Source organism: Nocardioides sp. NPDC000445 (genome assembly GCF_040300245.1).
GTDB lineage: Bacteria > Actinomycetota > Actinomycetes > Propionibacteriales > Nocardioidaceae > Nocardioides.
Genome location: NZ_JBEPDH010000005.1, coordinates 1 through 228,322 on the forward strand (window position 1 = coordinate 1; position 228,322 = coordinate 228,322).

Sequence of the window (228,322 nt, forward strand, 5' to 3'; positions counted from 1 at the left end):
GGTCGAGCCGGATTCGTGAGGAACGAACGAATCCGTGTCGAGACCAACACGGTCCTATCCGCGCTCGATGGGACCGTGTTGGTCTCGACACCGCTCGCTAGCGCTCGCGGGCTCGACCAGCGGGGGCGGGCGCGAGGTGGCGCTTGGCCGTCCAGTGTGCGATCGGGAAGTCGAAGATGCCGCGGATGCGACCCGTGATCAGCCGGTCGAGACCCAGTGCGAGCAGGATCGCGGCGAGGGTCAGCAGCGGCACTGCCACCAGACCGGTGCCCGGTGGCCAGTCGATGTCGCGGCCGTTCAGCAGGGCTGCTGCCGCGGTGATCGGGAAGGCGTGGACGACGTAGATCGGCAGCGTGCGGGTGCCGAGATGGCGTACGAACCCGAGCGCCGGGATGCGGGCGATCATCACTCCGAGCCCGCAGCCCGCGGCGACCGCGAGGAGGCCCAGCATCGGCCGTACGAAGATGATCCTGTCGTCGGCGATGTAGAGGAAGAACCCCAGCACCACCGCGTACGCCACCGCCGCCCCGACCACGTGGACCGGCCGCATCCGCGGCACGACCGAGCGCACCGTGGGTGCTGTCCGGGAGGCCAGCACGAAGAAGAACCAGTAGCGGAACGTCTTGTCCCAGGGGACGTCGCCGGTGGAGACGAGCCCGGCGGCGAAGACCGCGGAGCAGATCAGCGCGGTCCCGACGACCAGCCATGCGGGCAGCCGTCGCGTCAGCCAGCCGACCAGCGTGAACAGGCAGAGCGTGTAGAGGAACCAGAGGTAGACGTTGGGCTCGACCAGGATCCGGGCGAGGGACGCGAAGGCGTCGGGCGGCGGATGCGGCAGGAGCGCGCGGAAGGTGCCGAGGAGCAGGCACCACAGGACGTAGAGGTAGATCAGGTTCAGGCATCGGGTGCGCAGCACGGTCCGCAGCGGGCGGGCGAGCAGCGCGGGAGCGAGGAGCCCGGCGAGGAAGAAGAACAGCGGCATCCGGAAGGTGTCGAGGGTGTAGGCCAGCCGCGACCAGGGGCCGGCGAGGCCGACCAGGTCGAGATTGATCACGGCGTGGAAGAGCACCACGAGGACGATCGCCAGGCCGCGTGCGGAGTCGATCCAGCCTTCACGCACGCTGCGGCCCTCCGGCGAGGTAGCGGCGGCGAGCCCGCTGGTCACGACGGCCCCTGCGCGGCTTGCGCATCGCCGGCCTCGGCACCGGCGGCACGGTCGGCACCTCATCGGCGGGCCCCTCCTTGCGCTGGAGCAGGAACACACCCAGCGCGAGCGCGAGCGGCGCCAGCGAGCTCATGATCGGGCCGAAGAAGAGGTTCCAGCCGAGCTGCAGGGCGAGGAAGATGCCGAGCGCGGTGCCGGTGCGGTTGGCCATGCTGCGGCCCAGATAGATGGTGGCGAGCCACAGCAGCCACCCCGACAGGACCAGCCCGGCGAGCCCGAACCAGATCCACAGGTCGCCGATCAGCGAGTGCACCTCGATCCGGGTGCCGAACATGTAGTGCTCGACGTAGCCGTTGTCGGGGTCATAGCCCAGACGCGACATGCCCTGCTTGGCCGCCTGCATGTCGGTCGGCGTGGCCATGACGCCGGCGCCGTAGCCGAGCGGCTCGTGGAGCATCAGTGCGACCGTGGCCCCGATCTCGGGCCGGCCGCCGAGGATGAGCGACCCGGCGGCCTGGGTCTGCTCCTCGGTGCGCTCCTGGGCCGACTGGCCGAGGTAGCCGTCGAGTGCGGCGCCCTCCAGCGCTCGGTAGAGCCCGAACCCCAGCGCCCCCACCAGCACCAGCGAGAGCAGGGCCGAGGTGGTCCGCTTGGCCGTCCTCGGCCGGTGCTGCCACAGCAGCAGCACGGCGGTCATGATCAGGAACGCGCTCATCGACCTGGCTCCGGACAGCGCGGTGACCGCGGTGATGATCCCGAGGACGGTCATGTCCGCGAGGAGCCTCTTGCGAGGACGCCGCCGGATGAGCATGCAGGCACCGAGCAGCAGCATCGTCGACGGCATCGCGAACCCGAACCGCCACGGTTCCTCGGCGAAGCGCGAGCCCATCGTCGAGGTCATGAACGAGCCGATCGCGTAGAGGCAGACCACGACCCCCGGCGACAGCACCTGCTGCGCCCACAGCAGAGCTCCGACGCACATCGCGGCCGAGACGACCGGCACCAGCTCGAACAGCACGCCCGCCTCGGTCGGCGGGTGGGTCGCCGAGCGCCAGGTGGCGAGCGCCAGCGCGGAGAAGAGGCAGGCGAGAAGGAGTACGCCGCCCAGGGCCGCGCCGCGGTAGCGGCCCGCCTCCCGGATCCAGACCGGCGCCAGGGCAGCACCCATCAGTCCGCCCACGGTCAGGCCACGGACGAGATCGAAGTCCGTCCCGGCGAGGAACGCGGCCGCCCCCGCCAGGAGAGCGGTCAGCACCTCCCAGCCGGTGCGCTCGACGCGCGGGGTACGCCCAGTGCGCCCGGCGCGGACCCGGACCGCCGTCGCGACGGCCATGCTCAGCTCCCGGCGGCCGGGTAGCCCTGCTGGCGCGGTTCCCGGGGGCGTACGAAACCGGAGAGGACGCGGGCGAACCAGCCCTGCTCCGGCTGGCCGTAGTAGGTGTGCGCGGCGGTGTCCCGGACCTGGTTGGCGACGATGCCGAGGCAGCGGGCATCGACGGCCTCGAGGCTGTCGATCGCCTCCAGCACCTGCGGGCGGTGGATCGTACGGCAGTTGGCGACCACCAGGGCACCGTCGGTCAGCCGGGACAGGATCGCGCCGTCGGCCACCGGAAGCAGCGGCGGGGAGTCGAGGATGACCACGTCGTAGCCGGCGCGCGCCTCCTCCAGCAGGTCGGCCATCCGCGGCGAGCCGATCAGCTGCGCGGGGTTTGGCGGGATCTCACCCATGGTGAGCACGTGCAGATTGGCGTCGCCCCAGACCTGGACGACGTCGTCGAGGTCGGCCTTCCCGATCAGCACCGTCGTCAGTCCGGCCGCACCCTCGAGGCCGCAGTAGTCGGCCACCGCGGGGCGACGCATGTCGGCGTCGACGAGCAGCACCCGCTGGCCCTGCTCCGCGATCGCCAGGGCCAGGTTGATCGAGGTGGTCGACTTGCCCTCGCCGCCGATCGAGGAGGTCACCACCATCGAGCGGACCGGCGAGGAGGCGTCGAGGAACTGCAGGTTGGTCTGCAGCCTCCGATAGGCCTCGGCGGCGACGTTGTGCGGGTCGATCGCGGTCACCGCACCGCGCGAACGCCGCTTGCCGCGGCGCCGGGGGATGGCCCCCAGGAGCCCCACGTCGGTGAGCTGCTCGATCTCGGCGGCGGTTCTGACCCGGGTGTCCAGGAGGGCACGGACCACGGCGATCGCGACGCCGAGGCCGAAGCCGCCGGCGAATCCGACCAGAGCGGCCAGCCGCGTACGCGGCGCGAACGCCTCCTGGGGCGGGTCGGCGCGGGCGACCACCGTCACCTCGACCGCTGACTTCTTGTTGGAGCTGGGGGAGAGGTTGGTGATCGTGGTGGTGAGCTCGTCGGCGACCGAGTTGGCGAGGTCGGAGGCGCCGGTGCTGGTGGTGGCCACCGCGTCGATCTCGATGATCACCGTGTCGAGCGGGTTCTCGGCGGTGATCTCCTCGGCCAGAGCCTTGGGGGTCGTGTCGAGGTCGAGCTCGTAGATGACCTGGTCGAGCACCACCGGCATCGTCGCCAGCTTGGCGTAGGACTGGACGATGTCCTGGGTGAACGTCGAGCCCTGGACCAGCTCCTGGGTCGTCGCGCCGCGCGCGATCGAGACGAAGACGGTGCTCTGTGCGCGGTACTGCGGCGGGCTCGAGTGCGCCTGCGCGAAGGCCGCGCCGGCACCGATGATCGCGAGCACCGCGACGATGTACCACCGCTTGCGCAGAGCAGCGACATAGTCGCGCAGGTCCAACAGGTCACTCCATCCGATGTCTGTGCCAGGCTGCTTTTCCGGGACTCACCCGCCGAAGCGGAGCCCGAGGCAATGGGTCGCGCCGTCAGGGCGGGGCCACGGGGCCATCGCACATCCTCACCCTGTTTGGGGGATGACAGGGCCGGGTGTCCGGCCCGTTCACCCAAATGGGGGATTGATTCGCCGTCGGTTTCTGGAGGCGTACGCCGACTGCGTAATGTCTGTCCGTCACGTTCGGGGGGTTGGCCGCGTGGATGTGAGGTCCGCGCTCGAGAACCGGCAGGCAACTGTTTCGAAGGTAGGCAGGGTATGGACACCGCGACGATCCTGGTCGTCTGCAGCGGGAACGTACGACGATCGCCGGCGATCGAGGCGATGCTCCGCGAGGGCGTCGGCCAGATCGGTGGGCTCGCCCGCCACGGCATCACGGTGATCTCGGCCGGCAGCGAGGCGCTCGAGGGCTACGACATGGACCCGATGATCGCCTCCGAGGTCGCTCTCGCCGGGGTCCGGCTGACCAGGCACCAGGCCTACCCGCTCGACGTCGACGACATCGAGAGCGCCGACCTGATCATCACCGCCGAACGCTCCCACCGCAGCGAGGTCGCCAAGCTGGTGCCCTCGGCAGTCAAGCGCACGTTCACCCTCGTCGAGATCGCCGCGCTCGGCGACCTGCTGGGACGTACGGCCCTGGGTGGCCCCGCAGGCTCGGAGGCGGACGCGGCCACCCGGCTGCGTACGCTCGTCCAGCTCGCGCCGCTGCAGAAGGCCCGGCGACGGGTCCGGCGGCCGGCCGACGACGACCTGCTCGACCTGCGGAAGCGCACCCCGCGCGAGGCCCGGCGGCTGGTGACCGAGGCCCGCGGCCACGTCGAGTCGCTGCTGCGGGTGCTCGAACCGAGCCTGTCGCTGGTCGCGAAGCCCCAGCGTCCCGCGGCGGCTCCCACGATCCCCTCGCCCGCGGCTCCGGTCGAGACGACCCAGCCGCGCTCGGCGCACTCCACCCGGTCGGCGGGTTGACGGCCGGCGGTTTGCCGCCAAGTTAGGGTTGCCTATATGAACCGTCCCGCGAAGCCTGAGACCGCCCTCGTCGTGACCGCCACCCAGCGGCTCAGTCCGACGATGATCCGGGTGAGCTTCCGCTCCGACGACCTGAGCGCCTTCTCCTCGAGCGTCTTCACCGACCGCTACGTCAAGCTCGTCTTCCCGCAGGTGGACGGCGAGGTGGTCCGCACCTACACCGCCCTCAACCCCTCGGTCGAGGACGGCACCCTCGACATCGACTTCGTCGTCCACGGCACCGAGGGGTACGCCGGTCCCTGGGCCGCCGCGGCCAAGCCCGGCGACACCCTCGCGGCGCGCGGCCCGGGCGGCGCCTACGCGCCCGACCCGGAGGCCGACTGGCACCTGATCGCCGGCGACGAGACCGCTCTGCCGGCCATCCGCGCCGCGCTGGCCGCACTGCCTGCCGATGCTCGCGGCTACGCCGTCATCGACATCCCGGCGCCGGGCCACGAGCAGCCCCTGGACCACCCCGACGGCGTCGAGGTGACCTGGCTGGTCACCGGTGGCCACACCCACCACGCCGCCGAGGACGCCGAGGGCCACGAGCAGCTCCTCGTCACCGCCATCCGCGACCTGAAGTGGCTCGACGGCCGCGTCCAGGTCTTCGTCCACGGCGAGGCCGCGGTCACCATGCACGGCATCCGCCCCTATCTCCTCAAGGAGCGCGGCGTACCGAAGGCCGACGTCTCCATCTCCGGCTACTGGCGCCGCGGCCGCACTGAGGAGACCTTCCGCGAATGGAAGCGCGAGCTCGCCGAGGCGGAGTCCGTCTGAGCTCGGCGGGTTTCGCCTTCAGGTGCCGTTCTCGCTGAAGTGCTGGTAGTCCTTCAGCGAGTTCCAGTCGCCGCCCCACTCCCAGCCGATGTCGGCGAAGGCCTGGACCACGACGTCACCGTCGTGGATCATCCCGGGCGCTCGCCTGGACCGGTCCAGGTACCAGCGGGCGAGCTCGGGGATGACGCGGTCGCCCTTGACGTACGGGTTCTGGAAGGTGTTCAGGTCGATCGCCAGGCCGTAGGCATGCTGGGAGAAGGAGGTCTGACCTCTCGCCGGACGGCAGACGAAGCCGCCGGTGCCGTTGCCGTCGCCGGTCGGCGGCGCGTCCAGGGCCGCCTTCGTGGTGATGTCCATCTGCTCGATCGGGAACCTCGCCTCGTAGAGCCGCCGGAAGACCCCGACGACATCCTCGGCGACCCGGGCGTTGATCAGCATCTCGCCGGTGTGACGGGCGTCGTCGAAGCCCCAGAACGTCATCCGCACCCAGGCCAGCTCCCGCCGCGAGACCGGGCACCCCGGCACCCAGGTCGAGCGCGCGATCACATCGTCCGGCGCGATGTCGACCTCGGCCGCGAAGCCGTCGCCGGGCAGCATCGGCATGATGTCCGGCAGCGTCCACGCCCGGTTGCGCAGCTCCTTCGGCGTCGGCCCGGCGATCCCGTAGCCCTCCGCGTCCTCCTTCAGCACCCGGGTGCCGAGCCACGGCGGCGGCACTGACCCCGGCTTCGCGACAGCCGGAGAGGAGGACGAAGGTACGTCGCTGGGTGACGGCTCCGCCGAGGTCGAGGGAGCCGAGGTGCTGGTCGTCGGGGACGGCTCGGCGTCGGGCGCTCCGCCGCAGGCGCTGAGCGTGAGCAGGAGGGCGGCCGCCCCGGCGGCGTACGTCCTGGCCGTCAGCGACCCGCGAGACGTCATCGCGGCCACGCAGCCATCGCGGCCGCGGCGAGCCCGCGCAGCTCCTGCCGGGTGGCTCCGTCGATCGCCTGGACCGACATTCCCTGGATCACCGCGCCGAAGAGGCGCGCCAGAGCGGCGGCATCGGTCCCGGCCGGCAGCTCACCCTCGGTGACCGCGGTCCGCAGTCGCTGCTCGATCCCCGCCATCGTCTCCGAGCGCATCTTCGCCGGGCGGGTGGCGACGCCGCGCTGGGCGGTGCCCAGTGCCAGCGCGGCCGTCGAGACCATGCAGCCCGGCGGCAGGCCGCTCTCGCTGAACCGGTCGGCCGCCTCGTACAGGAACTCCGAGATGGCCTCCCGGGCCGGTCCGTCGGGCCGGAGCACGTTGCCGTGCTCACGGGCGTAGCGCTCGAGGGCGGCCCGGTAGAGCACCTCCTTGGAGCCGAACGCCCCGTAGAGGCTGGGGGCCTTCAGTCCGGTCGCGGCCTCGAGCGTCGCGACGCTCGTGCCTTCGTACCCGTGCTCCCAGAACGCTCGCATCACGGCGTCGAGCACCGCGTCCTCGTCGAAGGAGCGCGGTCGTCCGCGGGAGGGCTTGCGCATTTCCATAGTGATCCCTACATTAACTCCCAGGTCATTATTTAGCGACTACTACAGAAATGAGCCGAGATGACTCGCAACGCCCTCGTCACCGGAGCATCGCGCGGGATCGGCCGCGCCATCGCCGTACGTCTGGCCGCCGACGGCGTCGGTCTGATCGGCGTCCACTACGGCTCGAACCGCGTGGCCGCCGAGGAGACGGCACGGCTCGTCGAGTCGGCTGGCGCCCGGGCGGTCCTGATCGAGGCGGACCTCGGCGAGGACGGCGCGAAGGCCGCCGCGGAGATCGCGGAGGCATGGACCGCGGCCGCGCTCGAGGAGGATGGCGGCCTCGACATCCTGGTCAACAACGCCGGCATCAACGGCAACCAGGAGCTCCACGAGCTCGACCCGGCCACCGCGCGCCGCGTCCTCGAGGTCAACCTGATCGCGCCGATGTTCCTGACCCAGGCGGTCGCTCCGCACCTGCGCGAGGGCGGCCGGGTGATCAACGTGTCGACCGGCTACACCCGGGTGGCGGCGCCGACCCATCTGACGTACGCCGCCGCCAAGGCCGGCATCAACAACCTCACCCGATCCCTGGCCGCCCCGCTCGCCGCCCGTGGGGTGACGGTCAACGCGGTCCTCCCCGGCGTGATCGAGACCGACATCAACGCCGACTGGATCAACCTGCCCGGGCCGCGGGCACAGGCCGACGCGCTGTCGGTCTTCGGCCGGATCGGCACGCCGGAGGAGGTTGCCGACGCGGTCGGCTTCCTCGCCTCGCCCCAGGCGCGCTGGGTCACCGGCGAGACGCTCGACGTGACCGGTGGATCGGCGCTCTGAACGGCTTGACTTCGAGTGCACTCGAACCAGGACACTGGGGTCCATGACGACGCAGGCGGACAGCAACGGGCTCAGCATCGCCGAGGTGGCCGCGCGGACCGGCCTGACCGCGCACACGCTGCGCTACTACGAGCGTGACGGGCTGATGCTCGGCGTCGGCCGCAACGGGTCGGGCCACCGCGCCTACACCGAGGGCGACCTCGGCTGGATCACCCTGATCACCAGGTTGCGCTCGACGGGGATGCCGATCCGGGAGATCCGGCGCTACGCCGAGATGGTCCGCGACGGCTCCGGCAACGAGGAGGCCCGCCTCGCCCTGCTGCGCGCGCACCGCGACCGGGTGCGCGCGCAGCTGGAGGAGACGGCGGCCCATCTCGACGCGATCGAGTTCAAGGTCTCCTACTACGCCGCCGCGGTCGGCGAGACCGACCCCGACGCCGAGCTCATCGCCCAGCAGCGTCGAGCCGAGCCCTCTGCTCCTCGCTGAGCTCCAGGTCCACCGCCGCCAGGCTCTCCTCGAGCTGGGCCACCGAGGAGGCTCCGACCAGCGGGATCACCGGGAGCGCGTCACCGAGCATCCACGCCAGCACGACCTGGTTGCGGGTCGCGCCTGTCTCTGCCGCGACCTCGTCGAGCACCGCGAGCCGCGCGGTGGTCCCCGGGTGGTCGTAGGCGGGATCGAGCGGCTTCGCGGGGTTCGTGTAGGCCCCGGTGAGCAGCGGCGTGTAGGCCACCAGCGTCAGCCCGGGAGTCGCCCGGAGCAGCGCGAGCAGCGAGGCGTCGGCGACGCCGATCTCGCCGTCGACCGAGAGCCGCGGGTCGGGGATGTCGGTGCGCATCCGCAGATAGGTGTGGTGATACTGCAGCACGCTCGGCCGGGCCTCCTCCGGGTTGACCGCTCGCGCCCGCTCGACCTGCCAGGACCAGTGGTTGCTCAGCCCGAACTGGCCGATGACACCGTCCTTCACGAGGGCCGCGAAGCCCGCGGCGTACTCCTCCAGCGGCACGCCGTTCATGTCCGGTACGTGCGCGTAGTAGAGGTCGAGCCGCTCGACGCCGAGGCGTTCGCGGGAGCGGTCGGCCTGCTCGCGTACGTTCTGCGGAGCCAGGCCTTCCCACACCCGGGTCCGCTGGTTCTCCCAGCCGTTCTCGACGCGCTCGACGACGTCCGTCGGGCGTGCGCCGACCTTGGTGGAGATGACGAGCTCCTCGCCGATCCCGCGGTCCCGGCGCCACTGCCCGAGCACCGTCTCGCTCTCGCCGCCCTGGGTGCCGTTGGCCCAGTAGGCGTAGTTGTTGGAGGTGTCGACGAAGGTGCCGCCGGCCTCGACGAAGCGGTCGAGGATCGCGTACGACGTCTCGACGTCCGTGTCCGTCCCGAACCGCATCACGCCGAGCGCGAGCTTGCTGACGCGCCGTGACCCGGCGCCTGTTCCGATGGTGGTGTATCTCATGCGATCCACGCTCCGGCTTCGCGTGCGCTCGAAGTCAAACGTCTTTACGCACGTCTTCTAGACTGGGCCAGCACCCCCTGTCTTCCCGGCCGGGGGCTCTCGTGCTTGCCTGCCATTTTGGAGTCACCCGTGATCCTCGCCCCGCTCGCCGATCTCGTCCTGCGCGATGCTGCCCTGAGCGAGGTGATGGCGGAGGCCAAGGGCGGCCGGATGCTGGCGCTCGACGTCACCGGGCCGGAGGCGCTGCGCCCGTTCGTGGTGACCGGTCTCGTACGCCAGGAGCGCACCGTCCTGGCGGTCACCGCGACCTCTCGCGAGGCCGAGGACCTGGTCAACGATCTGACAGACCTGCTCCCGCCCGACTCGGTGGCCTACTACCCGAGCTGGGAGACGCTGCCGCACGAGCGGCTCTCCCCGCGCAGCGACACGGTCGGGCGTCGGCTCGCCGTGCTCCGCCGGCTGCGCCACCCGGATGCCGACGGTGCCCACGGCCCGTTGAAGGTGGTCGTCGCGCCGGTCCGCAGCGTGCTCCAGCCGCAGGTCAAGGGCCTCGGCGACCTGGAGCCCGTGGAGCTGATCAAGGGTCAGGAGGCGAGCCTCGACGACGCCGTCCAGAAGCTCGCCGACGCGGCCTACTCCCGCGTCGACCTGGTCGAGAAGCGCGGCGAGTTCGCCGTCCGGGGCGGCATCGTGGATGTCTTCCCGCCGACCGAGGAGCACCCCGTACGCGTGGAGTTCTGGGGTGACGAGGTCGACTCGATCCGCCACTTCGCCGTCGCCGACCAGCGCGCCATCCCGGCCGAGCACGGCGGCGAGACCGAGAGGCTGTGGGCCCCGCCCTGCCGCGAGCTCCTGCTCACCCCGGAGGTCCGGGACCGGGCGCGAAAGCTGGGTGAGGCCCACCCCACCCTGATCGAGCTCACCGACAAGATCGCCGCCGGGATCGCGGTCGACGGCATGGAGTCGCTCGCACCCGCGCTCGTCGACGACATGGAGCTGCTGCTCGACCTGATCCCGGAGGACAGCCACGTCCTGCTGCTCGACCCCGAGCGGATCCGCAGCCGCGCCCACGACCTGGTCGCCACCGCCGAAGAGTTCCTCGGCGCCTCCTGGGCCGCCGCGGCCAGCGGGGGAGTTGCCCCGATCGATCTCTCCGCGGCCTCCTACCGTGACCTCGCCGACGTACGCGCCCACGCCATCGCCTTGGGCAAGCCGTGGTGGTCGGTCAGCCCGTTCGGCCTCGACGACGCGGAGGCCGACCTTGCGGACCCCGACGTCGTCGGCGTCCCCGCGCGCAAGATCGACTGGCAGCCGGCAAAGGCCTACCGCGGCGACACCGCTGCCGCACTGGGCGACATCGAGCGCTGGCGCGACGACTCCTACCGCGTGGTCGTCGTCCAGCCCGCGCACGGCACGGCGCAGCGTACGGTCGAGGCTCTGGGGGAGCGCGACGTCCCGGCTCGCCTGGCAGAGGGCGACGAAGAGAGCGCCAAGCCCGTCCACAAGACCGTCACCGTCATCCACGCCCGGCTCAACCACGGCTTCATCGACGAGACCAACCAGCTCGTCGTGCTCACGGGCGAGGACATCTCCGGCCAGAAGTCCTCGACGCGCGACATGGTGAAGATGCCGGCGCGCCGCAAGAAGCAGATCGACCCGCTCGAGCTCAAGCCCGGCGACTACGTCGTCCACGAGCAGCACGGTGTCGGTCAGTTCATCGAGATGAAGCAGCGCGAGGTGCAGGGCGCGACCCGCGAGTACCTCGTCCTGGAGTACGGCGCCTCCAAGCGCGGCGGGCCGGCCGACCGGCTCTACGTACCGGCCGACGCCCTCGACCAGGTCACCAGGTACGTCGGTGGCGAGCAGCCCAGCCTCGACCGGCTCGGCGGCGCCGACTGGCAGAAGCGCAAGGCCCGCGCCCGCAAGGCGGTCCGCGAGATCGCCGCCGAGCTGATCAAGCTCTACGCCGCGCGGCAGGCGACCAAGGGCTTCCAGTTCGGCCCCGACAACCCCTGGCAGCGCGAGCTCGAGGACGCCTTCCCGTTCCAGGAGACCGCCGACCAGCTCGCCGTCATCGACGAGGTCAAGCAGGACATGATGCGGCCGGTGCCGATGGACCGGCTGGTCTGCGGTGACGTCGGCTACGGCAAGACCGAGATCGCGGTGCGGGCCGCGTTCAAGGCGGTGCAGGACGGCAAGCAGGTCGCGGTGCTGGTGCCGACGACGCTGCTGGTCTCCCAGCACCTGTCGACCTTCATGGAGCGGATGTCCGGGTTCCCGGTCAACGTACGCGGCCTGTCCCGGTTCCAGACCGACAAGGAGGCCGCCGAGGTCATGGCCGGCCTCGCCGACGGCACCATCGACATCGTGGTCGGCACCCACCGCCTGTTCAACAAGGACATCCGGTTCAAGGACCTCGGCATGATCGTCGTCGACGAGGAGCAGCGCTTCGGCGTCGAGCACAAGGAGGCGATGAAGCGCCTGCGGACCTCGGTCGACTTCCTGTCCATGTCGGCTACACCTATCCCGCGAACCCTGGAGATGTCGATCACCGGCATCCGAGAGATGTCCACGATCACCACGCCGCCCGAGGAGCGACACCCGGTCCTGACGTACGTCGGGGCCTACGAGGACCGCCAGATCGTCGCCGCGGTCCGGCGTGAGCTGCTCCGCGAGGGACAGGTCTTCTACATCCACAACCGGGTCAACTCGATCGAGAAGGCGGCCGCGAGGATCCGCGAGCTGGTGCCCGAGGCCCGCGTCGCGGTCGCCCACGGCCAGATGAACGAGAAGCAGCTCGAGCAGGTGATGGTCGACTTCTGGGAGAAGGAGTTCGACGTGCTCGTGTGCACCACGCTCGTCGAGTCCGGCCTCGACGTCTCCAACGCCAACACCATGATCATCGAGCGCGCCGACACCCTCGGCCTGAGCCAGCTCCACCAGCTGCGCGGCCGCGTCGGCCGCTCCCGCGAGCGCGCCTACGCCTACTTCCTCTACCCCGGGGAGAAGCCGCTCACCGAGACCGCCCACGAGCGGCTCGCCACCCTGGCCCAGCACTCCGACCTCGGTGGCGGCATGGCGATCGCGATGAAGGACCTCGAGATCCGCGGCGCCGGCAACCTGCTCGGCGGCGAGCAGTCCGGCCACATCGCCGATGTCGGCTTCGACCTCTACGTCCGGTTGGTCGGCGAGGCCGTGGCCGAGTTCAAAGCCGGTCCGGACGGCGCTGCCGAGGAGCTCAACGAGGTACGCATCGAGCTCCCCGTCGACGCCCACCTGCCCCACGACTACATCCCCTCCGAGCGGTTGCGGCTGGAGATCTACAAGCGCCTCGCCGAGGTCCGCTCCGACGAGGATGTCGAGTCGGTCGCCGCCGAGCTCCTCGACCGCTACGGCAAGCCGCCCGCGGAGGTCTCCTCGCTGCTCCAGGTCGCCCGCTTCCGCGCCCGCGCCCGCCAGGCCGGCGTCTCCGAGGTCACCCTGGCCGGCAAGAGCGTACGTTTCCACCCGGTCTCGCTGCCCGACTCCCGCGTCGTCCGGCTGAACCGGATGTACCCGAAGTCGCTGGTCAAGCCGCAGCTGGACACCATCATGGTCCCGCGCCCGATCTCCTCCGGCTTCCCCGCCAAGCCCCTCGACGGCCCCGACCTCCTCGACTGGGCCAGGGTCGTCATCGACGCGATCATCGACCCGCTCACCTGACCAATCCGTCGAGTCGGCTCGTCATGACGAGCCGACTCGGCGCTGTTGTGGGGTTTCATATCCACAAAATGGAGGTTATTATCCATTTTGTGAGAAGCCAGGCTCCGGTGCTCGCGCCTCTGTTCCGGTCGGAGGCGCAGGCGCTGCTGCTCTCGGAGCTGTTGCTCCCGGCGGAGGAGATGAGCATGACCGACCTCGCCGAGCGGGCCGGGCTGCCCTATCCGACGGTCCATCGCGAGGTCGCGCGGCTGCTGGATGCGGGTCTGCTCGTCGACCGCCGCGTCGGAAGGACGCGGCTCATCAGGGGAAACGAGCAGAGTCCGCTGCTGGCGCCGACGCGAGAGATCCTGCTGACGGTCACCGGCCCGGTCGTGCTACTCCGGGAGGCCCTCGAGGACATCGACGGCATCGAGCGAGCCTTCCTCTTCGGGTCGTTCGCGGCGCGGGCGAAGGGCGAGCCGGGGCCGCCGCCGAACGACATCGACCTGATGGTGATCGGCAGCCCCGACGTACGGGCGGTCTACCGGGTCTGCCGGGAGGTCTCCGACAGCGTCGGGCGCATCGTGAACCCGACGATCATGAGCCCGGAGGAGGCCGAGGAGCAGACCGGGTTCCTCGAGGAGGTCCGGGCCAGCCCGATGATCGAGATCTATGGAGGAGGACCGGATGCCCCTGCCGCTGACCCCGGCGCAGCAGAAGGCGGTTGACGCGCTCGTACGCTCCGGCGCCCTGCGCGCCGTGAGACCCGACGAGAAGAAGGCCCGCGCCTTCCTCTCCGGCGCGGAGTCGGCCCTCGCCGACGTACCCAACGTCACCCGGACCGAGAACCGCTACAACCTCGCCTACAAGGCAGCCCACGACGTCGGCGAGGCGGTCCTCGCCGGCTACGGCTACAAGACGACGTACGGCGCCGGTGGCCATGTGAAGGTCGGCAGGTTCCTCGCCGCCATCTTCGACACCCCGCCACCGCGCGACGCGGCCGCCCACTACGACGTGATGCGCCTGGACCGCAACGCCAACAACTATCTCGGCAAGCCGGTCACGCACGCCGCCGCCGACGCGGCCGCGGAGGCAGCGCAGACGCTCTATGACGCTGCGGTGAAGCAGCTCGCGCCGTGAGGGCTGGACCGGCCCGCAAGAATGAGTCTGTGACCGGCGAGCCAGAGGTGCGCTACGCGCAGACCAGCGACGACATCTCGATCGCCTACCAGGCCGTCGGGAGCGGGCCGGTGACGATCTGGATGCCCTCGCTCAGCAACATCCGGGCACAGTGGCGGGTGCCCGCGCTGCGGATGGCCTACGAGCGGCTGAGCCAGGACCTGACGCTGGTGCTCTACGACGGCCGCGGCACCGGCTCCTCGGACCGCCGTGCCGGCGACCTCGGCCTCGACGCACACCTGCGCGACCTGGAGGCGGTCATCGAGGCTGTCGGTGCCGACCGGGTCAACCTGCTCGGTTACTACCACGCGGTCGCGGCCGCGGTGGCGTACGCAGCGACCAGCCCGCGGCGCGTCGACCGGATGCTCCTGTTCGGAGGAGCGGCGCGGATGCGTGAGGCGATGAGCCCGGCGCAGACGCAGGCGCTGCTGTCGCTGGTCGAGCAGGACTGGGACCTCTTCGCGGACGCGGCCGCGACCGCCTGGCTGGGATGGGGGTCGGGTGAGAACGCCGGCCGGGTCGCCGAGGCGTTCCGCACCGCCGCGACGCCCGCGGTCGCCCGCGACTGGTTCGCGGAGGCCGCCCGGATGGACGTCAGCGACCTCCTCGACCGAGTGGTGGCGCCGACGCTCGTGCTGCACCGGCAGGCGGCCAGCCAGATCCCGGTCGAGGTGTCCCGGCGGCTGGCCGACGGCGTACGCAACGGAACGCTGGTCGAGCTCGAGGGCAGCACTCCGACGCTGTTCGTCGAGGGTGGAGCCCGTGACCTCGCCATGGTGAGCCGCTGGTTCCTGACCGGTGAGGTCCACCGTGGGTCCGCGCCCGCCCCGGGTCAGGCCACCACGGCACTGACCACGCGCGAGCAGGACGTGCTGCGGCTGATCGCCACGGGACGTACGAACGCCTCGATCGCCCGGGACCTCGGCATCGCCGAGCACACCGTCGAGCGGCATGCCGCCAACCTCTACCGCAAGCTCGGAGTACGCAGCCGCGCCGAGGCCACCGCCTGGGCGATCCGCAACGGCGCGGCCTGAGCGCGGACTGACGGGAACCCGTCAGTCCGACTGCCCACTGTCCGGGAAGCGGCGGCCCCGGATCCTGGGCAGAGTGGGGAGCATGACGACGACGATCACTCCCAGCAACGACTCCTGGCGGATGGCGAAGGCGACCGCCCCGATGATGCGGACCCGGGCCGGGCGCCGCCTGTTCCCGCTCTGGGCCGTGGTGCACCACCGGGGCCGCAAGACCGGACGCGACCTGAGCCTCCCGGTCGCGCTGCTGCACACCGAGGACGAGTTCGTGATCACGCTCCCGTGGGGCGCGGGCACCAACTGGGTCCGCAACGTGCTGGCCGCCGGCGAGTGCACGATCACCTGGAAGGGCCGCGACCACGCCGCCACCCAGCCGCGGATCCTCGACCGCGACGAGGCGCGTCCCTACTACGACGGCTTCTCCTGGTGGATGGTCGAGAAGGCCTTCAAGGCCGACAGCTTCCTGGCCCTGCGTCGGTGAGAGTCCACACTGCGGCGCCGTTGCTCCGTGACGTACGCCTGTGTCTGGCAGGATCGACGCATGACGATGGAGGCTTTCGGCGAGCAGTCCTTCCCTGAGGAGCCCTTCGGCAACGAGTGGGACACCGAGCCCGGGTGGCTCTCCGAGGAGGAGCTGGGCGAGACCCGCGGGCGCGTGCCCATCCTCTACGTGGAGGCGGTCCCGGTGCGCGTGGACCCGGACGGCCGGGTCACCGAGGTCGGGCTACTGCTGCGCGGCTCGCCCACGACCGGGACGATCACCCGGTCGCTCGTCTCCGGCCGGGTGCTGCACGGTGAGCGGATCCGCGACGCGCTGATGCGCAACCTGGAGAAGGACCTCGGTCCGGTCGCCTTCCCGACCCTGCCGCTGACCACGGTGCCGGTGACCGTCGCCGAATACTTCCCGTGGCCCGGCGAGCGCTACCAGGACCCGCGCCAGCACGCGGTCTCGCTGGTCTACGTCATCCCCGTGACCGGCGAGTGCGAGCCGCGGCAGGACGCCCTGGAGCTGTCCTGGATGACCCCGGCCGAGGCTGCCTCCGACGCCGTCGTCGGCGACATGGAGGGCGGTCGTGGCGCCCTGCTACGGCAGTGCCTGAGCGCGTTCGGAGCGCTGGATTGAGCCCAGACGACGAGCGCAGGACGTACGCATCGGGGGAGGGGCTCGTCGAGTTCCTCGACCTGATGCGGCTGATGCGCGAGCGGTGCGTGTGGAAGTCGTCGCAGACCCACGCGTCGCTGGCGCAGTATCTGCGCGAGGAGTCCGACGAGGTCCTCGAGGCCATCGACGAGGCCGACCCCGAGCACCTCAAGGAGGAGCTCGGCGACCTCCTGCTCCAGGTCTACTTCCACGCAGCCATCGCGGAGGAGGCCGGGGAGTTCACCATGGACGACGTCATCGCCGGCCTCACCGCCAAGATGAAGCGCCGCAACCCGCACGTCTTCGGCCCCGAGGCCGCCTCCGGCCGCCGCTACACCCTCGAAGAGGTCGAGAAGCTCTGGTCGGCCGCGAAGGCCGCCGAACGCGCCCACCCCGCCGAATAGGCACCGACGTCGGCCGAGACGGCACCTACGTCGGCCGAGACGGCACCTACGTCGGCCGACACCGCACCTCACTGCCGTCTCGGCCGACCGGAGCGACGCCTCGGCTCGCGTAGGTGACCTCTCGGCCGGCGGGGGTGACCTTTCGCGGGGCCAGGGGGATGAGCATGGCCGCGAGGGCCGCGCCCAGAGCGACGACGGTGAGGAACCCGAAGCCGTTGATGTATCCCTGCTCGGTGGGGTAGCCCGACGGCAGGGTGTGGGCGGTGACCACGGAGGTCATGACCGCGGTTCCGATGGTGCCGCCGACGGTGCGGATGTTGGCGTTCATCCCGGTGGCCACGCCGGTGTGCTCCGGTGGCACCGCGGCCACGACGGCGTTGGCGAGGTTGGCGAAGACCAGGCCGGTGCCGAAGCCGGAGAGGCCCGCGGCGACGCACATCTGCCACGGCTCGTCGTGGACGAAGGCGACCATGGCCAGGGAGACCGCGGTGAGCAGCCCGCCGATGACCAGGATGCGGCGCATCCCGATGAGCTCGGCGAGCCGGGCGCTGATCAGACCGCACAGGAACGAGGTGATGGCCGTCGGGAGCATCAGGTAGCCGGCGACGGTGACCGACGCGCCGAACCCGTAGCCGGCCGACGGCGGGGTCTGGGTCAGCTGTGGGATGAAGCCGAAGGAGGCGTACATCGCGATGCCGATCAGCAGCGCGACCAGGTTGGCGGTCCAGACGCCGCGGCGGCCCATCAGGCGCAGGTCGACCAACGGCTGTCGTACGGTCCACTCGACCCGGATCCAGGTGGCCAGGAGCACCCCGGCCGCACCGAGCAGACCGATGGTGGCGGGTGACGTCCAGCCCCACGACGGTGCTTTGCTGACACCGAGGAGGAGCGCGACCAGCCAGCCGGCGAGGAGTACGGCGGGAAGCAGCGGGATCGGCTCACGGGTGAGCACTGGGGACTCGGGCACCAGCCAGCGCGCGGCGATCGCGGCGCCGGCCGCGACCAGAGCGGGCAGCAGGAACAGCGCCCGGAAACCGAGTGTCTCGGCGACCGGACCTGCCAGCACGATCCCGGCCGCGAAGCCCATCGAGAGCAGCGACGAGGTCACCGCGATCGCGCCGGCGACGCGCTCCTTGGGCAGCTCGTCTCGCAGGATCGCGAAGGCCAGCGGCAGGGTGCCGCCACCCAGCCCCTGCAGTACCCGCGCGCCGATCATGACCTCGATGCTGGGGGCCGCGGCGGCGAGAAGGGCGCCGGCGGTGAGGGCGGCCAGGCTCCACACGTACATCCGGCGCTTGCCGAACGAGTCGCCCATCCGGCCGATGATCGGGGTCGCGACCGAGGCCGAGAGCAGGAACGCGGTCAGGATCCAGGACGCTGTGGCCTGGTCGGTCTCCAGCTCGGTCTGGATCAGCGGCATCGTCGGCACGGAGACCGACTGCAGCAGGGAGTAGGAGCAGACGCCGATGGCGACGATGGCGAAGGTGAGGCGGGGGCTGGTGTGGGTCGCGGACATCGAGGCAAAGTTTAGCTTGGCTAACTGTATTCCGGCGAAAACTTAAGGCGCTCGCCTGCCGTGACGGCAGACGAGCGCCTCGAACGAACAGCTCAGCGGGTCAGGCCCACTTCACTGCGGCCTCGGTCTCCACGCGGGGGAGCCGGTCGAACCACGGGTTCTCGCCCGGGTGGCCGATGTTGACGATCATCTTGGTGGTCCAGTCGCCCTCGGGGAAGAACTCCTTGTCGACGCCCGCGGTGTCGTAGCCCGCGATCGGACCGGCGGCGAGACCGGCGGCGCGGACGGCGAGGATGAAGGCACCGGCCTGCAGGCCGGCGGACCAGCCGCCGGCTCCGTGGCGGGCGGTCTCGTCTGCCTCGAAGTAGTCCTTCATCTCCGGGCGGATCGGGAAGACGTTCGGGATCTCCTCGTGCCAGTTGTTGTCGTAGGCGACGATCGCGGTGGCCGGGGCGGCCTTGGTCTTCTCGACGTTGCCCTCGGCGATGTGCGGGAGCAGGCGCTCCTTGCCCTCTCCCGTGCGCACGAACACGACACGCAGCGGCTGGGTGTTGGCCATCGTCGGAGTCCAGCGGGTGAGCTCCCAGATGTCGGCGAGCTCGTCGTCGGTGACAGGGGTGTCGGCGAAGGTGTTGGACGTGCGCGCACCGGTGAAGACGATCTCGCGGCCGCGGTTGTCCAGCTTCTCGAGGGAAGTGGTCTCGAGTGCAGTGGTCTCGGTCATGTCGCTCTGAACTCCGTGGTTGCTAGGGATATTCCGGTTGCTTCGAAAATAGTAGTTCCTCAGGATTCAGGCAACTCCTGTACGCTTGGATGCATGCCCGCGACGAAGCCCGCCCACGATCCGCAGGTGTGCAGCGCAGCGCTCGTGCGGGCCTTCGACTTCCTCGGTAAGCGCTGGAACGGCGTGATCCTCGGCAGCCTGACGCAGGGCCCGCTCGGCTTCGCGGAGCTCAAGCGAGCAGTGGCGGGCATCAGCGACTCGATGCTCTCCGAGCGGCTCAGCGAGCTGGCCGGCCTCGGCCTGCTCGCCCGCGAGGTCGACCCCGGCCCGCCGGTGGCGGTCCGCTACGCGCTCACCGGATCCGGCGCCGCGCTCGCGCCGACGCTCGGCGCGCTCACCGAGTGGGCGGGCACGCATCTTCCGGCCGAGCGTTGCTCCGAGGACTGACCGGTCCGCGAAATCAGGCCGGCCCGCCACCGAGTCGGTGACGGGCCGGCCTGATGCTGATCCTCAGCGCTTGGGACCTCGGCCGAGGTCGAGGAAGACCGTCTCCCCGGTGGCGTCCGCGAGACCGTCGTTGTCGGTGACCGCATAGGCGCGACCGTCGGCGCCGATGGTGAAGCCCTCGAGCTTCTCCTGGGTCCATCCGTTGGTGGCCCGCAGCGCCGGCAGCAGGTCGTACGCCAGACGCTTGCGCAGCGGGGTCACGGGGCTGAGCCCGGTGACGCCCCGGCGGGGCAGGTCGACGGTGTAGACCCGCTTGATCGCGGCGGTGGTGCCGTTCTGCTTGTCGCGCTCGATCACGGCGAGGGTGTCCCCGTCGACGGCGGTGATCTCGGACAGGCCGAGCCAGTCACCGGCCACCGACGTCGACCCCAGGCCGTAGCCGAACCACTCCCACTTGCCCGTCGCCGGGGTGTAGCGACCGATCCTGGCGGTGCTCGCGCCGTCCACGCCGGGCTTCTTCGCGGTCGAGTCGGCCCACAGCGGGCGCTGGAGCGCGACGTACACCTTCTCCGAGCGGCGCTTCCCGGTCACCGTGACGCCCTCGAGGCCCCACTTGCCGACCTTCTCGGCGATCTCGATGGGCAGCGGCACCGTCTCGGCGATCCGGCCGTCGCGGTCGAGGCGGAGCAGTGCGTTCCCGGCACCGGTCGCACCCTCGTCGGCGGCCCAGAAGCCGCCGCCACGACGGGCGGCCAGGCCCTCGATGTCGAGCCCCTCGGCGATCTCGCCGGCGGAGTCGGTGACCTCCACCACGTCGCGGATCACCGCAGGTGACCGGCGGACGTCCAGGGTGTAGATGCGGCCGGTGGCATAGGCCGCGTCGCTGGCGGCGTAGACCTTGCCGGGCTCGCCGGGCACCTTCGAGAGCGCCCCGAGCGCACCCCAGCCGATCGGCTTGCCGTTGCGGGAGGCAGACTCGACGGTCGGGAACGACGACGACTTCCGACCGAAGCCGTAGAGCGAGACCGACGCCCGCACCAGATCCTCGGCCGAGTTCTCCTCCGAGGAGATCGCCAGCAGGTTGCGCGACGGGATCGGCAGCAGGCCCTCGGGCCCGTTCGTCGCCGGCAGCACCTGGGTGAAGCGGGGAGAAGAAGGCGTACGCATGTCGTAGACGGCCACGAAGTTGCTGCGCTCGGAGCCCACGAAGGCGTACGGGACGCCACCGAAGGTCTCGAAGGCGAGCCCCTCGGGCTCCGCGCCCTTCTTGGCGGCGCGGTCGTTGTTGTGCAGGCCGTACTTCGTGGCGAGGTCCTCGAAGGTGGATCCGGCGTCCCAGACCACCTCGCCGGTCGCGGCGCGGAAGACGGTCCAGCCGCGGGTGCCGCCCTTCCAGTCACCCTCGTTGGCGGTGGCGATCAGACCCTTGCCGACCCACTGGATCGAGTCGGGCTCGCGCGGCGCGTCGATGGTGTCGACCGGGTTGAACAGCCCGTCCTTGCTCGCGTCCACGCCGGAGACGACCGCGTTCCCGGCGCTCCATGCCGTCTCGACGGTCGCGGACGCAAGGTCGATGATCGCGACGCCGTTGTTCTCCTGCAGCGTGAGCGCGAGCTGGTTGTCGGCGTTGATGTCGACGTACTCCGGCTCGGCGTCCTCGGGCGTGTCCAGCCCCTTCAAGAGCGAGGCGGGCAGAGCCACATCGGTGATCCGCCACACGGCCGGCCCGCCGTCGAGGCCGATGATCTTGACCGATCCGGCCGGCGTCTGGGGCAGGTCACCCTCCTCGCCGCCGGCAGGGGTGGCGGCCTCGTTGCGCTGGTTCTCCATCGCGATCGCGGCGTACGTCCCGTCGGGGCTGACCGCGATCGAGTCGGGCTGACCGCCCAGGTCGTACGAGGCCACCTCCTCGTGCGGCGCGGCCAGCGAGATCACGTCGATCCGCCCGGCACGGGTGCCGACGGCAGGCTCCTCGTCCTCCCACTCGGTGTCCTCGAGGCCGGGGTAGGTCGACTCGTCCACGACGACGAGCGCGTAGTCGCCCACGATCGAGACCGAGGTCGGCGAGCCGCCCTTCGCGCCGGCGACGTCGTGGCTGCCGATGCCCTTCGGCGAGGAGGGGTCGGTGATGTCCAGGAAGCCGATGCGGCCGCCGGCCGCGTCGGTGTAGGCCAGTGTCCTACCGTCCTCGGAGACGGCCGAGATCTCGGCGACGGTTGGGTCGGCCGGGTCGACGCCGGCGGGCACGTTCTGGAAGACCGGATAGGTCGCGAGCCGGCTGAACTCGCGGTGCCCGCCCGGATCGGCGGTGGCGGTGCCACCGAGCACGGTCATCAGCGAGACGCCCAGGCCCCCGATGGCCAGGACGCCGACCCCGGCGAGTGCGAGGCGGTTCGTGCGGAGAAGCATGTGAGGGTTCCTCTCGGGGAATTGTTGCCGGAGGAACGATCCGGGCGGCACCGCACCCGGAGGCATCGACGTGGTGACGAGGCGCCGACCTCGACGTGAACACCAGGTGGGCGTGGGTCGGAGAGGTCCTACCGACCGGTTAACGTTCCAATCGCCAGGCCCATCCGGCCGAGTAATAGGCTGACGGACGACACCCCGTCCCTGAGACCCAGGAGTAGTTCAGTGGCATCGATCGACGCCGTAGGCGCCCGCGAGATCCTCGATTCGCGAGGCAACCCGACTGTCGAAGTTGAGGTCGTCCTCGACGACGGCACCTTCGCCCGCGCCCAGGTCCCCAGTGGCGCCTCGACCGGAGCCTTCGAGGCCGTCGAGCTGCGCGACGGTGGCGAGCGCTACGGCGGCAAGGGTGTGCAGAACGCCGTGACCGCCGTCGTGGAGACCCTCGCCCCCGCGATCGAGGGCTTCGACGCCGACGACCAGCGCGCCATCGACCAGGCGATGATCGAGGCCGACGCGACCCCCAACAAGGCCAAGGCCGGCGCCAACGCGATCCTCGGCGTCTCGCTCGCGGTCGCCAAGGCCGCCGCCGACTCGGCGGGTCTCTCCCTGTTCCGCTACGTCGGTGGCCCCAACGCCCACGTGCTCCCGGTCCCGATGCTCAACATCCTCAACGGTGGCTCCCACGCGGACTCCAACGTGGACATCCAGGAGTTCATGATCGCGCCGATCGGCGCGCCGACCTTCGCCGAGGCGCTGCGCATCGGCGCCGAGGTCTACCACGCGCTCAAGTCCGTGCTGAAGGAGAAGGGCCTGGCCACCGGCCTCGGTGACGAGGGTGGCTTCGCGCCCAACCTCGAGTCCAACCGTGCCGCCCTCGACCTGATCGCCGAGGCGATCGGCAAGGCCGGCTACGAGCTCGGCAAGGACGTCGTCCTCGCGCTCGACGTGGCCGCCTCGGAGTTCTACCAGGACGGTGCGTACCTCTTCGAGGGCGCGAAGAAGACCGCCGCGGAGATGACCGCCTACTACGAGGAGCTCGTCTCGGCCTACCCGATCGTCTCCATCGAGGACCCCCTCGACGAGGAGGACTGGGACGGCTGGAAGGCGATCACCGACGCCATCGGCTCCAAGACCCAGCTCGTCGGCGACGACCTGTTCGTCACCAACGTCGAGCGTCTCGCCCGCGGCATCGAGGGCGGTCAGGGCAACGCGCTGCTGGTCAAGGTCAACCAGATCGGCACGCTCACCGAGACCCTCGACGCCGTCGACATGGCCCACCGCGCCGGCTTCAAGACGATGATGTCCCACCGTTCCGGGGAGACCGAGGACACCACCATCGCCGACCTCGCCGTCGCGGTCGGCTCCGGCCAGATCAAGACCGGCGCCCCGGCCCGCTCCGAGCGCGTCGCGAAGTACAACCAGCTCCTCCGCATCGAGGACGAGCTCGGCGAGGCCGCCCGCTACGCCGGCGCCTCCGCCTTCCCGCGCTACCAGGCGTAGGTAGTTCCGTACGCCGCCGCGGCCCGTGTCCTCAGGACACGGGCCGCCGCGCGTCTGCCGCCAGGAGGTAGGTCGTGGATGGGAGGATGAGCGACGTGGCAACGCAGGGACCCGGTCAGAGCAAGCGCGTACGCGGTCCTCGGGCCCAACAGGGTCCGGGACGACGGCCGCGCGCCCCGATCCCCGCCCGCCCGGCATCGATCGGCGGGATCGGTGGGATCGACGCACTGCGCAAGCGGCTGCGCCGGCCCAAGCTCACCGGTCGCGCGATGATGATCATCGTCGTGGCCGCCGTGATGGTGATCTCCTACGCCTCCTCGCTGCGCGCCTACATCCAGCAGCGCCACGACATCAACGCCCTCCAGACCGAGATCGCCGAGCGCAAGGAACACATCAAGCAGCTCGAGGAGCAGACCCGTCGCTGGGAGGACCCCGCGTACGTCCAGCAGCAGGCCCGCGAGCGGTTCGGGTTCGTGATGCCGGGCGAGACGGCGTACGTCGCCCTCGACGAGAACGGCGAGCGCATCCAGACCGAGCCGGAGCTCACCGACCCCGGCAAGGTGGGCAGTGCGGAGCAGCCGAAGGCGTGGTGGGACGATGCGTGGGGTTCCGTGCTGCTGGCCGGTGACCCGCCGGAGCAGACAGGAGACGGGCCGGAGTCGGAGATCGACCCGCCCAAGCAGAAGAAAGACTGAAGACATGGCGATCGATCCCAAGGACGTGGCCGCGATCACGGCACAGCTGGGACGCGAGCCACGGGGGATCCACGAGGTCGGGCACCGCTGCCCGTGCTCGCTGCCCGATGTGGTGACCACCGAGCCGCGGCTGCCCAACGGCACCCCGTTCCCGACGACCTTCTACCTCACCTGCCCGCGTGCCGCCTCCAAGATCGGCACCCTCGAGGGCACCCACGTGATGAAGGACATGGAGGCGCGGCTGGCGTCCGACGAGGAGCTCGCCGCCGCCTACGCCAAGGCCCATGAGGCCTATCTCGAGGCGCGCTACGAGCTCGGTGACCCACCCGAGATCCACGGTATCTCCGCAGGTGGGATGCCCAACCGGGTCAAGTGCCTGCACGTCCTCGCCGGCCAGGCGCTCGCCCAGGGCCCCGGCGTCAACCCGCTCGGCGACGAGGTGCTCGAGCGCCTCGGCGAGTGGTGGAAGTCGGGTCCGTGCGTGGACCTGGAGCTGGAGGACGAGGAGCAGTGAAAGTTGCCGCCATCGACTGCGGCACCAACACGATCAAGCTCCTGATCGCGACGGTCACCGCCGAGGGCCTGAACGAGGACGTACGCGAGGCCCGCATGGTCCGCCTCGGCCAGGGTGTCGACCGCACCGGCGTGTTCGCGGAGGAGGCCCTGCAGCGCGCCTTCGGGGCGATCGACAAGTACGCGGCGATGATCCGCGAGCACGGTGTCGAGAAGGTGCGCTTCGTGGCCACCTCTGCCACCCGGGACGCCGCCAACGCGGCGACCTTCATAGACGGCGTACGCGCTCGGCTCGGGGTCACGCCCGAGGTCGTCACCGGGGCGGAGGAGGCGGCGCTCTCGTTCGGCGGCGCGGTCCGTAACCTGCGGGGCACCCCGGAGCCGCCGGTGCTCGTGATCGACATCGGCGGCGGGTCGACCGAGCTGATCCTCGGAGACGGGCCGACGCTGGGCGTCGGCGAGGCGGACAGCATGGACATCGGCTCGGTGCGTCTGCATGAGCGTCACCTGCGCTCCGACCCGCCCACGCGGGACGAGATCGAGGACTGCGTACGCGACATCGACGCCCACCTCGACGCCTGCCCCGTCGACCCGGCCACTGCCAACACCGTGGTCGCCGTCGGCGGCACCATGATCCAGCTGACCATGGGGCTGCTCGAGCTGGCTGCGTACGACCGCACCGCCACCGACCATGCCGAGGTCGCGCCCGACGACGTCTACCGGCTCGTCGATCGCCTGCTCGCGATGACCGTCGACGAGCGCCTGGCGCTGCCCTGGATGCACCCCGGCCGAGCCGACGTGATCGCGGCCGGTGGAGTCATCCTCAGCCGGATTCTGAAGCGCTCGCGCGTCGAGTCTCTGCTGGTCTCCGAGTCCGACATCCTCGACGGAATTGCCTGGTCCGTTAGAGACTAGGCATGTCGGGGGACTTGATCTGTGTTTATGGCATCTTGGTGTTTGTCGCCTAGGTCTAAGTTTACCGGCGAATATCCCATCAAACAGAACCAAATGCTGTCTCTCGGAAGGTCAAGAAGTGAAAAAGCTCATCCTGCTTGCCATCGCCGCCGCTGGTGTCGGCGTGCTGGTCAAGAACAAGTCTGAGCAGCTGAAGGCCGGCGCGAACAAGGTCACCCATGACCCGCGCGTCCAGTCGGCCCTCGCGACCGCCTCGGAGAAGGCGGCGCCCATCAAGGAGAAGGCTGCTCCCTATGCCGAGGCCGCCAAGGCCAAGGCCGGTCCCTACGCCGCCACGGTGAAGGAGAAGGCCGGTCCCTACGCGGAGCAGGCCAAGGAGAAGGTCTCGGCTGCTGCCGGGGCCGCCTCCGACAAGCTGCACCGCAACGGCTCCGTCCCGGAGTCCACCACCCCCACGTCAGCTCCGGAGGCCCCGGAGTCGACCACGGGCTCGTCCTCGAGCAGCGAGTACGGCGGCTACCCGCCGGCTCCGCCGGTTCCGCCGTCGCCGTCTGCTCCGCAGGCCGGCGTCACCGGTGACCCGCTCACCGACCCGATCGCCCCGGCGGACCCGTACGCCGCTGAGGTCCCGCCGCCCCCGCCGGCCGACCCCGACAAGGCGTCCTACGACGACCTGGGCGGTGGCGACACCGCGGTCAAGCCCACCTCGGAGGGCATGCCCGAGTTCGCTCCCGAGCCGGTCGACCCTCCCGAGGAGGAGAAGGACAAGTGGTTCCGCGGCTGAGCTGCGGCTGACAGCTGATCTGTCATAGCGGGGCCATCTGCGTCACCCGCGGTCCGCCACAGGCGGGCCGCGGGTGACAATGGTTTGGTGACCATCCACGCCATCACCGTCCTGGGACACGACCGCCCGGGGATCATCGCCGACACCACCGCCCGCCTGGCCGGACTCGGACTCAACATCGAGGACTCGACGATGACCCGGCTCCGCGGTCACTTCGCGATGACGCTGCTCTGCGCGGGCGAGGCGACCACCCAGGCCATCCAGGCCGATCTCGAGCCGATCGCGGCCGACGGCACTCTGACGGTCACGGTCTACGAGCTCCCCGAGGAGCAGGCGCCGGCCGGCGCGGGCCGGCTCTTCGTGCTCTCCGTCCACGGCGGTGACCGCCCGGGCATCGTCTCCACGGTGACCGCCGAGATCGCCGCCGTCGGCGGCAACATCACCGACCTGACCACCCGCCTCTCCGGGGACCTCTACGTCGTCGTCGCCGAGCTCGAGCTGCCGGCCGACGCCGACGTCGCCGTGCTCGAGGCGTCGATCAAGCGGGTCACCCAGGAGCTCGGCGTCGATGCCACCCTGCGGCCGATCGAGGCCGACGACCTGTGAGCGGCGTCAATGAGCGGGTGCTGGCCTGGACCGAGGCGGAGCTGGGCGTCGAGGGCAAGGTCCTCGAGGTCGTACGTGCCCCCGCACATGTCCTCTCCGTGCCCGGCAAGGACGTCGACCCCGCCGCCCCCGAGACCGTCCAGCTCGCGGCCGACCTGATCGCCACCATGAGGGTCTCGCCCGGCTGCGTGGGCCTGGCCGCCGACCAGGTCGGCGTCTCGGCCCGGGTCTTCTGCGTCGACGTCTCGACCCACGTCAAGACCAGGACCCACCACGGGACGTACGTCCTGTGCAACGCGGAGGTCGTCGAGGCCAGCCGCAACGAGAAGGCGCGCGAGGGCTGCATGTCCGTCCCCGACCTGACCGGCGACGTGAAGCGGGCCTCCCGGCTGAAGGTACGCGGCCAGCTCCCGGTCACCGGCGAGACCGTCGAGATCGTCACCGACGCCTTCGAGGCCCGCTGCCTGCAGCACGAGATCGACCACACCAACGGCCTGCTCTTCATCGACCGCGTCGCCGGCGCCCACGCTCTTCACCAGCGCCAGACGTACCTATGACGCTAAGGTCTGGCTGTTCGCCCCGGTGTCCCAACTGGCAGAGGATGACGACTTAAACTCGTCCAGATGTGGGTTCGAGTCCCACCCGGGGCACTCCCGCGATCCGCGGAACATCAGGGTTGTCCCGGACGTTGAGTGAGACACAGGGCCGGTACGCTGGCCACAGGAGCCGCCACCGTGGCGGAACCTTTCACGTCGCTTTCGAGGAGTGACCCCCAAATGCAGAGCAACAACCCGGTGTTCCGTAGGGCAGAGGGCTTCGGGCAGCCGTCGCAGAACGCCTACGGCAATGCGACTTACGGTGGCAACGGTGCTGCGTACACCGGCTACGGGCAGGACCCGAGCCAGTGGTCCACGGGCGGCCCCCAGGCTCCCGCCGTCGGCGCCCCCATGACGATCGACTCGGTCGTGCAGAAGACCGCGGTCTCGCTCGGACTCGTTGTCCTTGCGGCCATCGCCACGTGGATGCTGACCCCGGACATCACCACGGGCGCCAACCTCGCGCCGTTGTACGCCGCGACTGCGATCGGCTCGATCGGCGGTCTGATCCTCGGTCTCGTCAACAGCTTCAAGCGTGTGGTCAGCCCCGCACTGGTCCTCATCTATGCCGTGCTCCAGGGGATGCTGCTCGGCGGCATCAGCAAGACCTTCGACGCCATGTTCGGCGGCGGCATCGTCGTGCAGGCCGTGCTCGGCACGTTCGCGGCGTTCGCGGGTGTCCTGGCGGCGTACAAGTTCTTCGACATCAAGGTCGGTAACAAGTTCCGCACCTTCATGATGGCCGCCGGCTTCGGCCTCCTCGGCCTCATCCTTCTCGAGGTCGTCCTCGGTCTCTTCGGTGCGGGCATGGGGCTGTTCGGGATGGGTGCGATGGGCCTGGTGTTCTCCATCGCCGGCCTGGTCTTCGGTGTCTTCAGCCTGATCCTCGACTTCGACTTCGTCGAGCAGGGCGTCGCCAACCAGCTCGAGGAGCGGGAGTCCTGGCGTGCCGCGTTCGCTCTGACGGCGAGCCTGGTCATGATCTACTTCTACCTGCTCCGCATCCTCGCGATCCTGCAGCAGGACTGATCGACGCGGGTCGAGACCCGGGTCACTGACAAGCAACAACCGCCCCGTGCCTACAAGGCACGGGGCGGTTTCTGTTCGTCCTAGCGAGCTCGGTTGATCTCGACGAGAGGCGGGGTCTCGTCGGGACGCTCGCCCCGGCGAGGCTCGCGCTGCTCGTTCTCGAAGGAACGGGCACGGGCCCAGTTGCGGCCGAAGCGGCCCCGGGGGCGCGGGGCCGGGTCGATCTCGGTTCCTGGCCGGATGACGGCGCGGAGCGAGGCGGCCGCCAGCGGCATCACCTGCTTGCCGTTGTAGGTCTCCAGGATGGCGTTCTCGTCGCCGACGAGGCCGAGCACCGAGAGGGTCGGCGGCACCAGCACCTCGCCGAGGGCGTGGTAGCCGGCGGCGGAGGGGTGGAACTGGTCGGCGCCGAACCAGAACGCCGGGGTCGCCTTGAAGGCCGGGCCGAGGACGTCACCCAGCGACACCGTGTGGCCGCCGGCGCGGATGACGTGGAAGATCTGGCCGGCGGCGATACGGATCGACCAGGCCCGCATGATCGACCGCAGCGGCGGCAGGATCGGGGTGGCGGTGCTGAGGTCGGGGACGGTGCCGACGAGCACGGTCACCCCGGCCTCCTGGAGCCGGATGACGGCCTGGGCGAGGTGGCTCACCGCGACCCTCGGGCGCACCCGGCGGATCACGTCGTTGGAGCCGACCAGGATGACCGCGATGTCGGCGTCGGCGGCGATCGCCTTCTCGACCTGCGGGTGCAGGTCGGAGGACTTGGCACCGATCTCGGAGAGGTCGTGGAGTCGCACCGGCCGGTGTGCCTTCTCGGAGACACCGGAGGCGAGGACGGCGCCGGGCGTGTCCTCGACCTCGGTCATCCCATAGCCTGCAGCGCTCGAGTCGCCGAGCAGCGCGATGCTGATCGGTCGCCCCGGTTGCCGTGCTCCGTACCACCCGGTCGGGGAGGGTGCCACCGGCATCTTGACCTGATGCGTCGCTTTGACGGCAAGCGCCGCTTCCGCGACGAGGACCCCGGCGAACGCGGCCGTCGCGGCCAGAACACCCCCGCCGGCGTACGCGGTCTTGCGTGCCAGACTCTTCTTCGCCACGGGGACCACTCTAAAGTCTTCGGCCCATTACCGGGCACTCAGTATCGGGATATAGGGGATCTCACCTAGTGGACATACGCTGTCGGCATGGAGTACGTGGACTCGCTTCTCGACCTTATTGGCAACACTCCGCTCGTGCGGCTGGGGCGTGCACTGGACGGCGCCGGGGCCTCGAAACCCGGTGAAGGACCGCTGGTTCTGGCCAAGGTGGAATACCTCAACCCGGGCGGTTCCGTGAAGGACCGCATCGCCACCCGGATGATCGAGGCGGCCGAGGCGTCCGGTGAGCTGAAGCCGGGCGGGACGATCGTGGAGCCCACCTCCGGCAACACCGGTGTCGGCCTGGCGATGGTGGCCCAGCAGAAGGGTTACAAGTGCATCTTCGTCTGCCCCGACAAGGTCAGCGAGGACAAGCGCAACGTGCTCAAGGCCTACGGCGCCGAGGTCGTCGTCGCGCCCACGGCCGTGCCGCCGGAGCACCCCGACTCCTACTACAACGTCAGTGACCGGCTCGCCTCGCAGCCCGGGGCCTGGAAGCCGAACCAGTACGCCAACCCCAACAACCCGCGCTCCCACTACGAGGAGACCGGCCCCGAGATCTGGCGCCAGACGGAGGGGAAGATCACCCACTTCGTGGCCGGTGTCGGCACCGGCGGCACGATCTCCGGGATCGGCCGCTACCTCAAGGAGCAGAACCCCGACGTCCAGGTGATCGGTGCCGACCCCGCCGGGAGCGTCTACTCCGGCGGCAGCGGGCGGCCCTACCTGGTCGAGGGCGTCGGTGAGGACTTCTGGCCGGAGACGTACGACCGCGATGTCGCCGACCGGATCATCGAGGTCTCCGACGCCGACTCCTTCGCCTACACGCGCCGGCTCGCCCGTGAGGAGCAGCTGCTCGTCGGCGGCAGCGCCGGCATGGCTGCGTACGCCGCCAAGCAGCTCGCCGCGGAGCTGGCCGGCACGCCGGAGGGCGAGAACGCCGTGATCGTCGTGCTGCTGCCCGACTCCGGGCGCGGCTACCTGACCAAGGTGTTCAACGACGAGTGGCTGGCGCAGTACGGCTTCGCGACCGGCGAGGCCGCCAAGCAGACCGTCGGCGACGTGCTGCGCGGCAAGTCCGGCCGGCTGCCCGACCTGGTCCACACCCACCCCGGCGAGACGATCGCCGAGGCGGTGCACATCCTGCAGGAGTACGGCGTCTCACAGATGCCCGTCGTCCGCGCCGAGCCGCCGATCGTGGCCGCCGAGGTCGCGGGCTCGGTCTCGGAGCGCACCCTGCTGGAGGCGCTGTTCACCGGCAAGGCCAAGCTCACCGACTCCGTCGAGGAGCACATGTCCCCGCCGCTGCCCTCGATCGGCTCCGGCGCCGACGCGCACGACGCCGCCCACACCCTGGGCTCCTCCGACGCGCTGCTGGTGCACGAGGACGGCAAGCCCGTCGGTGTCCTCACCCGCCAGGACCTGCTCTTCTTCCTGACCAGCTCCTGAGCCCGAGTAGCGGTGGGGGACCGCGTACGTCATGATTCGTCGTCATGATGGCGAACCCCCACCGCCGAAGCGAAGCCCGAGGCATTTATCGCGGCCGAAGCGGAGCCCGAGGCAGCTCTGTGCGTCTCGTAGCGTTTGCTGCGGCTTCTGTGCTCTTCTTGTTCTCGCTGACCGCGTGTGGTGGCGGCGAGGGCAGCGGTGGTGGCGGGGCTGATCGGCCGAGCGTCGAGGACATCCAGGGACAGATCGCCAAGAGCAGCGGCGATCAGGTGACCGAGAAGCAGGCCGTGTGCCTGGCGAAGACCTACTACGAGTCGGACCTGTCCGACGAGGCGGTACGCCTTCTGGTCGAGGCCGAGGACGTCTCCAAGATCAGCCCGGAGGATCTCTCGGAGGCGGACCAGAAGGCCAGCAAGGAGCTCTACGATCCGCTGGTGAAGTGCCTGTCGCCGGCTGAGTAGTCGCCGTTCGGTGCCGGCCGGAGCCAGGTGTCGGCCACCCGGGCGAGGTCCTCGCGACCCGAGACGCCGGTCTTGCGGCTGATGTTGTGCAGGTGGGTCTCGACGGTGCGGGTGCTCATCTCCAGGTCCGCGGCCAGCGAGGCGGTCGTGGGTCCGTCCGGGAGCAGCCGCAGCACCTCGCTCTCGCGTCCGGAGAGCCCGATGTGGGTGGCCGCGCGACGGAACATGCCGGCTCGGCTGCCCGAGATCTCGGAGCGCTCCCAGGCGGTGTCGAGGGTCTCGGCGGCGCCGGCCAGGTCGCCGGCCTCGCGCTGCAGGATCGCCAGCGAGATCGCGGCCCTGGTCACGAACACGAGGGCCCCGGCATCGGCGAGTTTCACGATCGCCTCACGGAGGCCGTCGACGTCGCCGGCCGCGGTGGTCGCGGCGTACGCACCCATGCCCTGCAGCAGCGGGCTCTCGGTGCCGGCCGCCAGGCTGGCGGCCCGGGTGATGTGCTTGTTCTCGTTGGCGCCGCGCTCGACCGCCTCGACGGCGAGGAAGATGCCGCCGGTGATGTAGCCGGCGTCCAGGCGCTGGCCGACGAGCTCGCACAGCTCCTTGAGGCTGGGCATCCGGCCGCTGGCCGGCGCCATGATGCTGGCCACCATCCCGGGCCAGGGGCCGAAGGCGACCTTCGCCCCGCCGATCTGGGAGGCGAGGCTGCGGGCGTACTCCGGGCGGCCCTGCGCCATCGCGATCTCGGCGCCGAGGGCCAGGATGCCGGTGTGGGCGACGTCGCGGTAGGCCGCGACGCTGGAGGAGGAGAGGCTCTGGAACGCCGCCTGGCTCGCCTCGGTCAGCCGACCGGCGATGCTCAGGCCGAGCACGCAGAGATAGGCGTGGGCCTGGATGAGCATGGCGCTCGAGCTCTGGTTGGCCGCCGCGAGCTGCTCGCGGGCGAAGTCGATGCCGCGTTCCAGGTCGCCGCCGAGCATGTCGGCGAGGCCGATGAGGAAGGCATGCAGCCCGGCGGGCAGAGGGTTCTCCGGGTGCTGGCTCTCCAGCAGGTTGCGCGCCTGCTCGACCATTCCGGCGGCGAGGAGGCGTTCGGCGGCGACGACGCCGAGCATCTCGGGGCCGACCGTGTCGCGAGGGTCGGGCTCGACCGTGGGCACCTCGGGGACGTACTCCGTCTGGAACTGCAGGTGGGCGCGGGAGGCCTCGAGGGTCGCGGCGAAGGTGGGCAGCCGCTTCAGCCCGTCGTCGAGGACGGCCTTGGCAGCGTTCAGGTCGCCCAGCTCGACCGCCTTCCAGGTGGCGAACCAGGCCAGCATCCAGGCCGACTCCTGGGTGTCGGTCAAGGGCGTACGCCGCTCGACCTCCTCGATCTGGTCGCTGGGCGCCGCCGTGTTGCGGAGCGCCACGAGCAGCGGCAGCGCCGTCTCGGGCGAGGGCATCTCGGTCCAGGAGCGACGCGCACGGGTGACCTCGTCGGCCATCTGGCGCAGCGAGCGCTGGTGGAGCAGGGCGGCGTCGGCGCCGCGGGGCCGGTGGGTGGTGTAGTCGAGGAGCGGTTGCTCGGTGGCCAGGTGGTTGCGCGCGATCACCAGCCCGAACGCCGATCCCTCGGTGATCAGGTAGTCGCCGATGAGCGGCGGATAGAGGCCCACGACGCCGCTACCCGGGCCGTCCTCGCTGTGGCGCGCCAGACCGTGGGCGAAGAGCGCGTCGAGCACAGTGCGCTCGATCATCTTCTCGGCCTCGTCCAGCGGCACCGGACCTGTCACCGCGAGCGCGGTCGCGCCGTCCCAGGCGTCCTGGTCGAGCCCGGCGACCAGCGGCTCGACGGCCGAGGCGAGCTCAGGAGCCCAGCCCGTACGCCGCGGCAGCCGCCACAGTCCGTCCAGCTGCTCCAGCACCCCTGCCCGCGGCCCGACGGTGGCGATCGCGCGGACCAGGCCGAGCAGGCCGCCGGTCGCCATCGCGATCCTGGCCAGCGACCCGGCCTCCACCGGGCCGCCGAGGATCCCGCGGCACACCTCGTGCACCTCGTCGACCTCGAGCGCGGGGGATCGGACCTGGACCGAGGGGGCGATGCCGAGCATCAGTGTGTTCTCGGCGACGGGGTGCTGGTGGCGGCTGCTGGTCACGGCCAGGAGACGTCGTTGGCGGTGGATGTTGCGCAGGGCGCCGACCGAGTAGGTGTCGAGCGCGTCGGCGTCGTCGATCACCAGGACGGTGCCGTTGCCGAGCTGCTTGCTCAGCGCCGTGGTCATCTCGCCGATGGTGCGACGGGGACCGGTGGGCGTCGCGCTGCCGATGCCGGCTGCGGTCAGCGCGGCGAACGGCTCGTTCTGCCAGGCGCGGTGACCGCTGATCTGCAGTACGGACCGGCCTTCGTCCTCGAGCCGGTGGGCGACCAGGGAGCAGAGCTCGCTGCGTCCGGATCCGCGGGGTCCTACCAGATGGACGCTCAGGCCCGCGCCGACGTAGTCGATGACCTCGTCGACCACCCGCGCGAGGACACCTTCGCGATCCGACATGCTCACCCCCTACCTCAAGGTACATCCAAATGCATACCGGATTTTCTGTGGGGACGCTGTATCGCCCGCGTATTACGTCTACTGATACGCAGGTTACCTGTTTACAGTACGTAAACAGTCCGTCCGCGACCGCAACCTCTGGGCGCAGATGATGAGATAGTGATCTCACGGGCTGAGGTTCTCCTCGGCCTGCACCACTGAGTGACACCAGGATGCCGCATCAGCTCCCCCATCTGTATGCGGCCCTGGTGGCACGAAGACCTACAGAGCCCGGCCGTCCCGGACTCGAGGTCGCGATCATCCCCCCGCGGTCGTGACCTCGAGCCCAGGGCGGCCGGGTTCTTTGGCGTTGGCGAGCGTGCATGGTGGCGTGGTTCACAAGGGACGTAAGCCACGACACACGGGACGTATGCCTAGGGGAGGGGGTGGTGTGGCCGGTGTGGTTGCAGTGACATAGTGGCTGGCGTGGACAGCGTCCTGGAGTTAGCCAGGTGGCAGTTCGGCATCGTGACCGTCTACCACTTCCTCTTCGTCCCACTCACGGTGGGACTCACCATGCTCGTCGCCGTGCTGGAGACGATCTGGCTGCGTACGAAGAACCCTGAGTGGCTTCGGCTGACCAAGTTCTTCGCGAAGCTCTTACTGATCAACTTCGCGCTCGGTGTGGTCACCGGGATCGTGCAGGAGTTCCAGTTCGGGATGACCTGGTCGGACTACTCCCGCTTCGTCGGGGACGTCTTCGGGGCCCCGCTGGCGATCGAGGCGCTGCTCGCCTTCTTCCTGGAGTCGACCTTCCTCGGCCTGTGGATCTTCGGCTGGGACAAGCTGCCCCGGGCGCTGCACAACGCGTGCATGTGGATCGTCCATCTCGGCACCCTGGCGTCGTCGTGGTTCATCCTCGCGGCCAACTCCTGGATGCAGCACCCGGTCGGCTACAAGTTCAACGAGGTCACCGGCCGCGCCGAGCTCACCGACTTCTGGGCGGTGATGTTCAACAAGGTGCAGCTGGGCACGTTCCCGCACGTCATCCTCGCGGCGTACCTGACCTCGGCCGCCTTCATGCTCGGCATCCTGGGCTGGCTCTACCTGCGCCGGCCGGGACGTGACGGGTCCGAGCGGCCGATGTACCGCCGCGGGATGGTGCTGGCGGCGTGGGTCATGGTCTTCTCCGGCGTCGGCGTGGCGGTCTCGGGCGACATCCAGGGCAAGATCATGACCGAGGTGCAGCCGATGAAGATGGCGGCGGCGGAGGCGCTGTGGGAGACCTCCGACTCGTGCGCGCCGTTCTCGATCCTGACCATCGGCACCCGCGACGGGAAGCACGAGAAGTGGGCGCTCGAGGTGCCCTGCGTGCTCTCCTTCCTCGGCACCGGCACCTTCGACGGCAGGGTCGAGGGCATCTATGACCTGCAGGAGAAGTATCGGGAGACGTACGGCTCGACGCCGGGCGCGACCTACTACTCCCCGGGCGACTACACCCCCAACATCCCGGTGACCTACTGGACCTTCCGCTGGATGATGGGTCTGGGCGTCGTCGGTGGCCTGATCGGGCTGGCGGTGCTGTGGTTCACCCGTCGAGGACGTACGCCGACAGGGCTGGTCGGGCGATTCCTGCCCGCGCTGGCGATCTCGGCCCCGGTGATGGTGCTGCTGGGCAACTCGATGGGCTGGATCTTCACCGAGATGGGGCGTCAGCCATGGGTGGTCTTCGGGGTGCTGACGACCGCCAACGGCGTCTCTCCGGGCGTCGAGCCCTGGGAGGTGTGGATGTCGCTCCTCGGGTTCACCGCGCTCTACGCGGTGCTCGCCGTGGTCGAAGTCGGGCTGCTCATCAAGTATGTGAAGAAGGCTCCGGACCCGTTCGTGGAGCCACCCGACCCCTCCCTGCGCGGCTCCGACTCGGATGCCGACGAGCCGATGAACTTCGCGTACTGAGGAGCCTGCGATGGAACTCACGACAATCTGGTTCTGCCTCATCGCGGTGCTGTGGATCGGCTACTTCGTGCTCGAGGGCTTCGACTTCGGGGTCGGGATGCTGCTCCCGGTGCTGGCCCGCGACGACCGCGAGCGGCGCGTCATGATCAACACGATCGGCCCGGTCTGGGACGGCAACGAGGTCTGGCTGCTGACTGCGGGCGGGGCGACGTTCGCGGCGTTCCCGGAGTGGTACGCCACCCTGTTCTCCGGCTTCTACCTGCCGCTGTTCCTCATCCTGATCGCGCTGATCGTGCGTGGCGTCGCCTTCGAGTACCGCCACCAGCGGCCCTCGGCGACCTGGGCCGGCTGGTGGGACCGGGCGGTGATCTTCGGCTCCTACGTCCCCGCGTTCCTGTGGGGTGTGGCCTTCGCCAACATCGTGCGCGGGGTGCCGATCGACGCCGACTTCGAGTTCACCGGGACTGCGCTGACGCTGCTCAACCCCTACGGGCTGTTGGGCGGGCTCGTGACCCTGTCGCTCTTCGTGACCCACGGTGCGCTGTTCATCGCCCTCAAGACCGATGGCGAGATCCGCGGCCGGGCTCGCGCCCTGGCGCTCAAGGTCGGGGTCGTCGCAGCCGTGCTCGCCGTGGTGTTCCTGGTCTGGACGCAGGGCCTGACCGGCAACCTCGGCACCGCTGTCCTCTTCGTGGTGGCGGCGCTCGCGCTCGTGGGCGGGCTGGCTTCCGCGTACGTCGGTCGTGAGGGGTTCGCCTTCGCCGGCACCTTCCTCGCGATCGGGCTCGCCGTGGCCGGCCTCTTCGTGGGGCTCTTCCCCGACGTGATGCCTTCGACGACCGACGTCGCGAACTCGCTGACGACGACCAACGCCTCGGCGACGCCCTACACGCTGAAGCTGATGACCATCGTGGCGGCGGTGTTCACGCCGATCGTGGTGGGCTACCAGGCCTGGACGTACTGGATCTTCCGCAAGCGGATCTCGATCCACCACATCCCCGCCGCTCATTGACATGCGTCCGAACGACCCGCGACTGCGAGCCCAGCTGTCGGTAGCCCGGCGGCCGCTCGCCGTCGTGGTGGCGGCCGGGGTGCTGGGAGCTGTGCTGCTGGTCGCCCAGACGTACGCCGTCACCGGACTGCTCATCTCCGCGATCCGCGACACCGGGTCGGTGAGCGGCTGGGCTCTGGCGGTCGTGGCCGTCTTCGCCGGGCGCGCCCTCGTCGGGGTGGTCTCCGACGTGGCCGGTGCCCGAGCGGCCGGTGTCGTCGGGGCGGACCTGCGACGCCGGGTGGTCGGCGCGATCCTGCGCGGCCGGTCGGAGAGCTCGGGCTCGCTCTCGGCGCTGGCCACCCGCGGGGTCTCGGCCGCCGAGCCGTATCTGACCCGCTATGTGCCGGCGCTGGTGCTGGCCTGCGTGCTGCCGGTCATGGTGCTCGCGGTGATCGTCTGGACCGACCCGCTCAGCGGTCTGATCGTGGGGCTCACGCTGCCGCTGATCCCGATCTTCGGGGTGCTGGTCGGGCTGGCCACCCGTGACCAGGCCGCCAGCCAGTGGCGGGCGATGTCGGCCCTCGCCGGTCACTTCCTCGACGTGATGAAGGGTCTGCCGACCCTGGTCGCCTTCGGTCGCGCCACGGCCCAGTCCCGTGTCATCGCCTCGATCACCGACCGCTACCGCCGCCGCACCCTCGAGACCCTGAAGATCGCGTTCGCCTCCTCGGCCGTGCTCGAGCTCGTCGCGACCATCTCGGTCGCCCTGGTGGCGGTGATCATCGGGGTCCGGCTCGCCGCCGGCTCGGTCGACCTGCAGACGGCTCTCGTGGTCCTGCTGCTCGCCCCCGAGGCCTACTGGCCGCTGCGTCGCGTCGGCACCGAGTTCCATGCGGCCGCCGAGGGTACGGCGACTCTCGAGGCCACCGCCGACCTCTCCCGAGACGTCACCCGCGTCGGCCGAGACGTCACCGACTGCCACCTCGACCGACCGGAGCGACGCCTCGGCATGTCTCTCGACGGGGTGGGGCTGACCTATCCGGGGCGCGAGCGGCCGGCGCTGGCGCCGGTCTCGGCGACGGTCCCAGCTCGGGGGATCACCGCGATCGTCGGCCCGAGCGGTTGCGGAAAGTCCACCCTGCTGGCGACGATCGCGGGCCTCCACGAGACGTACGCGGGCTCGGTGGAGCTCGATGGACAGACGCCGGCTGCGGGCGACGAGTGGCGACGGCGGTTCGCCTACCTGCCCCAGCGCCCGGTGTTCGTCAGCGGGACGATCGCCGACAACCTGCGCCTGGGGGCGCCGGAGGCGACCGAGAGCGACCTGTGGCGCGTACTCAAGCGGGTCGCCCTCGCCGACCGGATCGCTGACCTCCCCGGCGGTCTCGGTGCCGACCTGGCCGAGGACGGCCGCTCCCTCTCTGCGGGCGAGCGGGCCCGGCTGGCACTGGCCCGCGTCGTACTCTCCGATCGTTCCTGGATCCTCCTCGACGAGCCGACCGCCCACCTCGACCCCGACACCGAGCGCATCATCGCCGACACCGTCACCGACCTCGCCCGCGACCGCGCCGTCGTCCTCGTCGCCCACCGCGAGGCGCTGATCGACATCGCCGACCAGGTCATCACCCTCTCCGCCGAGACCCCGCCCGCCGAGGCGTCGTCCGCGTCGGCCGAGGCGTCGCTCCCGTCGGTCGAGACGTCACGTACGTCGGTCGAGGCGGCAGCGGGTGACGCTTCGGCCAGCGCGAGTGACGCTTCGGCCGACGTACCTGACGGCTCGGCGCGGAGGGCGCTGTGGGGGTCGGCGGTGGTCGGCGGGCTGAGCTGGGCGTCGGGAGTTGCGCTGACGGCGCTGGCGGGGTGGCTGATCATCAAGGCCTCCTACCATCCGGTGATCCTGACGCTGGTGGCCGCGATGGTGGGGGTGCGTACGTTCGGGATCGCGCGGCCGGTGCTGCGCTACCTGGAGCGGTTGTGGTCGCACGACAGTGCGCTGCGGCTGCTGGCCAGGCGGCGGGTGCAGATCTACGACGCGCTGATCCCGTTGGTGCCGGGTGCGCTCCCTGGCCGACGGGGCGACGTGCTGGCGAGCGTCGTCGACGACGTCGACGCGGTGCTCGACGAGGAGCTGCGGGTGCGGCTGCCGATCCGGGAGTACGCCGTCGTGGCTGCCCTCGCGGTCCTGGCGACAGCGCTCATCGACCCGGTCGCCGGGGCATTCACCATGGCCACAGTCCTGGCGGCGGGGGCCGCCTTCGGGATCGCGTACGCCGGAGCAGCACGCGCCGAGAACATCTCGGTCACGGTGCGGGCGAGGGTGTCCGAGCAGGTGGTCGAGGCGACTCAGACGGCGACCGAGCGCCGGATGTGGCAGGCGAGCGAGCCCGTGCTCGTCACGCTCGACGACCTGGCCGCCACCGCCACCAGGGCGACCACGACAGCGGCGTCGGCCTCTTCGCTGGCCAAGGCCATCGTGCTGGTGGCCGCCGGCGCGGCGGTTGCCGCGACCGCCGCCTACACCACCGTCGGCGACGGCCCGATGCTCGCTCTGCTCACCCTGGTCCCGTTGGCGCTGGCCGAGCCCGCGGCGACGCTCGCCGACGCCGGTGCGGCCCGGGCACGCACCCGTGCCGCGCAGCGCCGTCTCGACGCCCTCACCAGCCGCCCGCCGGCGGTCAGAGCCCCCGAGCACCCCGAGCGACCCACCCACGACACCACCATCACGATCACCGGCGTCACCGCCCGCCCGGGCGACGCCCAGAGCGTCGAGATCCCGGATCTGCTCGTCGAGCCGGGTGCGCGGATCGGCATCGTCGGCCCGTCCGGCTCCGGCAAGAGCACCCTGGCCGCGCTGCTGCTGCGCTTCCTCGACCCGGACACCGGCACCATCACCCTCGGCGGCCGGTCGACGCGTGACCTGGACCCACAGGACGTACGGAAGATCGTGGGTCTCGTCGACGACGACCCGCACGTCTTCGCCTCGAGCCTCGTCGAGAACGTCCGCCTGGCCAGTCCAGGAGCCACCGACGAGGAGGTCGAGCACGCGATCCGGCGCGCTCACCTCGGCAACTGGCTCGATGCCCTCCCCGCAGGGATGCAGACCAGGCTCGGCGACGGTGCCGCCGAGGTCTCCGGCGGCGAGCGGGCCAGGCTGGCGGTGGCGAGGTCACTGCTGGCAGGGCACAAGGTCCTGGTTCTGGATGAACCTTTGGCTCATCTCGACACCGCCACCGCCGCGTCGCTGGCGCGTGAGGTGCTCGCGCGGGAGGATGGCTCGACGGCTGGCGCAGAGCCTGGTCCGCATGGCGGCACGAAAACCGTATTGTGGATGACTCACACATCGACCGGACTGGGGCTGACCGATACCGTGGTCTCCCTTCAACGAATGGGGGAAGTGAGACGGTGTTGACCGAGACAAGGACGATCCGGGTCTACCTGCTCGACGACCATGAGGTCGTGCGCCAAGGGTTGACGACACTGCTCGACAGTCATGACGACATCGCCGTCGTCGGCCAGGGTGGCACCACCGCCCAGGCGCGCGAGGACATCGACCGCCTCCAGCCGGACGTGTGCGTGCTCGACGCCCGCCTGCCCGACGGCTCGGGGATCGAGGTGTGCCGCGAGGTCCGTGCGGCCTACCCGGAGATGCTCGCGCTCATCCTGACCTCCTATGACGATGACGAGGCGCTCTTCTCGGCGATCATGGCCGGGGCCAAGGGGTACGTCCTCAAGGACATCCGCGGCAACGACCTGGTCGAGGCGATCCGCACCGTCTCCGGTGGCGGCTCCCTGCTCGACCCGCTGATGACCGCGAAGGTCATGGAGAAGATGCGCAACCCCGATGGCGAGTCGCCGCAGATGCAGGCGCTCACGCCCCAGGAGAAGCGTCTGCTGGCGCTCATCGGCGAGGGCCTGACCAACCGCGAGATCGCCGGCCGGATGTTCCTGGCCGAGAAGACGGTGAAGAACTACGTCTCCAGCATCCTGGCCAAGCTCGGCGTGCAGCGACGCACCCAGGCGGCGCTGATGGCCAAGGAGCTGCTCCACCCCCGCAAGGGGAACTGAGTCAGACCCCAGCGGTGATCGGCACCTGCCAGACGAGCTCGGTGCCGCTGGGTGAGCGCGGGCCGATCTCGAGCTGACCGCCGAGCTGGACCGCGCGACAGCGGGCGTTCTTCAGCCCGCTCTCCTCGGCCTCGTCGGGGACGCCGCTGCCGTCGTCGCGTACGACCAGCTTGATCTCGTCGTCCTGAAGGGACAGCTCGATCTGAGCGCTGTGGGCCTGGGCGTGCCGGGCGAGGTTGGAGACCGCCTCGCGCAGGACCGGCAGCAGGTGGTTGCGGACCGAGTCGGGCACCGCAGTGTCGACCGGCCCGGTGATCTTGATCTCCGGGGTGAAGTCCATGACGCCGGCGTACTCCCGGACGACCCCGCGCACCTGCGCCCGCAGCGAGGAGGGATCGTGGTTGCTGAGGTCGAAGATGGAGCCGCGGATGTCCTTGATCGTCTGGTCCAGTGCGTCGACCTGCTCCGAGAGCCGCTGGGGCAGGTCCTCGACCCGCTGCGGGTTCCGGCCCAGGGCCTCGAGCTGGATGCCGATGGCGAAGAGGCGCTGGATGACCACGTCGTGCAGGTCACGGGCGATCCGGTCGCGGTCGGTGATGACGGCGAGGTCGGCCCGGTCCTCGACCGCGCGGAGGCGGTCCAGGGCGAGGGCGGCCTGGCCGGCGAAGCCGAAGAAGAGCTCGCGCTCGTGCTCGTCGTGGGCGGCGCTGGCCTTGTCGTAGATCGCCAGCAGCGCGCCGCGGCCGGCGAGCGTGGACCGCACCGGGGCGACCACGACATGGAGCCCGTCGACCTCGAGGTCCAGTGGCTCGACGATGCGGCGGTCGATCAGGTGAGGGACCTTCTCGGTGACTGCCCGGACCCGTTCCTCCTGGCCGGGCGCGGCAGCGACTCCGGAGACGATGCCGTGCTCGATGCGGGTGCCGGCGCCGACCCCGATCGCGCGCATCAGTGGCAGCGCGGTCTCGCACATCCGCTCGAGCGCGACCAGATGGTCCAGCGGCGGCGTCAGGGCGCGGCTGAGCTCGGCGCTCGCCTCGAGCCACCTGCGGCGCTGCTCGCTGAGCTCCAGCTCGCGCACCTTGTCGATCTGGGCTCCGGCGGCGCGGGCCAGGGCGACGACGAGCTGCTCGTCGTGGCTGGTGAACTCGGCGCCGCCGACCTTCTCCGACAGCAGCAGGTGGCCGAAGTCGCGCTCGTCGATGCGCAGCGGCACCTCGATGAACTTGCGCTTCCCGGGGTCGCCGGTACGCAGCGCGTGGCTGCCGCCGCCATCATGCGTGCGAGGTGAGACCAGCAGGAGAGGCTCGGGAGCGGTGATCCCTCGGGGCCGGGTCGTCGACGCCGGCTCGTCGTCGTCGCCGTCGTCATCGACGCGAGCCCGGCGGCCCCGGCTCTTGCCCACGACCTGCAGCGTCGGCTCCTGCTGGTGCCCGTAGGTGATCAGGTCCTGCAGGTCGCCGTCGGGGCTGAGGACGCCGAGGGCGCCGTAGCTCGCCCCGGTCAGCTCGCAGGCGGAGCGGGTGATTCTCTCCAGCATGGCGCTCAGGTCGAGCTCGCTCGACATCGCGATGACCGCGTCCAAGAGCGAGCGCGCCGATGGCTCCAGACCGGTCAGGTCCTCGGTCGCGTCAGTGGTCACTTGTCAGAGTCTGTCGTGCTGGACCCGGTCGCGTCCACATATCGGCAACAGTTTCTCCACTGTCTGCCTCAAACTCACGTGGATGCTTGCGTTTGGTCACTGATCCGCGATCTCCCCGTCGACGTAGAGCCACCGGCCGGCACGCACCTCGAACCGGCTGTGCTCGGCGAGCACCCCGTCGCCCGACGGCGCCTGGTAGGACGCCCGGAACGCCACCCAGCCATGGGTGTCGTCATCGAGCCCGGAGCCCTCGATCTCCAGCCCCGTCCACGTCAGCCGCGAGTCGGGTGCGGCCACGCCCAGGTCGTCGGGGCGGGTCCCCGGATGCCAGGTGCGAAAGATGTAGTCCCAGTCCCCGAGGGCGTACGCCGCGTAGCGGCTGCGCATCAACTCCTCCGGAGTCTCGGCCAGGGCGCCGCCGCGGTGCAGCCGGTGGCAGCACATCGCATAGCGTCGCCCGCTGCCGCACGGGCACTCCTGGGGCAGGGGCGAACCGGTGGCGGTGCGGCCGAAGGTAGACATGCGCCCCATTGTGTACCGGAAAGGGCGCATTCTCGTCGTAGGCCCGGAGCGCCCCGTCTATTGTGTGGGGGTGGCTCTCAGGCGCGATCGGCTCGGGACGGCGGGGGTGCATCGGTGACGGATGTGAGCATCTGTCTGCTGGGCCCCCTGATCGTCACGCGCGCAGGCGAGCCCGTGGAGGTCCCGGGACGACGCCCGCGCACGTTGCTGTCGTTGCTGGCCCTGGAGGCCGGCACCCCGGTCTCCGCCGACCTGCTCGCCGACCGGATCTGGGGCGAGGAGCTCCCCGACAACCCGCGCGGCAGCCTGCACACCTACATCGGCCGGCTGCGTCGGGTGCTCGGCAAGGAGGTCGTACGCCGCGCCGCCGGCGGCTACATCCTCGACCTGCCGCGCTCGTCGGTGGACGCGCTCACCTTCATCGATCTGCTCGACGCGGCAGAGGGCCCGGAGGCCTACGACCGGCTCGAGGAGGCCATCGCGCTGTGGCGCGCCGAGCCGTTCGACGAGCCGTCCGGGGACTCGCTGGCCGAGCGCACCCGACCGTGGCTGGTCGACCGCTATCTGGCCGCGCTGGAGCATCGTGCTGTGCTCGACATCGCCGCCGGCCGGGCCGCCAAGGCGGTCGCCGACGTGCGCCGGGTGGTGGGCGACCATCCGCTGCGCGAGTCCCTGTGGGTGGTGCTCCTGGACGCGCTGGACGCGGCGGGGCGTACGGCCGAGGCGTTGGAGGCCTATGAGGAGGTCCGGGCGCGGCTGGCCGACGAGCTCGGTGCCGACCCCGGCGCGGAGCTGCGCTCCACGTTCACCCGCCTGCTGACCGGCTCCTCGCCCGCCCCCGAGGTCGACGCCTCCCATGGCCAGGCGACCGTGCCCGCGCAGCGCGTCTCGGAGGAGGACATGGTCCCGAGACAGCTCCCGGCCGACATCCCCAGCTTCTCCGGGCGTGAGGCCGAGCTCCGGCTGCTCGACGCGGTGACCATCTCCCACGACGCCGGCTGGCCGAGCGTGGTCGCCGTGCACGGCATCGGGGCGGTGGGCAAGACCGCGTTCGCGGTGCACTGGGCCCGCGCCCGGACCGAGCACTTCCCCGACGGTCAGCTCTTCATCGACCTGCGCGGCTTCGGCCCGGGCGAGCCGCTCTCGCACGCCCAGGCGCTCACGACCCTGCTGATCGGGCTCGGCGTCGACGCCGCCTCGGTGCCGGCCGAGGTGGACGCGGCGTCGGCCCTGCTGCGTACGACACTCGCGCAGCGACGCATGCTCCTGCTGCTCGACAACGCTCGCGACTCCACCCAGGTGCGGCCCCTGCTGCCGGGTGGTGACTCGCTGGTGCTGGTGACCAGCCGGAGCCAGCTGCGTGGCCTGGCCACCCGCGAGGGTGCCCGCCGGCTCGCCCTGGACACGCTCGCCCCGGCGGAGTCGGCGGCCTTCCTGAGGCAGCGGCTCATCGACCGGACGGCCGACGAGGCGGATATCCGCGCCCTGGCGGACAGGTGTGGACACCTTCCGCTGGCTCTCGCCGTCGCAGCCGAGCGCTGCAGCCGCTATCCCGATCTCCCGCTGACCGACCTGATCGCCGAGCTGGACGGCGAGACCAGCCGGCTGGCGGCTCTGGAGGCACCGCTCGACCCCATCTCCGACCTGCGCGCGGTCTTCTCCTGGTCCTACGACTCCCTCGACGAGGAGTCGCGGCGTGCCTTCCGCCTCCTCGGCCTCCGCCCGGGTCATGAGATCGGGATGCCCGCGATGGCAGCACTCTTCGCCGTCGACATCGCCGCCGCCCGGCGTCTGGTCGACAAGCTGGTCGACGCCAACCTCGTCCGCGAGCACCGCCCCGGACGCTTCGTGCTCCACGACCTGATCCGCGACTACGCCCTGGAGATGGGCTCCGAGAAGGAGTCCGGCGAGGCGCTGCTGCGGCTGGTGAGCTGGTACACGCACTCCCTGGTCGCGGCCTCCGAAGCCGACGGCCGGTCCTTCCGGCTGATGAGCCTCGACCCCGTCGTCGACGGGGTGACGCCGTTGACCTTCGCCACCTCGCAGCAGGCCCGCGCCTGGGGTGACCGGGAGTGGCCGACCATGGGCAGTGCCGTACGCCTCGCCGTGCGCGCGGGGCTGCTGGGCCCTGCGTATCAGCTGGTCAACAAGATGTTCAGCCTCTCGATGCGGCACCCACCCGCCGAGACCGTTCCCCTCCAGGAGCTCGGCCTCGACGCCGCCCTCCGCGCCGGTCAGCACATCGACGCGGCCTACATCCGCAACCAGTTCGGGATCAGCCGCGCGCGGGTCGGCGACCTGCCCCGCGCGATCACGGAGTTCCGTGGCGCCGCTGAGGTGTTCCGCGAGGCAGGCACCGCCGCCGGCCTGGAGATGGCGCTGTCCAACTGCGGCCAGGCGCTCAGCATGATCGGCTCGCTCGACGAGGCCGTCGCGGTCCTCGAGGAGGCGTACGCGGTCGCGGATGCGGCTGGGATGGACGACCGTGCCCGCGCCAGCCTGATCGGGCTGGCCGAGGTGTACGTCCGGATGGAGCGCTACGAGGACGCCGTGCGGCTGGTGGAGGAGGAGATCGGCTACGCGTCCGTCGACGTCGACTCCTCCGCCTCGCCGCGGATGACGCTGGTCGATGCCCTGATCGGCCTGCGGCGCTACGCCGAGGCCGAGAATCATCTGCGGCTGGAGCTGGCCCACCGCCTCGAGGAGCGCAACCGGTGGGGTGAGGCCAACGTCCTCGTACGCCGGGCAGTGGTCGAGCGCGAGACCGAGCGTGTCGCGCAGGCCCGGGCGACGCTCCACGAGGTCGTCGCGATCCTCGACGAGGTGGGCGAGCTCGACCGCACCGCGCTGACCCGGGAGCGGGTCGAGGAGCTGCTCGCCAGCGTCGGGTCGTCCGCATCCGCGGATCGGGACGTCGACGCCGAGGCCGCCCAGGGGTTGGGCGGCGGCGTAGCGTTGCGTCCGTGACTGCCGCACCCACGATCAGCACCCTCGGCCAGCTTCGCGCGAGTGGCCATGTGTTCAAGTCGCTCCGCGAGGAGATCCGCGACAACCTGCTGGCGAAGCTGGCAGCCGGAGAGGATCCCTGGCCCGGGCTGCACGGGCTGGAGGACACCGTCATCCCCCAGCTCGAGCGCGCCCTGATCGCCGGACACGACGTCGTCCTGCTGGGCGAGCGCGGTCAGGGAAAGACCAGGCTGCTGCGTACGTTGGTGGGCCTGCTCGACGAGTGGACCCCGGTCATCGAGGGGTCCGAGCTCGGCGAGCACCCCTACGAGCCGGTCTCGGTCGGTTCCCAGAGGCTGGCCGCGACCGCCGGCGACGCGTTGCCGGTCGCGTGGAAGCACCGCTCCGAGCGCTACTCGGAGAAGCTGGCCACCCCCGACACCTCCGTGGCCGATCTGATCGGTGACGTCGACCCGATGAAGGTCGCCGAGGGACGCTCGCTGGGCGACCCGGAGACGATCCACTTCGGCCTGATCCCGCGCTCCCACCGCGGCATCGTCGCGATCAACGAGCTGCCCGACCTCGCCGAGCGGATCCAGGTCGCGATGCTCAACGTGATGGAGGAGCGTGACATCCAGATCCGCGGCTACGTGCTGCGGCTGCCGCTCGACCTGCTCGTGGTCGCCTCCGCGAACCCGGAGGACTACACCAACCGTGGTCGGATCATCACCCCGCTGAAGGACCGCTTCGGTGCCGAGATCCGCACCCACTACCCGCGCGAGCTCGCCGCGGAGATGGCGGTCATCCGGCAGGAGGCCGCGCTGGTCGCCGACGTACCCGACCACCTGCTCGAGATCCTCGCCGTCTTCACCCGTCATCTGCGGTCGTCCTCCGCGGTGGACCAGCGCTCCGGGGTCTCGGCGCGCTTCTCGATCGCCGGCGCCGAGACCGTCGCCGCCTCGGCGCTGCACCGCGCCACCGTCCTGGGCGAGGCCGACGCGGTCGCCCGCATCGTCGATCTGGAGACGGCTGTCGAGGTGCTCTCCGGCAAGATCGAGTTCGAGTCCGGCGAGGAGGGCCGCGAGGCCGAGATCCTCACCCACCTGCTGCGTACGGCCATCGCCGAGACCGTCCGCAAGTCCTTCCGCGGCCTCGACTTCGCGCTGCTCATCGACGCCATCGAGGACGGCCGCATGGTCACCACCGGCACCAAGGTCGCTGCCGGTGACTTCCTGGCCGGCCTCCCCGTCCTGGGCGAGTCCGACCTCTACGACCAGATCGGCGACCGCGTCTACGAGTCCACCGGCGGCCCCAAGAACGACGGCCAGCTCGCCAGCGCCATCGAGCTGGCCCTGGAAGGCCTCTTCCTGGCCAGAAAGATCGGCAAGGACACTGCCGACGGGGAGACGATCTATGGCTGAGCAGTCGACACGGATTCGCTCGCACCTCACGAATCCGGCTCAACCAGCGGGGCAGTGATGAGCCGCTACAAGAAGTACGCCGGGGGTGACCCGCTCGCGCCGCCGGTCGACATCGCCGAGGCGCTGGACGCGATCGGCGAGGACGTGATGTCCGGCTACTCGCCCGAGCGGGCGATGCGGGAGTTCCTGCGGCGCGGGGGACAGGACCAGCGCGGGCTCGACGACCTCGCCCGGCAGGTCGCGGAGCGGCGCCGTGAGCTGCTGCAGCGCCACAACCTCGACGGCACGCTCGAGCAGGTGCGTGAGTTGCTGGACAAGGCGGTCCTGGAGGAGCGCAAGCAGCTGGCCCGTGACGTCACGATGGACGACGGCGACCGCGCGTTCCGGGAGATGCAGATCGACAACCTCTCGCCGAACACCGCTGCCGCGGTCAGCGAGCTCGCCTCCTACGACTGGACCTCGCGCGAGGCCCGGGAGGCCTACGAGGAGATCAAGGACCTGCTCGGCCGCGAGCTCCTCGACCAGCGGTTCGCCGGGATGAAGCAGGCGCTCGAAGGGGCCACCGACGAGGACCGGGAGGCGATCGCGGAGATGCTGCGCGATCTCAACCAGCTCCTCGACAAGCACAACCGCGGGGCGGACACCCCCGAGGACTTCGACGAGTTCATGGCCAAGCACGGCCAGTACTTCCCCGAGAACCCGCAGAACATCGATGAGCTGCTCGACACCCTCGCGCAGCGTTCGGCGGCCGCGCAACGGATGCTCAACTCGATGTCGGCCGAGCAGAGACGCGAGCTGATGGAGCTCTCGGCGCAGGCGTTCGGATCGCCCGCGCTGATGGAGCAGATGGCACAGCTCGACGCCAACCTGCAAGCGGCTCGGCCCGGCGAGGACTGGTACGGCTCCGAGGAGTTCGGGGGTGGCGAGGGCCTGGGCCTCGGTGACGGCACCGGCGTACTCCAGGACATCGCCGAGCTCGACCAGCTCTCCGAGCAGCTCCAGCAGTCCTATGCGGGGAGCCGGCTCGACGACATCGACCTCGACGCCCTCTCCCGTCAGCTCGGTGACCAGGCCGCGGTCGACGCGCGCACACTGCAGGAGCTCGAGCAGGCGCTGCGTGACTCCGGCCAGCTCGAGCGCGGCTCCGACGGCGACCTCCGGCTGACCCCGAAGGCGATGCGCCAGCTCGGCAAGGCCCTGCTCCGCGACGTCGCGCAGCGGCTCTCCGGACGGCACGGCGAACGCGACCTGCAGCGCGCCGGCGCGGCGGGCGACCTCTCCGGCTCCTCGCGGCCCTGGGCCTTCGGCGACACCGAGCCCTGGGACGTACCTCGCACGATCACGAACGCCGTCATCCGGGAGGTCGGCGAGGGCCGTCGCGGCCCCGGGGTGCGGCTGAGCGTCGACGACATCGAGGTGCAGGAGACAGAGGCCCGTACGCAGGCAGCGGTCGCCCTCCTGGTCGACACCAGCTTCTCGATGGCGATGGACGGCCGTTGGGTGCCGATGAAGCGCACCGCGCTGGCGCTGCACACGCTGATCAAGAGCCGGTTCCGCAACGACGACCTGCAGCTGATCTCGTTCGGCCGCTATGCCCAGACGATGGAGATCGAGAAGCTGACCGCGCTCGACGCGATCTGGGACAAGGGCACCAACCTGCACCACGCGCTGCTGCTCGCCAACCGGCACTTCCGCAAGCACCCCGGCGCCCAGCCGGTGCTCCTGATCGTGACCGACGGAGAGCCCACCGCCCACCTGGAGGCGGGCGGCGACGTCTGGTTCTCCTACCCGCCTCACCCGGTGACGATCGCCCGGTCCGTCGAGGAGCTGGAGAACTCCCGCCGCCTCGGCGCCCAGACGACCTTCTTCCGCCTCGGCGACGATCCCGGCCTCGCCCGTTTCATCGACTCCATGGCCCGCCGCGTCGAGGGCCGCGTCGTCGCCCCCGAGCTGGACGACCTCGGTGCGGCCGTGGTCGGGTCGTATCTCGGCGACAGGACGGCGCGGCGTACGTCGAACACCTACGGCGGCTATCCGGACGCATTCGGTGGCCGCGGCTGGTGGGCCGGCTGAACCGATTTAACTCAGGAAGCATCAGGCCGCGTAACCTGCGCTCGTGCCCGAGGAGACGCTGAACGTACTTGCCCTTCTCGCCCTCGCGGCCCTGGCCGCCGGATACGTGGACGCGGTGGTCGGCGGAGGCGGGCTGATCCAGCTCCCCGCGCTGCTGCTGTTCCTCCCCGGCGCCGCGCCGGTGCAGATCCTGGCGACCAACAAGCTGGCCTCGATCTTCGGCACCTCGATCAGCGCGGCGACCTACTACCGGCGGGTGGGTCCGGACCCGAAGACCTTCATCCCGCTCATGATCCTCGCGTTCGCGGGCTCTGCGCTGGGGGCGGGGGTGGCCTCCTATCTCCCGGAGAGCGTCTTCGAGCCCATCGTCCTGATCGCGCTGATCCTGGTCGGCGCGTGGGTGCTCTTCAAGCCGTCCCTGGGCGAGGCGACCGAGCTGAGGTACGACGGTCACCGGCACCTGATCGGGGCGATGGCGGTCGGGTTCGCGGTCGGCTTCTACGACGGTGCCCTAGGCCCCGGGACCGGCAGCTTCCTGGTGATCGGGCTCGTCGGTCTCCTCGGCTACTCCTTCCTGGAGGCGAGCGCGAAGGCGAAGATGGCCAATGTCGCCACCAACCTCGCCGCCCTGGTCGTCTTCATCCCGCAGGGCGCGGTGCTGTGGAAGACCGGCCTGGTGATGGGTGTCTGCAACCTGATCGGCGGCTATCTGGGGGCGCGGACGGCGGTGGCGAAGGGCGCCGGGTTCGTACGCGTCTTCTTCATCGTCGTGGTCGCCGGGTTCATCATCCGTCTCGGTGGCAGCGTCCTGGGAGTCTGGTGACGTGCACTACCTGACCATCGGCCGCGATGGCGCCGCCGAGATCGAGGAGAAGCGGTCCCGGTTCCTGTGCACGCTCGTCCGGGTGGAGGACGAGGCGGGCGCGCGGGCGGTGGTCGAGCGGCTGCGCAAGCAGCACTGGGACGCCCGCCACACCTGCTCCGCCTTCAGGATCCAGCACAGCATGATCGGCCCGCCGCCGCAGCCGGTCGAGCGCTCCAACGACGACGGTGAGCCGGCCGGCACCGCCGGGGCGCCGATGCTCGAGGTGCTCCGCGGCGCCGGAGTCTCCGACACGGTCGCCGTCGTGACCCGCTGGTTCGGTGGCACCCTGCTCGGCGCGGGTGGCCTCGTCCGGGCCTACTCCGACGCCGTCCGCGCAGCTCTCGACGAGGTCGGCACGCGCCGGCGCGAGCTGGTCCGGGAGTACGAGATCGAGGTCCCGTACGACGCCGCCGGCCGCCTCGAGACCGACCTGCGATCCTCCGGGGTGACCGTCCTCGACACCTCCTACTGGACTGCCGTGACGCTGCGGATCGGGGCCCCTCCGGAGGACGAGAAACGGCTCGAATCGTTGCTCGCCGAGCTCACCGCGGGTGCATCATCGCTGGTCCCAGGCACGGACCGCTGGGTCGACCGCTGACACCATTTGGGAGAATGGCCGGGTGAGCGACCATAGCGAGACGCCCGTGGAACTCCCTGCCGGATGGACGGCGAAGGTCCCTGACCTCGACGATCTGCCCGCCCTGCTGAGGCTTCGGGCGGCCGACAAGACGCCGTTCGAGGGCTCCGGAAAGGTCGATGCCGACGCCATCACCGGCGAGATCGCCGGACCTGCTTCCTGGACCCGCCAGCAGCTCGTCGCGATCGACCCCGGCGGCGACATCCGCGCCTGGGCCATCGCCCACGACCGCGCCGCGGGCCGTACGCTCGTCTACCTCTACGTCGACCGCACCATCGCCCAGGCCGCCGAGGTCGCCGCCGGGCTCTACGCCTGGCTCGAGGACCAGGCCCGATCGATGGCCGAGCTGCGCGGCATCACCGAGTCCCACCTCGACGCCAGCCCGTTCGCCGACGACACCGTGCAGCGCGAGTGGCTGGCCGCGGCGGAGTTCACCAACAAGCGCACCTGGCTGCACATGAGCCGGCCGGTGCTGCCCGACGAGAAGGTGCCCCCGCTCCGCGAAGGGGTGACGATCCGCCCGGTCGAGACCCACGAGAACGGCATGCCCGTCGCGGCCGACCTGCAGACGGTCCACCAGACCCTGGAGGAGTCCTTCCAGGACCACTTCAACTCCTACCGCGAGAGCTTCCCGGAGTTCGTGCAGCGCCTCCGCGAGGACCCCGGCCACCGCTGGGACCACTGGTGGCTGGCCTACGTGGACGTTCCCGACGAGCCGGACACCCTCCTGCCCGCGGGTTCGCTGGTGGCCTCCGTGCTGCCCGCCAACGCGGCCGGGGTCGAGGGGACGTACGTCGAATACATCGGCGTCAACCGCAACGCCCGCGGCCGCGGGGTCGCGAAGGGACTGCTCTATGCCGTCATCGGCGACGCCCTCGAGCGCGGCCGTGACCGGGTCTCGCTCGAGGTCGACGCCGACAGCCCCACCGGGGCCGACGGGCTCTACAAGTCGATGGGCTGGGTGACCGACTACATCACCGAGTCCTGGCACAAGGACGTCACGGTCTGATCGACGATCAGGCGCCGACGTCGGGGAGCTTGAGGTCGAGCGTCGGCGCCTCGGTGCCGCCGTCGACCTCGAGCATCTTCCCGGTGACGAACTGCCCGGCCCGGGAGGTCAGGTAGACCACCGCGGCGGCGATGTCCTCCGCCTCGCCGATCCGACCGAGCGGGGTCTTCGACTCGATCTCGCCGCGCATGGTGTCGTCGCCGGCCACGAACTCGAGGGCACTGGTACGCACCGAGCCGACGAAGATGCCGTTGACCCGGATCCGCGGCGCCAGGTCGGTCGCGGCCAGCCGCGTCCAGTGCGCCAGCGCCGCCTTCGCGGTGCCGTAGGCCAGATAGCCGCGCCCCGCGGTACGTCCCATCATCGAGCTGATCGACACCACCGACTGCTGCCCGTCCGGGCTCTTCACCAGGTACGGCACCGCCGCCCGCGTCAGCGCGTGCGCGGTCGTCACATTGAAGTGGAAGGCCTCCTCGAGGTAGCTCTCGTCGGTGTCGAGGAACGTGTTCGGGATCGTCCCGCCCACGTTGTTGACCACGATGTCGAGTCGTCCGAACTCCTCGTGCGCCTGCTCCGCCAGCCCCGCCGTCGCCTCCGTATCGGCCAGATCCGCCGGCACCACCAGCGCCCGCCTACCCGCCGCCTCGACCTTCTCGGCGACCTCCCGAAGCTGCTTCTCGGTACGCGAGGCGATCACCACGTCCGCCCCCGCCTCTGCCAGCGCCACCGCCGTGGCCGCCCCGATCCCGCGCCCCGCCCCCGTCACGATCGCAACGTGATCGGTCAGCTCGAATCGTTCAAGAATGCTCATGCGCTTCCTTCATGTCGAGACGTCGGCCCGGTCGACCGAGACGTCGCTTGCGTCGGCCGAGACGTCAGCCGCGTCGGCCGAAGAGTCGCTCCTGCAGGTCGAGACGTCACGTACGTCGGCCGAGATGACACACGTGACGTGTCGGCCGACGAAAGTGACGTGTCGGCTGACGCGAGTGACGTCTCGCCCGACGTACGTGACGCCTCGGCCGACCGGAGTGACGTCTCGCTCATGGGGAGACCAGGCCGCGGCCGGTGATCAGCGGGAGGTCGAGAGGGGAGACGAGGCCGGGTTCGGCGGCGACGACGGCTGGGATGGCGTTGACCAGGCGCTGGGCGGTGACGATCATCCCGGAGACGTTGTGGTCGCCGTGCTCGCCGTGGTGGCTGAACTCGACGGTCATCGACGGCTCGCCGGTGATCTCGATGCGGTAGCAGCCGTCGCCGGTGGCCGGGGTGGGCCAGTCGGGATCGGACGCCGCGTCGGTCCGGGTGACGTGCTCCAGGGTGATGCGAGGGACTCCGTCGACGCTGCCGGTGACGGTGAAGCGTACGGAGCCCTGGGTGCCCTCCGCGATGTCCACCGACACCGTCTTGGTGTCCTTCGTCGCCGCCCGACGCTCGACCGACTCGACGAGCGGCTCGTCGAGGGTCACCCCGAGCCCGGCGGCCAAGACCCGCACGACGGGGCCCCATGCGGTGCTCAGCACCCCCGGCTCCCACAGGAACGGCTTGTCCTCCAGCGAGCCCCCGAAGCCGAAGAGATCCTTCATCACGACCGGCTGGAAGTACGTCGAGTAGTCGGCGATCTCGCTGACCCGAAGGTGGTCGATCCGCTGGGAGAGGGACGTCATCGCGAGCGGCAGTACGTCGTTGGCGAAGCCCGGGTCGATGCCGTTGACGTGCAACGAGGCACCGCCCTCGCGGCCGGCCTCGTCGATGCCCGCGATCATCTCGTCCGGCAGCGTCCCCTGCGGGTGGACCAGGATCACCGGCCCGGAGGAGACGACGTTGACCCCGTCCCGGATCAGCCCGGTCAGGTCGTCGATCGCCTCGAAGACCCGGTCGTCGGTCATCGCGGCGTGGACGACGCAGTCCGGGGCGAGCGCGAGCAGCTCGTCGCGCGACGTGGTCGCCGCGACCCCGAGGGTCCGGCCCAGTCCGGCCAGCTCCCCGGCATCGACCCCCGCCTTCGCCGGCGTCGAGGTCCAGACCCCGACCAGTTCCAGGTCGGGATGGGCATCGACACCCGCGATGGCGTGACGACCCACCGTCCCGGTGGACCAGACGACGACTCTGAGCGGCTTCTCCGGACTCTGGGGACCTCTGGGCGCGTGGGGCATGGCCCAAATCTAGAACGCGTTTCAGTTTCGCGAAAGTGATTCGCCGAGGAAACTCGCCGCGGCTACGTTGGCGCCCATGACCGAGGCACTCTTCGAGGACACCCGCCATCCGACCGGTGCTCCCTACATCGCGGACGAGTCCACGACCCTGCGCACGTTCCTCGACTTCCACCGGGCGACCCTGCTCAGGCAGGTCGCGGGCCTCGACCACGAGCAGCTCAACCGTCCCTTCCCGCCCAGCACCATGACGCTGGCCGGGCTCGTCAAGCACATGGCGTACGTGGAGGACATCTGGTTCGGCGTGCGCCTGGCCGGCAACGATCCGTCCCCGCCCTTCGACACCGCTCCCTGGGGCGACGACCAGGACTGGGAGTTCAACAGCGCCGCCGCGGACGACCCCGAGGCGCTGCGCACCCTGCTCCGCGACGCGATCGCTCGCTCCAACGAGCTCACCGACGCCGCGGGCTCCCTCGACCGCATCGCGGTCGGGAAGACACGGGACGGCCAGGAGATCAGCCTGCGCTGGATCCTGGTCCACATGATCGAGGAGTACGCCCGCCACTGCGGCCACGCCGACCTCATGCGCGAGGCCATCGACGGAAAGGTTGACCTCTGATGGAGATCCGCGAAGCGACGGCCGAGGACTGGCCGCAGATCTACCCGTTCTGGGCCGAGATCGTGGCGGCGGGGGAGACCTACGCCTACCCCGAGGGCCTCACGTCCGAGGAGGCCAAGGACCTGTGGATGTATGACCACGTGGTCGTCGCGGTCGAGGGCGAGGAGATCCTGGGCAGCGCCAAGATGGGGCCGAACCGCCCGGGCCGCGGCAGCCACATCGGCACCGCCTCGTTCATGGTCTCGCCGAACGCCCGCGGCAAGGGCGTCGGCCGGGCCCTCGGCGACTACTGCGTGCAGTGGCACAAGGACAACGGCTTCCACGGCATCCAGTTCAACGCGGTGGTGGAGACCAACACCACCGCCGTACGCCTGTGGAAGTCCCTCGGGTTCCAGATCATCGGGACCGTCCCGGACGCGTTCGACTCCACGTCGCACGGCCGGGTCGGCCTCCATGTGATGTATCTGCCGCTGACCTGACCTCAGGCGGTCGCGGGGAAGGCGATGCCCGTGTTGGCGTGGCAGCGGTAGCCGTTGGGCACGCGGTCCAGGTACTGCTGGTGCGCGGGCTCGGCGGCGTAGAAGGTCGGGACCTCGCGGATCTCGGTGGTGATCTCGCCATACCCACGACGAGCGATCTCGTCGCCGTAGATCTTGGTCAGCTCCTCAGCGGTCTCCCGCTGCGCGTCGGAGACGTAGTAGAGCGCCGAGCGGTACTGGGTCCCGACGTCGTTGCCCTGCCGCATCCCCTGCGTCGGGTCGTGCACCTCGAAGAACTTCTTGACGAGGTCCGCGTAGGAGACCACGGTCGGGTCGAAGACGACCCGGACGGCCTCGGTGTGGTTGGTCTGCCCGCTGCAGACCTCCTCGTAAGTCGGGTTGGCCGTGGTGCCGCCCTGATACCCGACGGCGGTCGAGTAGACCCCCGGCGTCTGCCAGAAGATCTCCTCGGCGCCCCAGAAACAGCCGAGACCGAAGTACGCCACCTCGGACCCTTCCGGGGCGGTCCCGTCGGACGGGGAGGCGAGCAGAGGAGTGCCGAGGACCCGGTGCTTCGCAGGCAGCTCGAAGAGCGCCTGGTCGCGCCCGGCGAGCGTGCGGTCCTCGGGGAAGAGCTGAGTCGGTCGGCCGAACATTCGGAACCTCCATTGGTCGGGTTGTCTACCAGTCTCCAACACAGTTCGACGCGCGAACGTTCCCGGATGGGCCGCGCGACGAGATCGGACGTAGGCTCGGACCGTGAGCGAGCAGCAGCACCTCGGCAAGGCCGGTTTCGAGACCAAGGCGATCCACGCGGGCTACGAGCCCGACCCGACGACGGGTGCGGTGATCCCGCCGATCTACGCCACCACGACCTACAAGCAGGACGGCGTCGGTGGCCTGCGCAACGGCTATGAGTACAGCCGCTCCGCCAACCCGACCCGCACCGCGCTCGAGGGTGCGCTGGCGGCGGTCGAGGACGGTGAGAAGGGGTTCGCCTTCGCCTCCGGCCTGGCCGCCGAGGACACCCTGATCCGCAGCCTGATGCGGCCTGGCGACCACATGGTCATCCCCGACGACGCCTACGGCGGCACGCACCGGCTGATCGACAAGGTCGAGAGCCAGTGGGGGATCGCGCACACCCCGGCCCAGGTCGCCGACGTCGACGCGGTCGCGGCCGCGATCCAGCCGGGCAAGACCAAGGTCGTCTGGGTCGAGACGCCGACCAACCCGCTGCTCAACATCGCCGACATCGCGGCCTTGGCCACGGTCGCCCACGAGGCCGGCGCGCGGCTGGTCGTCGACAACACCTTCGCCAGCCCCTACCTGCAGCAGCCGCTCACCCTCGGCGCCGACGTCGTGGTGCACTCCACGACTAAGTACGTCGGTGGCCACTCCGACGTCGTCGGCGGCGCCGTGGTCGTCCGCGACCTCGGGATCGCCGAGAAGATCGGCTACCTCCAGAACGCCGCCGGCGCGATCGCCGACCCGTTCGGGGCCTGGCTGACGCTGCGCGGCCTCAAGACCCTGGCCGTACGCATGGACCGCCACTGCGACAACGCCGAGCGCGTCGCCGACTTCCTGACCTCGCACCCGAAGGTCGGCGAGGTCATCTACCCGGGCCTGGAGACGCACCCCGGCCACACGACCGCCCAGAAGCAGATGAAGCGGTTCGGCGGCATGATCTCCTTCCGCGTCGAGGGCGGCGAGGCCGCCGCGCTCGCGGTGTGCGAGCGCACCAAGATCTTCACGCTGGGCGAGTCGCTCGGCGGTGTCGAGAGCCTGATCGAGCACCCCGGACGCATGACGCACGCGAGCGTCGCGGGCACCGACCTCGAGGTGCCGGCCGACCTGGTCCGGCTCTCCGTCGGGATCGAGTACGCCGAGGACCTCGTCGCGGACCTCGAGCAGGCCCTTGACCAGAGCTGACTCGCCACAGACCGCCGTCTGCGTCGACTTCGGCTCCACCTGGACCAAGGCGCTCCACGTCGACCTCGTCTCCGGCGAGATCCTCGGCACCGCGAGCGCAGCGACGTCGCTGCACGAGGTGATGGAGGCGTACGACGCCTGCCTGACCGCGCTCACCGAGAAGGACTCGCGGGCGGCCACCGCCGAGATCCTCGCCTGCTCCTCGGCCGGCGGCGGCCTCCGGATCGCCGTGGTCGGCAACGAGGAGCTGGTGACCGCCGAGGCCGGGCGCCGGGTGGCGCTGTCCAGCGGGGGCAAGGTCGTCGCGGTGATCGCGACCGCAGGTCGGGAGGCCGGGAGTGACCTCGGGGCCACCCTCAGCTCCACCACCCCCGACCTGGTGCTGCTGACCGGCGGCACCGACGGCGGCAACCGGGATGCCGTCGTCTCGGCCGCGCGCGAGCTGGCCGCGGCCGGCTGGCGTGGACCGGTGGTCGTGGCGGGCAACCGCGAGGCGACCCACGAGATCGACGAGATCCTGGCCGATGTCCCCCATGTGACCTGCGACAACGTCGTTCCGAAGATCGGCGTGCTGGCACCCGAGAGCGCCCGCGCGGCGGTCCGGGAGATGTTCCTCGAGCACGTGATCGGCGGCAAGAACCTCAGCAGCCGGGCCGACTTCCGGCGGATCGTCCAGGGGGCGACCCCCGATGTCGTGCTCCAGGGAGTCGAGACGCTGGCCGAGGTGCTCGGTGAGGACGTGGTCGTCGTCGACGTCGGCGGCGCCACGACCGACGTGCACAGCGTGGTCCGACCCGACCCCGAGGCGGAGCACGTACGCGAGGAGGTCGTCGCCGTCACCCCGGTGACCCGGACCGTCGAAGGCGACCTGGGCATGCGCTGGTCGGCGACCACGACCCTCGAAGCGGCCGATCACTCCGACCCGAGCCTCGCCGAGTCGGATCTCACCGGCGAGGTGGAGCATCGGCGCCACCACCCCGGCTGGCTGCCGCGCACCGAGCAGGACAAGGACATCGACGAGCTCCTGGCGAGGATCGCGATCTCCACCGCCCTGCAGCGGCATGCGGGTCGCTCCCGGGTCGTCCTGTCCCCGAGCGGCAAGGTCATCGAGCGCACCGGCACCGATCTGCGCCGGGTCGGCGTGGTGATCGGCTCCGGCGGCGTACTCAGGCACGGACGCCGGGGCATCGAGGAGCGGGTGATGCGTTGGTCAGGTCGCGGCGGATGGCAGCTCCCGGAGGCGCCGCTGCGGGCGGTCGACAGCGACTACGTGCTCGCCGCGGTAGGCCTGCTCGCGCGGTCGCACCCCACGACCGCACGGCACCTTGCGACCCATCTCTCGCCCTCCCGGTAGCCTCTGTCAGGTGACAGATCAGGGGGATGTTCCCGGGGGCGAGAAGCGGACCGCCAAGGATGGCTTCGAGCGGATGAAGGGCGCGTTCAGGCGCAGCCGAGAGACACGTGAGGCTCACCGCTTCGCCCAGGAGGAGGCCGACGCGCGCGAGTCGGCCGAGGTCGCCAAGGAGGCCGCCGCGGAGGCCCGTGAGTCGGCCGAGAACTTCGCGCTTCGCCTCGTCAACCAGTTCGAGCGTCTGCGCGAGGAGCGCCAGGAGCAGCTGGCCGCGCCGGAGCCGGTGACCGCGCCCAAGGCCGTCAGCCGCACCGACGTCCCCTACGGCGTCGAGCTCTCCGCGCAGTGGGCCTGGCGGTTCCTGGTGATCGTCGCCGCCGGCTACCTCATCGTCCGCGCTCTCGGCTTCCTCAGCATCGTCGTGGTGCCGGTGGTCATCGCGCTGCTGATCGCCGCGCTCGTCTCCCCGGTCGTCAACGGCCTGGCCCGGATAGGGCTGAAGCGGAGCATCTCGGCGCTTTTCGTGGTGCTCGGCGTGCTCGTGGCGGTCATCGCCATGCTGAGCTTCGCCGGCACCCAGGTCGCCAACGGCTTCAACGATCTGGCCGGGCAGACGGTCAAGGCGCTCGACGAGATTCGCGACTGGCTGATCAACGGCCCGTTCAACGCGAGCGAGACCCAGATCGACACCTGGCTCAACACGGTGCAGACCACTCTGGAGGAGTGGGCGGCGGCGTACGCCTCCAACCCGTTCTCCCGGGTCAGCGAGGTCGGCGGTGTCGCTCTCGACGTCTTCGCGGGCCTGTTCATCGTGCTCTTCTCCACCTACTTCTTCTGCGCCGAGGGCGAGCGGATCTGGGGCTGGCTGGTCCGGCTCGCGCCGCGGGCCGCGCGCAGCCGGATGGACAGCTCGGGCCGGGTCGCCTGGGTGTCGCTGACCCAGTTCACCCGGGCGACGGTCATCGTGGCCGCGGTCGACGCGGTCGGCATCATGATCATCGCCACCGCCCTGCAGGTCCCGTTCGTCGCGGCGATCGGCGTGCTCGTCTTCCTGAGCTCGTTCGTGCCCCTGATCGGTGCCACCGTCGCCGGCGCGGTCGCCGTGCTCGTCGCGCTCGTCTCCCAGGGACCGGTGACGGCGCTGCTGATGCTCGGTGGCGTGATCCTGGTCCAGCAGCTCGAGGCCCACGGCCTGCAGCCGTTCCTGCTCGGTCGCTGGGTCCGGGTCCACCCGCTCGGCGTGATCCTGGCGGTCGCGACCGGCATCGTGCTCGGTGGCGTGGCCGGTGCCCTGGTGGCCGTGCCGCTGGTGGCCGCCCTCAACGCGGTCGCCAACCATCTGACCGCCACCGCCACCGCCCCGGCCCAGGCACTGGCCCAGGCTCAGGCGCCGACGTCGCCGCCGCCCCCGCTGCCGGCCAACGGACCGACCTCCCCACCCCCAGCGAGCCCAGGAGCAGGCAGTGTCTGAGATGCATGGTCAGCCGACGTACGAGGACATCCTCGAGGCCCGCGAGCTGCTGCGCGACCACATCACCGAGACGCCTGTCCAGGGAGCCCGCTGGCTCACCGACATGATCGGTGACACGGTCATCCTCAAGTGCGAGAACCTGCAGCGTACGGGCTCCTTCAAGGCCCGCGGCGCCTTCGTACGCATCGCCCGGCTGACCGAGGAGGAGCGCAAGAACGGCGTGGTGGCCGCGAGCGCGGGCAACCACGCCCAGGGCGTCGCGCTGGCGGCGACCACCCTCGGCATCCCGTCCACCGTGTTCATGCCCGAAGGCGCGCCGATCCCGAAGGAGAAGGCCACCCGGGCGTACGGCGCCGAGGTGATCTTCGAGGGTCAGTACGTCGACCAGTGCCTCCAGGCCGCGATGGCCTTCGCCGAGCGCACCGGCGCGGTGATGATCCACCCCTTCGACCACCCCGACGTCGTCGCCGGCCAGGGCACGATCGGGCTCGAGATCCTCGAGCAGGCCCCGGACGTGAAGACCGTCGTCATCCCGCTCGGCGGCGGTGGCCTGCTCGCCGGCGCCGCTCTCGCGATCAAGGCGAAGCACCCCGACGTGAAGGTGGTCGGCGTGCAGGCCGAGACGGCCGCCGCCTACCCGGTCTCGCTGCGCGAGGGCCGTCCGATCCGGCTCGACAAGATGCCGACGATGGCCGACGGCATCGCGGTCGGCCTGCCGGGGGAGACCAACTTCCCGATGATCCAGACCTATGTCGACGAGATCCGTACGGTCTCGGAGGAGGCGATCTCGAGCGCGCTGCTGGCGCTGGCCGAGCGGGCCAAGCTGGTCGTCGAGCCCGCCGGCGCGGTCGGCGTGGCAGCCCTGATGGACGCGCCCGAGGCCTTCGAGGGTCCCGTCGTGGTGGTGCTCTCCGGCGGCAACATCGACCCGCTCCTGCTCGGCAAGGTGATCCAGCACGGCATGACGCTGGCCGGGCGCTACCTGCCGGTCGCGGTGACGATCCCCGACCAGCCCGGCGCGCTGGCCACCCTGCTGTCGGTGATCGGCGACACCGGAGCCAACGTCATGGAGGTCGTGCACTCGCGCACCAACCCCGGACTGCGGCTCGCCGAGGTCGGCGTGCAGCTCCAGCTGGAGACCCGGGGTCAGACCCACGCCGAGCGAGTACTCGAACAGCTGCGCAGCAAGGGATATCCAGTGACCACGCCCTGACCGTTCGACCGGACGTTCCGGGGAACGGTCCCGAGGCCAGATTGCGCGACGTTTCGGTCGCGAACTGTCTTCGGGTGTGGTTGCCTTGTTAAACTGAACCTTCTGACAATCTCCCGCGGAACGTTCAGCTGGGTGAAACACGCCCGCTCAGCAGGGAGAAAAGGCGCCGGTTGATGGGGGTTGACCGGCGCCCCTTACCTATTCACTACCCATCAGGAGTAACTCGCTATGACTCAGTCGACCGAGACCACGGCTGCCACTATCTGGCTCAGCAAGGGTGCATTCGACAAGCTCACCGCGGAGTTGGAATACCTGAAGGGCCCCCGACGCCAGGAGATCCTTGCCGAGATCAGCTCCGCGCGCGACGAAGGCGACCTCAAGGAGAATGGCGGCTACCACGCCGCTCGCGAGGAGCAGGGCAAGCTCGAGGGTCAGATCCAGCAGCTCGAGGCACTGCTGCGCAAGGCCGACACCACCGTCCCCGAGGACGACGGCGTCGTCTCGGTCGGCAAGCTGGTCACGTTCAAGTTCGAGGGCGATGACGACGACGAGGCCGAGACCCGCCTCATCGCCTCGATCGAGATGAAGGACTACGCGGGCGGTGTCGAGATCTCCTCTGCCGCCTCGCCCATCGGCGCTGCCCTCATCGGTGCCAGCGTCGGCGACACCGTGACCTACGAGGGTCCTCGCGGGCCGCTCAAGGTCGAGATCCTGAAGACCGAGGTCTTCACCGGGTGATCCCTGTGTGAGTGCACGGTCACTCGACCGTGCACTCACCCCACTCGACCCGCAGCGCACGGCGCTCGGTCGGGATGGTGATCGTCTGACGCCCCTCGGTGGCGGTGAACTCGAGGTGGCCGACCTTCTCCTCCTGGTCGTCCTCGGCCTCGACGGTGCAGACCGGCTTCGCGTCCTTGTCGTGGAGGCGTACGACGAAGGTCACCTCGACCTCGTTCTCGCTGACCGCCTCCCACTTCTCCAGCCCGGAGGAGACCTCGGGATGCAGGGCCAGCCACAGCGCCCAGCCGAACCAGCCGACGATCGCCACGAGCATGAGAACCAGGGCGATCATGAGTACGCCCGGGCGACGGCCCGGGCCGCGGCCGTAGCGGGCCGCGATGCGGGATTCTTCAGAACTCACGGCTTCGGGCTCCGCTTCGGCAGATGACGGCGTGCTCACGGGAAACATGGTCCCACCCCGGCGAAGGAGACCGCACATCCGTCCCCGGCCACCTACCACCAAAGTTGTCCGCGGAGTGGGAGCGGGTAACCGATTGGTGAGACGGAGCGTGGTTAGGATTGAACTCATGCCAGAGCAGCTCCAGCAGGCGTTCCGCCTGATGCACGTGCACGCGCACCCCGACGACGAGTCGAGCAAGGGCGCGGGGATCACCGCGAAGTACGTCGCCGAAGGGGTCGACGTCCATGTCGCGACGTGCACGGGCGGCGAGCGGGGCGACATCCTCAACCCGAAGATGGAGCGCCCCGGGATCCTGGAGAACATCCACGAGATCCGCCGCGAGGAGATGCATCGCGCCCGCGACATCCTCGGCATCAAGCAGGACTGGCTCGGCTTCGTCGACTCCGGTTGGGTCGAGGAGTTCATGCAGGTCGAGGAGATGGGGGCCAAGGACTGGTCGCTGCTCCCCGAGGGTTCCTTCGGCCGGACGCCGCTCGAGGTGAGCACGCGCCGGCTCGTCGAGATCATTCGCACGTTCCGGCCGCACGTGGTCACGACGTACGACGAGAACGGTGGCTATCCGCACCCGGACCACATCATGTGCCACCGGGTCTCGGTGGAGGCGTTCCGGGCGGCGGGCGACCCTGACCTGTTCCCGGACGCGGGCGAGCCCTGGCAGCCGCTGAAGCTCTACTACAGCCACACCTTCAACTATCCGCGGATGATCGCGCTGCACGAGGCGATCAAGAGTCACGGGCTCGCTTCGCCGTACGAGGACCGCCTCGAGACCTGGAAGCCGAATCCGGGCTGGGACGAGCGGGTCACCACAAAGGTCGAGTGTGCCGAGTTCTTCGGCGTACGTGACCAGGCCCTGCTCGCGCACGCCACCCAGATCGACCCCGACGGCCCCTGGTTCGCGGTGCCCCGGGAGATCGAGAAGGAGGCCTGGCCGACCGAGGACTACGAGCTGGTGACCTCCTACGTGCCGGTGCCCGAGGCGGAGAAGCGCGAGGAGACCGATCTCTTCGCCGGTCTCGACGTCTCCACCGCCGACGACGAGGGCAAGGCCGCGGTCGGCCGCGAGATCAGCTTCGGCAAGGTCGTCACCGCCTGAGCTTTCAAAGAGATCGCGCAGGCATGGCCGCCTGCTGCGCGCCGCGATACGGGCGCGCTGGCTGCGTTGTCGCCTCTCGACGGTGCAACCAGACCGCCTTCGAGGCTCCGCCTTGCCATCGCACCCGTCTCGCGACGCTCGCGACGGCGCCCCTGCCCGCGCGATCTCTCAGACAAGGGTGAGACAATGTCGGTATGTCCGGCCTCCCGATGACGACGCACACGCTGCACACCTCCCAGCCAGCTCCTGAGCCCACTCCGCCGCAGGACGAGGACGTGGTCGCGGGCTGGACCGCCTTCGGCATCTTCATCGCGCTCTGCGTCGCCGTCGCGGTGATCGCCTGGAGCATGCTGCGTCAGTTCAAGAAGGTCGAGAAGGCCAAGGTCGAGGGTGTCTTCGGCGAGGAGGCCCAGGCCGAGGCGATCGCCCAGCAGGCCGCCAAGGACGAGATCAAGAAGCTGAAGCGCTAGCTTCCACCTGCCGCCGGCGGCGCACGAGCCACCACCCGCCGGCACCGACCAGCGCGATCGCGCCGAGGGTGCCGCCGAGCTGGAGCAGTGCGCTGAGCCCGGTCGCCGAAGCCCGGGACTCGTCGAGGGACCAGTCGTGGGAGCGGGTGGTCCCTGCGTACGCCGCCTTCTGACCGTTCGGCCCCGAGGCGAGAGTCTGGTACGCCGGGTGCAGGTCGGTCATCATGTCGATCTCGATCGACGTTGCCGAGGCCGGTGACGGGCAGTCGAAGGTGACCGTGGTGCCGTCGGCGATCAGATCCTGGCCGGCCTCGACCGACCCCGCGCAGCCCTCGATCCGGATGTGGTCGAGCACGTAGTCGGCGTACGCCTCCGACCGCGCGAGCGCGGTCTCGTCGCCGGGCTCGTAGAGGACGACGCCGTCGAGCGTCATCCGGTCCGGCGGTAAGGCCCCGACCTGCACCGCGAGGTAGGCGATGTCGTCGGTGGCCCCGAACCGCCAGGTCACCTCAGGAGCGCCGGTGGTGCCGGCGATCGTCGCGGTCTGCGGGGCGCCGAACGGGTGAGCGGAGGCGGGCACGGCCGCGGTGGCCGCCAGCACGAGGCCGGCGACCACCGCGAGTGCCCTGGCAGGACGAGTCACTGACGCTGCCTGACCGTCAGCGTGAGGTTCGTCGTGGCGGGGGCGTGCGTGTCGTCACCCGGGTAGAAGACCTGCACCTGGTGACGTCCCGGCGGCGGCAGCACGTCGACCTCGCACTCGGCGACGCCGCGTCGGACGCGCGCCTCGCAGAGGACGTCCTCGCCGATGAGGAACTGCACCGTGCCGGTGGCGCTGCGCGGCGCGACCGACGTACGCAACACCAGGTCCCGTCCGAAGCGGACCGTGACGTCCTTCGCGGTGAGCGTGACCGGGGTCAGCTCGGGCACGTTGGGCTCCTCCACGACGACCGCGCGCGAGGCGACGGCCTGGTTGCCGTTGGAGTCGGTGACCGTGTAGGTCAGCGGGTAGGCGCCGGCCTTGGTCGTGTCGACGCTCCCGGAGACCTGGATCGCCGAGGTGAGGTCACCGTCGGTGTTGTCGGTCGCGCTGACCCCGTCCAGCGGGTCGAACTCCGCGCCCACCTCGATCGTCGTCGAGGCCGGGACCGTCAGCACCGGCGGCGTCGCGTCGGTGCCGGCCGCGGTGGCCAGGAAGACGCCGCCGAACTGGTCGATCGAGCCGAGCGTCTGGGCCTCACCGGTGCGTGAGGTCGAGGTCCAGGCGTACACCTGGCCCTCGGTCAGCCCGGCCCACTCCACCGTCGCCGGCCAGCCCGAACGCGCGGTGTCGGTGCCGATCACGGTGTCGGTCGGGGTGACCACCGTCAACGCGTCGGTCGTGAAGGACGTACGCCTGGTGGAGAGGTCCACCGGAAGCGTGAGGTTGTCCTCGGCCCCGTTGTAGCGGTGCCGGTCGTCGTACTCCGTTGCCCCGAAGTCGTCCAGGTGCGGGGAGTAGGTGTCGATCGACATCTCCGAGCGCTCGGTGTCGAACTGCAGCAGACGCAGGTAGGAGGCGCCGAACTGCAGCAGGTCGGTCGCCTTGTGGTCGACCGTCCCGTCACCGTTCAGGTCGATGTTGCCGGCCGCGTCGACCGAGTCGGGGAAGAGCTCACCGGCGGTCACCTTGTAGAACTGGTAGTCGGCGAGCAGCTCCACGACGTTGTGCGAAACCGTGGCGCCGATGCCGCGCTTGAGGTTGGTGCCGACGCCGTGCTCATGGCCGGCGAGGACCAGGAACACGTTGGGGTTGGCCTCCACGACCTGGTCGAAGAGCCGGGACCCGTCGGTGGAGAAGTTGGCCCCACGGCCGTCGGGCGCCGAGGAGGGCGCCAGGTAGGCGTGGGTGCTCAGGATGCCGTTGCGGTCGGGGAAGCGGGCGAAGATCTCGCTCGCCCAGGCCGCCTCCTCCGGGGTGACGCCGTAGGAGAGGCCGACGGCGACGAAGTCGAGCCCGCCGGCGGAGAAGAGCACGTAGTTGTTCTGGTTGTCCGTGCCCGGGGTGACCACGTTGCCGGAGCCGTCGGTCACCTCGTCCCAGGCGTGGTAGGACGCGCCCTCGGGCCACCCCTGGGCAGCGTCGTAGTAGCGCGAGGGGCTGAAGTAGCGGCTGAACCGCGACTGCGACCCGGTCTCGCGGCCACCCTGGTTGTCGTGGTTGCCGGCGACGACCTGGTTGACCACGCCCGCCTCGTCGAGGATTCCCTGCGCGTCCGAGGTGAACTCGAACTCGCGGGTGATCTGCTCGTCGAGCCCCGGGTAGAGCAGGTTGCCGTTGGCGTCGGTGGCCAGCGGGTCCTTGGTGTCGTTCTCGGTGACGTCACCGGTGTGCGAGGTGAACGCGATCTTGCGCTGGTCGGCGTTGTCGCGGATCCACTCGGTCTCGGCGCGGTAGGCGCGCTGCCACACCGCCTGCTCCTCGACCAGCTGCACGTCCGAGGGCTCCTCGATCCCGTTGAAGTTCTCGTACGTCCCACCGGCCGCGCCCTCGGCGATGTACTGGGTGTCGGTGAAGTGGGCGAAGGAGAAGTCGTAGTCGTCGGGGTTCTCGAAGTGGTCCTTGTCGGCGGCGGCCGACTCGTCGCGCGGCGAGAGGTCGTCGGCGAACGGGTCGATGCCGGTCACCAGGACGTGCACGACGCCGTCGTCGACGTGGGCGGCCAACGCTCGGCCCTGCAGCGTGGTGTCGCCGTCGGCGATGCCGCGGGCGGAGGCGAGCTCGTCCCAGCGGTTCTCGACGGTGTTCCACACCCGCAGCGAGACCGAGCGGGCCGGGTCGGCCGTGCCGGTCCAGACCACGTGGCGACGCGAGTCGGAGGCCGGGACGGAGACGTCGTAGCGCTGGAACGGGATCAGCTTGCTCGAGGTGCTGGCGGTGGTCTGCCCGTCTGGCTTCTGGCTCCCGTCGATCGTCTCGGGGGAGGAGTAGTCGAACTCGAGCGCGCTCGGGAGCACCGGCACGACCCCCTGGAAACCGCCGTCGGCGACGGAGGCTGAGGCCGCCTTGAAGGTGGTGGTCACGTCCGAGCCGTCGGGGCTGTTGGCGATCGCGGAGAGCGTCACCTTCCCCTTGCCCTGACCGGTGTCGGTGCCGCCGCCGGTCGGGATGGCGTCGGAGGTGAACGTCGAGGTGTGCGCGACCGGACGTCCGAAGACGTCCTTCGCCGCGATCTCGATGGTGTGCTCGCCGCGAGCGAGGCCGGCGCCGATCTCCTGGCCGGGCCGGATCGGGTCGCCGTCGAGCGCGTAGGTCCAGCCGGAGGCGTTGCCCTGGTTGGTGATGTCGACGGCGAACTCGGTCGGTGTGGTGATGTGCGAGCCGGCCGCGGGGGTGGTGCCGTTGACGACCACGCCGGCGTCGCGTACGTCACCGAGCGCGGCCACGCTGAGGGCGTTGGCCTCGTCGGCGGTGAGCACGTCGGTGAAGATCCGCGCGGTGCGCACGGTGACCGGCGACCAGAACTGGTTGACCGAGTCGGCCCCGACGTAGAAGGAGTTGAGGGCGTTGCCGCCGGGACGGGTCAGCGGCGCGGGTGCCGCGATCGAGGCGGCCAGCGCGCCGTCGACGTAGAGCCGCGCGGTCGAGCCGTCCCAGGTGCCGACGGCGTGGTACCAGCGGCCGGTCTCGATCTCGACCTGGGCGTTGCGGTAGGCCCCGCCGGCGTGGACCGCGAAGGTCAGCTTGCCGCTGTAGACGACGATCGAGTAGCCGCCGCCCTCCTTCTCCGAGCAGATCGAGTGCTCGGTCCCGTTGGGGAAGGTGCCGTTGTCCTTGAAGGTGCACTCGATCGAGACCTGGTCGTCGATCTGGTCCCAGGCCGCGGAGCCCATCGCATAGGCGTACGCGTCGTTGGAGCCGTCGAAGGAGGCGACCTTGGCGTCCAGCGCGGTGTCGTCGGAGATCACCGGCTCGCCGACCGTGGTCACGGCCCGGCCGGTGTCGTCGGCCGGGGTGCCGTCGTCGAAGTCGACGTCGAGCACGTCCGCGGCGGGCACCGGGGGAGCGGTGTCGTACTCGCCGGCCAGCGCCGCGGCCTCGGCGTCGGTCACCGCGCGGGCGAAGAGGGAGGCCGCGGCGAACGAGGCGGGCGGGGCCGGCTGGCCGATCCCGGTGGGAGCCGAGTCGGCGCCGACCACGAAGCGGCGCGACGTCGCGGCCGGGGCCTGCAGCGCGCCGGTGGCGGCGGTCGAGCCGGCCTTGGTGCCGTTGACGTACAGGTTCAGCCTCTGGCCGTCCCAGACCGAGAGCACGTGGTACCAGCGGTGGGCTGTGATCGGGGTCAGCACCGTCTTGTAGCCGCCGCCGATGTGGGCCATCGTGCCCAGGTTGGAGCCGGTCACATAGACCGAGTAGCCGCCCGCCTCCTTGTTGGAGCAGAGGTCCTTCTCGTTGCTCGTCGGCAGCGTGGTCTCGACCCGGAAGACGCACTCGATGGTGAAGCCCTGCTGCAGGCCGGCCCACGGGTCGTGCTCGACGGAGACCGCGTCGTCGGTGCCGTCGACGGTCATCACATCGGTCGGCGTCTCGGCGAGGGTGTCGTCGGTGCCGTACGTCGGCGCACCCCAGGTGCGCGGCTCGAGCGACTGGGCGCGCTCGTGCGGGGCGCCGCCCTCGAAGTCGATGTCGAGTACGTCGGGTGCCGGCACGTCCACGGTCGCCAGCGCGGCGCGCGGCGGACCGGTCAGTGGTGCGCCGACGGCGGTGTAGGTCGACGCGCTGGCGGAGATGACGGCGTCACCGGGCAGGGCGGCGATGACACCACCGGCGAGGGCCAGACCGGCGGCGACGGCGACCAGTCGCCTACGTCCGGGTCTGGCGAAGCTGGCACTCGTTGGTGCGAACACGATGCTCCTTGGGGTCGTGCGGCATGACGTGCGGCATCGCCCGAGGTGCCGAACGGCCGAGGCACACGCCCGGCCATTGGACGAGGATCCTGAGATCCGGTGAACGTGGCCGAGCGGCGTTGTCGACGCCCGTCTGTCCGGTGGGTAAACGCTTGCCGCAGCCGTATCCGGCGGCGAAACTCTGTGCCATCGTTTGCGTCTGACATGGACGATTTTTTGACGGGTGACTGGTTCGGCGCGGCGGCTCTGGTCGAGCGCGTGCAGGGCTATCTGGACGAGCCCGGCATCGCTGCGGCCGCCTTCGTGCTCGCCTTCGCCGCCGGCGCTGCGCATGCGATCGCGCCGGGCCACGGCAAGACCCTGGCGGCGGCGTACCTGATCGGCGCGGAGGGCCGGGTGCGCGACGCGGCCTGGCTGGGCGGCTCGGTGGCGGTGATGCACACCTTCTCGGTGCTGGTCATCGCGGTGGCGTGGGCGTTCTTCTCGCTCTCGGATCTCGTACGCCTGGAGAACGTCACCGCCGGGCTGCAGATCGTCGCCGGAGTGCTGATCATCGGCACCGGGCTCTGGCTGCTGCGCCGGCACTGGCGTGCTGCCCGCTCGGGGACCGGACACGGGCACTCCCACGGGCACTTCGCCGAGCACGGTCACGGGCACGGACATGGGCATGGCCACGGTCAGCCAGGCGTACGCCGCCCCGGCATCGTCCTGCTCGGTATCTCCGGCGGCCTGACCCCGTCGCCGGGGGCCTTCCTGGTCCTGGTGACCGGCCTGTTCGCCGGCCGCTCGGCGTTCGCGCTGCTGCTGGTGATCACCTTCGGCCTGGGCATGGCGACGATCCTGTTCGGCGTCGGCCTGCTGGCCCTGGCCGGCAACAACCTCGTCGTCCGCGTCGCCGAGTCGAAGGCCTACCTCCAGGTCGCGGCGAAGGTCACCCCGATCCTGGCCGCGCTCGGCGTCACGGTCCTCGGCGCCGGCCTCACCGTCGTCGGCGTCGGCTCGCTCGGCTGACCGCGATCCACGCGGTCTGAACGGTCAGAGCGTCGGGGCGATCGAGGGCAGCAGGTCCTGGAATGTACGCCCGTTGCCGATCTCGCCCAGCGCGGTCATCGCCCAGCCGCCGTCCTGACGGCTGACCTTGGCCATGATCTCCGCGGTGTGCGGGCCGGTCTGGCTCACGTCGAAGCGGGCGATCTCGGTGTGGGTGTTCTCGTCGACCAGACGGCAGAAGGCGTTCTGGATCTGGGCGAAGCTCTGTCCGGTGAAGGAGTTGATCGTGAACACGATCTGCGCGACCTCTGCGGGCATGCGGTCGAGGTGGACGATGATCGACTCGTCATCGCCCTCGCCGGCACCGGTGCGGTTGTCGCCGGTGTGGACGACGGCGCCGTCCCTGGACTTCAGCTGCCGGAACCAGGCCTGGTCGAGGTGGGCGCCGTTGGCGTCGTAGAGGATCGCCGAGGCGTCCATGTCGACGTCGGCCCCGCGGAACCCGCCGAAGAGGCCCTTCCTGACCGCGTCCCAGCCGAGCGCTATCCGTACGTGCGTCATGCTGCTGCCGTCACCTGTGGTGAGCGAGACCGACTGTCCCTTGGCAAGCGAGACCGACAACTGTTCCTCCGATGCTGGACCAACGAGCGGGGCCGCAGACCACGATAGGGCCTGACAGGGAGTTGCGTACGGACTCTGTGCCGCGTCGTTCAGGGGTTGAAAATATGGAAGTCTGCCGCGTGAGCACCGAACCATAATTTAAAGTGCGTGTAAGTTATGGCGGAGGAGGTGTGCGGCTGATGTCCATAACTTACGGCCAGAGCCCGGTCGAGCGTGAGGTCGAACGTGTTCTCGGCCTGCTCGACGCAGGCGCTTGGAATGACGACGAGTCCAGCCTGGTCGACCTCAAGGAGGAAATGGGACGCCGCGACAGGTCGGGCACTCTGCTCCCCGGAATGCCGACCAATGACAGGGCGGCTCAACAAGTGGCTGGGGAAGCCGCGTGCATGGCGAACACGCCGGGCGGCGGTGCACTGATCCTTGGGGCAGCCGACAACGGAAGTCTTCCCGGGACGACGCTTGATGTCGAGTGGCTCCGTCACAGGGTCTATGAGCTGACCGATCGGACACTGACCATCGACGTACGTCCCGTCGAGGTCCAGGGGAGCCGAGTGCTGGTCATCACCGCACCGCAGGCGATCGAGCCGATCCGGTGGCGAGGCAGGATCACGTGGCGCGTCGATGACAACTGTGTGGAGATCGACCTGGCAACCTGGCATGCCCAGAGGATGATCAGAACGAACTTCGACTGGTCCGCCCAAGCGTCGAACCTTCCCGCGAGCGCGGCCCGAGAGGCTTCTGTCGAGGTCGCGCGTCGTTTCCTCAGGGGCAGCGGTGAGGTGCACGCCGCGGAGTTGGCGGCGCAGCCGACCCCCGATCTCCTGCGTCGGCTCAATGTCGTCACGGGAGACGGGATGCTCACCAATGCCGGCGTGCTCACGTTCGTCGGTCGGGGCGAGGCAGCCTTGGACTACATTCGCCGCGACGCGGCCGGTGGTGACAGCCGCCAACGCGTGCATGAAGGCGAGCGCGGATTGCTGGAAGAGCTCCAGGAGGTCTTCACCCACATCACGGCCAACAACTCCGTGCGCCACCTTCCCAAGGGAATCGCGGTTGGTCAGATCCGGGATCTGCCGGAGAGCGCCATCCGTGAGGCGGTCGTGAACGGGCTGGCCCATCGCGAGTGGGGACTGGCGCAGGCAACGACCGTCGAACACACCGGCGGAACCATGCGCGTTACGAGTCCGGGAGGCTTCTTCGGAGGCGTCACGGCGGCGAACATCATCACGCATCCGTCGCAGTCGAGAAATCGTGCACTGACGGAGTTGCTGGCTGCCGTACGCATCGCCGAGCGTGAAGGCATCGGAGTCGATCGCATGGTCAAAGAGATGGTTCGGGTAGGTCATCGGTCGCCCGAGATCGAGCAGATCGATGGTCCGTTCGTCCGGGTTTCACTGGTGGGGGATGCTGCAGACCCTGCCTGGATGGAGTGGCTTGCGATCATTGAGCCGACTGGTCTGACTGATGACCTCAACGTGCTCCTCCTGCTGCGCCGTCTGATCGACGAGGGGTGGGTCGATGTTCAGACCGCGGCTCCCATCCTGCAACTGAACGACGCGGAAACCGACGGGGCGATCCGCAGGCTCATGAAGGCGGAGATCAAGGGGATGGCTGTTGCGCGCCTCGTGCCAGGAGTGCCTGACGACGCTACGCCGGCGTGGTGCCTGAGCCCGAGTGCACGGCTTGCGCTCCAGTCGATAGACCGCTCCGCCCGCATGTCCCGTCAGTGGCCGTCGCGGGACCGGATTGCGCGTTTCTACGCGAGGAGCCGCGGGCGGATCAGCACCACCGAGCTGGGTGGATTGCTCGGCGCGAGCCCGACGAACGTGGGTGGTGTGCTCAAGGACTTGGAGAAGACGGGAGTCCTCCGACCGTCTCGCGAGAACCGCCGCGGGCCGGGCTTCTACTATCTGCCTAGTCAATCGTGACCGTCACCGGCTCCGTTCCGGTCGCCTCGACCAGGATCCGGTGGTGCTCGGCCTCGCCGACCACCTGGCCGCCTTCGACCGAGATGTCCGGCCCGGACGGGTAGTGGAGGGGACTGACGAAGATCTCGGTCGGCTCGTCGATCTCGGCGGAGGGCTCGTAGGTGTAGCTGAACGCACCGGTCTCCGGGTCGAAGGAGAGGTCCACCGGCGTCCCGGCCGTGGCCTGCGGGTAGGTGCGGACCAGCGTACGCAGCTTCTCGGGCTTCACCGTCGAGAGATCGGCGTCGTCGGTGAACATGCCCTGGCCTCCGTCGGCGGTGGTCGGGTCGTCCCAGTGCTTGTAGGCCCAGTGCATCCAGGAGGTGAAGTGGTCGTCGGCCGAGGCGGTGTCGATGGCCAGCAGCTCGGTGTTGTCGGTCGCGCCGAACTCCGACATCAGGTTGGTCGCGCCCATCGTCTCGGCCTGCTCGAGCGCCTTGAGGTTGTGCGTCTCGTCGTAGTCCTGGCAGCCGCTGACCCCGGTCGGGATGCCCTGGGAGTCGAGATAGCCGTAGGGGCAGTAGCTGTGCCAGGAGTAGCCGACCTGGTCGTCGTCGGCCGGGCCGAAGCTCGAGTTGGGGACCTGGTTGGCGAGCAGCTGCGACTCGTACCAGACGATCCCGTCGGGGTCGGACCGGCGGATCGCCGCCGTCGCCCGTTCGTACGCCGGCTGGAACTCGTCCCGGTAGGAGCTCGCGCAGCCGGTGATCGGGCAGGTCAGCCACTCCCGACCCGCCCACGGCTCGTTGATGAGGTCGTAGCCCATCGAGTAGGGCTGGTCGCCCCACCGCTGTGCGACCGCGCCCCAGGCCGCGGCCCAGCCGTCCTGGACGCCGTTCTTGTTGGCCCAGAAGTTGTCGTAGACGGTGGCCAGCTCGGGCGTGATGTACGTCGCCGGGAAGGACAGCTTGATCGGCGGGTGCAGGTTGTAGGGCGCCGGTCGCTTCGCTGCCCAGTCGGGCACGCCCTCGCCGCCGTAGGTCTCGTGCCACATGTCCTGGTGGAAGTCGTACTGCATCCAGATGCCCTCGTCGGCGAGCAGGTCGATCACCCGCTGCCAGTCGTCGAGGTAGTCCTCGTCGACCTGTCCGGGGGCGTCCGGGGTCACGCCGGCCCACAGGGTGCCGATCCGGGCGCCGTTGAACCCGTGCTCGGCGAGCCATTCCGCGTCGGCCACGGTGAAGCCCTCGGGCGAGTCGGGCGGGACGTACGGATCGTGCTTCCAGACCAGGTTCTGCCCGTGCACCAGCACGATCCGGCCGTGCTGGTCGACCAGCCAGCGCCCCTCGCGGGACAGCCGCGGCGTCTCCGCCGGGTCGGCGGAAGGGTCGGCGGCGGCCGGACCAACGGGGCTTAGCAGGGAGGTTCCGAAGGCGAGCACAGCCGCCGCAGCGACAACGATGGCGAAGCTTCCCGAGCGACGTGACATGTGCGGAACCTAGTGCTCTTCATCACATCCGACAAGAACATGTTCTCATTCTGAACGGCGGGCGGCGCATCGGGGCTGTTCAGAAGAGACCCGCAGTGGACAGGGGCGGCCTCTCTGCGGTTGAGTCAGTTGAGGAGCATTGGGGGAGAATGTCACCTGTGAGAGACGAAGCGAGCGGCTGGTCAGGCACCTGGGTGGCCGAACGTCTGGGCGTGCGTCTGCGGACGACCGACGCGCCGAGCGGGATGATGCTCACCGATCTGGTGGGCCTGGCGGTGCGACGCAACCCACGCCGGGCGCAGCTCCTCGTCTCCTCCGTCCTCGGCAAGCACGTTCCGACCGACCCGCGTCTGGTGACCGACGCCGGGCTGCGTCTGGGCGCCAAGGCGCGCGCCGCGGTCACGGGTGACGCGGTGGTCCTCGGCTACGCCGAGACCGCGACCGCGCTCGGCCATCTCGTCGCCGACGCCCTCGGGGCGCCCTATCTGCACTCCACCCGCCGGGTCGTCGAGGGCATCGAGTCCGTCGCGGACTTCTACGAGGAGCACTCGCACGCGACCGCCCACCGGCTGCTCCCCGCCGACCCCGCCTTCCTCGCCCGTGCCGACACCCTGGTGCTCGTCGACGACGAGGTCATCACCGGCAAGACCGTCGTCAGCACCATCCGGGCGCTGCACAAGAAGTTCCCGCACAAGCACTACGTCGTGGCCGCGCTCGTCGACCTGCGCTCGGAGGCCGACCGCGGCCGGATGGAGCGCTCGATCAAGCGGCTGCGCGCGACCTTGGACGTGGTCTCCCTCGCGAGCGGCGAGATCGAGCTGCCCGAGGATCTCGCCGACAACGGCAACCGGCTCATCGACACCGTCGAGAACCTCCGTCAGCTGGCCGGCGTCGAGACGAGCCAGCGCCCGCGCGGGGAGGTCGTCCAGGTCGTCGCGACCTGGCCGCGCGCCGTCCAGGAGGGTGGTCGCCACGGCTTCGCACCCAGCGCCGCCGGCTCCTACGAGTCGGCCGTCACCGTGACCGCCGCGGCCGTCGCCGGCCGTATCCCCGACGGCCCGGTGCACGTCCTGGGCACCGAGGAGCTGATGTACGCACCGCTGCGGATCGCCTCTGCCCTGGCGGACCGGCGCGCGGCCGAGGGCCGCCGCCACGAGATCACCTACTCCACGACCACGCGGTCGCCGGTGCTCGACGTCGACGACCCGGGCTATGCGATCCGCACCGCGATCACCTTCCCCTCCCACGACGCCCCGGCCGACGGCGACGGGCCGCGCTACGCCTACAACCTGCGTGAGGGCGCCTTCGAGACGATCGTGCTGGTGGTCGACGAGCCGGCTGATACCCCCGCGCTGCACGAGGAGGGCGGCCTGGTCGACCAGCTCGCCCGGCTCGCGCCGCGGGTCGTGGTCGTGACCATCCCGGCGTACGCCCCGGAGCCGCGCCACGATCAGCCGGCCCGGCAGCTGCCTGCTCCTCTCCACGGGCCGGCCTTCGGCTCCTACGACCGCGACGACGTCGCCTGGCTGCTCAAGGATCTGTCCGAGGACACGGCCGAGGCACCAGCCGAGGAGCACGCGGAGGCTCACCGGGAGCTCTTCGACGAGGCCCTGACCGCATCGGCCCAGCGGGTCGCGTACGCCATCGGCCTGGTCACCGAGCAGGTGCTCGCCAGGCGCGGGCAGGACGCCGTGCTGGTCTCCCTGGTGCGTGCCGGCATCCCGATCGGCGTGCTGATGCGGCGCTGGGCCCAGCGCGTGCACGGGCTCGACCTGCCCCACTACGCGATCTCGATGATCCGCGGTCGCGGCATCGACCAGACCGCGCTCGCCTATCTGGCCGCCCACCACGACCCCGCTCAGGTGATGTTCGTGGACGGGTGGACCGGCACGGGCGCGATCGCTCGCGAGCTGGCCGCGTCGGTCGAGAAGGCCAACTCGACGCTCGACGCCCATCTGGCCTCGCCGTTCTCCCCGGAGCTCGCGGTCCTCGCCGACCCGGGCCGGAGCGTGGCGGTCTACGGCACCCGCGAGGACTACCTGATCCCGTCGGCGGCCCTCGGGTCGACCGTCTCCGGCCTCGTCTCGCGCCCCATCATCGACGACGACCGGGTCGGCCCCAACGACTTCCACGGCGCGGTGTTCCACGCCGAGCTGGCTCCGGCCGACGTGTCCAAGAAGTTCATCGACACCGTCGCGGCCCGCTTCCCGATCGTGCGCACCAAGGTGATGCTCGACCTCGGTGCCCACCTCGGTGGCGACCACACCCCCACCTGGGTGGGCTGGGACGCGGTCGAGGAGGTCGCGGAGAAGTTCGCGGACGGCGACGTCAGCCTCGTCCAGGCCGGCGTCGACGAGACCCTCCGGCTGCTGCTGCACGGCGAGCCGGCGAAGATCCTGGTGGACCCGGCCCATGACGCCGACGTGAGTCAGGTGAAGAAGCTCGCCGAGGCGCGCGACGTGCCGGTGGAGCGCATCTCCGGCCTGCCCTACTCCTGCATCGGCCTCGTACGTCCCTGATGCCGGTGCGCCCGCCACAGGACCTGGTCGTCGTCGGGAGCATCAACGTCGACCTGACGGCGCTCGTCGAGCGGTTGCCCGGCGCCGGAGAGACCGTCGGTGGTGGTCGGCTGCGCCGTGACGTCGGCGGGAAGGGTGCCAACCAGGCGGTCGCGGCGAGCCGGCTGGGAGCGCGGGTGCGGATGGTCGGCGCCGTCGGCTCCGATGCCGACGGTGCCTGGGCGGTCGAGACGATCCGGGCCGCCGGGGTCGACGTCGCCGGCGTGTGCCTCACCGACTCGTCGACCGGGACGGCGCTGATCGCGGTCGACGCGGCGGGGGAGAACCAGATCGTGGTGTGCGCCGGCGCCAACGCGTCGGTCGGCGCCGACGGGATCTCGGTCGGGGCGGAGGAGGCGGTGCTGATGCAGCTCGAGCTCTCCTTGGAGGTGGTCCGCGCCGTCGCCGCCCAGGCGTCGGGCTTCGTCGTGCTCAACGCCGCCCCGGCCCAGCCCCTCCCGGCCGACCTCGTCGAGCGGGTGGACCTGTTCATCGTCAACGAGACCGAGTACGCCGCGATGCCCGAGCTGCGCGCGGCCCGGCGGGTCGCGGTGACCTACGGCGCCTCAGGCGCGGCGATGATCACCGACGGTGTCGAGACCGCTCGCGTCCCCGCCGCGCCGGCGCCGGACGTGGTCAACACCGTCGGCGCCGGCGACGCGTTCTCCGCGGCGCTCACCCTCGCGATCCGAGCCGGCACCCCGGACGAGCAGGCGCTGCGAACGGCCTGCGCGGTCGGCGCCGCCGCGGTCGCGCACCCCAGCGCCCAGCCGCCGCTGGACCGGTTGGAGACGTACGCCTAGGCCAGCTCCTTCCGGAAGAAGTGGGTGGCGTGGGGGTTGTCGTTGTAGCGGTCGATGCGCTCGTAACCGGCTCGCTCGTACATCCCGATCGCCTCGCTGAGGACGTCGCGGGTGTCGAGGCGTACGACCGTGTGGCCCAGCCGCAGCGCCTCGGCCTCGAGGTGGCGCAACAGGCGTGAGCCGAGACCCGCGCCGCGCCAGGCGGGGTCGACCCACATGCGCTTGATCTCGCCGGTGCCGTCGAACTCGCGCACGCCACCGCAGGCGACCGGGGCGCCGTCGCTGGCGGCCACGAAGAACGTGCCGTGGGGCGGTCGCAGGGAGGGGTCGTCGCCGAAGCCCTCGTCGCCGACGGTGAACCCGAAGCGGTCGCCGATCTCGGCGAAGTAGTGGCCCACCGCCTCCTGGGCCATCGGGTCGCGCGGGTCCACCTGCTCGATGGTGATCGTGGCCGCGCGCACCAGCAGGTCGGCTGTCGCCAGCGCCTCGTTGAGACGGTCGCGCTGCCGCTGGGTGAGCGGATCGAGCAGCAGGTGGGCGCGCTCCTCGGAGCGGCGCTCGAGGTCGTCCCACTGCTTCAGGCCGTCCTCGGTGAGCGCCACCAGCCGGCGCCGGCCGTCGGAGGGGTCGCGGTCCATCGCGACGTACCCCTTGGTCTCCAGCGTCCGCAGCATCCGGCTGACGTAGCCGGAGTCGAGTCCGCCGAGCCGGGTCCTGAGGTCCTGCACCGTGGGGGCGGAATCGGAGTCCGAGGCGGCGAGCCCGATCTCGTAGAGGATCCGGGCCGTGCCATAGGGGAGACCACTGCCGAGGAAGGAGTCTTCGAGCGCTCCCACCCGACGGACGTAGCTCATGTTGAACTTGCGCATCACCGAGGTGTCCACTGTCATATACCTGACTTTAGTCAGGTAATTCGGGGATTCCAAGGATGGTCCGAAAAGTGGTTGTTCGGGCCTCGCTGCGAGGCGAGAGTGGGAGCGCCGAAGCCGAACGGAGAGAGGTACGTATGACACCCGAGCAGCCTGGACGCATCGCCGAGCACCCAGTGCCCGGCCGTGGCCCGTACGCCATCGCCACAGGTCCGGATGATGCGCTGTGGTTCACCCTGGAGGGCAGTGGCGAGATCGGCCGCCTCGTCCCGGGGGAGTCTCCTGCCGCGTTCTCGCTGGCGTCCGACTGCGGTCCGACGATCATCGCGCCCGGGCCGGACGGCGCGCTCTGGTTCACCGAGACTCGCGCCCACCGGATCGGCCGGATCACCGTCGACGGCGTGGTGAGCGAGTACGCACTGCGGGAGTGCGGGCCGTACGGGCTCGCCGCCGGCCCCGACGGTGCGCTGTGGTTCACGGAGATGACGACCGACTGCATCGGACGCATCACCACCGACGGCACGGTCACCGAGTTTCCGCTCCCGATCACCGAGGCGTTCCCGTCGGCGATCGTCGCCGGTCCGGACGAGGCGCTGTGGTTCACCATGAACCGGGCCAACGCGATCGGCCGTATCGACCTGCACGGCGAGGTCACCGTGCACGAGCTACCCACTCCCGACGCGGCACCGGTCGGCATCACGCTCGGCCCCGATGCTGCGCTGTGGTTCGTCGAGATCGCGGCGGGCCAGATCGGCCGCATCACCGTCGACGGAGAGATCACCGAGCATCCCTTGCCCGACCGTGCCGCGCGCCCGCACGCCATCGTCGCCGGCGCCGACGAGCTCTGGTTCTCCGAGTGGGGCGGCAACCGGGTCGGCTCGATCACCGCGGCCGGCGTGATCGATTCCCTAGCTCTGCCGACCTCGAACTCCGAGCCTCATGGACTCACCATCGGGCCCGACGGTGCGCTCTGGGTCGCTCTGGAGCACGGCGCGCTCGCCCGCGTCTCGCTCGGCATCAAGGAGACAAAATGATGAAGGGCGAGGTTCAAACCCGACCAGAGGTTTCCCTCTGGTGGAGGTTTGAACCTCGCCATATGGGGTGAGCGACGGGGCTTGAACCCGCGACCCTCGCGACCACAACGCGATGCTCTACCAGCTGAGCTACGCCCACCATCGGCTCGGACAGCGCATGTTCGAGCCAGCAAGAATCATAGGGGAATCAGGCCGGATCTGTGGAATCGGGGGCGGCTGCCGGGTCGCCGAGGCCGGTGATCGAGGCTCCGTGCCGGCCGGCGATCTCCCTCGCCGCCTCGGAGTCCGGGCCGGGCATCGGCACGAAGACCGCCTCGCGGTAGTAGCGAAGCTCCTCGATCGACTCCTGGATGTCGGCGAGCGCGCGGTGGTTGCCGCGCTTGGGGGGAGCCGAGAAGTAGGCCCGCGGGAACCAGCGGCGCGACAGCTCCTTGATCGAGGAGACGTCGACGTTGCGGTAGTGGAGGAAGCCCTCCAGCTCGGGCATGTCGCGGGCCAGGAAGTTGCGGTCGGTGGCCACCGTGTTGCCGCCCAGGGGTGGCCGGGAGTCCTTGCCGCAGTGCTCCCAGACGTACGCCAGGACCTGCTCCTCCGCCTCGCGCATCGGCACACCGTTCTCGAGCTCGACCAGCAGGCCGGACTTGGTGTGCATGTCGCGTACGAAGTCGTCCATCTGCTCCAGCGCCTCGGCCGGGGGCTTGATGATGATGTCGACCCCGTCGCCGAGCACGTTGAGATCGAAGTCGGTGACGAGGGCTGCCACCTCGATGAGCGCATCGTGCTCGAGGGACAGCCCGGTCATCTCGCAGTCGATCCAGACCAGACGTTCGTTCAGTGAAGCCACCGCAGCACCATAACGCTGCTGCTCAGCGGCTTCGCGGAGGGTTAGGAGACGATGTGATAACGGTTCCCATGGCGTGGTTTCAGCCTGCGCTCAGGAGAGGCACCTATGTTGGCTCCATGAGCACGGATTCAGCCAGCAGCCCCTCGCGCAAGGAGAAGCGTGAGGCCCGCGCTGCCAAGGCCGCCGCGGAGCTGGAGGCACTGCGCAAGAAGCAGGCCCGCAAGTCGATCCTCACCGTCGCGGCGGTCGTCGCCGCCATCGCGGTGATCATCGGCGGCCTCGTCTGGTTCAGCCTGAACCGGTCCGGGGACAGCGAGATCGCTGCGCCTGAGGCCGGTAGCAGCGAGCACGGTCTGGTGATCGGTCCCGACGACGCGCCGCACAAGGTCGTCATCTACGAGGACTTCCTGTGCCCCTACTGCGCCGAGTTCGAGAACGCGTCCCGTGAGGACCTCGCCGAGCTCGCCGCCGACGGCAAGGTCCAGGTCGACTACCGCCCGTTCGTGCTCCTCGACCAGGTCGGCCCCTACTCCGAGCTCGCCACCTCGGCCTTCGCGGTCGTCCAGGAGGAGGCTGGTCCCGAGGTCGCCAAGAAGTTCCACGACCTGCTCTTCGAGAACCAGCCCAGCGAGTCCGGCCCGTTCCCCGAGGCCGCAGACCTCGTCGACCTCGCCGTCGAGGCGGGCGCTGAGGAGTCCGCGGTCAAGGACCGCATCGAGAGCCTCGACGGCAAGGCCTGGGCCGACGCCGCCACCAAGGCTGCCGCCGACGACGGGGTGAGTGGCACTCCGACCATCCTGCTTGACGGCGAGCAGTTCCGGGACGGCAACTCCTTCGACGAGATCGCCGACAACCTGGTCGAGCAGATCTCCTGATCCCGCGGTCGAGTCGGCGGAGCCACCGTGCTCCGCTGGTCGAGCCGCCGGAGCCGCCGTGCTGCGCTGGTCGAGCCGCCGGAGCCGCTAGGCGGAGGCGTGTCGAGACCAACACGGTCGCTTCTCGGGGGAGGCTCGCTTAGCGACTGTTCTTCGTTTCAAAGGTTCGCCGCCGACCCTTGATTTGAGTGTTTCTCGATCGTGCGCCGCGTCAAGGACGCCCTTCGGGCGCCGGCTTCGCCGGCCGCTTCGCGGTCCTTGACTCGACACTCGATCGAGAAAGATTTCGCCTGTATCGGGGCGGCGGCGAGAGAGTGGCGCGGAGTTCACGGTACTTGTTCGCTGACCGCGTAACATGGGTCTGAACTGCTTAAATGTGTCGTAGGTTGGTGCTCTTGCGCATATAATATTGCCTATGTACGAGACCATCGACCGCCTCCTCGCTGGGCCGCCTGCGGGTGCGTCCGAGGGTGAGCTGGTCGACTGGATCGCGCGTCTTGAAGAGGTCAAGTGCACCGCCGAGGCGGTGCAGGCCGAAGCGGCGGTACGTCTCGACGAGACCGTCCGGGTCCGCCAGGCCGAGGCCGGGGTTCCCGCCCGGAAACTCGGTGAAGGGGTTGCTTCGCAGGTTGCTTTGGCGCGGCGGGTCTCGCCCGAGAAGGGCGCCAAGCTGCTCGGGCTGGCGAAGATTCTGACTGCGGAGATGCCGCATACCTTCGCGTTGATGAAGGCCGGGCTGTTCTCGCAATGGCAGGCCACCATTCTGGCCCGCGAGACCGCCTGCCTCTCCCTCGAGGACCGCAAGGTCATCGACCACCAACTCTGTGCCACCGGGCCGAACGGTGAACCTGCTCGGGCGGTGCCGATGGGGTTGCGGCAGCTCGAGAACGCCGCTAAGAAGCTCGCCATCACCCTCGACCAGGCCTCCGTGGTGGCCCGGGCCGCGAGCGCGGTGAAGGATCGTCGGGTCAGCCTGCGGCCGGCACCGGACACGATGACCTGGCTCGGCGCGTTGCTGCCGGTCAGGGACGGCGTCGCGGTCTTCGCGGCACTGGACCAGGCCGCCAAGACCGCTGCGGCTGCTGGTGATGAGCGCACCCGGGGTCAGGTCATGGCCGACACGTTGGTCGACCGGATCACCGGCCGCGCTGAGGCCGACGGCAAGCCGCGGATCGAGGTCAAGATCGTGATGACCGCCGACACCCTCGCCAACACCAACGATCAGCCCGCCATGGTCGAGGGCTACGGCCCCGTCCCAGCCGCCTGGGCCCGTGAAGCGCTCAACGACGCCGAGGTGCTCGTGCGCCGGCTGTTCACCGACGCCGCCGGTCATCTGGTGGCGATGGAGTCCCGCTCCCGCAAAGCTCCCGAGGGGCTGGCCGAGTTCATCACGACCCGGGACGGTGGGATCTGCCGCACCAACGGCTGCGATGCTCCGATCCGGAACATCGACCACGTCGAACGCCACGCGGACGGGGGTGAAACGAGATCCGAGAACCTCCAAGGGCTATGCGAGAGGTGCAACCAGGCCAAGGAAGCCCTCGGCTGGCGAGCCAGACCAGGACCCGACGGCAGCGTCATCACCACCACACCCACCGGGCACACCTACATCAGCCCGCCACCAGATTCCTGGGCACCGGACCCACCGCCGCGATTGTCGCGGGCGGAGCTCAGGCTGCGCGACGTACTCCTCACTCACACGCTTGCGGCCTGATCCGCGTTGCCCGAGGTTCGGCTGGTGTTTCCGAAGGCGCTTTAGGGTTCGGCGACGGCTATTGGCGGACCCTAAGGTGAAGGTGCTCGAGATGGCGTACGCGACGACCGAAGACGGCTATCGGATCTATGTGAAGCCGACGGATCCGCGGGCTCTGGGGCTGATCGCGAACAAGGGCCGGATCATCCGGGGCTCGCTCGAGCTGTGGCGGGTGGCGCTCGGGCTGCACGAGTGGCAGACGGTGATCGACATCGGCGTGAACTACGGCGAGATGCTGGTCGGGGTCGAGATCCCCGAGGGGGTGGAGCTGATCGGGTTCGAGCCGAACACATCGCTGCACAAGGTCCTGCGCAAGACGCTCGAGACCCGTGGGATCGCGATCGACCTGCGCGCGCAGGCCGTCGCCGACAAGCCCGGCGCCGCGCGGTTCGCGGTGGATCGGACCTGGTCGGGGACGTCGTCGCTGTACGACGAGCGGCATGACGGCTCGGCGCGCTGGCAGCTCCGCGACGTCGAGGTCACCACGCTCGACGAGGTGCTCGGCGACCAGCGGCGGCCGTTCTGCGTGAAGGTGGACGTGGAGGGCTTCGAGCGGGAGGTCGTCGACGGCGCGGCGAGGTCGCTGGAGGGCACGGAGCACTGGGCGCTGATGCTCGAGATCGAGCACATGGACCGTGGCTACCTCGCCGAGCTGGCCAGGGCGCGCGACGTGTTCCTGAAGGAGAAGGAGGCCGGCTCGCTGCGGCGGGTGCCGGGTGGACGGGTCGCCGTCGAGGAGCTCCTCGAGGACCCGGCCCTGCACCGGCAGGACTGTCTGGTCCTGAGCCCGCCACTGGCGGCTGAACAGCGATAACGTGGCGGCATGACCGAGATCCAGATCGTCGAGCAGTTCCTGGCCGCCCTCGAGACGGGCAACGTCGACGCGGCGCTGCTGCTGTGCGCGGACGACGTCACCTACCAGAACGTGCCCCTCCCACCCGCGCGTGGCCTCTCCGAGGTCGGGCGTCAGCTGCGGGTGATGGGGAAGTACGCCACCGGCTTCGAGGTCCGGATGATCAACATCGCGGCCAACGGCCCGGTCGTGCTCACCGAGCGCATCGACGTGCTCAGCCGCGGCTCGGTCTCCGCCGAGTTCTGGGTGTGCGGCACCTTCGAGGTGCGTGACGGCAAGATCGTGCTCTGGCGCGACTACTTCGACTGGACCACCTTCATCGCGGCGGGCGTCAAGGGCGTCGGTCGGGCGGCGTTCGGCGCGATCCGGAAGGCCGTCGGCCGCTGAGTCGTTGTGCGCAGTGCACGAGGCACATGGTGCACTATTCCTGTGACGCCAGTCACAGCGAGCCCTACTCTCGGAGGCATGCCTCGTGCGTCAGCCGCTCTTCTCGCCCTGCTCCTGACCGCTTCCGCTCTGGTCGCCTCGACCGGCACGGCGCTCGCTGACCCCGAACCACCCGGTGACCAGCCGCTTCCTGGCTACACGATCAGCAACCCGCCGGTCGCGCCGATCGTCGTCGGTGGCCAGGAGACGACGGTGCGCCAGGGCGTGCACGAGCACGCCGCGTACATCCTCGAGGTGCCGGCAGACTGGAACGGCGAGCTGGTGATGTGGGCCCACGGCTACCGCGGGCTCAGCTACACGCTGACGCCGGAGACGCCGGGGTTCGGGCTGCGGCGTACGTTCCTCGAGCAGGGGTACGCCTGGGCGGCGTCGAGCTACTCGACCAACGGCTACGACGTGGGTGCCGGGGTGCGCTCGACCCGGGACCTGGCGACGTACGCCTCCGAGCTGCTGCCGCGGAAGGCCACCCGCACCTATGTGACCGGGGTGTCGATGGGTGGGCACGTGATCGGGCGCTCGCTGGAGCAGTATCCGGGCTTCTACGACGGTGCGATGCCGATGTGCGGGCAGCTGGGGGACGTGGAGCTCTTCGACTTCTTCGTCGACTACAACCTCGGCGCGCAGGCGCTCGCGGGGCACGACGCCTACCCCTATACCAAGGACTACCAGAGCGTCGACGTCCCGGTGATCAAGGAGCGGCTCGGGCTCGGCGGCACGCTGACGCCGGAGGGTGAGCAGCTGCGGGCGATGACCATCGAGCGCAGCGGCGGTCCGCGGCCGGGCGCGGTGGCGGCCTTCGGGCAGTGGAAGGACTTCCTCTTCACGCTGCCGTCGGTGGATGACGGCGGCACGCTGGGCTTCAACATCGGCCGGGTGGCGACCAACCGGGACACCGTCTACACGCCGAGCTCGCCGGTCGACCTCAACACCGAGATCGAGCGGGCGGACCCCACCGATCCGGCCGGGCGCTACAGCCACCGGCTCAACGCCCCGTCGCGGATCTCCGGTCGCCCCACCGCCCCGGTGGTGAGCCTGCACAACCTCGGCGACATGTTCGTGCCGTTCTCCCTGGAGCAGATCTACGCGCGTGAGGTGGCCCGCCACCACCGTGACGGTCTGCTCGTGCAGCGGGCGATCCGCTCGGCCGGGCACTGCGAGTTCAGCCCCGCCGAGGCCTCGGCCGCCTGGGGCGACCTCGTCGACTGGGTCGAGCACGGTGACCGTCCGGCCGGTGACGACGTGCTCGACCGGGCAGCCGTCGCCGCACCCGACTACGGCTGCGCGTTCACCGACCCCGCGGCGTACGGAAGCGGCTCGCGTCGTCTCTACGCGCGCTGCCCCTGACCGGGGTCAGCGGAGGACGTCGTAGACGAGCTTGATGATGCCGTTGGCGTAGGTCTCCGACTCGACCAGCTCGAGGCGCTGCTTGTCCTTGTCGGTCTCGCTCCACATCGACTTGCCGGCGCCGAGGACGACGGGGAAGACGAGCAGGTGGTAGCGGTCGATCAGGCCGGCGTCGGAGAGGTTGCGGGCGAGCTCGGCGCTGCCGGCGATCAGGATCGGGGCGCCGTCGCCCTGCTTGAGCTTCTCGACCTCGTCGAGCGATCTCAGGATGTTCTGCGGGCCCCAGTTGTCGACCAGGGCGTCGTCGCCGAGGGAGGTCGAGACGACGTACTTGGGGATCTCCTTGACCACCGTGAAGTCCTCGATGTCGGGCCAGATCGGTGCGAAGGCCTCGTAGCTGCGTCGGCCGAACAGCAGCGCGCCGGCCTCCTCCATCTCGCTGCCCTTGATCGCATAGGCCTCCGGCAGGAACTCGATGTCCTTGAATGTCCAGCCGCCGCTGCGGTGCTGCTCGGAGGGGGAGCCGCCGCCGGGGGAGTCGACGACGCCGTCGATGGACACGAACGCGGAGTAGATGAGTGTGCGCATGGGCCGATCCTGCCGCACGAGCAGGGTCGCAGCACGCGGATTCTCCAGGGCTTGCCCTAGATACTGGGGATGCGGCCCATGTGGTCACATGACACGGTGGAAGGGCATTCATTCCATGACCGCCGGTCTCGGGGCGCGGCGCGCCTGTTTGCCCACCTTCGTGCACGGAAACCCACATGGGGATCGCATGTCCACACCAGTCAAGCCACCTACCAAGAAGAGCCCGAAGAAGCCCGACGAGGTCGCCGACCAGGACGGCAGAGCACCCGAGGACCTCGTCAACCGGATCGGCTCCGCCCATGGATTCGGTACGCCGCACCAGCACGCCCGCGGCCACGGCCGCGAGCAGCGGGGGCTCGCCTACCTTCCCGGATCCCAGCTGTTCGAGGGGAGGTTCGGCCGGATGTTCCGGTTGAACCCCTACGTACCTTCCGAGGGGCGGATCCGGGAGATCGCCCAGATGATGACCGACAACGCTCCTGGCGATGCCGCCAAGGACAACCCGGACATCCCGGCCGGCTACACCTACCTCGGCCAGTTCATCGACCATGACATCACCTTCGACCCGGTCTCCAGCCTGACCAGGCGGAACGACCCGGACGCGCTCACCACCTTCCGTTCCCCGGCCTTCGACCTCGACAACGTCTACGGTCGGGGACCCGCCGACGACGCGTTCATGTACGACAAGGCTCCCGGCCGCGCCGGCTACCTGCTCATCGGCCGCCACGACGACGAGGACGACCTGCCCCGCAACGCGCAGGACATCGCGATCATCGGTGACCCGCGCAATGACGAGAACACCTTCGTCAGCCAACTCCAGCTGACCATGCTGAAGTTCCACAACGCCGTGATGGACATGGTCCTCGCCGACCCGCGGATGCAGCGGGACAGCGAGACGGTGTTCGAGGCGGCGCAGCGCACGGTCCGATGGCACTACCAGTGGCTGGTCGTGCACGACTTCCTGCGGCGTACGGTCGGCCAGGCGATGCTCGGCGAGGTGCTCGACGAGACCGGTGCGGTTCCGAGGCTTCGCCTCGAGCACTACGAGGCGAAGTCGGGGAAGGCATTCATGCCGGTCGAGTTCTCCGTCGCGGCCTACCGCTTCGGACACTCGCAGGTGCGGGGTCGTTACAAGCTCAACACCACCGTGCCGCCGCTGCCGACCTTCACCAAGGCGACCACTCCGGGGGAGGACCTGAGGCTGAAGCACTTCGTCGGGTTCCGGATCCTGCCGCCGTTCTGGACCATCGAGTGGAACCGGTTCTTCGACCTCGACGGGTCCGGTGGTGTCCAGCCGCAGGCCACGCGGGCCATCGACACCATGGTGGTGCCGCCGATGACCGACCTTCCTCCCGAGATCGCCGCGGACCCGAGCTCGATCGTCGTGCGCAACCTGACTCGCGGTGCCCGCATGGGCCTGCCGTCGGGGCGGGCGGTGGCGCGCAAGATGGGGATCACGCCGATCGGCGACGAGCTGGGGTTGCCCGGTGGCGGTCCCGCTCCGCTGTGGTTCTACATCCTCAAGGAGGCCGAGCTGCTCGCCGGCGGCCGTCGCCTGGGGCCGGTCGGTGGCCGCATCGTCGCCGAGGTGTTCCTCGGGCTGCTCGCCATGGACCCGAGCTCCTACCTGCGCAACGACCCGTCCTGGCGCCCGACGCTCCCCGCGGCCACTCCGGGCGAGTTCACCACGGTGGACCTGATCAACCTGGCCGGCCACGGATTGGGGACGACCTGATCGCGCTAACGTGGCAGGCGTGACCGCTCGACGACGTGCTCAGGAGTTCTGTGAGGCGTACGGCCTCTCGATGCCGATCCTTCAGGCGCCGATGGCGGGTGCCTGTCCGCCCGCGGCGGCGGCCGCGGTCGCCGCCGCCGGCGGGATGGGCGCGGCGGGGGTGGTGCTCGACTCGCCGGAGCGGATCGGGGAGTGGGCCGCCGAGTTCCGGTCTCTGTCGGCGGGCCCGTTTCAGCTGAACATCTGGATCCCCGACCCGGCCGACGACGACCCCGCCAGGATCTCGGCGGCGGAGGTGTTCCTGGCCCGGTTAGGTACGCCAGGCCCCGAGCAGCCGCCCGCGCCGTCGTTCGAGGAGCAGTGCGAGGCGATGCTCGCCGCCCGGCCGAGGGTCGTCTCCTCGATCATGGGGCTCTTCTCGCCGGACTACGTCGACCGCCTGCACGAGGCCGGGATCGCCTGGTTCGCGTGCGCCACGACCCTGGCCGAGGCGCACGCCGCGCAGGAGGCGGGTGCGGACGCCATCGTGGCGCAGGGTCTCGAGGCCGGCGGGCACCGAGGGGTCTTCGAGCCGGAGACGGCCGAGCGTACGGCCGTCGGGCTGTTCGCTCTGCTGCCGCACATCGTCGACGGGGTCGACCTGCCGGTCATCGCCACCGGCGCGATCGCCGACGGGCGTGCGGTCGCCGCCGCGCTGACCCTCGGCGCGAGTGCCGTGCAGGTCGGCACCGCGCTGCTGCGGTCGCCGGAGACCGCGATCGCCGACGCCTGGGCAGCCTCGCTCGACGGGCTGGCGCCGGAGGACACGGTCGCCACCCGCGCCTACTCCGGTCGCCTCGGCCGCGCCGCCCCGACGCCGTATGTGCGCTCCTGGGACGCCCCGGGCGCGCCGTCGCCCGCGCCCTACCCGCACCAGCGCAGGCTGGTCGCCAGGTGGCGCAAGGGAACACCCGACCCCGCGGCCGAGGTGGCGCTCGACCGGGCCAACCACTGGGCCGGCCAGGCCGCAGCGCGCGCGGTGGCCGAGCCGGCCGCCGACATCGTCACCCGGATGTGGAGCGAGGCACGGAGTCTCCTCCCGGACACGGTCTAGTTCGACGGTGTAGAACGGAAGGCATGAGCGAAACCTGGCCCCAGCGACTGCTCGTGGACGGCTTCGGCCGGATCGCGGAGACCCTTCCTTCGATCGTCGACGGGCTCTCGGTCGACGACCTGCTGTGGCGGCCCTACGACCGCGCCAACTCGATCGCCTGGATCCTGTGGCACATCGCCCGGATGGAGGACGCCCAGATCGCGCCGCTCGCCGGCACCGACGAGGTGTGGGCGCGCGACGGCTGGGTGGAGCGGTTCGGGCTGCCGTACAGGCCCAGAGCGATGGGATACGGGCAGAGTGCCGAGGAGGTCGCGGCCTTCCGGCTCGAGGACCCGAAGCTGCTGACCGGCTACTACCAGGCGGTCCACGAAGCCACGATCGAGCTGGTCGACTCGCTGAGCGAGGACGACCTCGCTCGCGTCATCGACGAGCGCTGGGACCCGCCCGTCACCCTCGCGGTGAGGCTGGTCAGCGTCGTCGACGACGCCGCCCAGCACATCGGCCAGGCGGCGTACGTCAAGGGCTTGCTGGGTCTCCGCTGAGTCAGCGCCGGGGTCAGAGGACGGCGGCGATGGCCTCGTCGATCGAGGCGTCGCCGGAGACCAGCTCCCACTGCTTGCCGACGGTGGCGTCGTCGTCGATCACGGCGGCGATGACCGCGGCCACGTCGGCGCGCGGGATGGTGTCGCGGTCGAGCTTCTCGGCCAGCTTCACCCGCCCGGTGGCGGGCTCGTCGGTGAGGCCACCGGGACGCAGGATGGTCCACTCGAGGTCGCTGTCGCGCAGGGCGATGTCGGCGTCGCGCTTGGCCTCGACGTAGGCCTTCCACACCTCGCCCGCATCGGCCGGGACCGGCTCGTCGACGCTGATCGCCGAGACCTGCACGAAGCGCCGGATGCCGGCGGCCCTGGCACCTGCGATCGACTTGGTCGAGCCCTCCAGGTCGACGGTGCGCTTGCGCTCGATGTTGCCGTCGGGGCCGCCGCCCGCGGCAAAGACCACCGCGTCGCAGCCGGCGAAGGCGGCGGCGAACCCGTCGGCGTCCTGGTTCTCGATGTCGAGGTGGCCCACCTCGGCGCCGAGCGCTTCGAGCTCGTCTCGGTAGCTCTCGCTGCGTACGAGCGCGACCGGGGTGTGGCCCGCGGCCGCGAGGATCGGATGGAGCTGCAGGGCGACCTTGCCGTGGCCGCCGACGATGGCGATGCGCATGCTCTCACCCTAGGCATACGAGGCCACTGACAATTGTCACCGTCGGGTCCGGACAATCAGATCTGACGCCCGGGCGCCTCCGAACGCGAGTCTGGAGACACCACCCACGGTGGGTGGTGGAGACGGAGGAAATCGCGATGACAACCGTGACGAACGAGACCGCGCGGCGCACCCGGGTCGGCTGGCCGCGGATCGGCGGCGTAGCGGCCACGGCGGCTGTGGCGGCGACGGTCGTATGGCTGCTGTGGACCCAGGCCGGGGGCGTGGACCTCGAGGTGAAGTCGGGTGGCGGCAGCCAGCAGATCGGCATCGGCTCGGTGATCGTCAGCAGCCTGATCATCGCGCTCGCCGGCGGTGCGCTGCTGCGCTGGTGGGAGGGCCGTTCCGAGCGCGGGACGCGGCGATGGACGATGCTCGCCGTCGGGATCGCCGTGCTCTCGCTGATCACGCCGACCAGCGCGCTCACAGTGGCCGCCGGGCTGGGGCTGGCGAGCCTGCACGTCGTGGTCGCCGTTGTGGTCATCGCCGGCCTGCGGCGACGGTAAAGTGACGCGCGTGTCCGGCCTGTGGTGTCACATCCATCGCCACGGTGTGGTGCTGGTCTGGCTGCCGGTCCTGCTGCTCTTTCCGCTGCTCAACCTCTCCGGCGAGGTGCTTGCGGCCGTCGGCCAGGTGGTGCTGGTGCTGGCCCTCGCCGCGGCCGCCGTCGCTCTCGTGGTCACCGGCCGGGTCCGGGTCCTGCTGCCCGTCCTCGTCGTCCTGATCGTGCTCGCTGCGATGCAGGGGGAGGGCTGGCAGACGGTCTGGGGCGTGCTGGCCATCGTCTCCCCGGCGGTCCTGCGCGGCTGGCGCCTGCTGGTGGCGATCCTCGCGGCCACGGCGGGCGTGGCGGTCTCGATCGCGGTGATCGAGGGTGTCGGCGACGCCTACCTGCTCAGTGTCGGCGGCACGTTCCTCAGCGGCGTCACCACCACCTCCTTCCTGCGCCTCGTCGAGGCGGTCGAGCAGCTCCGCCGCACCCGCGAGGAGCTCGCCCGAGCCGCGGTCGCCGAGGAGCGCGCGCGGATGTCGCGCGACCTCCACGACCTGCTCGGCCACACGCTGAGCGTGATGGTCGTCAAGGCCGAGGCCGTACGCCGCCTGGCTGCCCGTGACCCCGAGGCAGCCGCCGCGCACGCGGCCGACATCGAGGAGGTCGGCCGCGCCGCCCTGGCCGACGTCCGTGCCGCCGTCGACCAGATGAAGACGCTCTCCCTGGCCGAGGAGCTCGACGGGGCGCGCCGTGCGCTCGACGCCGCCGGGATCCGTACGTCGATCGCCGCCACCGATACCGAGGTGCCCGACATCGCCGGACAGGCGCTCGCCTGGGTCGTGCGTGAGGGGGCGACCAACGTGATCCGCCACTCCGGGGCGGCCAGCTGCCGCTTCGAGCTCACCGAGGACGGCGGTGAGCTCCGGCTCGCCGTGGTCGACGACGGCGTCGGCGGTCCGGTGGACACCGGCGAGAGATCCGGCGGACTCGAGGGCCTGCGGCAGCGGTTGCGTGCGGTCGGCGGTCGCCTCGACGTACGTCCCGGGGCCGACGGGTTCCGCCTCGAGGCGAGGGTGCCGGCATCGTGATCCGCATCCTGCTCGCCGAGGACCAGGCGATGATGCGCGGCGCGCTCGCCGTGCTGCTCGGGCTCGAGGACGATCTCGAGGTGGTCGCCCAGGTCGGGACCGGCACCGAGATCGTGCCGACGGCGCTCGAGGTGCGCCCCGATGTGGCCCTGCTCGACATCGAGCTGCCCGGGATCAGCGGGCTCGAGGCCGCGCGCGAGCTGCGCGCGTCAATCCCGGAGTGCCGGGTGATGATCCTGACGACGTTCTCCCGACCCGGCTACGTACGCCAGGCGATGGCCGCCGGCGCGGTCGGCTTCCTGGTCAAGGACGGGCCGGTCGAGGAGCTGGCCGACGCGATCCGCCGGGTGCTGCGCGGCGAGACGGTCCTCGACCCCGACCTGGCCGCGGCCACGCTCCGCGCCGCCCCGAACCCGCTGACCGCGCGCGAGCGCGACGTGCTGGTGGCCTCCGAGGACGGGTCGAGCGTCGCCGACATCGCCGGCCGGCTCTTCCTCTCGCCGAGCACCGTGCGCAACTATCTCTCCGCGGCCATCGGCAAGACCGGCACCCGCAACAAGACCGAGGCGGCCCTCACCGCCCGGCGCAACGGCTGGCTGGCCTGACGCCGCGCGGTCAGGCAGGAGCCGGCGACAGCGACCCGAGCGCGTGCACGAGCGGCGCGAGCTCGGGGATCTCTGCGGCCTCGTCCAGTGCCGTACGCAGCACCTCGTCGTGCAACGGGCGGGCCTTCTTCAGCAGGGCGCGTCCGGCGGGCGTGAGCTCGGTGTAGATCCCGCGGCGGTCGTCGGCGCACAGGATCCGGGTGAGGAGGTCGCGGTTCTCCAGGCGCGTGACCAACCGGGTCGTGGCCGAGGAGGAGAGAGCCGCAGCACGTGCCAGCTGTTGCATCCGCATGTGCCAGCCGTCCTGACGGCTGAGCGCGTCGAGGACGGTGAACTCGACGACCGACAGCCCGTGCTCGCGCTGCAGTGCCTTCTCGAGCGCGGCCTCGATCAGGCCGTGCACGGCGGCCAGCGTGCGCCAGCCCTGCGCGCGGATCTCGACGGCGTCGTCAGCGATTCCCATGGGTCCTCCTTCGTGGACGTCTCCAGCATACCCGAGTTGCGCTGATAGTGCGCGCGTGCAACTATAAATACGAAGCGTGTGCAACTACTGCGCACGCGGACTATCGACAGACGCAACCCGTCCACGTTCAGGAGTCATCCATGCCCGTCGCACTGCTAGCCCTCGCGATCGGAGGGTTCGGCATCGGCCTCACCGAGTTCGTCATCATGGGCCTGCTGCCCGAGGTCTCCACCGACTTCGGGGTCAGCGAGACCACCGCCGGCTACCTCATCTCCGGCTATGCCCTCAGCGTCGCGATCGGCGCCGTCGGCCTGACCCTCCTGCTCACCCGGGTGCCCCGCAAGGTCGCCCTGCTCGGCCTGATGGTGCTGTTCATCCTCGGCAACCTGATCTCCGCGATCTCGCCCGACTACGCCACGATGATGGTCGGCCGGATCATCGCCGCGCTGTGCCACGGCGCCTTCTTCGGCATCGGCGCCGTCGTCGCCGCGCAGCTGGTCGCCCCGGAGCGCAAGGCCAGCGCGATCGCGTTCATGTTCGGTGGCCTCACGCTCGCCAACGTCCTCGGCGTACCCCTCGGCACCCTGCTCGGCCAGGCCGCCGGCTGGCGCTCGACCTTCTGGGCGATCACCGTCATCGGCATCATCGCCTTCATCGGCATCGCCCTCCTGGTCCCGGCCCACACCGGCCGTAACGAGGAGGCGACCCCGGCCGTACGCACCGAGCTGGCAGCCTTCGCCAGCCCGCAGGTCTGGTTCTCGATCGCCCTGACGGTGCTCGGCTACGGCGGGATGTTCGGCGGGTTCACCTACATCGCCTTCACCCTGACCGAGGTCAGCGGCTTCTCATCCGGCACGGTCCCGCTGCTGCTCGTCCTCTTCGGTGTCGGCCTCTTCTTCGGCAACATCGTCGGCGGCCGGGCAGCCGACCGCGATCTGGTCAAGACCCTCGGCGTGCTCCTGGCCGCCCTGACCGTCGTCCTCGCCGGCTTCGCCCTCGTCGCGACCAGCCAGGTGCTGACCGTCGTCGCGCTGGTCCTGATGGGCGCGATCGGCTTCGGCACGGTGCCGGCCCTGCAGATGCGGGTGATGGGGTACGCCGACCGGGCACCCACCCTCGCCTCAGGCGCCAACATCGCCGCCTTCAACGTCGGCAACGCGCTCGGCGCCTGGATCGGCGGCCTCACCCTGGCCGCCGGGCTGGGCTACACGTCGCCGCTGTGGGCGGGCGCCGGGGTCACCGCACTCGGCCTCCTCGTCCTGCTGGTCGCCGTCCGCGCGCCCGGGGGCGAGCGGCGTACGTCCGTCCCCGTCCCTGCCTGAAACCTCACCCGTCCCAGAGAAGGAACCCTCATGACCATCCCGACCACCACCCTGAACAACGGCATCGCGATGCCACAGCTCGGCTACGGCGTCTTCCAGGTCCCGGACGACGAGACCGAGGCGGCCGTGACCGCGGCACTCGAGGCCGGCTACCGCACCATCGACACCGCGGCGGTCTACGGCAACGAGGCCGGCGTGGGCCGTGCGCTCGCGAAGTCGGGCATCGCCCGCGAGGAGCTCTTCATCACCACGAAGCTCTGGAACGCCGACCACGAGCGGCCGGTCGAGGCGTACGAGAAGAGCCTCGAGCTCCTCGGTCTCGACCAGGTCGACCTCTACCTGATCCATTGGCCCACTCCCGCGCGTGACCTCTATGTCCGTGCCTGGCAGGGCCTCGAGGAGCTGTACGCCGCGGGGCGAGTCCGCGCGATCGGCGTCTCCAACTTCCTGCCCGAGCACCTGGACCGGATCGTCGCGCTCGGCGGCACGGTGCCGGCCGTCAACCAGATCGAGCTGCACCCGGCGCTGCAGCAGCGCACCACGGTCGCTGCGAACGACGGGCTCGGGATCGCGACCGAGGCCTGGAGCCCGCTCGCCCAGGGCGCGATGCTCGAGAACCCGGCGATCACCGCGATCGCCGACCGCCTCGGTCGTACGCCCGCCCAGGTGATCCTGCGCTGGCACCTCCAGCAGGGCCGGATCGTCATCCCCAAGTCGGTGACCCCGGCGAGGATCGCGCAGAACCTCGACGTGTTCGGGTTCGACCTCACCGCCGCCGACCTGGCCGCGATCGACGACCTGGAGAGCGAGGGCCGCACCGGGCCGGACCCGGCGACCTTCAACGCCGCCTGACCCATCTGATATCTCGGGGAGCAGGTGTTATCGATCGGTGATCAGCCCGGGGCAGATGTCCGGACAGGTTGAGGGCATGCTTGGCATCATGCGATTGACCGAGCATGAGCTCACCGTGGCCCTGACCGGGACGGCCAAGACCGTCCTGGCCTCCGGCCGGAGGTTCCGCAAGGGCGGCGCCGACATCGACAAGGTCTGGGACGAGACCGACCGCTTCCAGCGCTTCAAGCTCCTGGACAGCATCGGCACCCAGATCTTCCCGGTGCTCACCGATCTCCCCGACATCGATGTCCCCGTCGGTGGTCGCCCGTCCTTCCCGGAGGAGCAGATCCGCGAATCCGTCGAGCGCAACATCGGTGACGACGTCGGCCGGCTCCGCCGGGCGGTCACGGTCAAGGCGCGCGTCGCGCTCGTCCAGGCCGCCCTCTCCAACCTGCCGCCCCGGGCCGAGGGCGACCTGCGTCTGGCTGACTGAGCCCGGGGCGCGCGGGTCGTTCAGGCAGCGTTCCGCTTGCGGCCGAAGGCAAGGGCGGCGAGGGCGAGCGCCCCGACCAACAGGCCGAAGTCGCGCAGCGCGACGTCGTAGAACTCGCCCATCGAGACGAGGTTGACGATGATCCCGGCCAGCCAGGCGGCGACCAGCAGTGCGCCGTAGCGAGGGATGATCGCGACGACGATGCCCGCCACGATCTCGATGATGCCGACCGCCAGCATCGCCTGGTGCGCGCTGCCGGGGACGATGTCGTCGATCCAGGGCGCGAGGTAGCGGTCCCATTCGGTGAGGACTTCGACGAACTTGTCGAGTCCGAAGGCGATCGGGGCGACGACGAAGACCGAGCGCAGCAGGAAGAAGGCGCGGTCGCTGCCGGAGGATTCGGTGATCGACCTGGTGATCGAGGTCTCGGATGTGTGGCTGGTCATGAGTGCTCCCTTTCGGGGGTGGATGAAGGCTCTGTGCGGGACGTTCCCGGGTGCCTTTGCTGCGTGTGTGTCATCGACTCGCCCGCGTCTTACCGCCGCCCGAGAAGTTCGGCTCGTCCGGTAAGAACCTCGCCGCGCGCGACACCAATCAGTCATGAAGCTGCAGAAGCGGGACCGTGCCCTGCGCTCGCGCCAGGCCTTCGAGGATGCGGTGGCGTGGCGTCGGCGAAGCCTGCTCTGTGCCGGCTTTCCGGACGACTTGGCCGCGGAGGTGGCCGCGGACGTACGCCTCGACCTGCATGCGCTGCTGCAGCTGGTGGATCGCGGGTGTCCGCCGGAGCTGGCTGTCAGGATCGTGGATCCCTCGCCCGGCGAGGTGGGATCATGAACATCGTGCAGGGTGGCATGGCTGAGATCGGCGTCGCGTCGGACGAGCCCTGGGTGAGCGACCTGAGCGACCCCGGGCCTCCGGGCCAGGTCGCCCAGCGCAGTCTCCATGACCTGCTGCTGCGGGCGACCCGGCATCAGGTGTGGCGCCTGCGGGGCCAGCTGCCTGGTGCGGGGGCTGCGGACCTGGAAGACCTGGCACAGCAGGCTGCCGACGATGCCCTGGTCGCGGTGCTCGGCAAGCTCGCCACCTTCGAGGGGCGAAGCCGGTTCAGCACCTGGGTCTACAAGTTCGGCGTCCTGCACGCCGGCGTCGCCGTCCGGCGGCAGGCATGGCGGCATCGGGAGGTCGCGCTTCCGGACTCGTTCGACGTCCCGGACGACGGCAGCGCTCCCGAGGGATACGTGCAGGCGGATGATCTCTCGCGGGCCGTCCAGGCCGCGATCGCCACCGTCCTGACACCCCACCAGCGGCGGGTCACACTGGCGCTGCTGATCGATCAGGTGCCGATCGACGTGCTCGCCGAGCGGCTCAACACCAATCGCAACGCCCTGTACAAGACACTCCACGACGCCCGCCAGCGACTACGTACGTCCCTGCTGGCCAGCGGCCATCTCGATGAATCATCCCTGCGGAGCGCGCCATGACCGACAGAAACCGCCGTCTGCCCGCTGCCGCTCTCGACGGCCTGCTGCTCGAAACCAGTCCCTACTTGTCCTGCGACGACTGCTTCGACCAGATCGACACCTACGTCGAGCAGCTGCTGGCCGATCCGGGCCACGTGGACCTTCCGATGCAGGTGCATCTGAAGGCCTGCGGCGCCTGCGCCGAAGAGGCTGAGGCGTTGATGGACCTGCTCACGTAGTGACCTGATCGTCTCGCCGCGCCGCTGCGGTCCTGCCGATCGTGTATCGACGAAGATGTAGTCGTCCTCTTCTCGAGCTCACAAAGGTTGGCCCATGACCCGCTGGTACCCCCTCGCTCCCGCCGACGACCATTTCCTGGGGACCGCACGCGCGGTCACCACCAAGGTGCTCGACGTCGACGTGCCGGTCGAGACGTTGTGGGAGGCGCTGGCCGCCGACGACGCCGTGGTCTCGTGGGGGCCTGGTGCCACGAAGACGCGGTGGGTCGGCCCGCGACCGTACGGCGTCGGCACGGTTCGCGAGGTCACCATGGGCGGTGTGGCCACGGTCCGGGAGAAGTTCTACCGTTGGGACGAGAACCAGCGGATGACCTTCGCGGTCGTCGAGTCGAACCGCCCCGGCATTCGCCGCTTCGCGGAGGACTATGTCGTCGAGTCGACGCCGACCGGCTCCCGGCTGACTTGGACCGTTGCCGTCGAGGTGGCGAAGGGAGCCGGACCCACGGCGCCGATCGTCCGGGCTCTGCTCTCGCTCGCCGTGGGGTCGCTGATCAACGGCCTGAGGAAGAGGCTCGAGCGCGCCTGAGGGTCAGGTCCAGGGGTTGTCCCAGCGACCATCTGCCTGCGCTGCCTCGACCTCGGCCAGGCCGGAGGGCCGCATGCGGCCCTCGGCGGTGAGCCGCTCGACCTTGGAGATGTTGAGCCGGGACCACTTCGAAGCGGGGCGCCGGCGCGTGTAGCGCTGCAGGTAGGTCTCCTCATCGCCTCGGCGGCGTACGGCAGAGATCCAGCCGAAGCAGAGGCCGACGTCGACCAGTTCGTCGGAGGAGAGGGAGGCGGGCTCGACGCCCTTGCGGGTCAGGCGCAGCCACACCGCTCGGGTGTTGGGATCAGCGGTCTCGAAGTAGGCCTCGACCTCGGTCACCGATGGCCGGTCCAGCACCGGCTCGCCGTCGATGGTCTCCACGCGGCCAATCTAGTGGTTGGCCGCGTGGAGACCTGGCTGGGTATCACAGCTAGCCGACGAAGGCTGTCGTGGTGCGGGGTGCGGCGTCGGCCGAGCAGTGGTAGTCGCGCGAGGGCCGCTCACCCGTGGTCAGATAGGTCGTCACCACGTGGTTCGCGCAGCGGTTCCTGCCGCCCGGGTAGACGCCGTGGCCACTCTGATCGGCGGTGACCATGGTGGCCCGCTTGCCCAACGCCGCACGCATCTTCCGCGCGCCGTCGAGCGGTGTCGCCGGGTCGCGAAGGTTCTGCACCATCAGTACGTTGGACGGACCCTGATCGGTGATCCGGACCTGCGGTTCGGCGGGATCCGGCCAGTACGCGCACGGCGTGATGTTGGCTCCCGCGGCACCGAACAGCGGGTATCTGATCCGGTCGACGGCGACGTTGCGCTGGTAGGTCGCCACCGACGACGGCCAGCGCGCGTCGTTGCAGATCATGTAGTAGCGACCGGAAATGAGGTTGTCCACGTCGGTCACGGCGTCGCCACCGGGTAGCGGTGGCGGGGGCTGGTTCGCATCGACCGCGTGCCAGATGTCCGCAAGCAGCGGCAGCTGGGTCGGGCCGTACAGCAGACCGAAGTTGATCAGCCTGAACGCGACGTGGTCGAAGGGGCCGTCCGGTGTCGGGATCGGCTTCTTCTCCAGCCGTTCGGCGAGCTCGAAGTACTTCGCTCGTACCTGCGCAGGTGTCTTGCCCAGGCCGTACTCGCGGTGGTTCGCCGCAGCGAACTTCGCGAAGGTCGGGAAGGTGTCCTCGACGCCCTGCGACCACAGCCGGTCGCCGGCGTAGTCCCAGCCACCCGGGCCCATGTTGCTGTCGAGCACGATCCGGTCGCTGCGCTGCGGGAACAGGGTGGTGTAGACGGCGCCCAGGTGGGTTCCCCAGGAGGCGCCGGCGTACGACAGCTTCGACTCGCCCAGCGCGGCCCGGATCCGGTCCATGTCACGTGCGGTGTTGGCGGGGCTGATGTGCGGCAGCAACCGGGATGTCTTGGACGCCGCGCACTGCTGGGCGATCTGCTTGCTCACGGCCGCGTGCTCGGCCACATCGGCGGCGTCGAGCGGGTACGGCGGGATGCTGCCTGTGAGCACTTGATCCGGGGTGAGGTCGCAGGTCACCGGCGTGCTGCGGCCGATCCCGCGCGGGTCGAAGCCGATCACGTCGTAGCTGTCCAGGACACTCTGCGGGAGTCCGATCGCGACGAGCATCGCCGGATAGCTCTCTCCGGCGGAGGGGCCGCCGGGGTTGGTGACCAGGATGCCGCGCCGCTTGTCGGGCTTCTTGCTCGGCAGGCGTGAGACTGCGATATCGATCGTCCGGCCGTTGGGGTCGCTGTAGTCCAGCGGGACCTTCAGGGTCCCGCACTGCATCCCTTCCGGGATCGGCACCGGAGAGATATCGGCGGGGCACTTGTCCCACCTGATGCTGTCCGGTTCCGCGGCCTGCGCCGCCGCCGGACTTGCCACCGAGACCACGGGGGCCAGTGTGGCGACGGCGACGGCGACGGCGAGCGGTACTGAGATGCGTTTCATTTCTTCCTCCCGAGGATGGTTCTGGGACGGTGTCAGTCTTCGCCGATCGGAGGGCGCGAACATCCGGCCGCAGACCATTCCGGGGTGTTCGAAAGGACTATTGACCGGTGGGGAAAGTAGTAGTGGTGCAGATCACCGCCCCTGCTGAAGACGGTTGCCGTACGAGTCGGCGACAACGGTTGGCGGTTGGGCCGCGATCGGCGAGGATGTCCTCGTGATCGACGAGCGCCCCATCAAGACGTGGTTGACCGACATGGACGGTGTCCTCGTACGTGAGGAGGAGCCGATCCCGGGAGCCGGCGAGTTCCTGGCGAAGCTGACCGCGGCGTCGGTGCCGTTCATGGTGCTGACGAACAACTCGATCTACACCCCGCGGGACCTCCGGGTGAGGCTGCTCCGCTCCGGGCTCGACGTCCCGGAGAAGTCGATCTGGACCTCGGCGCTCGCGACCGCGCAGTTCCTCGCCGACCAGCGGCCGGGCGGCTCGGCGTACGTCGTCGGCGAGGCGGGGCTGACGACCGCCATGCACGCGGTCGGCTACGTGATGACGGAGAACGACCCCGACTATGTGGTGCTCGGGGAGACCCGCACCTACTCCTTCGAGTCGATCACCCGGGCGATCCGGCTGATCGAGGCCGGTGCGCGGTTCATCGCGACCAACCCGGACCCGAGCGGGCCGAGCCCGCAGGGCACGCTGCCCGCGACCGGCTCCGTCGCCGCGCTGATCAGCGCCGCGACCAACCGGGCGCCCTATTACGTCGGCAAGCCGAACCCGCTGATGATGCGCAGCGCGCTCAACCAGCTCGAGGCCCATTCCGAGACCACGGTGATGATCGGCGACCGGATGGACACCGACATCATCAGCGGTCTCGAGGCCGGGATGCGCACCATCCTCGTCGAGACCGGGTCGACCAGGCCCGAGCAGATCGAGACCTTCCCGTTCCGGCCGACCCGCGTGGTCTCCTCCATCGCCGACGTACTGCCGCTGCTCGACGCCTGACCTGGCCTCCGGATCGGATCGAGCACCCGAATTCATTGGGTTGTGTAAGGAAAGTCCGCTCAAGGCCTCTCCTCGTGGACGCGACTGTGTCGACCGTCACATAGTCGGGCGTCCGGGTGATCCCACCCGGAGAAGACCGAGGAGTTACAACTGATGACTGTCATCGATGACAAGTCCGCAGGGGCCGTCCCTCGCTGGCGCTTGATCGGACCCGGCCTGGTCGTCGCCGCGACCGGTGTCGGCGCCGCCGACCTGGTCGCCACCATGATCGCGGGCAGCAAGTACGGCTACGCGCTGCTGTGGGCCGTCGTGCTCGGGTGCCTGATGAAGGTCGTGCTCGTGGAGGGAGCCGGCCGCTACAGCCTGGCGACCGGACGCACGATCTACGAGGGCTGGAGCAGCCTGGGCCGCTGGACCCACGCCTACTTCGGGCCGTATCTCATCATCTGGGGGTTCGTGTACGGCGCTGCCGCCATGTCGGGCACCGGGCTCGCCGCCCACGCCCTGGTGCCGGTGCTGTCGGTGAAGGCCTGGGGCATCATCGCCGGGCTCTTCGGCCTCGCGCTGGTCTGGACCGGCCGCTACGGACTGTTCGAGAAGGCCCTCAGCATCATGGTGCTGCTGATGTTCATCTCGATGGTCGCCGCCGCCGCGCTGACGGTGCCGAACCTGCCCGAGCTCGCCGCCGGCCTGGTGCCTCGGATCCCGGACGGGTCGCTGCTCAACATCCTGAGCGTCGCCGGCGGTGTCGGCGGCACGATCACGCTGGCCGCGTACGGCTACTGGCTGCGGGAGAAGGGCTGGGCGACCCCGGCGTACATGCGGGTGATGCGCATCGACAACTCGGTCGCGTACGTCGTGACGGGAATCTTCGTCGTCTCCACGCTCATCGTCGGGGCCGAGCTGCTGTACTCGGCCGGCATCGCGGTCGACACCGGCGACAAGGGGATGCTCGACATCGGGAACGTCCTCGAGGACCGGTACGGACCGGCCGCCGGAACGATCTTCCTGATCGGCTTCCTCTCCGCCGCGCTGAGCTCGCTGGTGGGGGTGTGGCACGGGGTCAGCCTCATGTTCGCCGACTTCGCCGGTCACGTGCGGAAGGCCCCCGAAGACGCGCCCGAGCGGCTCGCCGGCGGCATCTGGTACCGCGGGTACATCCTGTGGTTGACGTTCCCGCCGATCATCGCCCTGTTCCTGGACCAGCCGGTCTATCTGATCCTCGCCTACGGGGTGCTCGGAGCGCTCTTCATGCCGTTCCTCGCGATCACGCTCCTGTGGATCCTCAACACCGACCGGGTACCGCGCGAATGGCGCAATCGGATCTACTCGAACGTCGTGATGGGCCTGTGCGCGCTCGTCTTCGTGGCACTGGCGGTGCACCAGGTCCGCGTCGTCATCACCGGTGCGTTCTGATCACCGCACCAGGTTAGGTTGACTCCGTGCGGATTCTGGTGGTCGAGGACGACCCGAGCGTTGCGGAGGCGTTGGTGGACGCCTTCGAGGACGTGGGGTGGACCACGACGCACTGCAGTCGCGGCGACGACGGGCTGCACCAGATCGCCGGAGCCGACCTCGTGGTGCTCGATCTCGGCCTGCCGGACATGGACGGACTCGACTTCCTGCGTACGGTGCGGCGGGTCTCCACGGTTCCGGTGCTCGTGCTCACGGCCCGTGACAGCGACGGGTCCGTCGTCCTCGGCCTGCGTGCCGGCGCCGACGACTACCTGGTGAAGCCGGTCGGCAGGGCGGTGCTGCTCGCACGTGTCCACGCGCTGGTTCGGCGGAGCCGGATGGCCTCCGCCGAACCGCGCCCGGCCGAACGCGTGGTCACGTTGGGCGAGCTGAGCGTCGACGTCGCTGCGCGCACCGTCCACCGTGCCGGGTCCCCGGTCTCGGTGACCGCGACGGAGTTCGATCTGCTGGCCGCGCTGATCGCCCGCACCGGCGAGGCGGTGAGCCGCGACGAGCTGCTGCTCCAGGTGTGGGGTACGCCGGCGGTCGGCAAGTCGCGTTCGCTGGACTTCTTCGTGACCGCGCTCCGCAGCAAGCTGGGTCGGGACCTTCCGCTGCACACGGTGCGCGGCTACGGCTTCCGGCTCGGCTGATCGAGAGGGGGAGACGTCGGTGATGGAGCGTCGGGTACAGCTCGTCGTCGGCCTGCTCCTGCTCGGGACGCTGCTGGCACTGGCGTTTCCGCTGGCGACCACGCTCGCCGACCGGCGGACCGCCCGGCTCGCGTCCGAGCGGGACCGGCAGATGGCGGTGATCGCGGAGGCGGCGGCCTCCGGCCAGCCGGTCGCAGAGCTCGTCGACCGCTACCACGACGTCTACGGCGAGCCGGTCCTCGTCGTCGATGCCGACGGCCAGGAGCTCTCGCTCGCCGGCGACCTCGACGCCGGCGCCGCCTCCGTCCGCGGAGCGCTGCGGATCGGACTGGTGGGCGTGCCTCCCGTCGCGATGCCTCGGATCCTGCCCTGGACCACCGCGGACCCGCTGCGCGGAGCGCCGGGTCGCGAGGACGGCGAGGTCAGGTCGTACGCGCTGACTCGCGTCGACACCTCGGCCGCCGCCGCACAGATCAGGCGGGACTGGGCGCTCATCGCGGTCGGGGCGCTGGCGCTCCTGCTGGTGGCCGCGGCGCTGACCAGGCGGCTGTCGCGATGGACCATGCGTCCGGTGCATTCGCTCGAGGCGGCGGCGCGCACGATCACGCATGGCGACCGCAGCGCGGATGTGCTCGCGACCGGCCCGGCGGAGCTTCGCGGTCTGGTCGCCGAGTTCAACCGCATGGGTGCCGCCGTCGACAGGTCCCTGGAGCAGCAGCGTCAGCTGGTCGCCGACGCGTCGCATCAGCTGCGCAACCCGCTCGCGGCGCTGCGGCTGCGGGCCGACGGACTGGAGTCACATGTGAACAGCACCGGTGAGCGGGCCTATGCGGGTCTGACCAAGGAGCTGGAGCGCTTGGAGACGCTCCTCGACCAGCTGATGTCGCTCGCGCGGGCCCAGGAGGCCGGGGCGGCCCGTGCCGGTGGAGGCGTCATGGTCCCGGATCAGGTCGTGGGCACCGTCATCCGCGAGCGCGTGGAGGCCTGGCGGCCGGCCGCGGAAGCGGCGGGGCAGTCCTTGGCGATCACGGGAGACCTGCCGGAGGTGGAGGTGGCCGGGGTGCTCGACCAGATCCTCGACGTCCTCATCGACAACGCCATCCGCTATGCCGGTCCGGGCGCCCACGTCGAGCTCTCGGCGACCGAGACCGCCGACGGGGTCGTCGGCCGGGTCCGTGACGACGGGCCGGGGCTCGAACCCGACGAGTGGCACCTGGCGACCGAGCGGTTCTGGCGCTCCGGTGGCCAGCGGACGGGATCCGGCCTCGGACTGGCGATCGCCGAGGAGCTCGCGGGCGCCAACGGTGGTCGCGTACGCCTGCGGCCCGCCGAACCGGTCGGGACGATCGCCGAGTTCTCGCTGCGGGTGGCGTCGTGACCTGGACGGGTGGGCAGCTGACGAGGCGGACGTTTGTGCGGACGGTCACCGCCGCTGCCGTCGCGCCGACCGTGGCGTCCTTGGCGGGATGCGGCGACACCGCGACGTCACCGGTCACGATCGCGGCGGGCACTGAGTACGGGACCTATGCGGTCTTCGCGGGACTGCTCGCCGATCAGCTGCGTGCCGTGAGTCCCGGGCTGGAACCGAAGGTCCTGTCGACGGAGGGAAGCCTCGACAACGTACGTCTCCTCGGAGACGGCGAGGCCGCGCTCGGCCTCGCGCTCGAGGACGGCCTCGACCGGATCGTCGCCGACATGCCCGAAGCAGCGCGTCCGATGGCGTTGGCGCGCATCTATGAGAACTATCTGCAGCTCCTCGTGACCGACGACAGTCCGATCCGCGAGGTCGGCGACCTTCGTGGCCGGCGCGTCGTGCTCGGGGCCGCAGGGTCCGGCGCCGCCGTGACCGCCGTCGTGCTCCTGGGAGCGGCCGGTCTGCAGACCCGCGATCTCACGGTGAGGTACATGGGGCTGGCTGCCGGTCTGGACCGGCTGCTCGAGGACGACGTCGATGCCGTGTTCTGGTCCGGCGGGATCCCGACGCCCACGATCAGCAAGGCGGGACGTGAGCGGCCGCTCCGGATGATCGACCTCGGGGCGCTCGCCGCCCCGATGTCGCGACAGTCCGGCTACCGCTACTCGACGCGGAAGGTGCCACCGGTCGACTACGGTCCTCCTTCGGGTGGCACGACGATCGGCGTCCCCAATCTGCTGCTGGCGCGCCGCGACCTGCCGCACCGAGTGGCGCGGGAGATCGTCGATGTGATGGTCAGCCGTGCGGACCTGCTGATCCCGGACTTCGTCCGAGGGCTGCAGTACCTGGAGCCCGCCACGATGATCCAGACGGGACGGATCCCCCTCCATCCCGGCGCCTTGTCGGCGTATCGCGCTCTGCACGGATGAGGTGCCGGCGACGGCCCGGGAATAGCCGGGCTGCGGTCGCACGCTGGGGCTGATGTGAACGAGGACCGTCCGTCGTGGGAGATGACGCTCGCCTACCAGGAGGAGCTGGCCGCCGGCTCCGCCGGTGAGGACGTACGCTCCGCCACCTGGTTGCTCGTCGACGACGGCACGGTCGTGCTGACCGCCGCCGGGCAGTCGCACCTGCTGCGCGTCGGGGATGCGGCTCTGGTCGGAGGCCAGGTCAGGCACCGGCTGGCGACCCATGACGGGGCCGCGGTGACCAGGGCCGATCTGCGGGCGGTCGCGGTGGCGTATCCGCTCGCCAACCCGCTGGTCGTGCGCGACTTCGTGGGTCGCCACGGCGGCGTGGCCGAGCTGGTGCGACGCTGCCCGCTGGCGGGGCCGTGCCGGCCGTCGGCGCTGTTCGCGTCGGGCTACGCGTCGCTGCTCGGCGCCGCCATGACGGCCTCCTGGCTCGAGGACACCGGGCGCGGCACCGATGGTCCCGCGCCCGTGCTCGACCCGACGGTGGCGCAGGTGCTCTCCGCGCTGATCGCGGATCCGGCACGGGCCTGGTCCGTCGAGGCGATGGCGGAGTCCGTGCACCTGTCGAGGTCGGCGCTGGGGGAGCGGTTCCGGCGCAGCCTGGGGCAGAGCCCGAGCGAGGCGCTGCGGGACGTGCGGATGCGCGCGGCCCGCCACCTGCTGGCCGGCGGTGACCGTCCGGTCGAGCAGGTGGCGTACGCCGTGGGCTACGGGTCGGGCGCGGCGTTCAGCCGCGCCTTCACCACCGTCCACGGGACCGGGCCGCAGGCGTGGCGGGACGGCTCAACCACGCGGGACGCGAACCGCCCCGAACCCCACCGCGGCGATCACCGCACCGACCGCGCCGATGAGGAGCACCCGGCCGACGCCGTACTCATCGAGGACCGCGCCTCCTAGCGCCGCCCCGAGGGCGATCGAGACCTGGAACGCGGTGACCTGGAGCGCCAGCGCCGACTCGGTGCGCTCGGGCTCGACGCGGGTGACCCACAGTTGCGTGCCGACCGGCACCAGGTTGAACCCGAAGCCCCACACGATCATGGCCAGCGCCATGACCGGCGTGCTCTCGGCGAGGAACGTCAGCACCAGCCCACCGGCGAGGAGGAGCGGCGCGACGGTCACGACCGCGCGCAGTCGGTGGGCGTACCGGCCGGCCGCAAGGTTGCCGAAGAGCCCGCCGACACCCCACAGCGCCAGCATCCACATGCCTGCGCCCGGCGAGGTCTCCGAGATCGCGATCCGGATGAACGGGTACGCCACGAAGTTCCCGAGCACCACCACGACCACCAGCAGCACACCGGCGACCAGCCGCGGGTTGCGGAGTGCCTGACGCATCATGGTCAGCCCGGCCGACGGGTGGGCCGGCACCGGCGGCAGCGCCCGGGCCAGCGCGGCGGCGGAGACCAGGCTCAGCACCGCCGCGGCCGCGAACCCCCAGCGCCACCCGGGCCCGTCGGCGAGCAGCGAGCCCAACGGCAGTCCGACGATCGTGGCCACCGTGACGCCCAGCGCGATCGAGGTCGAGATGACGTGGTCGCGGCCCGGTGAGGCGTACGTCCCGACGGCGAACGCGAAGGACCAGTAGCCGGCGATCGCCGCACCCAGCACGAGCCTGCCGAGGAGCAGGACGATGAAACCGGGGGAGATCGCGACGGCCAGGTTGGCGACTGCCGCGGCGACGAGCAGGCCGACCATCAACGTACGCCGGTCCATCCGGGGGAGGAGCATGGCGATCGTCGGTGCGGTCGCGGCCCCGGCGATCGCGGTCGCCGCCACCGCGAGCCCAGCCGTCCCCTCGCTGATCCCGAGGTCGCGCGCCATCGTGGGCAGTACGCCCGCGGGCAGGAACTCGCTCGAGACCAGGATCGCGATCCCGGCGGCGAGGGCGACCACCGGTGCCGCTCGGCCCTGGGAGGTGGTCGTGGACGGGGTCGTTTCAGGCGAAGTCGTTGTCACCCTTCGATCGTCGCCGCGATCCGAGCGCCCGCGTTGATCGTCCGTCGCCCGTGCTTGACCGGACGACCGCCATCGCTGGTTTCATCGAGGAAGACCGAAACGGTTACGCCGCCGAAATAACCGCTCCTTACGCTCGAAAATGTTCGTCTCATCAACATTTTGGAACGGAGAGGGGAAGCCGATGGCCGTGGCACGAAGTGCGGGACAGGTCGGGCCGGTGGACGGTCCGGCGTCCCTGGCCGGCGTGGAGCTGACCGCTCTGCGCAACGTACGCCTCCTCGACGGCACCCTTGCCGACCTCGATCTCGCGGCCGGTGAGATCACCGTCGTCCGGCCGGTCGAGGGCGGTCCCGGGACGGATGCCACCGGCTGGCGGCTGATCCCTGCCGCCGGCGAGCCGCACGCGCACCTCGACAAGGCGCTGAGCGCCGAGCAGATCGAGCCGGGCCCGCAGGCCGGGAACGACCTGGTGACCGCCATCGAGCAGTGGCGCTCGCTCGTTCCCACGCTCACCTCCGACGACTTCGCCGACCGCGCCCGGCGCGCGGTCCGCCGCTATGTCGCGAACGGCATCACCACGATCCGTACGCACGCCGATGCCCTCCTCGCGGGTGACCCGCTGCGCGGGGTCGACGCGCTGCTCGGCCTGCGCGAGGAGCTCAGCGGAACGGTCACGCTCCAGGTCTGCCTGCTCGCCGGCCAGGATGTCCCGGATGCGGTGATCGAGGACGCGATCGGGCGCGGGATCGACGTCCTCGGCGGGTGTCCGCACCTGGCCGACGAGCCCGCCAAGGAGACCAGCCGCATCCTCGACCACGCCGAGCGCTCCGGTCTCGCCGTCGACCTGCACACCGACGAGCAGACCACCACCGGCCACCTCGACCTGGCCGATCTCGCCGAGCAGGTCATCGCCCGCGGACTGTCGCAGCGGGTGACCGCCTCGCACTGCGTACGTCTCGGCATGCTCGACCACGACCGCCGAGCTCCCGTCGTGGACCTGGTCGCGAAGGCGGGGATCGGCATCGTGACGCTCCCGATCACCAACCTCTACCTGCAGGGTCGCGCCGCGGACGGTGCGGTGCCGCGCGGTCTCACCGCGGTCCGGGCGCTGCTCGAGGCTGGGGTGCCGGTCGCCGCTGGTGCCGACAATCTGCGCGACCCCTTCAACCCGGTCGGCCGGGCCGACCCGTTCGAGACCACCTCTCTCCTGGTCGCCGCCGGTCATCTCCGGCCGGCCGAGGCCCTCGCCGCGGTCACGACGAGCACCCGCACTGTGCTCGGGCTGCCGGACGCGGGCACGGGACCCGGCAGCCGGGCCGATTTCATGCTCGTCCCCGACGTACCTCTCGACGAGGTCGTCGCCGGGGCGCAGACCGCCCGCGTCGTCGTCCATGGCGGCCGCGTGCTCGCCGACACCCGCGTCAGCACCGTCCTCGATCTCGAACCCATGCCGAGGTGACATGAACACGACGACCACCACCGCCACGCTCGCCCTCTCGGGGGTGACGAAGCGATTCCCGACCGGTACCACCGCGCTGACCGGGGTCGACCTCAGCGTCGACGCCGGGGAGTTCGTCTCCGTCGTCGGCCCGTCCGGCTGCGGCAAGTCCACCCTGCTCCGGCTCGCATCGGGACTGGAGGACGCCACCGTCGGCCGGGTCGACGTCGACGCCGACACGACCAGCTACGTCTTCCAGGACCCCACTCTGCTCGAGTGGCGCAGCGCCCGGAAGAACGTCGAACTGATCGGCGAGCTGAGCGGGCTCCCCAAGGAACAGCGCCGCCGAGCGGCGCAGGAGGCCCTCGACCTGGTCGGCCTCACCGGCTTCGAGAAGCAGCATCCGCGCCAGCTCTCCGGAGGCATGCGGATGCGGGTCTCGATCGCCCGCGCCCTGGTCGCCGAGCCCGACCTCGCTCTCTTCGACGAGCCGTTCGGCGCGCTCGACGAGATCACCCGGCTGGCGATGCAGACCGAGCTGCAGCGACTCTTCAAGCTGCTGGGCTTCGCCGGCCTCTTCATCACCCATTCGGTGGCCGAGGCCGTCTACCTCTCGACCCGCGTCGTCGTGATGAGCGGCCGGCCGGGCCGGATCGTCGCGGAGATCCCGGTGCCCTGGGAGTTCCCACGCCCACCCGAGCTGCGTTTCGAGTCCGACTTCGCCCACCTGGTCGGCCAGGTCTCCGAGGCACTGGAGGAGCACGCATGAGCACCGAACTGAGCACCGAGCTGATCCTCGAGCCGGACGTCGAGCCCGTGACCGAGACCGCGCCCGCCGAGCCGCCCACCAGACGTACCTCCCCGGTGCTCCGTAGGATCATTGCCAAGGTCCTGCCGATGATCGCGGCGCTCGCCGGCCTGGCGGCCGCGTGGTACGCCGTGACGTACCTCGTCCTCGATGAGGACAAGCGGTTCCTGCTGCCGCCGCCGCACCAGGTCTTCGGCGAGACGCTGGGCCGGCCGGAGATCATGCAGCCGATGCTCGCCGCGCTGTGGCAGTCGGTCATGGTCGCGCTGGCCGGTCTGGCGATCGCGGTGGTCATCGGGATGGCCTGGGCGATGGTGATGGCGCAGACCCGGCTGCTGGAGAAGGTGCTCTACCCCTATGCCGTCATCCTGCAGACGGTCCCGATCCTGGCGCTGACCCCGCTGATCGGGATCTGGATGGGCTACGGCATCGCGGCCCGGATCGTGGTCTGCGTGATCATCGCGGTCTTCCCGATGATCGCCAACACCCTCTTCGGCCTGCAGTCGGCGACGGCGCCGGCGCACGACCTCTTCACCCTCAACCGGGCGACGCGGCTGCAGCGGCTGCTCAAGCTGCAGCTGCCCGCCGCGATGCCGGCGATCTTCACCGGCCTGCGCAACGCCGCCGGGCTCTCGGTCATCGGCGTGATCGTCGGCGACTTCTACTTCCAGCAGGGCAGCCCCGGCATCGGCGGCCTGCTCCGCGTCTACACGCTCCGGCTCAGCATGGAGCCGCTCTTCCTGGCGATCATCCTCACCGCCCTCTTCGGTGTCGTCGTCTTCTCTGCCTTCGCCGCTCTCGACCGTGCCGTCATCGGCAAGTGGTACGGCGAGCGCTGATCTCACTCCATCCCCCAAGCTCTACCCATAAGAAAAGGGTCACAGCATGAACCGACACATACCCCTGCGCGCAGCCACCCTCGTGGCGCTCTCCACGATCGCCCCGTTCGCACTGACCGGCTGCGGGAGCGACGCCGGCTCCGCCAACACCGCCACCGCAGGCGAGGTGACGAAGGCCGAGAAGGGCAGCGCGAAGGATCTCTCCGACGTCTGTCCCGCGACCGTGGTGATGCAGCAGGACTGGCAGCCCGAGGCCGAGCACGGCGGCATGTACAGCCTGATCGGCGAGGGCTACACCGTCGACACCGACAAGAAGACCGTCACCGGGCCGCTCGTCTCCGAAGGCGTCGACACGGGCGTGAAGATCGAGGTCCGCTCGGGTGGACCGGCGACCGGCTTCCAGCCCGTCCCCGCGACGATGTATCTCGACAAGGACATCCTCATCGGAGCGGTCAACACCGACGCCGCGATCGCGGCTGCGGAGAAGCAGCCGACCGTCGCGCTGGCCTCACAGCTCACCGTCTCGCCGCAGATCCTGATGTGGGACCCGAAGAACCAGGACGACGCGAAGACCATCGCCGAGGCCGCCGGCGACGGCGACCCGGTCGTCACCGCCGGCGACGTCATCCCGGCGCTGCTCGAGTCGCAGGGGATGATCGAGAAGAAGCAGTCCGACCTCTCCTACGAGGGCACCCCGCAGCGCTTCGTCACCGAGCCCACGATCCTCCAGCAGGGCTTCGCCACCGCCGAGCCCTACATCTACGAGAACGAGATCAGCAGCTGGTCCAAGCCGATCGGCTACCAGCTGCTCGCCGAGGTCGGCTACACCATCTACCCCGAGCCGATCGCGGTGCGCGCCGAGGACGTCGAGAAGGAGGCCGACTGCCTCGAGAAGCTCGTCCCGGTGATGCAGCAGGCCGAGATCGACTACCTGGCCGACCCGGACTGGGCCAACGGGATCATCGTCGACATCGTCGAGCGCTACCAGACCGGCTGGACCTACAGCGAGGGCGTCGCCGCGTACGCCGCCAAGACGATGACCGACCTCGACCTGGTCCACGACGACCCGAAGTCCGGAGTCTTCGGCCAGATCGACGGCGAGCGGATGAAGGGGATCGTCGAGACGTTCGCGCCGATCATGAAGCAGGCCGGCACGATCACGTCCGACGACATCGACCCGGAGTCGCTCTACGACAACCGGTTCATCGACGACTCGATCTCGATGAAGTGATGTCGATGACCATCTCGCAGCGTACGTCCCAGGTGACCGGCCTGGTCGCCGACCGCCTCGGCGCGGACCGGGTCGAGACTGACCCGGCCGCGCTGGTCAAGCTCTCCTCGGACTGGTCCCGGATGTCGCCGGTGCTTCAGGAGAAGGTGCCGAGCGGCAGGTACGTCGCCGACGCCATCGTCCGGCCGCGCACCGAGCAGGAGGTCGCCGACGTGCTGGCCGTGGCCTACGAGCACGACGTGCCGGTCGTCCCGCGTGGCGCCGGGACCGGCAACTACGGCCAGGCGACACCGTTCACCGGCGGGATCATCCTCGACCTGCGCGGTCTGGACTCGATCGAGGTGCTGGCCGACGGCAACCTACGCACCGGGGCCGGTGCCCGGATGACCCGCATCGACAAGGTCGCCCGGGCGGCGGGCCGCGACCTGTGGATCTTCCCCTCCACCAAGGGCTCCACGATCGGCGGCTTCATCGGCGGCGGCAGCGCCGGCACCGGGACCATCGAGCACGGCACCACCTCCGACGGCTTCGTCACCGAGCTGACGGTGGCCCCGATGGACGGCAGCGGACGCCTGCTCACGGTGACCGGCGAGGAGACGCTGCCCTACATCCACGCCTACGGCGTGACCGGCGTGGTGACCTCGGTGGTCGTCCGCACCGACCCGGCCCGGGACTGGGTGGCGGTCTATGCCGCCTTCGACAGCTGGGACGCGATGGTGTCCGTGCACCGCCGCCTGCTCGACCTGCCGGTGCTGCCGAGGCTGGCCTCGGGCGACGAGCCGGCGCTGGTCCCGACCCTGACCACCAACGTCGAGCTCGACCCGTCCCAGCACAGCCTGCGGGTGATCGCGGAGGCGTCCACGGTCGCCGAGATCGAGTCGCTCGTGATGGCGGCCGGAGGCAGCGTACGGGCTCGTCTGGAGGACTACGCCGCGACCGATCTGCTCTCCGGGATGTCCTACAACCACCCGGTCTACTTCCTCCAGCGCGCGCACCGTGACCGGAGCTGGTTCCACATGGAGACCGGCGGCGAGCTCTACTGGAACGACGCCGACCGGGTGCGGACGGTCTACGACGGCCCCGTCTGGCTGCACCTGGAGCTGATGGGGAACGCCCCGCTGGCGATGGTGGTCGCCGAGTACGTCTCCGAGGAGCAGGTCCTCGCCGGCATCCCGCGCTTCGACGAGATCGGGGTCGGCGTGCACTCGCCACACCAGTGGTACGTCGACCGCAACGTCGAGCTCGTCACCGCGGTCGCGCGCGAGCGCGACCCCAAGGGGCTGCTCAACCAGGGCAAGCTCACCGACCACGCGCTGGTCGACACCCGTATCAACATCGGAGTCCGCTGATGCCCCGTTTCGCCGACCTCACCGCCCCCGAGATCGCCGCTCTGCCCGAGGACACCGTCGCGGTGCTCGGTCTCGGCGCGATCGAGCAGCACGGTCCCCACCTGCCGGTCTCGACGGACTACGTCATCGCTGCCGAGGCGGCCTCGGCGGCGGTGGCGGCCGTGGCCGAGGCGGGCAGCGCCTCCGTCGTGCTGCTCGAGCCGCTGGCCTACACGAAGTCCGACGAGCACTCCTGGTCGCCCGGCACCATCTGGCTCTCCTGGGACACCCTGATGCGAGTCCTGGTCGACATCGGCCGCTCGCTCAGCACCTCCGGGATCACCCGGCTGCTCTTCGTCAACGGCCACGGCGGCAACTCCGCGCTCGGGCAGGTCGCCGGCCGTGAGCTGCGCAAGCAGTTCGGGCTGGCTACCTTCTTCGCGCACCTCTCGGTGCCACCCGACCAGGGAGGACGCTCCTCGCGGGAGGACGAGCTCGGCCTCGGCATCCACGGCGGCCACGGCGAGACCTCGATGATGCTCCACCTGCGGCCCGAGCTGGTGCACCAGGAGCGCGGGGAGCGGAAGGTGCCCGAGCACCTCGCGGGCTATACGCACATCGGCTTCGGCAAGCCGGTCTCCTTCGGCTGGCTCTCCGACGACTTCGGCACCGACGGCTACCTCGGCGACCCGACCACCGCCACCGCCGAGGACGGCAAGCTCCGCTTCGAGGCCGGGGTCGCCACGTTGGCCGAGGTCATCGTGGAGGCCTCCCGCTTCACGCCGTCGGCATGACGCTGCGGATCACCGGTGCAGCCACGGGCGACCTCTCGATCGAGGGTCCCGACGACACGCTCGACGCCTCGGGCTGCCTGGTCACGCCGGGCCTGGTCAACGCCCACCATCATCTGCTGCAGACCGCGTTCCGCACCCTGCCCGGGACGCGCGGCGTCCCGATGGCGACCTGGCTGCCCACGATGGCGGCGGCCTACGACCGCGTCGGGGTCGACGCCGAGCTCACCTACACCGCCGCGCGGGCCGGGCTCGCCGAGTCGCTGCTCTGCGGGGTGACGACGGTGGCCGACCACCACCTGACCTGGCCGGCCGCCCTGACACCCGAGGAGACGGTGCCGCTGGCACAGGGGACCGCACGGGCGGCGGCCGAGCTGGGCGCCCGCCTGGTCCTCGTCCGCGGTGCCGCCCGGGACGACCCCGAGTCCGCGGCGCACAGCGCCGACCTGATCGCGGAGGCGCTGGTGGGGGACGCACCCGGCGGGGTGAGCGCCGACGGCATGCTGCAGGTCGCGGTCGGGCCGGCCGGGGTGCACTCCGATCCGGAGCAGACCTTCCGGCTGATGGGGGAGGTGGCTGCCCGGCGCGGGCTGCGGCGGCGTACCCAGGCCAACGAGCAGGTCGACGTCGCGATCGCGGCGGAGCGCTACGGCCGCCGCCCGATCGACCTGCTGGAGGAGTGGGGCTGGCTCGCGCCCGACGTGACCCTGGCCCATCTGTGCGACGTGACGCCGGACGAGATCCGGAGGCTGAGCGCGGCCGGGGTGAGCGCCACCCATGCGCCCGGCTGCGACCTCCCGATGGGGTGGGGGATCGCGCCGGTCGCCGCGCTCCGCGAGGCCGGGGTCGAGGTCGGGCTCGGCACCAGCGGTGGCGGCAGCAACGACGCCGGCCACCTGCTCGCCGATGCCCGTCTCGCCATGCAGGTGGCGCCGCTGGTGGGTCCTCCGCTGGCGGCCGCCGACGTGCTCGCGATGGCGACCACCGGCTCAGCGGCCGGCCTCGGCCGTCCGAGGCTGGGGGAGCACCAGGACCTGTGCGTCTGGGACGTCTCCGGGGTCGCCGACGCCGGCGTCCACGACCCGGTCGCCGGCCTGCTGTGGGCCTCGCCCGGGCGGCGTCCGCGGCACGTGGTCGTGACCGGCCGGGTCGTCGTCCGCGACGGGGTGCTCACCACCGCCGACGAGCGCGAGATCGTCGCGGATCTGGGGCGGCTCAGCGCCTGAGCTGCTCCTTGACCACCAGCAGCCTGAAGAGCCCGCCGTCGGCGCTGGCCCAGCGGTGCCGTACGCCGCCGGGGATGTAGACCGAGTCGGCGGTCTCCATGACCTGCTCCTCGCCGTCCAGGTCGATCCGGAGCGTCCCGCCGACCACGTAGACGAACTCGTCCTCCTCGTGCTGCCAGTAGCGGTCCCAGGCCGACCTGTCGCCGGTGAACTCCATCGGGATGAAGGCGTGGTCGGCCCCGGCGACCAGTGCCTGCACGGCGCCGTTGGACGCCTCCGCGGTGCCGGGGTCGGAGCGGCGTACGACCGTCACGGGGCCGGCGGAGGCGCTCTCGACGCTGTCTGCGAGCAGCGCCTGCTGGGTCGTGCCCAGCGTCTCGGCGATCCGGAACAGCGAGGACATCGAGGGCCGCGCCATCCCACGCTCGATCTGGCTCAGGAACGGGTGCGACAGGTCGGTCGCCTCGGCGAGCTGGACCAGCGTCATCCCCCGCCCCTTGCGCAGCTCCCGCACGCGGGCGCCCAGCCGCAGCACCGAGCGATCCAGGGACTGTCGCGGATTCCGAGTCACCTGCCCAACCTAGCCGTGGACGGCGCTCCGTGTTCACCGCGTCACGAGGAACTCACGGTTCCGTCGCGTGTCAGAAACAACACATCCGTTCCTGCTCTGCGAAACGGAGTTTCGAAATGGTGTCGACAGCGGTAGTAGGTTGATGGGCATGACCGTTCCTCCTGTGGTCAGACAGGAACAGCTCATCGACGAGATCGCCCTCCACCTCGCTGACGAGGTAGAGGGCGACTGGTCCACGTTGGTCTTCAACCACCGCAACCTGTCCATGTTCTTCACCGGCCGCATCGACGTCCATCGCCCGGACGGCAGCTTCGCGCACGCCCGGCCACCCGACACGATCCTCGCCCTGACCGATGAGCTCCGGCGGGTGATGTACGAGCCCGGCAAGGGGGCCTGGTTCTCCGCGCGCTGGACCATCGCGTGCGAGGGCGGCGAGACGCCCACGACGAGCGTCGCGTTCAACTACGACGACGAACCCGTCTGGCGCTGGCCTGCGCACCCAGGGCTGTACGCCCTCGACCTCGAGACCTTCCCACGTGACGAGGATCGCATCCCCACCTGGCTGCGGCAGAAGGTCAACGGCGCCCGCCGCACGCTGTAGGGACGCCGGTCGACCGTCTCGCTTGGGAAGGACCCACAAGGAATCCCGGCGAAGCCTGTCGGAGTTGAGCGGTCACAGGAGTGGCGGCAGATGAAAGGGTCTGCACCGTGCCACAGGTCTCTCGAATTGCCATCGTCAACCGCGGTGAAGCCGCGATGCGTCTGATCCATGCCGTCCGCGACCTCAACGCGCGGGATACATCCGTTGGGACGATCCGCACCATCGCGCTGCACACCGACGTCGACGCCGGGTCGGCGTTCGTACGCGAGGCCGACGAGGCCTACTTGCTCGGCGCCGCCGCGGATCGCCCGTACCTCGATCTCGCCGTCCTCGAGCAGGCGCTCGTCGCCTCCCGGGCCGACGCCGCCTGGGTCGGCTGGGGTTTCGTGGCCGAGGACCCCGCCTTCGCCGAGCTGTGCGACCGGCTGGGCGTCACCTTCATCGGCCCCAGCGCCGAGGCCATGCGGAAGCTGGGCGACAAGATCGGCTCGAAGCTGATCGCCGAGGAGGTCGGCGTCCCGGTCGCTCCCTGGAGCCGCGGGGGCGTGAACACGCTGGAGGAGGCGCTCTCGAGCGCCGAGGAGATCGGCTACCCGCTCATGCTCAAGGCGACCGCCGGTGGTGGCGGACGCGGCATCCGGAAGGTCACCTCCGGTGCCGAGCTCGCCGAGGCGTACCAGCGCACCCGGGACGAGGCGGAGCGGGCCTTCGGCAGCGGCGTCGTCTTCCTCGAGAAGCTGGTCACCGACGCCCGCCACGTCGAGGTCCAGGTCATCGCCGACGGTCAGGGCACCGCCTGGGCGATCGGCGTACGCGACTGCTCCGTGCAGCGGCGCAACCAGAAGGTCATCGAGGAGTCGTCCTCCCCGCTGCTGACCGAGGAGCAGTCCGCTGAGCTCAAGGCGTCCGCCGAGCGGCTCGCCACGGCGGTGGGCTACGCCGGAGCCGGCACCGTCGAGTTCCTCTACCACCCGGGCGAGAAGACGTTCGCCTTCCTCGAGGTCAACACCCGCCTCCAGGTCGAGCACCCCATCACCGAGGCCGTGACCGGCACCGACCTGGTCGCGCTGCAGATCCAGGTCGCCTCCGGCGTACCGCTCACCGGCGACCGGCCGCTCGAGCGCGGCCACGCGGTCGAGGCCCGGCTCAACGCCGAGGACCCGGACCGCGACTTCGCGCCCGCTCCGGGCCGGATCAGCCGCCTCGAGTTCCCCGCCGGCCCCGGCATCCGCGTCGACACCGGCGTGGCCGAGGGCGACACCATCCCGGCCGACTTCGACTCGATGATCGCCAAGGTGATCGCCTGGGGCGCCGACCGCGAGCAGGCGCTGGCACGACTGCGCCGGGCGATGGGGGAGACCACCGTCATCATCGACGGCGGCGCGACCAACAAGAGCTTCATCCTCGACCTCCTCGACCAGCCCGAGGTCACCACCGGCCGGCCTGCCTGGGCCGACACCGGATGGATCGACCGGGTGCGCGGCGAGGGACGGCTCCAAGCGGCCCGGCACGCCGGCGTCGCGCTCGTCGCCGCCGCGATCGAGGGGTACGACGAGGCCGAGCGCGGCGAGATCGCCCGCATGCTCCAGACCGCCCAGGGTGGCCGGCCCCAGATCCAGCACGACCCAGCCCGCACCATCGAGCTCAAGCTGCGCGGGGCGACGTACGCCCTGACCGTGCGGCAGTCCGGACCCGCCCGCTACCAGGTCACCATCACGGCCGGCGGCGAGCGGCGCACCCTCACCGCCACCCTCGACCGGATCGACGAGGTGCACGGCCGGCTCACGGTCGACGGCCACCGCTACCGGCTGGTGACCGCCACCCACGGCCCCGTCCATCTGGTCGAGGTCGACGACGTGATGCACCGGGTCAGCCGCGACGAGGGCGGTATGGTCCGCGCCCCCGCGCCGGCGCTGGTCGTCTCCACCCCGCTCGCCGTCGGCGACGAGGTGGCAGCCGGTCACCCCGTGCTGGTGCTGGAGTCGATGAAGATGGAGACCGCGCTGACCGCGCCGTTCACCGGCCGGGTCAAGGAGCTGCTGGTCCGGGTCGGGAGCCAGGTCGAGACCGCGGCGCCGCTGCTGCGCCTGGAGCCGACCGGCGAGGCCGAGGGCGAGGCGACCACCGCCACCCTGGCCGACCTCGATCTGCCCGAACCCACCACCGAGCCCGGCCGCAGCAACGGCGCCCTGGACGACCTGAGCAGCCTGCTGCTCGGCTACGACGTCGAGGACGATCAGCGTCCGGCGCTGCTCGCCGCGCATCTGGCCTCTCGCTCCACCCGCGAGCCCGCGGAGACTCTGCGCGTCGAGATGGACCTGCTGGCCCTGTTCGCCGACTTCGCCGAGCTCAGCCGCAACCGCCCGGCCGGTGACGAGCCGTCCACCGAGCTGCGCGTGCACAGCTCGCGGGAGTACTTCCACACCTACCTGCGCAGCCTCGACCCCGACCGGGGTGCGCTCCCGGACCACTTCCGCGACAAGCTGCTTCGGGTGCTCGCGCACTACGGCGTCACCGACCTCGAACGTACGCCGGAGCTCGAGCGCGCGGTGTTCCGCATCTTCCTCGCCCAGCAGCATCCCTCCGACGTCGACGTGGCGATCGGGGTGCTGCAGCGCTGGCTCGGCGACCCGCCGCCCGCGATGGAGGACGCCGCCGCGGTCCGCGCGCTGCTCGAGCGGATGGTGCGCGCCACGCAGCTCCGGTTCGCCGTGGTCGGCGACCTGGCCCGCTCCGTACGGTTCGGCTGGTTCGACCAGCCGCTGGTCGATGACGAGCGCCGCGCGGTGCTGGAGGGTGTGCCAGCCGAGGTCGCCGCCCTCACCGACCCGAACGCCCCCGACCGGGCCGCCCGCGTCGACGCGCTGGCGGCCGTCCCCGAGCCGCTGGTCGGCTTCCTCCGCGACCGGCTGATCGAGGGACTCCCCGAGAGCGAGCCGCTGTTGGAGGTGCTGGTCCGGCGCCACTACCGCGACTACCACCTGCACGACCTGACCGTCATCGGCACGGGCAATGGCGACGGACGCCCGCTCGTGCACGCCGAGTACGCCACGGACGACAAGGGCGCGACCCGGGTGGTGTCCACCATCGGCGACGTGACCGAGCTCGCCAGCCCCGACGGCGAGCTCGGTGTCGCCATCACCTCGGCGCTGAGCTCCGACCACGATGACGTCGTCGAGATCTACCTGCGCTGGACGGATGCGCCCACCGATCCGGACCTCGCCTCGGCCGAGCTCGCCAAGATGCTCGCCGGCCACGAGTTCGCCCGCCGCGCCCGTCGCGTCTCGGTCGCGGTGTGCCATGCCGCGCCGCAGCCGATCGACTACTTCACCTACCGACACCACGCAGACGGCGCCCCGCAGACCCCGACCGCCGAGCTAGTCGAGGACAGCCTGGTCCGGGGCATGCACCCGATGGTCGGTCGCAGGCTCAACCTGTGGCGGCTCAGCGAGTTCGACGTCACCAGGCTCGCCGCGCCCGACGATGTGCTGCTCTACGAGTGCGTCGCCCGGGCCAACCCGGCCGACCGCCGGCTCGTCGCGGCCGCCCAGGCCCGCCAGCTCGCCGTGGTCCGCGACGACGAGGGCCGCGTGATCGCGCTGCCGCACGTCGAGCGTGCCGTGGAGAACTGCCTCGAGGCGATCCGCCGCGTACGCACCGCCCGGGGCCGCGAGGGCACCAAGCTCGACGTGAACCACGTGTGGGTGACGGTGTGGCCGGTCGTCGAGGCGGATCTCGACCAGATCACCGCGCTCCAGAGCAAGATCACCCCGCTCAGCGAGGGCGCCGGGATCGAGGAGGTGCTCGCGCAGGGCCGGGTGGCCGGGCGGGACGGCGGCGACCCGACCCCGCTGGCCATCCGCTTCCACGCCAAGCCGGGCTCGGGCGTCGTGGCCGACGTCATCGAACCGCCCACCGAGCCGCTTGCCCCGATGGACGAGTACGCCGCCAAGGTGCTGCGCGCCCGACGCCGCGGCCTCGTCTACCCCTACGAGCTCCAGCGCGCCCTGGCCGGGAGCGGCACGGTCGTCGAGCACGACCTCGACGCCGACGGCGTACTCGTACCCGTCGATCGTGCTCCCGGGCTCAACAGCGCCGGCATCATCGTCGCCGTCGTGACCACCCCGAGCCCTCTCTACCCCGAGGGCATCAGCAGAGTCGTGCTCTGCGGTGACCCGCTCAAGTCCCTCGGGGCGCTCTCGGAGCCCGAGTGTGCCCGGGTGATCGCGGCCATCGACCTCGCCGAGCGGATGAAGGTCCCGGTCGAGTGGTTCGCGGTGTCGGCCGGTGCGCGGATCTCGATGGAGAGCGGCACCGAGAACATGGACTGGGTCGCGGCCGCGCTGCGCCGGATCGTCCAGTTCACCCAGGAGGGCGGCGAGATCAACATCGTCGTCGCCGGGATCAACGTCGGTGCCCAGCCGTACTGGAACGCCGAAGCGACGATGCTGATGCACACCAAGGGCATCCTGGTGATGACCCCGGACAGCGCGATGGTGCTGACCGGCAAGCAGTCGCTCGACTTCTCCGGCGGTGTCTCCGCCGAGGACAACCACGGGATCGGCGGCTACGACCGGGTGATGGGCCCGAACGGGCAGGCGCAGTACTGGGTGCCCGACCTGGCCGGTGCCTTCCGGGTGCTCATGGCGCACTACGAGCACAGCTACGTGGTTCCCGGCGAGACCGGGCCGCGTCGCGCGCCGACCTCCGACCCGGTCGACCGCGACGTGTCGTCGTTCCCCCACGCGGGTGACTTCGCATGCGTCGGCGAGATCTTCTCGGCCGAGCACAACCCCGACCGCAAGCGACCCTTCGACATCCGCACGGTGATGCGGGCCTTGGCCGACGCCGACCACGAGATGCTCGAGCGGTGGGCCGGCATGGCCGATGCCGACACCGCCGTGGTCGTAGACACCCGGATCGGCGGCTACCCCGTCAGCCTGGTCGGCATCGAGTCCAAGCCGGTGCCGCGCGCCGGCTTCCCTCCCACCGACGGTCCGGACACCTACACCGCGGGCACCCTGTTCCCGCGGTCGTCGAAGAAGGTCGCGCGCGCGATCAACGCGGCGTCGGGCAACCGGCCGCTGGTGGTGCTCGCCAACCTGTCCGGCTTCGACGGCTCCCCGGAGTCGATGCGCAACCTGCAGCTCGAGTACGGCGCCGAGATCGGCCGCGCGGTCGTCAACTTCCAGGGCCCGATCGTCTTCTGCGTCATCTCCCGCTACCACGGGGGTGCGTTCGTGGTGTTCTCCAAGCACCTGAACCCGTCGATGACCGTCCTCGCCATCGAGGGTTCGTACGCCTCGGTCCTCGGCGGTGCTCCTGCGGCGGCCGTCGTGTTCGCTGCGGAGGTCTCCAAGCGGGCGGCGGCCGATCCTCGGGTCGCCGCGCTCGAGGAGCGCATCGCCCACGCCGAGGACGGAGAGCGCGGCGAGCTCGTCGTCGAGCTGGCCGAGCTCCGCGCCCAGCTGCGGGCGGACAAGATCGCCGAGGTCGCGGCCGAGTTCGACGACGTGCACGACATTCACCGCGCCGTCGAGGTCGGCTCGGTCGACGAGGTCATCGCGGCCAGCGACCTGCGGCCCAAGGTGATCGACGTCATCGAGCGGGCGTGGGGCAACGGGTGACCGACCGAGGTCACCACAGGTCCTAGGTCGCCGGGCTGGAGCCCAGGGAGGCGGATGGCTCCCTGGGCCGGCCGGCTCCGACCAGAACCTGGAGAACGACCAGCAGGGCGAGCACCAGGGCCAGGCACCACCAGAGCCGGTCCATCGTGACGTCGTTGCCCCAGAGCAGGACCACGCCGCCCAACGCCACCACGGCGACCCGAAGCCAGGTCACGTTGGCGGCGACCCAGCTGCCCGCGCCGCCGACCGGACCGTCTCCCAGGCGAGCGCCGACGCTCTCGAGGCCACCCCCGATGGTCGTACGTGCGGTGGTGCCGTACCTGTTGGAACCGGCGAACCAGCCGGCGAGCACGATCACCAGACCGAGCCACAGCACCACCTGCTGGCCGCGGTCGAGGTAGGTGAGCAGGGTGTCGAAGAAGACCCTGCTCGCCGGCCCGAAATCGGTGCCGGAGAGCGCATTGACGAACATCTGCTCCCCGATGGACAGCACCCATGCCAGGAGCAGGGCGTTGGCGGCGATGACCGCTCCGATCCACACCGCCATCCGAGGCCGGCGGCGGGCCAGCACCAAGGCGGCCAGGAACAGGACCCCGACCACGGGCAGGAGCCACTGGGCCACCGGGTTCGAGAACGCGTAGATCGTGCGTACCTGCCGGAGCTGGGGTGCGTCCATCAGCACGATCTGACGGTCGGTCTCCGGGATGGGCAGGTTCTCGACGATGGTCAGCCCCCGGTCGACGAGCCGCTCCTTGACCCGTTCGATGACCTCGTCGACGTCGAGCACGACCTGGTCGCCCTGGAGCGACACGGCCCCGGTGTCGTCGCCGTTCAGGATCCGCTGGAGGGTCTGCTGCGCCCTGGTGTTGGCCAGGACCCAGATGTCGGCGAACTCGTCGGAGGCGATGAACGCGCGGACCTCGCGCTCCACCAGGCCGTTGATGGCCGCGGCAAGAGGCGCCACGAGCTGCTCCAAGCGCGGTCTGTCCGCGATCACGCCGGCGAAAGCGGTGTTGAGGATCGCCTCGACGTCGACCTGCTGCTGGATCGCCTCCGTGACCCGGGTCGCGATCACGTCCTGCACCTCGGGAGACTCCACGAGGGGGCCGACGGTCTCGACGTACCGCTCGGCGTCGTTCAAGGTGCGCTGCCCCCAGTAGGCCACCGCGGCCGGCGTGGTCAACAACCCGGCCAGCACCAGGCAGATCACCGCCGCGATCGAGCGGCCTCGTGAGGGTCGATCCGCGGTGGTGGCCAGCTGGTCGTCGGTGGGTTCTCGGAGTTCGCGGGTGGTGGGCGAGTCGTTCGACATGGTGGTGGTCCTCTCGACAGGTCCCGTCTTCGAACGAGGCCGGTTCCCAGGCTGTCCGGCGGGTCCGTCCGGGGACATCACCCGGAGCGGGCGAACCCGCGGCCCGCCGGCCGGTCGTCTCGAGCCGGTCGAGGGCCAGGTCAGCGGGTGATGTCGCGCCCGTGCGCCGTCAGCGCCCAGATGACGAAGATGTCGACAGCGATGATCAGCGTCGACCAGAACGGCGAGTAGGGGATGAACGCGAAGTTGGCGCAGGCACTCAGCACGGCCAGCGTGACTCCGATGACGCGACCCCAGACCATGCCGTTGAGCACAGCGAAGCCCGCGAACACCACGAGCAGTCCCAGCAGCAGGTGGATCCAGCCCCAGCTGGTGGCGTCGAGCTGGAGCAGGTAGTTCGGAGTCGTGACGTAGAACTCGTTCTCGAAGAGGGCGACGAGGCCGGAGAAGGCCTGGAAGCTGCCGGCCATGATCATCATCACGCCGGCGAACAGGATGAAGCCGGTCGCCCAGGTGCTGGGCGGCGGTTCCTGCGCCTTCCAGGTGGTCTCATCGTTCAATGGGGTCTGTTCGGTCATGACGGGACGCTCCTTGGATTGCCGCCGACCGCGAGGGACTCGATGTCGGGTCGTGAGGTGAACGGACGATCTCAATCTGGTCGCCCGGACCCGTGGGCGAATCACTCTCATTGTGTGAAACGTGAGGGCGTCAGGACTGAGACAGTGGCCGTAGAGTGCGCCGGCTCTGCCCACAACTCATCCGTCAGGGATGAGACGTCGTGCTGCCCGGATCTCTAGCGTGCGAAGCGTGGAAGACGCTGGTGAAGCCGCGCGAACGGCCGCTGGGCTCGACGACGTTCTGCTGGACGTCAAGCTCTCGGTTCCCGAGCTGCCGCTCAGCCTGGTGAGCAGGGCCCCTCTGATCGAGGCGGCCCGGAACAGCGGCGCGCCGTCGGTCGGGATCACCGCGCCCGCCGGCTACGGCAAGTCCACACTCCTGGCGCAGTGGGCACAGGCCGAGGACCGCCCGGTCGGTTGGGTGTCACTCGACCGCCTGGACGACGACGCCGGCGCCCTGCTCGTGCTGCTCGCCTCGGCGTACGCGCGGGCAGTTCCGTCTCAGCAGGGCGTGGTCGCCGACGTGAGAGGACTGGGCGTCTCGCCGTTGGGGCGCTCCGCACCGCACCTGGCCGCCGCCCTCAGCCGAAGCCCGGAACCCTTCGTGCTGATGGTGGATGACCTGCATGAGCTGCACTCCTCGGCCTGTCACGATGTGCTGAGCGTGGTCATCTCAGGTGTACCGGCCGGCTCCCAGCTGGTGTCGGCGAGCCGCGTCGAGCAGCCCCACCTGGCTCGGCTGCGCGCCTCTGGCGCCGTCCTCGACGTGCTGGGACCCGACCTGGCGCTGGACGTGACGGGTGCCGAGCAGATCTTCACCGCGGCACAGGTGCCGCTCACGCGTGACCAGGCGATGGTGGTGACCGAACGGACGGAGGGTTGGGCGGCCGGCCTGCACCTGGCGGCGATGATCGCTCGGGACACGAGACAGGACGTGTCGAGCATCTCCGGCGACGACCGGTACGTGGCCGACTACCTCTACCGGGAGTCGCTGAGCCACCAGGACGAGGCGACGCAACGGTTCCTGCGGCGTACCGCTGTGCTCGACCGGCTCTGTGGCTCCCTGTGCGATGCGCTGTCGGGGGACACCGACGGTCAGAACCGGCTTCTCGCGCTCGAGGGATCCAACTCGTTCCTGCTCCCGCTCGACCGGCGGCGGGAGTGGTACCGCTATCACCCGCTCTATCGCGAGTTCCTGCTCGGAGAGCTGCGTCGGGTCGAACCCGAGGTCGTCGCGAAGCTGCACCTGCGGGCCGCCGACTGGTTCGAGACCAACGAGTCCTCGGCGATGGCCCTCGAGCACCTGCTGAACACGCCCGAGCGGGATCGGAGCGTCCAGATCGCGACGCAGCTGGTGCTGCCGACCTACAGCGCCGGGCAGATGTCGACCGTAAGGCGGTGGCTGTCCGTGCTCGGTGACTCGGCCATCGAGGAACACCCTCCGTTGGCCGTGCTGGCCGCCTGGATGGACGTGCTCGGCGGCGACCCTCTCGGGGCGCAACGCTGGGCTGCCGTGGCAGAGGCTGCGGAGTACGACTGGGTGCCGATGGACGGCACCGCATCGTTCGAGTCGGCGCGCGCCATGTTGCGGGCCGCCATGTGCCCGGCAGGACCTGCGGCGATGATGCGTGATGCCGACCTCGCCATGGTCCAGGAACCGCCGTGGAGCCCGTGGCGCGACACAGCCCTGGCCGACGCCGCCGAGGCGCAGCTGCTCCTGGGGGACGTCGAACGGGCCGCCGCCCTGTTCGCCGAGAGCTCCACCGCCGGAGCCGAGCTCGGCAACACCGACACCATCGTCAACGCTCAGGCCGAGCTCGCGCTGTTGGCCATGGAAGGCGGACGATGGGACGAGGCGGCGGAGCGGGTCGCCGCCGCCCTCGCCGTCGTCGAGAAGAACCGGATGTACGACTACGCGATGAGCGTCCTCGCGTTCGCGGCCGCTGCCCGGCTCGGGTTGCACGACGGGGATCTCGGTGAGGTCGACCGGCAGCTGACTCGGGCCATGCGTGCGCGTCCGTCCTGCACGTACGTGCTGCCGCATCTGGCCGTGCGCAGTCGCCTCCAGCTGGCCAGGGTGTTCTGGGCACGCGGGGACCAGACGTCCGCCCGGCATCTGCTGCGCGAGATCGACGACGTACTGCAGCGCCGACCGGAGCTCGGGGTGCTGGTCGACCAGGTCGCGAGGCTGCGCGCCAGGATCAACTCCTCGGAACGTGCCAGCGCTGGCAGGCCGCCGCTGAGCCCGGCCGAGCTGCGCCTGCTGCCCTACCTCCAGACCCACCTCACCATCGCCGAGATCGGCGAGCGACTGTTCGTCTCGCGCAACACCGTCAGCTCGCAGGTCGCCTCGATCTACCGGAAGCTGGGCGTCACATCGCGCAGCGATGCGGTCCGGCAGGTCATCTCGATCGGGCTCCTCGGCTCCTAGCCGTCCGCAGGCGGTCCTTGCGCGGGGAACCGGTTGGCCGCGGGTACGGCGCTGAACCCGTGTGCCATCACGCTGAGCAGGACCGTGAGCGAGATGACCGCCACCACATCCTCGCCCGCGACATGGAGATCTTCCAGCGCGATCAACGCGAAGATGACCGACGCCAGGCCGCGCGGGCCGAACCAGCCGACGAACACCACGCTGTAGCGGTCGAGCCCCGCTCCGAGCAGTGCCAGCACGACCGGCAGCATGCGAACGACGGTGAGGCTGAGCACGGCGTAGCCCAGCATCGTCCAGCTCCACGAGTCCTGGACGACCGGAATCGCCAGCGCGCCGAAGATCAGCCAGCTGATCATCGAGGCCATGTCGCTGGACTGGTCGACGAAGTAGACCTCCTTCTCGCCGCTGCGCCCGGCAACGGTGCCGAAGACCAGGCCGCCCACGAAGGCGGCGACGAACCCGTTCCCGTCCGTGAGCAGTGCTACGGCGTACGCCAACAGAGCCAGTGCGAGCACGGCCGGCCCGCCGAGCTCCTCGGACAGCCAGCCCCGCTTGCGTGCCCGCCTGGTGACCACGCCGCCCACGCTGCCGACGACGATGCCCGCGAGCAGGCCGATCAGCAGGGACACGACGGCGCCGCCGGGGCTTTCGACACCGAGCACCCCCTCCTCGACCGCGACACCGGCGATCGCCACCAGCACGATCGGGGTGACGATTCCGTCGTTGAGCCCGCTCTCCACGTTTAGCACGCTTCGCACCTTCGCGGGCACGTGAGGGTTCGACATGACGGGTGCGCCGAGGGCAGCATCCGTCGGCGCGAGCGCGGCGCCGACCAGGAGCGCCGCCCACGGGTCGAAGCCGAGCACGATCATCGCGGCTCCGGTGCCGAAGGTGATCGTCAGCGGCAGACCGACACCGAGCAGCCGGACGTACGTGCTCAGATCGCGTCGGAACTGCTCGAGCCGGACCCGCGATGCATCCGCGAAGAGGACCCAGACGAGGGTGACCTCCGCGATGACCTTGACCAGCTCGGGTTCGGCCTCGAGCTCGAGAAGGCCGAGTACGTCCGCGAACACCCAGCCGCCCGCCACGAACACGATGGGGGCGGTGAGCCCCAGCTGTTGGAGGCGACCTGCGAGGACGCACCACGCGACGATCGTCGCGAGAACCGCTACGAGCGCCGAGGTTTCCATGGGCGGACCTCCCGGTCGGCTCAGCGTGGGTGTATCACTCCCGTGTATCACGGACCGGGTGGGGAAGTGCGCCGTTCGCCAGGAGTGATGGGTTCAGGATCCCTTGTCGCGGAACACATCGGCGAGCGGATCCGCCTCGAAGTAGGCGGTCTTGATCCGCATCCACTCGCCGTCGAGGACCATGTCCTTCAGGACCTCGTCGATCTGTTCCTTGCGCCGGTCGCCGGAGCGGATCACGAATCCGATCGGGGCGTCCTTGACCGGGTAAACGATCGGCTCCTCCAGGGCGATGGGCGCGCTCTTGATGATCGACTGAGCGTAAGGAGCCCCATGGAACAACGCGTCCGCTTCGCCTCGCTCGATCAACCCGATGGCAGCGCCCACGTCGGGGGCCTTGACGATCTCGACGTCGTGGTACTTCTCTTCGAGGTAGGACCCTTGGACGGCGCCGTCGACGACCGCGATCCTCTTCCCGTTGACGTCACCGCGCTTCCGGATGGTCGATCCCTCGGGGGTGAGGAAGGCGACGTACGTCGAGAAGTACGGCGCGCTGAAGTCGAACTCCCGCTCGAGGTCCGAGGTGCTCGTGACCTGGGCCCCGATCATGTCGATCTCTCCCGCTCGCAGGGCCGGGAAGAGCTCGTTGAAGTCCATCGCCACGAACTCGGGCTCGACGCCCATGCCTTCGGCGACGCTGCGGGCCATCTCGTAGTCGAAGCCCCTGGTCTCGCCGCCGCTCTGGTAGTAGACGGGTTCGGTGCTGTCGACACCGATCCGAAGGGTGTTGCTGCTGCTGACCGCGGCGCTCGCCTGTCCGCTGGCGGATGGCGTGCGGTCCGAGAAGTGTCCGCTGAAGGCGATCGCGCCCAGAAGAGCCACGGCACCGGCGACGACCAACTTGATCTGGTTCATTTATGTGTGGGGGTCCTGTTGCTGGCGATGGCTGGCATGCCAGCCCGAGCGGTAAGGCGTGAGTCAGCCAATCGGACCCGTAAGTCAGGTGGAGCCTGGCTAGACCAACACGGCGCGAACGGAGGACGAACCCCGGGTGACGTGGCCGGCATCGGTGATGACGGTCACGACGCCACCTCCGCGACCAGGTGCACGATGACCAGGTCGTCGGCCTCCAACAGAGGCGCGATCACGCCGACCTCGTCGAGCAGCCGGCCGCTCATCACCGCGCCGCCGGCGTACCACGCGGGTCGCGGGCGGTCCACGGGCGACACCGCCAGAGGCACCGGCGTCACCCGGTACGCCTTCTCCGGGGACAGGCCGGGGAACCGAACGCGGCCGGCCGGCTGGCCCAGGGTGAGGTCGAGCGCCGAGAGGCGGAACAGCGCCTCGCGCCCGTCAGGAGCGACCACGCCGTCCAGCTGCAGGCCGTCGGGCACGGTGTCCGCCCGCACGACGCGGCCGGAGTGGAGCAGACCGCGGAACCGCTTGTGCAGCGCGATCCAGGCCCGGAGCTCCTCGCGCTCCTCGTCGGTCATGGTGGTGAGGTCCCACTCGATGCCGAGGTGTCCCCATATGGCGGTGCCGGCACGGAAGCGCAGGGTGTGCCGGCGTCCGGTGGTGTGGTCGGTGCTCGATCCCACGTGGGTGCCCATCAGCTCGGGCGGGAGGGTCAGCCCGGTCCACCGGACCAGACGGTGCCCTTCGTGTGCGTCGATGCAGTCGGAGACCCAGGCCCGGTCGGTCCGCTCGAGGACTCCCAGGTCGAGGCGCCCGCCACCTCCGGAGCAGGCCTCGATCTCGAGCCCCGGGTGCCGCGCACGGAGTGCGTCCATCATGCGGTAGGTCGCCAGGGTCTGCAGGTGGACGCCGGGGCGGCGGTCCTGGCCGCGACCCGCGCCGGTCAGGGCACGGTTGTGGTCCCACTTGATGTAGGCGATGCGGTAGCGGTCCACCAGCGCCGAGATCTGGCCGAACACGTGGTCCCAGGCGTCCGGGTTGGCGAGGTCGAGGACGTGCTGGTCGCGCGAGCTGATGCCGGGACCGGCGTGGGTGCCGAGGATCCACTCGGGATGCGCCCGGGCGACGTCGGAGTCGAGGCTGACCATCTCGGGCTCGAACCACAGCCCGAACTCCATGCCCAGGCTGTGCACGGTCTTCACCAGCTGGGTGAGCCCGTCGGGGAACACGTCCTCGTCCACGACCCAGTCACCCAGGGAGGTCGTGGCGTCGCGCCGGCCCTTGAACCAGCCGTCATCGAGGACGTACCGCTCGACGCCCAGGTCGGCCGCACGCTCGGCGAGCTCGACGAGCTTCGGCATGTCCATGTCGAAGTAGACCGCCTCCCAGGTGTTGAGGAGTACGGGTCGCGCGCGCCGTGGGTGCACGTCCCGCGCCCTCAGGTGCTCGTGGAAGCGGCCGGAGAACGCATCGAGCCCCTCGCCCCAGGAGGCGTAGAGCCAGGGCGAGGCATAGGTCTCGTCGTGGCCCAGCACCATCTCGCCGGGCATGAGCAGCTCGCCTCCGCGCAGCAGCTTCCAGCCCGTGAAGGAGTTCTCGGCGCAGAGCACCTGGTTGCCGCTCCAGCCGAGGTGAACACCCCAGACCCGACCGGCACGGAAGCCGAACCCGGACCGACCGGCACACAGCACGGTGGCCGAGTCGTGGCCGGGACGACCTCCCCAGGCCTCGCGGACGTGCTGTCCCTGGGTGAACGCGTGGCGCTGCGGGGTGCGCTCGTGGGCGTGCCGACCCGCCATGTCGAGGAGCTCGTCGGCCTCGGTCGGCACCGGCAGAGCCGGCTCGAGCAGCGTCACCTCGTACGGCGTCGCCTCGAGGTTCCGTACGCTGGCGCGGAGGCGCATCAGACCGTTCCCGAACAGCTCGATCTCGGTGGTCACCTCCACCCCGGCCGGCCCGTCCAGCGCGACGCTGGTGAGCCGGGTGCAGTCGGTCGACTCGGTGACCGTGTGGTCCACCGAGTCGAAGGTGAGCGCCCAGGCCTGGCCGGCGCGGCTGCCCAGCAGACCCGGACGACCCACCCAGCCACTGGTCTGCTGCGGCAGCACCGATGCCCACGAGTGCTGATAGATCGCCCCGTCGAGGCTCGGCATCTCCAGCGAGCGGAGAAGGTCGGGAAGGTGCTCGACCGCGGTCTCGCCGAGATCCGGCCCCCAGTGGAGGACGCAGGGGAGCTCGGTGGGGTCCAGCCGGACGACCAGGCTGGTGTCGCCGCGCCGGAGGTGCACGCCGCGGGCGCGCTCGTCGGTCATCGGGCGGTGCGGGTGAACACGGCCACCCCGGAGCCGGCCAGCTCGGCGACGCCGCGATCGGCATCCGAGGAGAACATCGGCTCGCCGAGGCCGCCCAGCTCGCCCAGCTCGCCGAGGTCGACGATGTCGTCGGTCCGGTTGACCAGGAACCAGTACTCCCTCTCGCCGTCCGCGCGGATGGCGAGCTCCACCCTGCCGCGAAGCCCCGGGGGCAGCTCGCTGTCCACCCCGGCGGCCTCGAGCAGTCGGGCCAGCAGCGGCTCGAGACCGTCCGCACCCAACCGCGTGGAGACGTACGTGGCCGAGCCGTGAGCCAGGGCCCGTCGGGTCACCGCCGGGCGCCCCGCCTGCAGGCCGGTCTTGTACGACGCGAGGACCTGTGTGCCGGGATCCGTCGTGGTGATCCGGTCGGTCCACCGGGTCCCGGTACTGCCGTCGTCGAGAACGACCTCGCTCCCGTCCAGGAGCGGCCCGAACTCCTCGATGCGGATGCCGAGCAGGTCCCGCAGCGCACCCGGGTAGCCACCCGGCCACACGTGGTTGTTCTCGTCCACGACACCGGAGAAGTACGTCGTGACCAGGTGGCCGCCGCGGTCGACGAACGTCCTCAGCAGGTCGGCCGTCGCGGCCGGCATCACGTGCAGCACCGGCGCCACCACCACGTCGTACCCGTGGAGCGGCGCGCCGACGGGCAGGACATCGGCCCGGACACCGAGCGCGAGGAACGCGACGTACCAGTCGAGCGCCTCCGCCCGATGGCTCACCGAGGAGCTCGGGTTGGCCTCCAGATCGAGGGTCCACGACGACTCGATGTCGAAGAGGATCGCGGCCCGGGCCTGCTGGCGCCGAGCCCCGACGACGGGGGCGAGCCGCTCGAGGTGTCCGCCCAGTCGGACCACCGTCCGATAGACCTCGCTGTCCTCGCCGGCATGGGGCAGCATCGCCGAGTGGTACTTCTCCGCGCCGGCCACGGACTGCCGCCACTGGAAGAAGCAGACGGCGTCCGCACCGTGCGCCACGTGGGTGAGCGAGTCTCGCACCAGCGCGCCGTCCGCCTTGGGCGGGTTGATCGCGCGCCAGTTGACCGCGCTGGTCGAGTGCTCCATCAGGAACCACGGCTCACCGCCGGCGATGCCGCCGGTCAGGTTGGCCGAGAACGACAGCTCGTCGCGGGCGCGGTCGTCCACGAGCACGTAGTGGTCGTTGGAGACGAAGTCGATCTCGGCCGCCCAGTCGGCGTAGTCGATGCCGTTGAAGTGGTCCATCACCATGAAGTTGGTGGTCACCGGCACGTCGGGGGTCAGCCGGTCGAGGACCTCCCGCTCGGCGCGCAGGTAGTCCTTGAGGGCGTCGGAGGAGAATCTCTTGAAGTCGAGCTGGTGCGTCGGGTTGGGAATCGTGGGCGTCAGCCGCGGCGGCAGCACCTGGCTCCAGTCGCTGTAGCGCTGCGACCAGAACGCGGTGCCCCAGGCGCGGTTGAGCCCGTCGAGGTCGTCGTACCTCTGCGACAGCCAGGTGCGGAACGCCGCCGCGGCGTCGTCGGAGTAGTCGTAGAGGTTGTGGCAACCGAGCTCGTTGGAGACGTGCCAGGCGGCGAGCGCCGGGTGCTGGGCGTACCGGCTCGCCATCTTCTCGACGACCGCGAGGGCGTGCTGCCGGAACACCGGTGACGTCGGCCGCCAGTGCTGCCGCGCGCCCGGCCACATGGTCTCGCCGGTGCGCGTGACCGGAAGGATCTCCGGGTGCCCGGTGCTCAACCAGGGCGGCGGCGAGGCGGTCGCGGTGGCGAGGTCGACGGCGATGCCGTGGGCGTGCAGGAGGTCCATCACCTCGTCGAGCCACGCGAAGTCCCAGGTGTCCGCCGTCGGCTGCAGGCGGGCCCAGGAGAAGATCCCGAGGGAGACGATGTTCACCCCGGCCTGACGCATCAGCCGGACGTCCTCGTCCCACACCTCCCGTTCCCACTGGTCAGGGTTGTAGTCGGCCCCGAAGCCGAGCGGTCCGCGAGCGTTCTCGACCGCGAACGACTCGGGCCATCGCACCCACCGGTGCTGGCGCCGGCTCATGCGGTCGTCCTGCGAGGCGCGGCGGTGCTGGCCCGGACCACCAGCCGGGGCCGCACCAGGGCCTCCTGGTGCTCGTGCTCGCCGGACTGGATCTCCCGGATCAGGGCATCGACCGCGCCCCGGCCGACCTCGTCGAACGACTGGTGGACGGTGGTCAGCGGCGGCCAGAAGTACGCCGCCTCCTCCATGTCGTCGAAGCCGACGACGCTGACATCGTCGGGGACCCGGCGACCGCGCTCGTGCAGGGCTCTCAGGAGTCCCAGGGCCATCTGGTCGTTCGCGGTGAACACCGCGGTCACCTCCTCGTTGTCGGCCAGCCGGAGACCGGCCTCGTAGCCGGCTCCGGTCGACCAGTCGCCCGGCAGCACCGGCGGCACCGTTCGGCCGTGGGCCTCGAGCGTCTCCTGCCACGACGTCCGGCGGCGCCGCGCGGAGTAGGACAGCTCAGGCCCGGCGACGTGCCAGACAGTCTCGTGACCGAGGTCGAGCAGGTGCTCGGTGGCCAACCGTGCTCCGAGGGCCTGGTCGTTGTCGACGATCGGGTAGTCGTACTCCGCGCTGGAGTCGACCACGACCACCGGCAGCCCGTCCGGTACGGCGACGCCGTCGAGCCGGTGCGTCTCGACCAGGATGATGATGCCGTCCACCGCCTGCTCGCCGAGCTGGTCGAACGCCGCTCGAACGGCGTCCTGGGTGGCGTCCAGCACCGGCAGCAGGTTGATGGCGTACCCGGTCTGGGTGGCGGCGGCCGCGATCGCGTCGAGCGTGTGGGTGGTGCCGACGCTGGAGAGCTCGAACGCGATCACGCCGATGCTCTGGAACCGTCCGCTGCGGAGCGCCCGGGCCGCCCGGTTGGGCCGGTACCCGACCTCGCGCATCGCGGACAGCACCCGCTCCCGGGTGGCCGCGTCGACATAGCGGGCGCCGTTCGCGACCCGCGAGACCGTCTGTCCCGATACCCCAGCGATCCGGGCAACGTCGGCCTGAGAGGCCCCTCGCCGTGTCACTGGCCCCGAGGCCGTGCTGTCTGTCGCCATGGGCCGAATAATCCTTCCGCCAACCTGTTGACGTCAACATGTGTCGTGCGTCACTGTACCTGTTGACGTTAACAGGCCGCCATCGGAACGGCGGTGAAAGGAGGTGGACCGTGTCCCAGGGCGTGACTCAGTTGGAGAGCATCCGGGAGAGCCGCGGTGGTGGGCGACCGCCCGTGCCCGGCCGCCGGTGGTCCCGCAGCGACACGAAGGGCTGGATCTTCGTCGGCCCGTTCCTGGCGGTCTTCGCGCTGACCTTCCTGGCGCCGATCGGCTATGCCGCCTACCTCAGCCTCTTCCGTGCGCAGGCGTTCTTCGGCACCACGCAGTTCGTCGGCCTGGACAACTACGTCGACGTGTTCACCGACGACAAGTTCTGGGACGGCTCGTTGCGGGTCCTGCTGTTCTTCGTCGTACAGGTGCCGATCATGCTCGGCCTCGCCCTGGTGGCGGCGCTCGCCATCGACAGCGCCCGGCTCTACGCCACGAGCTTCTTCCGGCTCGTGATCTTCCTGCCCTACGCCGTTCCCGGCGTCGTGGCCGTCCTGATGTGGGGCTTCATGTACGGCACCAACTTCGGTCTCGCCGCCGACATCAACGAACTGTTCGGCACCTCGATCGTGCCGCTCAGCAGCAACTGGATGCTCGCCTCGATCGCCAACATCGTGACCTGGGAGTTCGTGGGCTACAACATGCTGATCTTCTACTCCGCCCTGCGCACGGTGCCCGGCGAGATCTACGAGGCCGCCGCTCTCGACGGCGCCGGGGCGCTGCGCACCGTGCTCTCGATCAAGATCCCGGCACTGCGCGGGGCCATCCTGATCGCCACGATCTTCTCGATCATCGGGACCTTCCAGCTGTTCAACGAGCCGAACATCCTGCGCACGCTGGAACCCAACATCATCACGACCTACTACACGCCGAACCTCTACGCCTACAACCTGTCCTTCGGCGGGCAGCAGTACAACTACTCGGCGACGGTCGCGATCGTGATGGGCCTGCTGACCGCGGTGATCGCGTACGCCGTCCAGCTCCGCGGCTCACGAGAGGCGATGAAGTGACGGGCCGGGTGAGCACGTCGCCGCTGGCACCGCGACGGTCGCCGCTGCTGACCGCGCTGATGGCGCTGTTCCTCGTCTATACGCTGGTGCCGCTGGCGTGGCTGATCCTGAGTGCCACCAAGACGCAGGCTGATCTGTTCTCGAGCCCGGGGCTGTGGGTCGGCGACGAGTTCGCGTTCTTCAGCAACGTCCGGGACACGCTGACCTACCGCGACGGCATCTTCCTGCGCTGGCTGGCGAACACCCTTCTCTACGTCGTGGTGGGTGCCGGCGGCGCGACCCTGCTGGCCACCGCGGCCGGCTACGGCCTGGCCAAGTACCGCTTCCCCGGACGGCGGGCGGTCTTCGCCGTCATCATCGGCGCGGTGGCCGTGCCCGGCACCGCGCTGGCCGTACCGACGTTCCTGATGTTCTCGAACATGGGACTCACCAACACGGTCTGGGCGATCATCATCCCCTCGCTGATCAGTCCGTTCGGCCTGTACCTGATGTGGGTCTATGCCGCGGACGCCGTACCGGATGAGCTGCTCGAGGCGGCGCGCATCGACGGCGCCGGCGAGGTTCGGATCTTCTTCACGGTCGCTCTTCGCCTGCTCGCTCCCGGCATCGTCACGGTGCTGCTGTTCGCCGTCGTCTCGACGTGGAACAACTACTTCCTGCCACTGATCATGCTGAGCGAGCCGAAGCTCTATCCGCTCACCGTGGGCCTCACCCAGTGGAGCGCTCAGGCGACGGGTGCGAACGCGCAGCCCGTCTACAACCTGGTGGTCACCGGCTCTCTGCTGACCATCGCCCCGCTCGTCATCGCCTTCCTCCTCCTCCAGCGGTTCTGGCAGTCCGGCTTGAGCGCGGGAAGCGTCAAACAGTGAAATGAAAGGAACGCCATGTTGATCATCAATGGGCGCAGATCCCGCCGGATCGCCCTCGTCGCGGCAGCCCTCACCGCCGCCTCCGTGCTCGCCGGCTGCGGCTCGGACGACGGGGGCGGCGGAGGCGGCGGCACGGCCGCGGACCTCGACGCCGCCCTCGAGGAAGGGGGCACCATCACCTACTGGACGTGGACCCCGTCCGCCGAGGCCCAGGTCGCGGCGTTCGAGGACCAGTACCCGAATGTCGACGTGAAGCTGGTCAACGCCGGCACCGGCAACGACCACTACACGAAGCTGCAGAATGCGATCAAGGCCGGCTCCGGCGGCCCCGACGTGGCGCAGGTCGAGTACAAGGCGCTGCCGCAGTTCGCGCTGCCCGGCGACCTGGTCGACCTGAACCAGTACGGCTTCGACGAGTTCGAGTCGGACTACACGCCCTCGACCTGGGCCTCGGTGCAGGCCGGCGAGGGCCTCTACGGGCTGCCGCAGGACTCCGGCCCGATGGCGCTCTTCTACAACCAGCAGGTCTTCGACGAGCACAAGCTCGAGGTGCCGACCACCTGGGACGAGTACGTCGAGGCAGCCCGGACGATCAAGAAGGAGGACCCGTCGCAGTGCATCACCAACGACAGCGGTGACGCCGGCTTCACCACCAGCATGATCTGGCAGGCCGGTGGCACGCCGTTCCAGGCCGACGGCGAGAACGTCACGATCGATCTGCAGGACGAGGGCACGCGGAAGTGGACGGGCGTGTGGAACCAGCTCGTCGAGGACGAGCTGGTCTGCACCATCCCCGGCTGGACCGAGGAGTGGTACAAGGCGCTGGGCGACGGGACCATCGCGTCCATCGGCCTCGGTGCCTGGGCGCCTGGCGTGTTCGAGCAGTCCGTGCCCGACGGTGCGGGCAAGTGGCGGGTCGCACCGATGCCGACGTACGACGGGAAGCCGGTGACCGCCGAGAACGGCGGCAGCACCCAGTCCGTGCTGGAGCAGAGCAAGAACCCCGCGCTGGCCGCGGCGTTCGTGCGCTGGCTCAACCACGACGAGGGTGTCGAGCCGTTCTTGGAGAGTGGTGGCTTCCCGGCGACGGTCGCCGACCTGCAGGACCCCGCGTTCGTCGACAAGAAGAGCGACTACTTCGGCGGCCAGCAGGTCAACCAGGTGCTCACCGAAGCGGCCACCCAGGTGGCCGAGGGCTGGCAGTACCTGCCCTACCAGCTGTACGCGGACACGATCTACGGCGACACCGTCGGCAAGTCCTACCAGACCCACACCGCCCTCGATGAGGGCTTGGGGGCCTGGCAGGAAGCGCTCGTGAAGTACGGCGACGAGCAGGGCTTCAGCGTCAACTGACCCATGACTGACGGACAGACGGCCGCCGCACATCGCGGAGCGGCGGCCGTCGGTCCCTCGCGAGAGGTAGGCATGCCCGAGTTCACGATCGGCGAGACCGACTTCCTCCTCGACGGTGAGCCGTTCCGGATCCTCTCCGGCGCGCTGCACTACTTCCGGGTCCACCCCGATCACTGGGCGGACCGGATCGAGAAGGCCAGGCTGATGGGCCTCAACACCATCGAGACGTACGTGCCGTGGAACGCCCACAGCCCCCGCTCGGGGGTCTTCGACACGGACGGCATCCTCGACCTGCCGAGGTTCCTGCGCCTGGTGGGGGAGGCCGGCCTGTACGCGATCGTGCGTCCGGGGCCGTTCATCTGCGCGGAGTGGGACAACGGCGGGCTGCCGCCCTGGCTGTTCCGGGAGCCGGGCGTCGGGATCCGCCGCCACGAGCCGCGCTTCCTCGACGAGGTCGAGAAGTACCTCCACCAGGTCCTGGCACTCGTGCACCCGCACCAGGTCGACCAGGGCGGACCAGTGCTGCTGGTCCAGGTGGAGAACGAGTACGGCGCGTACGGCGACGACCAGAGCTACCTGCAGGCACTCGTGGAGATGACCCGTGGCGCCGGCATCACGGTGCCGCTCGTCACGGTGGACCAGCCCGTCGATGCCATGCTCGCCGCCGGCGGAGTCGACGGGGTGCTGCGTACCAGCTCCTTCGGCTCGGACAGCGCGAACCGCTTGCGCACCCTCCGCGGCCACCAGCCGACCGGGCCGCTGATGTGCATGGAGTTCTGGGACGGGTGGTTCGACCACTGGGGAGGCCGCCACCACACCACCGCCGTCGAGCAGGCCGCCGAGGAGCTCGATGCCCTTCTCGCCGCAGGAGCCTCGGTCAACGTCTACATGTTCCACGGCGGCACGAACTTCGGCCTGACCAGCGGGGCCAACGACAAGGGGATCTACCGGCCGACGGTGACCTCGTACGACTACGACGCTCCCCTGGACGAGGCCGGAAACCCGACCGCGAAGTACTTCGCGTTCCGTGACGTCATCGCCCGCTACGCCCCGGTGCCGACCGAGACGCCCGGCACCGCCGGTCCCGCCCCCGAGCAGACGGTGACGTTGGGTGAGCCGGTCCGGCTGCTCGACGACCCGGCTGCGTGGGGCTCCTGGAGCACATGGGAGTCGCTGCCGATGCTGGACGAGCTGGAGACGGACACGCGTCTGGCCGTCTACCGGACCGGGCTGCCGGGCGACGGCCCGGGCGTCCTCACCCTCGGCGAGGTCCGTGACCGCGCCGCGGTCCTCCTCGACGGCGCTCCGGTCGGCATCCTCGAGCGGGAGCACCACGAGCGGGCGATCGCGCTGCCGCGCGGGCGCGGCGTACTGGAGCTGGTCGTCGAGGATCAGGGCCGGGTCAACTACGGCGCCCGGATCGGTGAGCAGAAGGGCCTGGTCGGGCCGGCCCTGCTCGACGGGGTGCCGCTCACGGGCTGGGAGGTCCTGGCCGTCGACCTCGACCGGGTGCCGCGCCTGTGGGAGACCGACTCACCCGAAGACCGTGGCTCCGGCGTCGGGCCCACCGCGTGGCGCGCACCCTTCTCGGCCGAGCCCGACGTCGACCTCTTCCTCGACACCACCGCCTGGGGCAAGGGCATCGCCTGGGTCAACGGCTTCTGCCTGGGCCGCTACTGGCGGCGCGGGCCGCAACGCACCCTCTTCGTGCCGGGCCCGGTGCTGCGGCCCGGCCGCAACGAGCTGGTCGTACTGGAGCTGGACGTGTTCGCCGAGCCGACGGCCCGGTTCGTCGCCGGGCCCTCCCTGGGGCCACTCGAAGACTGAGGCAGTCGGTGCTGCGGGATCACCTGCGGCATCTCCTCACCGCGAACCGCCCACGGTGTGCAGGCGTGCCGCCGCATCGAGCAGTGTCTCGGCGGCGGCGCGCGCATGTTGTGCGGCGTCGGGCGTACCTGCGATGGCAGCTGTGGTCTGGGCACCCTCGGCCAGGATCGCGAGCTGCGGCGCGAGGGCGGGCGGACCTCCCAGCTCCTCGACCAGGCGGGCGACGTACGCCTGGAACGCGGCCTTCTGCTCGCGTACGGCATCAGCCACGGCCTCCGAGCTGCCGCCCAGCTCTCCGTTGGTGTTGATGAAGGCACAGCCACGGAAGTCGGGCTGCCGGAACCAGGAGTCGAGGAAGTCGAAGATCGCGAGTATCCGCTCGCGCGCCGTCGTGGCGCGCTCGGTGGCTGACGCGAGGCCGGCATCCCAGACCTGGGTGCGATGCCGTAGGACGGCGACGATCAGGTCGTCCTTGGAGGCGAACAGTGCGTAGATCCGTTTCAGCGATACGCCTGCCGCAGTCCGGACCGCGTCCATGCCGACCGCGTGCACGCCCCGTGCGTAGAACAGCTCGTCCGCGGCTCGGACGACCTGCTCCCGTGCGCTCGTATCGTCGATCATCTGCCCTCTTCCTCTGTCCGGATCCGCGGCACTTGCGCGGAGAACGATCATTCTCTATGCTAGCAAACAACGCGGAGAACGAGCGTTCTCTGGGTGAGAAACCAAAGGAAGAGGATCATGGGCTACATCAACGTGGGCACTGAGAACAGCACCACCACCGAGATCTACTACGAGGACCACGGCACCGGGCAGCCGGTCGTCCTCATCCACGGCTACCCGCTGGACGGCAACAGCTGGGAGCTCCAGTCGCGCGAGCTGATCGCCGCCGGCTACCGCGTCATCACCTACGACCGGCGCGGGTTCGGGCAGTCGAGCAAGGTCGGCACCGGCTATGACTACGACACCTTCGCGGCAGATCTGAACGCACTCCTCGAGACCTTGGACCTGCGCGACGTCATTCTGGTCGGCTTCTCCATGGGCACCGGCGAGCTGGCGCGCTACGTGAGCAACCACGGTCACGAGCGTGTCGCGAAGCTGGCGTTCCTCGCCTCCCTGGAGCCGTTCCTCCTGGCGGCCGATGACAACCCGACCGGAGTGCCTCAGTCCGTCTTCGACGGCATCGCCAAGGCAGCCCGCGATGACCGGTACGCCTGGTACACGCAGTTCTTCAGCGACTTCTACAACCTCGACGAGACGCTGGGCTCACGGATCAGCCAGGAGGCGGTCACGGCCAGCTGGAACACCGCCACCCGCAGCGCGCCGGTGGCTTCCTACTCGGTGGTGCCGACCTGGATCGAGGACTTCCGGGAGGATGTCGTCGCCGTGCGCGCCGCCGGCAAGCCGGTCCTGATCCTGCACGGGACCAGCGACAACATCCTGCCCATCGACGCCACCGGGCGGCCCTTCCACGAGGCGCTCCCCGAGGCTGAGTACGTCGAGATCGAAGGCGCTCCCCACGGTCTGCTGTGGACCCACGCCGCCGAGGTCAATGAGGCACTCCTGGGTTTCGTGAAGGCATGAGACCTCTCTTTCCGCCTCCGTCCGGATTCCTTCGGGCGGAGGCGGAAAGAGTTTTAGATGCCTGTGGCGGTTCCTTGCGGGACCCGGCTGGTCGCGCTCGAGGCTGTCGTGATCGCTCGCCGCGCTTCGTTCCGGAACTTCGCGGGTGATGCGCCGACCACGCGGCGGAATGCGGTGCTGAAGGCGCTCTCGGACTGGTAGCCCGTCGCTCGTGCGAGCTCGGAGATGGACATCGTGTCGCGGGCGAGGGCGTCGCGCGCGAGGCTCATGCGCCACTGGATGAGGTACTCCAGGGGTGGGACCCCCACGTGGCTCTTGAAAGCCTGGGCGAACGCGGAGCGTGACATGTGGCTGATCTCGGCGAGCTCCTTCAGGGTCCAGGAGTGGGCCATGTCCGCGTGCACGGCACGCAGGGCGGCACCGATGCCGTCCTCGTTCAGGGCGCCCAGCCAGCCGATGGGCCGGTCGGTCCGGCCGGCATGCGCACGGAGCATGTGCACGAGCAGGATCTGTGCGAGATGGTTCTGCACCAGCGGACCGCCGGCGGCGGCGATCCCGACCTCGTTCGCCAGCAGATCGATCAGCTGCGAGAGCCGCCTGCCATGTGAGTCCGTCTCGCGGACGATCACGAGCGGCGGCAGTAGATCCGTGAGCAGCGCCGCATTCCTGTCGTCGAAGGCGATGTGGCCGACGCAGAGGTAGAGGTCGTCCTCGGACTCCGCGCCGATCTGAACGATCCCGTCCGCGGCATCCGCCAGCACCAGCCCTGCAGGACGCGGGCTCGCATCGAGCGAGCTGGCCAGCACGTAGGGCGGCGGGTTGCCCAGCATGAAGGTGTCACCCTCCTGCAGGAGCACCGGTTCGTGGCCTTCGAGGATCAACCAGCAGGTGCCGCGTACGAGGCCGCCGATCCGTACGTGCAGGAACGTGTCGAAGCGCAACGCCCACTCGCCTGTGGCCCGGAGGCTGGGGCCGATCACCGTGCGGGGTCGCAGCAGACTGATCGCGTCTGCCACTGGATCCCGAAAGCCGACCACACCGACACCTCCTGGACGATACGTAAAGAATTTCGGACTTCGCATTATGGATAGTAACCCCATGCTGCGACAGCATGGATGGCGAAGGAGATCCGCTCGTAAGTGATGGAGAGACTCACATGGGACAGTTCGACGACAAGACGGCCGTGGTCACCGGGGGCAGCACCGGGATCGGCCTGGCCACCGCGGTGCGGCTGGCCGAGGAGGGCGCGTACGTGTTCGTCACGGGGCGACGCGAGGCGGAGCTGGAGGCTGCCGTCAAGACCATCGGTACGGACCGGGCGACGGGCGTGGCCGGAGACATCTCCGACCTGGCTGACCTGGACCGGCTCTACGACGCGGTCCGCGCCCGGGGCAAGGGGGTGGACGTGCTCGTGGCGAACGCGGCGGTCGGTACGTTCGTGAGCTTGGAGCAGACCACCGAGGAGCACTTCGACCAGATCTTCGGGGTCAATGTCCGAGGGACGCTGTTCACGGTGCAGAAGGCGCTCCCACTGCTCAACGACGGCGCCTCGGTCATCCTGACCGGCTCCACGGCGGCCGACCGCGGCGTGGAGGCGTTCGGAGCCTACTCTGCCTCGAAGGCAGCCGTCCGTTCCTTCGCGCGGACCTGGTCCACCGAGCTCAAGGGCCGTGGCATCCGGGTCAACGTCGTCTCGCCGGCATGGATCGAGACCCCCGGAGGCACAGCCGCCTTCGGTGATGAGGACACCGCCCGAGCCGTGAAGGAGAAGGTCGCCGCGACCGTGCCCAAGGGCCGCATGGGGCAGCCCGAGGAGGCTGCAGCGGTCGTGGCGTTCCTCGCCTCGGAGCAGAGCAGCTATGTCGTCGGTGCGAACATCTACGTCGACGGTGGGGAGAACCAGATCTGAGACTCCGTCATGCTTCGCGTGGCCAGGTATCGGCCCGATGCCGCACCCCTGTCCGAGCTAGCCGATGCTTCGGAGCTCGCGGATGGTGATGCCGGTGAAGCTCGCCGGTCCGCCATCGGTGTAGAGCGAGATGCCGGTGTCGCCCTCGGTGAAGTGCACTTGCTGGGAGAGCACGGTATGGCCTGAGTTGACGAACACCTCGACGCTCTGGGTGTCGACGAAGATCCGCAGGTGCACGGAGCGTGCGGCGGCGTCGATGGGTGCGGCGGCACGTGTGTAGGGAGCCAGGGAGTATCCGGCAAGGTCGGAGGGGGCTCGGTCGACGTAGAGCTCGGCGCCGTACTTGCCGATGTTCGTGTGCCGTGAGCCGTCGGCCGAGCGTCCGACGGAGACCCCGACGTTGGTGGCGGCGTCCCAGGAGATGTCGAGCTCGAGCTCGTACGCCCGCCCGGTCCAGGGGAGGACGAGGCTGCCGTTGACCGTCTGGTCGGGCAGCGTGGTGGTCGCTGCCACGTAGTCCGAGAGCTTGCTGACGGGGCTGCTGAGCAGGGAGTACCAACCGCCGGGCTGGCGCTCGAGGCGTAGCTCTCGCACGATCGAGTTCTGTCCGTTGTAGCCGTCGGAGGCATCCGTCGGTACGTCTCGGGCGGCGTACTTCCAGTTGTTCATCCAGGCGATGGCGAGGCGTTTGGTCTCCGGCGCGTCCATCGAGGGCCAGGTGACGGCGGCGTACCAGTCCCAGCCCCAGTCGAGCCACTGTGGGGTGAGGTCGTGGGCGATGAACTCCTCGCCGTTCCACGTGCCCATCCAGTACGCGTACGTCATCGGAAGCCCGATGCCGTAGGCGTCCATGCTGGCGCCGAGCACCCAGTGTCGGGTGCCGTCGTTCGCGGTCATCTCGAACAGGTCGGGGCACTCGATGCCGCCGAGCGCGTGGTTGGGGTAGTCGAAGTTGCGCTTGAGCTGCCAGTCGATGAGGTTCGTGGAGGTGTAGAAGGCCGCATACCGCGCACGGCCGATGACGCAGACCCATTCGCCGCGGGCCGCGTCCCAGTGGATCTTCGGGTCCCGGAACCACTCGGCGTTCTCGATCTCGGCGGGCGTTGTTGCGGTGCGGCCGTCGGTGTTGACGATCACCGGATCGGGCCGAGGTGTGAAGGTGTAGCCGCCGTCGGTCGACCAGTAGAGGTACTGCTCCTGGTACTTGCGGATGCCGTCGGTCGGCTGGGTCGCGAGCGCGATGACGGCTCCGGCGCCGTAGCCGGCGGTGTTCGCGGTGTCGACGACGGCCGACCCGGACCACACCGGGAAGTCGGGCTGTAGGGGCATCACGGTGCCGTGGTGGGTGAACGAGACGGCGTCGGTCGTCGTCGCGTGGTCCCAGCCACCGGGGCCGTTGTTCTGGTCGGAGTGCAGGTAGTAGAGCTGGTAGGCGCCGCGGGTGGTGACCGGGCGCTGGGGGTCGCAGAGCCAGCCCGAGGGCGGGGTCATGTGATAGACCGCCCGAAGCGATGTCTGGGCTGCCGGCCCCATGGCCGGGGTGGTGTGGGCGGCCACGGGAGTGGCGTGGACCGCGAAGAACGCGAGCGACCCGACTCCGGCGCCCTGCAGCATGGTCCGTCGTGAGATGGGGTGGGGCATGTTGACTCCTTCGACTGAGGTGCGGATCGGGTTGGCTCAGACCGATGCGCCCGGCGCATCGGCGTGGATCGGTGTCGGGGCGAGGTGCGGCCCCGACTTCTCGTCTTCGACGTCGACGGCGGTGTACGCGATCGGCCCACCGATCTCGGTGTCGATGGTCACGGTGATGGGTCCGGGACCGAGCGTGACGAGGTGCGAGATCGTCGCCTCGCCATCGTTCGCGAAGACCTCGAGGAGGGGTCCGTCGAGGCTGACGAGCAGCTGGCCCCGCGGCCTGCCCGCGAGATGGGTGATGCTGGTCGAGGGAAAGTCCGGATGCACCGTCTCGGCCGCGGGACCGCCACGGGTCACGCGGATGGTGCCCGCGGAGTGCTCCAGCTCGACCCAGGCATCCGCGCGACCGCGCAGTCGCAGACCGACGGAGCCGGTGACGGACGGATCCCAGGTGAGCGCCAGCACGCTGTGGCCGCTGAGCGAGAGCTCGACAGGCCGGGCGGCGACCGACACCGTCGCCGGTGCGGCCCGAGCGAGCTGTTCGAGGAGGAAGGCGGGAGGCTGCTGGATGAGGCGCGGAGTTTTCTCGACGGTGCGCAGGGCGAGCTGTCGTGGCAACGACATGGCGCCCCTCCACGGCGACGAAGGAAAGGCTCCCGCGTAGCGCCAGTTGCTCATCCAGCCGAGCATGACCGCGGCTCCCTGCGGCGCGCTGTCGAAGGTGACTCCTGCATAGAAGTCGCGGCCGTCGTCCAGGCGTACGAGCTCGGGAGAGTCTGCCGTGAACGTGGTTCCGTCGAAGCGACCGACGACATAGCTCATCGAGGATCCCTCCGGATCCGGGTCGTCGCCGATCGGGTTGGTGCTGAGGAGCAGCACCCAGCGAAGGTCATCGGGATCGCCGTCGAGCGGCAGTGGGACGAGATCCGGACACTCCCAGACGACCCCGGCCGGGCCCAGCGGTCCGAAGACGCTCGCGTGCTCCCACGAGCGCAGGTCGTCCGAGGTGTAGAGGTGCACCTGTCGGTCCTCCGCCTCGACCGCGAGCAGGACCCACCGAAACCGGCCCGCCTCGTCGGTGTAGCGAATGACCTTGGGATCTCGGAACGCGCTCGTGCCGCGGTCGAGCACCGGGTTGTCGACGTCGAGCTCCCAGGTGAAGCCGCCGTCCCTGCTGATGGCGCGCGATTGCGCCTGATGGCCGTCGGCGTAGGCGCTCGTGTAGTACGCCGTCAGCGAGGTGCCATGCGCGGTGGGGGTGGAGACGATCGATCCGGAGAAGATCTGCTCGCCGTCACGGAACCGCAGCGCGACCGGGTGCTCGGTCCAATGCTGCAGGTCGGTGCTGGTCGCGTGGCCCCAGCTCATGTTTCCCCAGTCGGATCCCTCGGGGTTGAACTGGTAGAAGAGGTGCCAGCGGCCGCGGTCGTGGACGAGACCGTTGGGGTCGTTCATCCAGTTGCGCTGCGGTGCGAAGTGGAAGGTGGGCCTGGGAACGACAACGGGGTTGGACACTGCGCGTTCCTCAGATCGAATGTCGTGGGACGGATGGGCATGCGATGCGGATCAGCTGCTCGTCGGTGGACGACTCGATGCCGAGAAGCGTTCGTACGCCGGCGGCACCGAGTTCGTAGTGCGGAAGCGCCACCGTCGACAACGGCGGACGCAGGTGCGCGGCGATCACGTCCTGGTTGTCGAATCCCATGACCGCGATGTCGGTCGGGATGCTCAGCCCGAGCTCGCGCAGCCCGTCATAGAGACCCATCGCCACGCGGTCGTTGTGGCAGAACACGGCCGTCGCCTCCGACTCCACGATTCGCGGCGCGGTGGCGTACCCGCCCTCCTGAGCAGGTTCGGCCGGGAACACGAGAGAGTCGTCGAAGCCGACACCTGCTGCCTCCAGGGCCGCCCGGTAGCCGGCCAGGCGACCGCTCTGGGCCGGCGAGGGTGTCGTCGTGTTGATGAACGCGATTCGGCGGTGGCCGGCAGCCAGGAGCTCTTCGGTCGCCGTCCTGCCACCCTGCTCCTCGTCCGGCACGACGGCGGGAAGACCGCTGCCCTCGGCGAAGCAGTCCACGAGGACCGTATCGGTCTGATGCAGCATCTCGGGAACGACGATCTCGCGGTGGTACCAGCTCGAGTAGAGGATGCCCCGCACCTGGTGCTCGAGCATCATCGCGATGGCCTCGTTCTCTGCTGCCTCGTTGCCGTCGGTGTTGGCGACGAGAAGGACATATCCGTGCGCCCAGGCCTCGTCCTGTGCGCCGTGGATGATCTGGCCGGCGAACGGGGTGGTCGCGATCGCGTCGGCGACCAAGCCGATGAATCGCGACCCTCCTCGCGACAAGGTCTTGGCCAGGGCGTTCGGTCGGTAGCCCAGTGCCGCGACCGCGTCCTGCACCCTGCGTCTGGCCTCGTCTCCGATGCGCGCCCCGGGCTTGTTGTTGACGACGTGGGACACGGTCGCGACCGAGACGCCCGCGGCCTTGGCGACGTCTCGCATCGTCACGTTCGAGCCGGTCTTGCCGGGCTCTGACTGGTGGGGGTCGTGGGTGCTCATCCCTTGGTCGCCCCGCTCTCGAGGCCCTGGATCATCGCCTTGTTGAGGACGAGGAAGACCAGCAGCAGCGGCGTCACGGTCACACAGACGGCCGCGAACGTCGCCGTCCAGTCGGTGTTGCCCATGGCCCCGATGTAGTTCTGCAGACCGAGCGGGATGGTCTTGAGCCCGTCGGAGAGCACGAAGGTGTTCGCGAAGATGAAGTCGTTCCAGATGAAGATGCTGTTCACGAGTACGACCGTAATGATCGTGTTCGCGGAGAGCGGGAAGGTGATCTGCGCGAAGATCCGGTACGGCCCCGCCCCGTCGAGCGACGCGGCCTCGTACAGCTCGCGGGGGATGTACTCGTAGAAGGACGAGAACAGGTAGACGGCCATCGGGAGCGAGAACGCGGCCAAAGGGATGATCATCGACAGATGGGTGTCGAGGAGCCCGACCCGGGAGTAGTCGATGAACAGGGGCACGAGCGCGATCTGCACCGGAACGACGATCCCGAGCAGGAACAGCGAGCGCACGACGCCGCTGAACCGGAACCCGAGCACCTGCAGCGCGTACGCCGCCATCATCCCCGCGACGACGATCAGCACACTTGCCCCGGCCGTGACGATGAAGCTGTTCAGGATGTTCAGCCACAGGTTGCCGGTCGCGAAGGCTCGGGTGTAGTTGTCGAGCGTGTAGTCCGACGGCAGCGCGAACGGACTGCCCCCGGCGAAGTCAGCGGCGGTGCGGAAGCTCGTCACGAAGAGCCACACCATCGGGTAGACCTGCACTATGACGATGAGCACGATCGTGATCGTGAGCAGCGCGCGTTGGGCACGGAGCCGTGGCGGTCGCGCTGCCGCTCGGGGCTTCGGCGAGTGCGGCACGGCGGCCTTCGGTGGTCGGGTGAGCACAGGTGTGGTCACGAGTCGTCCCTTCGACGGAGCAGCAGGAAGATGAGGCCGACGGCGACCAGACACTCGACGACGATGAAGACGGAGATCGCGCTGGCGTAGCCGTAGTCGGTGTGCACGAACGCGGTCTTGTACATGTACGTGGTGAGCAGCTCGGAGGACTGGCCCGGGCCGCCGTTCGTCAGCAGGTAGGGGATGTCGAAACCGCGTAGCGCGAAGGTGGTCGCCATCACCGTGGTCGTGATCCACACGGGCCGGATGTAGGGGAACCGGATCTTCCAGAACGTCTGCCACCAGGATGCGCCGTCGAGTCGAGCCGCCTCCTCGAGCTCGCGAGGCACGGCGATGAGTGCCGCATAGACGATGAGCATGTAGAGACCGGTGAAGCGCCAGCCCTCCGGAACGGACACAGCCGTGAGTACCGTGTTCACGTTCGAGAGCCAAGCGGTCTGGGCGCCGTCGAGACCGACCCACGCCAGCAGCTGGTTGAGCGGGCCGACCGGGTCGAGGGAGTAGATCCGCTGGAAGAGGAATGCGATCGCGACCGTCGAGATGACCGCCGGGAGCAGATACAGCGTCTTCACGAGCTCCCGGGCCCGCGGCAGCGCGGTCAGGAGCGCCGCGACCGCGAGTGCGCCGCCGAGCTGCAGCACCAGGCAGATCACCAGATAGCCGAGCGCGTTGCCGAACGCCCTCCAGAAGACGTCGTCGCGGGCGAACATCTTGACGTAGTTGTCGAGGCCGACGAACCTCATCTCCGTGATGCCGTCCCAGCTGAACAGGCTGAGGAACAGCGACTGCACGATCGGAAGCAGCACCGCGACGCCGTACAGCAGAAGGGGTGGGACCAGGAAGACGGCGACCGACAGCCTCGACCGGCGCGGCAGCATCGACGTTCGTGCGAGGTCAGCCATCGCTGTTCTCCGCGAGGGTCGCGTCCATCGTCTCGATGAACTCATCCGGCTTGATGTCTCCCTGGACGAGCAGCGTCAGCTCCTGCTGCAGGCGGGTGTTCGTGGCGGGGTCGAGCTGGGTGTCCCAGGGCATCGCGCTCTCCGCCCCGACCCCGTCGGCCTGCTTCACCGCCTTGGCGTAGAGGTCGGTCGCGTTGTCCGGGATCGAGGTCTCCACGTTGGTGGTGGGGGAGAGGGCACCGGTCGAGGCGTACGTCTCCGGGTAGCGCTCGAGCGCGTAGGCGAGGAAGTCGCGGACCAGCGGGTCGTAGGTCTGCGTGTTGACCGCCATGCCGATTCCTGAGGGGGTGACGTACGCGTTGTCGTCGGTGACGGCGTCCTCGACCGTCGGCAGCGTGAAGTAGTCGACCGACTTGCGTACGCCTGGGTCCAGCGCGTCCGTCGCGAGGTTCGCGAGCTCCCAGGTCCCGATGTTGTAGATCGCGGCCTTGCCCGAGGTGAACTGCGCCTGGGCATCGGCATAGCCGGTCGAGGAGAAGTCTTCCTGGAAGCACCCGGCCTGACCGAGCTCGTAGAGCCACTCGGCGGCCGCACGGCCGGCGGGGTCGGCGAACTTCGCCTTGCCGTTCTTGAGGTCCTGGATGTACTCCGGTCCGGCCATCCTGAACGGGTAGTAGGACATGTAGCGCTCCAGCGGCCACTGGTCCTGCCCGTCGAGGGCGATCGGGGTGATGCCCGCGGCGCGCAGGTCCTTGCAGACCTGTGGGAAGTCGTCGAGCGTCTTGGGGATCTCGACCTTGGCGCGTTCGACGAGCGCGGAGTTGTACCAGAAGAACTCGAGCTGGAACTCGAACGGCACCATGTGGAGGGAGCCGTCGTCGAACCGCTGGTAGTTCAGCGCTGCCTCGCGATAGTCGTCATCGAGACCGAGGTCCTTCAGCAGCAGCTCGACGTCGAGCATGCGGCCCTGGTCGGCGAGCTTCTGGGCGAACGGCGTCGCATCGGTGTCGAACAGCTCGGGCAGCTTGTTCGCTGCGGCGAGCGTCTCGTACTTCTGGATGTAGGAGGGGCGGTCGGGGGTCGTGATCAGGTTGAGCGAGAACCCCGGGTGGTCCTTGGCGTACTCCTCGGCGATCTGCTCCATCGCGGTGATCACCCCGCCATCGGCCGGGCGCGAGAGCAGCCAGGAGATCTCGCGAGCCTCGACCTTGCCCTCGGGATCGACCTCTGTGGGGTCGGCGCTGCCAGCTGTGCCCGAGCAGCTGGTGAGGGTGAGCGCGGCGGCGGTCAGGGCGGCGAACAGCGCCGTCTTGGGGTTGCGGATGGGCATCGTTGTCTCCGTTGACTAGGTCGGAAGGGGTCGGATGGGTCGGGCGGATGAAGAGGGGATCAGGTGGCGGCCGCGACCAGATCGTGGTCATGGGAACCGGGCTCGTCTCCCGGCTCGGCGCGAGTGAAGACGGAGAAGGCGTCGATCGTGACCGTGCCCTCGCCGACGAAGACGCCCAGACGGCCCGTCGGGCGGTCGTAGATCCGCGTGCTCAGCACGGTCGCGTTGTCGACCGTGGCCACGCAGATGTCACCGTCGACGATGACCTCGAGCTCGTGCACTCCGGGCTCGAGGTGGCAGGGACGCTCCAGCTCGATCGCGAACGGTACGTCGCCCGAGATCTGCCACTGCTCGGTGCCGGTGCTCCGGCGGGGCCAGCGGTCGAAGACGAGACGGCCGCGCTTCGGTTCGAGACGAAGAACGTAGGCCTCGTCACCGTCGGCGCTCGCGCGCAGCAGTACGCCGCACTCGGTCGTGCCGCCCGAGATGCCGAACCTGACGACCGACCGGAAGGCACTCGGTGCATCGGTCGAGGTCAGCACCTCGGCACGGCTGCTCGGTGCGTCCAGGAGCGTTCCTGCGGCGATCCCGGCGCCGTCGGCGATCTCGGTGTCCAGCGTGTCGCGCAACCCGTCGGTCGGATGGAACGCGAGGGTGCCGTCCGGCCGCTGGTCGGCCTCGAGCACCGCCATCGTCCCTGCCCATTGCCAGGCGCCGTCGTCGCGGGCGCCCTCTCGTGAGGCGATCCAGCCGAAGAAGAAACGGCGGCCGTCGCGGCCGGCCGACTTGGCGGCGTAGAACGCACGCCCGTCGAGCGTGTCGTGCTCCGGCACGATCCACGGGCCGTGCTGGCTGCGCGACATGCGGTAGCGCGTGGTGAAGGCGTCACTGAACTCGGAGTAGACGAGATACCACCACTCGCCCCACTGGAAGACCTCGGGACATTCCATCGCGACGTACCTCTGGGGGTCCCAGAACGGCTCCGTGGGCTCCCAGCGAACCAGATCGCTCGAGACGCACTGCGCGATCACGCCACGCCGCCGGGCCGGTCCCTCCGCACGGCGTGCGGTGATCAGCATCCGCCACAGCCGCGCTTCCTCGTCCCAGAAGACGAAGGGGTCGCGCCAGTCGCCGGTCTCGTAGCCGTCGGTGACGCCGAACGTGTCTTCGGGATGCCGCTGCCAGGTGCGCATGCCGTCGTTGCTCGTTGCGTGCATGACCAACTGCAGCGGTCGGCCGTCCTTGCCCGTCTTGGCCGGGTTCTGGCCGGTGTAGAAGGCGTGATGGGTGCCATCGGCCTCCAGCACGATGCTGCCGGTGTAGACGTTGAAGTCGTCAGCCGAGGTCCCACCCGATCCGATGGACTCGCCGAGCTCCTGGAAACCAGCGAGGTCCTCCGTCACCACCCGGTGCCACGGCATTCCCTCGGCCGGAGTCCGACGAGTCTCGCGCAGGTAGAAGAGGTGGAAGATTCCGTCCTCCTGCCACGGGATGACATCGCCCACCCATGCACCCTGCGGTCGGTAGAAGCCCTGCTGGCTCATGACACCTCATTCGTTGGTTAACCGGTTACGCAGGAATCGTAGGTGTGACACGGGTCACTGGTCAAGCGGTTAACCAGACTGGAGTGGCTCACCGGGTCGCTCACGTGCGTGCAAGGCTGGGGGAGTGGCCAACCGACTCGCCTCCGCGACCTCGCCGTACCTGCTCCAGCACGCTGAGAACCCGGTGGACTGGTGGGAGTGGGGGCCTGACGCGTTCGCGGAGGCGCAGCGGCGGGAGGTTCCTGTGCTTCTCTCGGTCGGATACGCCGCCTGTCATTGGTGCCAGGTGATGCTCGCCCCGCTCAGGATCGCCCGAGAGCGCTTATTCACGCTCAGATCCGTGTCGCTTCGTGTCGCCCTGTGCCGCTCTTGACCGGTCCTGCCCCCGCAATTCCTGTCAAGAATCCGTGTCACCGGGGATAGCCCGGCTACGGTCGCCCTCCCGGTCGGTCCTTGCGCTGACCGACAGACTGGGCTGCCGGACGAACAGCAGGGCACCAACTGGAGTCTGATCATCGCAGTGTCACGTTCATCCTTCCCGGGAGAAGCTTGCGAGTCGGGGTGGGCTTTCCCGTCACGCCCGCCTTGCGGAGCCGATCCGCCAGGGCGCGATGCCCGGGGTTGTCAGGGAGGGAGATCTTCGTGCCGGCGGCTCCGGCGAAGCCCGAGTACTTGCCGTCGAGCCGGGCCAACACGTCGCGGAGCTCGCTGGCGGGGACATTGGGCGCTAGGACCAGCAGCGGCACCACGACCTCCGCGTCCTTGGTGGTGTCGGCGAGACGATGAAGGAAAGTGATGGGCATCTCCACTTCCGCTGTGAGCGCCAACTGCGCAGCCGCGGTGAGCGTTCGGGGGTCGCCGGTGGGTGCGAACTCGTCGAACCGGAGCAGGACTCGCACCCGAAGCTGCCGGTCCAGCTTCTCGCTGGTGAGGAAGTTGGCCACCAGATTCTCTGGCAGCACGGTGGGCGAGACGAATTCGCCGAACCTCTTTGACGCCGCGATCCCGCCTTCCACCGTCGCCCAGTCTTGTCCGGCAAAGTGGGCGAAGATGTCTGCGGTGTCCTCGACCAGATCGTGCTCTAGCAGGAGTCCGAGCAACGAGCCTTTCTCGTCCGGGATCTCGGTGGCGGGGATGTACTCGGACAGTTCCAGACTCTCGGTCAACGTCACGCGCTTCTTGGCATCCAGGTGTTCGGTGGCGCGCAAGACAGCGGTCGCGACCGGGCGTTTCACGTCATCTGAGTCACTCTCACGCGGTTCGATCTTCTTCGTCTCCGCCAGCGGCACTGCGAGGTCGTCATCAACCTGGTTAGCAGAGATTCCGATGTAGGCCTGTATGTTGGCGAGGGTCGTGGGGAACCGCTTCTCTAGGGCGAGTGACGGCCAAGTCTCCATTGGGACATCCGCGAGGCTCTCGACGAGGCAGGTCGGTGCGGCGTTCGCGACGAGCTCACGGATCTGGGGCTCCTCCCACGCTGCGACAGCGTGTAGTACGTCGGCGAACGCCTCAGATGCGCTCACCGTGGCCGAGGTGGCCTTGTCCTTTGTAAAGGCTGCCAGGTACTCGGCTGCGTTCGCGACGCAACGCTGGAAGACGGTGTCGTTGGTGGCGCGCACCACGTCGAGAGGGAAGTTGGTGATCCCACCCAATGCTGCGCGCAGGTTGGTGGGAGTGAGCGCGTAGGCGTCCCGGGTCACTATCTCCTCGCGCAGCGTCTCGTGGAGCACGTTGAGGTCGTCGAACACGTTGCCGGCCTTCACCAGCACGTCTGCGAGTTTCTCCGCCTGGCCCTCAGGTAGCGGTCCGGTGAGGGATGTGAGCACGCTCGCGTGTTCGCGCACGTAGTCGCGCAACTGGGGCAGGTGTGTGTAGTCCAAGGCTCTGTCGACCCGGCTGAGCGCTGCATCGACTACCGTCAGCCGGTCGGCGTCGGCAAGTTCGGTGAGGACGAGTAGCAGGTTGAAGGTCTCCGACCACCCGGCGGCAAGGCGCGTTGCGAGTTCGTCGCGCTTGCTGCTCTCCTGTAGGTAAAGTTTGAGAAAGCCCGTCCCGCCCTTACTTGTCTTCGACATGGCCGGAGCCAGCAGTTGGGATGCGCGTTCGTCGCCAACGTCGAAGAGGTGGTCGAGCAGGCTCTTGTTGAACGATGCAGGCTCGCCCAAGAACCCAGTCCCAAGCTCACCGAGAAGTGCTTCGGCTTCCTCGGATGTGAAGGTGTAGTCGAAGTCTGGCTCGCCGGGTTGAACTTGGCGGACGATGAAGTTCATGACGTTCTTGCTGAGAAACTCTCCGTAGAACTGGCCCGCGTAGAGGGCGAAGTTCTGGTCGATGTAACCCTCAAGCGCCAACTCGAGGGCCAGCCCAAGCCCAAGCTTCTCTGTCAGCATCTTTCGGAAAGAACCAAGTTCGTGCTTCTTCGGGTTCAGAAGCACCACATCCACGGCGAGCTCCGCGAAGTCACTGCTCCTCAGCCCTTCGCTCTTCTGTGTAAGCTGAGCGAGTTCGGCCTCCAGCGCCTCTTCGTTGGACTGCCGCCAGGCATCGGGGTTCAGGTCGCTGCCCAGCAACTCCCGCAACTGCGCATCGGAGATGGTGAACGGGTTGTGCCTGAGCACCATCACCGTGACCGAGGGTGAGGCTGCAACCGCGGCCCAGAACTCCTGTGTACCCACGGCATCGGTTCCGAAAGGAGTGCCGCCCACTTGCAGTCCCGTCGCGCGGAGCCCAGCACCCGGGCTACGCTCGATCATCTGGCTGATGAACCAAGTCAGCCGACCACCCATGCGCTCAGCGTCCGCCTGATTCACAATGTTGTTCAGGGCCTGCCTGGCGTTCCGAATCTTCTCCTCGTTATAGGCCAAGTTGTGACGCACCGCGCCCCGGCTGCTCGTGTAGATCTGGTCGAGCACACTGGTGCCGCGTGCGACCTTCTCGAATTCCTCCAAGCGGATGTTCTTGAACACCACCATCGCAAACAGCTTGTCGGGCTCCAAAGGAGAAGGGGTGCCGTCGGCTTGCGTGGGCAAGAGGCGGTCGGCGAATACCTCGTACTCGTTGCAGATGTTCTTCAGTAGTCGCATGTCTGGTAGTCGGCGCGCGACCAACGACACCAGAGTCTCAGACACGTTTGGTGCAGAAGTCTTCTTGAGCAGACCTTTAAGCAGGTCACGGGAGCTACGAGGGGTGATGAACGGGACGACAGGGATGACAAGGTCGAAGAATTTTGTCCGGCTCCCCAACAGGGCCTCACCCTCTGCCGCCAAGTCATCGGGAGCATCCGAGGGGTGCGCGTGCTCGTCTCGTCCCAGCTGTTTGAAGATACTGTCCTTCAGGGCGTAGACGAACCGAACAGGGTCGCTCTTCAGTTCTTCCGCCCTGTTGATGAGGGTGTTCAGCTCGCGAAGCTCCTCGAAGATGTGTGAGTCGTTGAACCGGTCGACGTCTTCGAGCACGACAACGCGGACGTCACCTTGGGTAAAGAAGTGGATGATCTCGTCGAGGTACTTGTCGAAGTAGCTGGATGACTTCTCTCCCAACGACACCGTCGCTGATCCCACCCTGACGTTCTGGATGGAGAACCGTCCGTTCAGAACTCGCTGCAGCCACGCACCAGCGAACACAACGGCCGCGGACAAGGTAGCGAGCGCTACCAGGTGCCATGTCCACAGCACGTCGTCAGGAAGACCCGGGAACCGGGCAGGTGCTACGTCGAACAAGCGCAGCGCTCCCACGGCCGCGCCAGCGACCAGGAATGCCCGCCAGCAGGCCTTCCGCCAGCCGAGAGGCCTGATTCGTTGGAACCGGGACCCGTACTTCGGTGGGCTGCTGTACAAGAGCTGCTTGACCAGCTCGCGCTCGATCCGGTTCGTCTTCGACAGCGCTGGATCAGAAGGGTTGGGCTTCTCCGGTTCCGACTTCTCCGGCTCCCCGTCGCCAGAGGCCGCAGCGATGCCGTTGATGCCGATGGTGGCCAACGTGAGCTCGACCACGCTGTCAGGGGCCTTCTCCTGTTGAAGCTCCACGAACCGTGTCAGGATGCTGGACTTGCCGGTGCCGTACCCACCAGTGAGCGCGATGTTGCGAAGCTTCGGATTGGTGACCGCCTGCTGCAGGTGGGCGACGTAGATGCCGTGCTGCTCGTCATCGAAGTCCGCGGTCAGCTCCCTCAGTGCAGGGGGCGTGGCGGCGGTATCGCCGACCAACTTTGTTCCCCACTTCGACAGCAAGTTACCCACGCGCTGACGCATAGTGATGTCTGAGCGAGTAGCCATGACGTGACCGTAGCGTCCCGGGCCGACATGTTCGGTCCGACACGAACTGGCGTTCGACACGCTAGAAGTCCTGAAGTCTAGTGACCGCGGCAGTCAGAGCGTCTGCTCCAGGCAGGACGTAGTGGTCGAGGACGGTGGTGAGCTTGTCGCCGAGGAAGAGAGCGACGTGGGACCACTCGAGGCCGAGTTCCTCGTGCCACCAGGTCGCGGCGTGGTGGCGCATGTTGCGATAGACGATGAACTTCGGCCAGGAGTTTTCGGGGTCGTGCGCGTCGACCCACCGGCGCACTTTGTGCCAGTACGTGTTGTGGCCCTCGGTGCGCATCGGGAGACCGGTGTAGGTGTCGATCCACAGCCAGCACTCGTCTTTAGGTTCGACCTTGACCTCCCACCATCGGTCGGGGTTGGGCGCCAGGCGCGCGCGGCGTTGTCGTTCTCCGGCGATGGCGTTCATGACTTGCTGTGTCGACGCGCCGATCGGGAGGTTCATTGCGACGCGGCAGGGCTCGATGAGCTCCTTCATCAGTGACGCGGGTAGCGGGACGTGGTGGACCTGCCTGTTCTTGACGGGTCCGCGGAACGGAGGACTGTCTTTGCCGCGCGGCTGGGTCCAGGTGCCGTTCACAAAGACGGATCCCTCGTCGACGTACACGTCGATGGCGCGTAGGCCGAGCTGCTCGCTCAGGCGAAGGCCGCCGTACCCAGCCACCCGGTACCGAGTGCCGAGGAACTTGAAACGAGCGAAGTTCTGGTACTCGGTCGCGACCAACTGGTCGGCGGCCCTGGCCATGGCGTCGACCATCCTGGTCTCGGGCCGGAGGCTCTTGTCGACGTACTTGGAGCTGGCGGAGTGGTAGCCCTGCTGCTGTTTGATCTTGAGGCCGGCGAGGGGATCGACGGAGCGGGGCAGCCATCCCTCGCGCCAGGCGAGCTTCCGCATCGTCGACATGGTCGTGCGGAGGCCTTCCTGAGTGCGCGGGTGGAGGTCGCCGGCCGACTCGAGGACCTTGCGGGAGTGGTCGACGCGCCACTTGTCGACACGTACGTTGCCGATGGCAGGGACGATGTGGGCTCTGAGGTTCGACTCGCGCTGCTCGACGGTGCGGACGGCCAACTTCTGCTCTCGTGCCTCGGTCAAGGCGGCTTTGCCGAGGGCTTCGATGGTGCGCACCTGGCGCTCCGACGACGTGGCGGGTGCGTGCTCGATCAGTCCGTTGAGCCAAGCCTCGGTCTCGGCGAACAACTCTCTCGCCTCCGCCTCGTTCGCGCGAGAGCGACTGGTCGGCAGCCAGACATCGGGTTCGTCCTCCGACGGGACCTTGAAGACGATCCGGAAGCTCCGGTACGTGGCGGTCGGTGCGTACAGAACTGTTCGCCAAGCCTTGTGGCCACCACCGAAGTGGCGGTCCTTGCCCTTGGCCAGGATGGTGCGCGCCATCAGGCGTCCGTCCTCTGCGGCGGCCGCCGCTTGGCGGGCGGCCCTGCGTGGTGCGATGTCGCGGTGCGCGTGCTGTCGGCGAGCTGGTCGTCCTCCCACTGCATGAGCAGGTCGAGCCGGTAGCGACCAGCGATCGGCTTGGGGAACCCGCCGCGCTGCAGTTGCTCGTACCCCTTGGTGCGGCCCCAGCGGTAGCGAGCCATGACCTCACCCGCGGTCAGGAAGACATGGCGGGGATCGGCCGTGAGGGCGTCGATGGGCAGCGCCGCGGCTTCTGCCTCCGTGGGTCCTCGGCGCACACTCATGAGAGGGCCGACCTTCCGTCTGCGTTGGAGGACGGTGGGGTACGTAGCCCACTCAGCCTTCGCTGAACGGTGATGACGGTGAATCTCAAAGGCCCCATGACAGTCAGGTGTGCGGGGCGTGCCCCGCGCCACCGACACACGGTGCCAGCGGCAGGCTGCGCCGGTGGCGCTGGACGTGAACATGACATCTCCATGGACTTCGGCGACTGCGGAGAAGTCCAAGGTCGCCCGGAAAGTCAGCGCCCGCCCGCTTCACGTCGGCAACGGTGAGGATGTGGGACCGAAGTGCTGTTGTGGACGGAAGTCGGCCCGTCAACGGCAATCCGTGGAAGGCCTTCGCCAGCCGGTGGTACTCCGCGGATCGGGCCATTTCCGGGCCACTTACGACCTTCCGGGGTGTGGAGGAGCGAGGTTATCCACAGGCGCTGACTTTCGATCCAAGGATGTCGGCGGCGTCGGTTCTTATGGACTCATGAGCACGTACGACCAGCGCTGTTGCGCACGAGAACTGAACATGCTGGCCATGACCCTGCTTGCCGGTCTGGCCGATCACGCTGACGAAGCGGGGATGGAAGACCTTGTCATCTACTTCACGATGGCCCGCGCGGAGCTCGCGCTCGGCCCATGGGCGGCGCCTCTCGTCGGTGGGGTCCCGGATGGCCGAATTGGCTTCGCCGAAGGTGTCCGGGAGGTGCTGGACCTTCTCGCCGCGATCCGAGCGCTGACGGACGACCCGTCGGGCGTGATCGCTATCGCGCTGACACGGCTGTGGATCTTCGACGGGGTGGCGTGGCTCGACACCGAGGCGGCGAAGGTGGCTGCCACGTGTAGGGCGAGGGTGCTCGGCCGGTGGCTATCTTGACCGAGGAGGTCCGTGTGACAGTCACGTAGAGCCTCGTCGAGCAGTTCAAAGCGAGGGCTCGTAGCCGCCCAATGACGAAGGCCCTCTGCGTGGTACGCCGCTGGTCCGGCTGGTTGCCTTGGTGACCAGGGCGGAGAAGAGGTCGGCACGGCTTCGGGCCGCATCAGGCGGTGGCTCTACAGCTTCCACCCCAGGGCGCAGTCGCATGCCCACCAGACGCATCAACTCTGAGTCGCTCGGCGTCTCGATCGGTGCCACACGTTCACGGAGCGGCTTGACCATGGCGGGGCTGTCGACGTCGATGCGGGGGAGTTTTGTGCGGCGCAAGATGGTCTTGTTGCGGATGCCGTCCTCGATGAGCTCGGAGATGCGGGCGTCGATGCGAATGAACCGCTTGTCGAATGCCGCAAGAATCTTGGCGTCAGGGGTGACATCACGAGCTAGCCCGGCGACCCGGCTGATGAGGTTGTTGGCCTCCCTGGCGGCGCCGGCACCGTGGTGGGCGTGTCCGCCGGCGACGTCGCGCAGCGCTCGGTGGATCAGGTCGTGGGTCTCGGCGCGGGCCTTCCAGCGTTCCCCGAGTTCGGGGTCGGTCGTGCGTGCGGCCAGGTATATCGAGACAGCTGTTTGTGCCGCAACCGCGACCCGCAGGTTGACCGGTGCCGTGCCGTCGGTGAGGCGTACGAGGAGGTTTTGCTCGGCCTGAAGGACGCCGACGAGTCCGGGGCGGGCGGGTCCACGGATGAACCTCAAGGGTGGGCGCCAGCCGCGGTGGTCGACGGTGTAGTCGGGTGGGCCGATGCTGGCCTCTAGGCCGGCGGCCAGGGCGCTCCAGCCGAGGTGGCCGCCGTTGCGGAGCTTCTCCCAGCCGGGCGTCTGGGCATAGCGGTGGTCAAGGATCACCAACCCTTGGACGATCGCGGCGATGTCCTTCATGACGGTGTGGCACTGCGCCGCGCTGAGCCTGCCGTGACCGAGTCCGGCGCCGAAGTCGTGCTCGCCACGGGCCGCGGCTGCGCCGATCTTGCGCCACGACTCGACCAGTTCGACTTCATGCAGTTTGCTGAGCTCGTCCTGGGCCGGCAGTGGCGAGGTCGAAGCGTCCAGGACTCGTTCGAGACCAAGGCGAAGGAAATCGTACGGTCCATCGCCACGTCGGCTCTGGTGATGTTCGAAGAACTCGTTGGATCCGAGGTACGGGTCGGCCGCGATCGTTGCGTGATGACACCAGACCAGCACGCTCTGGCGGTAGCGACGGATCTGGTCCCCATACATCTGACGTTGCTCAGCGGTGCGATTCGTGATCCTGCGTGGGTCGTTGCTGAGTCGGTACTGGAGACGTTGCTGGTGCAGCAGTTGGGTGAGCCCACCTCGGATCGCGCCGCCGGTCTCCCTGTAAGTCATGACGATGCTCCGGGGTCGATCCACGAGGGCAGAGGCGGTTTCTCCTCTCCTGGCGCGATGTTGTCGAGCGCCCAGGCATCGGCGAGGTATGCGAGGGTCAACTCGATGTGCAGCGGATCGAGTCCGTACGCATCCAGGTCGGTGATCGCCTTCGTGGCGAGCTGGTAGAGGATCGTGGAGTCGTCAAGGGGCACATCGGTGAGGGCCGGCACTTGGTCGTCGTGGGCGGCATCGAAGTAGATGAGGGCGCGGTCGTAGGCGATCGAGCCGAGTGGCGTGAGAGCGTGGTCGTCGAGGGCGGCGATGTAGGACCGCGCCTCAGCGATGGCGATGGCGTGAGCGAGGAGCATTCGTTCTCCTGAGGTGGTCGATGGGTGCGTAGCCTCCGACTACCGATAGCGGAGACTGGGCACGCGGTCAGAGATCGGTGGGAAGGTGGTGACCGAAGCGCCACTGGGAGCGATCATCGGCCCCTCCGAGACGGTCCATCAGGTCGCGGGCGCGCGCATGGGCGGCGTCGCGGGTCTCGTCCTCGAGTCGTCGGCGGGCGGTGAGATCGTCGTGTACGAATTCCTTGAAGTCGGCGTCGCGGTTCTCGATGGACTGCTCGACAGGGGAGGCTGTGGGTGGCTCGCCGGGCCAGGTCGCTTGTCGGGTGGGTCGGTCGCGGTCGATCTTGGTGCCACAGGCGGAGACCCAGTCGCGTAGTCGGCGGCGGGCCTCGGCGAACTCCCGATGCCACATCAACGGTGCCGATGGCGGTGCTTCGGGTTCGTAGGCGTTGAGCCAGGCGATGTGCAGGGCGGAGAGCTCCCAGACGAGTTCGTCGTGGCGATGCCACAAGGGAGGGACAACGGCGACGGGGAGACCGTAGGAGTGGCGTAGCCAGTCGACCCAGGCGTTCAGGTCGAGCCACTCACTTTGGGCTTCCTCGGCGGTGAGGAGGTTCCAGTTGACCGGGCGTGGGATATCGTCCCCGCTGCCGCCCTCGTAAGTCCCGACCATGGCCGTCCGGCCTCAGAACCCGATGGCGTGATCGATGGCCTCGGTCACCGCCGGCGGGGCCGGGTCGGAGGCGGCGGATTGGCGTCGTACGACCTCGTAGGTGGTGCGGGTCAGGTCGTGCCCGAGTCTGCGGGCGACGAACTCCTCACGGGTGACCGGTTGGCCGTCTCGGGTTGTCTCGTACGCGTTGACGTAACCGGAGGCGACGAAGGAGTCACCCACCCTGAACCGGGCAAACGCCCGCTCTGCCGCCGTGTCGAACGCAACGAGGTCGCAATACTCCGAGTCGAGGCGGGTGAAGCTGCCGTCTGTCTCCTTGCGGAACCGCTCGACTCCGATCCTGGCGCGGAACCTGTGGACACCGTTGCGGCTTCTGGTGAGTTCGGGGTTGGTCGCGATGTAGCCGTGCAGGCTGAGCTGGGTGGGGATGGACATGGGTTTCTCCCGGTCATGCGGCTCGCTTCTCGAAGCCGCTCTCGGAAGTAGAGGTGCGCACCAGGCTCCGCATTTCGTGCCTGCCGAACCGAGCGGGCGTTATCGGCGAGCGCAGCCAGGTTCGAGCGGGCTTCGGCGAACGTCACGACATGGGTGAGAAGCATGGGTCGGGTCCCTTCGGGAGGGGGTGGTGCGGATGACGTGCACGGTCGCCGCCGACGCGGCTGCAGGCCCGGTCAAGTGGGCCTGCTTGTGGAGAAGGGGAACGTGAAGCCCGCATGGACGGCGTGTGCGCTCTCGGGGCTTATGGATGCCCGAGCCACCGGAGCGTTCGCTGATGTGCCCTCCCGATCACCGACACCGCTTGCTCGGAGTCGCTCTCGGAAGTCAGGTGCGCGGAGCTGTTCTCGCGGTGCTGGCAGTGATCAGGTTGGGTTTGTCACGCCGAGGCAGTGGGAGCAATCGTTGCCTGCTGAGCTTCGTCGGCCGGCCGAGCCTGCTTCGCCTCGGAGCGGATCTGGTGGCGCTGAGCGCGATCGAGTGTCCTGGAGCTCAGCCGGTCGTACACACCGGATCCGGTCATCTTGCTGCCGACGAAGATGACATCGTCGCGGTGTGAGTGCGGTCCGTATCCCGATGAGAAGGCGACGGCGAGGGTCGTGCCGACGTCGACCCGGTCCCACCAGAACCAGGCGTCACGCGCCTGCGGGTCGCCGTAGACGGTGATCACCGCCTTCGTTCCGTTGGGTGCGAGCTGGTACACGTCGACGACGTGGACGATGGTCAGTCCGTAGTGCGCAGCATGTCTGGCGAACCGCACCCACTTGGCAGCGGCCCGCGCGTCCCGGTGTTCGAACATACGTTCACGATACGCCGCCTCCTGGGAGCGCGGTTCCATGCGCAGGTTGACCCGTGCCGTGCGCCGAGGGCTCCCGGCGCCCTGAACCCGGATCGTTCACATGTTCGATATACGATCTGTCTTGAGGGTCGATTCTCAGCCAGGTGATGGAGGTCGACTTGCCGCGTACACCGCCGTTCTTGGTTTGGGTGGACTCATCGGGTCGGTTTGGAATCCACAGCGCCCCGGGGCTTCTGCTGGCGTGGCGGCGTACGCCTGAATCCGGGCTTGGCATCCGGAAGGAGTCGGAGTGGGAGTGCCTGGTGATCTCGGCGAGCGAGCCGGCACCCACGAGTCCTGAGAGCCTGTGGGTCTATCAGCATTGGATGAACCCGGCTCATGTGCGGCCCGTTGATGCCGAGAAGCCGCCGGCCTGGAGGTGGAAGCCCCGTTCGAGGCCTGCGTAGTCACTGTGGCGTCGGGCGATGTCCGAGTTGCTTCTCCGTCGCGGCGCGGAGCCGGTAGAGCTCGTTGCTGTCAGGACGGGCTGTCCAGCGACGCAGGTTGGTGACGATCGGTGGCGTGGACCGAAGCAAGGCGAGGCCTGTGCCGAAGGGGAGGGTGCGGATCGTGTCCGGCGGGAGGATCGGGACGCGGCGGGTGGAGCGTTGGAGTCCGCGGGATCCGTGGTCGCCGATGGTGATGGTGTCGGTGTGTTCGTCGCGTTCGCCGATGAGGGTGGAGAGGTCTTGGAGGTCTCGGGTTGCGGCGGTGCCGCCGAGGATGACCTTGACGATGGCGGCGTCCCAGATGGCGTTGGCGGCGTGGTCACCCCACTTGTCGCGGGCCTGAGAGAGGGACTGGAGGACTGGCATGGTGGTGATGCCCGTTCCGCCCCCTTCGGCCATCAGCGTGGGAAGCGAGGGGAGTGGGGCAAGGTTACCGATCTCGTCGAGCGACAGCAGCAGCGGTGGGTCGAGGCGGGCGCCCGGGGAGCAGGCGGCCAGGTGGCGTGCCGTTTCGACGAGGTCTTCGATGAGTGCGGCGACCAAAGGCCAGGAGGCACCGGCGCCGGCTCCGGTGGCGAGCAGATAGAGGGTGCCGTTGTCCTTCAGAAACGTGGTGGGGTCGAATGCCTCATCCTCGGTGGGGCTGACGGCGTCGAGGACGCGTGGGTCGGCGAGCGCGGAGAGGGCTAGGGAAACGCCCATCCAGATCGAGTCGCGGGTACGTGGGTCGGCCTCGATCATCGAGTCCAGCGACTCTGCCCACCCGGTTGCGGCGTCGGGCCGGCTGGCGAGGATGGCCACAGCGTCGGCTGCCGCTGACGGGGCGAGCGTCCAGGAGAGGAGCTCGGCCGGCGTACGTCTATCGAGGGCTGCGGCGTGGAGCAGCGCCTGAAGAGCGGTGCGGGTCTTGCCTTCCCAGAACCCACCGCTCTCGACCCCACCGGCCGAGAGCCCGGTGGCGGAGGCGAGCCCGGTGGCGCGGATCATCGCGGTGAGGGGGTCTTCGCAGCCTCGCACGGGGGACCAGCGCAGGCCATGGGGGAGCCCGTCGGCGAGGTGTTGGGGGTCGAAGACGGCGACCGGTCCGCGTTCGCGGCGCGCTTCGAGGGTGATGGCGATGTTGTCGGGGCGGGTCGAGGTCGTGACCACCGCCCCCGGTGCGTCGAGGATCGCGTTGACGACCAGGTGTAGACCCTTTCCCGAACGTGGTGGGCCTAGCACGAGCATGGAATCCTCGACAGAGCTCCATACGCCTTGCCCGCCTGCGCGGCCGAGGAGATACCCGACGTCGTGGGCCGCCGGTTTGGGGAGGCTGGGGCGAAGGTTATGTGCGCGCTTGAGGAGGGCAGTCTCGGAGGCGGCGCGGAGGACATCGCGGCGAGTCGCGACGCCATCGACGCGACGTGGGTTCCGCTTCGATGTCTCCCGGATGTGGCCGACCACATGCCAGCCTGCCCAGCCAACCAGCCCGACGATGGTGAGGAGGGCTGCGACCACGAGCCAGTAGGCGATTGGGGAGAGAGCGGGTGTGCCGAGGGCGGCACCTGGAACGGCGGGCTTGATGATCACTCCGAGTGCTCCCTCGAGCCCGCTCTTGGGCCTCGCGACTCCGGTCATTCGTGCCGCGATCGACCCGGCAACACGGAGAAGACCGAGGCCGATCGCGCTGCCGAGCACGGCGATGAGCCCTAGGTTGACCAGCTCGTCGTCGACCTGGCGTGGGTTGGGGTTCATGGCAGCACGCCGCCGTCGGTGATGGTGGTTGGGGTCTTCGTCGTCTGCCCGATGAGGACGAGGTTCTCGCCGTACCGGTGGACGAACGCGGGTGGTAGGCGCACGGCCACAGTGCCGTCGGGCTCGGCGGTTCGCCGAGCGACCACGACCGTGACCAGGACGTCCTCACCTGCACCGAAGCGTCCGCGGATCCCGTATGAAGTCGGCTGAACAGGCGCGGGTTCTGCGGGCACGGGGCCACGGTCGCTGGGTGTTTGGATGTCGACGTACTTCGCACCGTTGGACTCGGTGATCTCGACGCGGATCGGTCCGAGCTCGTCGGCGATGTCCGCCAGGAGCCCCCGCACCTGGTCGCGGCCGAACCCGGGCGGGACAGCGTACGGCTCCTTGTCCACCGACACCGTGAACGCCTCGTCGGCGCTGACCTCGACTCGGACAACAGGAAGAGCGATCGGAACACCGGTCCCAGGACGGCTGGACACTACAGACCTGACCGTTCGACCGAGTCGCTCCCTCGCGCCCGGTGACTCCGGTCGACGCCGCCAGAGGTCGCGCGAGCAGGATGGTTGTCTTCCAGTCTTGGCGTACCGTCTGGGATCTTCTCGGTGTCGAGGTAGTTGAGGATGCTGATCGCCGCGACACGGACGCGGGCGCCCGTGTCCTGGACCACCTGTACAGGATCCTTGCCGGGCACTTGTGAGGCCCACCTCGACACGTATGGGACGGTGTACTGACGGCTGTCCATCCCGTGCGCGGCTGTGATCATCAACGAGACGCCCTCAGCCTCGACCTCCCTGATGCCACGGTGTCGAGCGGCGTCCTCCTGCATGTCGATGGGGCCGTGAAGCACGACGTGGCCCGCCTCGTGCGCGAGCGTGCGGACCATCGCCGCATCGTCCATGTCCACTCGGACTGATACCGAACGGGTCATGAAGTCGGTGATGCCGTTACAGCCGCCTATCGCCTTGGCATTCGATACCAGCCGCAGGTCGAACCCGCGCTTGGTGATGTGCTCGGCCAAGGCCTCCCACAGCCCGTCAGGTGCGGCGCCTTCAAGGAACTTCGGCCTGGGCTTCTCAGGAATCGGATCGCCCTCGGTCTGCGAGATGTCCCAGACGTATGCGGGCCGTAGTCCGACCATCTTGGACCTCGTCGTCTCGCCGGGCTTGGCGCGCTCGCCGCCCGCGAGGCGCCGCCACGAGTTGGGGTCGTTGGGTGTCATCGATGCGACTCTCACCTTGACCGGCGCCATGATCTGGGTGCCGGGCTGGCCCTTCATCACCGATCGTCCGAGGGTCTGCCACTGGCGGAACCCGGCGACGTATGTCGGGGTCGGTGCCGGCACCAGGCCCTGTGCGTAGTGGTCGGCGTGTGCCTGATGGATCAGGAGAACGTTGTGGAAGCTCCTGCTTCTGAGCCTGGTCGCGAACTCGAGCGCGCGGAGCCAGTCATCGCCAGTGACCAACCGTTCGACCTCGGTCACCAGCCGCGCGTGCATCACCTCGAGCTGCGCCTGACGCTTCGCCCGCGCTCGCTGCTTGTGATCAGTAAGCCGTGTGTGCCGTGCGTCTTCCTGATTCCATGCCATGTAGGTGAGGTGTGCACGGTCCGACGCTCGGGGTGACTGGCCTTCGCGATCGCCGTTGGGCGCCACCCCAGGGTTCTAGCCAGGGCAGTCGAGCCCGTTGCTCGTTGGTGACGGGGCCCGTTGCGCAGGCGTGACGGGGCAGCGAAGATGGTCCCATGGAGGAGTCCCTCACCGTTCGGGTGCAAGCTGGCGGGTGCTTCGAGTGCGACGGGCGGGGAACCATTCGGGTGATGCACCGGCCCTTACGTCCGGTCGTGCCGGTCGTGCCTGTCCTGCAAGAGTGCCCGACCTGCAGAGGACGCGGCGAACTCAGCGGCATCGCAGGGATTTGAACGGACATAAGCGCTGCTGACAGCGCCGTGTCAACGCCGAGACGTGAGCATGTAGGGCCGACTACTCATCAGCGTCGGCAAGCCCTGCTGCGTGGGTACGCAACGTCTCAAGGTCTGTATTGCCGCCCGGTTCACCTCCCCAGCTACTCATCCGCGTCCGCCAGACCTGCGGGCTGCCAGGATGACGGCTTTCTCTTCCAATTTCCTTCGACGCCGCCTGGCAGTTGGATGACGAGGTGGAACGGTGTCGCCGGTCGGTCCCAGGACTCGCCGTCATCGACGGGTTCGCTGAACTCATCGCAGGCGCGGTGAATCACCTTCTCGAACGTTGCGAACGCTTGGGAAGGGGCATCCGCGAGCACTTGGTCGGCTTCGTAGACGACGAAGACGTACCCGGTGCCTCTAGGGAGCCATTTAAGATCAGCGAGGCACTCGTCGAAGGCGGGCCAGTTCTCGCCAAAGTAGTACGGGAACTGGAGCGCAGCGGAGACCTCGTTGAAGAACTGGTCCTCAGTCCGCATCTTCGAGCCGCGAACAGCCCGAACCGTCAAACCTGCTTCGGCCCAGCCGTGGGAAGCCGCGGCCAAGTCTCGGGATGCAAGGTCAGACTTTATGAACGGGTTGGCACGAGTGACGCGCTGCAGTGCACTGAGACCATCTGACTCGACGCTCACTTTCGTGCTCCCCACCGGCTGAGACCACCGCCATCGAGTGAGAGCACGATGGCGCCGTTGGGGCAGGTGATGGACCATGCCTCGAAGTCTGGATCTGGTGCGACGGTGAGGGTTGCGCCGTTGTCGAAAGTGATTGTCAGCGAGCCACCATCATCTGCGACTGCGTGCTCGACGGTGTGGCCCAGGAGAACACGCAGGAGGTCCTGGTCGGTCTCAAGGTTCTGCGGATCGATGGGCATCGACGCTTGTCCGGCTTCAGTTAGTACGAGTGACGTCTCGATTCGAACCGACGTACCTCCTGACAAGCCCAGAGTGACCGCGTGCTCAGAAGCGATATGTTCGATGCTTCGCGCGGCGATGTCGATGTCCATGCGCTACCGCCCTTCTCCCCACGAGGAAGTCCGGGCTCGCGTTGCGGCTCGACCGGCGTCTGGCACCGCATCCGACTGGGCGCAGGTCAGAATGCTGGACCGTGCCGATGACTTTACTGGAGTCCTGTCCGATCTCATGCTCGGAAGAGTGTCACGCCGGGCCCGTAGGAGTCGGTGATCTCGCTCTTGAAGGTCATGTCGGGGAAGGAGCGATGTGCATGGTCTGGCCAGATGTGGCTCAGGGCGGTTGCGACGCTGCTCAGCGCATCTTCCTCGGCAGGATCTGTGGGCTCGAACACATCCCACAGGTTGACCTGGTTGATGACTCTTTCAAGGGCTTGTGGCGAATGATCGAGGTGGGTTGACCAGTCCGCGAAGGTTTTCGGGAAGTACCGGTCCTTGAAGAGGACGCAGCCCTCGACCTCGATCAAGGGTGGGGTGATCAGGTTGAGGAGCAGCACGACGTCGGTGACGCTCAACTGCTGTGAGAGATAGTCGAGTGCGCTCGCCGGTGGGACAAACGCTCGACTCCAGTCAACGAACCTCGGCATCTCGTCTGGGGAAGTCATCGCAGTCCTCGCGTTTCGGTGAGGGCAACTGTCGTCGGAATCAGCGGGGCAGGGTGCGGAGGGCTTCTACCTTATTCAGGAGCTCTGGATCTGCGGAGAGGTCGACGGTGTAGCCAGCTCGTTCGAGCATGAGCAGGGTCGGGGCCAAGACCGCGTCGAACAGCGGGGCCAGGACCGGATGGTCGCGAGATTTGCTAACGCGCGCGCGCAGGGCAGTGGCGAAGGTATGGAACGAGGATGGGTCGACCTCGACGTAGTCTTCGGCAATGAAGGTGAAGCCGGGGTCGACGCCAATGGTTGTCCCGAGTGCTTGAGCGCAGGATGTGTACGCGGTCCCGACATCGAGTGCGGGCGACCAGACGGTCTCGTCGTTGATCTCGATGATGAAACTCATTTACGCGAACCTAACCCTGATGTCGACGCCAGGGTTTGCTTGACGTAGCGCTTCGATGGCTGACTCAACACCTGCCCTGAAGCCGGGGTCCATCCCAGGGCTGGTGAAGTCGAAGCCGATTGGTGCGTTGTCATATCCGGGCATGTGCTGGCGAGCTTCCATGTAGCGTTCGAACTTTCCGTTGACGTGCTTGTCGATCCACTTGTCGGGGTCCATGGCCTTCGTGGCGGACTTCTCTTCCCATAGGACGCCGTTCTCGATCCTGTCGATATCCGTGATCGTTCGCTCGGGGTTGGTCGGATCCATGACCTGATGATCGGTCTTTCCCTCGAGACATCCCATCAGCCCGAGCGGATCGGTCCACCTGGTCGGATTATGGACGTAGTTCGATGGGTTCGGTGCAGGCGCAAGGCCCAGTCGGTCCTGAGCGATGTATCTGGCGGTCGACGCGTCGTAGTAGCGGTGGACGTTGTAGTAGAGACCCGTCTCGGCGTCCACATACTGGCCTGGAAATCGCAGAGGGGTGAGAGAGTCGGCTGGGTCGGAAGGAGCGCCCCAGAGAGTGCGCTTCGTGTGCCACGCCAGGTCGCCTTCGGGAGTGATGAGTTCGGTAGGAGTGCCGACGAGATCGGTGATGATGGCGTAGAAGCGTGTGTCGACCTCGTCGTCGGACAGGTTGAGTTGCGCGACGGGGTGTAACCCGTCGTGGGTCCACGACCGTGAGCCGGTTGAGGTCGTCTCCTCGATGAGGGTGGTGCCGTCCCATGCGAAGAGGATCTCCTCGCCTACATCGCCGCTCTCGGTGAGGCGGCGCTTGGCGACTCGTCGGCCAAGGATGTCGTAGTGGTAGCGCCAGTGGGTGCCGTCGGGGGTGCGTACGCCGGTCATGCGGTCGTCGCCGTCCCACTCGTATGTCCAGGTCTCCGGTCTGCGGGAGAGCCGGATCTTGGTCCTTCCGACGAGCCGACCTTGCTCGTCGTAGCGATACCTGTTGCGGCCTGAGCGGGTCAGCAGGGTTCCGTCGTATTCGCGACGTTCGCTATCGGCGGCGCCGTTTGTGAGTGACCTGGTGATGTTGCCCATCGGGTCATACGCGTAGGCCTCGGTCCAGCCGGAGCCGGTGACGGAGGTGATCCGGTTGGCAATGTCGAGCTCGAAGCGGCGGGCGCCGGTGAGTTGGTCGTCGATCCCGACCAGGTCGCCACCGGTGGCGTAGGTGTAGCCACGCTGTTGCAGCACACGCGGTTCGGCACCCGCCGACGGCGCAGGAACGGAGCCGCCGAGCCCGCCAAGTCGATCCGCGAGCGAGTTCCCGGCGGCTGCGGCTGGAGGAGTGGAGGTGAGGGTCTGGCCGGTGAGCTGGCCGAGCTGGTTCCAGGTCTGGTCGAGGGTGGCGCCGCCAAGGTCGCGGCGTATTTCCCGGCCGAGGAGGTCGCGGTCGATGCCGAGGAGGTGCCCGTTGACGGTCACGCCAGTGGGCTGCGGAGCGGAGCCATAGGTCCAGGTGGTTTGGACCCCGGCGGGTGTGGTCCGGGCAAGTCGTCGGCCCAGCTTGTCATAGGTCGAGGTGACGGTGCGGCCGTTGATGGTCTCGGCGGTGATCCGGCCAAGCGGATCGCGCTGGAGGACGAGCTCGACCTCGGGTCCGGTCGCCCGCAGGAGGCGTCCGAGAGGGTCGTACGTCATGACCGTCGCGGTCTCGCCGACTCGTTGGGTGGCGATGTTGCCGAGGAGGTCACGTTCGTAGGCGACGACTTCGTCGGCGCCGTTGATACGGCGGGTGAGCTGTCCGGCGCGGTCGTAGTCGTAGCGCAGCGTACGGCCGTTGTAGTCGGTTTCCGCGACGAGCCTGCCGGCCGGGTCGTAGTCGTAGGACCAGGTCCCGCCCTGGGGGTTGGTGACCTGCCGGAGCCGGAGCTCCGGATCGTACTGATAGCGGGTGACCGATCCGTCCGGCGCGGTGACCGCGGCGGGGAGGTCGAAGTGGGTGAACTCCGTGCGCGTGATGCGGCCTGCCGGGTCGGTGTGTTCGACAGGGTTGCCCTCGCCGTCGTACGTCCAGGTCTCGGTGGTCCCGTCGGGCAGCGTGCGGGAGGCGAGCTGGCTGTCCGGGGTCCAGGTGAGGGTGACGGTCGCCCCGAGTGCATCGGTGATGGTCGTGACCCGGCCGAAGGCGTCGCGCTCGAGGCGGGTGGTGTTGCCATCGGCTTCGGTGATGACGAGCGGGAGCCCGGCCGGATCGGTCTCGATGGTGCGTACGTTGCCGAGCGCGTCGCTCACCGCGGCCAGGTGCCCGCGCTGGTCGAAGGTGAAGGTGGTGGTCGCGCCGAGCGGGTCCGTGGCAGCGGTGCGGTTCCCGTTCTCGTCGTATTCGAAGACCCAATCGGTTCCGTCGGGCAGCACCGTCCGGGTCGGCTGCGGGCGGCCACCGGCGTCGGTGTAGGCCACCGTCTGCTGCAGCCCGTCGGGCCGGGTGAGGGCGACCAACGTGCCGTCGGCGTCGTAGGAGAACGAGGTCGTCCGGCCTAGGGGGTCGGTTCGGGACTGCAATCGGTTGCGCTCGTCCCAGACTGAACGGGTCTCACCACCCAGGGCGTCGGTGACCGAGAGGACCTGGGACCGTTCGTTGATGAGGAACCGGGTGGAGTGCCCGGCGGAGTCGGTGACGACGGTCTCGCGCAAGGTGGGGCTGATGACGGTGTAGGCGAAGGTGTTGGCCATGACACCGTCGGTTCCGGCCTGGTCGACACAGCGGCCGGCATCGTCGTAGCGGTAGGTGTAGACGGTGTCGTTGCGGTCGGCCCACTCGACCAGCCGACCGATGTCGTCGTACGCGAACCGGAGTGGGTGACCGGAGGCGTTGATGACACCGACCAGGTGCCCGGCATCGGTGTCGCCGAGCCCGTAGACGTACTCGGCGACCTTGACGGGCTCTGCTCCTTGTTGGGTGCCGTCGTCGCGGACCACGGTGAGTGCGGTGATGCGTGAGCCTTGGGTGTCGATGAGGATGCGGTAGCCGCCGGTGTGGCGGATCTCGACCGGTGCGCCGTAGGGGTCGCGGGCGATCGTGTAGCGGTGGCCGGTGGGGTCGGTCAGGGCCGCCAGAATTGACCGGCCTTGGACCGGGGCCAGGTAGTGACGCTGCTGCCCGGTGGCCAGATCGGTGAGGGTGTAGCCGCCGACCTCGGTGACGCTCAACTGGGTCCTACCGCCTGCTACGGGTTCGGTGGGTTCCTCGGGCGTGGGCTTGGGGAAGACCTGTGCGGTCGCGTCGGCCCGGACCACGACGACGTGCTCGCCGTCGTCGTCGAGGTCGATGCGCTCGTCGAAGGTGGAGGCCCAGGTGCGGCCGAACCAGAGCCCGTAGGTCCAGTCCGAGGAATGCTTCCGCGTCACCACGAGAGGGAGCACACCGGGGAGATGAAGGTCGGTCTGCTCAAGGAACACCGCGCCGGTGGCGACGTCGACCGGGTCACCACATACGTTCTTGCACTCGTCTGGAACACCCCGCCTGGCGGTGTCGGCAGCGTCGTCGCCGATGCGGGCGGCGTCATCGGCGAACCGGCTCGCGTCATCACCCAACCGAGCCAGATCGTCGAGGGCGCCGGCTCCCTTCGCCGCGGCCCCGCCACCGGCGGTGAGCGCGGTGATGATCGCATCCGGTGCCAGCCGACCCGCGGCTTCGGCGGGGTCCGTGGTCCAACCGCTGCCCACCAGCGCCGAGGCGAGCTCACCGGGGTGGGCGGTGGCATAGACGAGCCCGGCGGCGGTGTTGGACACCGTCTCGGTGTACTCCGCCGGGTGGAGCAGGTTGTAGGGGTCGGTCGGGTTGATCGACCGTGCGAACCGGGCCATCCCGGCCAGGCCCTTGAGCGCGCCGCCGGTGAAGTGCATCTTCTGGGTCTGACCCCAGGCGGCCAGGTCGGTCGCGTTGGCGCTCATCCGGCCCACGAAGTCGGGGGACTCAGGGGCGGTCGCGGCTGCCGAGCTGATCGTGGACGCGGCCTGGTCGCCGGCCTCGTTGCGCTGTCGGCGGGCTTCCTTGAGGGTCTGCTGGGCGGCCTCGAACAGGGCGGGCCCGGGGTCGACGAACTCACCGGGCGCGGTCGGCTTGGTGCCGGGGTCGCCACCGGCGGCCGCGGTGGCGTTGTAGCGGTCAACGGCCGCGTTGTAGTCGGAGACCTTCGCGTTGTGGGCATCCAGCGCCGCCTGCTGCTTGGTCTCGGCCTCCTTCCACTGCCGGATCGCCTCCGCGGCCTGGTCCTGCGCCCACGTCACCGTCGAGGAGAACGACTTCAGCGCACCTGAGGCCTTCTCGCACGCGGCCTGCGCACGTGCCCAGTCGGCGGGAGTCTTGGACCATCGCGCGTCGTACGCGTCGCCGGCCTGGCCCTGCCAATTGCCGGTGTCGATGCTCGACATCCCTGCTGACACGTTCCCGAACGCCTTGGCCAGGTCATCGAGGTGGGAGACGTCCTCGTCGATCTTCCCGGTGTCGCCGTGGATGAGCTGCTTGGGGTCCTCGGTCTCTCCCAGCTGCATCTCGCCGACATCGGCTCCGAGCTGGTCGGCCAGCTGGTCGCCGTGCTCGCGGACCCAGTCTGCGGCGGACTCGGCGCCGATCGCGTCCAGACCGTCCTCGGCGACGTGGGACACCTGCTCGACGCCCTCGCCGAGGAGCTCGGCGCCGTCATCGATCGCGCCTTCGACCGTCTCGCCGACATCGTTGGCGCGGTCTCGCAGCCAGCCTCCGATCCCCATCAGCGGGCGCCGCCGTCGACGTCGCTGCCAGAGTGTCCGTCACCGGACTCCTCGCCTGGCTGGTCGACTGGTTCGGTGCCCTCGGCCGGTCCGGTCACGCCGTCCCACGCGGACTGTGCCTCTTCCTGGGCGTAGCCGAGCGGGTCGGTGATCTTCTCCTGCTGGGTCTCGACCCAGTCGTTGCCGACCGTGCTCCAGGTCTCGCCCATGCGCTCGTTGGCCGCGATCTGGGACTCGACGGAGTAGTCCGGCTTCCAGTCGTCGAAGTTCTCGCCCCACGACTGCGAGGTGATCTCGGCCTCCGACAGGTGTGGGTTGCCGGCGACCGAGGTCGCGATGATCTTGCCGGCATCCGCGACGTACTGGTCCTGCTCGTGGAAGAGCCCGGCCGCCATCCCCAGCGCCTGCGCCATCTGGTTCGCGTCCTGCACCAGAGCCCGTACGCCCCAACCCCACCGCTCACAGAACCCGCCGAACGCATCGGCCAGCCCCGAGTGTCCGGCTTCCATCCCGGACAGTGCCATCGACCCGAAACCGCGACCGTGGCTGCCGGAGCCGAGCATACCCATGTCGTTGAGCTCACCGATGGTGGCGTTGATCCCGGACTCGGCGCGCTTGAGCGCCTCGGGGTCGACGTTGAGGTTCTCGCCGCCCATCAGGCCGCCCCGTCCACGTCACCGGCTGCTGCTGCGTTATCGGCGGCGCCCGCCTCGGCCACCGGTATCGATGGGACAAGCATCGGTGCGGTGCTGCCGATGTCGAGGGCAAGCCCGGTCGGCAGCCCACTCGAAGCGGCCAGCTCCGGCAACGCGGCGTCGAGAAGCCGGTCCGCGCGCACGGTCATGAAGTCGACATCGGCCGTCTCATCGGCCCCTCGCACCGCGGCGTACCTCGCCAGATCCCGGATGCTCGTGAACGCGTACAGCCACCGCACGCCGTCCTGGTCGCCGGTGAGCAGTTCGGTCTCGCTCCACCGAAGCACGTAGAGCACGCTCTCACGCAGCGAACGATCGAAACTCGAGGCGTCACCCACCCCGCCACGTACCAACTGGATCTCGGTCCGCAACGGCGCATTCCGACGATCGATCTCACGGTTCGCCGCGTCTGCGGGGTCGCTGACGGCCGGCTCCTGCTCCAGTTGATCAAGCGTCATCGTGGGTCCCTCCCGATCGGGGCGAACGACATCGTCCTAGAGGTCTTACCTCGAACCCGGATCCTTAAACTACCGAAACAGTAAAATCTCGTGGCGTGGACATGCCCGTACGACGCAGCACCCTTCCGGTGGCCGAGCGACGGTATCCGCTGGTGGTGCTCACTGGGGCCTCCGGTGCTGGCAAGTCCACGATCGTCCCGTTGCTGATCGAGCGCCTCGCCGGGACTTGTGTCGTCTTCGATGTCGACTGGCTGATCGACCCACTTCGCGAGGCCTCGCCCGACCGCGGCATCGAGTGGGGCGCGTTCCGCGACACCTGGCTCCACGTCGCGGCAGGCCTGGCGCAGAACCGGATGCCCACGATGCTGGTCGGCCCGTTCATTCCGGAACACCTCGAAACCCTGCCCGGTCGAGAACTCCTCGGCGAGATCGCGTACGGCGTGCTCGACTGTGCCGACGACGTGCGCCGGACACGGATCGAGGCCAGGCCTTCCTGGCGTCTGCGCGACATCGACGAGCAAGTTGCGTTCGGTGCCTGGTTGCGTACAAACCTCACCCCAGTGTTCGACACGGACACGGCGACCCCAATGGCAACCGCAGACGCCGTCGCCGGATGGATCCAAGAACTCCAACCCGAAACCGGGCGGTAGCCCAGTAAGCGGCGGCGCCGAGGTAACGGCGCGGTGTCGGTGGTAGGGCGAGTCGGTGCCGCGCCACGTTCTTGGCGGTCGCCGGGCGCCCATCCTGGGTAGGCGTCGTCACCTCGCTGGGAATCAAGTCTCCAGTGCCCCGACCAGCTCGCCTGCCCTGGCGGCGGCCTTGTCGATGCGTGACTGGTCGGCCCGACAGGCGTGCAGACATGACCTAGCGATGATCGACTCGACGTCCTGGTTGATGCGGTGCCCGTTGGACCGCATTCCGATGACGACCTCGACCAATTCGAGGAGCAGGTCACCCAGGAACTCCTCGGCTGAAGCGGCACTCGTTGCCGTGTCGCCCTCGCTGATGACCTGAGTCCCAAGCCGCGCATAGGCGTCCGCGAGGTTCTGACGCGCGGTCCCGAACGGTCCGAATACCTCCTTGCACTGGACCTCCGGCAGAACTGCGAGGACCCCCGCGTTGTGCGGCGCTCGCGCCAACGTGCGTACATCGAGTGTGACCAAGAGATACAGAAGCACATCGGGTTCGACACCGGTCACGGCGCCCAGGGTCTCGAGCTTCTCGATCTTGTCGAGCGTGGGTCGGATCGAACGCTGCAAAAGATCGGCGAGGATCTCGTCCTTCCCAGACGGGAAATGGTAGTAGATCGAGCTTTGCCGAATGCCGACCGCGTCGGCGATGTCTCGGGTCGAGGTTGCCGCGACACCCTGGTCTACGAACAACCTCGCCGCAGCATCGAGGATCTCCTCGCGCGGCTCCATCCGTGACCTGTCCGCGACCTGCGGAACGAGGCGGGGTCGGCCCGCCCGACGTACCGGTAGTCGTCGCTGGAGACTGATCGTGCCCACATCGCTCACCACGCCACGGCTCCGTCATCCAAGCGGTGAAGGCCGTTGAGAACGGCCTGCAGTATCGCGGGGTCATGCGCCGGGGCCAGGGGGCGGTCTGGGGAGGGGCAGCCGGATGAACCCGCAGTACGCCGCGGCAGGACCGCCGCCCGCTGAGCGTGCAGTTGTTCGTGCTCCGTGTCGAAGGAGAGCTCGGTGGAGTGATTCACGTCTGGATGCTCCTGCGTCGTCACTGTCCTGGGTCCTTCCCAAACCGCGGCCATGCAGATGGTTGTGGTGCGCCTCCAAATCTGGCGCGGGCCAGATCTGGAGGCTTCCCCACCCGCACACAACTGGCTTGAGCCAGTTGGCCCGATTGACGCTATAGTGGCTTAAGCCAGTTGTCAACGACTGGCTCAAGCCAGACTGCGATAGGTTCGAAACTGTGAGCGATAGAGCCCCTCAGGGACCGGAGACCGCGAGCCGCAAGATCGCCGCGATCCTTCGATCCGCGATCGACCGAGGAGACCTCCAGCCCGGAGACAAGCTCCCGTCCGAGCGCGAGCTAGCAGCGACGTACGAGGTCGCCCGCAACACCGCACGAGAGGCCGTGCGCCAGCTGGCCGAGACGGGGCTGGTGGTGGCTGAGCACGGCCGGGGCGTCTTTGTGCGGACCAAGCCGCGGCTGATGCGCTTCGGCCAGAGGCGCTACTCGAAGAAGCTCCGCGATGAGACCGGGGTGTCACCGTTCCACGCCGAAGTGATCGCTCAAGAGCGAACCCCTAACGCCTACATGACCAGCATCGATCAAGTCGTTCCGCCACCGGAGATCGCCGAACGGCTCGGCGTCAGCGACGACACCCCCAGCGTCGTACGCCGCGAGAACTGGTACTTCGCCGATGCTGAACCGATGCAGCGTGGGGTCACCTACATCCCATGGGACATCGCCAAGGACAGCGTTCTCGGACGCAGCGACGACCTTGGCCCCGGCGACCTCTATGCCCGGTTCGAGGACAAAGGACACCTCATCACCTACACCCGCGAAGAAGTCACTGCTCGGATGCCCACACCTGAGGAAGTCTCAGGGCTCCAGCTCCCGGACGGCGTCCCCGTCCTGGTCGTCCTTCACCCCGGTCTCGACCAGGACCGTCGGCCGTTCGAGGTCACCGAGTTCGTCATGCGTGCCGACTACACCGGGCTGGACTACACCATGAAGGTCGATGAATGAGTCCAGTGAGCCGCCTAGATGTCCGACCCCGCCTCAGCGAAGACCTCCCCGCACTCGCCGACGTGCTCATGAAGGTCCACGCGCTCGATGGGTATCCGGTCGAAGGTGTGGCCGATCCCATCGGGTGGCTGACCCCACCGAGGACCTTCGGCGCATGGACAGCCGTCTACGGCGGCCGACCTATCGGCCAAGCCACCATCACCCGCGCAACTGCCGACGACGACGCGGCACGCATCTGGCACGAGAACACTGGGGGAGATCTCGACCAGCTCGCCATCCCCGCCAGGCTCTTCATCGATCCCGACCACCGCAAGAACGGTGCCGGCGGCGCACTGCTATCTGCTATCCGGAATCACGCCGAGAACCATGGCCTCGAGGTCGCCTTCGACGTGATGCTCAAGGACCGAGCTGCCATTCGGCTCTACGAGGCATCCGGATGTACGCGGATCGGGCTCATCGAGCATCACCACGGGGATGGAAAGATGGAGCCTGCCGCGGTCTATGTCGTTGACCGGCCCGGTCCAAGAGGCGGACGGATTCAGTGACCGAGCGCGCTGAGCGATGGGCCTGCCTTCCGAGAACAGCGAGTCTGTGGCACAGCCGCATCCACCACACGGTCAGAAGGAAGCTAACGTGACACGGCGGCGGAAATCCTGGGAGCCCGACTGGGAGACCCCGGTCGACCGCGCGTACCTCCGTGACCTTGTCGCGGTACTCGACGACGTCTTTGTCGGTGCCCGGTTCTTCCGGAGCGGCGTCTATCGACTCTCGGTTGCGCGGCCGGACGACCCGGACGACCTCCTCGACGGCATCGCCGCTTGGGAGCGGCACACCGAAGAGTCCAACGACCGCCACACGTTCAACGGAGCCTCCGTCTTCGGAAACGGGCGCGTCCATGTCTCGCTCGACGAAGGCCGAGGCCTGACCCTCTTCGCCGACGACCGCACTCCCGTTGAGCACTTCGCAGCCGTGGTCGCCGAGTTCATCGCGATCACCGACGACGACTGCGCGACGGTCGTCGTTCAACGATGACCCTGTTGGCGCTGGGGCATTCTGGCGAGAAGCTGGTCTGAACGCTGACGCGCGTCGGTTTCCATCCGGCGAGTTGCAGGGTCGCTGGGCAGCCGTGGACAACTGTCGGCGTTGCTAGAGGTCCGCTCAGAGGCCGAATGCATCTCGCTGACCTGGAACGGGACGTTCCATGATGGACCGCGGTTGCGCGAGGCGGGTCCTGCGAGCCGTGCGGGTTGCGTCGTGGGCGACGTTGTACCTCGTCACAGAAAGGGTCAGCGCATCCCGAAGTCCTGCCGCGTGCGCGATCTCCATGGCTTGGTGGATCAGGAGCACGTTCTTGAAGCTCCTGCTGCGAAACTTTGTCGCGAACTCCATTGCTCGGCGCCGGTCGTCGCCACTGATCAGTGCGTTGACTGCGTTGGCGAGACGCTCATGAAGAGCATTCAGTTGCGTCACGGTCCGCACGAATGTGGTTCGTCGTCATGCAACGTAGGTGGGGGCCCGGGGCCTGTCCAGGATCTGACGCTGAACGAGCCCCCTCGGGCCGCGAGCGTACTCGCGCACCACAACGGGGCGTCGCGGGCGCTACGATCGAGCTGTGCCGGACGAAGTGGAACCTTCCGACGTTGGACCGATTCGGATGCATCTCGAGCCGATAGGGCTCATCTGCGGAGGCGATGGAACACCCCTGCGTGAGACATGGGTCGACCTCAGCTCCCGGAGCCAGATCCTTTACGGTCTCAACGGGGCGGGCAAGACGACCGTCCTGGATAGCCTCAAGCACGCACTGCTCGGAAAGGTAGGCGGTGGGCGGTTGCTCACCAGGCTTCCATTCAACGACTCTGATCTCGGAGTGCAGTTCGCCGACGCGCTCAGTTTGATCCTCACCGGATCCCACGTCCTGATGCTGGAACAGGCGATCGAGATGTTTCTTGCGGCTCAGCGGGACACCCGCGAGTTGGAGTTTGACAGGCGAATTTCGCAAGCGAGACTCGGCTGGGACGTGCCGGGCTCAAGGTTCGATGATCTCGACTGGTCCGGCTTGCTGGAAGCGATAAGCCAAAGTGATGTGTGGCTCTTCACCCCGACGGCACAAGGCGGATCGACGTGGTCCGTCGCTCCGGTCACTCTCATTGAAGGGTCAAGCAGGTGGTCTGAGCATCTCGCGGAACTGAAACTGATCCTTGGGCACGAAGATGGTCCGCTCCCTGGGGACGTGGGACTTGACCTTCTATGGTTCGAGGAGCCAGAGGGTGACGCACCCGTTGGCATCGTCGGATCATTGATGGAGCGGTCCACCGCGGCCGTCGCGTGGAACCCCTGGTGGCCGTTCGGCCAGGTGATCTCGGATGATCCGGTCGATGTCGCCCGCCTCACTCGCAGTCATCTCGCCTCGGGTACCAGGACTCGATGGGGCTTTGGGCCCAGCGGGATTGAACGTGGCCCCGTCTTGGACGCGCGTGTCAGAGAGATCGAGCGCCGCGCCAACCTCGCTGTTGCGGACTTGCTCATGGACTCACCTGCATTGAGCCTCGCTCTTGGTGACGACACGGCCTGGTTCGCTGGGCGAAGTTGCACATGGAGCGCGACTCGTTTTGAAGGCGACGTCCCTCTGCCTCCGGGTAGGTTAAGTTGGGCTGAGCAGCGGTGGATGCAGATCGCCGTCAGGCTGGCCATCGCGCACGAGTTGAACGCATCTTTCGACAGACAGACCGCAGAAGTAATGGAGGACGACTGGAACCCCGCGGATGCTGTTGAAAGCCGCGCCACCACATGGCTCATCTTGGACGAACCAGAACGTGGACTTCATCGGAGGGCCGAGTCGTGGATGGCGTCCGGAATCGGGAGACTGACAGAGTCCGGCGTCAGGCCCATCCTGGCGACGCACAGCCCGGACCTCCTCGACCACGGGCTCGGCGACGTGAACTACGTGCGACGCCGAGACCAGAACCGGCCAGGTTCAGTGATCTCGATGCGAGACTTCGCTGGCGTGCGCGAAGACCTGGGCCTCAACCCGTCAGACTTGCTTCGCCGTACGCGCGGAATCGCCTTGGTTGAGGGTGAGCACGATCTGGAGATCCTGAGAGGCATGATCGGAACCGAGCTGCAGCGACTCGGCGTCGAGGTGCTGCCGCTGCGCGGCGGGAGGCAGCTCAAGACCATCGTGGACTCCCGTTTCCTATACGAGTTCACCGATGCCGTGCTCTTCCCTGTCCTCGACGACCTGAGCCTCGGTCCGATCACCGAACTTTGGGACAAGGTTGTCGCAGAGGCCCGAACCAGGCCAGCCTCAGAAGTCATCAGCGACCTCAAGGGCGCGCTTAAGGAGCAACTAGGGAAGGGCTCGGAATTCCTAGAGGAGTTCCTCACGGCATCGGTCAAGAACGGGACCTTCGATCGAGTTCAACCGTTGGGCATTCCGCAGAGTGACATCCTTGAGTGTTTGCCCGTCACCGATTTCGTCCCAGGGGCTGAGAGTTGGCAGGCGGTTCGCAGCCAGGCAGAGCGCAACAACGGTGGCGTTGCGCCGTCGGAGACCAAGTTCAAGGAGTTCTTGAGAAAGGTCCATCGAGCCAACCTCGCACCCGAACACCTCAGGTTCCTAGCGGAGAGGTGCCCCGTTCCCCCTAACGTCAAGGCGTTGCTGGCGGCGCTGGACGCTCGCATCTCACAACAGCCATGACGCAAGATCCTTGAGGGAGTCGATACCCGGGACCTTCACGAACACCCGGGCCGGGTTGGGGCTGGACTATCGGCCCTGGGGCCGTGAGGATACGCTGGACGTCCTCCAGTAGAAGGCCCTCACCGCCTGCGTGGGAGGGGGCTATGGATCTCGAACTCAGGTTGGTCTGTCTCAGTTGCGAGCGGTGATCCACGTTTAGGAGGGTGGGGCGGGTTCTAGAACCTTCGACATCAGTTTGATCGTTGGTCAATACTCAGTCGAACTTTGCACTTTTGCACTTGCACGGGCCGAGGTCTCGTAGATCGCGAGCTCGGCGGGGTGGAGTTGGTGTTGTACGACGAACGATCGGTTCTTGATCCGCCACAGCCCTTGCCCCGTGCCGAGGGTCGGAAGCAGCGAGCGTTCCGTACCGGTCAGTCCCAACGACTCCGCTGTTACTCCGAGCTGGTCGGACTCCTGGCGGTAGACGACGCGCGTCTCGGCGTTGGCGAGCAATGAGGAAGCGAGCCCACGGGCGGCCGAGCCGCGGTCGCCGACGTTGTCCAGGTCGGTGAGCTTGTGAAAGATCAGCATGTTGGCGATGCCGTAGTGGCGGGCGAGGCGCCAGTGGGCATCCATCCGGCGCAGTAGCGCCGGGTGCTGCATGAGGCGCCAGGCCTCGTCGTAAACGACCCAGCGTTGGCCGCCATCGGGGTCGAGGAGTGCTGACTCCATCCAAGCTGAGGCGCAGGTCATGAGGACCGAGATCAAGGTTGAGTTCTCGGTGACACGGGAGAGGTCGAGGGAGACCATCGGGAGGGTCGGGTCGAAACGTACGGTCGAGGGCCGGTCGAAGAGACCGGCGAGGTCGCCGGCCACCAAGCGACGCAGGCCGTGACCGGCCATGCGGCCGTCCTCGGTTAGCCGGCCGTCGGGATCGTCATCGGGGTCAGGGGATAAGAGCCGGTCCACGACGAGGGGGAGAACCGGGACGGCGGTGGAGCGTACGGCGGCGGCGAGAGCGACATCGATGGCGGTGTGCTCGAGTGGGGTGAGCGGACGGCCGAGCATCGTTTCCGTGAGGGCGCCGACAAGGTCGCGCCTGCGTGCCGTGATTTGAATTGCCCATTGCGCATCGTCGATGCCGGTGGGGCGATGTCCCTCGTCGAGCGGGTTGAGCCGGTTGGGCATTCCGTGCCCGAGTGCGATGGCTTGTCCGCCGACGGCTTGAGCTACCGGAGTGTGCTCGCCTTTGGGGTCGCCGGGGACGTATACGCGGCGGCCGAAGGGGATGGAGCGGGCGTAGAGGCTTTTGGCGAGGGCGGATTTGCCGGCGCCGACGATGCCGGCGAGGACGAGGTTGGGGGCGGTGATGAGGCCGCCGGCGTAGAGGACCCAGGGGTCGTAGACGAAGGAGGAGCCGGAGTAGAGGTCAGTGCCGACGAAGACGCCGTCGGAGCCGAGGCCGCCTTCGGCGAGGAAGGGGTACGCGCCGGCGAGTGTCGCGGAGGTGTCTTGGTGGCGAGGAAGTCGGAATCGGAATGGGGTTCGCAGAGCCGCGGGAGCGCGTTCGCCGGACCTTGGCAGGGGCTGCATCTCGCGTCGTTCCGCGGACGCAGCGGCAGCGGCGTCGCGCAGCGCGTCCCGCCGTGCAGATCGGTCTTCGGCGAGTCGACGACGGACCAATCTGCTACGGAGTCTGCGGTTCTTCCTGCGTTCCTGGGGGGTGACAAGGGAAGCGGCGTGGAGGCGGTCCTCGTTCATCGGAGGAGATGCTCCGCCGTCGCCGCGGGGGTGGCGTTGTTGGTTGCGGAGAGGGTCGGCTCGGGTGGGCCGTACGCGATCCGAGCTTCATCCTGGTGGGCGCGGTCGAGGCCAGAGGCGGCTTGGATCAGGATCTCTGCGGCGCGGTGGAGCTCCCACGAGACGGCGTAGGAGGTCGCCCGTCCGCTTCGAGCGCTCTCGGCTACCCGTGCGCGACCGGGATCGAGCCGGTCGTGGACCTTGGCGATCTGATGGAGGGATTGGGCGAGGGAAGTGATGCTGAGTGACAAGTTCCCGACCAGGTCGTAGATCTCAGTGGGATCGGTGATGTTGCGAGTGGTGTGGGCGAGACGTCTTGATGACTCGCGTGCCGCGCTGGCATGTTCGTTCGACGGGGTGGTCATCTGATGCTCCTTCGTGGCGGGTGGGTACCAAGAAGGTGCGGAGCAGATGCCGCCCGGTGGACAGCGTCGGTCAAGCACGGCAACGAACAGCGAGAATGACGACGCGACAGCGACTTCTCTTGGCGACGTGGCACTCAACTCTTGCAACGACTCGTGGGAGGGACCGTGCGGGCAACGCGATCCCTCCCACAATTGGCGCCGGGCAGATCGGCCGTTGGCTATCCGATCGCGTCCGGCCGTTCTTGGGGCCTCTCGAGCAGCGCCAGCAATCCCGCGACCTGGCGGGGTTCGATGCGTCCACTCTCTCCAAGAGCGTTCGCAACCTTCACAACGACCAGGGCCACCTGGTCTTGATCAAGGTCGTCAACCAGCCTGGCGAGCGCCTTCGCCACAGGGCTTGCCGACAGGCCGTCTACGCCGAACCATTCGTGAGCCACCATCTCTCTCACACGCGCCTCACTGACTCCAAACATCCGGGCCAGCGCCGGTAGACAAGCCGGCGTCGGTGGATGTGCGACGGACCACGGGTCCTTGGCGCTCGCGAGCTTGGTGAGCCACGAGGTCGACCGCGCGTACCCGGCCCGTCTCGCGACGTCCGCGTAAGACCCGGTCGTGTTGCGTACGCCCTTGACAGCCTGGGTGAACGGCCTTGCGGTGCTGTTGTTCATCGCGTCCTTCCTCATGCTGCGGTGGATACGTACGGCTGGCCCGGTCCGTCGAGCCATGCGGGCGGTCGCATCCCAAGGCTCGCGATGTTCCAGAAGGCGGCGCGTCGACCTATGACAGTCCGGACACGATAGCCATCGGCCTCGGACACCAGAACTGCTGCGAGCGGATCGCTGAGGAGGTCAAGGTGAAGTGGAACAACAAAGCACCATGACGCCGACCGCGGGAACCAGTAGCTGCCAACCGACGACGCGTCGAACGTCTTGAACGACTGCTCAAGCTCTCGCACTGCCGCATGAACCCGTGCGCGAGCCTGCATGCGGTCGAGACCTTCCAATCGCTCGGGATGGTCGTCTGCAATGTGTCGCGCGTCCAGCCGCACGATCCGGGCAGATGGGTCAAAGTGCGGTGGTATCCAGCCGTCAGCGACGCGCTCACATACCTCACATGCGTCAGCCGGTGTCACATCCACAAGGTCGACGTAGCCCCCGAAGTACGAGTCGACGTACTCGGTCACCAAGACGATCCGCCGACCCTGGCGATCGCGCATCAACAGTGCGTTGTGTTCGACATTGTCGACCCGGTGCCACAAGTGGCGCTCATTGTTGACCGTGAGACGATGGCGGATCGCGCTGGCGAGGCCGGACAGTTGACTCGATCGCGTCTCGTGACGAAGTTGTTCGGGTGACAAACAATCTGCGATGCGATCTATGTTCTCTCGAACAAACCGATCGACATTAAATCTCTTCATTGGAACTCTCCTTAGAATTTCGCGAACGAAAGTTTCGTACGCGAACGAAGCGGTAAGGACTATCCTTGCCGCGTTAGAAAAACTTCTAAGGCCAGGGCTGGAAATTAGTTTCCCGCCGCTAATGTCTGCCAACGAAAAGATCGTGGCTGTCTGACATATCTTCTTGGCCTTAGATGCGGGCGAAATGCCACGCACTCAAACGCGCGAAACGCGCATCTACCAGACTGGCTCAGCTCGTACTTCGTGTCAAGGGCAGTTGTGGAACGTGGCTGGGGTCAACTGCATTGACGTGCTGTGACGACAGGGTCGGCGGTCGCGAGGAGGCCCTTCTGGCTGGGAAGCAGGGCGGTTGCACGGTTGGCATGGTCCGGGCGCGACGCGTCGACGTCCTACACCGTTGCCGCGTCGCCAAGAGGGGCCCTATCTCGTGTGACCAAGGGGTAGGGCAGCTGTGCGAAAGGCCTGGGCTTGTTGGCCCCAAAGTCGTCGAGTCTCGCAGGATGCCTGGATCGCGGACTGCTCAACGGCTGCGACGGCTTGTTCGAGCGCGTCGGGGGTGTCGGCGCTGAGGGTGAGGAGGCCGGTGAGGCGGAGGATGCCGTGGCCGTTGGTGAGGTCGGCTTCTTGTCGGAGGACGTCGCCGTACTCGGCGTTCTGTTGGGCGTCGTCGATCTGGCCGATCTTGGCGCGTTGAGCCGCGTCGGAGATGTACTCGGTCTTCTTGCGGCGTAGGTCTCTCGCTGCGAGGTCGGTGCGTAGGGGCTGGTAGTGGAGGGAGAGGGTGCGGCGTATGCCGGTGGTGAGTAGGAGTGGGGCCAGGAAGCCGGGGTAGACCTGGGAGCGGGGCCACTCGGAGATCCACAGCACGGCATGGTGGGCGGAGTCAGAGCGCAGCGTGCCCCAGGACTCGGAGACTGCGATGGGGCCGGCGGTGGCGAGGTCGCGGCCAAGTGCACCGTGGCGTTCTAGCGCGGTGGCGATCCCAGGGTCGTAGGCGGTGCGGAGGATGAGCGCGAGGTCGCTCGGGGTGAGCCAGTCGCCGGCGACCAGGTCGGCGGAACGGAGGGCGGCGGTGAGTGTGGTCATCTCCTGCCGGAGGACGGTGGCAGCGCCTCGCATGCCGTGCCCGGAGGCTCGGATTGCTCGGGCGGCGGCCTTCATGTCGAGGGTGAGGGAGATGGTGGTGGCATGGCGTTCGCCGGCGGGGCCGGCGCGGTCGATGAGCTCGGCGTAGGTGTTGGAGGCCCAGGTGTTGTCGTGGGTGCCGTGGTTGTTCCACCAGTTAGTGAGGCTCTTGCCGGAGTCGGGCAGTGTGCGTTCGAGGACTTGGAGGCCGGCGATGCGGCCGGAGCGGCAGGTCGTTGCGAGTACGCGACCCCAGCCGGTGACGCGGCGTTGCTGCTCGGCCGGGTCGAGGAGGGTGAAGGCGGGATGGGTGACGGCGATGATCGCGGTCAGAGTCGGTGCGTGAGGGTCGTGGACCATAACCGCGCCGGTCTCCTTATCGACCCACTGACGGAGCGAGGCCGCGTCGCCGGGGAGTGCCAGGGTTCCTACAGGCCGGGGTCGGTTGATGGGGCGGCGGTAGTCCTGTTGGCGGGTCATCATTCGCCATACCCATGCCGTCGCGATCGGGAGCCAGGTGACCAGGCGGCGTCCGCCGATGCTGCCCCAGGTCAATGCCGCTGATATCGCGAGAACCGGGGTCGCGACGATCAGGCCCGTACCGCCAGCGGTGTAGAGGCCCAGTAGCAGGGTTGTGGCCCCGAGGCCGAGGGTCAGGAGTTGACCGCCGGTGAGACCTAGGAGCACGCCACGTCGGGCGAGGCGGGAGAACTTGACCGGCGTGAGGTCGTACGGGGTGAGGTCGGTTGTCATGATGACCTCGGCCGGGCCTCAGGTATGGGGTCGACCACATGTGGTGCCGGCGCGTTGGGCGCCGGTGCGACGAACCCCGATGGGGTGTCCGGCGGGACCGGCTGGGCAGTTGCCTGAGTCTGCGCGGCCCCGTCGGAGTGCTGGCCGGCGGTAGCGCCGAGATACGAGGCGACCGTGGGACCCGCGGTGGCGGTCTCCTTAGCGACGTGCCCTGTGGCGATGACGCCGGCCGCGGCTGGCACCGCAGCCGCGGTCGACGAGGTGGCAACTGGTGCCCTGCTGGAGGAGGCGGCGGAACCGCTGCCCGTCGGGGCTGTGGGCGCTGAAGGCGCACGGGCGGATCCCTCGGTGCCGCCTAAGACTCTCTGCGGTTGGAGGACGGGTTGGCGGATGGGCACGGGGAGCGGGCGGTTGAGGGCGTGCTTGGTCTCCTGTTCGGCGGACATGGCGTGGTACATGTCGAAGCCCATGAAGTTGATGGCCTTGTAGGTCAGGTAGGGCGCGAAGCCGGCGATCAGGAGGAGCACGACGCCGGAGAGGGGCTCCGAGAGACTGGTCAGATCGGCGTCGATCGGAGCGGAGACCTGACTGGTGGCGAGCAGGAAGATCACCACGACGACGAGTTTGGACAGGATCAGAGCGATCACGAACGATGCCCACCGGGAGACCCACGTGCGGGTGTGATCCCAGGAGGCGCCGGCCAAGGCGAATGGAGCGAGGACGACGGCGACCAGAAGCAGAGCCTTGCGAGCCAGCAGGCTGAGCCAGACCAGGAACGTGGCGCCGATGAAGAGGCCGGCCATGATGATCGTGAGAATGATCCCGACGCTGGGGTTTTTCGTGCTGATCGCAGCGACCGAGGCGGCCAGGACGGCCATCTCCTCCCCCATCTGATCCATGTTGGTCCCCGCCGCGTGAACGATGCCGCGGGCGAGCTGGTCGGTGATCTCGAGCGCGGTGGCCAGGAGACCGACGGCGAGAAACGAGCCGATGACCGACTTGGCCAGGCCGAGGATCGCGCGGGTTAGGGCAGCGGGTTCGCGGCGGATCAGGCCAGTGACGATCTGCAGCAGGAAGAACCCGAGCATGACGACGATCGCGATGCCGAAGACGATGTTGTAGATCCTGGTGAAGTGGCCGGTGGTGAGGTCGACCATGGTGGTGTCGTCGATGACTGTCCAGGTCGTCTCGATCAGCGCCTTCGCGGTGGCGGCCAGGGCGTCGGCGAGCCATTGGAACGGCAGGGTCGCCACGTTCACGGCCTGTTCGCCGGCGGTGTTGCAGACCTTGCTGATGCCGGGTACGTCGCACACGCTCATTGCTCACACCGACTGTCCGACGTTCCAGAAGAAGTTGATCAGCGTCACGCTGGCACCGGTAACGATCGCGGCGCCGAGAGCGACGAGGACGCCGAGCTTGCCTCGGCCAGCGAGGTGCGGGTTGCTCGAGTTTGCCCCCAGAGCCCAGACGATCGCGGCGACGAGCAGGGCAAGGACTGAGAGGATCAGGGCGACTGTCATCATCGCGCCGACGATCTCGCGGAGTTGGGCGATGCCGGGGAGACCGTTGGTGTTGGGGCTGATGTTGACGTTCAGTCCCAGGTGGGTGGCGACACCGGTGTGAATCGCGTTCATGGACGTGCTCCCTCAATGACTGAGTGATGGACGTCGGACAGGTGCGCGCGGCATCCCGGAGGATTGTTGATCAGTCGCCGTTGAGGCGGAGAGTCGACGGGCGCACTTGGCGTCCCGCCCCGAGCGGGGGCTGATCGAGCAGGTCCGCGCGACGGTCCATCGAAACGTCGCTGGAGTCCAAGGTCAGGATGGCGAGCTCGTCCTCGTTCATATACGCGGCCTCGCCCACCCACATGGGAAACAGGCGCAGGCTCTCCGGGTCTGCACCGGGATTGGCCATCGCGTAACGGTAGCCGTCGGCGGCAGCGGTCAAGAAGCTGATCAACGTTGAGAGGGCTTGGTGGACATCGATGTCGGACCCGACACGTGACTCGAGGTCGGTCGCCTCGACGGGCTTGTGGACGGGGTCGCTGTCGGAGATGCGATAGCCGTACGCGCGGCGGACTCCACCGTCCTCGTCACGTCGATCTTCTGCATACCAAACGTCGATGCGCAGGTCGTTGACGGTCACGGTCGCGAGCGGGTTCTCATGGGAGGTGGTCATGGGCACCAGGTGTGCTCTCGCCGCCTAGCGTCCGATCTACGTTGAGGCACAGGGGGAGACGGTCTCAGCAGACACAGGTTGTGAGTCGCTCAGCCATCCGGTCGGGTTGGTGGCGTGGCCGTCGACTCGGATCTCGAAGTGGAGGTGAGGACCGAACGACTTGCCGTCGTTGCCGACGTCAGCGATGTGCTGGCCCGCCGTGACGTGGTCGCCGACGCGTACGTGGATGCCGTTGCCGTACATGTGGGCGTAGCCGGAAGTGACCTTGCGGCCGCGGATGGTGTGGTCGATGAGGATGAGGTGGGCGTAGCCGGAGGGGTGAGCGCCGGCGTAGGTCACGATTCCGTCGCCGATGGCGAGAATCGGGGTTCCAAGCGGGGCGGCGTAGTCGTTGCCGGTGTGGAGCGAGTTCGCGCCGGTGACAGGATCAATACGCGGACCGTACGGGCTGGTGGCTCTCCAGGTTCCCTTCGGGAGTGGGAACACGATCTTGCTGGACTCTGGTGCGCTCGCCGGCTGATCGTCCGCAGGAGATGTGAGGGCCTCGAGGATCGCGTCGGCAACGGGCTCGAAACGGGCGTACCGGTCCGGGAACGCCGAGACCTCGACCGCCTGGGCGGCCGCACCCGGCGGGAGCTGTTGCCAACCGGGGATGTCGAGTAGCCCACGTGGCGAACCGCGGTTCGGGCCGGTTTCACCGCCGAAGAAGGCGCGCGCCTGGTAGGTCGAGTCCATGAGCTGGGCAACGGTGCCCCAGCCCGCGAGGGGGCGCATCTGGAACAAGCCGAGGGAGTCGTGGTCGCCGCCGTTGCCGTCGTTGGGGAACCGGGTGGAATCGGGCCAGGCGCTGGTGTTGGCCAGCATCCGCAGGCTCGACTCGGTCAGGGCTGCCATGAGGGCGATGCGTACACCGTCGCGGCCGACGCCGGGTGTGCGGCTGCCGACGGTGGCGATCGTCGCGGCGTGGGTGAGCTGGGTGCGGTCGAGCGCGAACGTGAACCCGTCGCTCGCGCGCACGGTGAGGCGGTCGGGAACCTCGCCGATGTTGAGCATGCCGCCGCAGGTGCTTCTGGTCCCAAGCAGCGTCATGCTCAGCATCGAGACGCTGGAGAGGCACGCCGTGGGAGCCAGCAGCACGGCCATCACGACGGCAACGATGAGGACGGTGCGCATGGTCGAGGGCGGTTCAGCGGAGAGGCTTGTTGAGCTGGGAGAGCCGAAGGAGCTTGCAAGTGTCGTACGTCGGCTTGCAGGTCATGAAGATGGTGAAGGAGACCTCGTCGACCGTCTGTGCCGGTTTGCCCTGCCAGATGCCGGAGCGCCGGCGTAGCCCGGTGACCGTGTAGGCGGTGGTGCCGTCGGCAAGGTCGGTCGTCTCGCCATTGAACTCGGCACTCTTCCAGGCGTCGGGGACTTTGTAGGAGGTGATGTCGATCCACTGGCGAGTCTCGTACGTCTTCAGGTCTTCCCAGGACTCGGGAGAGGGGAGGTACGTGGTCAGGTCGGTGACGAGTCCGGCCGACTCCTCGCCACTGGGGTCGGCGACGGCGAGCAGGCGGCCGGCGTATTCGGTGAGCGGTGTGGGTGCCGTTGTGTCCCAGGCGAACAGGACCTCCGAGACTGAGACAGCGAATGCGGCGGGGTCATCGGTTCGGACGACCTGCCCACCGCCGTGAGGCATTGGCGCCGAGCGGGCATGCTCAGTCGAGATGCTGTCCGGGCGTGGTTGTGGGGCGGTGTCCGGTTCTCCTCGCGACAAGGCGACCCCGGCTCCCACGGCGGTCAAGGTCGCCGCCGTTCCTGCGAGGAGAAGGGTTTTGGTCCGTGCGGTCTGGCTGAGTCCTCGGATGAGCATGAGCTTTTCCTGGTTCGGTGGGTGGATGAGCAGATGTGCGCTTGGGTGGCCGGCGCGCAACCCGTGGTTCAGGCGGTGCTGGGATCGAGCGATCCGGTCCGTGCGTGGGTGAGTCGGTCACGGAAGGTCAGTGACTCGGTGATCACCCGGTCGAAGCGGGCGTACTCCTCGTCGCTGATGTCGTGGGCGAGTTGGTTGACGTCGTAGTGCTTGGTCCAGCCCTCGAGCTCGGTCCAGGTGAGGAGGAAGGATCGGAGCGTGCGGTACTTGGCGGGCTTGTCGGGTTGGGCGCCGGCGAGGGGTTCCGGTGGGCTCTTCTGGAGGGCTCGGATGCCGCGGCGGGCTTGTTTCTGGCGGACACGGTCCAGGGCTTCGGCGGCGAGGCTGTCGAGGTCGTCAGTGTCGGTGTCGGGTTGGGAGGCGAGCTCGATGGCTGCCTTGACGCGGCGGTAGGCCGGCTCGACCGGTGCGCCACCTTCGACGGCGTCGAGCTCGGAGGCGGCCAGCTCTCGGACCGTCGGAGGGTGGAACGGGTCGCGGGAGACGGCTTGGAGGAACGCGATGCGGTCGAATCGGTGGTAGGACTGCTCGCCGGTGATGGCCCGAGCGGCTTGGGTTCGGGTGTCTCCGCCGCCCCGGGTGCCTTGCGGTGCCGGACGGCGTCCGGCACCGTTCACTTCCCCCGATGCCTTCTTGCCAGGCATGCTGTCTGGGCCGTCGGCACCGAACTGGGTTGCCTCCTGGCGGTGCTGTGCGTCCTCGGCGTAGAGCCTCTTGAGCTCGGTGTAGAGCTCGGTCTGCTCGATGGGGGAGAGCGGTTTGTGCAGTGCGTTCTCGTCTTGTTGGGCGAGGAGTTGGGTGAGGGCGTCGGAGATACCGGAGCGGACCCAGACCTTGATGGTGCGCCAGCCGAGGCGACGTACTGCCTCGAGCCGGCGGCGGCCACAGACGAGGACGCCGTCGGGGGTGATGGTGATCGGGTGAAGCATGCCGAGCTCGTGGATGGACTCAGCGAGCTCGTCGATGTCGCCGAGGTCCTTGCGGTGGCGTACGCCGACGATGATCGAGTCGAGGGCACGCTCGGAGTCGGTGTTAGCTGGCATGTGCGAGCGCCTTCCGCAGCCGGTTCTCCGGGGTGAGCCGGGGTGCGCAGCCGGCGATCAGCGCGACCAAGTCGCCGTCCAGATCGTCGCCGCTGACAAGGACGTCCCGCGGTCCCTCGTTAGTACCGAAGCGGTAGAGGAGACCGTGGCCGGTCTTGGTGTGCTCGTAGTCGGGATGCGGGTTGCCCAGCACGACCGTGAGCAACGTCGACCAGGTTGAGAGAGGGAGGTCGAGGACCTTGAGCGCCAGCGCGTCGCGGCGCAGCCCCTCATGTGCCGTCACGCGGTTGCCCGACGCCATCAACCTCGCTTCGACATAGGTGAGGGCGTGGTCGATCGTGGCTCGCGGCCAACCCAGCGAGGCGAAGAGACGGGCTACCTCCCGGAATGCCTGGGTTGCCTTGCCAGGTGGTGCCTCGTCGGTGTCGACCTCGGCGGAGATCGAGAATGCTGGGTGGTAGTCGGTGAGCGGGTTGTCTCGGTCGCTGAACCGCTCGGCGTCGTGGTGGACCATGACCTCGGTGCGGCGGGCCTGGTGATTGGAGCAGAGCAGCCCGTCGGCGCGTTCCTCGGCGATCAATGAGATCCGCACGGCCTGGGTGACGACCGCCCACGGGTCATCGGCAGTGAGCACAGCATCACTGCGTAGCGCTTCGAAGGCCGCGTACGCGGCGTCCTCGGGGCGCAGCTGGTGCTTGACTGCCAGCGCGGCGTACTTGTCGTTGATGTAGGCCATCAACGCGAACGCGTCGTCATCTTGGCGCCATGCCTCCGGGCCAGCGAGACGGAGCTCGAGCAGGAGTGCCCGCAGCCCTTCTGGGCTCTTGAAGTCAGTGCCCGTGCGGATCCTCGTGCTGATGCCGCTGTCAATACTCATAGCGAGATCCCGCCCATGCGCTGGTGGGTGATCGACGGCGGCCCAGGCTCGGCAATCGCGGTTTTCGTCACCCGTGCCTTCGGGGGCTTCGGGCGTGAAGGGAAGTTGGCGCGACGTACCAACTCGGCCTTGAGGTCGAGGCCCCGGCCGATGACTCGGCTGCCGATCATGGTGGGTAGGTCGCTGGGACGCACCCAGGCGACGCCGTTCCTCGGGCGCTGTGCGGCCACATCGTTGCGAGAATGCTGTGAAGGGTCGCGGTGGATGGCGAGCGGCGCCGGCTCGCGCGCGGTGCCTGCCTGTTCTACGGTCGATTCGTTGAGACGCCGGTCGGGGTCGTGGTCGTAGGCGTTCTGGACGTTCACAGCGCCACCCCGTTCGTCGGCTCGGTGGCTCTCGAGGTACTCGTCGACATGGGTGTCGGCCCGAGGCGGCGGGCGGTGTTGAACGCCGACTTGATCGTCTTGAGCGCTTCCACTTCGGGAAGACCTGCGGACGCTGCGGCGTCGCCCAGGAGACGAGAGGTGTGGGAGAAGTCGTGGCCGGCTTCGGCCATCCGACATGCGGCCCAGAACAGGCCACCGTTGCGGGCGCCCTCCGGGCGCCGGGCGACCCAAGCCGCCAACCGCTCAGGCGACGAGCCAGCTGCCGGAATCACATCTGGCGGGCGCGGCGGCGGAGCGGGTGGGGCGAGGTGGCGGTTCAGAGCGACCGAGTCAACCGGCCCGGGGCGAGCCCCGAAGGTGATCAGCGAGTACGGCCGCAGGGCGCCGTCACCAGAGGCGACCATCGACGGAGGCGCGACAACGTAACCGCCATCGCCACGGAAGTCCACATGTCGGCTCGGCAGTGACCAGTTTCGTTGCTCGAGGCTAGGGGTCGCCGCGAAGTAGGCGTGCATGCCGCCCGAGGGCGTGCGGACCATCCATGCCCACCGTTGGGTCAGACCGGTCTCCATCGCCGTTGAGAACGCACGGAACCCATCACCTGTGCGGTGCACGTCGACGTCGACGACGACCAACCCGGACGCGGTGCCGGTGGGGATGCCGATGTTGGCCTCTGGCATCCGCTGCCACCAACGGCGTATCTGCTGGAGATTGCTGGTGGCGCTGTGGAACCCGTGCGCGGTCAGTGGCTCCTTACCACCGCGTACGCATGGGAAGACCGGGATGCCGGCGCGAGCCAGCGTCGTGGCCGCGGTCGGAAGGTGACCCGATTCGGCGGCGTTCTTGATCGCGCTCGTCACCCAGCGCGAGGGGCGTTGTGTCGAGAGATCCATGTCCACGACACTGGCTCCGGAGGGTTGCCCTGGTGCTTGCCTCTTCGGCTGCTCCCCTCACTGGGAATTGGGGGAGGAGTAGTTGTTTTCGCAGGTCATCGGGCTGCTCCCCAAGTCGTCGGCATGTTGTCCATCGTGCCTCGAGATCCCCGCCGCGGAAGGTGTCGGATCGATGGCGCAGGCGTCCGCGAGTTGGCTGTGGTAGTCGACTGGGTTGTCAGCTGCCGCTGCGGACGTTGTCGCGCATCCCTGCCAGTGGCCGGCGCGGATAGAGGAGAGCCTCAAGGGCTGCTCGTGCTCGGCGCACTCGGACCTCGGTCTCGCACAGCTCGCGGGCTTGACGCTCCACGGTGTGTTCGAGGCGGGTGCTCTCCTCGGCAACGCAGTTGGCCAGCTTGGTTCTGAACAGCGCAACGGCTGCGAGTTCCTCTGCCTTATCGCAAGCATCGGTGTTGGTGTGGGCCGCTGCGCTTTGCTCGTGATCGTCCGTTGAGCTCGACCCTGACCTTGCGGGATCGGCCAGGGTCTCGTGGAGGCGGAGTTCTTCGAAGGCGAGCCTGGTGCGCATGCCACGGGCGATTGCCTCGGAGCGCGTATCCAACCACTGCAGGCCAAGATCCTCCAGCGCAGAGCGCAGCGACGATGTCCGCGAGACAAACGGAGCTGCCGAACGAGGTGCCAGTCGCGCGACCGCGCCAGCGACGTGGTCATCACCTGCCAGATCCGCGAGAGTCTCGACGCTCTTCAGCATCTTGGCCTGGCTCTCACGCAAATTGATTGCCAAGGGTGAGTCGGTCCACGGTTCGGCCTCTTCACGGAGATCGAACGGCTCAATGCTGAGCTGGGTGGATTGCCGGCTCCGCGCGGTCGTATGACCATCGGCGAATCCGACCTCGCGCGCCTTCTCCTCGCTGATTGCTTCGACCCAGTCATCGAGCTTGTCCCGGATGTCGGCTCGCCTGATTCCGGCGACGATGTACCAGTCGGTGATCGCGCCCTGCAGTTCCACCTCGATGATCGTGAGGGCAGCGCGTGCCCGATTGAGCGCGTTGGTGGCCTCTTTGGCGTTTTCGATGCGCCACTGCACGAGCCCTCTGCGTGTCCATCCGGTGGTTGACCGAACCATGAAGATGGCCAGCGTGAAGCCGAACGCGTAGACCCCGATCGGGATCGACCCGAGGGCAGCACCCCAGCCGTCTGCGCGGCTGGTCCAGGTCGCGAAGTCGCCTCGATAGGTCACCCAAGTGGTGGCAGCCATGGCGAAGATGCCCGGTCCCGTCGCGAGCGCGCGAAGGCAAAAGAGGCAGGTTGCGGCCATGCCAAACGAACCGACGACGAAATACCTCAGCGCCCCGGCCAGGAGACGAGGTCGGCTCCAGCCGAACCGCCCGGCGTCGCTCTCCCTTACGAGCGCGGCGACTTCAGCCGCCGGCCAGAAGGTCTCGCGCACGAGCCAGAACCCTGGTCGGCTGAGGGACGCGCAGATGAGTTCCATCGTGGACTGGGTACGAACGAAGATCACGGCGTTTATGCGCCTCGAAGCCAGCGGACCCCCACGGTCCAAGCGTGCATAGCCCCTGCGCAACGCGAATGCCCCTGCGAACCAAGCCGCCTGCCCGATCGTGAACAGGGCGAGGCAGAGGAGCATTGCTATCAGCGAGCCCACAACCAGGACGTAGATCCACGTGGGCATGCCGGCCGTCGGTGCGGAGTCGCCGGCCGCCGCGGCCCTGTACGGCAAGGTGAGCAGGCTCCACACGGCCCCGATCACGTCGTTGAGCATCCCGAGTTCCTTCGATCGATCGTTCAGCAAACCGACCGCCTGGTGGTCAGCCAGGTGGTGGTTGGTTGGCAGGCCCTGCTCCGAGGTCAGTACCGCTGAAGGACGAGCGATGAAAACTCCGGCTCGTAGTCGAGGACCACCGTCTGTAGTTCATCCCGCTCAGCGATGTTGACACCCGGCCACGTGCTGCTTCTACGCCCGAGCAACGCCATCGACAAGGTATCGGGGCGGAGCCCCGTCACTCAGCACGTCCCAAGCGGCCGTGAACCGTCGCGCCATGCGTGGGTTAAGGCGCCCGATGGCGGTGTCGCGTGGACAGAATTCGAAGCTCGCCAGCTCGGGGTCTGCGACATGCAGAGCGTCGACTTCGGCGGGGGTGAGGCGGCCGCCATCGAACACCAAGCAGAGTGAGTCGTCCCAGGGACCGTGCGGCGACACCCAGTCGACACAGAGCAGCCGCCCGACCTTCAGGGTCAGCCCCAACTCTTCGCGGAGTTCTCTCTCCACGGTCTGATCCGGCGGCTCATTGGCCTCGGCCATGCCGCCCGGGATGTCCCAGTCCGGCTTGTAGGTGGGATCGACAAGTAGAACTTGTCCGGCGCTATCGCGGATCAATGCGTCAGCAGCCACACGCTTTCGCGGCTGAGTTGCGTTGCCCTCTGCGAGATAGTTGGTCCACTCCTCTGGGGAGCGCTCATACATGGGCGGCTCAGCCACGGGTCAACCTTGCTGTGGAGCCGAGGCGCCACGTCATCTCTCTCTGGATCTGTAGAGCAACGCGCTGTGCTACGTCGCCATGTTCCACCTTGGCCATGCTCCGTCCGAGGTCCTCCAGTTCGGTGGCGACTACTCCTGATCCGAGGTGTGCGGTGGTGGCGAGAACCTCTTGGGCGAGTACAGCAGCGTGGTCGGATTGGCCCGAACGGAGGACGGATCGGGCAAGCATGAGTTGCCCCAACGCGCGTGACCGCGGACGGTCATTCGACCTCAGCGCGACCACTCGATCGGCTTGCTCGCTGGCACCGCGAACATCGCCGACTGTGAGGAGAGCACGAGCAGCCTCCATTGCGAGCGACCCTTCATCGAACTTGCTCACCCACTTCGACAGAGGTTTCGAGCCCGTTTGTGTGACCTCCTTCTCGGCTACGCGCAGTGCTTCCAGGGTGCTTTGTCGGTCACCCCGAGCCCCAGCGGCGCGAGCCTTCATGCCAAAGAGCCGCGCCCGAAGAAGTCCGGGGATCGATGTGTCTCGCGCCGTTTCGAGACCGCGAGCCGCGTAGACGGTGGCGCGATCGGGGTCGGACTGCAGCAGTGCCAAGTGTGCCGCGCTCCCCATGACATGGGCCGTGACCTGAGCGTCGCCGTCCACGGCAGCGAGGCGGATCGCTCGCGTGAAGTGCTGGTCTGCAAGCGGGTCGTTCCCGGCGTCGTGCGCCATCCAACCAGCCATCTCAGAAAGCGCGGCAGCAACCGTGAACGGTGAAGCCCCTTCCGTGTCTGCAACCGCCAGCAGGTCACGTGCCAGATTGCTGTTGAGGTATGCGACAACGGCGCCGTACATGTGCCCGCCGCCCACCCGTCGATCGGCGAGACGGAACGACTCCATGGCTGCGGCATGCGACGTCTCGGGGTGGGCGAAGGGCGGTAAGTCCTGGTCGGCGCGGACGGTCGGCAACGAGGGTCGATCGCTCGACAGCGGCGGACCCTCCTCGAACTGCTCGAGCTTGCTGCCCAGGCGGCCTGCAGAGCGACCACGCCGCGTCGGATAGAAACCGAGGTCTCTATCTCGCTCCGCTTCGAGGACCGCACACAATGCGGCCCTGTAGGTCGCGTTCGGCCAACGGATCAGCCCTCGCTCATAGCGCGCAACAGTCGCAGCATCGAGGCTGATCTCTTGCTGCTCAGTTGCCCAGACGTGCCGGTTGACCGCCTCCGCGAGCTCCCCTCGAGTCATCGGGCGCCCCGTCGACGGAGAGATCATGCCCATCCGTCGAGCTCGGAGCAGGTCGTTCGTCAAGGAGTGGCCTCCTCGGCCCGAGGTTCCGTGTCGATCGTGGGCGCTTTGACGGCCGGACTCCAGAATGCCTGAACCTTGCCGCCAGATTGCCTCAAGGGTCAGCAGCCTACCAATGCAAAGTGGATGTGCATCTCGAAAACCGTCGGCGTTCTGTTGGGAGATAGTGAGCAAGAAAACGACCATGGACTGGGCTTGCTGACTCTAGCGAGGTCCAGTTCACTGCTTCCGTGACTCACGAATCAACCATGTTCCCGCGTGTGGACGGAGATCCGGCGTGGCCGAATGGACCGTGGCTCCATCTTCCTGCCTTCGTAGGTGATGTTGCGCTCAGGGCTATCAAGGCGGAGTTGGAACGGGCTGCTCTTGATGCTGCCCGTCGAGACCTGGTTATCGCGGAGATGGGGGATACGCCGCGCCGTATGTCGAATCTGTCGGCACGCGAGGTCGAGCGCACCTGCCGGGAAACTTGGCAGCTCTATGAGGACCCGGGCGTCTTGCGGGCCATCGAGTCGCACGCGGCGGTGAAGCCGGCGCCGCTTGTCGGTGACATCGAGGCTGTTGTCGTCAACTACCTTCACCGGTCCGGTGACACTCATGGTGCCCACGTGGACGACCATGAGGTTGCGTTCGTGTTGGTCGTGGAGGCACCGCCGCCTGATGGTGGCGGTGAGCTGCTCTTGCAGATGCCAAATGGCAGGTCGCGGTCGGTGACCTTGTCGGCCGGTGACGCCTACATCCTGCACGCGAGTGCGGTACGGCACTCGGTAGCACCTGTTACGGCTGGACGACGGATCGCTGTGGTCTGCGCTTACGACCTGGCTGGCCGTCCCCAGCCCCATCGGACCCGTTCTGCGGCATTGCTGTACGGCTAGCCAGAGGTTTTACTCTCCGGGGCGGAACGGTGATCGTCGGGCGAGCAGAAGACCAGGCGGCGTCATCGCGTCTGTGCGCTTGGCCTCGCCTGCCAATGGCGGATCAAGCTCTGCAGACGGCGACCCGTCCATTGGATCGTTGGGGTGTGGTTATTGACGTCGGTCACGATGTGTTCTGGCGGGACGTCTTTGGTTACGACTGCGCCTGCGGCGATGTAGCTGTGTGGGCCGATGTGTACTCCGCCGATGACGTGTGCGCCGTAGCCGATTACGGTGTCGGCTTCGATCACGGGTGGTTCTTCGTCGACGTCCCACCAGCCCTCGTGTGGGCGGGTGTATTCGTGGACCAGTTCTCCCATAACGGTGGAGCGGTCCCCGATCGTGGTTCCGTCGCAGATGAAGCCGGCGACTGTTGCGCTTGCTCCGATGGTGACTCGGTCGCAGATGTAGGCACCGTAGACGATCCGTGTCCCGTCGCCGATGGTGCTGTCGTAGCCGATGCGAACGCGGTCCTCGATGACACAGTCGTCTCCGACCTGTACGCCTTCGTGGATGATGGCGTGGTTGCCGATGAGACAGTTAGCCCGGATGGAAACTGGCCTGCCGTTGGAAGCTGATCCTGGGTTGCGTTGTTCTGTCCGCAGCCGTTCTTCCTTGGGGTACCCGATAACGCTGTGTCTACCGACGATGGTGCTGGGATCGATGTCGGTAGGGGCGTACAGCGACTCGATGTTCACGCGGGACTCCTGTCGTTGCTGATCAGCCAGTCTGTGGTGGCTTCGACCGCCTCGTCTTCTCGTTCGCGGGTGTCGAATCCATGATCCGAACCGCGGACGGTGTGGAGGTTGGTGTTGGGCCTGGTTTCAGCCGCGTGCTGGGCGATGTCGTAGGAGACGGCGCTGTCTCGGTCGCCGTGCACCATGAGTGCTGGGATCGAACTCGCTGCCAGGTAGGTGAGCGGCTCGTAGTGGTGGAACTCCTCGAACAGCACCCGCCCTACCTCGAACTCGCCGTCGATCACGAGATAGCCCTGGGTGTGCAGCAGGCGTTGCTGGTCCGGGCTGTAGTTTTCCTTGCCCCATGGGAGCTCTGGGTTGGTGAACGTGTGTTTCAGGTCGAGGACGGGATTCCACAGCACGAGGCGGTCGATGCGTCCATCGAGCCAGGGAAGGGAGAGCGAGGTTGATACTGCGCCGAAGCTCGAGGCCACGATCGACAACCGCCCTGGAGATCGATCGGTCACGTAGTCAATGGCCGCCTGGAGGTCGAGCATCTCACCTGCGATCGTCGCGCCTCGTTGGGTTCCGCCGCTGTTGCCATGCCCGCGGAACGAGAACCTCAACACGTTGAAGTCTGCCTCTGCTAGCCGGTCAGCGAGCCGAATGAACATGCCGCCTTCGGTCATGTCGGCATTGATTCCGTGGACCTGCACGACCGCGCCTCGCTGACCCTGTCCGATGGCGGGGTGCCACGCGGCATCCAGCCCGATGCCATCGATCGACGTCAACTCAACCTGCTGCATCCAACTACTCCTCATCACCTGTGGCCGCTTGCGCCCGCCCAGTGTGCCGGATGTCGTTGCGGTCGCGTCTCTCAGAGACGGCGGTGACGAAGGCGGAGTCCTCGGTGTCGCTTCCGGCGTCGTCCTTCGGTCGCTGGTGGACGATGGGCGGGTCGAAGGCGAGGGCGGTGAGTTGGCGGGGGAATCGAGCGCGGAGATCGGCCCGGGGGTGATCGATGTAGAGCGAGGGCAGGAATTCGTCGACCGGGACCACAGCGCTCTCCAACTGGGTGGCGAGCAGGACCCCAAGGGCCGGCCTGGTGAGTAGATAGCCGAACGTGCAGTGGCTGTAGCCAGGCGCCACGAACCCCGGAACGGCTTCCTGGTCGGGATCCAGTAGGTAGCGCCCCAGGTAGAGGAGGTCAAAGCGGGCGTGGTGGCCGTCGAGGCGTCCCAAACCTTCTAGCAGGTCTTCCAGGAACGTCGGTTGCAGAACCGCATCGTCTTCGAGAACAAGAATGTACGGCTCGTTGCCGTTCTGAGCGGCGTGGCGCCAGCAGGCCAGATGCGACAGAGTGCAGCCGATCTCCCCGTACTTCAGTGGACGGCTCCACCACGAGTTGTCAGACTCGATCTGCCAGGGGAAGAGCTTGTAGCCGGCCTCTTCAAGGTCTGCTTGGCGAAGCTCTTGGCCGTCGAATGGACCCTGCCAGTCTGAGGTGAAGGTCGCCGTGAGTTCGGCGGGAAGCGAACGAGTCATCCATGCGCGGCGATCGGGTCGTCGCTTCAAGTTGATTACGTAGGTCCGGATGTCGGCGGCTGAAGTCACCGCGCGATTGTCTCTGTAGCCGGCTGGTTGACTGTGTAGCGGTCGGAGTTGTCGATGACTGTGGTGAACGGATCGTTGTTTCGTCGAGAGAGCAGCAGTAGTGGGTTGACCAGCGTCAGGTCGGCTACGTCGGTGATGCCGCCGACCCGGCGGGCTTCGGTGACCAGGACGAAGTCGTCCTCGCCGACCTGCTCGGTGACGTAGCGGACGCTGCGTGCGCCCCGTTCTGCTTCCAGCAGGCTGCGGGCGGCACCGAGCACGCCTAAGGTCAGGCAGCCACCGAGCAGGAACACGGTCGTGCCTTGGGCCAGTGTGAGGCGGGTGAACACGGCGAGGTCTTCGAGGAGCTCTTGCCGCTCGGTCCATCGTGGGCCGAGGGTCAGCCCGTCGAGGCCCGGCACGACCAGTGGGTCGTCCTCGCCCAGCTGATTGGGTTGGAAGTAGAACGGCAGGTGTGGAAGGAACTCGCGATACGTGGCGTTCCACGGAGGTCCACCGGCCACGACGACGACATCGGCTTGTGTGTCGTAGTACTCCGACGGGGCGAAGTCTCGAACGGTCACTGTCGGGGCGAGTTGCGCGAACCTGGTCCGCAGGTAGATGAGCGTGTCGAGGTCCGCGAACTTGGCGTAGCGGAGATAGTTCCGGTCGGTTGGTGATGCGTACTCCGGGCTTTCGTCCTCCGGGATCTCCGAGCACACGATGTCGACCCGAGATCCGCTCGACAGGTGCCAAAAGGCACGGAGGTCGTCCGCCCAGGGTGTGATCTCACCGGCTACCTCTTGGGTTCGCGCCGCAGGCCGGACAGGTTCGGCGGACGCTGACGGCGGTGGGGTGGGCGATCTCAGCTCCCTGCTGAGGAGTAGGTAGGCAAGGGTGTCCAGTGCCCGGTCTGCGCGACGTCGGACAGTCTTCGCTGCGCACTTCTGCAGACGTGCGAGCGACTCCTGACGCTCGGTCAGAGTGGGATATCGATGCTCCGGGAGGAGGTTGAAGTCGACCTCGACATAGAGGCGCTCATCGTCTGCGAGCCCCTCGATCGCACGCCGAAGTACCGCCACGAGCTGCGTTACCTCCGCAGCTGAACCTGGCTCGTTTATGGTCCCATCCGCGAAGTAGGCGCGGACAGGGTCAGTGAGGGCAGTGAGGAGCGCTGTTGGCCGAGCCAAACCATGGCCCGCGCGCAGACGCTTTAGGTCACTCGTGAGCTCATCGGCCGAGGGTGCTGTGCTGGACACCATCTGTCCAGGATATGTCCAGTGCGTCGGCTCAGTGACCAGCAACACGGGGAGTAAAGGGCCTGGTCCACCGAGGTGCGGGATCAGCAGGCTTGGGTCTTAAACCAGGCAAGCCGACATTGGAGACCAGTGTGGAACGAGCACCCCGCGTAGACATCGACGGCGTGTGCGGCGCCGGAGGATCCCGAGGAACGTTGTGGGTCCGATGACGTCAACAACAATCGTGTCTCGTCCCAGAGCGGGCCGGCCGCGCATTGAGAGCCGCAGGAGCGAGTTGCCGCCGCGGGAGGAGATCCTCGACGCTGCAGCGTGCCTGTTCGTGAACCAGGGGTTCGCGGGGACCTCGACCCGGGAGATCGCTGAGGCGGTCGGGATCCGGCAGGCGAGTCTCTATCACCACTTCCAGAACAAGGACGAGATCCTTGAGGAATTGTTGCTGCTATCGGTGCGGCCCAGTCTCGACATTTTCGAGAAGATCGAGGTGGAGTGCCCCGGCGAAGTTCCGGAAGCGACGCTGTACCTGCTAGCCCTGATCGACGTCGACACCCTCGCCAGGGTGCCACACAACATTGGCAAGCTCTACGCGATGCCCGACGTCATGATGAACGTGGTCTACGGTCAGTTCCAGCCCGCGCGTCGGGAGTTAGCCGACGCATACGGCAGGCTGGGAGCAAAGGTCGTCAGCGAGCGGGTGGCCGCCACGGTGAGCATCAAACAGCTGGGCGGCATCCTGATCGAGCAGGCCGAGACCGTGATCAGAAGCCGTGCCGACGGCGACAAAGTCGGTCGTGCTGAGGCTGACGCGATCGCCGCCGCGTGCCTGCGAGTCTGCGGCGTTCCCCAAGATCGAATCGATCAAGCCGCGGCCATCGCCAGCGACCTCATGTCGGCGCTCATCGAGGAGCGTTGCACCCAGTGAGAAAGCACGCGGCCGACGAGCCAGTCGCCGCACCGCCACAGGGTGGTGTCGACGGCGGAAGCGCTGGCAACGGTGAAGCGGGCCAGTGACCTCATCTGTCTGATTGCCAGATTGCCGGAACGTACGTCACAGAATGCCGTCTCCGCCTTCCTTAATTGCCCTGCTGGTGCAGCGACGTACGCCACGAGAGTAGTTCGAGGCCCCGGCCATGCCGACCAGTCTTGGCGTCATGGCTGGGGTCATTCCAGACCTCGCGGGAGATAGCTCGCGCGGACAACCGGTTCGGAGGTTGGTTTGAGCTCGCTACATGTTCTGCAGTCGTCGACAACGGATGCCTTCCAATCGGCCCTCAGCAACATGGTCGAGGCGTGCCTTGAGTTCAAGGCGGCCAATCCGCACTCCGTTACGCCTGGGCGACTGGATCGAGCAAGACTTCGGAAGGCTGCCGAGGTGTCCACCGCCGGAGCAGATCTGGATGCGGTGGTTTCCCGGTTCACGACCGAAGTGCTACCTGCCTGTTTGAACTTCTCAGCGCCTTCGTTCTTGGCCCACCCCGACGCAGGCAACTCGACCGCCGGCGTACTCGGCGGAGTCGCCGATGTATTCCTGCAGCAGAATCTGTCGTCGTTTGACTACAGTCCGGCGGCCACCGTTGTAGAGACCGAGCTGCTGCGGACCATACGCCGCGTAGTCGGCTACGACGTGGGTGATGTCGAGAGCGCTTCGAGCGCCGGCGGGGGAGTTGTATTCGGCGGAGCAGGAGCGAACTTCTCCTGCCTCCTGGCAGCTCGCGAGCACCTCAAGCAACGCCTCGCCGCCCAAGGGCGAGCCTTCGACCCACGTCGCACAAGGGTGCTTGCGAACCGGCCATTCACGCACTTCTCGCTGCGCCGGAGCCTGTTCATGCTCGGCCTCGGCAACCGCGACCTCTCCGCCGCGGAACGCGCCAAGGAATGCCTGGCCGAGGAAAGCCTGTTTGAGGTCGGCACCACGTACTTCCGAACGGATGCCGAAGACCTCGAGCGCAGGATCGAACAAGTCCGCGAACGTGGCGAGGAGATCATGTGCATCTTCGCAGTCGCAGGTGACAGCCGCTTCATGGCCTTCGATGACCTGGAGAGGCTGGCGGAAACCGCCGAGCGGCACGACATCTGGCTGCACGTGGATGCCTGCGAGGGAGGCCAGGTGCTGTTCAGCCCACGTCGCCGTCACCTAATGGCAGGGGTCGAGCGGGCCAACAGCGTCTCCATGGATCCGCACAAGGTGCTCATGGTCCCGTACAACATGAGCCTCTTCTTCCTCCGTGACCCATCCTGGCTCACCTACTTCACCGGCGATCCCACGAGCTTGATCAATCAGGACGAGGAATCCCTGGGCGGCTTCACGCCTGGCATCAACTCCAAGAGCTTCATCTCGCTCAAGCTCCTGCTGATGTTGCAGCACTGGGGCTGGGATCGGCTCGCTGCGGAGATCGACCGCCGCCATGACCTCGCGCGGCGTGCCGCGGACTGGATCGAGGACCAACCCGCGCTTCAGCTGATCAACCCCGACGTGAGCCACAACGCGGTCGCGTTCATGTACGTGCCCGACGATGCGAACTGGTCAGGCAGGGCTGACGGGGCAGACGCGGTGGGGGAGACCGAGCGGCTCAACCGCCTGAACCGGGTCATTCACGAGCGGCTTAACACACGTACGCCGTTCTTCGTCCACGCCTTTCCTGCGCGTGACGACGCTGCCCGGGTGGACGCTGCCAAGGGGTCAGTGTTCGCGCTGCGAATGATGTTCGGTAACCCGCTGACCACCTGGGCGGTTGTACGCGAGTGCCTGGAGACAGTGGTCAAGGTCGGGTTCGAGGTCTCCTCCGCGCCGACCCTGTTCGGCGATGAGGTCCGGGCATGAGAGACGGCATGGACGCCGAGCCGCTGGTGTCGGTGGTGATGCCGGTGTGGAATCTGGCACCGGTGCTGCCGACGGCGATCGACAGCGTCCTGTCCCAGACCCTCGATGACATCGAGTTGATCGTCGTCGACGACGCTTCCACCGACGCGACCGCCGATGTCCTCGAGCACTACCACCGCACGGACCCGCGGGTCCGGGTGATGCGCAACACGACGAACAGCCGACGATCGAACATCGAGTGGGAGCCGCGCAACAACGGACTCCAACTCGCGCGGGGAGCCTTCATCGCCTACCTCGATGCAGATAACGCTTGGAACCCGAGCGCTTTGGAAGTTCTGTCCACCGCGCTCATCGAGAGCCCGGACGCGCAGCTGGTCTACTGCCGGTCGCGCAACTTCCACCACCCCTCCGACATCGACGCGGTGATCGCCGCCGACTCACGCGAAGTCACGGATCGAGGTGATGACTGGGTGGTCTTCGCGCACGACGACCTCGACGTGCGACAGCTCGGCCGTGGGCAGTACATCGACACGAACGAGATGATGCACCGCGCCTCGGTATTCGCTGTCCTCGGCTCGCTGTGGCACACCGTCCACCCGCGACGTGCCGACGTCAACGCCCACCAGGGCAAGCGAGTCGCCTCTCGTCGACACAACGACCTGGATCTGGCCGAGCGCGTTATCGCGGCCTTCGGGGACAACGCCGTCGTTCAGGTCCCCGAGGTGCTCGTGGACTACTACTACCCCTCAGCGCCGCGGTCGCCGCAGCGCCTCCCAGTTCAGGTGATGCGCTGATGAGGCTGCTCACCATGCCCGAGCCAGGAGTCCTGCGACGCGTCATCGTCAAGGACCCAGTTGCTGGTCCGGGCCAGATCCGGCTTCGGGTCGCGTGCGTAGGTGTCTGCGGCTCAGACGTCGAGATATTCACCGGGGCCCGACCACCGAAAATCGTTCACGGCCACCCAGTGGTCGGCCACGAGGTCTCCGGAGTAGTGGACCAGATCGGCGAGGGTGTGACCGGCGTGAGGATCGGGGACCGGGTCACCTGCATCGAAGGCTGGGGTGCGATGGCCGACTACCTGGTCACAACTCCGACCAACACTCTGGTCCTCGACGACCGGATCGACCTGGCCGACGGCTGCTTACTCGAAGTCCTGCCCGGCGTTGCGATGGCAGCATGGGACACCGGAATCGAACGAGGCTCCGACGTCCTCTTCGTCGGTCAGGGACTTAGCGGTCTGCTCATCACAGTTCTTGCTGGCCTTCACGGTTGTCGGAGCCTGACGGTTGTCGACCCCAGCTCCGCCAAGGTCGCCCTGGCCGGCGAGTTCGGTGCAACCGAGGCATGGGTCGGACGGATCCAAGACGTGGCCGGCGACCTCGGTGACGCGCACCCCCGCGGGTTCGATCTGGCGATCGTGGCCACGCGAACCTGCGTCGTCAACGACGTGGTGCCACTCATGCGCCCGCGATCGCGAATCGTCGCGTACGGCGGATTGGAGCACGAAGCATCCATCGATGTGATGGCGCTGCACCGCCGCAGCGTCTCCCTGATCAAGGAAGGCGAGATGGTCAACGGAGTCCGCCAAGCACGGGCGAGATGGCACGAAGCGATGCGACTCATCACCGATGGCCTGGTGCCGTTGCGTCGCCTCCGCACCCACGATCTGCCGATGGCCGAGGCGGAAGCCGCGCTACGGCTGCGGGCCGACCCCGATACGGACGCGATCCACGTCGTTCTGCACACCGATATCGACGAGACCGGACCCGCGAACGGCGACGCAACCACGTACCTGGGGTCATCGCGGGGAGTTCCCCGCCGGATTCGCTCGCACTGCTGACCGCAGCCGCATCCGCACCGACGAACGAGACTGAGGAGAGAAGAGTCATGACCTGGGACGTCATCACGACCGACCATCTCGACAAGGACCTGCTGGTCGACCTGAGGAACGAGCGTCTGGCGGCCGTGCGGGTGCCGGGCTTCTGCGACCCGGAGGCACGCCGGCGCATCGTCGGACATTTGATCCGGCACCCCGATCGAACCAACTACCGCGTCCGGTGGGCCAGCCGCGGACCCGACGGTGCCGGTGTCCAGCCGGGCCGCGACTTCACCGCGACAGACTCTGATCGCGTCGGGCCAGTGGACACCGCACACGACGGATCAGCGCAATCCACGGGAGCCGTGGAGGCGATTCGCGAGGTCCGAGCTGCTGCAGCCCCTGCACTTGCCCCCATCGATCGACTCCGGCTCGAACTCGACGAGGTCGCGCCCCGCGGCGCCGGCGTGTACCGAAAGGACGGCAGGATCAGCTTGGCCGGCGTCGGCCGGGTCATGGACTCCTCCGGTGAACTGGTTCATGCCGACACCGGTCGCCGCAACTGCCTGACCGCCAACGTCTACCTGCGCATGCCGAAAGAAGGCGGAGGCACCCGCATCTGGAAGCACGACGGCGACTACCGCAACTCGACCCAGTCCTATCTGTTCGGGCCTGACGAGATCCCAGGGTCCGCGCCGTGCTGCCTGGTCAAGCCCGACGAGGGCGACCTGGTTGTGTGGAACCCAGCTCTGCCGCACGCCGTACGGCCGTTCGAAGACGCGCCCAGGCTCACGATGCAGACCTGGCTGCTATTCGAGGACGGCCTAACGGCGGACGACTTCGCGATCAGGCTGCTGAACTGACATGGCCGACCTTAGATTCTCCTTCAGTGCGGGGCCAGCCGCGCTTCCTTCGCCGGTACGAGAGCGGATCCGCGAGGACTTCGCCGGCTGGGACGGGGGGCGCACCTCGATCCTCGAGGTATCCCAGTGGAACCCGCGCTTGCTGGACACCTTCGCCAAGGTCGAGACCGACCTTCGCGAGATCCTCACCGTCCCCGACGACTACGCGGTTCTGTTTCTGCACGGCGGCGCCTCGAACCAGTTCGCGATGGTCCCGATGAACATGCTGGGCGATGGCGGGCGGGCCGACTACCTCCACACCGGCCTCTGGTCAGGCAAAGCTGTACAGGAAGCGCGCCGCTACGGGCAGGTGAACGTGGCGGCCTCCACCGCCGGGACCGAGTTCCGCTCCGTGCCAGCACAACGTGAGCTCGCCTTGGACACCACCGCGCACTACGTCCACTACACACCCGTCGAGACCGCGCACGGTGTGCAGTTCGACTACACGCCCGAGACCGGCGACGTGCCCCTGGTTGCCGACGCGACGGCCGCCCTGCTGGCCACACCGCTCGACATCGGCTCCCACGGCGTTGTGTACGCCTCGACTCAGAAGAACCTAGGAGTGGTGGGCATGACGGTGGTCATCGTCCGCCGGGACCTGATCGGTCACGCCGCACCATTCACCCCAACGACCTTCGACTACGCGGTGCACCAGCGCACCTCCAGTCGGTTCACCACCCCTCCGGTCTTCGCCTGGTATGTCACGGGCCTGGTCCTCGACTGGGTCCGCGACCAGGGCGGCCAGCCCGCGATGATCGAACGGAGCCGGCGACGGGCCGAGGCCCTCTATTCGACGATCGACGCCTCGGCCATGTTCACCGCACCGGTGGACTCCACCTCGCGCGCCTGGACCAACGTAGTCTTCACGCTGTCGGACGCCAACCTGACCGAGATCTTCCTGAAAGAGGCCGAGGAAGAAGGTCTCGCCGACCTGCGCGGCCACTCCGCCGTTGGCGGGATTCGGGCCAGCCTTTATCTCGGCATGCCAGAAGCCGGCGCTCACGCCTTGGGCGCGTTCCTGACCGACTTCGAGGCCCGCCATGGCTGAAACCCGGAACCCCACGGGCAACGCCACGGCCGCCGAAGACATCCCTGGAGGACGGCGATGACCATCGTGGTCACCGGTGCAGCCGGATTCATTGGGGCGAACCTGGTGCGGTACCTGCGCGAGACAGCCGGCCGGGACATCGTCGCCATCGACCGGCGCGAGCCGACGTCACTAACGGGCGTGAAATACCTGCGAGCGGATCTCAGCATGCCCAGTGACGGGGTCGAGAAGGCCCTCGGCGAGGCCGAAGCGATCCTGCACCTGGCAGGCTTCCCGGGGGTACGTGAGCGCGGCCCGGACGTCGCCGGCCGGCGGCATCGGGACAACGTGATCGCCACCCGCCGCGTCCTCGAGAGCACGCCACCAGACACCCCGATCGTGGTCACGTCGTCCTCGTCCGTCTATGGCGGCTCGGACGGAACCCCCTGCTCAGAGGACCAGCCGCCGCGCCCTCGTGGCGGGTACGCCGAGAGCAAGGTCTTGGCCGAACGCCTGTGCGCTGCCCGTGCCGCCGCTGGAGGTGCCGTGGTCGCGGCCCGCCTGTTCACGGTGGCCGGCGAGGGCCAGCGTCCCGATATGGCACTTTCCAGGTGGGTCAAAGCGGTCGCAGCGGAGCAACCGGTCCACGTGTACGGAAGCCTGGAACGCACCCGTGACATCACAGACGTCCGGGACGTGTGCATATCTCTGCTCGCCTTGGCAGATAACCGCGTCCAAGGTGTCGTGAACGTCGGCACGGGGACGCCGCACACGCTGCGCGACATGCTCGCCGCAGTCGAGACCGCTCTGGGAAGGGTGGCCCAGGTCGAGGTCAGACCCGCGCACCATGACGACCCCGCCGCCACGCTTGCCGACCCGACCCGCCTGACGCAGACAACGGGCATTCGCCCACACACCAACATTCCCGGACTCGTACGCCGCCAAGCCGTCGCAGCGCTCGGCCCACTCGCCGGCGACGACTCAGACCGGAGGCCCAACGTCGGGTCCTCGCCCGAACTCTCAGCGACTGGAGCAAGCCATGACCTCTGAGGTGCTTCTCATCCACCCTCCCTACTGGGACCCCTACGGACCGCCGGCGTCGACGGCAGCCCTGACCGGCCACCTGCGTACCAACGGCGTACGCGCCACCCAGATCGACCTGAACGCGCTGTTCTTCGCCGACCGCTACGGCCAGATGACCGATGACGCACTGGCCGACTTCCAGAACCCGGACGCCTACCACGAGAAGGTGCCGCACGAGCACAAGGTCGTGCTCGGTGACCAGGGTCATCGTGACGACCTGCTCGGCCACCACGGCATCGACCCTGACGTGCTCCAGATGCCCCGCCACCGACAAGCGATCGCCACCTGGGATCTCGGTCGCCTCAACGTCCTCGACGCGATCATCCACTACGGCTACTTCGTCAACCAGGACGCCGACATCGCCCGCGCCCTGGTCGACCCGACCGTCCTCGACGGCCAGGCATGGCGCCCGCTGCGCGACCTCTTCCTGGCACGAGTCATGAAGATGATCGAAGCGGAGGACCCCGTCGTCGTCGGATTCTCGATCCTGGGGGAGCAGCAGCTGGCGGCCACGATCGCCTGCACTCACTGGCTTCGCGAAGCCGGCTACCAGAAGCTGGTCGTGTGGGGCGGCTCGGACATCCGCAGATCCCGCGAGCTAGCAGGGCGCGGCGAGTCCTGGTGGCGGACCCTTCCTGACTTCCTGTGCCTGGGGGAGGGCGAGAGCGCCATCTTGGCGCTCGCGCGGCGCGGGCGGGCGGCCCGTGAGGCTGGATGCGCCGACTGGCGCACGGCCATTCGTCTCGCGCGTGACCCACGCTCGGAGGACTTCATCGGAGGTCTCATCGCCCAGCCGCTGACCAGGACCCTGCTCCCAGCTAAGCGGTACGAGCAGGTGGCCACCCTCGCCCAGTACGACTACGACGGGTTCGACGTCCACGACGGCTACCTCATGCCATGGCCGATAGTCCCCTACCAGGGCTCCCGCGGATGCCACTGGGGGATATGCACCTTCTGCGACCACGAGGAGGGCTACCGGCTGCACTACCGACCCAAGAGCTCGGTCCAGGTCGTCGACCACATGGAGCACCTACGCAATCAGTTCGGCATCACCCACCTGCAGTTCGTGGACGAGGCCATCGAACCGACCTGGATGAGCGACCTCAACGACGAGATCGAGACCCGCGGCCTCACCGGCGTCTACCGATGGTCGAACTACTCCAAGATCGCGAAGGAGGTCGACTATCAGGCTCTCAGCCGCAGCTACCGCAACGGGTGTCGGCTCATCCTGTTCGGGGTGGAGTCGTTCCAGCAGAAGGCCCTGAACACCGTTCGCAAGGGAATCCGCCGAAACGACATCTTCACCACCCTGCGCGACACGTACCGCTCCGGAATCCGATCCTGGATCTGGCTCATCTCCGGCCTCCCCTCCCAGACCCCCGAGGACGTACGCGCCGACATCACCGATCTCCGCTCGATACGCGGAGTCGTCGACGCCGTCTCGGTGGGGCGCTACCGGATCTCAGCCAACTCCGACCTATACCGGGAGGCCGCCAAGTTCGGGATCGTCGTCAGCGACCTCGACCACCCGATGGACCTGACCTTCGAGATCGAGGGCGAAACCATCCGCCCCGAGGAACTAGCCGAGGTCTTCTACAACGAGTACTACCCGGCCGCGATCGACATGTCACTGACCCACAACCGCTACCTGCTCTTCGCCGATGCGATCAAACGCGAGAACGGCGTGAGCCCGGCCGCAACCGACCGACGGCGAAAAGCCACCTCGCGGCCGCCGCGGACCGTTGCAGCGATCCAAGCCAGCGCCCAAGCAGGACTGGGGAACATCTGATGAGCGTGAACAAGGAGCAACCCGTGATTCCTCTGTTCAAGGTCGCCATGGCGGAGAAGGCCCGCAGCATGGTTGGCGACGTCGTCGCGAGCGGCTGGGTCGGCGAGGGACCCGTCGTCGCCGAGTTCGAGGACCACCTCCGTCAGCGGCTGAGTACCCCACACGTCGTTACCGTGAACTCTGCCACCTCCGGCCTCCACCTGGCCTTGCACATGACAGCCGGCCCCGGCAGACCAACGCAGGAAGACGAGCCTGAAGGCGTCGGGGAGGTCCTCACCACCGCCATGACCTGTGCGGCGACCAACTGGCCGATCCTCGCCAACGGTCTACGCGTTCGATGGGTCGACATCGACCCAACCACCCTCAACATCGACCTCGACGACCTCGCCGCGAAGATCACTCCATCGACCCGAGCGATCGTCGTGGTCCACTGGGCAGGCTCCCCGCTCGACCTCGACCGCCTCAGCACCATCCTGGATGAGGCCGAAGCCAGGCACGGCGTCCGGCCCACGGTCATCGAAGACTGTGCCCACGCCTTGGGCGCCACCTACGCCGGAAGGCCACTCGGGACCCACGGCAACATCGCCGTCTACAGCTTCCAGGCGATCAAGCACCTCACCACCGGCGACGGCGGCGCCATCGTGTTCCCGAACGCCGAACTCACCGAACGAGCCCGCCTGCTCCGCTGGTACGGCATCGACCGACGCCTCCCCGAGGCCACCAGGCTTGCCAGCGATATCGGCGAGTACGGGTTCAAGTTCCACATGAACGACATCTGCGCCACCATCGGCCTGGCCAACCTGACCGACGTCGACACCCGCATCGCCCGCCACCAGGACAATGCTGCGTTCTACGACCGCGAACTGAAGGGCGTCACCGGGCTGGAGACCCTCACAACTCCCGTAGGTGGACGGTCCGCGTGCTGGCTCTACACCGTGCTCGTCGAGCGCAGGTCCGACTTCGAGACCCACATGGCCGGGGCCGGAATCGCAACCAGCCCGGTGCACCGCCGCAACGATCTCTACAGCGTCGTGGCCGACTCCCGCGCCCCGCTACCAGGCTTGGACTCGGTGGCGGACCGGATGGTGTCAATCCCTGTTGGCTGGTGGGTCTCCGAGACTGACCGGGAGCACATCGTCGAGACCATCCGGAAGGGCTGGTGACCGTTGAACCACACGCCTACGCCCGTCCGGCTGCTCGCGATCCCGATAGCCGGCCGTGAGACCGCCTCCTCCCGGCTGCGCCTGCACGACATCATTCCCGAACTGCCCGCTCGGTTCGAGCCCACCATCCTCACACCCCGCGAGGACGCCGACCTGGAAGCGCACGATCCCAGCGGCTTCGATGTGATCTACATCCAAAAGGACGCGCGCGCCGAAGTCCTCGAGTTCGCCAAGCGAGCCGCAGCCGCTGGCGTACCCGTTATCTACGACATCGACGACGACTTCGGCACCTGGCCCAGCATGGACGAAGCCACGATGTGCCAACTCGCCACCAGCGTCACCGTCGACAGCCCGGGACGCGCCGAAGCACTACGTGGCCTCACGCGCACCGAACCGGTCGTCCTGCCTTGCATGATCGACCTCGCCGGCGACCCCGCTAGACAGAGCCCCCACCGACGACGCGGCGACGTCACCACGGTCGCCTCATTCGGCAACTTGGTGAGCCTGCGGAACACGCTCGACTACATGAGCGCCGCAGCAGCCCACCACGACACCTATCTCATCGGACCCGCCGACGCCGGCCAAGAACTGCCAGGACACCGGGTGGTTCCCTTCAACGTTGCCACCTTCGTCGCTGACCTGCTTGCCGCGGACGTCTTCATCCTGGCCCACGGCGATAACGAGGCACCTCTGAAGGACAACAACCGACTGATCATGGCCATGTCCCTCGGCATCCCGTGCCTCGTCTCGCCCAGTCCGGCCTACCTCGACGTACTCGCCGAGCTCGGGCTCGAGTGGCTGACATGTGGCCCTGAGGAGGTTGGCGCCCGGCTCGCCGTACTTGCCGACCCCAGCCTCCGAGCCAAGATCGGCCGCCTCTGCTCGACGTACGCGTGGGCGCACTACCGGCCGCAACGATGTGCGGACATCCTCGCCGGCGTGCTCGATACCGATTCTGAGGGGGTCTCATGACCATGCGGCCAACTCGGGTGTGCTTCCTTAACCCATTCGGGTACGAGCTCTTCGACCCCGCCACCCGCGCGTCGCGCGTCTTCGGCGGTGCCGAAGTGCAGCTCTACTACCTGGCCACCGCGCTCGCCGCCCTCGAGAAATTCTCGGTCTCGATGATCGTCGAGAGCGCGAACCTCCGCCATCAGCAGGTGGTCGAGGGAGTGAAGATGATCCCGGTCCGCCCGGAGCCTCCAGCCCTGGCCCGGCTCCGGGACCGGATCCCGATTCCCTCGCTCCGGTACCTGTCTGCGATGCGCACGGCTGATGCCGACATCTACCTACAACGCGGCGGCGCGGTCCAGACTGGCGACGTCGCGCTCCACTGCAGGGTTGCACGCCGCCGGTTCGTATTCATGGCCGCTCACGACTGGGACTGCGACCACCACCACCGAGGCGGCAGCCAGTACCTCGCCGGGACCTACTACGTCGCCGGCCTACACCGCGCCGACCTCGTCTACGCCCAATCGCAGTTCCAGCAAGACCAACTCCAACGGCATCACCACACGAGCAGTGCCGTGCAACGGACCGTCTATCCAGCGGCTCCTGTCTCCAGCCCTGATGAGCGGGAGCACGTTCTCTGGGTTGGTCGCTGCGTGGACTGGAAGCGCCCGATGGCGTTCCTCGACCTCGCCGAGGCCCGCCCCGATGTTCCCTTTATGATGGCGTGCGCGCCCTACGAGGGCGCCCACGACCTGTACGTCTCAGTCGCGGCACGTGCAGACCTGATGCCTAACGTGGAGTTCCTGGGCTTCGTCCCCTTCGCAGCCACCGACGATCTCTTCCGGAACGCGCGCGTCATCGTCAACACCTCAACCGTGGAGGGTTTCCCGAACACCTTCGTCCAGGCGGCTCGCGTAGCGACACCGGTCTTGTCGCTGGAAGTCGACCCCGACCGTGTCCTGGAGACAGGCGGCTTCGGTGCCTGCGCCGACGGGAACCCGGCGACGCTCGCCGAACAGCTCGACCAGATGCTCGACAACGCGACCTGGCGGCGCCACTCAGCCAACGCACTGGACTACTTCCGAACTACCCACGACCTCGAGACGATCCTCCCCGCGTTCGCTCGGTCGCTGGAGGACCTGTGTCGATCATGAACCGCTTGCATCTCACTGGCCGTTACGGTGTGCCTGTTGCGACCCATCCTCCGGACATGACACCATGCAGCCATGTCTTGCCGCGCACTCCGATTTATCAGCCCCGGGCTGTCGGGGCTGCTGCGTGCGCTGATCTGAGGGTTCTCCTCGCTGCGTGGCCGTGTCCTCCGACGGTCTCGGGGGTTTCTGAACGCCCACAGCTCGCTTCGGCCATCTCTGTCACCCGTTGGCCGGCGACACAGACCAGGGGAGTGCGCTCCCCGGATTCGAGAACACGACGATGAGCACGACATTGCTCCAACAGATCTCTCAGACCCGCGAGACCGCCCACCAACTGATCACGTCCGCGACGACAGTGGCCGAGCTCGATACCGCCCGCCGTGAGTTCCTGGGCAAGTCCGGGTCTCTTCCCGCTATGCGCCGGGGCCTCGGCAGTCTTGCGGCCGAAGACCGCCGGACTGTGGGCGCTGCTCTTCACGAGGCTCAGCAGAGCCTCACTGCTGCGATCGATGAGCGAGAGCAGGCACTGTTAGATGCCGAGCCGGCGCTGTCGACTCCATTGGATGTCGCCCTGCCGGGGCTGCCCGCCGGCGCCGGTGGGCTTCACCCGACCATCCAGCTCATGTACGACCTCGATGACGCCTTCGCCGCGCTCAACTTCGACCGGTTCACTGGACCAGAGATCAGCTCGGAGTTGTATGAGTTCGACAACCTCAACTTCCCGCCCGAGCACCCCGCCCGCGAGAGCATGGACACCTTCTGGCTCGCCGGGATGGACGGTCGTACGGCGGGGGAGAGGCTTGCGCTGCGCCCACATCTGACGGGCGCGAGTGTCAGGTACATGCGTGAGCACGAGCCACCGTTTCGGTTCGTCTATCCCGGTCGGGTTTATCGCAACGAGACCACGGATGCGCGGCACGAGCGTGCCTTCTTCCAGTACGAGGTGCTGCTGGTCGATGAGAAGGTCTCGATCACCGCCGGGAAGGCGCTGGTCGACACGATCTTGGACACCACCTTCGGGCACCCCGTGACCACCAGGATGCGGACCGGGTTCTTCCCCTTCGTCGAGCCCGGCTTCGAGATTGACATGCAGTGCCAGGTCTGCGGCGGTGCCGGTTGCCGCACCTGCCACCAGGTCGGCTGGCTGGAGATTATGCCCGGCGGCGTCCCCCACCCCAACGTGCTCCGCGCCGGCGGTCTCGACCCGGACCGGTGGACCGGGTTCTACGTCAACGTCGGCCTCGACCGGCTCGTCATGATGCGTTACGGCATCGATGACGTCCGGCTCATGCACTCGGCCGACCTCCGCTACCTGCGCCAGTTCGCCTGAGAGGACACGCGACGATGAAGATCTCACTCGAGTGGCTCTCCGACTACGTCGACGTCCCCGCCGAGGTCGACGTGACCGAACTCGCCCACCAGCTCACCCTCAAGACCGTCGAGGTCGAGGAAGTCACTGCTGTCGAGGGTGACACGATCCTCGAGATCGACAACAAGTCACTCACCAACCGCCCCGACCTGTGGGGCCACTACGGCATCGCGCGCGAGCTCGCCGCGATCTACGGGCGACCACTGCGCCCGCTCGCCGCGGCGACCTACCCGACTCCCACCGATGGCCTGGTCGGGTCGCCGGACCCGGAGGTGTGCACCCGGTTCGCCGCCGCGACTTTCACGACGGAGACCGATCAGACTCCCGATTGGATCCGCGAACGGCTGATTCGGATCGGGGAGGGCTTGGTCCATCCGTTGGTGGACCTGTCGAACTACGTGATGTTCACGACCGGGCAGCCCACCCATGTCTACGACGCGGACAAGGTCACCCTCCCACTCACCGCGGCAACCGCCACGGAGCCAGGTGAGCTGACGCTGCTGAACACGGAATCGGTCAAGATCGACACCGGGTTCCCGGTCATCCGCGACGCCCATGACGTCGTCGCGGCAGCCGGCGTCATGGGCGGTGATGGCAGCGCCCTCAGTCAGGGCAGCCGCCGCTTCGTACTGGAAGCCGCAACGTTCCGCCCCCAACCAGTCCGCCGAGCCAGCCAGCGACTCGGGATGCGTACCGATGCCTCGGCCCGATACGAGAAGGGGCTTGACACCCAACGCGTCGACCAGGCCCTCGGCCTGTTCCTGCAGCTCCTCCCGCAGGTCGCTCCTGGTGTCGAGGTCGCCGGGATCCAGGACATCAGCGTCGAGCCGACCAGCCAAGCAACCGTTGACATCGACCGAGCGTTCATGATTGACCGGATCGGCGAGGACCTGGGCGATGACACCGTCCACACCACCTTGCGTGCGCTCGGCTTCGGCACCGACCAAGACGGCGACCGATTCCACATCACCGTCCCGACCTGGCGTTCCACCGGGGACGTGTCGATGCGACACGACATCGTCGAGGAAGTCGCCCGGATCTACGGCTACGACCGGCTCGCGATCGCCGAGATGTCGGTGGTACTCAAGCCGGTCAGGTCGCTGCACCGGCGCGGCCTCGACCGCGAGATACGCGAACAGCTCGCCCTTCGCGCCGGGTTGCAGGAGGTCATCACCTACCCCTGGGCCACAGATCATCTTCTGGCCGCCACCGGGTACGACAAGAGCAAGACGGTGCTGTTCGATGGCGCGACGGCTCCCGACCGGGACTCGCTGCGCCCATCCTTGCTACCCAACCTCCTCGAGGCACTCGCCTCCAACCTGCGCTACCAGACCAGCGTCGAGATCTTCGAGGTCGGCACCGTCTTCAGCGCCACACGCTGGGAGCCCTACCAGGGCGAGTACGAGGCCATGCCCGAACAAAGGCAGCGGCTCGGCGTGGTGCTCGCCGGAGCTGACGGGGTCGAGCTGTTCCGCAGGCTCAAGGGCATCATCGAGACCGTGCGTCGCCACTGCCACATCGTCGACCTCACCTTCGATACTGAAACCGACGCAACCTGGGCCGACCCGTCGGCACAGCTCGAGATCCACGCCGGTGACCAGGCGGCCGGGACCCTCGCCCTGCTCACCCCACGCCTGCGCAGACATGCAGGCATCGGGAACACACAGGTGGCCTACGCCGAGATCGACCTCGGGGTCCTAGAGGCGCACCCCTCACGGGAGAACCAGTACAAGGCGGTGCCGGAACTCCCAGCGACCGGCTTCGACCTGTCCGTCCTCGCTGCCGACGACGTCACCTGGGAGCAGGTGGTCCGAGTAACGACCGCCGTCGACGACCTGGTTCGCGAAGTTCGATACGGCGGGGAATACCGAGGCGCCGACTGGATCCCAGAGGGGCACCGCTCACTGACCTTGCAGGTCGTCCTGCAACCCATCGACACCACGCTCACCGCAGAACGAATCCGAAGCATCCGAACAAAGGTGCTCGAGGCGCTCGAAGGCGAACTCGGCGCTCGGACTCGGACGGACTGACCTGTCTTGGATGACGTGTTCGGGGCCATGCTCACTGCGGCGTTCGAGGACCGCTCGGTGCTGGAGATCGTCGAGAGGGATGACGGTTTCCTCAACAGGCTCTCCGCCGCGCGGTATTTCGACCCCGTATCGGAGTGGAGCGCTGTCGACCGGTGGGCCTTGGACCAGTGCCGCGGCAGAGTGTTGGACATCGGTGCCGGCGGCGGCCGTGCCGCGCTTGAGCTCCAGAGGCGTGGGCACGACGTCGTCGCGCTGGACTCATCGCTGGGCGCGATCAACGTGTGCAGAAAACGAGGTGTGCAGCAGACGGTCCATGGAAACCTGGAGCGCTACGCGAACCTTGCCGAGTTCGACACCTACCTGCTCTTCGGCAACAACTTGGGCCTACTTGAGTCACCAACTCATGGCCAGGCCGTTCTCGATGCCATCGCATCCGCCGCACGTCCCGACGCAATCATCGTCGGGACTTCCACGCGACCGACTGCAACAACGAATCCGGTGCACCTTCGGTACCACGAATCGAATATCGCCCGCGGGCGGTTGCCTGGCCAGCTGCGGTTGCGAAGCCGGTATCAGGACCGCGTATCAGACTGGTTCGACTACCTGCTGTTCGAGCAGGAACAGCTCGACGAAATCCTTCAGAAGGCAAACTGGCGCAGGTTGTGCACCTTCGAAGAAAACGAGAACTATGCGACCGTCATCACCCTCGATACGTAGCCCAAACGACTCAAGTCCATAGTCCAAAACAGTGGGAGGCGACATGCTTACTTGATCGATCGAGTTCACCCACCTGCTGGCCGTCTCCAGTACTCGGTCTTGGGCTACTTCTTGATCGGTCCTGCCCAGTGGAGCAGGTCGGCAGCCAGGTCCTGGGCCATTTCAGGGCTGAGAACGATCTCGGCGCCGGTGTCGTTGACGATGGTGGCGCTGGTACGTGTCACCTTCGCAAGGCGTGGACGTGTGGTGGTCCCTTCTGCCGTGGACTCTGATCCGGGCAGGGCGATGGTGTTGGCCTCTGGCAGTGATGGTTGGTGTGAGTCGATCTCGTGTTCGCGCACGACGAGGATGTCTTCGGCTGCGAACATCTCCTTGACTTGGGCCCAAGTGACGTGAGCAAAGTCGGCACGGCGAGCCACGACCACGCGCCTGATGTCGCGGGAGGTGCCGAAGGTATCGCACTTGTGCCGCTTCACCTGCCGCAGGATCGAGGGAAAGTCGTCGCCCAGGTCAGGCTTCAATTCGACCGCGAACCATGGTGTCTTCTCGGTGCGGTAGGTGTGGATGCCGCCGGTCTGCCACCACTCCATGGGGCGATGCGGTGCCTTTGCCGGTCTCCAGTTCGCAGAGCGGTAGAAGTCGTCGCCATGCCAGCGGCAGTCGGTGTGGTGTGCGCGGCCTATCATCCCCGGGTCACGACGTTTGCAGGGTTCATGGGCGCACGTCGTCGTCTGGGGAGGCTCGGCCTCGGTGCCCTTCTCCTCCATATCGCCCCAGGCCGGTGCCGCGAGATCCCATGTGGGTGGGGCAGCACTCACTGCGTCGTCGCCGCGGCACCGTGACGGTTCAACGCATTCGTGTACGCAGGGGCCACATTCGCAAGGCGGTACATCAAGCATGGTGACGCTGACCTGCGGCAGGTAGGTGTTGAAGGTGACGTCCCAGCCGCCATCTTCGAACTTGATCCCTGCTGCTCCGGCCGGCTCGTGGGTCTCCTGGATAAGGTCGGGGAACTCAGCACGCCAACGCTCCAACCACTCCCACTCCACGTTCGAGGCGGTCGGAGTGAGGTAGTCGTTCTCTTTGTCGAGCAGCTTGGCCAGCGCGAGGCAGTAGTCCTTGTCGAGGAACTTGGCCTGCATCTGGTTGTGCTCGGGGCTGTCTTGCGGTGGCCCGCCGTAGTTAATGATGGTCTGGTACAGCACCGACTCCCGTTCAGCGAATCTGTGCCGGCTCAACAGCCACTCGCAATAGTTTCTGTCCGCCAGCAGCACCTCGATAGGCTGCCCTTTGTACTGGCCGAACGTCACGATCTCAGACACGGCTGTGCTCCTCACCCAGCGCGATGCCGTGCGCTGTCTCAGCAGAAACTCGCCCGAGAAGTCTCCTCATGCCGGACACCCTACTGACCGCCGCCGACATGCATCGCGAGAACAGCGTCCGTCCTGCCGCTCTTGCCGGTGGTCGCGACAGGTTTATGCCGGAGGTCGCCGTTGGTGCCATCGGCCCCGTCGCAGGTATGGCGCATATGACCAAGCTGTCTGTCGGCTGTCTGTCGCTGTGAGGGACATACGCCCCGGCATCGTCGGCCGGAGTCATAGCACGAACTGTGAAGCGTCGACGGGGTTAGGCGGGCCAGCCCTCAGATTGAGTTATCTTCCTACGAGCCCGAGGCGAGGATCCGGCTCGCGTCAATACTCTCCCTGCATGTCTCGATGGCTCTACGCGCGTTGCAAGTGTTCACATGGGGCCATTGAGCAGCCGGACGCGACCGCCGCTACGCCGGACGCGGATCATGCGTGGAGGGCGCTGGCCCTGGTCAATGAATGGATACGCCACTCCGATGCCAAGGCAGGTGTGACACTCGCATTCGCCGGCGTGCTCGGCACCATGACCTTCAACCTGGCGAAGGGCTCAGAGGCTCGATCGCTGGCCTTCGATGTGCTCGTGGTCGTCGCGAGCGCGTTGCTTCTGCTGACGGGCGGGCTCTGTGGCTGGACGCTGACGCCCCGGGTCAACGACAAGGACGCAGCCCGCGACGCAATCAACAGACTGTTCTTCGCGAGCATCTCGAGGAACTTCAAGGGCAGGCGCCAAGAGTTCGCAGACGTGCTCCACACGCTGACCGCCGACCCGGTTGAGCTGACCAGAGACCTCGCGGATCAGATCCACGCCAACGCCAGGATCGCGACGGTGAAGGCCGAGTACGCGAAGTGGGCCATTCGCACAGTGCTCGCCGCAGGCGCCACAGTCGCCGCGCTCGCGATCGTCACCGGAACAGCCAACCTATAGGGAGCGACATGGACGGCAACTACAAGGCATACAACTACACCAGAAGCTCCGACCGCATCAAGGACATCCTGAACCAGCCGGCCGGAGTCTTCGAAGACGTCAACGGTCTGCCTGATCGCGACAGACTTACCTACACCAATGGCTTCTACGGCAACTGCTCAGCGGTCTTCATCGACATCCGAGACTCCTCGGGACTCACCGACAAACACAAGCGCCCCACCCTGGCGAAGATCTATCGGGCATTCATCTCGGAGATGGTGGCGGTGCTCAACTCCGACCCCAACGTAAGAGAGGTGAACATCGTCGGCGACTGCGTCTGGGCCGTGTACAAGACCACACAGAAGACCGAAATCGACGACGTGTTCGGGGTTGCCTCCCAGGCGAACACGCTCCTGAAACTGCTCAACCACCACTACGCGAAGAAGGACATCGATCCGCTCGAAATTGGCATCGGCATCGACTACGGGCGAGTCCTGATGATCAAGGCAGGGTTCAGCGGCAGCGGGATCAACGACGTCGTCTACATGGGAGACGTGGTCAACCGTGCAGCTCACCTCGCGCACGAGGCTGGCCGGGGATGGAACGACCCGTTCTTCGTCGGCGATGACTTCCAATGCAACCTCAACGACCACAACCAGGGCCTGCTCAGGTCGCGCTTCGTATCAGGGCTTGGAACGGTGTACACCGGCAACGTGGTGCGCACGGACATGAATGAATGGATCGAGAGCCTGCAGTAACCCACCACCCGACGCCCGCGAGTCGATCGGCATCGATGATGACGGTCATGGACCCCAAACGCCGCAGCGAGATCCGAACTAGATGCCACCGGCGCCACAGAATCAGCGCAGGTGGCCGAAACGGCTTCATCCTAGGGCCGTCGACCGCATCTGAGCATCCCGCCTCGACCTACTGCGGCCGGCATGGTCTTCTCGCATGCCGCGGGTGTAGCCACGGGCTGAAACTTCAGGGCTCGAGTTGGCACCTTCGGGCGATGTAGTGGGTCAGCCAGGTTCCGGAACCCGTGGCTGGCGACGGGGTGCCCCACTATGTATCGCGACCGAGCTGATGTCCGGCAGGACGATTGGCAAACACCCCTTGGCGCAACCGTGCCTACCGCGTCGCGACCCCGTCGTTCGGCTGACGTTGTCGGTGCTGGCGCCTAGCATTCCGATGTGGCAGACGATGAACCGACTGACTCCAGCCGCGCCGGTCAGGCTGGGTCCGAGATGGCTTTGCTGACCCCTGAATTTGAGGAGTCGAAGCATCAGCTGTACGTCGATAGGTTGAAGGCTCTCATCCACGGCAAACATGCCCGGAATATCGCGGTCGCCGGACAGTACAGCACGGGCAAGAGCAGTGTCCTCGATGGGCTGACCAAGGCACTCGAAACCACAAAGCTGCGGCCGATCACGCTGTCGTTGTCGACGATCGATGCTGACGCGGCCCGAGCGCGAGTCGGTGGGGATGCACAGTCGGCGGATACCAACTCCGGCATCCCGGCCATCACGAGCCTGATCCAGAACGAGATCGTCAAGCAGCTCGTCTACCGGAAGCGACCGATCGCGGTGCCGGGCTCGCGGTTTAGACGGACAGAGGCATTCTCGCCTGGCCGCGCGGCGGGTTGGGCAGCCGTGGCTGCCGTCGTGGCCTTCGGGGTCGTCACGGTCTTGCCGAAGGCAGGCCCGACAGTGCGTGGCCTGCTGGCAGCCGCTGCGGCAGCACTGCTGGTTTTCGTTGTCCTGTGGCGTTTGAGCGGACGGGTGAGTCTCCAGCAGTTGACGGCTGGTCCGGCAACGTTGTCGTTGGACACGTCCAAGTCGTACTTCGACGAGTACCTCGATGAGCTCATGTACTTCTTCGACGTCAGCCGCTGCCGGGTCGTGATCTTCGAAGACATCGACCGATTCAACGATCCACACATCTTCGAGACGCTGCGTGAACTCAACAACCTGCTCAACGGCGCCGACCAGCTCAAGAACGAGAAGCTCGGACCGATCAGGTTCATCTATGCCACCAGGGACAGCATCTTCGAGATCAACAACACCAGCAGTTCGGACGCGACCCCCGGCGGTCCCGGTTCGCCGGCCGCGGACCGAACCAAGTTCTTCGACGCCGTCGTTCCGCTGGTTCCGTTCATCACCCACCGCACCTCACGCGATCACTTCAGCCGCCGGCTCGGCTCAGAGGTCAGCTCACGCGCCATCGGCATCGTCGCCAAGTACGTCACCGACATGCGACTCATCGTCAACATCTGCAACGAACTCGAGGTATTCAAGTCGGTTGTCCTCGACGAAAGCGGTCTGCGCAACCTCAGGACCGACAACCTCTTCGCGATGGTCGTTCACAAGAACCTCTACCCAGGCGACTTCGAGAGCATCACGAGCGGGCAGAGCATCCTCGACAAGGTTCGGGACCTATATCGGCGGACAGTCAACGACACGGCCGCGGGGATGGAGCGCCGCATCACTGAACTGCGGATGAGCCCAGGGCAGAGCAACTCCGTCGAGGAGCATCTGGCAGCAGCCGCGGCCCGATTGCGCCACACGGTCGAAGACATCCTCGCAAGCCACGGCGTCAGCCCGAACCCTCGCAACCCACCTGTGCTGCTGGTCGCTGGCACGCCGTACACGATCGATCGCCTCGACCAGCCTGAGTTCTGGGAGAGTGCCGGGCACGGCAACAGCCAGATCAGCCTTCAGATCCCCGGTCGATCGACCCCTCCGTTTCCACGGCCGGCGATCGAGCGAGCCTTCGGCCGGGAGCTTCCTCAAACGACAGTAGCCGAGACCCTGCGCCCCGACGTTGAGGATGAGATCCGCGATCTTGAACGTGACCACCGCGCCGTTCTCTCGGCGCAGATCGCAAATCTCTTTCTTCGCACCGACCTCACGCTCGATAGCCAAGACACCAACTTCGCCGAGGAGGTCGCCGAGCTCGTCCCATCGCCCCTCACCGTGGAGTTGCTCAGAGCTGGATTCCTGGACGCCCACTTCGGGTTCTATGTCGCCGATTACCCTGCCCTCACGATGAGTCCGGCCGCGGCCGAATTCGAGATGACCGTCATCGAAAGGTTCGGCTTCGACCCCAGGTTCAAGCTCCCCCAGATCGCATCAGACCTGCCTGCGCTGATCGAGTCCGCCGGTGACGCCTTCTTGCGTGACCGGCGCGGGTACAACCTAGACATCGTCGACCTGCTCCTCGTGGACGATTCCGACCATCTCGACGGCCTCATGACCGCTCTCGCCCGTGGATCTGACAACGATGTAGCGTTCATCGACACGTACCTGTCGAGAGGCAGCCACCAGCCCCGATTCCTGCACGAGCTCGCTGGCAAGTGGACGATGATCTTCTACTTCTTGGCAACGCGGACCGAGGCCGACCTCGAGACAGAGCGGGCATGGCTCGATGCCGCTCTCTGTGGCTCCGTCACCGACGTCGACTACCTTCACGCACGAGCCGCAGAGAGACTTGAGCGGCATGCATCCAACACGTCTGCCTTCACCGAGATCGGCGCGGTCGATGTCGCCGTGCTCATCCATGTGACGTCATGCCTGCGCGCGTCGCTGCCCAACATCGCGACCTTCGCCCCGGCCGTCCGGTCAGCTGTCATCGCTGCCGGGCTCTACCGCGTGAACTCGGACAACCTGCTCGCAATGGCCGCCGACGCCGAAGGCAAGATCCCAGCGCTCGACGAGCTGCTCGCGGCCGGGCATGGCGATCTCGTCGTCGATCACGTGCTCTCGCACCTGTCCGACTACGTCAACATCCTCAAGGACAACCCCAGCGCGCGGGTGATCGCCGACAGTACGCGCTACAACGAGATCATCGCGCGGCTCGCAGACTGCCCGGGCTTCGCAGAGCTCGACGACGACGATGCTCGGCTCCTCGTCGAGCGAGCTCCCGACGGAGTTCGCGTCGACGAACTCAACGACGTTCCCGACATCACCTGGCCGGCACTGGTCGCGTCGGGACGGTGCCGGCCATCTGTGGCAAACCTGGCCGCGTATCTTGGCGAGTACGTCGACTTCGGAGACTGGCCGCACCTCCTTTCCGGCGGGGACGCTCTCATCCTCAGCGACGACGATGGTCAGGACGCACGGCAGCGCGTGGCTCTCGCCGTCCTTGCTATGGACCGCCTTGACCCCGGTAAGCGCGTGAGCATTGTCGAGGCACTCGACCTAGAGGCCCACATTCCAGTGGGTGACCTATCAGCTGCGGCGATCACGCTGCTGCCTGAGTTGACGACTGCTGCTGTGACTGCCGACTCCGGTGAAGTGTTCGAGGCGATCCCTGCCGATCAGGTGGACGTGCGTCGGCGCTTCATCGCGGCTTCGAACAAGCTTGCCGACTTCATCGAGGATTGCCCTCTCAGCGATGCGGACGCGCTCGCCGTTCTCGACGGCGGAAACCGGGCCGCAATCACGAAGGTCCTCAACCGTGCCGACGTCCTTCGGGCTGCCGGCGAGGCGACAATCGAGCGGGCGATTGAGGAGGCGCGCGGGCTGCCTGGTTCCATGGGACTTGAGTCATTGCTTGCCCTTGCCAGCGGGCAACGGTCCGCACCGCGATTCGCGGCCCTGCTCTCCAACGAGGTCGAACGTCTCGACGCCGCCGAACTCCGAAACGTCCTCGAGGCCATGCCTGCCCCGTACAACGATCTCGGCGTCACGGAGGTCGAACTCCCCGAGTCGAACCGCCCACTCCTCGACGCCCTGCAAGATAAAGGAGTGCTCGCGCATGTCCAGAAGGTTCGGAACCGGCCCTATGTACGAGCGATTGGCCCATAATGTGATGTTGACTGTCCACGCGACGTAGGACAGCAGATCATCATGCTCCTCAGGTGGGGCGGCATCGCCGCGCCGGACTCGCGGCCTACTACGCTGGCCGCTTATCCGGCCACTCGGCGTGTCCGCGGAGGAGGCTCAACAGGGCCGTCGCCATCGTCGCGGTTGTAGATGTGCTGGTCGAGGTGCTGTTCGGCCAGGCGGGTGTGGCCGGTTGCATCGAGCACGCGCGCGTAGTCGAGGTGGGGTACGTCGTCGTAGGGCGCTGCCTTGATGGCGGTCTCGGCGGCGAAGCGAGCGACGTCGTGGTCGTGCTCGGCGAGGGCTCGTGTGACGACGATGTGGGCGGTGTCGGCGATCATCGTGACGGCGATCTGGTCGTGGCGCTGGCCGCGCGCGAGCCAGGCCCAGCCTTCGTCGCGTAGATCGGAGAAGGGTGCGCCGGTGACGAGCCGCAATGCTTCGAGGAGGTCAGTGATGCCGTCCTCGCCTTTGGCTTGCGCGCGGGCGCGGAGGCGGCGGAACAGGTCGAGGTCGACCAAGATGTCGTCGGCTTGGTAGGCGGCGTACCCGAGTCGGCGAGCAGCGCGGGTCTCGAGCGCGCCGGGCAGGTGCGCGGTCCTGGTCCTGGGATTGGTACCGAGCCACGCGCGAAGCGTCGAGAGATCCGCGGTTAGCCGGCCGCGAGTGACCCCGATGGTGTCGAGGAAGTCGGCGGTGGTGACGCCATTGGGATGGAGGTGAAGGTAGGTGAGGAGCTCGGCGAAGTAGGGCCGGCGCTTCGTCGGGGTCGTTCCGCCTGCTCGCAGGTGGACCGGCCCGAGCAGGGTGAGTTTCGGAAACCGACAGCGATCGGAGCGCCACTCCTCGAGGTCCTCATCGAGCGTGGGGTCCGCGGCGAGGGCACGAACGAGGACTGTCTCGTCGGCGGTGGACGCGAGATTGCGTACGTCGTCCGTGGTCGTACTGGAGGCTGCCGCGTAGGCCGCCGTGGATGCAGGGAGAATCGACGTGGCGCCTGCGGGTTGATGTTCGTCAGGTCGTTCGTGGACCAGCTCAGGCCGTAGGGCGCCGGCGGCGTCGATGAGCGCTTCCATCCCGTCGACGGTCTCCTCGTCGACCGGCATGGGTTGGTTGTGCGCTTCCGCCGTGACCTCGACGATGGCTGCGCACATAGCCGCTTCGTCGGCGGTGAGCCCAGCCGCTTGAAGACGTACGTCGTCGAGGCTGGAATGCGAAAGGGTGAGCTCTCCGGCCGCTGTGAGCGTGATCGTGTGGGCGTCAAGGTCGGCGGGTGCGTCCAGAACGACGACGGCTGTGCCGGAGCGCTCGGGGTGAGACCTGACCACCTTGGTTACGCGGCGGAGCGGCTTGGAGTCCTCGTGGGTGAGGACGATGCGGTAGCGGTCGGGGTCGAGGCCGGGAAGTGTCCCCGCGGGGTCGAGGTCGCGGGCGAGCTGGTCGAGGTGGTCGAGGTCATCGTCGGGGTGGTGGTGCATGCGGACCGGGTCGATGTCGGAGAGCTCGGCGGCGATTCCGTGGGTGTGCACTTCGACGAGCATTGACCAGGGCGTGACGGCTAGCTCGGCGGCGAGGTGGCGGAGGAGGGACTCGGCGTGTTCCCGGTCCCCGGTCAGGCCAGTGACGCCGGTCTCTTCGAGGTTGAGCATCCATGGGTGCCCGTCGTCGTCGAGACCGATAGAGGCCAGCAGCGGGTAGGGGGCGATCTCGCCGGTGTCGGTGGTTGCCGCGTCGGCGGGTGCCGTCCAGGTCGTCGCGGCACCGGTCCAGGGGTGGGGGAGTGCGGCCGGTTCGGTGAGGTGCAGGGTGATCGAGTCGTCTCCGAGCTCGACAGCGAGAAGGTGGGGCTGCTCGCCCTGGGGGAGCATGCGGAGGAGCAGGTCGAGCCGTTCGATGAGGTCTGATGGTTTGGCTCCTTGGTGGCGGATGGTCATCTCGACCGGGTGGAGTTCTTCGGGCGGCGGGGCGATCTCGTAGCCGGGAAGGCGGTAGCGACGTTGGGATCGTTGGTGCTGGCGTACGACGAGGAAGAGGCCGCCTGCGAGCAACGCGCCTGCTCCGGACAGTCCTGGGAGTAGCCAGGAGGGCGCGCTGTCGGATTCGGCGGTGCTGGCATGGTCGTGCTCGGCTCTCGGCGGGTTGGTTTCGTGGCTTGGCGATGCGGGCGAGGGCGGGGTGTATGCCGACGGTGGCGGCGGAGTGGGTCTCGACCTTTCTGCTGGGGGCGTCGGCGCCTGTGGGGCTGGAGACTTGGTCGCTGTCGTGGGCTGTTCGGACGACGGAATGGTGAGTTTCCAACCGGGGTGAATGACGTCTGGGTCGGTGAGACGGGCGCCATCTGGTTGGACCGTTCTCATCGAGGCCTCGAAGATCTCGGGGTAGCGGTCGGAGTCCTGCAGCTCCTCGTCGGCGATGGCGGTCAGGGTGTCGCCGGGGCGTACGACGTACGTCTCGTCACCCTCGAGCGCTGCCGCGGGTGCTGGAATTCGGAGGACTGTGCCAGGGGCAAGGAAGTCGGGGGCGTTGCCGAGAGCAGCAGGGTTGAGGGCGATGATCTCGGGGTAGCGGGCGCCGTCGCCGAGGTTGGTCTCCGCGATCTTCCAGAGGCTGTCGCCGCGTGCAACGGTGTAGTTGACCGTGGCCGGCGCTGTACGTGTCGCTGGATGTGTCGCGGGGATGGTGGCGTCGACGGCGGCTGGTTCGACCGGTGCCGCTGCGGGTGTGGGTGGGGGATCGGGGTCAGGATGGGCGACGGCTGCGCGTACGGGGGCAGCGACAGGTGTGATGGCCGGTACGGCGAGGAAGAGCATGGCGGCGACGCCGACCACGCGGCTCGCTGAGGTCTGGGGGAGGCCAGGGAGGCGCGGTGCTTGGATGCCTCGGATGAGGGCCACGGCCTCCACGAGGATGGTGAGGGTGTACCAGGCCCAGGCGATCCACGCGGCGGCGGTGACGGCTTGTAGGGCAAGGGTGCCGTCGTCCTGGCGGAGCAGGTCGCGCCAGGTGAAGCCGTCGAGACTTGGGATCGCGCCGAGGCGGAGCAGCACGATCGGGGTGCCCACGGTGAAGGCGAGGATGGCAAGGCAGGCGAACAGGCCTCGCAAGCGGGTGAAGATCATCGGGTCTCGCCTCCCAGGGTGCGCACGAGCTCGGCCTCCGCGCTGCCAAGGACCTGGACGCGGTTGATGCCGACGATGCCGAGGAACCTCGGATGGTAGGTGTCGGTGGCACGTACGTTTATCCGGCTACCGCGCACGCGGACCGTGCCG

Annotated in this window: 202 protein-coding genes and 2 tRNA genes (1 of these 204 cut by a window edge); 113 read left to right on the forward strand and 91 right to left on the reverse strand. The window is 68.4% G+C overall.

Annotated elements, in window-relative coordinates:
• Positions 1-97: 97 nt before the first annotated feature.
• Genes ABT304_RS07975 through ABT304_RS07985 form a run of 3 tightly spaced genes read right to left on the reverse strand, consistent with a single transcriptional unit; the run spans position 98 to position 3,922 of the window.
• Positions 98-1,165, reverse strand: coding sequence for an acyltransferase family protein (locus ABT304_RS07975; RefSeq protein WP_350714250.1), 1,068 nt, complete (start codon positions 1,163-1,165; stop codon positions 98-100).
• Positions 1,113-2,498, reverse strand: a complete 1,386-nt coding sequence (locus ABT304_RS07980) for an O-antigen ligase family protein (RefSeq protein WP_350714251.1) — start codon at positions 2,496-2,498, stop codon at positions 1,113-1,115. Before ABT304_RS07980 ends, ABT304_RS07975 begins: the two co-directional genes overlap by 53 nt.
• Before the next feature lie 2 nt (positions 2,499-2,500).
• Positions 2,501-3,922, reverse strand: a complete 1,422-nt coding sequence (locus tag ABT304_RS07985; protein WP_350714253.1) for a tyrosine-protein kinase domain-containing protein — start codon at positions 3,920-3,922, stop codon at positions 2,501-2,503.
• A 309-nt stretch (positions 3,923-4,231) separates the two neighbouring features.
• On the opposite strand from ABT304_RS07985, the gene ABT304_RS07990 reads away from it, so the two are divergent.
• Both ABT304_RS07990 and ABT304_RS07995 read left to right on the forward strand, forming a co-directional pair.
• Positions 4,232-4,942 carry an arsenate reductase/protein-tyrosine-phosphatase family protein gene (locus tag ABT304_RS07990; RefSeq protein ID WP_350714255.1) on the forward strand — a complete coding sequence of 237 codons (711 nt, stop codon included), beginning with the start codon at positions 4,232-4,234 and terminating at the stop codon, positions 4,940-4,942.
• A gap of 36 nt (positions 4,943-4,978) precedes the next feature.
• Positions 4,979-5,761 (forward strand): siderophore-interacting protein, encoded by a 783-nt coding sequence (locus ABT304_RS07995; protein WP_350714256.1) that lies wholly within the window; start codon positions 4,979-4,981, stop codon positions 5,759-5,761.
• 18 nt (positions 5,762-5,779) lie between these two features.
• Here the strand turns inward: ABT304_RS07995 and ABT304_RS08000 are convergent, their stop codons facing one another.
• Positions 5,780-6,679 carry a M15 family metallopeptidase gene (locus tag ABT304_RS08000; protein ID WP_350714258.1) on the reverse strand — a complete coding sequence of 300 codons (900 nt, stop codon included), beginning with the start codon at positions 6,677-6,679 and terminating at the stop codon, positions 5,780-5,782.
• Positions 6,676-7,263, reverse strand: coding sequence for a TetR/AcrR family transcriptional regulator (locus ABT304_RS08005; protein WP_350714259.1), 588 nt, complete (start codon positions 7,261-7,263; stop codon positions 6,676-6,678). Before ABT304_RS08005 ends, ABT304_RS08000 begins: the two co-directional genes overlap by 4 nt.
• A gap of 66 nt (positions 7,264-7,329) precedes the next feature.
• Between ABT304_RS08005 and ABT304_RS08010 the strand changes: the two genes are divergently transcribed.
• Positions 7,330-8,085 (forward strand): SDR family NAD(P)-dependent oxidoreductase, encoded by a 756-nt coding sequence (locus ABT304_RS08010; RefSeq protein ID WP_350714261.1) that lies wholly within the window; start codon positions 7,330-7,332, stop codon positions 8,083-8,085.
• Between the two features lie 43 nt (positions 8,086-8,128).
• Entirely contained in the window at positions 8,129-8,572 is a 444-nt protein-coding gene (locus tag ABT304_RS08015) for a MerR family transcriptional regulator (RefSeq protein WP_160025038.1), read from the forward strand.
• Here ABT304_RS08015 and ABT304_RS08020 read toward each other — a convergent pair.
• Positions 8,529-9,539, reverse strand: coding sequence for an aldo/keto reductase (locus tag ABT304_RS08020; RefSeq protein ID WP_350714262.1), 1,011 nt, complete (start codon positions 9,537-9,539; stop codon positions 8,529-8,531). The two genes, ABT304_RS08015 and ABT304_RS08020, sit on opposite strands and share 44 nt — an antisense overlap.
• Before the next feature lie 186 nt (positions 9,540-9,725).
• Here ABT304_RS08020 and mfd point away from each other — a divergent pair, with 186 nt between their 5' ends.
• From mfd to ABT304_RS08055, 7 genes are all read left to right on the forward strand, one after another.
• Positions 9,726-13,241 (forward strand): transcription-repair coupling factor, encoded by a 3,516-nt coding sequence (mfd, locus tag ABT304_RS08025; protein WP_350714673.1) that lies wholly within the window; start codon positions 9,726-9,728, stop codon positions 13,239-13,241.
• 89 nt (positions 13,242-13,330) lie between these two features.
• The gene (locus tag ABT304_RS08030; protein WP_350714264.1) at positions 13,331-13,948 is read left to right on the forward strand and encodes a MarR family transcriptional regulator; all 618 of its coding nucleotides are present in this window, start codon (positions 13,331-13,333) and stop codon (positions 13,946-13,948) included.
• A complete protein-coding gene (locus ABT304_RS08035; protein WP_350714266.1) occupies positions 13,908-14,360 on the forward strand; it encodes a hypothetical protein in 453 nt (150 codons plus the stop codon). Before ABT304_RS08030 ends, ABT304_RS08035 begins: the two co-directional genes overlap by 41 nt.
• Positions 14,361-14,389: 29 nt before the next feature.
• Positions 14,390-15,433, forward strand: coding sequence for an alpha/beta fold hydrolase (locus ABT304_RS08040; protein ID WP_350714267.1), 1,044 nt, complete (start codon positions 14,390-14,392; stop codon positions 15,431-15,433).
• Between the two features lie 82 nt (positions 15,434-15,515).
• A complete protein-coding gene (locus ABT304_RS08045) occupies positions 15,516-15,911 on the forward strand; it encodes a PNPOx family protein (protein ID WP_350714269.1) in 396 nt (131 codons plus the stop codon).
• Between the two features lie 60 nt (positions 15,912-15,971).
• Positions 15,972-16,553 (forward strand): NUDIX hydrolase family protein, encoded by a 582-nt coding sequence (locus tag ABT304_RS08050; RefSeq protein WP_141803230.1) that lies wholly within the window; start codon positions 15,972-15,974, stop codon positions 16,551-16,553.
• A complete protein-coding gene (locus ABT304_RS08055; RefSeq protein WP_201451112.1) occupies positions 16,550-16,975 on the forward strand; it encodes a MazG nucleotide pyrophosphohydrolase domain-containing protein in 426 nt (141 codons plus the stop codon). The genes ABT304_RS08050 and ABT304_RS08055 overlap by 4 nt, the downstream gene beginning before the upstream one ends.
• A 46-nt stretch (positions 16,976-17,021) precedes the next feature.
• Here the strand turns inward: ABT304_RS08055 and ABT304_RS08060 are convergent, their stop codons facing one another.
• Positions 17,022-18,491 (reverse strand): MFS transporter, encoded by a 1,470-nt coding sequence (locus tag ABT304_RS08060; protein ID WP_350714271.1) that lies wholly within the window; start codon positions 18,489-18,491, stop codon positions 17,022-17,024.
• A gap of 100 nt (positions 18,492-18,591) precedes the next feature.
• The gene (locus ABT304_RS08065) at positions 18,592-19,215 is read right to left on the reverse strand and encodes a malonic semialdehyde reductase (protein WP_350714273.1); all 624 of its coding nucleotides are present in this window, start codon (positions 19,213-19,215) and stop codon (positions 18,592-18,594) included.
• A gap of 93 nt (positions 19,216-19,308) precedes the next feature.
• Here ABT304_RS08065 and ABT304_RS08070 point away from each other — a divergent pair, with 93 nt between their 5' ends.
• The gene (locus ABT304_RS08070; RefSeq protein WP_350714275.1) at positions 19,309-19,662 is read left to right on the forward strand and encodes a winged helix-turn-helix transcriptional regulator; all 354 of its coding nucleotides are present in this window, start codon (positions 19,309-19,311) and stop codon (positions 19,660-19,662) included.
• Positions 19,663-19,725: 63 nt separating this feature from the next.
• On the opposite strand, the gene ABT304_RS08075 is transcribed toward ABT304_RS08070, so the two are convergent.
• A complete protein-coding gene (locus ABT304_RS08075; protein WP_350714277.1) occupies positions 19,726-22,071 on the reverse strand; it encodes an esterase-like activity of phytase family protein in 2,346 nt (781 codons plus the stop codon).
• 222 nt (positions 22,072-22,293) lie between these two features.
• Here ABT304_RS08075 and eno point away from each other — a divergent pair, with 222 nt between their 5' ends.
• From eno to ABT304_RS08120, 9 genes are all read left to right on the forward strand, one after another.
• Positions 22,294-23,571, forward strand: a complete 1,278-nt coding sequence (eno, locus tag ABT304_RS08080) for a phosphopyruvate hydratase (RefSeq protein WP_350714279.1) — start codon at positions 22,294-22,296, stop codon at positions 23,569-23,571.
• Positions 23,572-23,666: 95 nt separating this feature from the next.
• Entirely contained in the window at positions 23,667-24,266 is a 600-nt protein-coding gene (locus tag ABT304_RS08085; RefSeq protein ID WP_350714280.1) for an FtsB family cell division protein, read from the forward strand.
• A 4-nt stretch (positions 24,267-24,270) separates the two neighbouring features.
• Positions 24,271-24,780, forward strand: a complete 510-nt coding sequence (locus tag ABT304_RS08090) for a DUF501 domain-containing protein (protein ID WP_350714282.1) — start codon at positions 24,271-24,273, stop codon at positions 24,778-24,780.
• Positions 24,777-25,694 carry a Ppx/GppA phosphatase family protein gene (locus ABT304_RS08095; RefSeq protein ID WP_350714283.1) on the forward strand — a complete coding sequence of 306 codons (918 nt, stop codon included), beginning with the start codon at positions 24,777-24,779 and terminating at the stop codon, positions 25,692-25,694. The genes ABT304_RS08090 and ABT304_RS08095 overlap by 4 nt, the downstream gene beginning before the upstream one ends.
• A gap of 118 nt (positions 25,695-25,812) precedes the next feature.
• A complete protein-coding gene (locus ABT304_RS08100) occupies positions 25,813-26,478 on the forward strand; it encodes a hypothetical protein (protein WP_350714285.1) in 666 nt (221 codons plus the stop codon).
• An 87-nt stretch (positions 26,479-26,565) separates the two neighbouring features.
• Complete coding sequence (locus ABT304_RS08105; protein ID WP_350714287.1) at positions 26,566-27,084, forward strand: glycine cleavage system transcriptional repressor; 519 nt, start codon at positions 26,566-26,568, stop codon at positions 27,082-27,084.
• Positions 27,081-27,641 (forward strand): peptide deformylase, encoded by a 561-nt coding sequence (gene def / locus ABT304_RS08110; RefSeq protein WP_350714289.1) that lies wholly within the window; start codon positions 27,081-27,083, stop codon positions 27,639-27,641. The genes ABT304_RS08105 and def overlap by 4 nt, the downstream gene beginning before the upstream one ends.
• Positions 27,642-27,660: 19 nt before the next feature.
• Positions 27,661-27,734: transfer RNA gene (locus ABT304_RS08115), tRNA-Leu, on the forward strand.
• A gap of 126 nt (positions 27,735-27,860) precedes the next feature.
• Positions 27,861-28,709 (forward strand): Bax inhibitor-1/YccA family protein, encoded by an 849-nt coding sequence (locus tag ABT304_RS08120; RefSeq protein WP_350714291.1) that lies wholly within the window; start codon positions 27,861-27,863, stop codon positions 28,707-28,709.
• A gap of 80 nt (positions 28,710-28,789) precedes the next feature.
• Here the strand turns inward: ABT304_RS08120 and ABT304_RS08125 are convergent, their stop codons facing one another.
• A complete protein-coding gene (locus ABT304_RS08125) occupies positions 28,790-29,809 on the reverse strand; it encodes an SGNH/GDSL hydrolase family protein (protein ID WP_350714293.1) in 1,020 nt (339 codons plus the stop codon).
• 87 nt (positions 29,810-29,896) lie between these two features.
• On the opposite strand from ABT304_RS08125, the gene ABT304_RS08130 reads away from it, so the two are divergent.
• Positions 29,897-31,297: a cystathionine beta-synthase gene (locus ABT304_RS08130; RefSeq protein ID WP_350714295.1), complete on the forward strand. Its 1,401-nt coding sequence runs from the start codon at positions 29,897-29,899 to the stop codon at positions 31,295-31,297.
• 149 nt (positions 31,298-31,446) lie between these two features.
• The gene (locus tag ABT304_RS08135; protein WP_350714297.1) at positions 31,447-31,758 is read left to right on the forward strand and encodes a hypothetical protein; all 312 of its coding nucleotides are present in this window, start codon (positions 31,447-31,449) and stop codon (positions 31,756-31,758) included.
• On the opposite strand, the gene ABT304_RS08140 is transcribed toward ABT304_RS08135, so the two are convergent.
• On the reverse strand, positions 31,719-34,283 hold the full coding sequence (locus ABT304_RS08140; RefSeq protein WP_350714298.1) for a LuxR C-terminal-related transcriptional regulator: 2,565 nt from the start codon (positions 34,281-34,283) through the stop codon (positions 31,719-31,721). The genes ABT304_RS08135 and ABT304_RS08140 overlap by 40 nt on opposite strands.
• A 465-nt stretch (positions 34,284-34,748) precedes the next feature.
• On the opposite strand from ABT304_RS08140, the gene ABT304_RS08145 reads away from it, so the two are divergent.
• The 4 genes from ABT304_RS08145 to ABT304_RS08160 are packed head-to-tail and all read left to right on the forward strand — an operon-like array spanning position 34,749 to position 41,277.
• Positions 34,749-36,218: a cytochrome ubiquinol oxidase subunit I gene (locus ABT304_RS08145; protein WP_350714300.1), complete on the forward strand. Its 1,470-nt coding sequence runs from the start codon at positions 34,749-34,751 to the stop codon at positions 36,216-36,218.
• Positions 36,219-36,228: 10 nt separating this feature from the next.
• Positions 36,229-37,230: a cytochrome d ubiquinol oxidase subunit II gene (gene cydB, locus ABT304_RS08150; protein ID WP_350714302.1), complete on the forward strand. Its 1,002-nt coding sequence runs from the start codon at positions 36,229-36,231 to the stop codon at positions 37,228-37,230.
• A 1-nt stretch (position 37,231) separates the two neighbouring features.
• Complete coding sequence (gene cydD / locus ABT304_RS08155) at positions 37,232-40,621, forward strand: thiol reductant ABC exporter subunit CydD (protein ID WP_350714304.1); 3,390 nt, start codon at positions 37,232-37,234, stop codon at positions 40,619-40,621.
• Positions 40,615-41,277, forward strand: coding sequence for a response regulator (locus ABT304_RS08160; RefSeq protein ID WP_350714305.1), 663 nt, complete (start codon positions 40,615-40,617; stop codon positions 41,275-41,277). Before cydD ends, ABT304_RS08160 begins: the two co-directional genes overlap by 7 nt.
• Position 41,278: 1 nt before the next feature.
• Here ABT304_RS08160 and ABT304_RS08165 read toward each other — a convergent pair whose 3' ends face one another.
• Both ABT304_RS08165 and ABT304_RS08170 read right to left on the reverse strand, forming a co-directional pair.
• A complete protein-coding gene (locus ABT304_RS08165; RefSeq protein WP_350714307.1) occupies positions 41,279-42,919 on the reverse strand; it encodes a sensor histidine kinase in 1,641 nt (546 codons plus the stop codon).
• A 96-nt stretch (positions 42,920-43,015) separates the two neighbouring features.
• On the reverse strand, positions 43,016-43,441 hold the full coding sequence (locus ABT304_RS08170) for a YchJ family protein (protein WP_350714309.1): 426 nt from the start codon (positions 43,439-43,441) through the stop codon (positions 43,016-43,018).
• Positions 43,442-43,555: 114 nt separating this feature from the next.
• Here ABT304_RS08170 and ABT304_RS08175 point away from each other — a divergent pair, with 114 nt between their 5' ends.
• From ABT304_RS08175 to ABT304_RS08200, 6 genes are read left to right on the forward strand one after another with little or no spacing between them, the layout of a single operon-like run.
• Positions 43,556-46,408, forward strand: a complete 2,853-nt coding sequence (locus ABT304_RS08175) for an AfsR/SARP family transcriptional regulator (protein WP_350714310.1) — start codon at positions 43,556-43,558, stop codon at positions 46,406-46,408.
• Complete coding sequence (locus tag ABT304_RS08180; RefSeq protein WP_350714312.1) at positions 46,405-47,808, forward strand: magnesium chelatase ATPase subunit I; 1,404 nt, start codon at positions 46,405-46,407, stop codon at positions 47,806-47,808. The genes ABT304_RS08175 and ABT304_RS08180 overlap by 4 nt, the downstream gene beginning before the upstream one ends.
• Before the next feature lie 57 nt (positions 47,809-47,865).
• The gene (locus ABT304_RS08185) at positions 47,866-49,881 is read left to right on the forward strand and encodes a VWA domain-containing protein (RefSeq protein ID WP_350714314.1); all 2,016 of its coding nucleotides are present in this window, start codon (positions 47,866-47,868) and stop codon (positions 49,879-49,881) included.
• A gap of 43 nt (positions 49,882-49,924) precedes the next feature.
• Positions 49,925-50,704: a sulfite exporter TauE/SafE family protein gene (locus tag ABT304_RS08190; RefSeq protein ID WP_350714315.1), complete on the forward strand. Its 780-nt coding sequence runs from the start codon at positions 49,925-49,927 to the stop codon at positions 50,702-50,704.
• Between the two features lies 1 nt (position 50,705).
• Entirely contained in the window at positions 50,706-51,344 is a 639-nt protein-coding gene (locus ABT304_RS08195; RefSeq protein ID WP_350714317.1) for an IMPACT family protein, read from the forward strand.
• A 22-nt stretch (positions 51,345-51,366) separates the two neighbouring features.
• Positions 51,367-52,392, forward strand: coding sequence for a GNAT family N-acetyltransferase (locus ABT304_RS08200; RefSeq protein ID WP_350714318.1), 1,026 nt, complete (start codon positions 51,367-51,369; stop codon positions 52,390-52,392).
• Positions 52,393-52,399: 7 nt separating this feature from the next.
• Here the strand turns inward: ABT304_RS08200 and ABT304_RS08205 are convergent, their stop codons facing one another.
• Both ABT304_RS08205 and ABT304_RS08210 read right to left on the reverse strand, forming a co-directional pair.
• A complete protein-coding gene (locus ABT304_RS08205; RefSeq protein ID WP_350714320.1) occupies positions 52,400-53,203 on the reverse strand; it encodes an SDR family oxidoreductase in 804 nt (267 codons plus the stop codon).
• Between the two features lie 229 nt (positions 53,204-53,432).
• Positions 53,433-54,545: an NAD(P)H-dependent amine dehydrogenase family protein gene (locus tag ABT304_RS08210; RefSeq protein WP_350714322.1), complete on the reverse strand. Its 1,113-nt coding sequence runs from the start codon at positions 54,543-54,545 to the stop codon at positions 53,433-53,435.
• 76 nt (positions 54,546-54,621) lie between these two features.
• On the opposite strand from ABT304_RS08210, the gene ABT304_RS08215 reads away from it, so the two are divergent.
• Both ABT304_RS08215 and ABT304_RS08220 read left to right on the forward strand, forming a co-directional pair.
• Positions 54,622-55,161 carry a DinB family protein gene (locus ABT304_RS08215; RefSeq protein ID WP_350714324.1) on the forward strand — a complete coding sequence of 180 codons (540 nt, stop codon included), beginning with the start codon at positions 54,622-54,624 and terminating at the stop codon, positions 55,159-55,161.
• Entirely contained in the window at positions 55,161-55,640 is a 480-nt protein-coding gene (locus ABT304_RS08220; protein ID WP_350714326.1) for a GNAT family N-acetyltransferase, read from the forward strand. The genes ABT304_RS08215 and ABT304_RS08220 overlap by 1 nt, the downstream gene beginning before the upstream one ends.
• 2 nt (positions 55,641-55,642) lie before the next feature.
• On the opposite strand, the gene msrA is transcribed toward ABT304_RS08220, so the two are convergent.
• Positions 55,643-56,296, reverse strand: coding sequence for a peptide-methionine (S)-S-oxide reductase MsrA (gene msrA / locus ABT304_RS08225; protein WP_350714327.1), 654 nt, complete (start codon positions 56,294-56,296; stop codon positions 55,643-55,645).
• A 103-nt stretch (positions 56,297-56,399) separates the two neighbouring features.
• On the opposite strand from msrA, the gene ABT304_RS08230 reads away from it, so the two are divergent.
• The 5 genes from ABT304_RS08230 to greA all read left to right on the forward strand — a co-directional run bounded on the left by ABT304_RS08230 (position 56,400) and on the right by greA (position 62,342).
• Positions 56,400-57,569 carry a cystathionine gamma-synthase gene (locus ABT304_RS08230; RefSeq protein ID WP_350714329.1) on the forward strand — a complete coding sequence of 390 codons (1,170 nt, stop codon included), beginning with the start codon at positions 56,400-56,402 and terminating at the stop codon, positions 57,567-57,569.
• A complete protein-coding gene (locus tag ABT304_RS08235) occupies positions 57,556-58,923 on the forward strand; it encodes a glutamate mutase L (protein WP_350714331.1) in 1,368 nt (455 codons plus the stop codon). Before ABT304_RS08230 ends, ABT304_RS08235 begins: the two co-directional genes overlap by 14 nt.
• Before the next feature lie 10 nt (positions 58,924-58,933).
• Complete coding sequence (locus tag ABT304_RS08240) at positions 58,934-60,391, forward strand: AI-2E family transporter (protein ID WP_350714333.1); 1,458 nt, start codon at positions 58,934-58,936, stop codon at positions 60,389-60,391.
• Position 60,392: 1 nt separating this feature from the next.
• Positions 60,393-61,604 (forward strand): threonine ammonia-lyase, encoded by a 1,212-nt coding sequence (gene ilvA / locus ABT304_RS08245; RefSeq protein WP_350714675.1) that lies wholly within the window; start codon positions 60,393-60,395, stop codon positions 61,602-61,604.
• 228 nt (positions 61,605-61,832) lie between these two features.
• Complete coding sequence (gene greA, locus ABT304_RS08250; protein ID WP_141792144.1) at positions 61,833-62,342, forward strand: transcription elongation factor GreA; 510 nt, start codon at positions 61,833-61,835, stop codon at positions 62,340-62,342.
• 19 nt (positions 62,343-62,361) lie between these two features.
• Here greA and ABT304_RS08255 read toward each other — a convergent pair whose 3' ends face one another.
• Positions 62,362-62,745, reverse strand: coding sequence for a DUF4307 domain-containing protein (locus ABT304_RS08255; protein WP_350714334.1), 384 nt, complete (start codon positions 62,743-62,745; stop codon positions 62,362-62,364).
• Between the two features lie 166 nt (positions 62,746-62,911).
• Between ABT304_RS08255 and mca the strand changes: the two genes are divergently transcribed.
• Both mca and ABT304_RS08265 read left to right on the forward strand, forming a co-directional pair.
• Positions 62,912-63,898, forward strand: coding sequence for a mycothiol conjugate amidase Mca (gene mca / locus ABT304_RS08260; protein WP_350714335.1), 987 nt, complete (start codon positions 62,912-62,914; stop codon positions 63,896-63,898).
• 194 nt (positions 63,899-64,092) lie between these two features.
• Positions 64,093-64,368: a hypothetical protein gene (locus ABT304_RS08265; protein WP_160024995.1), complete on the forward strand. Its 276-nt coding sequence runs from the start codon at positions 64,093-64,095 to the stop codon at positions 64,366-64,368.
• On the opposite strand, the gene ABT304_RS08270 is transcribed toward ABT304_RS08265, so the two are convergent.
• Positions 64,349-65,011 carry a hypothetical protein gene (locus ABT304_RS08270; RefSeq protein ID WP_350714336.1) on the reverse strand — a complete coding sequence of 221 codons (663 nt, stop codon included), beginning with the start codon at positions 65,009-65,011 and terminating at the stop codon, positions 64,349-64,351. The two genes, ABT304_RS08265 and ABT304_RS08270, sit on opposite strands and share 20 nt — an antisense overlap.
• Positions 65,008-69,255 (reverse strand): LamG-like jellyroll fold domain-containing protein, encoded by a 4,248-nt coding sequence (locus tag ABT304_RS08275; protein WP_350714338.1) that lies wholly within the window; start codon positions 69,253-69,255, stop codon positions 65,008-65,010. The genes ABT304_RS08270 and ABT304_RS08275 overlap by 4 nt, the downstream gene beginning before the upstream one ends.
• Positions 69,256-69,459: 204 nt before the next feature.
• Here ABT304_RS08275 and ABT304_RS08280 point away from each other — a divergent pair, with 204 nt between their 5' ends.
• Positions 69,460-70,266 (forward strand): HoxN/HupN/NixA family nickel/cobalt transporter, encoded by an 807-nt coding sequence (locus ABT304_RS08280; RefSeq protein WP_350714340.1) that lies wholly within the window; start codon positions 69,460-69,462, stop codon positions 70,264-70,266.
• A gap of 24 nt (positions 70,267-70,290) precedes the next feature.
• Here the strand turns inward: ABT304_RS08280 and ABT304_RS08285 are convergent, their stop codons facing one another.
• Entirely contained in the window at positions 70,291-70,866 is a 576-nt protein-coding gene (locus ABT304_RS08285) for a TerD family protein (protein WP_160024991.1), read from the reverse strand.
• A 179-nt stretch (positions 70,867-71,045) separates the two neighbouring features.
• On the opposite strand from ABT304_RS08285, the gene ABT304_RS08290 reads away from it, so the two are divergent.
• A complete protein-coding gene (locus ABT304_RS08290) occupies positions 71,046-72,794 on the forward strand; it encodes an ATP-binding protein (protein WP_350714342.1) in 1,749 nt (582 codons plus the stop codon).
• Here ABT304_RS08290 and ABT304_RS08295 read toward each other — a convergent pair.
• Entirely contained in the window at positions 72,781-74,262 is a 1,482-nt protein-coding gene (locus ABT304_RS08295; RefSeq protein ID WP_350714344.1) for a glycoside hydrolase family 5 protein, read from the reverse strand. The two genes, ABT304_RS08290 and ABT304_RS08295, sit on opposite strands and share 14 nt — an antisense overlap.
• Positions 74,263-74,411: 149 nt before the next feature.
• On the opposite strand from ABT304_RS08295, the gene ABT304_RS08300 reads away from it, so the two are divergent.
• Both ABT304_RS08300 and ABT304_RS08305 read left to right on the forward strand, forming a co-directional pair.
• On the forward strand, positions 74,412-76,781 hold the full coding sequence (locus tag ABT304_RS08300) for a phosphoribosyltransferase domain-containing protein (protein WP_350714346.1): 2,370 nt from the start codon (positions 74,412-74,414) through the stop codon (positions 76,779-76,781).
• 5 nt (positions 76,782-76,786) lie between these two features.
• Positions 76,787-77,623: a ribokinase gene (locus ABT304_RS08305; RefSeq protein WP_350714348.1), complete on the forward strand. Its 837-nt coding sequence runs from the start codon at positions 76,787-76,789 to the stop codon at positions 77,621-77,623.
• On the opposite strand, the gene ABT304_RS08310 is transcribed toward ABT304_RS08305, so the two are convergent.
• A complete protein-coding gene (locus ABT304_RS08310) occupies positions 77,620-78,513 on the reverse strand; it encodes a bifunctional helix-turn-helix transcriptional regulator/GNAT family N-acetyltransferase (protein ID WP_350714350.1) in 894 nt (297 codons plus the stop codon). The two genes, ABT304_RS08305 and ABT304_RS08310, sit on opposite strands and share 4 nt — an antisense overlap.
• 116 nt (positions 78,514-78,629) lie before the next feature.
• Between ABT304_RS08310 and ABT304_RS08315 the strand changes: the two genes are divergently transcribed.
• Positions 78,630-79,526 carry a Vgb family protein gene (locus ABT304_RS08315; RefSeq protein WP_350714352.1) on the forward strand — a complete coding sequence of 299 codons (897 nt, stop codon included), beginning with the start codon at positions 78,630-78,632 and terminating at the stop codon, positions 79,524-79,526.
• Between the two features lie 63 nt (positions 79,527-79,589).
• Here the strand turns inward: ABT304_RS08315 and ABT304_RS08320 are convergent.
• Together ABT304_RS08320 and orn are read right to left on the reverse strand one after the other, a co-directional pair.
• A tRNA-His gene (locus ABT304_RS08320) sits at positions 79,590-79,665 on the reverse strand.
• A 48-nt stretch (positions 79,666-79,713) separates the two neighbouring features.
• Positions 79,714-80,361: an oligoribonuclease gene (gene orn / locus ABT304_RS08325; RefSeq protein ID WP_350714677.1), complete on the reverse strand. Its 648-nt coding sequence runs from the start codon at positions 80,359-80,361 to the stop codon at positions 79,714-79,716.
• 125 nt (positions 80,362-80,486) lie between these two features.
• Between orn and ABT304_RS08330 the strand changes: the two genes are divergently transcribed.
• The 5 genes from ABT304_RS08330 (at position 80,487) to ABT304_RS08350 (ending at position 85,642) form a co-directional block, all read left to right on the forward strand.
• Complete coding sequence (locus tag ABT304_RS08330) at positions 80,487-81,245, forward strand: DsbA family protein (protein WP_350714354.1); 759 nt, start codon at positions 80,487-80,489, stop codon at positions 81,243-81,245.
• 415 nt (positions 81,246-81,660) lie between these two features.
• A complete protein-coding gene (locus ABT304_RS08335) occupies positions 81,661-82,959 on the forward strand; it encodes an HNH endonuclease (protein ID WP_350714356.1) in 1,299 nt (432 codons plus the stop codon).
• Positions 82,960-83,050: 91 nt separating this feature from the next.
• The gene (locus ABT304_RS08340; protein WP_350714357.1) at positions 83,051-83,812 is read left to right on the forward strand and encodes an FkbM family methyltransferase; all 762 of its coding nucleotides are present in this window, start codon (positions 83,051-83,053) and stop codon (positions 83,810-83,812) included.
• Positions 83,813-83,821: 9 nt separating this feature from the next.
• Positions 83,822-84,238, forward strand: coding sequence for a limonene-1,2-epoxide hydrolase family protein (locus ABT304_RS08345; RefSeq protein WP_350714359.1), 417 nt, complete (start codon positions 83,822-83,824; stop codon positions 84,236-84,238).
• A gap of 78 nt (positions 84,239-84,316) precedes the next feature.
• The gene (locus ABT304_RS08350) at positions 84,317-85,642 is read left to right on the forward strand and encodes a hypothetical protein (protein ID WP_350714360.1); all 1,326 of its coding nucleotides are present in this window, start codon (positions 84,317-84,319) and stop codon (positions 85,640-85,642) included.
• Between the two features lie 6 nt (positions 85,643-85,648).
• Here the strand turns inward: ABT304_RS08350 and ABT304_RS08355 are convergent, their stop codons facing one another.
• Positions 85,649-86,230 (reverse strand): dihydrofolate reductase family protein, encoded by a 582-nt coding sequence (locus ABT304_RS08355; RefSeq protein WP_160024980.1) that lies wholly within the window; start codon positions 86,228-86,230, stop codon positions 85,649-85,651.
• 187 nt (positions 86,231-86,417) lie between these two features.
• Here ABT304_RS08355 and ABT304_RS08360 point away from each other — a divergent pair, with 187 nt between their 5' ends.
• From ABT304_RS08360 to ABT304_RS08370, 3 genes are read left to right on the forward strand one after another with little or no spacing between them, the layout of a single operon-like run.
• Positions 86,418-87,965, forward strand: a complete 1,548-nt coding sequence (locus tag ABT304_RS08360) for a peroxidase family protein (RefSeq protein WP_350714362.1) — start codon at positions 86,418-86,420, stop codon at positions 87,963-87,965.
• Between the two features lie 19 nt (positions 87,966-87,984).
• The gene (locus ABT304_RS08365; protein ID WP_350714363.1) at positions 87,985-89,058 is read left to right on the forward strand and encodes an NAD(P)H-dependent flavin oxidoreductase; all 1,074 of its coding nucleotides are present in this window, start codon (positions 87,985-87,987) and stop codon (positions 89,056-89,058) included.
• A 23-nt stretch (positions 89,059-89,081) separates the two neighbouring features.
• Positions 89,082-89,600 (forward strand): mycothiol transferase, encoded by a 519-nt coding sequence (locus ABT304_RS08370; protein WP_350714365.1) that lies wholly within the window; start codon positions 89,082-89,084, stop codon positions 89,598-89,600.
• Between the two features lie 13 nt (positions 89,601-89,613).
• On the opposite strand, the gene ABT304_RS08375 is transcribed toward ABT304_RS08370, so the two are convergent.
• Positions 89,614-90,267, reverse strand: coding sequence for an NAD(P)H-binding protein (locus ABT304_RS08375; protein WP_350714366.1), 654 nt, complete (start codon positions 90,265-90,267; stop codon positions 89,614-89,616).
• Between the two features lie 137 nt (positions 90,268-90,404).
• On the opposite strand from ABT304_RS08375, the gene ABT304_RS08380 reads away from it, so the two are divergent.
• Genes ABT304_RS08380 through ABT304_RS08390 form a run of 3 tightly spaced genes read left to right on the forward strand, consistent with a single transcriptional unit; the run spans position 90,405 to position 92,492 of the window.
• A complete protein-coding gene (locus ABT304_RS08380) occupies positions 90,405-90,812 on the forward strand; it encodes a DUF6069 family protein (protein WP_350714367.1) in 408 nt (135 codons plus the stop codon).
• Positions 90,813-90,822: 10 nt separating this feature from the next.
• A complete protein-coding gene (locus ABT304_RS08385; protein WP_350714369.1) occupies positions 90,823-91,887 on the forward strand; it encodes a sensor histidine kinase in 1,065 nt (354 codons plus the stop codon).
• The gene (locus ABT304_RS08390) at positions 91,884-92,492 is read left to right on the forward strand and encodes a response regulator (RefSeq protein ID WP_350714371.1); all 609 of its coding nucleotides are present in this window, start codon (positions 91,884-91,886) and stop codon (positions 92,490-92,492) included. The genes ABT304_RS08385 and ABT304_RS08390 overlap by 4 nt, the downstream gene beginning before the upstream one ends.
• Before the next feature lie 10 nt (positions 92,493-92,502).
• On the opposite strand, the gene ABT304_RS08395 is transcribed toward ABT304_RS08390, so the two are convergent.
• Positions 92,503-92,955 (reverse strand): MarR family winged helix-turn-helix transcriptional regulator, encoded by a 453-nt coding sequence (locus ABT304_RS08395; protein ID WP_160024973.1) that lies wholly within the window; start codon positions 92,953-92,955, stop codon positions 92,503-92,505.
• 140 nt (positions 92,956-93,095) lie between these two features.
• Between ABT304_RS08395 and ABT304_RS08400 the strand changes: the two genes are divergently transcribed.
• The 3 genes from ABT304_RS08400 (at position 93,096) to ABT304_RS08410 (ending at position 95,604) form a co-directional block, all read left to right on the forward strand.
• Positions 93,096-94,277 carry an MFS transporter gene (locus ABT304_RS08400; RefSeq protein WP_350714373.1) on the forward strand — a complete coding sequence of 394 codons (1,182 nt, stop codon included), beginning with the start codon at positions 93,096-93,098 and terminating at the stop codon, positions 94,275-94,277.
• 30 nt (positions 94,278-94,307) lie between these two features.
• The gene (locus tag ABT304_RS08405; RefSeq protein ID WP_350714374.1) at positions 94,308-95,129 is read left to right on the forward strand and encodes an aldo/keto reductase; all 822 of its coding nucleotides are present in this window, start codon (positions 94,308-94,310) and stop codon (positions 95,127-95,129) included.
• Positions 95,130-95,217: 88 nt separating this feature from the next.
• Complete coding sequence (locus tag ABT304_RS08410) at positions 95,218-95,604, forward strand: hypothetical protein (RefSeq protein ID WP_350714376.1); 387 nt, start codon at positions 95,218-95,220, stop codon at positions 95,602-95,604.
• A gap of 20 nt (positions 95,605-95,624) precedes the next feature.
• On the opposite strand, the gene ABT304_RS08415 is transcribed toward ABT304_RS08410, so the two are convergent.
• Entirely contained in the window at positions 95,625-96,050 is a 426-nt protein-coding gene (locus tag ABT304_RS08415; RefSeq protein WP_350714378.1) for a hypothetical protein, read from the reverse strand.
• A gap of 154 nt (positions 96,051-96,204) precedes the next feature.
• Here ABT304_RS08415 and ABT304_RS08420 point away from each other — a divergent pair, with 154 nt between their 5' ends.
• The 4 genes from ABT304_RS08420 to ABT304_RS08435 all read left to right on the forward strand — a co-directional run bounded on the left by ABT304_RS08420 (position 96,205) and on the right by ABT304_RS08435 (position 97,889).
• Positions 96,205-96,438, forward strand: a complete 234-nt coding sequence (locus ABT304_RS08420) for a hypothetical protein (protein WP_350714379.1) — start codon at positions 96,205-96,207, stop codon at positions 96,436-96,438.
• Entirely contained in the window at positions 96,435-97,085 is a 651-nt protein-coding gene (locus ABT304_RS08425) for an RNA polymerase sigma factor (protein WP_350714381.1), read from the forward strand. Before ABT304_RS08420 ends, ABT304_RS08425 begins: the two co-directional genes overlap by 4 nt.
• Positions 97,082-97,303, forward strand: coding sequence for a hypothetical protein (locus ABT304_RS08430; RefSeq protein ID WP_350714382.1), 222 nt, complete (start codon positions 97,082-97,084; stop codon positions 97,301-97,303). Before ABT304_RS08425 ends, ABT304_RS08430 begins: the two co-directional genes overlap by 4 nt.
• Positions 97,304-97,397: 94 nt before the next feature.
• Entirely contained in the window at positions 97,398-97,889 is a 492-nt protein-coding gene (locus tag ABT304_RS08435) for an SRPBCC family protein (protein WP_350714384.1), read from the forward strand.
• A 3-nt stretch (positions 97,890-97,892) separates the two neighbouring features.
• Here ABT304_RS08435 and ABT304_RS08440 read toward each other — a convergent pair whose 3' ends face one another.
• Positions 97,893-98,270 carry a YdeI/OmpD-associated family protein gene (locus tag ABT304_RS08440; RefSeq protein WP_350714385.1) on the reverse strand — a complete coding sequence of 126 codons (378 nt, stop codon included), beginning with the start codon at positions 98,268-98,270 and terminating at the stop codon, positions 97,893-97,895.
• 49 nt (positions 98,271-98,319) lie between these two features.
• Entirely contained in the window at positions 98,320-99,843 is a 1,524-nt protein-coding gene (locus ABT304_RS08445; protein WP_350714386.1) for an alpha/beta hydrolase, read from the reverse strand.
• Positions 99,844-100,057: 214 nt separating this feature from the next.
• Between ABT304_RS08445 and ABT304_RS08450 the strand changes: the two genes are divergently transcribed.
• The 6 genes from ABT304_RS08450 to ABT304_RS08475 all read left to right on the forward strand — a co-directional run bounded on the left by ABT304_RS08450 (position 100,058) and on the right by ABT304_RS08475 (position 106,236).
• Positions 100,058-100,843 carry an HAD-IIA family hydrolase gene (locus ABT304_RS08450; RefSeq protein ID WP_350714388.1) on the forward strand — a complete coding sequence of 262 codons (786 nt, stop codon included), beginning with the start codon at positions 100,058-100,060 and terminating at the stop codon, positions 100,841-100,843.
• A gap of 153 nt (positions 100,844-100,996) precedes the next feature.
• On the forward strand, positions 100,997-102,259 hold the full coding sequence (locus ABT304_RS08455; RefSeq protein ID WP_350714390.1) for an Nramp family divalent metal transporter: 1,263 nt from the start codon (positions 100,997-100,999) through the stop codon (positions 102,257-102,259).
• 26 nt (positions 102,260-102,285) lie between these two features.
• Complete coding sequence (locus ABT304_RS08460; protein WP_350714392.1) at positions 102,286-102,951, forward strand: response regulator transcription factor; 666 nt, start codon at positions 102,286-102,288, stop codon at positions 102,949-102,951.
• A gap of 22 nt (positions 102,952-102,973) precedes the next feature.
• Positions 102,974-104,329, forward strand: coding sequence for a sensor histidine kinase (locus ABT304_RS08465; protein ID WP_350714393.1), 1,356 nt, complete (start codon positions 102,974-102,976; stop codon positions 104,327-104,329).
• A 35-nt stretch (positions 104,330-104,364) separates the two neighbouring features.
• Positions 104,365-105,294 (forward strand): TAXI family TRAP transporter solute-binding subunit, encoded by a 930-nt coding sequence (locus ABT304_RS08470; RefSeq protein ID WP_350714395.1) that lies wholly within the window; start codon positions 104,365-104,367, stop codon positions 105,292-105,294.
• Between the two features lie 54 nt (positions 105,295-105,348).
• Complete coding sequence (locus ABT304_RS08475) at positions 105,349-106,236, forward strand: helix-turn-helix domain-containing protein (RefSeq protein ID WP_350714396.1); 888 nt, start codon at positions 105,349-105,351, stop codon at positions 106,234-106,236.
• On the opposite strand, the gene ABT304_RS08480 is transcribed toward ABT304_RS08475, so the two are convergent.
• Entirely contained in the window at positions 106,123-107,292 is a 1,170-nt protein-coding gene (locus ABT304_RS08480) for an MFS transporter (RefSeq protein ID WP_350714397.1), read from the reverse strand. The genes ABT304_RS08475 and ABT304_RS08480 overlap by 114 nt on opposite strands.
• Before the next feature lie 181 nt (positions 107,293-107,473).
• Between ABT304_RS08480 and ABT304_RS08485 the strand changes: the two genes are divergently transcribed.
• Genes ABT304_RS08485 through ABT304_RS08515 form a run of 7 tightly spaced genes read left to right on the forward strand, consistent with a single transcriptional unit; the run spans position 107,474 to position 114,953 of the window.
• Entirely contained in the window at positions 107,474-108,751 is a 1,278-nt protein-coding gene (locus tag ABT304_RS08485; protein WP_350714398.1) for an amidohydrolase family protein, read from the forward strand.
• A 1-nt stretch (position 108,752) separates the two neighbouring features.
• Positions 108,753-109,499, forward strand: coding sequence for an ABC transporter ATP-binding protein (locus tag ABT304_RS08490; RefSeq protein ID WP_350714400.1), 747 nt, complete (start codon positions 108,753-108,755; stop codon positions 109,497-109,499).
• On the forward strand, positions 109,496-110,377 hold the full coding sequence (locus ABT304_RS08495) for an ABC transporter permease (RefSeq protein WP_350714402.1): 882 nt from the start codon (positions 109,496-109,498) through the stop codon (positions 110,375-110,377). The genes ABT304_RS08490 and ABT304_RS08495 overlap by 4 nt, the downstream gene beginning before the upstream one ends.
• 46 nt (positions 110,378-110,423) lie before the next feature.
• Positions 110,424-111,608, forward strand: coding sequence for a substrate-binding domain-containing protein (locus ABT304_RS08500; protein ID WP_350714404.1), 1,185 nt, complete (start codon positions 110,424-110,426; stop codon positions 111,606-111,608).
• Between the two features lie 5 nt (positions 111,609-111,613).
• On the forward strand, positions 111,614-112,957 hold the full coding sequence (locus ABT304_RS08505) for an FAD-binding oxidoreductase (RefSeq protein WP_350714405.1): 1,344 nt from the start codon (positions 111,614-111,616) through the stop codon (positions 112,955-112,957).
• Positions 112,957-113,730, forward strand: a complete 774-nt coding sequence (locus tag ABT304_RS08510; RefSeq protein ID WP_350714407.1) for a creatininase family protein — start codon at positions 112,957-112,959, stop codon at positions 113,728-113,730. The genes ABT304_RS08505 and ABT304_RS08510 overlap by 1 nt, the downstream gene beginning before the upstream one ends.
• The gene (locus ABT304_RS08515) at positions 113,727-114,953 is read left to right on the forward strand and encodes an amidohydrolase family protein (RefSeq protein ID WP_350714409.1); all 1,227 of its coding nucleotides are present in this window, start codon (positions 113,727-113,729) and stop codon (positions 114,951-114,953) included. The genes ABT304_RS08510 and ABT304_RS08515 overlap by 4 nt, the downstream gene beginning before the upstream one ends.
• Here the strand turns inward: ABT304_RS08515 and ABT304_RS08520 are convergent.
• Entirely contained in the window at positions 114,943-115,524 is a 582-nt protein-coding gene (locus ABT304_RS08520; protein ID WP_350714411.1) for a helix-turn-helix domain-containing protein, read from the reverse strand. The genes ABT304_RS08515 and ABT304_RS08520 overlap by 11 nt on opposite strands.
• 148 nt (positions 115,525-115,672) lie before the next feature.
• Here ABT304_RS08520 and ABT304_RS08525 point away from each other — a divergent pair, with 148 nt between their 5' ends.
• Together ABT304_RS08525 and ABT304_RS08530 are read left to right on the forward strand one after the other, a co-directional pair.
• Positions 115,673-116,125 (forward strand): agglutinin cell wall attachment protein, encoded by a 453-nt coding sequence (locus ABT304_RS08525; RefSeq protein WP_350714413.1) that lies wholly within the window; start codon positions 115,673-115,675, stop codon positions 116,123-116,125.
• Between the two features lie 107 nt (positions 116,126-116,232).
• On the forward strand, positions 116,233-121,752 hold the full coding sequence (locus ABT304_RS08530) for an ATP-binding protein (protein WP_350714414.1): 5,520 nt from the start codon (positions 116,233-116,235) through the stop codon (positions 121,750-121,752).
• Positions 121,753-121,774: 22 nt separating this feature from the next.
• Here the strand turns inward: ABT304_RS08530 and ABT304_RS08535 are convergent, their stop codons facing one another.
• Positions 121,775-123,064: a hypothetical protein gene (locus ABT304_RS08535; RefSeq protein ID WP_350714416.1), complete on the reverse strand. Its 1,290-nt coding sequence runs from the start codon at positions 123,062-123,064 to the stop codon at positions 121,775-121,777.
• A 140-nt stretch (positions 123,065-123,204) separates the two neighbouring features.
• Complete coding sequence (locus ABT304_RS08540; RefSeq protein ID WP_350714418.1) at positions 123,205-123,642, reverse strand: DUF7144 family membrane protein; 438 nt, start codon at positions 123,640-123,642, stop codon at positions 123,205-123,207.
• A gap of 229 nt (positions 123,643-123,871) precedes the next feature.
• Between ABT304_RS08540 and ABT304_RS08545 the strand changes: the two genes are divergently transcribed.
• On the forward strand, positions 123,872-126,112 hold the full coding sequence (locus ABT304_RS08545; RefSeq protein WP_350714419.1) for a winged helix-turn-helix domain-containing protein: 2,241 nt from the start codon (positions 123,872-123,874) through the stop codon (positions 126,110-126,112).
• Here the strand turns inward: ABT304_RS08545 and ABT304_RS08550 are convergent.
• From ABT304_RS08550 to ABT304_RS08570, 5 genes are all read right to left on the reverse strand, one after another.
• Positions 126,109-127,305 carry a cation:proton antiporter domain-containing protein gene (locus tag ABT304_RS08550; RefSeq protein WP_350714421.1) on the reverse strand — a complete coding sequence of 399 codons (1,197 nt, stop codon included), beginning with the start codon at positions 127,303-127,305 and terminating at the stop codon, positions 126,109-126,111. The genes ABT304_RS08545 and ABT304_RS08550 overlap by 4 nt on opposite strands.
• 93 nt (positions 127,306-127,398) lie before the next feature.
• Complete coding sequence (locus tag ABT304_RS08555) at positions 127,399-128,217, reverse strand: substrate-binding periplasmic protein (protein ID WP_350714423.1); 819 nt, start codon at positions 128,215-128,217, stop codon at positions 127,399-127,401.
• Between the two features lie 164 nt (positions 128,218-128,381).
• Positions 128,382-130,529 carry an alpha-galactosidase gene (locus ABT304_RS08560; protein WP_350714425.1) on the reverse strand — a complete coding sequence of 716 codons (2,148 nt, stop codon included), beginning with the start codon at positions 130,527-130,529 and terminating at the stop codon, positions 128,382-128,384.
• Positions 130,526-132,595, reverse strand: coding sequence for a beta-galactosidase (locus tag ABT304_RS08565; RefSeq protein WP_350714427.1), 2,070 nt, complete (start codon positions 132,593-132,595; stop codon positions 130,526-130,528). The genes ABT304_RS08560 and ABT304_RS08565 overlap by 4 nt, the downstream gene beginning before the upstream one ends.
• A complete protein-coding gene (locus tag ABT304_RS08570; RefSeq protein ID WP_350714428.1) occupies positions 132,592-133,632 on the reverse strand; it encodes a LacI family DNA-binding transcriptional regulator in 1,041 nt (346 codons plus the stop codon). Before ABT304_RS08570 ends, ABT304_RS08565 begins: the two co-directional genes overlap by 4 nt.
• Positions 133,633-133,742: 110 nt before the next feature.
• On the opposite strand from ABT304_RS08570, the gene ABT304_RS08575 reads away from it, so the two are divergent.
• The 4 genes from ABT304_RS08575 to ABT304_RS08590 all read left to right on the forward strand — a co-directional run bounded on the left by ABT304_RS08575 (position 133,743) and on the right by ABT304_RS08590 (position 138,739).
• A complete protein-coding gene (locus tag ABT304_RS08575) occupies positions 133,743-134,690 on the forward strand; it encodes a carbohydrate ABC transporter permease (protein WP_350714430.1) in 948 nt (315 codons plus the stop codon).
• 8 nt (positions 134,691-134,698) lie between these two features.
• Positions 134,699-135,559 carry a carbohydrate ABC transporter permease gene (locus ABT304_RS08580; protein WP_350714431.1) on the forward strand — a complete coding sequence of 287 codons (861 nt, stop codon included), beginning with the start codon at positions 134,699-134,701 and terminating at the stop codon, positions 135,557-135,559.
• A gap of 15 nt (positions 135,560-135,574) precedes the next feature.
• Positions 135,575-136,912: an ABC transporter substrate-binding protein gene (locus ABT304_RS08585; protein WP_350714433.1), complete on the forward strand. Its 1,338-nt coding sequence runs from the start codon at positions 135,575-135,577 to the stop codon at positions 136,910-136,912.
• 72 nt (positions 136,913-136,984) lie between these two features.
• Positions 136,985-138,739 carry a glycoside hydrolase family 35 protein gene (locus ABT304_RS08590; RefSeq protein ID WP_350714435.1) on the forward strand — a complete coding sequence of 585 codons (1,755 nt, stop codon included), beginning with the start codon at positions 136,985-136,987 and terminating at the stop codon, positions 138,737-138,739.
• 36 nt (positions 138,740-138,775) lie between these two features.
• Here the strand turns inward: ABT304_RS08590 and ABT304_RS08595 are convergent, their stop codons facing one another.
• Positions 138,776-139,360, reverse strand: a complete 585-nt coding sequence (locus ABT304_RS08595) for a TetR/AcrR family transcriptional regulator (RefSeq protein WP_350714437.1) — start codon at positions 139,358-139,360, stop codon at positions 138,776-138,778.
• Between the two features lie 117 nt (positions 139,361-139,477).
• On the opposite strand from ABT304_RS08595, the gene ABT304_RS08600 reads away from it, so the two are divergent.
• The gene (locus tag ABT304_RS08600) at positions 139,478-140,320 is read left to right on the forward strand and encodes an alpha/beta fold hydrolase (protein WP_350714438.1); all 843 of its coding nucleotides are present in this window, start codon (positions 139,478-139,480) and stop codon (positions 140,318-140,320) included.
• 53 nt (positions 140,321-140,373) lie between these two features.
• Here the strand turns inward: ABT304_RS08600 and ABT304_RS08605 are convergent, their stop codons facing one another.
• A complete protein-coding gene (locus ABT304_RS08605) occupies positions 140,374-141,357 on the reverse strand; it encodes an AraC family transcriptional regulator (RefSeq protein WP_350714440.1) in 984 nt (327 codons plus the stop codon).
• A gap of 119 nt (positions 141,358-141,476) precedes the next feature.
• On the opposite strand from ABT304_RS08605, the gene ABT304_RS08610 reads away from it, so the two are divergent.
• Positions 141,477-142,229, forward strand: a complete 753-nt coding sequence (locus ABT304_RS08610; RefSeq protein ID WP_350714441.1) for an SDR family NAD(P)-dependent oxidoreductase — start codon at positions 141,477-141,479, stop codon at positions 142,227-142,229.
• 57 nt (positions 142,230-142,286) lie between these two features.
• Here the strand turns inward: ABT304_RS08610 and ABT304_RS08615 are convergent, their stop codons facing one another.
• Genes ABT304_RS08615 through ABT304_RS08645 form a run of 7 tightly spaced genes read right to left on the reverse strand, consistent with a single transcriptional unit; the run spans position 142,287 to position 151,105 of the window.
• Entirely contained in the window at positions 142,287-143,870 is a 1,584-nt protein-coding gene (locus tag ABT304_RS08615) for a glycoside hydrolase family 32 protein (protein ID WP_350714442.1), read from the reverse strand.
• Between the two features lie 36 nt (positions 143,871-143,906).
• A complete protein-coding gene (locus ABT304_RS08620) occupies positions 143,907-145,379 on the reverse strand; it encodes a glycoside hydrolase family 32 protein (protein ID WP_350714444.1) in 1,473 nt (490 codons plus the stop codon).
• Positions 145,380-145,389: 10 nt separating this feature from the next.
• Positions 145,390-146,424: a LacI family DNA-binding transcriptional regulator gene (locus ABT304_RS08625; RefSeq protein WP_350714446.1), complete on the reverse strand. Its 1,035-nt coding sequence runs from the start codon at positions 146,422-146,424 to the stop codon at positions 145,390-145,392.
• Positions 146,421-147,329, reverse strand: a complete 909-nt coding sequence (locus tag ABT304_RS08630; protein ID WP_201451103.1) for a carbohydrate ABC transporter permease — start codon at positions 147,327-147,329, stop codon at positions 146,421-146,423. The genes ABT304_RS08625 and ABT304_RS08630 overlap by 4 nt, the downstream gene beginning before the upstream one ends.
• Complete coding sequence (locus ABT304_RS08635; RefSeq protein WP_350714448.1) at positions 147,326-148,231, reverse strand: carbohydrate ABC transporter permease; 906 nt, start codon at positions 148,229-148,231, stop codon at positions 147,326-147,328. The genes ABT304_RS08630 and ABT304_RS08635 overlap by 4 nt, the downstream gene beginning before the upstream one ends.
• Entirely contained in the window at positions 148,224-149,561 is a 1,338-nt protein-coding gene (locus tag ABT304_RS08640) for an ABC transporter substrate-binding protein (protein WP_350714450.1), read from the reverse strand. Before ABT304_RS08640 ends, ABT304_RS08635 begins: the two co-directional genes overlap by 8 nt.
• Positions 149,562-149,620: 59 nt before the next feature.
• Entirely contained in the window at positions 149,621-151,105 is a 1,485-nt protein-coding gene (locus ABT304_RS08645; protein ID WP_350714451.1) for a glycoside hydrolase family protein, read from the reverse strand.
• 124 nt (positions 151,106-151,229) lie between these two features.
• Between ABT304_RS08645 and ABT304_RS08650 the strand changes: the two genes are divergently transcribed.
• A complete protein-coding gene (locus tag ABT304_RS08650) occupies positions 151,230-151,478 on the forward strand; it encodes a DUF255 domain-containing protein (protein ID WP_350714453.1) in 249 nt (82 codons plus the stop codon).
• A 139-nt stretch (positions 151,479-151,617) separates the two neighbouring features.
• Here the strand turns inward: ABT304_RS08650 and ABT304_RS08655 are convergent, their stop codons facing one another.
• The 3 genes from ABT304_RS08655 to ABT304_RS08665 form a co-directional block, all read right to left on the reverse strand.
• Positions 151,618-155,343, reverse strand: coding sequence for a YobI family P-loop NTPase (locus ABT304_RS08655; protein WP_350714454.1), 3,726 nt, complete (start codon positions 155,341-155,343; stop codon positions 151,618-151,620).
• A gap of 97 nt (positions 155,344-155,440) precedes the next feature.
• Positions 155,441-156,817 carry a site-specific integrase gene (locus tag ABT304_RS08660; RefSeq protein WP_350714456.1) on the reverse strand — a complete coding sequence of 459 codons (1,377 nt, stop codon included), beginning with the start codon at positions 156,815-156,817 and terminating at the stop codon, positions 155,441-155,443.
• Positions 156,817-157,122 carry a hypothetical protein gene (locus ABT304_RS08665; protein WP_350714458.1) on the reverse strand — a complete coding sequence of 102 codons (306 nt, stop codon included), beginning with the start codon at positions 157,120-157,122 and terminating at the stop codon, positions 156,817-156,819. Before ABT304_RS08665 ends, ABT304_RS08660 begins: the two co-directional genes overlap by 1 nt.
• 472 nt (positions 157,123-157,594) lie before the next feature.
• Here ABT304_RS08665 and ABT304_RS08670 point away from each other — a divergent pair, with 472 nt between their 5' ends.
• A complete protein-coding gene (locus ABT304_RS08670) occupies positions 157,595-157,984 on the forward strand; it encodes a hypothetical protein (RefSeq protein ID WP_350714459.1) in 390 nt (129 codons plus the stop codon).
• Between the two features lie 45 nt (positions 157,985-158,029).
• Here the strand turns inward: ABT304_RS08670 and ABT304_RS08675 are convergent, their stop codons facing one another.
• The 15 genes from ABT304_RS08675 to ABT304_RS08745 form a co-directional block, all read right to left on the reverse strand.
• Positions 158,030-159,388, reverse strand: coding sequence for a hypothetical protein (locus ABT304_RS08675; protein ID WP_350714461.1), 1,359 nt, complete (start codon positions 159,386-159,388; stop codon positions 158,030-158,032).
• Entirely contained in the window at positions 159,385-159,738 is a 354-nt protein-coding gene (locus ABT304_RS08680; RefSeq protein WP_350714462.1) for a hypothetical protein, read from the reverse strand. Before ABT304_RS08680 ends, ABT304_RS08675 begins: the two co-directional genes overlap by 4 nt.
• Before the next feature lie 67 nt (positions 159,739-159,805).
• Positions 159,806-160,393 carry a hypothetical protein gene (locus tag ABT304_RS08685; protein ID WP_350714464.1) on the reverse strand — a complete coding sequence of 196 codons (588 nt, stop codon included), beginning with the start codon at positions 160,391-160,393 and terminating at the stop codon, positions 159,806-159,808.
• A 12-nt stretch (positions 160,394-160,405) separates the two neighbouring features.
• A complete protein-coding gene (locus tag ABT304_RS08690) occupies positions 160,406-160,828 on the reverse strand; it encodes a single-stranded DNA-binding protein (RefSeq protein ID WP_350714465.1) in 423 nt (140 codons plus the stop codon).
• Between the two features lie 439 nt (positions 160,829-161,267).
• Entirely contained in the window at positions 161,268-161,687 is a 420-nt protein-coding gene (locus tag ABT304_RS08695) for a hypothetical protein (RefSeq protein WP_350714467.1), read from the reverse strand.
• Between the two features lie 446 nt (positions 161,688-162,133).
• On the reverse strand, positions 162,134-163,909 hold the full coding sequence (locus ABT304_RS08700; RefSeq protein ID WP_350714469.1) for a TraM recognition domain-containing protein: 1,776 nt from the start codon (positions 163,907-163,909) through the stop codon (positions 162,134-162,136).
• On the reverse strand, positions 163,906-164,391 hold the full coding sequence (locus tag ABT304_RS08705) for a hypothetical protein (RefSeq protein WP_350714470.1): 486 nt from the start codon (positions 164,389-164,391) through the stop codon (positions 163,906-163,908). The genes ABT304_RS08700 and ABT304_RS08705 overlap by 4 nt, the downstream gene beginning before the upstream one ends.
• Positions 164,391-165,392, reverse strand: a complete 1,002-nt coding sequence (locus ABT304_RS08710) for an ArdC-like ssDNA-binding domain-containing protein (RefSeq protein ID WP_350714472.1) — start codon at positions 165,390-165,392, stop codon at positions 164,391-164,393. Before ABT304_RS08710 ends, ABT304_RS08705 begins: the two co-directional genes overlap by 1 nt.
• Before the next feature lie 580 nt (positions 165,393-165,972).
• Positions 165,973-166,503 carry a barstar family protein gene (locus ABT304_RS08715; protein ID WP_350714474.1) on the reverse strand — a complete coding sequence of 177 codons (531 nt, stop codon included), beginning with the start codon at positions 166,501-166,503 and terminating at the stop codon, positions 165,973-165,975.
• A complete protein-coding gene (locus ABT304_RS08720; RefSeq protein ID WP_350714476.1) occupies positions 166,500-166,874 on the reverse strand; it encodes a DUF6188 family protein in 375 nt (124 codons plus the stop codon). Before ABT304_RS08720 ends, ABT304_RS08715 begins: the two co-directional genes overlap by 4 nt.
• Before the next feature lie 134 nt (positions 166,875-167,008).
• The gene (locus ABT304_RS08725) at positions 167,009-167,443 is read right to left on the reverse strand and encodes a hypothetical protein (protein ID WP_350714477.1); all 435 of its coding nucleotides are present in this window, start codon (positions 167,441-167,443) and stop codon (positions 167,009-167,011) included.
• 40 nt (positions 167,444-167,483) lie between these two features.
• Entirely contained in the window at positions 167,484-167,837 is a 354-nt protein-coding gene (locus tag ABT304_RS08730) for a DUF6086 family protein (RefSeq protein ID WP_350714479.1), read from the reverse strand.
• Entirely contained in the window at positions 167,838-172,598 is a 4,761-nt protein-coding gene (locus tag ABT304_RS08735; protein WP_350714481.1) for a putative T7SS-secreted protein, read from the reverse strand.
• The gene (locus ABT304_RS08740; RefSeq protein WP_350714483.1) at positions 172,598-173,254 is read right to left on the reverse strand and encodes a hypothetical protein; all 657 of its coding nucleotides are present in this window, start codon (positions 173,252-173,254) and stop codon (positions 172,598-172,600) included. Before ABT304_RS08740 ends, ABT304_RS08735 begins: the two co-directional genes overlap by 1 nt.
• Positions 173,254-173,751, reverse strand: coding sequence for a hypothetical protein (locus ABT304_RS08745; RefSeq protein ID WP_350714484.1), 498 nt, complete (start codon positions 173,749-173,751; stop codon positions 173,254-173,256). The genes ABT304_RS08740 and ABT304_RS08745 overlap by 1 nt, the downstream gene beginning before the upstream one ends.
• Before the next feature lie 101 nt (positions 173,752-173,852).
• Here ABT304_RS08745 and ABT304_RS08750 point away from each other — a divergent pair, with 101 nt between their 5' ends.
• Positions 173,853-174,401, forward strand: coding sequence for a phosphotransferase-like protein (locus tag ABT304_RS08750; protein WP_350714678.1), 549 nt, complete (start codon positions 173,853-173,855; stop codon positions 174,399-174,401).
• Positions 174,402-174,524: 123 nt separating this feature from the next.
• Here ABT304_RS08750 and ABT304_RS08755 read toward each other — a convergent pair whose 3' ends face one another.
• Positions 174,525-175,172, reverse strand: coding sequence for a TetR/AcrR family transcriptional regulator (locus ABT304_RS08755; RefSeq protein ID WP_350714486.1), 648 nt, complete (start codon positions 175,170-175,172; stop codon positions 174,525-174,527).
• Between the two features lie 511 nt (positions 175,173-175,683).
• Between ABT304_RS08755 and ABT304_RS08760 the strand changes: the two genes are divergently transcribed.
• From ABT304_RS08760 to ABT304_RS08775, 4 genes are all read left to right on the forward strand, one after another.
• Entirely contained in the window at positions 175,684-176,466 is a 783-nt protein-coding gene (locus ABT304_RS08760) for a GntR family transcriptional regulator (RefSeq protein WP_350714488.1), read from the forward strand.
• Entirely contained in the window at positions 176,463-177,011 is a 549-nt protein-coding gene (locus ABT304_RS08765; protein ID WP_350714490.1) for a GNAT family N-acetyltransferase, read from the forward strand. The genes ABT304_RS08760 and ABT304_RS08765 overlap by 4 nt, the downstream gene beginning before the upstream one ends.
• A 16-nt stretch (positions 177,012-177,027) precedes the next feature.
• Entirely contained in the window at positions 177,028-177,498 is a 471-nt protein-coding gene (locus ABT304_RS08770) for a hypothetical protein (protein ID WP_350714492.1), read from the forward strand.
• A 580-nt stretch (positions 177,499-178,078) separates the two neighbouring features.
• A complete protein-coding gene (locus ABT304_RS08775) occupies positions 178,079-180,163 on the forward strand; it encodes a hypothetical protein (RefSeq protein WP_350714493.1) in 2,085 nt (694 codons plus the stop codon).
• Between the two features lie 246 nt (positions 180,164-180,409).
• Here the strand turns inward: ABT304_RS08775 and ABT304_RS08780 are convergent, their stop codons facing one another.
• The 17 genes from ABT304_RS08780 to ABT304_RS08860 form a co-directional block, all read right to left on the reverse strand.
• Positions 180,410-181,738, reverse strand: a complete 1,329-nt coding sequence (locus ABT304_RS08780; protein ID WP_350714495.1) for a putative type IV secretion/conjugal transfer ATPase — start codon at positions 181,736-181,738, stop codon at positions 180,410-180,412.
• Between the two features lie 164 nt (positions 181,739-181,902).
• Positions 181,903-182,310 (reverse strand): hypothetical protein, encoded by a 408-nt coding sequence (locus ABT304_RS08785; protein WP_350714496.1) that lies wholly within the window; start codon positions 182,308-182,310, stop codon positions 181,903-181,905.
• A 218-nt stretch (positions 182,311-182,528) separates the two neighbouring features.
• The gene (locus tag ABT304_RS08790; RefSeq protein WP_350714498.1) at positions 182,529-182,993 is read right to left on the reverse strand and encodes a hypothetical protein; all 465 of its coding nucleotides are present in this window, start codon (positions 182,991-182,993) and stop codon (positions 182,529-182,531) included.
• On the reverse strand, positions 182,990-183,727 hold the full coding sequence (locus ABT304_RS08795; RefSeq protein ID WP_350714499.1) for a hypothetical protein: 738 nt from the start codon (positions 183,725-183,727) through the stop codon (positions 182,990-182,992). The genes ABT304_RS08790 and ABT304_RS08795 overlap by 4 nt, the downstream gene beginning before the upstream one ends.
• 420 nt (positions 183,728-184,147) lie before the next feature.
• Positions 184,148-185,605, reverse strand: coding sequence for an SCO6880 family protein (locus ABT304_RS08800; RefSeq protein ID WP_350714501.1), 1,458 nt, complete (start codon positions 185,603-185,605; stop codon positions 184,148-184,150).
• Positions 185,602-186,924, reverse strand: coding sequence for a TrbL/VirB6 family protein (locus ABT304_RS08805; RefSeq protein ID WP_350714503.1), 1,323 nt, complete (start codon positions 186,922-186,924; stop codon positions 185,602-185,604). The genes ABT304_RS08800 and ABT304_RS08805 overlap by 4 nt, the downstream gene beginning before the upstream one ends.
• Positions 186,925-186,927: 3 nt before the next feature.
• Positions 186,928-187,239 carry a DUF6112 family protein gene (locus ABT304_RS08810; protein WP_350714505.1) on the reverse strand — a complete coding sequence of 104 codons (312 nt, stop codon included), beginning with the start codon at positions 187,237-187,239 and terminating at the stop codon, positions 186,928-186,930.
• 70 nt (positions 187,240-187,309) lie between these two features.
• Positions 187,310-187,783, reverse strand: coding sequence for a hypothetical protein (locus ABT304_RS08815; RefSeq protein ID WP_350714507.1), 474 nt, complete (start codon positions 187,781-187,783; stop codon positions 187,310-187,312).
• 36 nt (positions 187,784-187,819) lie between these two features.
• Positions 187,820-188,956 (reverse strand): M23 family metallopeptidase, encoded by a 1,137-nt coding sequence (locus ABT304_RS08820; protein WP_350714508.1) that lies wholly within the window; start codon positions 188,954-188,956, stop codon positions 187,820-187,822.
• Between the two features lie 13 nt (positions 188,957-188,969).
• Positions 188,970-189,464 carry a cell wall protein gene (locus tag ABT304_RS08825; protein ID WP_350714510.1) on the reverse strand — a complete coding sequence of 165 codons (495 nt, stop codon included), beginning with the start codon at positions 189,462-189,464 and terminating at the stop codon, positions 188,970-188,972.
• 242 nt (positions 189,465-189,706) lie between these two features.
• Positions 189,707-190,741, reverse strand: coding sequence for a ParB N-terminal domain-containing protein (locus tag ABT304_RS08830; RefSeq protein WP_350714512.1), 1,035 nt, complete (start codon positions 190,739-190,741; stop codon positions 189,707-189,709).
• The gene (locus ABT304_RS08835; protein WP_350714514.1) at positions 190,731-191,618 is read right to left on the reverse strand and encodes a hypothetical protein; all 888 of its coding nucleotides are present in this window, start codon (positions 191,616-191,618) and stop codon (positions 190,731-190,733) included. The genes ABT304_RS08830 and ABT304_RS08835 overlap by 11 nt, the downstream gene beginning before the upstream one ends.
• A complete protein-coding gene (locus ABT304_RS08840; protein ID WP_350714516.1) occupies positions 191,615-191,983 on the reverse strand; it encodes a hypothetical protein in 369 nt (122 codons plus the stop codon). Before ABT304_RS08840 ends, ABT304_RS08835 begins: the two co-directional genes overlap by 4 nt.
• Positions 191,980-192,897 (reverse strand): bifunctional DNA primase/polymerase, encoded by a 918-nt coding sequence (locus tag ABT304_RS08845; RefSeq protein ID WP_350714517.1) that lies wholly within the window; start codon positions 192,895-192,897, stop codon positions 191,980-191,982. Before ABT304_RS08845 ends, ABT304_RS08840 begins: the two co-directional genes overlap by 4 nt.
• Positions 192,898-193,114: 217 nt before the next feature.
• Positions 193,115-194,680: a hypothetical protein gene (locus ABT304_RS08850; RefSeq protein WP_350714518.1), complete on the reverse strand. Its 1,566-nt coding sequence runs from the start codon at positions 194,678-194,680 to the stop codon at positions 193,115-193,117.
• 192 nt (positions 194,681-194,872) lie between these two features.
• A complete protein-coding gene (locus ABT304_RS08855) occupies positions 194,873-195,397 on the reverse strand; it encodes an NUDIX domain-containing protein (RefSeq protein WP_350714520.1) in 525 nt (174 codons plus the stop codon).
• Entirely contained in the window at positions 195,390-196,697 is a 1,308-nt protein-coding gene (locus tag ABT304_RS08860; RefSeq protein ID WP_350714521.1) for an NsdA family TPR-like regulatory protein, read from the reverse strand. Before ABT304_RS08860 ends, ABT304_RS08855 begins: the two co-directional genes overlap by 8 nt.
• 227 nt (positions 196,698-196,924) lie before the next feature.
• Between ABT304_RS08860 and ABT304_RS08865 the strand changes: the two genes are divergently transcribed.
• Complete coding sequence (locus tag ABT304_RS08865) at positions 196,925-197,569, forward strand: HalD/BesD family halogenase (RefSeq protein WP_350714523.1); 645 nt, start codon at positions 196,925-196,927, stop codon at positions 197,567-197,569.
• 62 nt (positions 197,570-197,631) lie between these two features.
• On the opposite strand, the gene ABT304_RS08870 is transcribed toward ABT304_RS08865, so the two are convergent.
• The 4 genes from ABT304_RS08870 to ABT304_RS08885 are packed head-to-tail and all read right to left on the reverse strand — an operon-like array spanning position 197,632 to position 201,140.
• Positions 197,632-198,306 carry a DapH/DapD/GlmU-related protein gene (locus ABT304_RS08870; RefSeq protein WP_350714525.1) on the reverse strand — a complete coding sequence of 225 codons (675 nt, stop codon included), beginning with the start codon at positions 198,304-198,306 and terminating at the stop codon, positions 197,632-197,634.
• Entirely contained in the window at positions 198,303-199,091 is a 789-nt protein-coding gene (locus ABT304_RS08875) for an alpha/beta hydrolase (protein WP_350714527.1), read from the reverse strand. The genes ABT304_RS08870 and ABT304_RS08875 overlap by 4 nt, the downstream gene beginning before the upstream one ends.
• Positions 199,092-199,095: 4 nt before the next feature.
• Positions 199,096-199,899 carry a glycosyltransferase family 25 protein gene (locus ABT304_RS08880; protein ID WP_350714528.1) on the reverse strand — a complete coding sequence of 268 codons (804 nt, stop codon included), beginning with the start codon at positions 199,897-199,899 and terminating at the stop codon, positions 199,096-199,098.
• On the reverse strand, positions 199,896-201,140 hold the full coding sequence (locus tag ABT304_RS08885) for a glycoside hydrolase family 15 protein (protein WP_350714529.1): 1,245 nt from the start codon (positions 201,138-201,140) through the stop codon (positions 199,896-199,898). Before ABT304_RS08885 ends, ABT304_RS08880 begins: the two co-directional genes overlap by 4 nt.
• A 271-nt stretch (positions 201,141-201,411) precedes the next feature.
• Here ABT304_RS08885 and ABT304_RS08890 point away from each other — a divergent pair, with 271 nt between their 5' ends.
• The 14 genes from ABT304_RS08890 to ABT304_RS08960 all read left to right on the forward strand — a co-directional run bounded on the left by ABT304_RS08890 (position 201,412) and on the right by ABT304_RS08960 (position 217,956).
• The gene (locus ABT304_RS08890) at positions 201,412-202,056 is read left to right on the forward strand and encodes a TetR/AcrR family transcriptional regulator (protein WP_350714531.1); all 645 of its coding nucleotides are present in this window, start codon (positions 201,412-201,414) and stop codon (positions 202,054-202,056) included.
• Positions 202,057-202,506: 450 nt separating this feature from the next.
• Positions 202,507-203,955, forward strand: coding sequence for a pyridoxal phosphate-dependent decarboxylase family protein (locus tag ABT304_RS08895; protein ID WP_350714532.1), 1,449 nt, complete (start codon positions 202,507-202,509; stop codon positions 203,953-203,955).
• On the forward strand, positions 203,952-204,749 hold the full coding sequence (locus ABT304_RS08900) for a glycosyltransferase family 2 protein (protein WP_350714534.1): 798 nt from the start codon (positions 203,952-203,954) through the stop codon (positions 204,747-204,749). Before ABT304_RS08895 ends, ABT304_RS08900 begins: the two co-directional genes overlap by 4 nt.
• Before the next feature lie 14 nt (positions 204,750-204,763).
• Positions 204,764-205,795: a zinc-dependent alcohol dehydrogenase gene (locus ABT304_RS08910; protein WP_502890302.1), complete on the forward strand. Its 1,032-nt coding sequence runs from the start codon at positions 204,764-204,766 to the stop codon at positions 205,793-205,795.
• A gap of 47 nt (positions 205,796-205,842) precedes the next feature.
• Positions 205,843-206,634 (forward strand): 2OG-Fe(II) oxygenase, encoded by a 792-nt coding sequence (locus tag ABT304_RS08915; protein ID WP_350714536.1) that lies wholly within the window; start codon positions 205,843-205,845, stop codon positions 206,632-206,634.
• 1 nt (position 206,635) lies between these two features.
• Entirely contained in the window at positions 206,636-207,721 is a 1,086-nt protein-coding gene (gene serC, locus ABT304_RS08920; RefSeq protein WP_350714538.1) for a 3-phosphoserine/phosphohydroxythreonine transaminase, read from the forward strand.
• Between the two features lie 57 nt (positions 207,722-207,778).
• Positions 207,779-208,750, forward strand: coding sequence for an NAD-dependent epimerase/dehydratase family protein (locus ABT304_RS08925; protein WP_350714540.1), 972 nt, complete (start codon positions 207,779-207,781; stop codon positions 208,748-208,750).
• On the forward strand, positions 208,740-210,572 hold the full coding sequence (locus ABT304_RS08930) for a B12-binding domain-containing radical SAM protein (RefSeq protein WP_350714541.1): 1,833 nt from the start codon (positions 208,740-208,742) through the stop codon (positions 210,570-210,572). The genes ABT304_RS08925 and ABT304_RS08930 overlap by 11 nt, the downstream gene beginning before the upstream one ends.
• Positions 210,573-210,595: 23 nt before the next feature.
• Positions 210,596-211,735 (forward strand): DegT/DnrJ/EryC1/StrS family aminotransferase, encoded by a 1,140-nt coding sequence (locus tag ABT304_RS08935; protein ID WP_350714543.1) that lies wholly within the window; start codon positions 210,596-210,598, stop codon positions 211,733-211,735.
• 3 nt (positions 211,736-211,738) lie between these two features.
• Positions 211,739-212,707 (forward strand): glycosyltransferase, encoded by a 969-nt coding sequence (locus ABT304_RS08940; protein WP_350714545.1) that lies wholly within the window; start codon positions 211,739-211,741, stop codon positions 212,705-212,707.
• Positions 212,704-213,840, forward strand: coding sequence for a glycosyltransferase family 4 protein (locus ABT304_RS08945; RefSeq protein ID WP_350714547.1), 1,137 nt, complete (start codon positions 212,704-212,706; stop codon positions 213,838-213,840). Before ABT304_RS08940 ends, ABT304_RS08945 begins: the two co-directional genes overlap by 4 nt.
• Before the next feature lie 280 nt (positions 213,841-214,120).
• Complete coding sequence (locus tag ABT304_RS08950) at positions 214,121-215,170, forward strand: phenylalanine--tRNA ligase subunit alpha (RefSeq protein ID WP_350714549.1); 1,050 nt, start codon at positions 214,121-214,123, stop codon at positions 215,168-215,170.
• A gap of 14 nt (positions 215,171-215,184) precedes the next feature.
• Positions 215,185-217,239 (forward strand): phenylalanine--tRNA ligase subunit beta, encoded by a 2,055-nt coding sequence (locus ABT304_RS08955; RefSeq protein ID WP_350714551.1) that lies wholly within the window; start codon positions 215,185-215,187, stop codon positions 217,237-217,239.
• Positions 217,240-217,254: 15 nt separating this feature from the next.
• Positions 217,255-217,956 carry a class I SAM-dependent methyltransferase gene (locus ABT304_RS08960; protein ID WP_350714681.1) on the forward strand — a complete coding sequence of 234 codons (702 nt, stop codon included), beginning with the start codon at positions 217,255-217,257 and terminating at the stop codon, positions 217,954-217,956.
• A gap of 104 nt (positions 217,957-218,060) precedes the next feature.
• Here the strand turns inward: ABT304_RS08960 and ABT304_RS08965 are convergent, their stop codons facing one another.
• Positions 218,061-219,278, reverse strand: a complete 1,218-nt coding sequence (locus ABT304_RS08965; protein WP_350714553.1) for a hypothetical protein — start codon at positions 219,276-219,278, stop codon at positions 218,061-218,063.
• A gap of 68 nt (positions 219,279-219,346) precedes the next feature.
• Between ABT304_RS08965 and ABT304_RS08970 the strand changes: the two genes are divergently transcribed.
• From ABT304_RS08970 to ABT304_RS08985, 4 genes are all read left to right on the forward strand, one after another.
• The gene (locus ABT304_RS08970; RefSeq protein ID WP_350714555.1) at positions 219,347-219,520 is read left to right on the forward strand and encodes a hypothetical protein; all 174 of its coding nucleotides are present in this window, start codon (positions 219,347-219,349) and stop codon (positions 219,518-219,520) included.
• Positions 219,521-219,663: 143 nt separating this feature from the next.
• On the forward strand, positions 219,664-220,248 hold the full coding sequence (locus ABT304_RS08975) for a Pycsar system effector family protein (RefSeq protein ID WP_350714557.1): 585 nt from the start codon (positions 219,664-219,666) through the stop codon (positions 220,246-220,248).
• An 8-nt stretch (positions 220,249-220,256) separates the two neighbouring features.
• Positions 220,257-220,985 (forward strand): adenylate/guanylate cyclase domain-containing protein, encoded by a 729-nt coding sequence (locus tag ABT304_RS08980; RefSeq protein WP_350714559.1) that lies wholly within the window; start codon positions 220,257-220,259, stop codon positions 220,983-220,985.
• A 435-nt stretch (positions 220,986-221,420) separates the two neighbouring features.
• Positions 221,421-225,035 (forward strand): YobI family P-loop NTPase, encoded by a 3,615-nt coding sequence (locus ABT304_RS08985; RefSeq protein ID WP_350714561.1) that lies wholly within the window; start codon positions 221,421-221,423, stop codon positions 225,033-225,035.
• A gap of 101 nt (positions 225,036-225,136) precedes the next feature.
• On the opposite strand, the gene ABT304_RS08990 is transcribed toward ABT304_RS08985, so the two are convergent.
• Both ABT304_RS08990 and ABT304_RS08995 read right to left on the reverse strand, forming a co-directional pair.
• On the reverse strand, positions 225,137-228,172 hold the full coding sequence (locus tag ABT304_RS08990; RefSeq protein ID WP_350714563.1) for an AfsR/SARP family transcriptional regulator: 3,036 nt from the start codon (positions 228,170-228,172) through the stop codon (positions 225,137-225,139).
• Positions 228,169-228,322, reverse strand: partial view of a pilus assembly protein TadG-related protein gene (locus ABT304_RS08995; protein ID WP_350714564.1) — the final stretch only. 260 nt of this gene lie beyond the right edge of the window; only the last 154 of its 414 coding nucleotides appear in the window; its start codon lies off the right edge, out of view; it ends in the stop codon at positions 228,169-228,171. Before ABT304_RS08995 ends, ABT304_RS08990 begins: the two co-directional genes overlap by 4 nt.

Excerpts from the sequence above, each read along its gene's own strand:
- ABT304_RS07980 (WP_350714251.1), bottom strand. The coding sequence starts at position 2,498 with ATGGCCGTCGCGACGGCGGTCCGGGTCCGCGCCGGGCGCACTGGGCGT.
- ABT304_RS07990 (WP_350714255.1), top strand. The coding sequence starts at position 4,232 with ATGGACACCGCGACGATCCTGGTCGTCTGCAGCGGGAACGTACGACGA.
- ABT304_RS07995 (WP_350714256.1), top strand. The coding sequence starts at position 4,979 with ATGAACCGTCCCGCGAAGCCTGAGACCGCCCTCGTCGTGACCGCCACC.
- ABT304_RS08000 (WP_350714258.1), bottom strand. The coding sequence starts at position 6,679 with ATGACGTCTCGCGGGTCGCTGACGGCCAGGACGTACGCCGCCGGGGCG.
- ABT304_RS08005 (WP_350714259.1), bottom strand. The coding sequence starts at position 7,263 with ATGCGCAAGCCCTCCCGCGGACGACCGCGCTCCTTCGACGAGGACGCG.
- ABT304_RS08010 (WP_350714261.1), top strand. The coding sequence starts at position 7,330 with ATGACTCGCAACGCCCTCGTCACCGGAGCATCGCGCGGGATCGGCCGC.
- ABT304_RS08015 (WP_160025038.1), top strand. The coding sequence starts at position 8,129 with ATGACGACGCAGGCGGACAGCAACGGGCTCAGCATCGCCGAGGTGGCC.
- ABT304_RS08020 (WP_350714262.1), bottom strand. The coding sequence starts at position 9,539 with ATGAGATACACCACCATCGGAACAGGCGCCGGGTCACGGCGCGTCAGC.
- mfd (WP_350714673.1), top strand. The coding sequence starts at position 9,726 with ATGGCGGAGGCCAAGGGCGGCCGGATGCTGGCGCTCGACGTCACCGGG.
- ABT304_RS08035 (WP_350714266.1), top strand. The coding sequence starts at position 13,908 with ATGCCCCTGCCGCTGACCCCGGCGCAGCAGAAGGCGGTTGACGCGCTC.
- ABT304_RS08045 (WP_350714269.1), top strand. The coding sequence starts at position 15,516 with ATGACGACGACGATCACTCCCAGCAACGACTCCTGGCGGATGGCGAAG.
- ABT304_RS08050 (WP_141803230.1), top strand. The coding sequence starts at position 15,972 with ATGACGATGGAGGCTTTCGGCGAGCAGTCCTTCCCTGAGGAGCCCTTC.
- ABT304_RS08060 (WP_350714271.1), bottom strand. The coding sequence starts at position 18,491 with ATGTCCGCGACCCACACCAGCCCCCGCCTCACCTTCGCCATCGTCGCC.
- ABT304_RS08065 (WP_350714273.1), bottom strand. The coding sequence starts at position 19,215 with ATGACCGAGACCACTGCACTCGAGACCACTTCCCTCGAGAAGCTGGAC.
- ABT304_RS08070 (WP_350714275.1), top strand. The coding sequence starts at position 19,309 with ATGCCCGCGACGAAGCCCGCCCACGATCCGCAGGTGTGCAGCGCAGCG.
- ABT304_RS08075 (WP_350714277.1), bottom strand. The coding sequence starts at position 22,071 with ATGCTTCTCCGCACGAACCGCCTCGCACTCGCCGGGGTCGGCGTCCTG.
- ABT304_RS08090 (WP_350714282.1), top strand. The coding sequence starts at position 24,271 with ATGGCGATCGATCCCAAGGACGTGGCCGCGATCACGGCACAGCTGGGA.
- ABT304_RS08120 (WP_350714291.1), top strand. The coding sequence starts at position 27,861 with ATGCAGAGCAACAACCCGGTGTTCCGTAGGGCAGAGGGCTTCGGGCAG.
- ABT304_RS08130 (WP_350714295.1), top strand. The coding sequence starts at position 29,897 with ATGGAGTACGTGGACTCGCTTCTCGACCTTATTGGCAACACTCCGCTC.
- ABT304_RS08140 (WP_350714298.1), bottom strand. The coding sequence starts at position 34,283 with ATGTCGGATCGCGAAGGTGTCCTCGCGCGGGTGGTCGACGAGGTCATC.
- cydB (WP_350714302.1), top strand. The coding sequence starts at position 36,229 with ATGGAACTCACGACAATCTGGTTCTGCCTCATCGCGGTGCTGTGGATC.
- cydD (WP_350714304.1), top strand. The coding sequence starts at position 37,232 with ATGCGTCCGAACGACCCGCGACTGCGAGCCCAGCTGTCGGTAGCCCGG.
- ABT304_RS08170 (WP_350714309.1), bottom strand. The coding sequence starts at position 43,441 with ATGTCTACCTTCGGCCGCACCGCCACCGGTTCGCCCCTGCCCCAGGAG.
- ABT304_RS08185 (WP_350714314.1), top strand. The coding sequence starts at position 47,866 with ATGAGCCGCTACAAGAAGTACGCCGGGGGTGACCCGCTCGCGCCGCCG.
- ABT304_RS08205 (WP_350714320.1), bottom strand. The coding sequence starts at position 53,203 with ATGAGCATTCTTGAACGATTCGAGCTGACCGATCACGTTGCGATCGTG.
- ABT304_RS08210 (WP_350714322.1), bottom strand. The coding sequence starts at position 54,545 with ATGCCCCACGCGCCCAGAGGTCCCCAGAGTCCGGAGAAGCCGCTCAGA.
- ABT304_RS08215 (WP_350714324.1), top strand. The coding sequence starts at position 54,622 with ATGACCGAGGCACTCTTCGAGGACACCCGCCATCCGACCGGTGCTCCC.
- ABT304_RS08220 (WP_350714326.1), top strand. The coding sequence starts at position 55,161 with ATGGAGATCCGCGAAGCGACGGCCGAGGACTGGCCGCAGATCTACCCG.
- msrA (WP_350714327.1), bottom strand. The coding sequence starts at position 56,296 with ATGTTCGGCCGACCGACTCAGCTCTTCCCCGAGGACCGCACGCTCGCC.
- ilvA (WP_350714675.1), top strand. The coding sequence starts at position 60,393 with ATGCATGGTCAGCCGACGTACGAGGACATCCTCGAGGCCCGCGAGCTG.
- greA (WP_141792144.1), top strand. The coding sequence starts at position 61,833 with ATGACTCAGTCGACCGAGACCACGGCTGCCACTATCTGGCTCAGCAAG.
- mca (WP_350714335.1), top strand. The coding sequence starts at position 62,912 with ATGCCAGAGCAGCTCCAGCAGGCGTTCCGCCTGATGCACGTGCACGCG.
- ABT304_RS08265 (WP_160024995.1), top strand. The coding sequence starts at position 64,093 with ATGTCCGGCCTCCCGATGACGACGCACACGCTGCACACCTCCCAGCCA.
- ABT304_RS08280 (WP_350714340.1), top strand. The coding sequence starts at position 69,460 with ATGGACGATTTTTTGACGGGTGACTGGTTCGGCGCGGCGGCTCTGGTC.
- ABT304_RS08290 (WP_350714342.1), top strand. The coding sequence starts at position 71,046 with ATGTCCATAACTTACGGCCAGAGCCCGGTCGAGCGTGAGGTCGAACGT.
- ABT304_RS08295 (WP_350714344.1), bottom strand. The coding sequence starts at position 74,262 with ATGTCACGTCGCTCGGGAAGCTTCGCCATCGTTGTCGCTGCGGCGGCT.
- ABT304_RS08300 (WP_350714346.1), top strand. The coding sequence starts at position 74,412 with ATGTCACCTGTGAGAGACGAAGCGAGCGGCTGGTCAGGCACCTGGGTG.
- ABT304_RS08310 (WP_350714350.1), bottom strand. The coding sequence starts at position 78,513 with ATGACAGTGGACACCTCGGTGATGCGCAAGTTCAACATGAGCTACGTC.
- ABT304_RS08315 (WP_350714352.1), top strand. The coding sequence starts at position 78,630 with ATGACACCCGAGCAGCCTGGACGCATCGCCGAGCACCCAGTGCCCGGC.
- ABT304_RS08330 (WP_350714354.1), top strand. The coding sequence starts at position 80,487 with ATGAGCACGGATTCAGCCAGCAGCCCCTCGCGCAAGGAGAAGCGTGAG.
- ABT304_RS08335 (WP_350714356.1), top strand. The coding sequence starts at position 81,661 with ATGTACGAGACCATCGACCGCCTCCTCGCTGGGCCGCCTGCGGGTGCG.
- ABT304_RS08340 (WP_350714357.1), top strand. The coding sequence starts at position 83,051 with ATGGCGTACGCGACGACCGAAGACGGCTATCGGATCTATGTGAAGCCG.
- ABT304_RS08345 (WP_350714359.1), top strand. The coding sequence starts at position 83,822 with ATGACCGAGATCCAGATCGTCGAGCAGTTCCTGGCCGCCCTCGAGACG.
- ABT304_RS08350 (WP_350714360.1), top strand. The coding sequence starts at position 84,317 with ATGCCTCGTGCGTCAGCCGCTCTTCTCGCCCTGCTCCTGACCGCTTCC.
- ABT304_RS08355 (WP_160024980.1), bottom strand. The coding sequence starts at position 86,230 with ATGCGCACACTCATCTACTCCGCGTTCGTGTCCATCGACGGCGTCGTC.
- ABT304_RS08360 (WP_350714362.1), top strand. The coding sequence starts at position 86,418 with ATGTCCACACCAGTCAAGCCACCTACCAAGAAGAGCCCGAAGAAGCCC.
- ABT304_RS08370 (WP_350714365.1), top strand. The coding sequence starts at position 89,082 with ATGAGCGAAACCTGGCCCCAGCGACTGCTCGTGGACGGCTTCGGCCGG.
- ABT304_RS08375 (WP_350714366.1), bottom strand. The coding sequence starts at position 90,267 with ATGCGCATCGCCATCGTCGGCGGCCACGGCAAGGTCGCCCTGCAGCTC.
- ABT304_RS08380 (WP_350714367.1), top strand. The coding sequence starts at position 90,405 with ATGACAACCGTGACGAACGAGACCGCGCGGCGCACCCGGGTCGGCTGG.
- ABT304_RS08395 (WP_160024973.1), bottom strand. The coding sequence starts at position 92,955 with ATGGGAATCGCTGACGACGCCGTCGAGATCCGCGCGCAGGGCTGGCGC.
- ABT304_RS08400 (WP_350714373.1), top strand. The coding sequence starts at position 93,096 with ATGCCCGTCGCACTGCTAGCCCTCGCGATCGGAGGGTTCGGCATCGGC.
- ABT304_RS08405 (WP_350714374.1), top strand. The coding sequence starts at position 94,308 with ATGACCATCCCGACCACCACCCTGAACAACGGCATCGCGATGCCACAG.
- ABT304_RS08410 (WP_350714376.1), top strand. The coding sequence starts at position 95,218 with ATGCGATTGACCGAGCATGAGCTCACCGTGGCCCTGACCGGGACGGCC.
- ABT304_RS08415 (WP_350714378.1), bottom strand. The coding sequence starts at position 96,050 with ATGACCAGCCACACATCCGAGACCTCGATCACCAGGTCGATCACCGAA.
- ABT304_RS08420 (WP_350714379.1), top strand. The coding sequence starts at position 96,205 with ATGAAGCTGCAGAAGCGGGACCGTGCCCTGCGCTCGCGCCAGGCCTTC.
- ABT304_RS08425 (WP_350714381.1), top strand. The coding sequence starts at position 96,435 with ATGAACATCGTGCAGGGTGGCATGGCTGAGATCGGCGTCGCGTCGGAC.
- ABT304_RS08430 (WP_350714382.1), top strand. The coding sequence starts at position 97,082 with ATGACCGACAGAAACCGCCGTCTGCCCGCTGCCGCTCTCGACGGCCTG.
- ABT304_RS08435 (WP_350714384.1), top strand. The coding sequence starts at position 97,398 with ATGACCCGCTGGTACCCCCTCGCTCCCGCCGACGACCATTTCCTGGGG.
- ABT304_RS08445 (WP_350714386.1), bottom strand. The coding sequence starts at position 99,843 with ATGAAACGCATCTCAGTACCGCTCGCCGTCGCCGTCGCCGTCGCCACA.
- ABT304_RS08455 (WP_350714390.1), top strand. The coding sequence starts at position 100,997 with ATGACTGTCATCGATGACAAGTCCGCAGGGGCCGTCCCTCGCTGGCGC.
- ABT304_RS08465 (WP_350714393.1), top strand. The coding sequence starts at position 102,974 with ATGGAGCGTCGGGTACAGCTCGTCGTCGGCCTGCTCCTGCTCGGGACG.
- ABT304_RS08485 (WP_350714398.1), top strand. The coding sequence starts at position 107,474 with ATGGCCGTGGCACGAAGTGCGGGACAGGTCGGGCCGGTGGACGGTCCG.
- ABT304_RS08490 (WP_350714400.1), top strand. The coding sequence starts at position 108,753 with ATGAACACGACGACCACCACCGCCACGCTCGCCCTCTCGGGGGTGACG.
- ABT304_RS08495 (WP_350714402.1), top strand. The coding sequence starts at position 109,496 with ATGAGCACCGAACTGAGCACCGAGCTGATCCTCGAGCCGGACGTCGAG.
- ABT304_RS08500 (WP_350714404.1), top strand. The coding sequence starts at position 110,424 with ATGAACCGACACATACCCCTGCGCGCAGCCACCCTCGTGGCGCTCTCC.
- ABT304_RS08505 (WP_350714405.1), top strand. The coding sequence starts at position 111,614 with ATGACCATCTCGCAGCGTACGTCCCAGGTGACCGGCCTGGTCGCCGAC.
- ABT304_RS08510 (WP_350714407.1), top strand. The coding sequence starts at position 112,957 with ATGCCCCGTTTCGCCGACCTCACCGCCCCCGAGATCGCCGCTCTGCCC.
- ABT304_RS08515 (WP_350714409.1), top strand. The coding sequence starts at position 113,727 with ATGACGCTGCGGATCACCGGTGCAGCCACGGGCGACCTCTCGATCGAG.
- ABT304_RS08525 (WP_350714413.1), top strand. The coding sequence starts at position 115,673 with ATGACCGTTCCTCCTGTGGTCAGACAGGAACAGCTCATCGACGAGATC.
- ABT304_RS08535 (WP_350714416.1), bottom strand. The coding sequence starts at position 123,064 with ATGTCGAACGACTCGCCCACCACCCGCGAACTCCGAGAACCCACCGAC.
- ABT304_RS08540 (WP_350714418.1), bottom strand. The coding sequence starts at position 123,642 with ATGACCGAACAGACCCCATTGAACGATGAGACCACCTGGAAGGCGCAG.
- ABT304_RS08550 (WP_350714421.1), bottom strand. The coding sequence starts at position 127,305 with ATGGAAACCTCGGCGCTCGTAGCGGTTCTCGCGACGATCGTCGCGTGG.
- ABT304_RS08555 (WP_350714423.1), bottom strand. The coding sequence starts at position 128,217 with ATGAACCAGATCAAGTTGGTCGTCGCCGGTGCCGTGGCTCTTCTGGGC.
- ABT304_RS08560 (WP_350714425.1), bottom strand. The coding sequence starts at position 130,529 with ATGACCGACGAGCGCGCCCGCGGCGTGCACCTCCGGCGCGGCGACACC.
- ABT304_RS08565 (WP_350714427.1), bottom strand. The coding sequence starts at position 132,595 with ATGAGCCGGCGCCAGCACCGGTGGGTGCGATGGCCCGAGTCGTTCGCG.
- ABT304_RS08570 (WP_350714428.1), bottom strand. The coding sequence starts at position 133,632 with ATGGCGACAGACAGCACGGCCTCGGGGCCAGTGACACGGCGAGGGGCC.
- ABT304_RS08585 (WP_350714433.1), top strand. The coding sequence starts at position 135,575 with ATGTTGATCATCAATGGGCGCAGATCCCGCCGGATCGCCCTCGTCGCG.
- ABT304_RS08590 (WP_350714435.1), top strand. The coding sequence starts at position 136,985 with ATGCCCGAGTTCACGATCGGCGAGACCGACTTCCTCCTCGACGGTGAG.
- ABT304_RS08595 (WP_350714437.1), bottom strand. The coding sequence starts at position 139,360 with ATGATCGACGATACGAGCGCACGGGAGCAGGTCGTCCGAGCCGCGGAC.
- ABT304_RS08600 (WP_350714438.1), top strand. The coding sequence starts at position 139,478 with ATGGGCTACATCAACGTGGGCACTGAGAACAGCACCACCACCGAGATC.
- ABT304_RS08610 (WP_350714441.1), top strand. The coding sequence starts at position 141,477 with ATGGGACAGTTCGACGACAAGACGGCCGTGGTCACCGGGGGCAGCACC.
- ABT304_RS08615 (WP_350714442.1), bottom strand. The coding sequence starts at position 143,870 with ATGCCCCACCCCATCTCACGACGGACCATGCTGCAGGGCGCCGGAGTC.
- ABT304_RS08625 (WP_350714446.1), bottom strand. The coding sequence starts at position 146,424 with ATGAGCACCCACGACCCCCACCAGTCAGAGCCCGGCAAGACCGGCTCG.
- ABT304_RS08635 (WP_350714448.1), bottom strand. The coding sequence starts at position 148,231 with ATGGCTGACCTCGCACGAACGTCGATGCTGCCGCGCCGGTCGAGGCTG.
- ABT304_RS08640 (WP_350714450.1), bottom strand. The coding sequence starts at position 149,561 with ATGCCCATCCGCAACCCCAAGACGGCGCTGTTCGCCGCCCTGACCGCC.
- ABT304_RS08645 (WP_350714451.1), bottom strand. The coding sequence starts at position 151,105 with ATGAGCCAGCAGGGCTTCTACCGACCGCAGGGTGCATGGGTGGGCGAT.
- ABT304_RS08660 (WP_350714456.1), bottom strand. The coding sequence starts at position 156,817 with ATGGCGCGCACCATCCTGGCCAAGGGCAAGGACCGCCACTTCGGTGGT.
- ABT304_RS08665 (WP_350714458.1), bottom strand. The coding sequence starts at position 157,122 with ATGAGTGTGCGCCGAGGACCCACGGAGGCAGAAGCCGCGGCGCTGCCC.
- ABT304_RS08670 (WP_350714459.1), top strand. The coding sequence starts at position 157,595 with ATGAGCACGTACGACCAGCGCTGTTGCGCACGAGAACTGAACATGCTG.
- ABT304_RS08675 (WP_350714461.1), bottom strand. The coding sequence starts at position 159,388 with ATGACTTACAGGGAGACCGGCGGCGCGATCCGAGGTGGGCTCACCCAA.
- ABT304_RS08680 (WP_350714462.1), bottom strand. The coding sequence starts at position 159,738 with ATGCTCCTCGCTCACGCCATCGCCATCGCTGAGGCGCGGTCCTACATC.
- ABT304_RS08685 (WP_350714464.1), bottom strand. The coding sequence starts at position 160,393 with ATGGTCGGGACTTACGAGGGCGGCAGCGGGGACGATATCCCACGCCCG.
- ABT304_RS08690 (WP_350714465.1), bottom strand. The coding sequence starts at position 160,828 with ATGTCCATCCCCACCCAGCTCAGCCTGCACGGCTACATCGCGACCAAC.
- ABT304_RS08695 (WP_350714467.1), bottom strand. The coding sequence starts at position 161,687 with ATGTTCGAACACCGGGACGCGCGGGCCGCTGCCAAGTGGGTGCGGTTC.
- ABT304_RS08700 (WP_350714469.1), bottom strand. The coding sequence starts at position 163,909 with ATGAACCCCAACCCACGCCAGGTCGACGACGAGCTGGTCAACCTAGGG.
- ABT304_RS08720 (WP_350714476.1), bottom strand. The coding sequence starts at position 166,874 with ATGGACATCGACATCGCCGCGCGAAGCATCGAACATATCGCTTCTGAG.
- ABT304_RS08725 (WP_350714477.1), bottom strand. The coding sequence starts at position 167,443 with ATGACTTCCCCAGACGAGATGCCGAGGTTCGTTGACTGGAGTCGAGCG.
- ABT304_RS08730 (WP_350714479.1), bottom strand. The coding sequence starts at position 167,837 with ATGAGTTTCATCATCGAGATCAACGACGAGACCGTCTGGTCGCCCGCA.
- ABT304_RS08735 (WP_350714481.1), bottom strand. The coding sequence starts at position 172,598 with ATGGGGATCGGAGGCTGGCTGCGAGACCGCGCCAACGATGTCGGCGAG.
- ABT304_RS08740 (WP_350714483.1), bottom strand. The coding sequence starts at position 173,254 with ATGGGCGGCGAGAACCTCAACGTCGACCCCGAGGCGCTCAAGCGCGCC.
- ABT304_RS08745 (WP_350714484.1), bottom strand. The coding sequence starts at position 173,751 with ATGACGCTTGATCAACTGGAGCAGGAGCCGGCCGTCAGCGACCCCGCA.
- ABT304_RS08750 (WP_350714678.1), top strand. The coding sequence starts at position 173,853 with ATGCCCGTACGACGCAGCACCCTTCCGGTGGCCGAGCGACGGTATCCG.
- ABT304_RS08755 (WP_350714486.1), bottom strand. The coding sequence starts at position 175,172 with ATGGAGCCGCGCGAGGAGATCCTCGATGCTGCGGCGAGGTTGTTCGTA.
- ABT304_RS08765 (WP_350714490.1), top strand. The coding sequence starts at position 176,463 with ATGAGTCCAGTGAGCCGCCTAGATGTCCGACCCCGCCTCAGCGAAGAC.
- ABT304_RS08770 (WP_350714492.1), top strand. The coding sequence starts at position 177,028 with ATGGGCCTGCCTTCCGAGAACAGCGAGTCTGTGGCACAGCCGCATCCA.
- ABT304_RS08780 (WP_350714495.1), bottom strand. The coding sequence starts at position 181,738 with ATGCAGCCCCTGCCAAGGTCCGGCGAACGCGCTCCCGCGGCTCTGCGA.
- ABT304_RS08785 (WP_350714496.1), bottom strand. The coding sequence starts at position 182,310 with ATGACCACCCCGTCGAACGAACATGCCAGCGCGGCACGCGAGTCATCA.
- ABT304_RS08790 (WP_350714498.1), bottom strand. The coding sequence starts at position 182,993 with ATGAGGAAGGACGCGATGAACAACAGCACCGCAAGGCCGTTCACCCAG.
- ABT304_RS08795 (WP_350714499.1), bottom strand. The coding sequence starts at position 183,727 with ATGAAGAGATTTAATGTCGATCGGTTTGTTCGAGAGAACATAGATCGC.
- ABT304_RS08800 (WP_350714501.1), bottom strand. The coding sequence starts at position 185,605 with ATGACAACCGACCTCACCCCGTACGACCTCACGCCGGTCAAGTTCTCC.
- ABT304_RS08805 (WP_350714503.1), bottom strand. The coding sequence starts at position 186,924 with ATGAGCGTGTGCGACGTACCCGGCATCAGCAAGGTCTGCAACACCGCC.
- ABT304_RS08810 (WP_350714505.1), bottom strand. The coding sequence starts at position 187,239 with ATGAACGCGATTCACACCGGTGTCGCCACCCACCTGGGACTGAACGTC.
- ABT304_RS08815 (WP_350714507.1), bottom strand. The coding sequence starts at position 187,783 with ATGACCACCTCCCATGAGAACCCGCTCGCGACCGTGACCGTCAACGAC.
- ABT304_RS08820 (WP_350714508.1), bottom strand. The coding sequence starts at position 188,956 with ATGCGCACCGTCCTCATCGTTGCCGTCGTGATGGCCGTGCTGCTGGCT.
- ABT304_RS08825 (WP_350714510.1), bottom strand. The coding sequence starts at position 189,464 with ATGCCTCACGGCGGTGGGCAGGTCGTCCGAACCGATGACCCCGCCGCA.
- ABT304_RS08830 (WP_350714512.1), bottom strand. The coding sequence starts at position 190,741 with ATGCCAGCTAACACCGACTCCGAGCGTGCCCTCGACTCGATCATCGTC.
- ABT304_RS08835 (WP_350714514.1), bottom strand. The coding sequence starts at position 191,618 with ATGAGTATTGACAGCGGCATCAGCACGAGGATCCGCACGGGCACTGAC.
- ABT304_RS08845 (WP_350714517.1), bottom strand. The coding sequence starts at position 192,897 with ATGGATCTCTCGACACAACGCCCCTCGCGCTGGGTGACGAGCGCGATC.
- ABT304_RS08850 (WP_350714518.1), bottom strand. The coding sequence starts at position 194,680 with ATGCTCAACGACGTGATCGGGGCCGTGTGGAGCCTGCTCACCTTGCCG.
- ABT304_RS08875 (WP_350714527.1), bottom strand. The coding sequence starts at position 199,091 with ATGCAGCAGGTTGAGTTGACGTCGATCGATGGCATCGGGCTGGATGCC.
- ABT304_RS08885 (WP_350714529.1), bottom strand. The coding sequence starts at position 201,140 with ATGGTGTCCAGCACAGCACCCTCGGCCGATGAGCTCACGAGTGACCTA.
- ABT304_RS08900 (WP_350714534.1), top strand. The coding sequence starts at position 203,952 with ATGAGAGACGGCATGGACGCCGAGCCGCTGGTGTCGGTGGTGATGCCG.
- ABT304_RS08910 (WP_502890302.1), top strand. The coding sequence starts at position 204,764 with ATGCCCGAGCCAGGAGTCCTGCGACGCGTCATCGTCAAGGACCCAGTT.
- ABT304_RS08915 (WP_350714536.1), top strand. The coding sequence starts at position 205,843 with ATGACCTGGGACGTCATCACGACCGACCATCTCGACAAGGACCTGCTG.
- serC (WP_350714538.1), top strand. The coding sequence starts at position 206,636 with ATGGCCGACCTTAGATTCTCCTTCAGTGCGGGGCCAGCCGCGCTTCCT.
- ABT304_RS08925 (WP_350714540.1), top strand. The coding sequence starts at position 207,779 with ATGACCATCGTGGTCACCGGTGCAGCCGGATTCATTGGGGCGAACCTG.
- ABT304_RS08930 (WP_350714541.1), top strand. The coding sequence starts at position 208,740 with ATGACCTCTGAGGTGCTTCTCATCCACCCTCCCTACTGGGACCCCTAC.
- ABT304_RS08945 (WP_350714547.1), top strand. The coding sequence starts at position 212,704 with ATGACCATGCGGCCAACTCGGGTGTGCTTCCTTAACCCATTCGGGTAC.
- ABT304_RS08950 (WP_350714549.1), top strand. The coding sequence starts at position 214,121 with ATGAGCACGACATTGCTCCAACAGATCTCTCAGACCCGCGAGACCGCC.
- ABT304_RS08955 (WP_350714551.1), top strand. The coding sequence starts at position 215,185 with ATGAAGATCTCACTCGAGTGGCTCTCCGACTACGTCGACGTCCCCGCC.
- ABT304_RS08970 (WP_350714555.1), top strand. The coding sequence starts at position 219,347 with ATGCCGGACACCCTACTGACCGCCGCCGACATGCATCGCGAGAACAGC.
- ABT304_RS08975 (WP_350714557.1), top strand. The coding sequence starts at position 219,664 with ATGTCTCGATGGCTCTACGCGCGTTGCAAGTGTTCACATGGGGCCATT.
- ABT304_RS08980 (WP_350714559.1), top strand. The coding sequence starts at position 220,257 with ATGGACGGCAACTACAAGGCATACAACTACACCAGAAGCTCCGACCGC.
- ABT304_RS08990 (WP_350714563.1), bottom strand. The coding sequence starts at position 228,172 with ATGATCTTCACCCGCTTGCGAGGCCTGTTCGCCTGCCTTGCCATCCTC.